193 protein-coding genes, 6 tRNA genes and 2 pseudogenes (1 of these 201 cut by a window edge) are annotated in these 205,805 nt (G+C 61.9%); 27 read left to right on the top strand and 174 right to left on the bottom strand.

Annotated elements, in window-relative coordinates:
- The 35 genes and pseudogenes from ABEA23_RS10855 to ABEA23_RS10690 form a co-directional block, all read right to left on the bottom strand.
- Window positions 1-4,304: pseudogene (locus ABEA23_RS10855) on the bottom strand (hypothetical protein); the annotation flags it as partial.
- 82 nt (window positions 4,305-4,386) lie between these two features.
- On the bottom strand, window positions 4,387-4,818 hold the full coding sequence (locus ABEA23_RS10850; RefSeq protein ID WP_345478027.1) for a hypothetical protein: 432 nt from the start codon (window positions 4,816-4,818) through the stop codon (window positions 4,387-4,389).
- Window positions 4,818-5,597, bottom strand: coding sequence for a hypothetical protein (locus tag ABEA23_RS10845; RefSeq protein ID WP_345478026.1), 780 nt, complete (start codon window positions 5,595-5,597; stop codon window positions 4,818-4,820). Before ABEA23_RS10845 ends, ABEA23_RS10850 begins: the two co-directional genes overlap by 1 nt.
- A gap of 3 nt (window positions 5,598-5,600) precedes the next feature.
- Complete coding sequence (locus ABEA23_RS10840) at window positions 5,601-7,394, bottom strand: RCC1 domain-containing protein (RefSeq protein ID WP_345478025.1); 1,794 nt, start codon at window positions 7,392-7,394, stop codon at window positions 5,601-5,603.
- Complete coding sequence (locus ABEA23_RS10835; RefSeq protein ID WP_345478024.1) at window positions 7,391-8,278, bottom strand: hypothetical protein; 888 nt, start codon at window positions 8,276-8,278, stop codon at window positions 7,391-7,393. The genes ABEA23_RS10840 and ABEA23_RS10835 overlap by 4 nt, the downstream gene beginning before the upstream one ends.
- A gap of 116 nt (window positions 8,279-8,394) precedes the next feature.
- A complete protein-coding gene (locus ABEA23_RS10830) occupies window positions 8,395-9,000 on the bottom strand; it encodes a type II secretion system protein (RefSeq protein WP_345478023.1) in 606 nt (201 codons plus the stop codon).
- A gap of 59 nt (window positions 9,001-9,059) precedes the next feature.
- Complete coding sequence (locus ABEA23_RS10825; protein ID WP_345478022.1) at window positions 9,060-9,674, bottom strand: A24 family peptidase; 615 nt, start codon at window positions 9,672-9,674, stop codon at window positions 9,060-9,062.
- A complete protein-coding gene (locus ABEA23_RS10820) occupies window positions 9,658-10,299 on the bottom strand; it encodes a hypothetical protein (protein ID WP_345478021.1) in 642 nt (213 codons plus the stop codon). The genes ABEA23_RS10825 and ABEA23_RS10820 overlap by 17 nt, the downstream gene beginning before the upstream one ends.
- 32 nt (window positions 10,300-10,331) lie before the next feature.
- Window positions 10,332-10,520: a hypothetical protein gene (locus tag ABEA23_RS10815; protein ID WP_345478020.1), complete on the bottom strand. Its 189-nt coding sequence runs from the start codon at window positions 10,518-10,520 to the stop codon at window positions 10,332-10,334.
- A complete protein-coding gene (locus ABEA23_RS10810; RefSeq protein ID WP_345478019.1) occupies window positions 10,520-11,671 on the bottom strand; it encodes a type II secretion system F family protein in 1,152 nt (383 codons plus the stop codon). The genes ABEA23_RS10815 and ABEA23_RS10810 overlap by 1 nt, the downstream gene beginning before the upstream one ends.
- Window positions 11,668-12,885: a type IV pilus twitching motility protein PilT gene (locus ABEA23_RS10805; RefSeq protein ID WP_345478018.1), complete on the bottom strand. Its 1,218-nt coding sequence runs from the start codon at window positions 12,883-12,885 to the stop codon at window positions 11,668-11,670. Before ABEA23_RS10805 ends, ABEA23_RS10810 begins: the two co-directional genes overlap by 4 nt.
- On the bottom strand, window positions 12,882-13,406 hold the full coding sequence (locus ABEA23_RS10800; protein ID WP_345478017.1) for a hypothetical protein: 525 nt from the start codon (window positions 13,404-13,406) through the stop codon (window positions 12,882-12,884). The genes ABEA23_RS10805 and ABEA23_RS10800 overlap by 4 nt, the downstream gene beginning before the upstream one ends.
- A complete protein-coding gene (locus tag ABEA23_RS10795) occupies window positions 13,403-14,650 on the bottom strand; it encodes a GspE/PulE family protein (protein ID WP_345478016.1) in 1,248 nt (415 codons plus the stop codon). Before ABEA23_RS10795 ends, ABEA23_RS10800 begins: the two co-directional genes overlap by 4 nt.
- 73 nt (window positions 14,651-14,723) lie before the next feature.
- Entirely contained in the window at window positions 14,724-15,947 is a 1,224-nt protein-coding gene (locus ABEA23_RS10790; protein WP_345478015.1) for a hypothetical protein, read from the bottom strand.
- Complete coding sequence (locus tag ABEA23_RS10785; protein ID WP_345478014.1) at window positions 15,944-21,172, bottom strand: hypothetical protein; 5,229 nt, start codon at window positions 21,170-21,172, stop codon at window positions 15,944-15,946. The genes ABEA23_RS10790 and ABEA23_RS10785 overlap by 4 nt, the downstream gene beginning before the upstream one ends.
- A gap of 142 nt (window positions 21,173-21,314) precedes the next feature.
- The gene (locus ABEA23_RS10780) at window positions 21,315-25,214 is read right to left on the bottom strand and encodes a DNA polymerase III subunit alpha (protein WP_345478013.1); all 3,900 of its coding nucleotides are present in this window, start codon (window positions 25,212-25,214) and stop codon (window positions 21,315-21,317) included.
- 5 nt (window positions 25,215-25,219) lie between these two features.
- Entirely contained in the window at window positions 25,220-25,588 is a 369-nt protein-coding gene (locus tag ABEA23_RS14275; protein WP_425577212.1) for a WhiB family transcriptional regulator, read from the bottom strand.
- Window positions 25,589-25,736: 148 nt separating this feature from the next.
- Window positions 25,737-26,060, bottom strand: coding sequence for a hypothetical protein (locus ABEA23_RS10775; RefSeq protein WP_345478012.1), 324 nt, complete (start codon window positions 26,058-26,060; stop codon window positions 25,737-25,739).
- Window positions 26,060-27,907, bottom strand: a complete 1,848-nt coding sequence (locus ABEA23_RS10770; protein ID WP_345478011.1) for a hypothetical protein — start codon at window positions 27,905-27,907, stop codon at window positions 26,060-26,062. Before ABEA23_RS10770 ends, ABEA23_RS10775 begins: the two co-directional genes overlap by 1 nt.
- Window positions 27,908-27,941: 34 nt before the next feature.
- Window positions 27,942-28,754: a hypothetical protein gene (locus tag ABEA23_RS10765; protein WP_345478010.1), complete on the bottom strand. Its 813-nt coding sequence runs from the start codon at window positions 28,752-28,754 to the stop codon at window positions 27,942-27,944.
- Window positions 28,747-29,394, bottom strand: coding sequence for a S26 family signal peptidase (locus ABEA23_RS10760; protein ID WP_345478009.1), 648 nt, complete (start codon window positions 29,392-29,394; stop codon window positions 28,747-28,749). Before ABEA23_RS10760 ends, ABEA23_RS10765 begins: the two co-directional genes overlap by 8 nt.
- A gap of 200 nt (window positions 29,395-29,594) precedes the next feature.
- Window positions 29,595-30,218, bottom strand: coding sequence for a hypothetical protein (locus tag ABEA23_RS10755; RefSeq protein ID WP_345478008.1), 624 nt, complete (start codon window positions 30,216-30,218; stop codon window positions 29,595-29,597).
- A 150-nt stretch (window positions 30,219-30,368) separates the two neighbouring features.
- Window positions 30,369-31,007, bottom strand: a complete 639-nt coding sequence (locus ABEA23_RS10750; RefSeq protein ID WP_345478007.1) for a hypothetical protein — start codon at window positions 31,005-31,007, stop codon at window positions 30,369-30,371.
- Window positions 31,008-31,100: 93 nt separating this feature from the next.
- Window positions 31,101-32,078 carry a hypothetical protein gene (locus tag ABEA23_RS10745; protein WP_345478006.1) on the bottom strand — a complete coding sequence of 326 codons (978 nt, stop codon included), beginning with the start codon at window positions 32,076-32,078 and terminating at the stop codon, window positions 31,101-31,103.
- 32 nt (window positions 32,079-32,110) lie between these two features.
- Window positions 32,111-33,373 carry a hypothetical protein gene (locus tag ABEA23_RS10740; RefSeq protein ID WP_345478005.1) on the bottom strand — a complete coding sequence of 421 codons (1,263 nt, stop codon included), beginning with the start codon at window positions 33,371-33,373 and terminating at the stop codon, window positions 32,111-32,113.
- A 45-nt stretch (window positions 33,374-33,418) separates the two neighbouring features.
- Complete coding sequence (locus ABEA23_RS10735; protein ID WP_345478004.1) at window positions 33,419-34,843, bottom strand: hypothetical protein; 1,425 nt, start codon at window positions 34,841-34,843, stop codon at window positions 33,419-33,421.
- A gap of 20 nt (window positions 34,844-34,863) precedes the next feature.
- On the bottom strand, window positions 34,864-35,193 hold the full coding sequence (locus ABEA23_RS10730) for a hypothetical protein (RefSeq protein ID WP_345478003.1): 330 nt from the start codon (window positions 35,191-35,193) through the stop codon (window positions 34,864-34,866).
- Window positions 35,194-35,198: 5 nt separating this feature from the next.
- Window positions 35,199-36,800 carry a hypothetical protein gene (locus ABEA23_RS10725; RefSeq protein WP_345478002.1) on the bottom strand — a complete coding sequence of 534 codons (1,602 nt, stop codon included), beginning with the start codon at window positions 36,798-36,800 and terminating at the stop codon, window positions 35,199-35,201.
- 20 nt (window positions 36,801-36,820) lie between these two features.
- Window positions 36,821-37,552, bottom strand: a complete 732-nt coding sequence (locus ABEA23_RS10720) for a class F sortase (RefSeq protein WP_345478001.1) — start codon at window positions 37,550-37,552, stop codon at window positions 36,821-36,823.
- A gap of 21 nt (window positions 37,553-37,573) precedes the next feature.
- Complete coding sequence (locus ABEA23_RS10715) at window positions 37,574-37,990, bottom strand: hypothetical protein (protein WP_345477999.1); 417 nt, start codon at window positions 37,988-37,990, stop codon at window positions 37,574-37,576.
- Between the two features lie 85 nt (window positions 37,991-38,075).
- On the bottom strand, window positions 38,076-40,346 hold the full coding sequence (locus ABEA23_RS10710) for an ATP-dependent DNA helicase (RefSeq protein ID WP_345477998.1): 2,271 nt from the start codon (window positions 40,344-40,346) through the stop codon (window positions 38,076-38,078).
- The gene (locus tag ABEA23_RS10705; protein WP_345477997.1) at window positions 40,343-40,753 is read right to left on the bottom strand and encodes a hypothetical protein; all 411 of its coding nucleotides are present in this window, start codon (window positions 40,751-40,753) and stop codon (window positions 40,343-40,345) included. The genes ABEA23_RS10710 and ABEA23_RS10705 overlap by 4 nt, the downstream gene beginning before the upstream one ends.
- A gap of 68 nt (window positions 40,754-40,821) precedes the next feature.
- Window positions 40,822-41,883 carry a nucleotidyl transferase AbiEii/AbiGii toxin family protein gene (locus ABEA23_RS10700; RefSeq protein ID WP_345477996.1) on the bottom strand — a complete coding sequence of 354 codons (1,062 nt, stop codon included), beginning with the start codon at window positions 41,881-41,883 and terminating at the stop codon, window positions 40,822-40,824.
- Window positions 41,870-42,508, bottom strand: a complete 639-nt coding sequence (locus tag ABEA23_RS10695) for a type IV toxin-antitoxin system AbiEi family antitoxin domain-containing protein (protein WP_345477995.1) — start codon at window positions 42,506-42,508, stop codon at window positions 41,870-41,872. The genes ABEA23_RS10700 and ABEA23_RS10695 overlap by 14 nt, the downstream gene beginning before the upstream one ends.
- A gap of 111 nt (window positions 42,509-42,619) precedes the next feature.
- Entirely contained in the window at window positions 42,620-44,419 is a 1,800-nt protein-coding gene (locus ABEA23_RS10690) for a hypothetical protein (RefSeq protein ID WP_345477994.1), read from the bottom strand.
- Between the two features lie 96 nt (window positions 44,420-44,515).
- On the opposite strand from ABEA23_RS10690, the gene ABEA23_RS10685 reads away from it, so the two are divergent.
- Window positions 44,516-44,770 carry a hypothetical protein gene (locus ABEA23_RS10685; RefSeq protein ID WP_345477993.1) on the top strand — a complete coding sequence of 85 codons (255 nt, stop codon included), beginning with the start codon at window positions 44,516-44,518 and terminating at the stop codon, window positions 44,768-44,770.
- A 101-nt stretch (window positions 44,771-44,871) separates the two neighbouring features.
- Here ABEA23_RS10685 and ABEA23_RS10680 read toward each other — a convergent pair whose 3' ends face one another.
- From ABEA23_RS10680 to ABEA23_RS10630, 11 genes are all read right to left on the bottom strand, one after another.
- Window positions 44,872-46,578 carry an SNF2-related protein gene (locus ABEA23_RS10680; protein WP_345477992.1) on the bottom strand — a complete coding sequence of 569 codons (1,707 nt, stop codon included), beginning with the start codon at window positions 46,576-46,578 and terminating at the stop codon, window positions 44,872-44,874.
- 264 nt (window positions 46,579-46,842) lie between these two features.
- Window positions 46,843-47,688, bottom strand: coding sequence for a TIGR-Tas system RNA-guided endonuclease (tas, locus tag ABEA23_RS10675; protein WP_345477991.1), 846 nt, complete (start codon window positions 47,686-47,688; stop codon window positions 46,843-46,845).
- A gap of 202 nt (window positions 47,689-47,890) precedes the next feature.
- A complete protein-coding gene (locus ABEA23_RS10670) occupies window positions 47,891-48,397 on the bottom strand; it encodes a hypothetical protein (RefSeq protein WP_345477990.1) in 507 nt (168 codons plus the stop codon).
- A gap of 56 nt (window positions 48,398-48,453) precedes the next feature.
- On the bottom strand, window positions 48,454-48,972 hold the full coding sequence (locus ABEA23_RS10665) for a hypothetical protein (protein ID WP_345477989.1): 519 nt from the start codon (window positions 48,970-48,972) through the stop codon (window positions 48,454-48,456).
- Window positions 48,973-48,975: 3 nt separating this feature from the next.
- Complete coding sequence (locus ABEA23_RS10660) at window positions 48,976-49,311, bottom strand: hypothetical protein (RefSeq protein WP_345477988.1); 336 nt, start codon at window positions 49,309-49,311, stop codon at window positions 48,976-48,978.
- 59 nt (window positions 49,312-49,370) lie between these two features.
- Window positions 49,371-49,931: a hypothetical protein gene (locus ABEA23_RS10655; protein ID WP_345477987.1), complete on the bottom strand. Its 561-nt coding sequence runs from the start codon at window positions 49,929-49,931 to the stop codon at window positions 49,371-49,373.
- A 12-nt stretch (window positions 49,932-49,943) separates the two neighbouring features.
- Window positions 49,944-50,384, bottom strand: coding sequence for a hypothetical protein (locus ABEA23_RS10650; protein ID WP_345477985.1), 441 nt, complete (start codon window positions 50,382-50,384; stop codon window positions 49,944-49,946).
- Between the two features lie 83 nt (window positions 50,385-50,467).
- A complete protein-coding gene (locus ABEA23_RS10645; protein ID WP_345477984.1) occupies window positions 50,468-50,668 on the bottom strand; it encodes a hypothetical protein in 201 nt (66 codons plus the stop codon).
- Window positions 50,669-50,811: 143 nt separating this feature from the next.
- Window positions 50,812-51,261 (bottom strand): hypothetical protein, encoded by a 450-nt coding sequence (locus tag ABEA23_RS10640; RefSeq protein WP_345477983.1) that lies wholly within the window; start codon window positions 51,259-51,261, stop codon window positions 50,812-50,814.
- A 41-nt stretch (window positions 51,262-51,302) separates the two neighbouring features.
- Window positions 51,303-52,208, bottom strand: coding sequence for a hypothetical protein (locus ABEA23_RS10635; RefSeq protein WP_345477982.1), 906 nt, complete (start codon window positions 52,206-52,208; stop codon window positions 51,303-51,305).
- A 64-nt stretch (window positions 52,209-52,272) separates the two neighbouring features.
- A complete protein-coding gene (locus ABEA23_RS10630; protein ID WP_345477981.1) occupies window positions 52,273-53,487 on the bottom strand; it encodes a hypothetical protein in 1,215 nt (404 codons plus the stop codon).
- Between the two features lie 65 nt (window positions 53,488-53,552).
- Between ABEA23_RS10630 and ABEA23_RS10625 the strand changes: the two genes are divergently transcribed.
- Window positions 53,553-53,744, top strand: coding sequence for a helix-turn-helix domain-containing protein (locus ABEA23_RS10625; RefSeq protein ID WP_345477980.1), 192 nt, complete (start codon window positions 53,553-53,555; stop codon window positions 53,742-53,744).
- A 6-nt stretch (window positions 53,745-53,750) separates the two neighbouring features.
- Window positions 53,751-54,200, top strand: coding sequence for a hypothetical protein (locus tag ABEA23_RS10620; RefSeq protein ID WP_345477979.1), 450 nt, complete (start codon window positions 53,751-53,753; stop codon window positions 54,198-54,200).
- Window positions 54,201-54,291: 91 nt separating this feature from the next.
- Here ABEA23_RS10620 and ABEA23_RS10615 read toward each other — a convergent pair whose 3' ends face one another.
- The 16 genes and pseudogenes from ABEA23_RS10615 to orn all read right to left on the bottom strand — a co-directional run bounded on the left by ABEA23_RS10615 (window position 54,292) and on the right by orn (window position 64,448).
- Entirely contained in the window at window positions 54,292-55,635 is a 1,344-nt protein-coding gene (locus ABEA23_RS10615) for a leucine-rich repeat domain-containing protein (protein ID WP_345477978.1), read from the bottom strand.
- Between the two features lie 136 nt (window positions 55,636-55,771).
- On the bottom strand, window positions 55,772-56,131 hold the full coding sequence (locus ABEA23_RS10610) for a hypothetical protein (protein ID WP_345477977.1): 360 nt from the start codon (window positions 56,129-56,131) through the stop codon (window positions 55,772-55,774).
- 62 nt (window positions 56,132-56,193) lie between these two features.
- On the bottom strand, window positions 56,194-56,364 hold the full coding sequence (locus ABEA23_RS10605) for a hypothetical protein (protein WP_345477976.1): 171 nt from the start codon (window positions 56,362-56,364) through the stop codon (window positions 56,194-56,196).
- The gene (locus tag ABEA23_RS10600) at window positions 56,361-56,849 is read right to left on the bottom strand and encodes a DUF2493 domain-containing protein (protein WP_345477975.1); all 489 of its coding nucleotides are present in this window, start codon (window positions 56,847-56,849) and stop codon (window positions 56,361-56,363) included. The genes ABEA23_RS10605 and ABEA23_RS10600 overlap by 4 nt, the downstream gene beginning before the upstream one ends.
- 197 nt (window positions 56,850-57,046) lie before the next feature.
- Window positions 57,047-57,391 carry a hypothetical protein gene (locus ABEA23_RS10595; protein ID WP_345477974.1) on the bottom strand — a complete coding sequence of 115 codons (345 nt, stop codon included), beginning with the start codon at window positions 57,389-57,391 and terminating at the stop codon, window positions 57,047-57,049.
- 213 nt (window positions 57,392-57,604) lie between these two features.
- Window positions 57,605-57,928: a hypothetical protein gene (locus ABEA23_RS10590; RefSeq protein ID WP_345477973.1), complete on the bottom strand. Its 324-nt coding sequence runs from the start codon at window positions 57,926-57,928 to the stop codon at window positions 57,605-57,607.
- 140 nt (window positions 57,929-58,068) lie between these two features.
- Window positions 58,069-58,359 (bottom strand): hypothetical protein, encoded by a 291-nt coding sequence (locus ABEA23_RS10585; protein WP_345477972.1) that lies wholly within the window; start codon window positions 58,357-58,359, stop codon window positions 58,069-58,071.
- A gap of 367 nt (window positions 58,360-58,726) precedes the next feature.
- Window positions 58,727-58,969, bottom strand: a complete 243-nt coding sequence (locus ABEA23_RS10580) for a hypothetical protein (RefSeq protein WP_345477971.1) — start codon at window positions 58,967-58,969, stop codon at window positions 58,727-58,729.
- Window positions 58,970-58,987: 18 nt separating this feature from the next.
- A pseudogene (locus tag ABEA23_RS14270) lies at window positions 58,988-59,143 on the bottom strand (zinc finger domain-containing protein); the annotation flags it as partial.
- Between the two features lie 35 nt (window positions 59,144-59,178).
- Window positions 59,179-59,826, bottom strand: coding sequence for a TraX family protein (locus ABEA23_RS10575; RefSeq protein ID WP_345477970.1), 648 nt, complete (start codon window positions 59,824-59,826; stop codon window positions 59,179-59,181).
- On the bottom strand, window positions 59,826-60,218 hold the full coding sequence (locus tag ABEA23_RS10570) for a hypothetical protein (RefSeq protein WP_345477969.1): 393 nt from the start codon (window positions 60,216-60,218) through the stop codon (window positions 59,826-59,828). The genes ABEA23_RS10575 and ABEA23_RS10570 overlap by 1 nt, the downstream gene beginning before the upstream one ends.
- The gene (locus ABEA23_RS10565) at window positions 60,218-60,553 is read right to left on the bottom strand and encodes a hypothetical protein (protein ID WP_345477968.1); all 336 of its coding nucleotides are present in this window, start codon (window positions 60,551-60,553) and stop codon (window positions 60,218-60,220) included. Before ABEA23_RS10565 ends, ABEA23_RS10570 begins: the two co-directional genes overlap by 1 nt.
- 48 nt (window positions 60,554-60,601) lie before the next feature.
- Window positions 60,602-62,794 carry an RNA ligase gene (locus tag ABEA23_RS10560; protein WP_345477967.1) on the bottom strand — a complete coding sequence of 731 codons (2,193 nt, stop codon included), beginning with the start codon at window positions 62,792-62,794 and terminating at the stop codon, window positions 60,602-60,604.
- Between the two features lie 63 nt (window positions 62,795-62,857).
- On the bottom strand, window positions 62,858-63,415 hold the full coding sequence (locus ABEA23_RS10555) for a hypothetical protein (protein WP_345477966.1): 558 nt from the start codon (window positions 63,413-63,415) through the stop codon (window positions 62,858-62,860).
- Window positions 63,416-63,423: 8 nt separating this feature from the next.
- Entirely contained in the window at window positions 63,424-63,738 is a 315-nt protein-coding gene (locus ABEA23_RS10550) for a hypothetical protein (RefSeq protein WP_345477965.1), read from the bottom strand.
- 38 nt (window positions 63,739-63,776) lie between these two features.
- Window positions 63,777-64,448 (bottom strand): oligoribonuclease, encoded by a 672-nt coding sequence (gene orn / locus ABEA23_RS10545; RefSeq protein ID WP_345477964.1) that lies wholly within the window; start codon window positions 64,446-64,448, stop codon window positions 63,777-63,779.
- Window positions 64,449-64,586: 138 nt separating this feature from the next.
- On the opposite strand from orn, the gene ABEA23_RS10540 reads away from it, so the two are divergent.
- The 3 genes from ABEA23_RS10540 to ABEA23_RS10530 are packed head-to-tail and all read left to right on the top strand — an operon-like array spanning window position 64,587 to window position 67,169.
- Window positions 64,587-65,426 carry a metal-dependent hydrolase gene (locus tag ABEA23_RS10540; protein WP_345477963.1) on the top strand — a complete coding sequence of 280 codons (840 nt, stop codon included), beginning with the start codon at window positions 64,587-64,589 and terminating at the stop codon, window positions 65,424-65,426.
- 55 nt (window positions 65,427-65,481) lie between these two features.
- Window positions 65,482-65,832 (top strand): WhiB family transcriptional regulator, encoded by a 351-nt coding sequence (locus tag ABEA23_RS10535; protein ID WP_345477962.1) that lies wholly within the window; start codon window positions 65,482-65,484, stop codon window positions 65,830-65,832.
- Between the two features lie 23 nt (window positions 65,833-65,855).
- Complete coding sequence (locus ABEA23_RS10530) at window positions 65,856-67,169, top strand: site-specific DNA-methyltransferase (RefSeq protein WP_345477961.1); 1,314 nt, start codon at window positions 65,856-65,858, stop codon at window positions 67,167-67,169.
- Here the strand turns inward: ABEA23_RS10530 and ABEA23_RS10525 are convergent.
- The 6 genes from ABEA23_RS10525 to ABEA23_RS10505 form a co-directional block, all read right to left on the bottom strand.
- Window positions 67,163-67,531, bottom strand: a complete 369-nt coding sequence (locus ABEA23_RS10525; RefSeq protein WP_345477960.1) for a hypothetical protein — start codon at window positions 67,529-67,531, stop codon at window positions 67,163-67,165. The genes ABEA23_RS10530 and ABEA23_RS10525 overlap by 7 nt on opposite strands.
- A 4-nt stretch (window positions 67,532-67,535) precedes the next feature.
- The gene (locus ABEA23_RS10520) at window positions 67,536-69,194 is read right to left on the bottom strand and encodes a hypothetical protein (RefSeq protein WP_345477959.1); all 1,659 of its coding nucleotides are present in this window, start codon (window positions 69,192-69,194) and stop codon (window positions 67,536-67,538) included.
- 21 nt (window positions 69,195-69,215) lie between these two features.
- The gene (locus tag ABEA23_RS14265) at window positions 69,216-70,538 is read right to left on the bottom strand and encodes an RCC1 domain-containing protein (RefSeq protein ID WP_425577168.1); all 1,323 of its coding nucleotides are present in this window, start codon (window positions 70,536-70,538) and stop codon (window positions 69,216-69,218) included.
- Between the two features lie 26 nt (window positions 70,539-70,564).
- Window positions 70,565-70,981, bottom strand: coding sequence for a hypothetical protein (locus ABEA23_RS10515; RefSeq protein ID WP_345477958.1), 417 nt, complete (start codon window positions 70,979-70,981; stop codon window positions 70,565-70,567).
- A gap of 35 nt (window positions 70,982-71,016) precedes the next feature.
- Entirely contained in the window at window positions 71,017-71,925 is a 909-nt protein-coding gene (locus ABEA23_RS10510; RefSeq protein ID WP_345477957.1) for a hypothetical protein, read from the bottom strand.
- 75 nt (window positions 71,926-72,000) lie between these two features.
- Window positions 72,001-73,305 (bottom strand): tyrosine-type recombinase/integrase, encoded by a 1,305-nt coding sequence (locus ABEA23_RS10505; protein WP_345477956.1) that lies wholly within the window; start codon window positions 73,303-73,305, stop codon window positions 72,001-72,003.
- A 523-nt stretch (window positions 73,306-73,828) separates the two neighbouring features.
- On the opposite strand from ABEA23_RS10505, the gene ABEA23_RS10500 reads away from it, so the two are divergent.
- The 3 genes from ABEA23_RS10500 (at window position 73,829) to ABEA23_RS10490 (ending at window position 76,340) form a co-directional block, all read left to right on the top strand.
- A complete protein-coding gene (locus ABEA23_RS10500; protein ID WP_345477955.1) occupies window positions 73,829-74,368 on the top strand; it encodes a hypothetical protein in 540 nt (179 codons plus the stop codon).
- A gap of 304 nt (window positions 74,369-74,672) precedes the next feature.
- The gene (locus ABEA23_RS10495; protein ID WP_345477954.1) at window positions 74,673-75,572 is read left to right on the top strand and encodes a tyrosine-type recombinase/integrase; all 900 of its coding nucleotides are present in this window, start codon (window positions 74,673-74,675) and stop codon (window positions 75,570-75,572) included.
- 42 nt (window positions 75,573-75,614) lie between these two features.
- On the top strand, window positions 75,615-76,340 hold the full coding sequence (locus ABEA23_RS10490) for a hypothetical protein (protein ID WP_345477953.1): 726 nt from the start codon (window positions 75,615-75,617) through the stop codon (window positions 76,338-76,340).
- Between the two features lie 79 nt (window positions 76,341-76,419).
- Here ABEA23_RS10490 and ABEA23_RS10485 read toward each other — a convergent pair whose 3' ends face one another.
- The 43 genes from ABEA23_RS10485 to ABEA23_RS10280 form a co-directional block, all read right to left on the bottom strand.
- A complete protein-coding gene (locus tag ABEA23_RS10485) occupies window positions 76,420-76,623 on the bottom strand; it encodes a hypothetical protein (protein WP_345477952.1) in 204 nt (67 codons plus the stop codon).
- 86 nt (window positions 76,624-76,709) lie between these two features.
- Window positions 76,710-76,931: a phage holin gene (locus ABEA23_RS10480; RefSeq protein ID WP_345477950.1), complete on the bottom strand. Its 222-nt coding sequence runs from the start codon at window positions 76,929-76,931 to the stop codon at window positions 76,710-76,712.
- A gap of 3 nt (window positions 76,932-76,934) precedes the next feature.
- Complete coding sequence (locus ABEA23_RS10475) at window positions 76,935-77,960, bottom strand: hypothetical protein (RefSeq protein WP_345477949.1); 1,026 nt, start codon at window positions 77,958-77,960, stop codon at window positions 76,935-76,937.
- Window positions 77,960-78,112 carry a hypothetical protein gene (locus ABEA23_RS10470; protein WP_345477948.1) on the bottom strand — a complete coding sequence of 51 codons (153 nt, stop codon included), beginning with the start codon at window positions 78,110-78,112 and terminating at the stop codon, window positions 77,960-77,962. Before ABEA23_RS10470 ends, ABEA23_RS10475 begins: the two co-directional genes overlap by 1 nt.
- Window positions 78,113-78,262: 150 nt before the next feature.
- Complete coding sequence (locus ABEA23_RS10465; protein ID WP_345477947.1) at window positions 78,263-78,529, bottom strand: hypothetical protein; 267 nt, start codon at window positions 78,527-78,529, stop codon at window positions 78,263-78,265.
- 12 nt (window positions 78,530-78,541) lie between these two features.
- Window positions 78,542-79,015 (bottom strand): hypothetical protein, encoded by a 474-nt coding sequence (locus tag ABEA23_RS10460; protein ID WP_345477945.1) that lies wholly within the window; start codon window positions 79,013-79,015, stop codon window positions 78,542-78,544.
- Window positions 79,012-79,440 (bottom strand): hypothetical protein, encoded by a 429-nt coding sequence (locus tag ABEA23_RS10455; protein ID WP_345477944.1) that lies wholly within the window; start codon window positions 79,438-79,440, stop codon window positions 79,012-79,014. The genes ABEA23_RS10460 and ABEA23_RS10455 overlap by 4 nt, the downstream gene beginning before the upstream one ends.
- Window positions 79,441-79,449: 9 nt before the next feature.
- On the bottom strand, window positions 79,450-79,848 hold the full coding sequence (locus ABEA23_RS10450) for a hypothetical protein (RefSeq protein WP_345477943.1): 399 nt from the start codon (window positions 79,846-79,848) through the stop codon (window positions 79,450-79,452).
- Window positions 79,845-80,375, bottom strand: coding sequence for a hypothetical protein (locus ABEA23_RS10445; RefSeq protein WP_345477942.1), 531 nt, complete (start codon window positions 80,373-80,375; stop codon window positions 79,845-79,847). The genes ABEA23_RS10450 and ABEA23_RS10445 overlap by 4 nt, the downstream gene beginning before the upstream one ends.
- A gap of 9 nt (window positions 80,376-80,384) precedes the next feature.
- Window positions 80,385-81,185 carry a hypothetical protein gene (locus ABEA23_RS10440; RefSeq protein WP_345477941.1) on the bottom strand — a complete coding sequence of 267 codons (801 nt, stop codon included), beginning with the start codon at window positions 81,183-81,185 and terminating at the stop codon, window positions 80,385-80,387.
- A gap of 2 nt (window positions 81,186-81,187) precedes the next feature.
- Window positions 81,188-81,655: a hypothetical protein gene (locus ABEA23_RS10435; protein ID WP_345477940.1), complete on the bottom strand. Its 468-nt coding sequence runs from the start codon at window positions 81,653-81,655 to the stop codon at window positions 81,188-81,190.
- Complete coding sequence (locus ABEA23_RS10430) at window positions 81,652-84,660, bottom strand: hypothetical protein (RefSeq protein WP_345477939.1); 3,009 nt, start codon at window positions 84,658-84,660, stop codon at window positions 81,652-81,654. The genes ABEA23_RS10435 and ABEA23_RS10430 overlap by 4 nt, the downstream gene beginning before the upstream one ends.
- 11 nt (window positions 84,661-84,671) lie before the next feature.
- A complete protein-coding gene (locus ABEA23_RS10425) occupies window positions 84,672-85,826 on the bottom strand; it encodes a hypothetical protein (RefSeq protein WP_345477938.1) in 1,155 nt (384 codons plus the stop codon).
- Window positions 85,826-86,836: a hypothetical protein gene (locus tag ABEA23_RS10420; protein WP_345477937.1), complete on the bottom strand. Its 1,011-nt coding sequence runs from the start codon at window positions 86,834-86,836 to the stop codon at window positions 85,826-85,828. The genes ABEA23_RS10425 and ABEA23_RS10420 overlap by 1 nt, the downstream gene beginning before the upstream one ends.
- Window positions 86,837-86,854: 18 nt before the next feature.
- A complete protein-coding gene (locus ABEA23_RS10415) occupies window positions 86,855-87,748 on the bottom strand; it encodes a phage tail family protein (RefSeq protein WP_345477936.1) in 894 nt (297 codons plus the stop codon).
- Window positions 87,745-91,398 carry a peptidoglycan DD-metalloendopeptidase family protein gene (locus tag ABEA23_RS10410; RefSeq protein WP_345477935.1) on the bottom strand — a complete coding sequence of 1,218 codons (3,654 nt, stop codon included), beginning with the start codon at window positions 91,396-91,398 and terminating at the stop codon, window positions 87,745-87,747. The genes ABEA23_RS10415 and ABEA23_RS10410 overlap by 4 nt, the downstream gene beginning before the upstream one ends.
- 54 nt (window positions 91,399-91,452) lie before the next feature.
- Window positions 91,453-91,878 carry a hypothetical protein gene (locus ABEA23_RS10405; RefSeq protein ID WP_345477933.1) on the bottom strand — a complete coding sequence of 142 codons (426 nt, stop codon included), beginning with the start codon at window positions 91,876-91,878 and terminating at the stop codon, window positions 91,453-91,455.
- A gap of 68 nt (window positions 91,879-91,946) precedes the next feature.
- The gene (locus ABEA23_RS10400; RefSeq protein ID WP_345477932.1) at window positions 91,947-92,567 is read right to left on the bottom strand and encodes a hypothetical protein; all 621 of its coding nucleotides are present in this window, start codon (window positions 92,565-92,567) and stop codon (window positions 91,947-91,949) included.
- Between the two features lie 47 nt (window positions 92,568-92,614).
- A complete protein-coding gene (locus tag ABEA23_RS10395) occupies window positions 92,615-92,887 on the bottom strand; it encodes a hypothetical protein (RefSeq protein WP_345477931.1) in 273 nt (90 codons plus the stop codon).
- Between the two features lie 113 nt (window positions 92,888-93,000).
- Complete coding sequence (locus tag ABEA23_RS10390) at window positions 93,001-93,723, bottom strand: hypothetical protein (protein ID WP_345477930.1); 723 nt, start codon at window positions 93,721-93,723, stop codon at window positions 93,001-93,003.
- A gap of 61 nt (window positions 93,724-93,784) precedes the next feature.
- Entirely contained in the window at window positions 93,785-94,195 is a 411-nt protein-coding gene (locus tag ABEA23_RS10385; protein ID WP_345477929.1) for a hypothetical protein, read from the bottom strand.
- A 7-nt stretch (window positions 94,196-94,202) separates the two neighbouring features.
- On the bottom strand, window positions 94,203-94,478 hold the full coding sequence (locus tag ABEA23_RS10380; RefSeq protein ID WP_345477928.1) for a hypothetical protein: 276 nt from the start codon (window positions 94,476-94,478) through the stop codon (window positions 94,203-94,205).
- A gap of 3 nt (window positions 94,479-94,481) precedes the next feature.
- Window positions 94,482-94,829 (bottom strand): hypothetical protein, encoded by a 348-nt coding sequence (locus ABEA23_RS10375; protein ID WP_345477927.1) that lies wholly within the window; start codon window positions 94,827-94,829, stop codon window positions 94,482-94,484.
- Entirely contained in the window at window positions 94,829-95,311 is a 483-nt protein-coding gene (locus tag ABEA23_RS10370) for a hypothetical protein (protein WP_345477926.1), read from the bottom strand. The genes ABEA23_RS10375 and ABEA23_RS10370 overlap by 1 nt, the downstream gene beginning before the upstream one ends.
- 29 nt (window positions 95,312-95,340) lie before the next feature.
- On the bottom strand, window positions 95,341-95,694 hold the full coding sequence (locus ABEA23_RS10365) for a hypothetical protein (protein ID WP_345477925.1): 354 nt from the start codon (window positions 95,692-95,694) through the stop codon (window positions 95,341-95,343).
- Window positions 95,695-95,776: 82 nt separating this feature from the next.
- Window positions 95,777-96,709, bottom strand: coding sequence for a phage major capsid family protein (locus tag ABEA23_RS10360; RefSeq protein ID WP_345477924.1), 933 nt, complete (start codon window positions 96,707-96,709; stop codon window positions 95,777-95,779).
- A gap of 40 nt (window positions 96,710-96,749) precedes the next feature.
- A complete protein-coding gene (locus ABEA23_RS10355; protein WP_345477923.1) occupies window positions 96,750-97,292 on the bottom strand; it encodes a hypothetical protein in 543 nt (180 codons plus the stop codon).
- A 64-nt stretch (window positions 97,293-97,356) separates the two neighbouring features.
- Window positions 97,357-98,334, bottom strand: a complete 978-nt coding sequence (locus ABEA23_RS10350; RefSeq protein ID WP_345477922.1) for a VG15 protein — start codon at window positions 98,332-98,334, stop codon at window positions 97,357-97,359.
- A complete protein-coding gene (locus ABEA23_RS10345; protein ID WP_345477921.1) occupies window positions 98,300-99,793 on the bottom strand; it encodes a phage portal protein in 1,494 nt (497 codons plus the stop codon). The genes ABEA23_RS10350 and ABEA23_RS10345 overlap by 35 nt, the downstream gene beginning before the upstream one ends.
- The gene (locus ABEA23_RS10340; protein WP_345477920.1) at window positions 99,783-101,306 is read right to left on the bottom strand and encodes a terminase large subunit domain-containing protein; all 1,524 of its coding nucleotides are present in this window, start codon (window positions 101,304-101,306) and stop codon (window positions 99,783-99,785) included. Before ABEA23_RS10340 ends, ABEA23_RS10345 begins: the two co-directional genes overlap by 11 nt.
- Complete coding sequence (locus tag ABEA23_RS10335) at window positions 101,269-101,730, bottom strand: hypothetical protein (protein ID WP_345477918.1); 462 nt, start codon at window positions 101,728-101,730, stop codon at window positions 101,269-101,271. Before ABEA23_RS10335 ends, ABEA23_RS10340 begins: the two co-directional genes overlap by 38 nt.
- 146 nt (window positions 101,731-101,876) lie before the next feature.
- Entirely contained in the window at window positions 101,877-102,170 is a 294-nt protein-coding gene (locus ABEA23_RS14260) for an HNH endonuclease (protein WP_425577211.1), read from the bottom strand.
- 87 nt (window positions 102,171-102,257) lie between these two features.
- Window positions 102,258-102,998, bottom strand: coding sequence for a hypothetical protein (locus ABEA23_RS10330; RefSeq protein ID WP_345477917.1), 741 nt, complete (start codon window positions 102,996-102,998; stop codon window positions 102,258-102,260).
- Window positions 102,999-103,017: 19 nt separating this feature from the next.
- A complete protein-coding gene (locus ABEA23_RS10325; protein WP_345477916.1) occupies window positions 103,018-104,211 on the bottom strand; it encodes an HNH endonuclease in 1,194 nt (397 codons plus the stop codon).
- 82 nt (window positions 104,212-104,293) lie between these two features.
- The gene (locus ABEA23_RS10320; RefSeq protein ID WP_345477915.1) at window positions 104,294-104,518 is read right to left on the bottom strand and encodes a DNA translocase FtsK; all 225 of its coding nucleotides are present in this window, start codon (window positions 104,516-104,518) and stop codon (window positions 104,294-104,296) included.
- The gene (locus ABEA23_RS10315; RefSeq protein ID WP_345477914.1) at window positions 104,511-104,918 is read right to left on the bottom strand and encodes a hypothetical protein; all 408 of its coding nucleotides are present in this window, start codon (window positions 104,916-104,918) and stop codon (window positions 104,511-104,513) included. Before ABEA23_RS10315 ends, ABEA23_RS10320 begins: the two co-directional genes overlap by 8 nt.
- Entirely contained in the window at window positions 104,915-105,229 is a 315-nt protein-coding gene (locus tag ABEA23_RS10310; protein ID WP_345477913.1) for a hypothetical protein, read from the bottom strand. Before ABEA23_RS10310 ends, ABEA23_RS10315 begins: the two co-directional genes overlap by 4 nt.
- Window positions 105,226-106,098, bottom strand: a complete 873-nt coding sequence (locus ABEA23_RS10305) for a hypothetical protein (RefSeq protein WP_345477912.1) — start codon at window positions 106,096-106,098, stop codon at window positions 105,226-105,228. Before ABEA23_RS10305 ends, ABEA23_RS10310 begins: the two co-directional genes overlap by 4 nt.
- Window positions 106,095-106,757, bottom strand: a complete 663-nt coding sequence (locus tag ABEA23_RS10300) for a hypothetical protein (RefSeq protein ID WP_345477911.1) — start codon at window positions 106,755-106,757, stop codon at window positions 106,095-106,097. The genes ABEA23_RS10305 and ABEA23_RS10300 overlap by 4 nt, the downstream gene beginning before the upstream one ends.
- Window positions 106,757-108,148 (bottom strand): ParB/RepB/Spo0J family partition protein, encoded by a 1,392-nt coding sequence (locus tag ABEA23_RS10295; protein WP_345477910.1) that lies wholly within the window; start codon window positions 108,146-108,148, stop codon window positions 106,757-106,759. Before ABEA23_RS10295 ends, ABEA23_RS10300 begins: the two co-directional genes overlap by 1 nt.
- Before the next feature lie 954 nt (window positions 108,149-109,102).
- A complete protein-coding gene (locus ABEA23_RS10290) occupies window positions 109,103-109,300 on the bottom strand; it encodes a hypothetical protein (protein WP_345477909.1) in 198 nt (65 codons plus the stop codon).
- On the bottom strand, window positions 109,300-109,551 hold the full coding sequence (locus tag ABEA23_RS10285; RefSeq protein ID WP_345477908.1) for a hypothetical protein: 252 nt from the start codon (window positions 109,549-109,551) through the stop codon (window positions 109,300-109,302). The genes ABEA23_RS10290 and ABEA23_RS10285 overlap by 1 nt, the downstream gene beginning before the upstream one ends.
- Window positions 109,548-109,955, bottom strand: coding sequence for a hypothetical protein (locus ABEA23_RS10280; RefSeq protein ID WP_345477907.1), 408 nt, complete (start codon window positions 109,953-109,955; stop codon window positions 109,548-109,550). The genes ABEA23_RS10285 and ABEA23_RS10280 overlap by 4 nt, the downstream gene beginning before the upstream one ends.
- Window positions 109,956-110,298: 343 nt before the next feature.
- Here ABEA23_RS10280 and ABEA23_RS10275 point away from each other — a divergent pair, with 343 nt between their 5' ends.
- Window positions 110,299-110,970, top strand: coding sequence for a hypothetical protein (locus ABEA23_RS10275; RefSeq protein ID WP_345477906.1), 672 nt, complete (start codon window positions 110,299-110,301; stop codon window positions 110,968-110,970).
- 140 nt (window positions 110,971-111,110) lie between these two features.
- Here ABEA23_RS10275 and ABEA23_RS10270 read toward each other — a convergent pair whose 3' ends face one another.
- Window positions 111,111-111,383: a MerR family transcriptional regulator gene (locus ABEA23_RS10270; protein ID WP_345477905.1), complete on the bottom strand. Its 273-nt coding sequence runs from the start codon at window positions 111,381-111,383 to the stop codon at window positions 111,111-111,113.
- Between the two features lie 30 nt (window positions 111,384-111,413).
- On the opposite strand from ABEA23_RS10270, the gene ABEA23_RS14255 reads away from it, so the two are divergent.
- Window positions 111,414-111,881, top strand: coding sequence for a helix-turn-helix transcriptional regulator (locus ABEA23_RS14255; RefSeq protein WP_425577209.1), 468 nt, complete (start codon window positions 111,414-111,416; stop codon window positions 111,879-111,881).
- Here the strand turns inward: ABEA23_RS14255 and ABEA23_RS10265 are convergent.
- Window positions 111,843-111,915, bottom strand: a tRNA-Lys gene (locus ABEA23_RS10265). The two genes, ABEA23_RS14255 and ABEA23_RS10265, sit on opposite strands and share 39 nt — an antisense overlap.
- A 121-nt stretch (window positions 111,916-112,036) precedes the next feature.
- Window positions 112,037-112,651 carry a hypothetical protein gene (locus tag ABEA23_RS10260; RefSeq protein ID WP_345477904.1) on the bottom strand — a complete coding sequence of 205 codons (615 nt, stop codon included), beginning with the start codon at window positions 112,649-112,651 and terminating at the stop codon, window positions 112,037-112,039.
- A 123-nt stretch (window positions 112,652-112,774) separates the two neighbouring features.
- Between ABEA23_RS10260 and bcp the strand changes: the two genes are divergently transcribed.
- The 5 genes from bcp to ABEA23_RS10235 all read left to right on the top strand — a co-directional run bounded on the left by bcp (window position 112,775) and on the right by ABEA23_RS10235 (window position 117,457).
- Window positions 112,775-113,242 (top strand): thioredoxin-dependent thiol peroxidase, encoded by a 468-nt coding sequence (bcp, locus tag ABEA23_RS10255; protein ID WP_345477903.1) that lies wholly within the window; start codon window positions 112,775-112,777, stop codon window positions 113,240-113,242.
- A gap of 19 nt (window positions 113,243-113,261) precedes the next feature.
- Window positions 113,262-113,342: transfer RNA gene (locus tag ABEA23_RS10250), tRNA-Leu, on the top strand.
- A gap of 53 nt (window positions 113,343-113,395) precedes the next feature.
- Window positions 113,396-115,045, top strand: a complete 1,650-nt coding sequence (locus ABEA23_RS10245; RefSeq protein WP_345477902.1) for an ABC transporter substrate-binding protein — start codon at window positions 113,396-113,398, stop codon at window positions 115,043-115,045.
- Between the two features lie 133 nt (window positions 115,046-115,178).
- Window positions 115,179-116,675 carry a malate:quinone oxidoreductase gene (locus ABEA23_RS10240; RefSeq protein ID WP_345477901.1) on the top strand — a complete coding sequence of 499 codons (1,497 nt, stop codon included), beginning with the start codon at window positions 115,179-115,181 and terminating at the stop codon, window positions 116,673-116,675.
- The gene (locus tag ABEA23_RS10235) at window positions 116,675-117,457 is read left to right on the top strand and encodes an alpha/beta fold hydrolase (RefSeq protein ID WP_345477900.1); all 783 of its coding nucleotides are present in this window, start codon (window positions 116,675-116,677) and stop codon (window positions 117,455-117,457) included. The genes ABEA23_RS10240 and ABEA23_RS10235 overlap by 1 nt, the downstream gene beginning before the upstream one ends.
- Window positions 117,458-117,507: 50 nt before the next feature.
- Here ABEA23_RS10235 and ABEA23_RS10230 read toward each other — a convergent pair whose 3' ends face one another.
- The 3 genes from ABEA23_RS10230 to ABEA23_RS10220 are packed head-to-tail and all read right to left on the bottom strand — an operon-like array spanning window position 117,508 to window position 123,154.
- A complete protein-coding gene (locus tag ABEA23_RS10230) occupies window positions 117,508-118,818 on the bottom strand; it encodes a hypothetical protein (protein ID WP_345477899.1) in 1,311 nt (436 codons plus the stop codon).
- The gene (locus ABEA23_RS10225) at window positions 118,815-121,940 is read right to left on the bottom strand and encodes an AAA family ATPase (RefSeq protein WP_345477898.1); all 3,126 of its coding nucleotides are present in this window, start codon (window positions 121,938-121,940) and stop codon (window positions 118,815-118,817) included. The genes ABEA23_RS10230 and ABEA23_RS10225 overlap by 4 nt, the downstream gene beginning before the upstream one ends.
- On the bottom strand, window positions 121,937-123,154 hold the full coding sequence (locus ABEA23_RS10220; protein ID WP_345477897.1) for an exonuclease SbcCD subunit D: 1,218 nt from the start codon (window positions 123,152-123,154) through the stop codon (window positions 121,937-121,939). The genes ABEA23_RS10225 and ABEA23_RS10220 overlap by 4 nt, the downstream gene beginning before the upstream one ends.
- 129 nt (window positions 123,155-123,283) lie before the next feature.
- Here ABEA23_RS10220 and ABEA23_RS10215 point away from each other — a divergent pair, with 129 nt between their 5' ends.
- Window positions 123,284-124,042: an ADP-ribosylglycohydrolase family protein gene (locus ABEA23_RS10215; RefSeq protein WP_345477896.1), complete on the top strand. Its 759-nt coding sequence runs from the start codon at window positions 123,284-123,286 to the stop codon at window positions 124,040-124,042.
- Here ABEA23_RS10215 and ABEA23_RS10210 read toward each other — a convergent pair.
- The 7 genes from ABEA23_RS10210 to clpS are packed head-to-tail and all read right to left on the bottom strand — an operon-like array spanning window position 124,026 to window position 129,274.
- Window positions 124,026-125,135 (bottom strand): exonuclease domain-containing protein, encoded by a 1,110-nt coding sequence (locus ABEA23_RS10210; RefSeq protein WP_345477895.1) that lies wholly within the window; start codon window positions 125,133-125,135, stop codon window positions 124,026-124,028. The genes ABEA23_RS10215 and ABEA23_RS10210 overlap by 17 nt on opposite strands.
- On the bottom strand, window positions 125,132-125,764 hold the full coding sequence (gene rdgB, locus ABEA23_RS10205) for an RdgB/HAM1 family non-canonical purine NTP pyrophosphatase (RefSeq protein ID WP_345477894.1): 633 nt from the start codon (window positions 125,762-125,764) through the stop codon (window positions 125,132-125,134). Before rdgB ends, ABEA23_RS10210 begins: the two co-directional genes overlap by 4 nt.
- Complete coding sequence (rph, locus tag ABEA23_RS10200; protein WP_345477893.1) at window positions 125,761-126,501, bottom strand: ribonuclease PH; 741 nt, start codon at window positions 126,499-126,501, stop codon at window positions 125,761-125,763. Before rph ends, rdgB begins: the two co-directional genes overlap by 4 nt.
- Window positions 126,502-126,554: 53 nt before the next feature.
- Window positions 126,555-127,340, bottom strand: coding sequence for an MBL fold metallo-hydrolase (locus ABEA23_RS10195; RefSeq protein WP_044492880.1), 786 nt, complete (start codon window positions 127,338-127,340; stop codon window positions 126,555-126,557).
- A complete protein-coding gene (murI, locus tag ABEA23_RS10190) occupies window positions 127,337-128,266 on the bottom strand; it encodes a glutamate racemase (protein WP_345477892.1) in 930 nt (309 codons plus the stop codon). The genes ABEA23_RS10195 and murI overlap by 4 nt, the downstream gene beginning before the upstream one ends.
- The gene (locus ABEA23_RS10185; protein WP_345477891.1) at window positions 128,263-128,961 is read right to left on the bottom strand and encodes a DUF2017 family protein; all 699 of its coding nucleotides are present in this window, start codon (window positions 128,959-128,961) and stop codon (window positions 128,263-128,265) included. Before ABEA23_RS10185 ends, murI begins: the two co-directional genes overlap by 4 nt.
- 4 nt (window positions 128,962-128,965) lie before the next feature.
- Window positions 128,966-129,274 (bottom strand): ATP-dependent Clp protease adapter ClpS, encoded by a 309-nt coding sequence (gene clpS / locus ABEA23_RS10180; protein ID WP_044492885.1) that lies wholly within the window; start codon window positions 129,272-129,274, stop codon window positions 128,966-128,968.
- A 269-nt stretch (window positions 129,275-129,543) separates the two neighbouring features.
- Here clpS and ABEA23_RS10175 point away from each other — a divergent pair, with 269 nt between their 5' ends.
- Both ABEA23_RS10175 and ABEA23_RS10170 read left to right on the top strand, forming a co-directional pair.
- Window positions 129,544-130,803 carry a nicotinate phosphoribosyltransferase gene (locus ABEA23_RS10175; RefSeq protein WP_425577208.1) on the top strand — a complete coding sequence of 420 codons (1,260 nt, stop codon included), beginning with the start codon at window positions 129,544-129,546 and terminating at the stop codon, window positions 130,801-130,803.
- 25 nt (window positions 130,804-130,828) lie between these two features.
- Window positions 130,829-131,473, top strand: coding sequence for a nicotinamidase (locus ABEA23_RS10170; protein ID WP_345477889.1), 645 nt, complete (start codon window positions 130,829-130,831; stop codon window positions 131,471-131,473).
- 127 nt (window positions 131,474-131,600) lie between these two features.
- Here the strand turns inward: ABEA23_RS10170 and ABEA23_RS10165 are convergent, their stop codons facing one another.
- From ABEA23_RS10165 to leuC, 9 genes are all read right to left on the bottom strand, one after another.
- Window positions 131,601-132,524, bottom strand: coding sequence for a hypothetical protein (locus ABEA23_RS10165; RefSeq protein ID WP_345477888.1), 924 nt, complete (start codon window positions 132,522-132,524; stop codon window positions 131,601-131,603).
- Between the two features lie 347 nt (window positions 132,525-132,871).
- The gene (locus ABEA23_RS10160) at window positions 132,872-134,668 is read right to left on the bottom strand and encodes a DEAD/DEAH box helicase (protein ID WP_425577164.1); all 1,797 of its coding nucleotides are present in this window, start codon (window positions 134,666-134,668) and stop codon (window positions 132,872-132,874) included.
- A 3-nt stretch (window positions 134,669-134,671) separates the two neighbouring features.
- The gene (locus tag ABEA23_RS10155) at window positions 134,672-135,016 is read right to left on the bottom strand and encodes a DUF3039 domain-containing protein (RefSeq protein WP_345477887.1); all 345 of its coding nucleotides are present in this window, start codon (window positions 135,014-135,016) and stop codon (window positions 134,672-134,674) included.
- Between the two features lie 10 nt (window positions 135,017-135,026).
- Window positions 135,027-136,193, bottom strand: a complete 1,167-nt coding sequence (locus ABEA23_RS10150; RefSeq protein ID WP_345477886.1) for a D-alanine--D-alanine ligase family protein — start codon at window positions 136,191-136,193, stop codon at window positions 135,027-135,029.
- Window positions 136,194-136,198: 5 nt separating this feature from the next.
- A complete protein-coding gene (locus tag ABEA23_RS10145; RefSeq protein WP_345477885.1) occupies window positions 136,199-137,272 on the bottom strand; it encodes an NAD(P)H-dependent glycerol-3-phosphate dehydrogenase in 1,074 nt (357 codons plus the stop codon).
- On the bottom strand, window positions 137,269-138,063 hold the full coding sequence (locus ABEA23_RS10140) for a lysophospholipid acyltransferase family protein (protein ID WP_345477884.1): 795 nt from the start codon (window positions 138,061-138,063) through the stop codon (window positions 137,269-137,271). Before ABEA23_RS10140 ends, ABEA23_RS10145 begins: the two co-directional genes overlap by 4 nt.
- A 38-nt stretch (window positions 138,064-138,101) precedes the next feature.
- The gene (murA, locus tag ABEA23_RS10135) at window positions 138,102-139,424 is read right to left on the bottom strand and encodes a UDP-N-acetylglucosamine 1-carboxyvinyltransferase (protein ID WP_345477883.1); all 1,323 of its coding nucleotides are present in this window, start codon (window positions 139,422-139,424) and stop codon (window positions 138,102-138,104) included.
- A 148-nt stretch (window positions 139,425-139,572) separates the two neighbouring features.
- Window positions 139,573-140,172: a 3-isopropylmalate dehydratase small subunit gene (gene leuD, locus ABEA23_RS10130; protein WP_260073318.1), complete on the bottom strand. Its 600-nt coding sequence runs from the start codon at window positions 140,170-140,172 to the stop codon at window positions 139,573-139,575.
- A 46-nt stretch (window positions 140,173-140,218) separates the two neighbouring features.
- On the bottom strand, window positions 140,219-141,688 hold the full coding sequence (gene leuC, locus ABEA23_RS10125; protein WP_345477882.1) for a 3-isopropylmalate dehydratase large subunit: 1,470 nt from the start codon (window positions 141,686-141,688) through the stop codon (window positions 140,219-140,221).
- 97 nt (window positions 141,689-141,785) lie between these two features.
- On the opposite strand from leuC, the gene ABEA23_RS10120 reads away from it, so the two are divergent.
- Both ABEA23_RS10120 and ABEA23_RS10115 read left to right on the top strand, forming a co-directional pair.
- Window positions 141,786-142,610: an IclR family transcriptional regulator gene (locus tag ABEA23_RS10120; RefSeq protein WP_081652469.1), complete on the top strand. Its 825-nt coding sequence runs from the start codon at window positions 141,786-141,788 to the stop codon at window positions 142,608-142,610.
- A 96-nt stretch (window positions 142,611-142,706) separates the two neighbouring features.
- On the top strand, window positions 142,707-144,047 hold the full coding sequence (locus tag ABEA23_RS10115) for a UDP-glucose dehydrogenase family protein (protein WP_345477881.1): 1,341 nt from the start codon (window positions 142,707-142,709) through the stop codon (window positions 144,045-144,047).
- A 31-nt stretch (window positions 144,048-144,078) separates the two neighbouring features.
- Here ABEA23_RS10115 and thiL read toward each other — a convergent pair whose 3' ends face one another.
- The 6 genes from thiL to ABEA23_RS10090 form a co-directional block, all read right to left on the bottom strand.
- Entirely contained in the window at window positions 144,079-145,212 is a 1,134-nt protein-coding gene (thiL, locus tag ABEA23_RS10110; RefSeq protein ID WP_345477880.1) for a thiamine-phosphate kinase, read from the bottom strand.
- 31 nt (window positions 145,213-145,243) lie between these two features.
- Window positions 145,244-147,871, bottom strand: coding sequence for a helix-turn-helix transcriptional regulator (locus tag ABEA23_RS10105; RefSeq protein ID WP_345477879.1), 2,628 nt, complete (start codon window positions 147,869-147,871; stop codon window positions 145,244-145,246).
- Window positions 147,868-150,306 carry a helix-turn-helix transcriptional regulator gene (locus ABEA23_RS10100; protein ID WP_345477878.1) on the bottom strand — a complete coding sequence of 813 codons (2,439 nt, stop codon included), beginning with the start codon at window positions 150,304-150,306 and terminating at the stop codon, window positions 147,868-147,870. Before ABEA23_RS10100 ends, ABEA23_RS10105 begins: the two co-directional genes overlap by 4 nt.
- A gap of 180 nt (window positions 150,307-150,486) precedes the next feature.
- Window positions 150,487-150,798, bottom strand: coding sequence for a MazG nucleotide pyrophosphohydrolase domain-containing protein (locus tag ABEA23_RS10095; protein ID WP_345477877.1), 312 nt, complete (start codon window positions 150,796-150,798; stop codon window positions 150,487-150,489).
- 331 nt (window positions 150,799-151,129) lie between these two features.
- The gene (locus tag ABEA23_RS14250; protein ID WP_425577207.1) at window positions 151,130-151,375 is read right to left on the bottom strand and encodes an alpha/beta fold hydrolase; all 246 of its coding nucleotides are present in this window, start codon (window positions 151,373-151,375) and stop codon (window positions 151,130-151,132) included.
- 138 nt (window positions 151,376-151,513) lie between these two features.
- Window positions 151,514-151,879: a nuclear transport factor 2 family protein gene (locus ABEA23_RS10090; RefSeq protein WP_345477876.1), complete on the bottom strand. Its 366-nt coding sequence runs from the start codon at window positions 151,877-151,879 to the stop codon at window positions 151,514-151,516.
- A gap of 1,096 nt (window positions 151,880-152,975) precedes the next feature.
- Here ABEA23_RS10090 and ABEA23_RS10085 point away from each other — a divergent pair.
- Window positions 152,976-153,620: a hypothetical protein gene (locus ABEA23_RS10085; RefSeq protein WP_345477875.1), complete on the top strand. Its 645-nt coding sequence runs from the start codon at window positions 152,976-152,978 to the stop codon at window positions 153,618-153,620.
- Window positions 153,621-153,748: 128 nt separating this feature from the next.
- Here the strand turns inward: ABEA23_RS10085 and ABEA23_RS10080 are convergent, their stop codons facing one another.
- Together ABEA23_RS10080 and ABEA23_RS10075 are read right to left on the bottom strand one after the other, a co-directional pair.
- The gene (locus ABEA23_RS10080; RefSeq protein ID WP_345477874.1) at window positions 153,749-154,375 is read right to left on the bottom strand and encodes a hypothetical protein; all 627 of its coding nucleotides are present in this window, start codon (window positions 154,373-154,375) and stop codon (window positions 153,749-153,751) included.
- Between the two features lie 311 nt (window positions 154,376-154,686).
- A complete protein-coding gene (locus ABEA23_RS10075; protein ID WP_345477873.1) occupies window positions 154,687-155,058 on the bottom strand; it encodes a hypothetical protein in 372 nt (123 codons plus the stop codon).
- A gap of 776 nt (window positions 155,059-155,834) precedes the next feature.
- Here ABEA23_RS10075 and ABEA23_RS10070 point away from each other — a divergent pair.
- Window positions 155,835-156,770 carry a hypothetical protein gene (locus ABEA23_RS10070; protein WP_345477872.1) on the top strand — a complete coding sequence of 312 codons (936 nt, stop codon included), beginning with the start codon at window positions 155,835-155,837 and terminating at the stop codon, window positions 156,768-156,770.
- A gap of 576 nt (window positions 156,771-157,346) precedes the next feature.
- On the opposite strand, the gene ABEA23_RS10065 is transcribed toward ABEA23_RS10070, so the two are convergent.
- Entirely contained in the window at window positions 157,347-158,003 is a 657-nt protein-coding gene (locus ABEA23_RS10065; RefSeq protein ID WP_345477871.1) for a hypothetical protein, read from the bottom strand.
- A 172-nt stretch (window positions 158,004-158,175) separates the two neighbouring features.
- On the opposite strand from ABEA23_RS10065, the gene ABEA23_RS10060 reads away from it, so the two are divergent.
- The gene (locus ABEA23_RS10060; protein ID WP_345477870.1) at window positions 158,176-159,150 is read left to right on the top strand and encodes a redoxin family protein; all 975 of its coding nucleotides are present in this window, start codon (window positions 158,176-158,178) and stop codon (window positions 159,148-159,150) included.
- A 440-nt stretch (window positions 159,151-159,590) separates the two neighbouring features.
- Here the strand turns inward: ABEA23_RS10060 and ABEA23_RS10055 are convergent.
- The 13 genes from ABEA23_RS10055 to ilvD form a co-directional block, all read right to left on the bottom strand.
- Window positions 159,591-159,663 (bottom strand) — tRNA-Glu (locus ABEA23_RS10055).
- Between the two features lie 38 nt (window positions 159,664-159,701).
- A tRNA-Glu gene (locus tag ABEA23_RS10050) sits at window positions 159,702-159,777 on the bottom strand.
- Between the two features lie 30 nt (window positions 159,778-159,807).
- Window positions 159,808-159,879, bottom strand: a tRNA-Gln gene (locus ABEA23_RS10045).
- 144 nt (window positions 159,880-160,023) lie between these two features.
- Complete coding sequence (gltX, locus tag ABEA23_RS10040) at window positions 160,024-161,559, bottom strand: glutamate--tRNA ligase (RefSeq protein WP_345477869.1); 1,536 nt, start codon at window positions 161,557-161,559, stop codon at window positions 160,024-160,026.
- Window positions 161,560-161,632: 73 nt separating this feature from the next.
- Complete coding sequence (locus ABEA23_RS10035) at window positions 161,633-162,406, bottom strand: fumarylacetoacetate hydrolase family protein (protein ID WP_345477868.1); 774 nt, start codon at window positions 162,404-162,406, stop codon at window positions 161,633-161,635.
- Between the two features lie 83 nt (window positions 162,407-162,489).
- On the bottom strand, window positions 162,490-163,563 hold the full coding sequence (locus ABEA23_RS10030; protein WP_345477867.1) for a branched-chain amino acid aminotransferase: 1,074 nt from the start codon (window positions 163,561-163,563) through the stop codon (window positions 162,490-162,492).
- Window positions 163,564-163,649: 86 nt separating this feature from the next.
- Window positions 163,650-164,759 carry a 3-isopropylmalate dehydrogenase gene (locus ABEA23_RS10025; RefSeq protein WP_345477866.1) on the bottom strand — a complete coding sequence of 370 codons (1,110 nt, stop codon included), beginning with the start codon at window positions 164,757-164,759 and terminating at the stop codon, window positions 163,650-163,652.
- Window positions 164,760-164,915: 156 nt separating this feature from the next.
- The gene (gene metG, locus ABEA23_RS10020; protein ID WP_345477865.1) at window positions 164,916-166,526 is read right to left on the bottom strand and encodes a methionine--tRNA ligase; all 1,611 of its coding nucleotides are present in this window, start codon (window positions 166,524-166,526) and stop codon (window positions 164,916-164,918) included.
- Between the two features lie 27 nt (window positions 166,527-166,553).
- Window positions 166,554-168,146 (bottom strand): phosphoglycerate dehydrogenase, encoded by a 1,593-nt coding sequence (gene serA, locus ABEA23_RS10015; RefSeq protein ID WP_345477864.1) that lies wholly within the window; start codon window positions 168,144-168,146, stop codon window positions 166,554-166,556.
- Window positions 168,147-168,404: 258 nt separating this feature from the next.
- The gene (gene ilvC / locus ABEA23_RS10010; RefSeq protein ID WP_345477863.1) at window positions 168,405-169,430 is read right to left on the bottom strand and encodes a ketol-acid reductoisomerase; all 1,026 of its coding nucleotides are present in this window, start codon (window positions 169,428-169,430) and stop codon (window positions 168,405-168,407) included.
- 61 nt (window positions 169,431-169,491) lie between these two features.
- The gene (gene ilvN, locus ABEA23_RS10005; protein WP_345477862.1) at window positions 169,492-170,061 is read right to left on the bottom strand and encodes an acetolactate synthase small subunit; all 570 of its coding nucleotides are present in this window, start codon (window positions 170,059-170,061) and stop codon (window positions 169,492-169,494) included.
- A gap of 4 nt (window positions 170,062-170,065) precedes the next feature.
- Window positions 170,066-171,952: an acetolactate synthase large subunit gene (locus ABEA23_RS10000; protein WP_345477861.1), complete on the bottom strand. Its 1,887-nt coding sequence runs from the start codon at window positions 171,950-171,952 to the stop codon at window positions 170,066-170,068.
- 322 nt (window positions 171,953-172,274) lie between these two features.
- Window positions 172,275-174,062: a dihydroxy-acid dehydratase gene (ilvD, locus tag ABEA23_RS09995; RefSeq protein WP_345477860.1), complete on the bottom strand. Its 1,788-nt coding sequence runs from the start codon at window positions 174,060-174,062 to the stop codon at window positions 172,275-172,277.
- Between the two features lie 165 nt (window positions 174,063-174,227).
- Here ilvD and ABEA23_RS09990 point away from each other — a divergent pair, with 165 nt between their 5' ends.
- From ABEA23_RS09990 to ABEA23_RS09980, 3 genes are all read left to right on the top strand, one after another.
- The gene (locus ABEA23_RS09990; protein ID WP_345477859.1) at window positions 174,228-174,740 is read left to right on the top strand and encodes a DUF2243 domain-containing protein; all 513 of its coding nucleotides are present in this window, start codon (window positions 174,228-174,230) and stop codon (window positions 174,738-174,740) included.
- The gene (locus tag ABEA23_RS09985; RefSeq protein WP_345477858.1) at window positions 174,740-175,642 is read left to right on the top strand and encodes a cytochrome c oxidase assembly protein; all 903 of its coding nucleotides are present in this window, start codon (window positions 174,740-174,742) and stop codon (window positions 175,640-175,642) included. The genes ABEA23_RS09990 and ABEA23_RS09985 overlap by 1 nt, the downstream gene beginning before the upstream one ends.
- A 394-nt stretch (window positions 175,643-176,036) precedes the next feature.
- The gene (locus ABEA23_RS09980) at window positions 176,037-179,975 is read left to right on the top strand and encodes a S8 family peptidase (RefSeq protein WP_345477857.1); all 3,939 of its coding nucleotides are present in this window, start codon (window positions 176,037-176,039) and stop codon (window positions 179,973-179,975) included.
- A 99-nt stretch (window positions 179,976-180,074) separates the two neighbouring features.
- On the opposite strand, the gene ABEA23_RS09975 is transcribed toward ABEA23_RS09980, so the two are convergent.
- From ABEA23_RS09975 to hisF, 19 genes are all read right to left on the bottom strand, one after another.
- Window positions 180,075-183,818, bottom strand: coding sequence for an endo-1,4-beta-xylanase (locus ABEA23_RS09975; protein ID WP_345477856.1), 3,744 nt, complete (start codon window positions 183,816-183,818; stop codon window positions 180,075-180,077).
- Between the two features lie 208 nt (window positions 183,819-184,026).
- Entirely contained in the window at window positions 184,027-184,638 is a 612-nt protein-coding gene (locus ABEA23_RS09970) for an ANTAR domain-containing response regulator (RefSeq protein ID WP_345477855.1), read from the bottom strand.
- 113 nt (window positions 184,639-184,751) lie between these two features.
- The gene (locus ABEA23_RS09965) at window positions 184,752-186,974 is read right to left on the bottom strand and encodes a DEAD/DEAH box helicase (protein WP_345477854.1); all 2,223 of its coding nucleotides are present in this window, start codon (window positions 186,972-186,974) and stop codon (window positions 184,752-184,754) included.
- Between the two features lie 92 nt (window positions 186,975-187,066).
- A complete protein-coding gene (locus tag ABEA23_RS09960) occupies window positions 187,067-188,782 on the bottom strand; it encodes a cation:proton antiporter (RefSeq protein WP_345477853.1) in 1,716 nt (571 codons plus the stop codon).
- Between the two features lie 32 nt (window positions 188,783-188,814).
- Window positions 188,815-188,895, bottom strand: a tRNA-Leu gene (locus tag ABEA23_RS09955).
- 92 nt (window positions 188,896-188,987) lie between these two features.
- Window positions 188,988-190,535: a pyruvate kinase gene (gene pyk, locus ABEA23_RS09950; protein WP_345477852.1), complete on the bottom strand. Its 1,548-nt coding sequence runs from the start codon at window positions 190,533-190,535 to the stop codon at window positions 188,988-188,990.
- Between the two features lie 206 nt (window positions 190,536-190,741).
- Complete coding sequence (locus ABEA23_RS09945; RefSeq protein WP_345477851.1) at window positions 190,742-192,208, bottom strand: glutamate synthase subunit beta; 1,467 nt, start codon at window positions 192,206-192,208, stop codon at window positions 190,742-190,744.
- Complete coding sequence (gltB, locus tag ABEA23_RS09940) at window positions 192,201-196,802, bottom strand: glutamate synthase large subunit (protein ID WP_345477850.1); 4,602 nt, start codon at window positions 196,800-196,802, stop codon at window positions 192,201-192,203. The genes ABEA23_RS09945 and gltB overlap by 8 nt, the downstream gene beginning before the upstream one ends.
- A gap of 233 nt (window positions 196,803-197,035) precedes the next feature.
- Window positions 197,036-198,049: a prolipoprotein diacylglyceryl transferase gene (gene lgt, locus ABEA23_RS09935; RefSeq protein ID WP_345477849.1), complete on the bottom strand. Its 1,014-nt coding sequence runs from the start codon at window positions 198,047-198,049 to the stop codon at window positions 197,036-197,038.
- Between the two features lie 32 nt (window positions 198,050-198,081).
- Window positions 198,082-198,858 (bottom strand): tryptophan synthase subunit alpha, encoded by a 777-nt coding sequence (trpA, locus tag ABEA23_RS09930; RefSeq protein WP_345477848.1) that lies wholly within the window; start codon window positions 198,856-198,858, stop codon window positions 198,082-198,084.
- A gap of 47 nt (window positions 198,859-198,905) precedes the next feature.
- Window positions 198,906-200,201: a tryptophan synthase subunit beta gene (gene trpB, locus ABEA23_RS09925; RefSeq protein ID WP_345477847.1), complete on the bottom strand. Its 1,296-nt coding sequence runs from the start codon at window positions 200,199-200,201 to the stop codon at window positions 198,906-198,908.
- Between the two features lie 53 nt (window positions 200,202-200,254).
- Entirely contained in the window at window positions 200,255-201,070 is an 816-nt protein-coding gene (gene trpC, locus ABEA23_RS09920) for an indole-3-glycerol phosphate synthase TrpC (protein ID WP_345477846.1), read from the bottom strand.
- Window positions 201,071-201,084: 14 nt separating this feature from the next.
- Window positions 201,085-201,462 (bottom strand): HGxxPAAW family protein, encoded by a 378-nt coding sequence (locus ABEA23_RS09915; protein WP_345477845.1) that lies wholly within the window; start codon window positions 201,460-201,462, stop codon window positions 201,085-201,087.
- A gap of 65 nt (window positions 201,463-201,527) precedes the next feature.
- The gene (locus tag ABEA23_RS09910; protein ID WP_345477844.1) at window positions 201,528-202,535 is read right to left on the bottom strand and encodes a ketopantoate reductase family protein; all 1,008 of its coding nucleotides are present in this window, start codon (window positions 202,533-202,535) and stop codon (window positions 201,528-201,530) included.
- Window positions 202,532-203,107 carry a Trp biosynthesis-associated membrane protein gene (locus tag ABEA23_RS09905; RefSeq protein WP_345477843.1) on the bottom strand — a complete coding sequence of 192 codons (576 nt, stop codon included), beginning with the start codon at window positions 203,105-203,107 and terminating at the stop codon, window positions 202,532-202,534. Before ABEA23_RS09905 ends, ABEA23_RS09910 begins: the two co-directional genes overlap by 4 nt.
- A complete protein-coding gene (locus ABEA23_RS09900) occupies window positions 203,107-203,607 on the bottom strand; it encodes a Trp biosynthesis-associated membrane protein (protein WP_345477842.1) in 501 nt (166 codons plus the stop codon). Before ABEA23_RS09900 ends, ABEA23_RS09905 begins: the two co-directional genes overlap by 1 nt.
- A complete protein-coding gene (trpE, locus tag ABEA23_RS09895) occupies window positions 203,607-205,322 on the bottom strand; it encodes an anthranilate synthase component I (RefSeq protein ID WP_345478668.1) in 1,716 nt (571 codons plus the stop codon). Before trpE ends, ABEA23_RS09900 begins: the two co-directional genes overlap by 1 nt.
- Window positions 205,322-205,696: a phosphoribosyl-AMP cyclohydrolase gene (gene hisI, locus ABEA23_RS09890; protein ID WP_345477841.1), complete on the bottom strand. Its 375-nt coding sequence runs from the start codon at window positions 205,694-205,696 to the stop codon at window positions 205,322-205,324. The genes trpE and hisI overlap by 1 nt, the downstream gene beginning before the upstream one ends.
- A gap of 29 nt (window positions 205,697-205,725) precedes the next feature.
- Window positions 205,726-205,805, bottom strand: partial view of an imidazole glycerol phosphate synthase subunit HisF gene (hisF, locus tag ABEA23_RS09885; protein ID WP_345477840.1) — the final stretch only. Its footprint extends 685 nt past the window's final position; 80 of the gene's 765 nt are visible here — the last part of the coding sequence; the start codon falls outside the window, past its right edge; it ends in the stop codon at window positions 205,726-205,728.

The following is a 205,805-nucleotide window of genomic DNA, read 5'->3' as shown; positions in this document are numbered from 1 at the left end:
GCGTCGTTTCCTCGCGGACCTTCTGTAGGTCCAGGCGTAGCCGCTGCACCGCCACCGGTGGGTGCCGAAGGAGCGGGACCGCTAGTAGGAGCACCGCCGTCGCCAGCTTCACCCTCTGGCTTATCGTTGTCTCCGTCCTGCGGTTCATCGCCGCTGGTGGTCCCAAGGGATGACTCCCGGGGGCCTTCCTGGGCGGACGGAGTGTGTCCCCTATCGGTCGTCGTCTCGCTGCTGACTGTGCGGTCTCCTTCGGAGCTTCCCGTCGGCACATCGGGGCTGTCGCCGCTCGGTGCCACATCTGGTCCGCGGCTGGACGCCTCAGCGCTACCAGTGGTGCCATTCTGCGGAGATCCGCCATTGTCCGTGCCCTTGGACGCGGCTTCTTGACTGTCAGCCGATGCCGATGAGGGATCCAAGGAATCGGATGGCACGAGAGAGACTGGAGCGCCTGAGGTGCGTCGGCTGCGGGCAAGCCGTGCGGCTGATGAGCTGGTGGCGGAGGCGACGACGGGGTTTCGGCGCAGCTTCCAGGCCGCATAACCGCCTGCTGCAGCGAGACCAGCGACACCGGCAGCTGGCGCAAGTGCGGACACACCGCCTGCGATGACCGTGCCGATTGCGGCATGCTTGCCGAAGCGTCCGAACCCGACTGCAGCAGTGCCGAGACCTCGCAATCCGGTTGCCTGCGAGTTTCCTCCACCAGCCTTGAACGCGCGGTAGGTCCCGCCAGGTAGCTTCAGTGCCTGCTTGCCACCAGCCTTGAACGCCTTAACTCCTGCCATGGGCAGAGCCTTGGCTGAGTTCAGTGTGTTCAAGGCCAGGAGGTTGGCAGAGTCGGAGGCCTTGTTCGCTGTCGAGACCAGGCGCCGGCGTGCCAGGCGTGCGGCATAGCGAGCCCGTCGCCGAGCACCGCCATCCTGGGATGGTACAGCGCCCTTGGACCATGACTGCTTCACGCGATCATCCAGGCCATCCAGCGTGTTGTTGATACGGTCCTTGTCCTTTAGCGTCCCGAGGGCAGCACCAGCACCTGCGAGTGGTAGCTTGGACGGCGCGTTGTTGGTAGGTGCCTGATTGGCGGGCTTCTCAGTAGACGAAGACTGGGTAGCCGCGGTCTCCCTGCCGAGCTGTTCAGAGCTTGTATCACCTATTGCGGACTTCTCGCGCTGAGAATCCGGGGACTGCTCACCGGAGCCCACCGGGGTCTCAGATCCGTCGGCGCCCTCACCCAGGAGCGTCTCAGTCTTCGGTGCCGAGGCATTTGCTGTGCCGTCAGCAGGAAGGTCAGGGATCATGACGGGGCGAGTGCCCGTGTGTTGAGTGGAGCGCCCCGCCGATGCTTCCGTACTGCCAGTGGGCACCAGCTTTTCGCCGTCGGCGACCTGGTCCTTCTGTGCAGCCTCGGTGGTGCCATCTGTCGGAGCTGCATCATGGCCGGAGGCACCGTCTGTTTCAGCACCTTTAGCCTCGGTGCTGTCCCCGGAGTCGCCTGATGCATCAGCGCCTGAGAGCCGGTCTCGCTGCGAGTCAGAAGCGGCAGAGTCAGCGGGAGCAGTGCTGTGGCCATCATCCGCCCCGCCTTCACCGGTACCAGCTCCCCTACCCTGGCCAGCCATGGCATCACGGAGAGCACTGTCGTTACCAGTACCACCACCATGACTCTGGCTAGCAGAGCCTCCCATGTTCCCAAGTCCGCTACTGATGCGCTTGAGAGTGTTGCCACCCATGAAGGACTGGTCATTAGCGGCACCACCGAGAGCACCGCCCATGGAGGACACGGAGTTCCCAGCCATCTTCTCTCCCCAGGCCTTGGCACCGTTGAGGGTGAAGGGCGAGGGGACTTTGGCGAACTTGAATGCGACGTGAAGGCCGATCATGGTGAGCAGCGGTGTCACGCCAGACCAGAAGATATAGAACACGGTTCCGGGTCCGGCGTATCCCACTCCGTCCATGAGGCCGTTGAGCATCATGGAGACTACGGCCACCACGGTGACGATGACCTGAATGAAGATCGAGAGCAGGATCACTCCGACGATCATTTTCAGTACACGTGCTAGTCCGCTGAAGTTCTGTCCCGGTGCTAGTGCCACGCATGCTGCGAGGAAGAGGCCGATCGCCAGTAGAGTCATAAACAGGCGGGCCATAATCAGCACCAGGGCTAGGAACCCGAAGGACAGGAAAGCAATGAGGGAGGATCCCAGAAGAGTAAACGATGCCGCCATCGGCACTGAGTTCTGGTATCCGGCCATTGTCATAAGTGTGTTGGTCGCGTGCGGGCTGAACCCGAGGTTCCGGATGTTCTCTCGTGACTGCGGCATCTGGAATGCGACCGGTGCTACGGAGCTGCCGAACCACATCGCGCAGTCCTCTGGTCGCACGTTCAGCATCGACGTTGCCCACTGGTCATCACCGGCAGTCAGCTCGCTGATCGTCTCAGCCGCGGTGTCGGTGACGTAGGCTCCGACGTTGCTTGCCGTCTGCACGCCCACAGCTACGTTCAAAGCCATGCGAGTCCCCAAGGGCAGTGATGTGCGCCCGGAGCTTGGGTCAGCCGTGTCTTGATCGACCCCCAGGAGAGTCTTATCCCTCACGCCGGTTTCCAAATAAACCTGGTTCAGAATTTCCTCATCACTGTGGCCAGCGTCGCGCATCACCACAGCCATCCGCTGTGCAATCTGGTTGTTCGACCGTCTAAAAGCGGAAGGTAACTTCCATCCACTGGCTTTTGTCAGCGATTGACGTCCATTAGTCGCCTTGGTTGCGCCCCTGCCGTCAGCGAACTGCTCCTCCGGGCGGCACATTGACCAGGCGAGCATGGACCGGTGGCGTTGTGTGTCACTTTGAGGGTTGATTGCCGCAGAGCTTTCCGCCCAGGCCACGCGGCGCGAAATGCTATCACCTAAGTCGCCGTACAGTTCTGCTGCTGGGCTTGCCTTGGCTTCTAGCAGATTGTAGGACTCTGAGGTCAGAGTGTTGCCGCTATACGTTGGCTCGATGAACTCAACGCTGTTGCTGCGTGCGCCCTGCACCAGGTTCCACGGCATGCCCTGCGGATTGCTCCGCCACGTGTTGTTGTGGGCCAGAGCACGAGCCAGGTTGTTTGAGCGAGACGGTGATCCAGGAGCATAGTTCTCCGAAAGCCCCTTCACTCCCTTGTCTGAACCCATGTAGGACGGCGCATCGGAACCCCACTCCAGTACATGACAGCCTGCCCAGTAGTGCGGTGAGTGATTCCAAACCCTGTGGTTTCGATCAGTGACCAGGGTGGCACCTCGCCCAATATTGCCGTCAGCATCCGCTCTCACGTTGGGCCATACATCGCCGAACTGTCCGTATGTCCAAGCCATATAGGCGGTGTTCATCCAGATCTCGTTGAGGGACTTGGACACCGTGGCGCCGAGAGGGATTCCTCCAGTGGAGGTGTTGTTGAGTGCCCGGTCATAGTCCCCGATGGCGCGTGCCACCACGTGGGGGCACCATGTGGAACCGTTGGGCTCCACATGGGAGAAGGAACCGGTTCCTGCACTGGCGCGCGAGAGCGCTTCAGCTGGGGCGTTGGCGATCATCGTAATGGTGGTGTTCATCTTGGCGATGAGCCAGCCCGGGGATCCGGCGCCAGGGCGGTATTCTCCGCCGCTGGTGGTGGAGCGGGTAGCGCCCAGGATCATGATGAGAATAAACCCGACGACAGCGCCCTTGCCCAGGAGCTGCCCCCAGGGTCGAGCGGAGCCTTTGCGGGCCTGGAATGCAATGAAGACGATAGTGATGGTGATCAGCAGGGTAGGCACGTAGGCGGTATCAAAGAACAGCGCCTTGCCGAGAGTTCCAATCAGCTGGTCGATGCTGGCACCCATGCTCGACATGGCGCAGAACTGAGTGGCGAAGGTCATTAGGCCGTGGGTGGCCGTCCACAGGCCCCCGGACCAGCCGAAGATTGTGCCGATGACGTTCTCTCGACTCACCTGGTCGATATGGAAGCCCAGGACACCGTCGACAGTGTTGGTATGGAATGTCCCTAGAGCACCGGACCAGCGCTCAATGGGGAGGTTTTTCACATTGTCTGAGTTAGCTGCCCCACTGTTGAGAATGTTGCCGCAGGCATCGCGCTTCACCTTCCCCGAGTCGTTCCAGGGGTTGTTGATGGTTCCTACGGCGTAGATGTCCGGTGCGTTGGTCGTAGGGGCGGCTTGTGCCAGGGGCGCAGTTCCGAGCAGAACACTCGTGGCGAAAATGAGGGCCGCCAGTAGGCGCGCGAAAGTGCTTCGTCGGTCCGCTTTTTCAGGGGTGGTGGTGCTCTGAAGCAACGGGAAACCTCGTCCTCTGGTGCAGGCCTGTCGGCGCGGGCTTAGTCAACCGAGACATCCCATGTGCATGTGCGACCTGAGCTTAGGTTTCGCCTCCATAGACACGTTCTGCCCGGTCGATAATCGAACGTCGAAAGGCTGCGGCGATATCCTCTCGTTCCTGGGCGGTCACCGCTGGTCGGGACGAGTCTGCTTCGCTTGCCTCGATCAGTAAGGCTGCGATTTGTGCGGCTTGTGCGCGGCAGTACAGCTTCGCGAGCTTGAACCCTATTGCTTTCCGAGATCCGGGCAGTGAGACGGACAGAAGGGCTGCGGCGTTGGCGATACGCGTGGCGTGCTCACGGCGGAAGTTATGTACGAGGGAGAGTGATTCTCCTGGTAAGTCTCGCATGACCCCTGCGGCTTTGAGGGTCACACGTCGGCGCGCAGAAGCCTCGATCTGATCGCACAGCCATTGAATCTCGTCGAGCCTCCGCTGGGGGAAGAGCTGACTGTGCTCAGCGACGATGGTCATTAGTCACCCACCGTGACGTCGAGGTTATCGACAAAGACTGTGCGGTATCCCTCGCGCGGGTCTTCCAGCGGCTTGCGCTCTAGGTTCTGAGCAGTACCCAGGACAGTAAGCTCGCGCGCCCGGTCAGTGGTACTAGCAATGTGGGTGTCCAACTGCACACCGGCGATCTGCGAGGAGGCCGCCAGCGCGCGATCCTGCATGGTTGCCGGCGACTGACGGTCCTCAGGTAAGCCCTCAGGGGTGTGGTGCTCGCTGAGTGGCACCCCGTAGCCGTTGTAGTAAGTAAACTGTGCGCTGCCCGTGTCGTTGATCATGACCTCGGTGGATTCTGTCACCAGCGTGCCAGCGCAGATGGAGGCACCAGTTTCACTGCCGGCAGTGATGGGATTGCCCTCCCTTTCAGGCGCGAACTCATAGGTTTCATACACAGCTGCAGTGCGAACCAACTGGCGCCTGTCGTCCTCGGCGCTAATCTGCCACGTTACTTCTCGACATTGATCATCACCCCAACCAGGCTGGATGATCCGTACACCGTGGGGGCTTGCTGTGCTGTGCGGGATATTGCCGGCCCACGCGATGTCTGAGCGCAGAGTGGTGTCTGTTCGAGTGATCTGATCAGCCAGAGCGGTGGTCATCGTGATGGAGCGTTGGAAGGCGAAGATCATGGTGACTGCGACTACCAGAGTGGTGATCACCATGACGGCGGCGACAGCACCGAAGAGGTTCTGGACCACATAGTTGCCGCTCTCGTCGCGGCGCAGACGCTGCAGGGAGTGCATCTGTTACCTGATCTCCTTGGTCTTCTCGTACCCGGTGAAGGACGGAGTGTCGTAGCTTCTGCTGGCGACTGGTTCAGGTGCCAGAGTGAAGGTTCCTGCTGGCGAAGATGAGCCGAGCTCACCAAGCTCACCGCGGCCCCAGCAGAAGGTGTAGGCGTATTGGTCGATCGCGCACGCGAAGGTCTCCCCTATGGTGACGTGGGCGTAACGCCCGATCTGCACTGGGGTCCGCGCTAGCTTGGGACTATTGGTGCTGGTCCTAGTGTGGAAGTCCGAACCCCAGCACTTGAGGTCCTCTCCGACCAGAAAGCAGAAGGCTTCCCCGGCCCCTGTAGCCGCAGTGAGTGTTCCGGGGCCGGTGAGACTGATGGGGCGAGGTGAATGTCGGTGGGTCTGAGATCCGTCGCCGAGTTGACCCTCGGTGGCTCTACCTAGGGTGTGCACTCGGTTCCCTGAAAGAAATGCCGCAGCTGAGGCGGTAGAAACCACCTGGGTCACCGAGGAAGCAACACGATTCGGGGTGAAGACCATGTTCTCGTAGGTTCCTGACCCTGAGGCGATGGGCGCTCCAGCTTGCCCGTAACGATTGTCTCCCCAGGCGTAGAGATTGTTGTTGGTGTCTGTCGCGTAGGCCGTGGACGCGTAGATCTCAGTGTCAGTGTTGGCCAGTTCAAGATCGCTCCAGACACCGCCGTCGGGGTGGTTGACCCGGACTGGGCGAGGATAGCCGGTGCCATCGGCGAGCTGGCCAGCAGGGGTGATGACGGCAGAAGATGCACTCGTAGTGACTGCTGCTGGTGCTGCCTGGACTCGCGGGGGCGTTCGGCCAGCGGCTCCAAGCCCAGAAAGCGTCCAGGCGTAGACCTGGCCTGCGGTGGTGCGGGCCAGGATCGTCTGGGAGTCACCGACCACCTGAGCGACCCGTTGGGCATTCAGTGGCGCGAACCAGCTCCAAGACTCGCCTGTGGTGGCACCGGCGTTCTCCCCGGCGCAGCGCAGGATCGAGGCGGCATCGATAAAGCACAGGGTGTTCGATGTGATGACTACTGCGTCTTCGGCCTGAATTGAGGCTACCCTGTGGCCGGCATCGACCCGCACAGGGGCGGGGTGGGTGTTATGTCCAGAAGGAGTGAATCCGGATTGCGCCATCTGGTTCCACCGGTTCTCACCGAAACACCAGAGTCCACGGTTCTCCGCAACGGCACAGGAGAGCCCGGAAGTGGGCACGATAACGTCGGTAAAGGAGACGGGGGCGCCGTCCTCCAGGACTTCCACTGCAGTGGGTTCGAAACGGTCCTGGTAGTCACCTACGCCCAGCTGCCCACGGTCGTTCTGTCCCCATGCATAGAGGGTTCCGTCCTCCAGCCCGATGGTGTGGTTCGGGCCAGAGGCGATCTTGATGAAACGGTGGTAGGTCGTGGACCCGCGGTCAACCCAGAGCGGCTCCCCTGCGGGATCAAACCCCGCCCAGTGGGTCGCGTTGCGCTGTGCGTAGTGATGTGTCTGGCTGACCTCGTTTTCGTCCCAGGCGTAGGTCATAGCCCCGGAGCGCACTAGGCCTTCGGAGAGCGACGGGGACTCATCGTCGTCGGCGACTAGCTGTGCTCGGGTGATCAGCGCTTCATGGGCCACCAGTGAGTGGCTGGTGGCGGCCTGGGATGCCGAGTAGCGAGCGCCGGCACTAGCTATGAGCTGTGATGATGCGCTCGTGGTCACCAGTGCGGCGATCATGACGAAAACGACCGCTGCGAGGACAGTGGAGCCGCGCTCATCGGCGCGTAGAGATCTCTTTTTCACGGCGATGCTCCCTCGTAGGCGACCACGTCAGTGAACCGAGCGTTGGGGCAGGCTGCGGCTGGGGTCATGGACAGCTGGATTCGTGCCGACCCCTGGTATGCAGACCCCCCGGTACTGCGTAGTGTGAGGCTTCCGTAGGCGTAGTTGTTGCCACTGGTTTCGATAGTGGCAACAGGTTCCGCCGATTGCTGTGGCTGCCCCACTGCGTGCGCTGCGAACACGGTGCCCTCACATGCCCCAGTCACTTCGGCGATCCACTGAATAGTGGAGGTGCCGCCGGGGGTGTCAATCATGGCGTCTCGATCGCTTACCGTCGTCGGGATCTCGCGAACAGCAAAGCCGCCGTTGTCGGAGATCACCGGCAGGGATTCCACGAGGCATCCATCGTCAAGGTTGGTCGGCTCACAGGTCTGGTCCCGGTCCCGGTCTGGATAGGCCGCGTTAATCCAGGCGACTTCGACTCCCGGTGTGTCCACAGTGGGCACTGCGGGGATGTCCTGGTCGGGTTCTGCGCCGGTCATTCCGCGCAGGATCCTCTCGTCTGCTGGCTGGTCGTCGCGCCATGTGGGGATGGGGGTGTCTTCTCCCAGAGCCGCGGCATGGACGGCGTTGCGCACCTCAGCTTGCCGTTCGGATGTCTCCAGCAGCGTGACTGCGCTCTGATTGAGGGAGGAGATGATTCCAGCTACCGCAAGCAACCCCGTGGTGACGACCACAGTTCCCATCAGAGAGTCGACCATGAGGTCTCCGCGCTCCCCCAACCGGTAGCTGCCGCCCAGAGCTTGTCGATGCTGCCTGCGTCCCAGGATGAGAGCGATCACGATGACGGCGACCATTGCCACAGCGACGATGGCGCTGATGCTCATGACGGTTGCTGTGTTCACATGTCCTCCTCTCCTGGTCCTGGTATGGCCTGCACCGGCCTGCAGTGATGATTGCTAGGTGCCCTGCCACGAAGCGTCATCAAGCAGACCGGCGCAGGAGTCTTTGATCAGCTGGTTTACGGGTTATGGGATGCCGTATTCCAGGTGATGTCGTCACCGCCACCACCGCAGCGGCGCCCGGATTCAACTTCCAGGTCGTCCACCGGAGTGGTCTCGGTGTTGGTTGCCGAGTAGACCTTGCCCGTGGCGGACATTACGCACACGATGAAGGAGCTTGAGGGGCCGTTGCCGCTGGTGCCGATCTGAATGCGGTCCTCCCCTGAGGGCATCGCGTATCCGTCACGAATCCTCGCGTCCACGGGTCCGGAGTTGATGTCCGCGGCTAGGTAGCCGCCCTCTCCATGTCCCATGTCGCGCTGGAGCTGCTCGATGCTGCCGGCGTAGCGCTGAGCACGGTCGAATCCTTCGCGGGCGTAGTACATCTCCTGAGCGGTCACGATGGCCCCAGCATCAGCCTTAGCTGCCTGGTCCTGCGTGAAGGAGGGAAGCCAGGACACGGAGGCCCAGACGATTCCTGCAGCGATGCCCAGAATCAGCACACCGATCAGGATGGAAGCAAGGTCGATGGCACCGCGTTCATCACGGGCCAGTTCGCGAACGCTGACACGTTCGCCTCTGAGTCGGCGTTGAAACAGTCTCTGCGCACTGCGGATAGTCTTCACCAGGGGGTCCTTTCAGCAAAAAGCTCTGACGCTCCTTAGACCCATGTGCATGAGGTTCCCTAGATTGCAGATGCTGCGAGAAAGCTCTCTGTTGCTAGTACCGCTGGAATGAGGGCGACAGCCATCGGAGGACCGAACGGAATGGCGATCATTCCGCGCTGACCTCGGGTGACTCGCAAAACGGAGACGAAGGCGAGACTGGCGATGAAGCTCAGGCAAATCCAGATCAGCGCGCAAAGAGGATGGCAAGTGGCGAGCAGGGCTGCGATGGAGGGGATGAGTTTTAGGTCGCCTCCGCCGACCATGGAGCCGGAGACGGTTCTGATGGTCAGCATGAGCGCGAAGCATCCTGCTGCTGTGGCGAGGGCTGTGAGAATGACGCGCCCATCCATAGTGAACGCGCTGGCGAGCACCCATACTGTGGCGGCAATGCCAACGGCGATGTTGTGCCGGTTTCGAATGAGTCCGGTGTGCGCATCGAGTACGGCGAGTCCGCCTAGAGCCAGAGCGGCTAAGGCCACCGCAGTTTGCTGCATGACGTGCAGGGGCTCATCTAAGAGGGACATGCTGAGAATCCACAGCACAGCCAGGGCGCTCGCTCCCAGCAGCGCCTGCAGGTGCACACTGCTGATGGCGGGCAGGGCAGGGGGTAGCTGATCAGTCCTCTTCGTCATCGCTGTCCTCCGGAGCGAGGAAGTTGCTGGATTGGTTGAGCTCGTCAATGAGTGGACTGAACTGTGTGCCGATCGCGATCATTTCGTCTGCATCCAGTAGCCATTGACCTTCGGGGGTGTAGATCCAGTGCAGAACAGCCTCGTTATCACGCAGACCCTGTTCTGTGATCGCTCGGTACTCCATCGGGCTGATCCCGCTATACGCATCAGGATGAATCACTAGGGCTACCTGTGCGGTGTCCCCTTCGATATTGACGTGATCTGGAGGGACGATGATGTTCTCTGGCTGCAGACTTATGGCCTGCAGTGATGTCACTCCCAGCCCCGTGAGCACTGTGTCAGTGTCAGTGTCCTGAGGCATGCTCATGTACTGCAGGAACGGGCCGTACATCTTCTCGAAGGCCTCGTCGTCGGCGATATCGTGAGTGTCAACCGACCCCAGTGCCTGATAGAACCATTGGGCTTTCGCGGCGAGATGCTGTTCGTCGCGTGGTTCAGCGTCGGATGAGGGAAACTCCTCATGTGCATCAAATGTCGTCTCAGGACCTTCGGGGATCTCCAGGGCTGGGCCAAAACAGCCTGTGAGGGCAAAGGCGGCCACGATCAGGGGATACGCGCGCTTCATGGTCGCTATTGCGGCCGCATCAGGAAGTTTCCCTAGTTCCCCAGCAGTTTTCGGTGTTCGTTCTCCAGGTGCTCCTTGTCATCCTTCTCCTGGATCCGACCAAGTTCTGCCAGTGCGAGAACCATCGCCAGGCCCGCTAAGGCAGCGGCAAGCCACGGTGCATCGGCCCACAGCAGGATCCCAGCGGTGGGAAACAGGACTTCCACCAGTTTGGGGCGCATTAGAAGCCGTTCAGGTGCTGCAGCTGGGGAAGGACCATGTATGTCGGAGCCAGGATGGCAAGCACGAGAATGCCGGCACCCAGATAGACAGTCAGGTTGATGACCGGATCAATGGTGCGAGAAAAGACCTCAAGCTGGGCTTTAGCCTCAGCCTCATGCAGAGGTGCCAGTTCTCGCAGCATTTCCACCAGCTCGGGCGTGGAGGGTGAGGCTGCGAATAGATGTCCACTGGCCTCGGGCAGGACTCGTGTTTCCTTGGGGAAGTCGTTGAGCTTCTTCGCGTCAGTAAGCATGCGTTCCGCGTGGAGCTGAGCGTCCCGAGCCAATGCCCGAGAACCAGACCCTTGACCCGCTAGCGACAGCGCTTCAGGTTCCCTAATGCCGGACTTCAGGTTGGTGGAAAGGAGCCAGAAGGCGCGGCCTGTCACGGAGTTGCGCAGGATCGGCCCGATAGCCGGGGTTTTCATGACTAAGCGGTCGACTGCGGTAGTGAATTTGCGGGAGCGACGACCGATGGTAATCCAGAAGAGACCCAGGAGAATGAAGGCGACGATCGCAGCTCCACTGACCCAGGTGGCGATGTCTGCAGCAAGCAGCAGATAGTTCACTGTTGCAGGCACTTCAACATTCATGTCCCGGTAGATGCTCAGGGTTCCAGGGACGACGTACCTGGCCGCGACGAATAGGACGACAAGACAAAGGGCCACCATGAAGCCAGGCTGAATGAGCTGAGTGAGCAGCCTCTTCTTCACCGATTCGGAGTTCTCGACTACTCGTGCAGCCTCGGCAATGTTCTCCACGAGGGTCTGTGGCGTAGTGGAGGCACCGATCAGTTGTGCGGCCTGACGTGGAATCAGGTCAATGTCGGTCAGCGCCTTTTTGAGTCCAACACCGCCGGTCTGCATGTCTTGAGCGCCATAGAGCATCTCACGCCCGATTTCGTAGCGTCGGAACTGCTCGCCCACGAGGCGGAGAGACTCTGCTTCTCGTGCACCAACCTTCAGATTCATGGCCAGGGTCCGAAGCGCTGAGGCAATGGTCTGGGGTCGAGATTTCCGGCCCTTGTAGAGCACAAACTTGGGCCTGGTGCTCTTCGGCTCAGACGCAGTGGGGACTGCGTGAAGTGGCGTGTAGTCCGTGGGAGTGCTCATCTGCGACCCCATCCTCTCTTCCGTTCCTCCGTTGCCTGCCTCTGGGAGAGGATGGGCTGCAGAAGGTTCTTCATCCCGTCGATGTCTTTGCAGTGCTTCATGGCTTCCTCAGGACTGATCCGCCCGTTCATCACCAGCTTGTAGAGGTCGTCCTCAAGGGTCCATCCGACGACTTCATTGGAGTCGATCTGCTGGCGGATCATACGTGCGTCACTGGCACTGTCGAGGACCGCTTTTACCCGGTCGTTTGATATGAGGACCTCGCGCACCGGGGTGAGCCTGTTACTGCGGTCCTTGATGAGTTTCTGGACCACCACTCCCAGCAGCGAGTCAGCTAGTCGCGAGCGGATCTGGGACTGTTCGTCTGCCGGGTGCTGGCCAACGAAGCGCTGAATGGCCTCAGTGACGCTGCCGGCATGTGCCGTGGTGAACACTAGATGCCCAGTGGTTGCCGCTTCCAGTGCAGCCTTGGCAGTCGCCGGATTTAGCAGCTCACCGATGAGGATCACGTTGGGCTTAGATCTCAGCGCATCCTCGACTGCAGTAGGGAAATCCCGAGCATGTACACCGATTTCTCGCTGAGTGAAGGCAGTGTGGCCCTCCTCGAAGTGTACGAACTCAATAGGGTCTTCGATGCAGTAGATGTGCTGGTCGGTGGTTCGGTTGATCAGGTCGATCAGTGAAGCGATAAGGGTCGTTTTGCCCGATCCTGTAGGACCCTCCACTAGGACCAAGCCGGAGGAGTAGCCTGCGAGACTGCGGATTTCCTCGGGGACCTCCATTCGATCCACATCGGGAATCTCGCTGGGGATCAGGCGCAGTGTGCAGCTGAGACCGGAGATTCCGTAGCGGAAGGTACCGCGCACGCGCCAGTTGCCGTTGGAGATCGCTACAGAAGCATGGCCCTTGTCTCTAGTAGTGGAGTCCCGTCCCCGGCTGCCATAGGCCAGCCATTCCCTGATCTCGGCCTGACTGAAGATATGGAACTCGTCACTGTTGACCGCCATTTTCAGTCCCGTGGGGAAAAGGCGGCGCACCGGCTTTTTAGGATGCACGTGCACATCGGAAACACCCTGCTCGCCTAGCTCATCAATGAAGCGGAAGAGTCGACGGATTGCCGGTGTGAGGGACTGGTGATCAATAGTCTCAGCGTCGAGTAGATCAATTGGCTGATCACCCTGGTTGAGTGCGTCGAAGTCGATGTAGTCAGTCACAGGGTCTCCCGTGCGCGGTTGCGGTTGAAGGCCCGGATACGGCTGCGCAGGCTGGCTCCGGGGCTGACTGGTGGGGATAGGAATGACGGCACCTCAGGGAGGCCGGCTTCGAGTTCTTGTGGGTCTGCGAGCATGTCGCACTCGTTCATGCCGCTATGTAGTCGTGCGGCCCAGAGTTGGGGGTCCGTGTCGCGGATGCGGGTAATGGCGCGGTCACAGGGTGCCCCGTAGTCCTCGTCACATGGCGAGTTCACCCAGAAGAGGTGTGTATTGATTCCTTGGCGGACCAGTTGGCGAGTCCGCATGGGTATACAGTCGATGATCTGCGGCCACATCACTGCTGCGACCACGACATCCATGCCGGCGAGGGCCTTCTTCTCTGCAGCAGATACCAACGCCTCTGCTCCCTGGTGTGAACTGGTGAGATCCAGGAGGGTCCTGCTGGGGTTGAACGTCAGTGCTTCGCGGTATTGGTCCCGTTTCTGCCCATCGTGGCCAGAGATGATAATCAGATGGTTCACGATCCCTCCAAGTCAGGGAGTCCGACCGTGACCGGCGGGCGTTCCTCGGTAGGGTGCCCGTTGAGCTCAGGGACGTTCTTTGTCGATACCGCCGTAGACATAGGGTTTGGGGAGAGGACGCCGTCACCGAGAACCCGGTGAATCTCATCAATGTCGGTCACGCCGGCGGCGATGAGCTCAGTCGCGTTGTCTTCAAACCGGGAAGAGGCATTCATGGAAAAAATGAGTTCCCGCAGCTCGCCCAGCGGCATCCCATTCATGATGGCCTGTACCACTTTGTCGTTGACCAGCAGGCACTCGTTGATAGGAACTCGCCCGCGGTATTTGTCCAGGGGATCGACGCCATCCCAGTCTGGGTTGAGTCTGCCGACCAGTCGCTGTGAAATGACACCACATACCGAGTCCAGTACGGAGAGCGGAGTGTCCTCAGCAAGCTCAATGAGTCGCATCAGTGCTGTGACGTTGTCATTGGCGTGAATGGTGGTCAGGACTTGGCGACCGGCCTTCGACTGGCGAACGCCAGCCTTGGCGGTTTCGTTGTCGCGGATCTCCCCGAGAAAGAGGGTGTCGTAGTCGGCGCGTACTAATGCGGGCAGTAGTTCGTGAAAGTCGGCGTGCTCTTTTTGAACTTCCAACTGGACGACGCCAGGAAGCTCACGTTCGACGGGATCCTCAATGGTCCAGATTGCCCGGGTACCGTCGGCGAGTTCGGAGAGTAGTCCGTGACACAGGGAGGACTTACCGCTGCCCATGGGGCCGGCCACCATGATCATCTTGTTGGATCGGGCCGCCATCTGCTGGATGCGTCGCAGGTTCTCGTCGCTGACCCCTTGCTCGGCGACGGGGCGGATTGCACTGGTGCCAGGCAGACGCATGTTGATGGCTTCCAGACCGGAGCTGGTTCGGAAGGACGTCACTCGGGCCTTGGAGGGCTTGCCGTCCACCATGACCTTGTCGTAGGTGGCTTCTTCAGGCCTGAAGGAGCCGCTTGACGCCAAGCCAGCATGGTTCTTGAAGTGGACGATGATGTTGGAGACGATAGGGCCAAGCACTCTGTGCAGAGGCCTCATCCTGCCGTCCACACGGACCTCTACGTCCAAGTGCTCCTCATCGTCACGCCTGTGTGTCGTGAGCAGCATGTCGGAAGCGCCCATTTCCATGGCACGACTAATGACGTACTCCACAAACCGGAGATCGGTGTTCGTGACAAGGTAGTCATCTGGAAGATGTGCGGTTTGCGACACGGAACAGGGCTCCTCGGGTGGGACATGCAGGGGCGTTACGTTTCCGTAACCCATGTGCATGAACAGCCGCGGCTTAGTTTGTCCGGATCCTCAGGTTGTCCAGCTGCGCTGTGCGAGATGCCGTCGTGCCGGAACCAATGAGGGTGACCTGAGCGAACTCCGCGTTCTCAGGGGCGCGCAGTACCTGAGTGTCGGGGGTTTTGTAGGAATGCCAGTGGGACAGTTCGACGGTGTTCTCCCCCGGTAGTGCGTGACGAGGAAGTACCTCTACAGCTGCGACGCTGATGGGTTCCCCGTGAGAGTCCATCCAGCTGACCTCATAGCGAATGGCAGCGGCGAGCCTCCCATCAAAGGTCATCTCGATCTGCGAAGTGGACGTCACCGCGAACTTCGTCGTCCTGGCCGCCTGGCCGTGGCGCAGGTGCAGAGCTCCTGTTGAGGGGTTAGGCGACGGGTCAGAGTCTGCGGATGTGGGGGGTGCGATGACGGCGGCGTCACTGTCGGTGACAAACTCCCCCAGTGCGCTAAGTCGGCCCAGCTGCATAAGGTGCCCCGCACCGGATTCAAAGCTGTTGCGGTAGACCTCGGTCAGATCAAAGGTCACAGTGTGCACCGAGGGCAACGAGTCCAGCCCACCGGCTCCAGCCAAGGCAGTGACTCGCAGGGTGACTGACTCTCCAGGTGCTGTGGGGAACGAGGTGGTGGTGTCAGTGGTCGTAATAGAGTCCCACCCGTCCTCAATTCGTCGTTCCACCTGATAGCGAACTGCGCCAGGCACGGGGGTCCAGCTGACGGAGTACAGGGCGGATTGGCCCACTCGTACCGGCGCACTGAACCCGGCGGGCCGGTCCAGGCGCTGCTGATGGCTGACAAACAGATCAGGGCGGCCAACAGTGTCCAGCATTGAACTCACCTGTGAGGGCGTGGCGCAGCTCAGCACAGTGTCCTCAGTTAGCTGCCGCGGCGTTGGGTCTGAGGACTCAGCGTAGAAGACCCGCCCGGTAGCTGAAGCAGAGACGGCGCTCCAGCAGTCGGCAGTATCGTTGGTTACTACGTCGACATCTCCGCCGGAAACACCAAGAGTCTGGTAATCCCGGTAGCTCTGTCCAGAGCTTGCGAGGTCGCTCTGCGCAGAGGCCACTGGCCTCAGCCGGGCCTGTGCAGCATCGTCTTGCTGAGCAGGAATGATGCTAGTGCTGAGGCCGATGGCTGAGGCAGCTACTATCCCAGCGATCAGGGTGCCCATCAGCACGGAGAGAAGGTCAACTGCGCCACGTTCGTCCCTGTGGAGTTTCACGGTGTGGTCTCCATTCTCCGCCGGGCAGCTCCGCCCAGGAGCGCAAGGCTCCCTGCACCGATGCTCAGTGCTAGAAGCACCCCGAAGATGGTCCACACCCACCACGAGCCTGAGCGCACAGCCTCTAGTGGTGCGGATGCCTGGGGTCCGGCGTGACCGGCAGCGATGATCAGCGGCTCCCCGTAGACCTGGGTTTCAGCGACCGCGATGTTGGAGACCGCTCTCTCGCCGGAAAAGTCCCGTGCGGTCACGCGGGCCTCGTTTCGGATGACACCGCCGTTGGTCGCCGGATTGCCGGCGGTAAATGAGGAGTGCTTGACATCCACAGAGATTCTGTCGCCTGGGTTCAGTGGCTGCTCGGAGGGCAGACTGAACCGTGGAGTTACTCCGTATGCGGATTCCATGGCCGGGTCCTGCAGCTGGACCTGGTGGTAGGTCTCATCGGAGTTGTTGGTCAGCGTGAAGCGCCAGTGGAACTTCTCCCCGCGAGCCAGATGATCCCTGCCTGATTCGGGTATCAGCTCTTTGATGAGATCCAGCCCGTGGCCGCCAGGGGCCACCACAGTCGTGGATGCGCGGAGTCGAGAATCAGCTCCAAAACGGTCGCTGCTCAGGGGCAGGCTAACCTCGGCTTCAGCCTGATTCACGAACTTCCCACCCGTGAACTCCGTAATGGGTCCACGGGTTTGAACAGTGACCTTCTCGCCGGGGAGAAGTTTGCCGTTGAAGTCAGACTCGTACACCGGGTCCACCAGGGCATCTACAACACTGGGTTCATCCCCGTGAGCACCGGAGACAGTGATGTTTCCGTCATTGATGATGGTGTAGGTGAAGATCGCATCCTCACCGTCCTCCAGGATGCCGTTGCCTGAGGCGTCCTCAGCGAATGCTGTCAGTTGTGCCTTGGGTGCGCGCCGGAAGGGTACGTCTCGGGACCAGTTGGTGGGAGTTTTTAGTTCCTGGTGCAGGCTGAGGGTTCCGGAGGTGAACACTGGTGCGCCGCTGGAGTTCAGCCGTGTTGGTGCCAATGCTTGCGTGCTGACCTCCAGTACCGCCTGATTCAGGTCAACTTCTTCCTGCGGCATCTGCGGGACGAGGTCTCGTGCGTCGATGGTGACGCGTTCGCCAGGCATCAGAGTTTGTGCCCCGAATGTCTGCTCGCGGTCGCCCTGTGTACCGGCGAAGGTCACTTCCGTGGCCCGAGAAGGCAGTCTCAAGGGCACGTTCCCGTTATTGGTCAGGGTGACATGGGAGGTGAGGGACTCGGCGGGGCCGAACCGCCCATCGACACGCTCCACCATCACTGGGTCGTCAGCGGCTGTCGGCTGTCCTCGGTGCCAGATCAGAGTATTCTCGTCGTTCTCCAACCAGGAACCTGAGTCGGTGAAGTCGATCTTGGCGTCCAGTGCCGGTACGCCGACGGTGCCCTCCCACATCGGATGGGTCAGCTGGGAGTCGGCAGCGCCTCCAGCCCAGGCGGCGGTAGCACTCACATTGTTGCGTAAGTCGGCGTTAGCCCGGGCGTTGGCGTTGACCTTCCAGGTGGCGTTGATGGTGAAGCTGCGCCCCGTGTTGAGGTTCCCGCTCCAGGTGTACCCCTTGGCTGTCTTGCGGACGCTACCTGTGCTGGGTGTGCTGACGTCGATGAGTTCAGCCGGCCCGTCGAGCAGATCGGTGATGTTTACATCGCTCAGGTTGAATGCGGAGGTGTTGCGAATGGTGATCCGCTGGGGGTAGGTCATCTCGCGATACCCGTAGTGATGGGGAACGACTGTGGAGCGCTCCACCTGTACCTGGGCATGCCCGACAAGGCCAGCACCGATACTGGTGCGATGGCGGCCATCTCTGCCCAGCGCCGGAATGCTGACGCGGTGACTAGTAACCTGATTTTCGAAGTCGGCCTTCCCCTGGCGAGAGGTGTATCCGAAGACAGAGTCTCCTCCGCGCAGGGTGAATCCGTCGAACACTCCGAGTCCGTTGTGAGCACGGCTTGTGAGCCATTCGACATCCGGCTCTACGTTGTATGTGCCCGCGGGCAGGTTCTGGATGGTCCACTTGCCCTGCGCGTTGGTGACAGCTCGCGGGACATGGATGCTCTCGGAGATGTCCAGGCCAGAGGCTGTTGTCCCGGTAATGCGCACTGGCGCATTGCGCACAGCGGGCTTTTTGCCGCGAGTGCCGTCGTGATTGTCACGGGTGCCGTCGATCCAGATTTCGCCCGCAGCCGAGCCTGAGCTGACCTCCATGGGCTGGGGGCTGCTACGCCCGGTGAAGCTGGTCACGGTTTCGTTCTGGACAACTAGGTCCACGTTGTAGATCAGATGCGGAGTGATCTGGTCACCGTCAGTGGTGGCGATCACCCCCATGGGGATTCTGACTTCTCGTGTTTGGCCAGGGGAGATCGTGCGGGTGAGCCGTATCGCTTGTACTCGGCTGGGGTCGTTTGGAACTGAGGTATACCGGGCGGATGAGAGCTGCGCCAGGGTGGAGTTCCGGTTGAATGCCTGAGTGGTCGCCTCTACAGTCCAGCCGGCGGCATTGAGGTTGCCCAGCATGACATTGGCGTCGCGGTGGCTGAGGACATTAGAGGTCATTCCAGCACGCGGGATGAGCACATAGGCGGTGATTGCAGCCGAGTGGAATGCTGTCTCGTTGCCGAAGGTCATTGTCCAGTGGTTAGTCTGGGCGGGACTACGGAACGGGTGCACTTCAGCCGTCTCGTTAGCGGCTCGTAGCGTGGCGATCATAGGCGTAGAGCTGTCGATGCGCATTGTGGTGCTGGCGTTGTTGTTTCGCCGCGACCCTTCTTTGGGCATACGTGAGCTGGTTTCGATGGTGCCTATGGTGGAGGCCTCGCGCGGAGTGGTGAGCATACGCAGCACAATCTCGTCCACAGCAGTGGGGTCGGCCAGGCGGTAGACCACGAAATTCCGTCCTACCTGGTGTGGCTGAGGACCAGCGGTGGTGTCGTGGTAGAGCATGGTCTCGCGGTCGAACTCCACCCGGACCTCCATCGGCCCTCGACTACTGGGTGAGTGCGGCTTGACCGTTACTTCGCCAAGAGCGCCACCGGCCACGGCGGCCTGGGACTCAACTTCGACCATGGACAGCGGGTCCACGATCGTCAGCTTCTCCGCAACGTGAGATCGGGGCTCCCGGGTGATTGTGGCAGTTCTGCGATACTCCGGGGAGCGAAAGAACTGGGCCAGGTTAGCTTCGCTGAGAGAATCGAATGCCTGCGTGTTGAAGTTCAGCGAGGCCTGTGAGGTCCAGACCCATGCCTGTCCCCGGTATCTGTCATTGGTAGGGGTCAGTGGAATCTGTGTGATCAAATCCCACCGTGTGGGCTGATCGGCGGCGATCATGAAACGGATCTGCTTCACCCCGGTGTAGATGCCCTCTCGCGCTTTCGCCGGATCGTTGTTGAACGAGGAGTGATTGGGGTTGCTGCGCCAGTTTCCTGAATCACAGGTGAGATCGTCTCCGGCTGCGGGTTTCGTATTGGAGTACTGGACTTCGAATCGTAAGTCACTGAAATCGAGATCACGCTGGGCACCAGAGATGTAGACCGGTCCAGTTGCGGGGTGGCGGCGGTTCTGGAGGGCCGACCCGCTTCCCGGGTGGTACTTCGTCTTAGGGTCGACAAGTGACAAGTGGTCTTCCCAGCTGACGCACTGGAACTGAGCCACCGCACCACCAACAGGCGCGGTCAAACGGTTGCCTGCCGCCCACATGGCGGTAGCCCCGGGCATGAGCTGGCCTTCACCGTCACCGAACTTGCTGGATCCGGGAAGACCCTCCCACCAGCTATTAAACCCAGGGCTAAAGATGGGGCCAGGTGTGTTCAGTGGGGAGGCCTTCCATGGCGAGGTGATGGCCTGGCGGACCTCCACATAGCCGTCGTCGCGTCCGAGTCCCGTTTCAGACCACTTTGGTGCCGAGCGCCATGGGCGGTTGGTCTCGTGTACTCCGACAGCACGCAGGGTCGGCTGGGATACCGTCACTGGGAGACGGTTCGCCCGGGGGCTAAAGGGGATCAGATCAGCTAGTGCTTGGCCAGGTACGAAGACTTCGATGTTGCGCGACCAGAGCATTTCGTAGTCCGGTCCATCGTAGTCAGGATCCTTGTGAGGAAGCAGTCCGTTGCTGCCGAAGCCGGTGCGCGTCGGAACGGTCCATGCAGACGTCTCAATGTTGGTGCCATCCAACACGATCTTCTGCGTCCGCGGATCCGCAGTGAACGTCAGGTCAGCGGAGTTTCCGAGGAACGCTTCATCAGGATTTCCGCTGCTCGTGTTGAGCGTGTGGTTGGAGATCGGTCGAGTGTTGCTGAGGAACAAGTGAGGCATGTAGTAGGTGTAGGCATCACCGTGACTGCGCTGGCGATCGACCCAGGGCTTAGTGCGGGTGACACCCGGGAAGTAGACCTCATCGGGCTTCCAGTCGAAGCTGATCTCAGAGCGTGACCAATCCAGGGGCTGATTACCGTACTGGCTCGGAGTAGTGAGAATAAAGGGGTCGGTGAGTCGCCAGTACCGGACCATCTCAGTTTCCGGATGAGGGTGCCGGTTCTCTGTCCCTTCGAGGGCCGGCCACGCGGTGCGATAGTTGACCCCTGGCCAGCTGTGGCCCTCATGCAGCTCGGAGTGCGGACCAAGGGCGATACGCGCCTGAGAGAAGACCGCAGGGAGACGGGTGTAGCTGGTGCTGGCCACAGGGACCTCATCAGCAATGGTCTGTGCTTGGACAGTGAACCGGTGCCCGGGAGGCAGCTCGGGACGCACTTTGGCGTCAATCCAGACCGAAGCGTTGGTGTATCCGGCACCGGTGCTGCCAAGGTCGCATACGAGTACCTGTTCGCGCAGACTTTCCCACGAGGTGGCGGTGATTGGGGTGTTCCGGGAGGGCTGATCACCACGGTTGTTCAGTGAGGAATCGGGGCCACAGTGCGCGGGAATGTCCTGGACTTGCAGGCCCTTGGGGATCTTGAATTCCACTGCGGAGGACGAGGATGCCCGGTCGATCTGAGCGCTGGCGATGAGCCGCACGGTTGAGTTAGTCAACAGCCGGTTGGCTTCGCGTGCCTCAGGTGTGCGGAGTTCGTGGCTGAGGGAGATCGAGCCGGTGTTGGCGTGTGCTGGCTGCGCAGAGTTGAAGGGCACGCCTGTAAGCACGCTTGTCACCACAATGGCTACAGCAGCTGCTGTGGCGAGCGTGCGGCGCATGATTCGGGACTTTACTGGGCGAGCAGTCACTATGAGCTCCTAGGACGACGCGGACGCCTCCGGTACGACTGTTGGATATCTGCTTCAGTGCTCCCCATGTGCATCTGACCGAGTTTGTTCGCATCGGTCCTGGTGAGACCGGTTAGCTCTGCTGTATGGCAGCGCCCAGTGCGGACATCTGCTGCTCTATCGGTAGCTGGGGGTTGTAGCCCACAACTGCGATTCGTTCCTCTTGGAGGATCACCGTCTTGCCGTTGAGGTGGATTGCCGCCTTGTGCACTTCTCTCGGTGCCCCCTGCATGGCAATGATGTTTGGCCGACGGGGGTCCAGTCGTTCGGGGATTTGGTTGGCCGACACGATGGCTAGGGTCCAACCATGAGTCGCTTCATCAGCGACAGGCGGCTCAGGCTTCTTGCGTGCTTTCGGCGCAGTTGGGGCCTTGGCGACGTCCTGCGTCGGCGCGGGTGCAGAGGAAGGCTCCTCTCTAGAAACATCTGTGTCGAGGACTTCAAAGAGTCCTGCTGGAGAGGGCTCGTCGCTGACCAGGGTGGGGTCAGGGATGAGCCAAATCTCGGAGACCTGACCTTCACGGGTGATCCGGGGCTCCGCATCCTCGTCGTCGCCATCAGGCTCATCGACAATGGTCTTGACCGTACCTGAGACCACGGCCAATTCGCCCGAGCGCAGTTCGCGCCCGTAGCGGCTGACCATCCTTTGGTAGGTATCAGCCCACAGGACCAGTCTCATGCTTTCGGAGTCTTCAATGGCACCAAAACCCATTCGCCCCACGCGGGTGGAGCGAGAGCTGAGCTCAGTGATGATACCCACGTGGCACATCCTGTAGGCGTCTGGGGCCAGGTCGCCGAGCCTGTAGACCTCTCCCCCGACGATGTCATCCATGTCGTAGTAATCATCATCGGTCAGCACGTTCAGGGTTGGTTCGCCCACGATCGTGCCCAGAACTTGGCGCTGGCGAGCGTCCAACTCGACCTGTCCGAACTCTTCCTCCATTGGCGGGATGTGACCGGCAGCCTTGACTGCTTCGACGGTTTTCAGCAGGCCTCGGCGACTACCGAAGCTGTCACACGCGCCGGAGTCGATGAGAGCGCGAAGTGCAGTGACGTTGAGTCCTTCGACCCGCTGCGCAAGGGCTGCGAGACTCTGAAACGAACCACCGCGTTTTCGCTCGGCAACGATGGATTCTGCTGCTGCTCCTACGTTCTTGATCTGGGCGAGACCCAGGCGGACGGTTCCGTCCTCAGCGGTGGTTCCGGCATCGGAGAGGTTGATGTCAGGCGCAGAGACGACTATGCCTTCGGCCCGGAGGTCCGCGAGCATCCTCAGACGCTTGTCTTCCTTGTTGGTGGTCGCAATCATTGCCGCGGCGTACTCCACTGGGTAGTTCGCCTTCAAGTAGGCGGTCCAGTAGGCAAGCATCGCGTAGGCGATGGAGTGCGACTTGTTGAAGGAGTACTCTGCGGAGCCTTTGATGAACTCCCAGACATTATTGGTGGTGCTCTCTGAGAATGCTGGCGAGACGACAGCGCCAGTTTCGTCGGTGATCTCCTGGGGTGCACCCTGCTTCCACCACTCGTAGCACTTGTCCATCAGCTCTTGCTTCTTCTTGCCGATGGCCTTACGCAGTGTGGAACGCTGAACGTCGTCGAATCCGGCAATCACTTGGCCCAGACGCATAGCCTGTTCCTGGTAGACCACGTTCTGGTAAGTCTCGCCGAGTACTTGCTCCAGCGCTGCGATCTCGTCAGAATCACGAGTCAGGCGGTCGTAGCTCTCAGGGGTCCGCCCGTGTTTCTTGCTGGCGTAGTCTTTCGGCATACCTGCGCTGATGGGGCCGGGCCGGTAGAGCGCTACAGCGGCGGAGAGGTCGTTGAGCTGATCCGGCGCGATATCGCGGATCACTTCAGTCATACCCTCGGAGTCAGCCTGGAAGACCCCCTGGGTACGCCCCTCCTGCAGAAGCTTGTAAGCAGCCTGAACCTCAGGAAGGTCAGCGTCGGCGTCCGGGTGTGGGATGTCGTAGACGGACCGGGGTGCCGTCTCAATCTCGGCAAGGTACTCGAATGTTTTGTCGATGTAATCCAGGTTCTGCAGGCCCAGGAAGTCCATCTTCAAGAGGCCGAAGCTCTCGGTGTTCTCACCATCCCAGGTAAGAACCCAGGGGTCCTCGGGTCCAGCATTCTTGAGCGGACGCATAGGCACCATGTCCATTAGCGACTCATCCGAGATAACGAAGCCGCAGGCATGGACTGACTCGGAAGTGGATACGTCCTGGAAGCTCCAGGCCAGGTCCACCAAATGCTCACCTAGGAGGCGACCCTCGTACTCGGGATGATCAGCCTCAGGGGAGGCATCGACGGCTTCCCAAAACTCTTTCTTCGCGGGAGTGTCAGTGATTCGCTCATCAATGGTGCCCAAATCTGAGGGCAGGAGGGACTTGGCAGCGTTGATTTCGACAATGCCCGCCAGCTTGTTTCCCAGCTCAAAGACCGCCCGACGCTTAGCAGAGGCCGCTGCCGCCTCAGACTTGGTCATGCCTTTGGGTTCGTATGGCTGAAGCGTGCGAGCGGCACCCTTCAGTGCCCCCTTGGTCTTGATCTTGCCAAAGGTTCCGATCTGGGCGACGTTGGCAGCCCCGTAGACCCTCTGGCAGTAGCGATGGATACGCCAGCGGTCTCGCTGCGGGAAGTCGGAGTCGATATCGGGCAGACCCACACGTCCACGTTCCAGGAATCGCTCGAAGAGCAACCCGTAGTCCAGGGGTTCGACATCGGTGATGTAGAGGCAGTAGGCCGTCACCGCGCCGGCGGCGGACCCGCGACCGGGACCGGTCGTGATGCCCTCCTCGCGGCAGAACCGCATGATGTCGGCGTAGATGAGGAAGTAATCGGCGTAGCCCATCTCAGTGATGACGTCGTACTCGTGCTCAATGCGCTCGACTAGCTCTTCATCGTCCTCCCAGTCCTCTCCGTAGCGGTCGGCTGCACCAGCGACGATGAGATCCCAGAAGTGCTCTTCGGAGGTGACGCCATCAGGCAGAAGAGGAAACTTCGGTAGGCGCACTTGTGGCTCTGGCACAGTGTCCTCAGCAACGCTGTCAGCAATGAGCTGAGTGTTCTCCACAGCTTCCTGCCACCAGTCGTCCTCGCGGACGGCTCGCATTTCAGCTTCAGATTTGTAGTGGTAACCATGACCGTTGAAGACGAACCGTTGGGAAGCGGGAGTGTTCAGGTTGGACTTGGTGCCATCAGCCAGGAACGCCTCGTGTGCGTGGCATTCATCCTCGTGGAGGTAGTGGGAGTCGTTGGTCGCCACTACCGGGAGATCGAACTCATCAGCGATGTCCAGCAGCTCGTCGAGCACGAAGAGTTCCGATTCGATGCCGTGGTCCATGACCTCCACGTACACGTTCTCAGTTCCGACCGCGTCGATGAGTGTCTCCACGGTTCTGCGTGCTTCATCCCGCAACCCGTCAGCTTTACGCCCCTGGGGGTCATCGCAGAATTGGATCTGAGCCAGTGGGGTGCAGATGGGAGAGGCAAGGCACCCGGTGAGGACAGTCAGCCCCTCCCCCAGTTCTTTGAGCAGCTCGAAGTCGATAGCCGGGTGCTTGCCGATCTTGGTCTTCTGAGACTCATTGTGCAGGCGTATGAGGTTGTGCCAGCCGGTGCGGTTTCTGGCGAGGATGGTCAGGTGGTAGTAGGACTTCTTCTTGGTACGCCGGTCCCCGGCATCTTCGACCTTGTCATCACCATCGCCCATGCCGTCATCAGCGAAGACGGTCATAGTCTGGGGATCGTGTCGCGAGCCGATGGCCACGTACGCCTCGATGCCCGGGATGGGCTTGATGCCCTTGCTCTTGCATTCAGTGCTGAAAGCCCACAGACCGGCAAGTGAACCATGGTCGGTAATAGCCGCGGCCTTGAACCCGTGCTCAGCTGCAAGCCCGACGGTCTCTTTTAGGCGTGCAAGTCCATCTAGGAGGGAGTGCTCGGTGTGGACGTGCAGGGGGACATACGACATGGTCTCTACTGCGGCCGCACTGAGCGCCGGTATCGTGCCAGGTCTTTGCGCTCCTGAGGACGCAGACCTCCGAACACGCCATTGCGGTCACTGTCTGAGGTCTCCACTTCCAGAGCGAAGTCCAAGCACTGCTTCTTGACCGGACAGGTGCTACAGATTTTCAGTGCAGCATCATACGTCTCAGGATTGTTGATATTACGAGAGGGAAAGAACAGCTCCAGGGGTGCATCCAAGCAGGCTGCTCGATATCGCCACGGGCTTTCCCGGTCGGCGGTGTCAGGGACAGGCTCTGGTGCGCTCTCACTGTCTGTTAAGCGCCAGATCCCCTGGGAGTCCTGGACCAGTCGCTTCTCGGGTGTGGCCGGTGCGTGCATGGTGGACATTGCGGCCGCATCAAATCAGGGCGACGTCGGGCTCTGGGCCTTAAGTCAGCGATATGCGCTCCGCAGAGGAGGACATTCAATGTCCTAGTCATCGAATTGCTCCAGCAGATCCATGGCGGCCCGCTCCTGCGCGCTGAGCTCACCCCGGGCTTACCGCGAAGTCAGCATCAGACATTTCCAGGGTCAGTTCCCCGCAGGAGGTGGGCATTGACGGCCCTTGCACCATGATGGTGGAAGCTGGGTCCCATGCGTGCAGGGCGGCAGCAACACCTTCTGGAGAGAGACCAGCAGCATAATGTTCTCCACTGACTGGGATGATGCTGCCGTTGATGATGGCCGCGTACGCCGCACGAACAATGTCCTTGTCTCCTAGTAGCCTCTGCCCATCACACCAAGCGGCACGCCCGTCGAAGGTGTTGACTCGGATGCCGTTGAGTGAGGTGGCCGCGGTAATACTGACCATCAGAGTCCTCCTGGTCCGGTTCGTCCCACTGTGGCCAGCGTGCCCAGCACGAAGGCGCGATACTCTTCATCTGCGCGGTGCCGGCCTACTCCGACAAGCCCGCCGTATCCGCCCCCGTAGAGCGCTTCCATGCCGCAACTCATAAGTTCGAAGGCCTGGTTGTCTACGCGTTTTACCGAGTAGTCCTTGCCCATGTATGCGGAAGGGAATCCTCCGTCACGGTAGTACTCGCCCTGCAAGCCTGGAATCCGGGACAGTTCGTGGTCCTCGGTTCTGCGCTGATAGAACGCTCTTTCAGCCTGGGAGAGTCCGGGGACCGAGTACTCCATGCGGTGAGTGAGCTCATGGGCCGCACTGCGCAGTGTGGGCGCGACTCCGGGCAGCCCATCCTCCGCAGTGACTGCGATCTCTGGGGCAATGTGAATCTCTTCACGAGACATACGGTGCTCCTTGCGGCGCCACCCCGGATCTGCCTCACCAGTAGGATCAGTCCACCATTCCCACCCAGTACCGCGTGGACGTTCGTCGTGGTTGCGGTAACTGTAGTCACGTTCGTAGGACACCTCCACGTACGCCGGGCGCACTCGCCTGCCCAGTGATGCAACCTCAGAATTATGCTCGTCGATCTGAGTGGAGTTCAGTTCCGGCCAGTCCTCGACAGTGATGGGCGTATCTGGAAGTGGACGATATTCCACATAGGGACTCGTGGAGCGTCCGGATTTCGGGTCGTATAGCGTGCGAGTGATATCCCCTTGGATGAGTGTTGACAGTGGACGCTTCTTCTTCACCTCGTGACGCTTCAGGTCGTTGTAGTGAACCCGCTTCTTGGGCCAGAACTTGGCAACGGGCGCACTGTTGCGGAAGGTGTTCATGGTCCCTATGGTGGTCACGCGCTGTTGGCTCGTTCCGATCCGCTCGTTGGAGGCTTTCACCCAGTCGGCGGGGAAGATCTGAGCTGCATCCTGGAGGGCCGCGACGGCTTTCGGTTGGGATCGCTCATGGAAGGTGAGGTCTCCCCCGGTTTCGCGTACTTCGGCTACGGCTTCTCGATACCCTGCCGCCAGTTTCGCCAGGTCCTCGCGGGATTCATCGTCCACCCCAGCCTGGATGAGGTTCACGTGGCGTTGAGCCTTACGGTTCTGGTACCGCTCCACTTCCTGACTGACATACTCAACTGCCGCCAGAGAAGGTGGTGTACCAAGCTCATCCAATAAAGCCCCGGTGTCCTTCAGTAGCGCGATGGACTTCGAATCCCCGTTCTCGGCCTGGAACTCGATTGCCATGAGCTTGTGGGCGTACTCCCACTCCCCGTTCTCGCGACTGAGTTGGTGAAGTCTCACGTTCCCTCCGCACTCTTCGCGGGATTTCACCAGTTGGTCGGCCTGATCCGCGGCAGCCTGAGCCTGACGAAGTCGTTCCGCATGACGCTGCCGGGCCTGCTCTGAGGTCATGCCGGCTAGTTCCTCGGCTCGTGCTGCGACTCGCTCCCCTACGGCGACAATTGCCCGATCCTCACCTCCGAATTTATCGATGATCCGCTGCTTAGCCGCATAGAGTTCTTCGTGCTCCCCCTGCTGGTACCGACGATGCTGCCAGCTCAGGGCAGCGTTGATGTCGACGGCGACGGAATCAACGAAGGAATGGTACTCGGCTGCTGAGTGGTTAATGGAGGTCTCTGGCGTGCTTAGAGTCATATCCTCGGTGATCCCCCACAAGTCGGGGGTCTCCGAGATTCCCGGGTCCAGACTGATGACGGATTCACCGGCGGTGGTGGATGCGCTTTTTGCTTGTGAGGCACCGCGAATCTTGTGCTGGTTGGTGCCGCGTCCGCCGCCAGTTTTACTCATGGTGTTACCTGTGGCCGGGGCTGGTTGAATAGTCCTAGGTGGCACGCGTTCGCTTTGCGCGCCGGGCGCGTGAGACTGCGGCGACACCTAAGAGGATCAGAATCAGCGCGAGGCCGGCCAGCACAAGGGTCGTGGCACCGGTGGGCGGAATATTGTCCGTAGGCGCGGCGACTGGGGAGTTGTCGCCCTCAGGTGTGGTTCCTGGGCCTGATGGGCTCGCCGAGCGGGCGTCTGCCGAACCTGATGGGGCGTGAACTGTGCCGCTGGATCGGGGTGTTGGTGCCGGTGCATCCTCCGGCGAGGCCGGTTGGCTCGGTGGGACGACCGCTATCGCATCTCCAGTGCCCTCGATGTGGACTGTGGCACGAGTGGTCTGCCCCTGATGAGCATCCGCGCCTGGGGTCACCCAGAGTCGCAGGGTGTGTGGTCCACTTGTCGGGTCAAAACTCAAGTGCGTGTTTTGCTGATGCTGAACATGGCTAGCTACGGGGACATAGACACCATCGGAGCACGATGAAACTGCTGTCTTTTCGGCATCCTGGATCCTCGCCGGAGAGGCATTGGGCGCAGCGGGGAAGTCGCCCGGGCATAGAGCCATGGCGATATCCAATGGTTTGTCACCGTCGAACTCAACGCCCAGGTCCACCCGGCCCACCACGCCGAAGGTCTCCACGGATATATCCCATTCCGCTGTCATGGAGGGGTTGAGGTTGCTGAACAGCTCTGGCGAGGTGGTCGAGACGACACGAACATTGTCATTCTCAATGACCTCTGTGCTAAGCGGCGTCTGCGCGCTAGGTGCCGCCAGGAGCGGAATGATCAGCAGGGCGGCAAAGATGTTACGCACGTGCATCCTCCGTGGCGGGGTTCACTTGTTCTGGCGGCTTGCGCTCAGAGCCCTCCGTTCGCGGCCAGAATGCCCAGGCCACCAGGAGAGACGCGACGATCGCGATAAGCATGAGAACGCGAGGGTTGGACAGCTGTGCTACGAAGGGAGCGATCCCAGGAATGTGAGCCATCGTTGCCTGGGCGGTGCTCACGACGTAAGGGCGAGAGTCCGGCGAGTCATTGGCATCACCTTGCATCTCGACAACTGCGACATGCCCGGCCTTCACGTCCTCGACAGTCAGCTCACGTTCAACATCAGCTCTACTGTCAGTGCCGGTAGTGCCAAAAGTGAGCTTATGCTGCCAGTCTCGTTCACCATCGGTGGTCCAGTATGTGTGACCCTGATGGAGAAGATCGCGTACTGTCTCGGGATCGTTGACCGCTATGACGCGGTGAGTCACCGGCATGTTCATGTCGGGGGTCTGGACAGTGAGGACATCACCGACGTTGATTTGTTCGGCATCCACCTCAGTGGTGATCGTCATTGAGCCAGCAGGAATGCTGGGCTCCATTGAGCCGGTGCGGAAGAGGATCAGAGAGATGCCCATGCTGTGAGCCAGAATCGCCATCACCACTGAGGTGGCTCCAAGGAAAGCCATCGACCACAGCAGCGTGTGAACCAAGATTTGGGCGATTCGTCTGAGCGTCTTCAATGTCTCTCCGGTGCGTTGGTTCATTTTAGGGGTGGAGCGCCCCGGGCGGACACGGTGTCCGTCGGTGAGGGAGCCTCGGCCCGGGGATTATGGCGGTTGGCCGGGGCGCTCCAGGGCTATTGCGGCCGCACTGCGACCGGCTGCGCCTAGTCGGTGGCGATCTGCTGAGTCGCCTCGAAGGTCCAGGTGGCTTCGGCGTCCAGTCCCTGCGGGGCCGGTACGGCAACTCCGTTGACCTCAACCTCGTGCAGCTTCTTCACCTGCAGGGTGAACTCCCGGACCTCATCAACATCGAGGTTCTCGAAGTCATTGAAGGTGATTGGGCCGTCCTCGGAAAGATCGGAGTCCAGTACGATGTCACCCTCTTCGGCGAGGACGGTGTAGGAGTAGTAGGAGAGGTCGCCCTCACCCTCAGTGTCCAGGTTGATGCGAATAGCGGAGTCATGGGTGGTTTCCTCCGAGAGAGCCAGAGCGAAGTCCACGGTGCGAACATCGCCAGGTGCCCAGGTCACTGCGTCGGTATGCAGGGAAGACATGGACAGCTCTGCACGCGAGCTATTGTCGCTGCGCCAGTTCCATTCACCGTCTGGTGACTGTGTGGTGGCGATCTGCAGGTCGAAGGCACCACCAGAAAACTCAGCACCTACGGACTCGGAGTCCTGCCAAAATGCCAGGGTGAGCAGTGAGCCAATACCGAGTGCTGAGGCCAGGCCGATTACGGCAGCCTTCTTCTTCCGGGAGGTGCTCTTCGTCGATGCGGTTGTGGTCAAAGCTAAACCTTTCACGGGGTGCCTGTGTGAGCTGGCACGGCGGATTGAACGGACGTTCTGGGTCCGTTGCCTTCTCCCATGTGCACGAGCAGACGAAAGAACCCCCGCACTCGAAGATGCAGGGGTTCTTTGCTCTAATGCGGGCTGTGATTAGGCCGCGCGGCGGGTGGGCCGGGAGCGAGTCGGGCGGGACGTGCTGGACCCGGATCGGCTGGATGTGGAGCGGGAGGTGGTGCTGCGTCCTGCCGAGCGAGTGCCCGAGCGGCTACCGGCACGGCGAGGTCGTGCAGCCTCCTCGTCTTCCTGCTCATCATCGTTGTCCTGCTCGTCCTGGTCCTCGAACTTCTCGTCCTCATCACGACCACGACGACGCTTAGGACGCTTGGATCCGCCACTGGAACCCTCAGAGAGGACTCCGAAGCGGGTGGAGAGTCCGAGTTCGGCTGCCCGGAGAGCGGGGATCTGCTTCTCCAGCTCCTCATCGTTATTGGTGATGATCACCTGGTCCCGGGTGCCCACAGTCACTGCAGCAATGACAGTGGGGTTCTTCCCGTGCTGGTCACGGTAGGCCTCGCAGTCGGCTGCGAAGTTCTCGATACCAGCACGGCGGTCGGCGGTAACTTCAAAGTACTCAGTTTTCACAGTCTCCCAGTCACCGTCGTCATTGCGACGACGAATATCGTGAGCGACGGTGAAAACACCGAAGACGTCATCTTTGCCCTCATTGAAGAGGCGAACTGCGGGCTGGTCTTTCTTGGCGGCAATGTTGCCGGTGATGACAGTAGTCATATCAGTTCCTTTTCTCATATCTGAGTGTTGTCACCATCGGATGGTCCGTTGGTGCGAGCGTTTGCTCACTCCTCATTGCGGCCGCACCAACGATCAGCCTGTATTCACCGGCACCGATATGGACGCTGCGGAGCGCAGCTGCAGCCATCTGACCTCGTCACTTCGCGGCTCCGGGGCATCCGCCCCACCAGCGCGGCGCTCGGTGAGCAGGGTGTCGCTGAGCTCACGGGCAGCGTTGAGGTCGATGAACTTCGAGTCTGCCTCGCCTTCGATCCCCGATGGTTGGCACAGGACGTGCTCAGGGAGGCGGTCCACGCCCGCCTCGGGGATGCTGACCGTGTCAGCCCACATATCCGAAACCTCATTGTCAATGTGCTTGCCGTCGCGGTTGTAGAACGCAGCAACTTTCCCTTTCTCGGTGGAGACCTCCGCGACGACGGCGTTAATGGGGGCTTCGTGTCCGATCCTGGCTGCCACATGGGCGTTGTGATGCCTGGCCGTGGACGCAACGAACCGCTTTTCGTCTTCGTCCGTGAGCTTCTGGTACTGCTGATTGGCCGCGGAGATGTCTCCCAGGTGGCGCACCAGGTCTTGGGCGCACAGTGCCTCTTCGGAGTAGTGCCACCGACCTTTCTCCGCACTGTCATCGTCCAGTCTGCGGCGCTGCGCCGGTTGGAGAGTCAGCCTCGGGTTGTCCGTGGTGCGATGCTTAGCGATCGCGGACTCCAGCGCATCGCGTTCATGGAACTGATTCCGGATGTCGTAGCGTATGCCGAGATCCGTATGCTTGGTCTCGTAGAGTTCGTCAGTGAAGCCCTCGATATTGACTGTCTGCGGGTCCACACCCAGACGGTCCTTGAGGAAGTACTCCACGTCCTCATGAAGATACTCACCGGTCGATTCCGGAGGCAGCATCGCTGTGCTCCTGGAATGCCCGCAGAGCGGCTTGAAGTCCTCGGAAACCCCCAGTGAGACCTGAGACTCGCCAGTGGTGCCGGTGGTCTTCTTCGCCTGGGAGGTGCCTTTGATCTTGTGCTGGTTGGTGCCGCGTCCGCCGCCTGTTTTGCTCATGGTGGTGACTGTGGCCGGGGCTCAACGATGAGCTAGGACGCTTCCTCTGCGATGGAGTCCATCGCGTCGTACGCGTCGTCGATGTCCTCGTACCAGACGGAGTCGCCGCCGACTTTTTGGCCGTTGCGCTCCTCGTGGACATAGAAGCCATCGTCGTCCGCCTCGACGCTCACGGTGACCCGCTCGCCAGTTTCGCTGTCGGTGACGCTGCGGGATTCGACAATCTCCTCGGAGCGGAACGGGCGATGGGTGGCGCGCCTCTGCAGGCTGCGGGTCTCTGCGCTGCGTGCCGGAGGAACCTCCGCACCGAAGTCGCGACGCTCCTTCATGAGCCTGTCGCTGAGGTCACGGGCGGCGTTGAGGTTGATGAAACGGGCATTCTCTGACTTGGCGCCGCCGGGTAGCTCGGGTGTGCAGGTGACATCCTTTGGGAAGTGGTCGATGCCCGCGTTGGGGACAGCGAATGTCCCGATGGTCTTGCGGTCGGGGGTGTGCTCGATCGTGTTGCCGTCGCGGTCGTAGTAGGCGCTGATCTTCCTGCTGTCGGCATCAATCTCCACGATGGTGGCATTGGGTGGAGCGTCGAAGGCGATGCTGGCGGCAATATGGCCGTTGTGTTCGTTCGCCATCTCGCGAACGTTGGAGTGCTCGCGCTCGGGAACGCTCGCCCATTCCTGCTCAGCCTCGGCGGCGTTTCCAAGATAGCCGCCGACCTCGTACCAGAGTGCCTCCTCCTGCTCATCGTGCCAGGAGTTCCGCAGGGCAGAGTCGGAGGCGAGATGCTCGCGTTCGGAGTCGCTCAGTGCCGGTGCTGTGGGGGTCGTGATCTCGTGGGCCAGGGTGCCGGCCTTTTCTGCAGGGGTGCCTTTGTGCTTGGGGTGGTAGCGCCAGGCCAGCACTGCCATATCGACAGCGTCCTCCAGGCTGACATCGTCGCGCAGCTGCTCTTCATGGAAGGGGCGGCTTCCCAGGTCGCCGTCCTCCCAGCCCTTGTCGTGCTGCCAGATCTCTACCCGGTCCTTGTGGACGTCCACAGTCACTGGGTAGTGGCCGTCGTACTCACCGATGCCGATGTAGTCGGTCTCCGGGGTACTGTGCACGCCGTCGCGTCTGACCGGCACGTCTCCGAAGCGCTCAGCGAGCGCACCAGCGACCCTTTCGGCGCTGATGCTGTCCTTAGCAGGGGCGGACAGGCTAATACTGGACTCCCCCGATGTGCCAGTGGCCTTCTTCGCCTGAGAGGTGCCTTTGATCTTGTGCTGATTGGTGCCGCGTCCGCCGCCTGTTTTGCTCATAGTGGTGACTGTGGCCGGGGACCACGTCAGCCACGGACTAAGCGATCAGCCGCGTCCACTTTCAGTCGCGTATCCAGAGCGTTCATGGATACTGGCGTACAGCGCCGCCTGGCGGGCGTAGGCCTGTTGAAGGTTTCCGGGCTGGCTAGAGTCTTGTCCTGTGCTTCCCTGCTTCTGATTTGCTGCGACGACGCTCCAGAACGTCTCGGGGTCTTCAGCGACGGCGAAGCTGCCGGACTCATCCCGGGTGATGATCCTCTCCGCGATGGCATCCAGGTCGTGGTTGTCAGCCTCGTCGCCGAGAACTTCGAGGATCTCCCGCTGGACGGCGTCGGCGTGCGTGTCGTATCGACGCTGTGAGGTCTCTGCTGTCGTTTCGCCGAAGCCGTAGTCGTCTGCCCCACCGTTGAAGTTCTTGGACCATGGAGAGGTTGCTGCGTCGTCCTCTACTCGCTGGATGTCGCGCCAGTCGGCACCGATAATCGGGGTGAACTCCGCGGCGGGTTGGGCGTTAATGCGTCGCCCGTCCTGGGAGAGTGTGTTCGCTTTAGCGATTGTGGTGAAGGTGCTCTTGTCATCTGGGTATCCACTGGCACCAATGAAGGCGAGGTTGCCTGAGTCCAGCAGGCGGTTGGATTGGTCGCGGGCCTGCTCGATCGCGTGGGCGCGATCTTCGACCTCATCCGGGGAGGCGAACTCGTAGCTGCCGGACTGCAAGGTCTCATCGTCGCGCCACACTCGGTAGTAGGCGGTGCCGTGGTAGCCGGTGGCCTCTGATCCGGTCACCGCATGATGGACCTCGACCTGGGCAGGCAGGCCCTCGCCGGTGTAGTAGTGCTGCTTGGCGGAGTAGATGGCTGCTGCGTCGGTGTCGCCGCTGATCAGTTCTTCCGGAACGACCTCTGAGAGCGGAGTGTTGCGCTTGAAGTCCCGCCCGATGCCGCCGACAACGGGGCCTTCGGCACGTGCGAAGTCGTCAATGGCGAAGTCCCCCATCGGGGCCTCGGCATCAGACTCGGATGCCTCAAGTGCAGAGTTAGCCACTTGCTGGGTGATCTTCTCTTTAATGAACCGCTCTGCCGCTTGCTGGCCGGCCAGGTCCATATCGTCGTGGGGCGAGACCTCGCCATACTCGTAGTAGCCGACATCCTGGGATCGTACGGTTACTGTGCCGGTGGCGCCAGCGGTAACCTCAAACCTCGGAATGTTCGCATCCTCGCGTTCGATGATGTAGGTCTCTGCTTGAGTGTCCGGATCGTCCACATAGGGATCAGCGTCAGGTCGAGAGATCCAGTCTGAGCCTAGGGAGTCTGCAATCTCCTGGGCGATGTCGTGAGTAGAGATGGGCGCCGGGCCGCTGCCCACTAGCTCCACAGTGGATTCACCCGCTGTGCCGGTAGTCTTCTTCGCCTGGGAGGTGCCCTTGATCTTGTGCTGGTTGGTGCCGCGTCCGCCGCCTGTTTTGCTCATGGTGGTGACTGTGGCCGGGGTTAAGTTCCAGAGTGGGTCGCCACGTCTGGACAGGTGCCGCCGGTCTGTTGTCGTCGCCGGCGGTTGGCATTGTCCTTGACCTGGATGGAAAGCTCGACAAATTCGCCACCGATGTTCTTCTGGGTGTCGTCGTCTCCGATTATTGAGAGGATCTTCGCCATTGCGGCGGCGCGACGAAGCGTGTCGTCACCATCCTTCTGAGGCCCTTCGGGTTCAGGGGCGCTCAACTCCACACTGGACTCTCCCATGGTGCTGCTCGCCCTCTTCGTCTGAGATGTGCCTTTGATGCGGTGCTGGTTGGTGCCGCGCCCGCCGCCGGTCTTGCTCATATGACTTACTCTATGTCGCCGATGGCGGGGATGGCGCAGCGCTCCCATCGTTGACGCGCGGCGGAGTACTCCTTCCAGTTCTCGCCGGCGTTAATACCGAGATCAGCCTTAGCGAGGTTCTCCTCATGCTGAGCGCGCTGGGCAGGGGTGAGCGCGTCCTCTACCACTCCACAGAGCCGGTGCCTGCCGGACTTGCCTGACTCTGAGGCCTTGAAGATGTTCTCCGATGCATCGGGGAAGATGGATTCCTCTGAGCTGGGGTGTGCGAAGTCGGCACTCCATTCTTCCCGCGCCCGGCGGTTGTAGTTCCTGGCGGCGGTGCGGCCCTGGTTGGCGAAGTCAGGGTCTCCGCGGTACTCCGCGCCCACTGGAGCGTTCTCCAGGGCACGTTCGACACTGGCAGCCTCAGCCACCTTGTACTGTGGAGTGCCCTTGATCTTCTGAATCTGCTCAGAGGTGAGCTTCTTGCTCCAGCCCTCCAGTGTGGGGCTGAGGACCGGACCAGAGTTCACGGCGTTGGTCACGTCGTTGGAGTGGGCGCGCCAATGGTCGAAGACCGGGCCTTCGTGGCCGGTGTCGCCAGCCTCGCGGATCATGCCGTAGTCGCCTGTGGCTTTCATGCAGGAGACAGCGTGCTGGGTCGCCATGGATCGAATAGTGCGCTGCGCATGGTACGGGTCCGCAATCTCGACAGCGTCTTGCCGGATCGCCGCTGCCGACATTGAGGCTGACTTCGCCAGGTTCTCATGGACTTTCTTCGGGCCGCGCCTGCGTCGATCATCGAAACTCTGCTGGTGCTTCGTGAGGTCCATGTGGCGGTACCCGGGGGCAGGCTCACGTTTAGCCGGGCTTAGCAGCGGCCCGGTGTTGGGGGTGGACTCGGCAACACGCACTTGAACGTCTCCGCGCCTCATTTCGGCACCGGTGACCCGAGAGTACTCGCCAGTCTCAGAGGTGACCGAGATGTAGATGTCCTCACTGGTTCCTTCTGATGTGGCGACCATACGCGTGCCGCGCATCTCCACGTGCCCCGTCATGGTGCTGCCGTCTGCGCGAGTGACGGTCACCCGATCACCGCTGTTCGGCCATTCGCCGCTCAGTTCGCCGCTGAAGGCTCCATCGGTGGCCCGCTCTTCGGCTTCGAGCATGGCCCGACCCTTGAAGTAGTGGGTTTCGCCTGTCTCTTCGTCGTAGATGCTCTCGATGTGACCTGTGGAGGCCATCTCGCCGATGTAGTTGAGAATGTCGGCACCGCCCAAATTCTCAGTATCCATGCCGATGTTGCGGGCGGTCTCCATCAGCACTTCTCCGCCGATACCGTCGTCTGCGCCGAGATAGGCCTTCTGGAAGTCGTCGATGTCCCTGTCTAGCGCCGGACCCGCGAGGGTCTCATCACCCTTGCCGTATTCCTTGCGCCATGCCTCATAGGCCTCCGATTCCTCCGTGCTGAGTCGGCCCAGGGGTCCAAACGCATCGGGGTGGTCGTAAGGAAGAGGTCCGCCGAGCTCCACCGTGGACTCGCCTGGGGTGCCGGTGGTTTTCTTCGCCTGGGAGGTGCCTTTGATCCTGTGCTGGTTGGTGCCGCGTCCGCCGCCTGTTTTGGTCATGGTGGTGACTGTGGCCGGGGTTAGGGTGCTGGGACTGCGGTGGCGATGAGGTTGTCCTCGTAGCGCCAGGGTCCGTCGGTGTCGGTGGCGGCTCCGGCGCATGTCATCAGGTGCAGGACGTGGTCTCCAGCGTGGTCGAAGAGTTCTGGGGGCAGCTGGGTCTGTTCGTGCACGGAGAGTTCGGTGACGATGTAGTGGTGCTCTTGTTCCTGGTGGAGCACAATGATGGTCTCCCCCGGGGTGAGTCGGTGGATGGGCCAGAAAGGTCCTTGTCCGCCGTCTGCGGTATCGACGTGGGCTGCGATGAGGGCAGCGCCGCGTTCCGCTCCTGGTTGAGCCTGGTCTTCGTAGAGGCCAGCGTCGTGTTCGGGGATTTGCAAGTGGCCTCCTGTGGCCCCGATGGTCTGGAGCGGGATGGTGTGGCCTGAGATGATCACAGCGTCGCCGCTGATTTGTGGTGCCGGGGGTGCCGGTGATGGTTCGGGGTTGGGGACACTGAATGTCTCCGTCGGCAGGGGAGCTGACCGGGAGGTAATAGTCTCGCTGGGCTGCGGTGGCGGTGCTTGCCCCGGGAGGGACTTGGCAATGAAGATGCCGCTGGCTACCAGGGCGATGATGCTGGCAATAGCAGCCAGCACAGCTAGGACCGCGGTGCGCGGTAAGACCCCGGTGTGGGTCTCACCGGCTCTAATCGCGGCCAGGCGCTGCTGGGTGCTGTCTGGGTTGCTTGGGTCTTGGCTGTCTTCATCCACACCGGAGGATCCCATGTGCGTCTAGAGATCGGTGCTATATCGCTCGCGTAGCTGCTGGATTTTCTCCAGAGGTTCGATGTGCATGAACTCGCACAGCGAATCGAAGACCCCGACCCATGCCAGGGACAGCTCAGCTGGAGTGCCGTTTAGCGGTGCCGAGGGGCTTTGCAGGGCTTTCTCCAGATATCGCCAGTAGTCCCTCTGATAGGGCCGCTCTTGGGCGAATAGACTCAGGGCGACTCGGGCCAGCTTCGCTTTCTCGGCGCAGGTGCTGAACTCCTGAAGCATGGACACTGCGATCTGCGCTCCGCCAGCCGATAAGGCTCTCTGTCCGTGAACACGCTCCATGTCGAGCACGGCTTCCGGGTTGTTCGCGAGTGCATGGCGGGCATAAGTGAGGAACTTCGCCATGGTGAGGTCCGGTGCTTCCTGGGTCATGCAGTGTCCGCCTTGTGAGTTCCAGTGTGTTGGCCTTGGTGGGGTTCTGGGATGCCAGCAGAGAGGTTTGATCTCTGGATCCGGGTCAGGCATCCCCCCGCTCCTTAATCCAGTCCACGGCAGCGTCGAGGTTGGTGATCCGGGTTCCGTACTCTTTCAACGGCTTGTTGTAGATCGTTCGGGTGAGCGTGCCGTATGCCATGGGGCTGCGCGGATTCAGCCGCGGGTCCAGCACTGCCACCAGGCCGGAGTCGTTGATGGACCGGATGAGGCGCCCCACTGTCTGCTCGATGAGTACTGCGGCATCGGCAGCGTAGATCTTCGCGTCCGCAGAGAACTTGTTTTCTCCACGGTCGATGAGCATCTGCACACGGGCCTTATCCACCGGGTTCAGCGGGGATCGCGGCGGGCGGTCCAGGATCACCAGCGTGTTGGTCTCTCCTGGGGCATCCACCCCGGTCATCAGGGACTTGGTGCCCACGATGATGGAGGACGTGTCGGCCTTCCACGCGTCCACAGCGGCCGCACGGCCCTTGGGGTCCCACTGGGTGTGCACAGTCTGAGCGATCCGTTCGTCCAGGCGCAGTGCTTCGGCGTAGCGCTGGGCATTACCGGTGGTGGCAGCGATGACCATGGCCGATCCCTGGTTGGCTTCCACGAGGGTGAGAATCTGTTCGATGGCCCATTCCACGTGCAGCTTGGTGTCCAGTTTCAGCTTCCCGTAGCGCTCCACCCCGATCCTCTGCAGTTCGTGTTTGGGTGGCTGTGGAACGTAGACGGCACTTCTCTCGTAGGCGGGAGTCAGTGGGGAGGGAACTTCACGGATTGGCGGTCGAAGGCCTGCCTCGCGCGGGTATTCCGGGCTGAGGGTCGCGGAGACTGCGACGACGCTCAGGGGCTCGCGGGGGTCATCCTCGTCATCAAGGTTGTCCAGCATGTCCATGATTTCGTCGCGACTTTCCGGGTCGGCGTCCTCCAGTTCGGAAGCCAGGGAGACCTTGGTGCTGCCTTCCCCGGCACGAGTCCACAGGTTGAACCTCAGTTTGCCGGAGACATCCACGGGGGAAGCGGCCACAGTGGGTGCCCGCTGTGTCTCACCGTCGACCTCCACGATCTTCCATGCTGCCCACCGGGCTACTCCAGGGGCTTCGAAGGCGATGGTGGCAATGTCGTCGCTGAGGGATTCCAGGCGTTCCAGGAGTCGGCGAGCCTCCTCGGTGGCGGCCTTGTTCTCACTGATGCGGGTGCGCACGGACTTCAGTGCATCGTTGATCGCCAGCAGGTGGTCGAGCTCCTGGAAGTCTGGATGCTCATCGATGCGCAGCTCTTCACTGTCGCCAACCTTGTTCTCTCGCAGCCACTCCCCCACGTCGGTGAAGGCGAACTGCGCGGCCTTGATCAGCTGCTCGACGGATGTGCGGGTGTAGGGCGCTACATCGGCGCAACGGTCAGCCAGGCGGCGGATGCGATCGAAGGTCAGGCTGGCCGAGCCACGGTCGCGTACCAGCGACGGCAGAGAGTGGGCTTCGTCAATGATGATGTGGTGGAACTCGCCCAGGTTCATATTGTCGATCACGACGGGGATGCCACGGCCGGCCTGGATGGCGAGCATGTGATGGTTGGTGATGACGATGCTGGCTTCTGCGCACTCTTCGCGAGCTTTCAACGGCGAGCACATGCTGAACAGGGGGCATTTTTCACCGGCACAGTTGCTGGAAGTTGTGGAGACCAGTTCCCACTCGTTGCCAGGGAGTTCTACAGGGCACTCGTCGGCATCGGGGGTGCCGGTTGCAGTGAGCGCCCAATGGAACAGGGCCGCCAACGTGCCTCGTGTGGACTGGACGCTTCGCACTGTTGCGGGGCTGAAATCTAGTGCGGAGATGTTCGCGAGCTGGTCGATGACCTTCTGCAGGGACTCCTCGGTGTTCAACAGGATCCGAGCGGACTCCAGGGTTGTGCGAGCGCAGACGTAGTTGGAGAAGCCTTTAAGCACGGCGGTTTTGACGTCTTTGCCATGTAGTTCTTTGGTCGCTGCAGCGACGGCGGGAGAATCTTTGAGCAGTAGCTGACGCTGTAGAGCGAGACCCTCGGTGGAGACGACGGTACGTTCGCCTGCCACCGCGGCGCGCTCGAATGCCGGGGTGAGATAGGCCAAGCCCTTGCCGGACCCAGTTGGAGCTTTACCAACGAGCTGGCCGTTGGACTCCAGTGCGAGGGAGATCCACAGACTGAGCTTGCCTTGGGCTTCACGTGGGGCGTTGGCGGCTCCATTGGTGGCATGCCAGACAGCACGCCCCAGGAGGGATACTCCACGGTCCAGGTCCGGCTCGTGGCTCTCGACAGGCTGAGCACTCATGCGGCGACCTCCACAGCCCATTCGTGGGCCAGCTTCATCCAGTGCTGAAGCACCCGACCTACTGCTTCATCGTCGTGTGCTGCTGTGCGCACCAGGTCATGCTGGCGGAGACTGTCGATCATTTCGGAGTCGACCTTTAGAGCTTGAGAGTCACTCGGGACTGCTTCAAGGGGCGTGAAGAATGCCCACGCCTGGTCTTGAAAGAAGTGAGTGGTGACCGCCAGGAATCGCCAGGTGACCGGAGTCGGGCAGGCGAGAATCAGCCGAGGAAGATGATTCAGACCAGCCGTGACCAGGCCCAGGTCGGCGGCGCGATCACCGATGCGCAACAACGCCAGTGTGGCGTGACTCTCAGGTGGATGGTCTGGCGCTAAGGCGATCAGTCGTGGGCGCAGTGCGGTCTTCATAAGACCTACTGCGGCCGCACCACGCACACCACGCACACCGGGCGAAGCGGCCTGAGGCGCTCAGATCGCTACTCTTCTCGGACCGGTGGCTCCAGGCTAATAGATGACTCACCATGGGCACGGGAGGCGAACTGACCAGGGTTCTTGGCACCTGGTCCCTTGCGCGGTTGAGGGCCGCGTGGCCCTACTGGACCGCTTCTTCTGCCAGCCTTTGGATTGCTATCAGCATCCCAGCCGTTGTTGGGGATCCACGTGCTCGGATTCGGGTGGGGTTCCAGGGCTGGATCGATGAGCCTACGGACGAACGCCTCTGCTTCTTGCAGGTCCTCCAACCCATGACACGCGGGGGTTCGTTTCGCCAGCTTACGATAAGGGGCTGCCCACTGCCGGGGCACCTCTAGTGATTTGATTGGCGGCATTCTGCGCAGCAGCCTCTCTACCTCAATAGCACGCTGAAGCTCCTGCAGATCTAGTGACTGAGTCTTAGCGATGACGACCAGGTCCACGAGGTCTTTCGCGCGTGAGCTTCTCTTGCCTTCCCCGTATTCCTGCATCGTGGCGCACACCTTGTCTGCCACTTGATCAGAGAGCGGAAACAGCCGGTACTGAGCAGCAGGAATCTCACGTGCAGTGGCAAGTCGGTGAGATGGTTCGACCATCTCGGGTGCTCCGATGGGAGGATGCTCCACGGCAAGGTCCACCGGAATCTTGTCTATCTGTCGGCCAGTGTGAATGTCCTGCATCTCAAACATGAGTCGACGCGCTCGGGTTTGTGGCTGGTTCTCGCCCTGAGACATGTCCTTTGAAGACAGCAGCCTCATCCGCACGTGGTCACCGAGATCGCTCTCTACTAGCCTGCGCAGTTCTGTCTCAGCGTCGTCCAGGTCGCTACCAGTGCTGATAAGGTCCAGGTCCTTTGTGGAACGGGCATCGGCCACACGGGCCAGCATGGATGAGCCGCCTTTCAGCATCCATGACTCGTCTCCATCGGTGAAAACCCTGGCGAGTAGACGGTCGAAGTGAGCCATCTTGAGGAGCCGATTAACGTCCTCGCCTGTCTGGCTCGCCCGTGCTCTGGCGACCTCTTTCATAGCGGCCTGAGTGGCCTTCCAGCTCTTATACTCGCTCATGAGTCCTCATCAGATGTGCCGCGAAAGTCCAGCCGTCCTGCGGGGTGAATCCGTAACGTCGGGCCAGGGGCTCAAGGAGGCTAGCGAGCCTTTCGGACTGCAGGGGCGCACCCTTTGAACGGAATCGCTCCACTACACCTTCTACGAGGGAGAGGTCTGTTGAGATATCCAGCAGATCAGTGATGCATCGTTCCGGAGTCAGGGTGGCGATTGAGTCGACGAAGGTGACATCTGCGCTGTCTAGAACTCGGGTGCGCAGCCGGATGTTCTCGCGCCTGGTGAGTCGCCGCCTAGGCACTAGGAGATCTATCTCATCTAGGTAGAAGTCACCGACATCATGAAGGTTGGCAGCGGCTTCTCCTCCCACCACCGCAGCGGGAACATCACCAGCTCCTCCCTTCCAGCCGCCGACGGCCATCCAGGCAGTGAGGACTTCCTCGTGAGGATGATGCGGTGCTCCAATAAGCCTGTAGACACCGTGGTCGAGACGCTCCAGGGCACCAGAGGTCGCCATGCGAGCCAGATGCTTCCGCTTGACTCCGACTTCCTCGGCTTGATCGGTTGTAAAAACACCCCACCGATCCTCTGCCAGCTCGCCCAGCTTGACCACTGTCTCATCCCTCATGTCAACGATTGTACCCCATAAGTGGGACAAATGTTGATATCTGGCACTGCGAGGGTCGGCTCGCCGTCTTCTCTATGAGCAGAGATTGCGAACTCCGGTCCCATACTCGCCCTAGAGTGCCTCCTTCGGCGGTGAGGATGCCAGTGCGTAGTCATCCTGGGGTGCTGCCGGGTTGAGTCGACTGAAATCGATGGCAGCAGCCTTGGCTGAGACCATTTGGACGACGCGGCCTGGCACTTTGAAATCGTTGACGATCTGCTGGTCGGTGTAGCCGATGGCGCGCAACCCGACCACTGCACCGCCGAGTGCGTTGCCAGCCTTGGTTGCCTCGTGGACATTGCCAGCCTCACGAGCCTGCTCGTAGGTTGCCACCAGCTCAATGGCTCGCTGGGGATCCTGAGCAACGTCGCCGGCGGCGCGGACGGCTCCAGCAACGGGGGCCGGGAGGTCTTCGCTGCCGCCAGTGTTGAAGATGGTATGGACCGCCTGAGCTGCTTTGAACTCAGCAGCCTGTGCCGCTGCCACCGTGCGTACACCAGCCCGTCGCTGGGCTTCACCAGCGATGAGTTCGCTCGGCAAATGTGCGGTGCCGGGCTCCTTCAGGATCTCGGGCAGCGTCGTCGTCGTCGGGACGTGCATGTGCGTGCGGGAGAGCGCGTTCAGTGCAGGCAGGTTGCTGCGGTCGTCGAGTCCCTGCTCCACCACCTGCTTGCTGAAGCTCTCTTGCAAGACCTGCAGGGCTCCGATGCCGGCGGCGTATTCTGCGCTCTGCGGCGAGTAGCCCCAGTTTGCAGCTGTCAGCTCATTGCTGGTGCCCATGTCCGTAGCCCAGGACTTACTAAACGCTTCGACTCGCTCCTTCTTAGTCCGGGGCTTCAGCGGTGCCGGAGTTGCCGGGGTGGAACCTGCGGGTTCGCGGACCCACTGGTTGTGGCCGAAGCCGTCGTTGCCTCCTGAGGTGAAGCCCGCGGCTTCAAGGTCCTCGGGTGCGAACTCCTGTGCAGAGCTCTCCCCGGTGGTGGTGATCAGGCTGTAGTCGTACTTGTCGGCTTCGGTAGCCAGCTGCGCGAGCGCGCCTGCCTGATCGCCGTAGTCATCGTTGGGGTGAATCTCATAGCCATTCCCGCGCACAGACTTGATGTCCAGGTCCACGTCGTGCAGCTGCTTTGCGGCCTTGCGCATGACTTCACCAGCTGCTGCGTCCCCTCCGAAGTCGCCCCCGGCCCCAGGGACATCTCCACGTCCGTAGCCCGGGCCAGCATTGGACCGCGGCACCGAGTCCACCTTGGTGCGGTAGTTGGTCACAGTGGCGGCCTGGACTGAGGGCTGGCCGTACAGCTGTGCCAGGCGCGCGTTGACGACTGCGTCTCCTTCGTGGGCGATCACCAGCCGTCCGTCGCTGGTGATGCGTGCGTTCTCCTCTTCCGCGTCGAGGAGGTCAGCTGCCACCTCGTTGGGGTCCACATCCTCGGGTAGGGAGTATGTGTGGACCTGGCCGGGGCCGTAGCCTTTGCGGACTTCCAGGATCTCTGACTGGTTGAACCGTGAGTTCAGTTCAATCATCATGGCGCGCACGCGCTGGGGCTGACCGGTGACTGAGAGCGCAGAGGCTGGTGCTGCGGAGACATCGCCTGAACCGTCGTCAGCGATATCGACCGCCCGCTGGTGGTCGTTGATGGTGATGCCGTACTTCGCGGCGGTGCGCTTGAGGGTTTTCTGGAAGTCTTCGTACTCCAGGGAGTCGTAGAAGGCATCGTTGAGGGAGGTTTGTCCGTAGCCTCGGGCACTGCCTGCGAACGGTGTTGCGCCCAGGGCGATGGTGGATTCACCAGCTTCGTACTCGGCGTATTTGCCCAGTCGATCACGGTGTTCCTGCCGAACCTGCATGCGTGGAGTCCATGTGCGCGTCATAGTGGTGACTGTGGCCGGGAGCTCATGCCGGTAGTGCGGCCGCAGTAGGATTCGCATACCTTATGCGCAGATGACCCCTACCTGAGGAGCGCGCCTATGGCGTTGACCGACGAGCAGATTATCGCCAGTGCGCGCGAGCGCAATCCTGAGCTGGCTGAGGCCAGCTATGTCAAGGACGGCACGTGGTTCAAGCCAAATCACAAGCCGTGGCCGAACCAGGAGCGGGCTAAAGATTCGGAAGTCCGCCGCCGGGTGGACCTGATGGTCTTTGGTCGGTTCGCCGGCGACCCCGTGACCCCGGAGACGAAAGAGTCCTGGGACACCACCACGGAGATCACCGTCCGGCACTGACGAACACACAAGAATGCGGCCCTCAGAGCAATCCGGGGGCCGCATTCTTGTGTCGCCTCCACCTCAGGAACCAGCTCCCTCAGGCGGTGGGAACTCGATGGTTACTGTTTGGCGACAGTCTGAGCGAGCTTACGTAGCTGGTTGGGAGTGGTTCCGGTTTCTGTCCCGGCGTCGGCTGCTTCGGGGCCATTGACGAGCAGTTCGGATTCGATGCGTTTCACATCGAGTGCGTCCATCATGATGGGGTCCGCGCCGTAGTCGCTGACGCAGAAGTAGCCGGTGACCGGCGAGGTCTGACCCGGGCGGTGCAGGCGTCCCAGGAGCTGTTTGTGGACTCCTGGGGACCAGTCGAGTTCGCCGAAGAGTGCGACGTTGCATACACCTTGCAAACCGTCCAGACCTGCACCCGAGCGCAGGGAGAGCATGAGGACTCGTGAGTCACCTTCGACGAACTGCTGGAACGATCGGTGCTTGGCCGCGGTGCTCTCGGTGCCGGTGTAGAGCACTGGGTGGTACTCAGCCAGTGCTTCCTGCCAGATTCGCCACACCTCGCGATGCCATCCTGCGAGGATGATCTTCTCCTCGGATTCCAGGATGAGGCGTGCGACGGCGGCGACTCCTGGGGCCTTTGCTACTCCGGTGGCGTGACGCATCTTCCAGTCGAAGTCCCCGCTTGCCCTCCATCTCTCCTGATGGCTGACGTTATCGCTGAGGATCAGCTCCGCGATTTTGGCGACGTCGGAGGTTTCCAGGAGTTCCTGCCAGCGCTGGTCATCGACATCTACCGGGTATTCCTGGACGCTCAGTGGTGGCATCTGGATGCCGACCTCTTCACGGGTGCGGCGTAGGAACACGCCTTGGTCGGTCATCCATCGCCTGAACGCCGCAGGGTCTGTGATTCTGGTCTTGCGGTCCATTCCGTGCGGGTTGCTGCACCACTCGCGGCTGAACTCGGTCCTGTCGCCGACCACCCCGGGGTTGAGGACGCTGAGGATGGAGTACATTTCACCGCCGAAGTTATATACCGGAGTCGCCGAGAGGCCAATAACTCTGCGTGCATGGTGGGCGACCTGGGTGGCGGCGTGGTGCTTCTGGGAGTTGTCCCGGCGTAGCTCTTGCACCTCGTCGAAGACCACGGAGCTCACTTTGCCGGCCAGGTGATCGGCCCATCCGGCCAGTTTGGCGTAGTTCATGACGATCAGGTCGGGTTCTACCCCGTCGACGGAGAGGTCGTAGGGCTTGGATTTGGTGGCCTCCACCCCGGTGAGATCGGGGAAGGTCTTCTTCAGTTCGCCCAGCCACTGCTTCTGCAGGCCGTTGAGGACGACGGCGAGCATGGGCCGGTTCTGCGGATCCGAGAGCGGTAGAAGCCCCTGCATCGATTTTCCGAGCCCCAGCTCATCGGCCAGCAGGAGGGAGCCAGTGGCTTCGACCATATCGTGGGCGATCTTCTGGTAGGCCCGGGGTTCACGTGCTGGCTTCATGGGAAGCTCGGCGTGGGCGGCTTTCCCGGCGAGGATTTGGGTGACCTGCTCCCCTGTTTCCCGGTGCGCCTGCGCCCCGTGCCGCAGATAGCTGAGGTCTTCGGCGCTAATGATCATGGGCCAGCGGTCGATCACCCATTCCAGGTCTCGGCAGACCTCCTCAGAGTCCTTAATTGTGATGCTGCCGATGTGTGAGGCTTGAACGCGGGGAAAGATGCGTTTGAGCCTCATCATCACGTCTGGCTGAGCCTCGATGGTCCAATAGTTGATCCTCTTGGCGGGATCCAGGTGGTGGGTAATGGAACCGAAGGTCTTGACAGTCATGGGGTGTACTGCGGCCGCGTGGATGAGCCGCCCGAGCGCGTGATCAATGGGGGTTAGCCAGGTAATGGCTCGGGCGGCTGAATGGTCCCCCGAGGTGAACGCGCAGTTTGTGCCGTGTGCCGTGTGGTCTCGGGGAGGTATGGAGCCAACCGGAGCGACTGTGCCGTGGGTGCTGCCTCTACTATGGCTCCGGTCGGCGGCTGAGGTCCCCGGGGGCGGTATGAGCATGAGCGTTGGCCGGCCTTATGGCCCCGGGGAAGATTGTTACGCGCTCTGGTGGAGGCGGCGGGATTCTCGCCAGAGTCCTTTGAGCAGCTCTTTGCCCATGATGCGCAGCGCATCAGCGTGGCGGTGGCCGTCGGACCAGGGGCTGCCGGGCTGGGCGGGCTTGCCGGAGGGGCCGCAGCGCACGCATTCGGCCTGGTGCACTCGGCCTTCGGTGGCGGCTTTACGGCGGTCATAGACCTCACGCCAGGGACCACCGGCCTTGAGGATGGAGTTGGCGATCAGCCAGACTCGCTTCTTCGCGTCGTCGTTCCAGTTGGCCTGCACACCCTTCTTCCGTCGTGCTGCGACGTTGTACTGGTCAGTGGCGGGCAGCGTATGGAGTCCGCAGTAAGCCCACAGCTGGGATACCGTGCGGGGATGGCCGGTTGCGGAGTTGATGTAGGGGTCGCCGATCACCCCGAGCAGGCGTGCAGCTTGTTTCTCCCCCACGCCCTTCTGGGCTTTCACCCAGGGTCCGAGAGGGTGTTTACGCATGAGCTTCTGCAGGTGGAGGGTGGCCTGGTGCTCCATGGCCTTGATCTGGTCCACGATGGCGCCGGCGGCGGCCACGTTCGGGTCCCGGTCATCCAGACCGAAGCCCCACTCCTGGCCGCTCTCTGAAGTCCCGGACTGTGTCAGGGAGCGATATCGGTTCTCTTGGGCGATGCGCAGTCGCTCCAGGTCGTCCAGGGTGATGGACGCCAGAGTGAGGAGGGGGTCCAGCAGGGGCGCGTCTGAACCATGGGTGTTCGATAAGCCTGTGGCATCCCTGCTGGAGGTCTGATATGGGGAAACTTCCGTGTCTTCCGGATAAGTAGCGGGTTCTGCGACGACGGCAGTCATGGGGTCCTCCTAGTGCTGGTAAAGGCCCCTCCCGCGGGGCGAGCAGTGGGTACGGCTTCTGGTTTGGCGGGAGGGGCGTGTTCTGAACCGACCGGGCGTCAACTCTCTGGGCGTCGGCCGTTTATTGGCCCGGTCGGCGGCTTGGGTCCCCGGGGCGGTGAGTATTTGGGTGCCGATCAAAGCCTGGCCCCGGGGAAGATTGTTAGGCGGCTTTCGCCTGCTCTGCGGTGTCGAGCTCTTTGGCGAGGGTGACACCGGCGGCGACCATGCGCTCATGCAGGTCTTTGAACTCTGCAGCCTTGGCGAGGTTCGCGTCGGCCTTCGCCTGACGCTGGGCGATGAGGTCCAGCACGTCGTCCCGGGTGCAGTCTCCGAGCATCTTCCAAGTGCCCTGGGCGTGGACCCGCTGGGCGAAATAGCTGAGGTGATTGGAGCGGATGCTGGCCACCCTGGAGGACTTCGCCGGGGTGCGTCGCGTAGCTGCTGGGCTGGTGGCGTGAAGTTCTTCTCGGTGAGCAGTGCTGGTGCGCATGTTCAGCTGACCGATAGCATTCTTGGCCACTCCACGCAGCAGCGAGGCGTAGACCGCTCTGATCTGGTGCTTCGGGGTGCGGCTGAGCACTTCCGCGGCGATCTTGTCAGGGTCGGTGATGTCGGTGTCTGCGATGATCTGCTTGGCTGCTGCTAGGGGGTCGAAGAGGCTGGACATGCGGTGCTCCTGGGGTCCGGTGATCGGTGATGGTGCACATTGCGGCCGCAACACGATCAGCGCACCGCCCTCAGTGCTTCCAGGGCCTCGGCATCAAGCAGGTGGGCGCACTCGTGGTGTTCCAGCCATGAGCGAATGGAGTCCACCAGCGGCAGGAGCAGCACCTGAACCCAGCTGCCGTTGAGAGGTTCGTGCTTACCACCAACCTTCTCGAAGAAGTAGTCAGCCTGCCCAGAGACCAGCCCGCAACCGAAGGTCTCAGCGTTGTAGTCGGAGGCTTGCCAGTTCTGAGTGAAGAGTGCGGTGCCTGCATGAAAATCGCCGCTGTGCTGGGCAAGCGAGCCCTCGTAGAGCGTGGATTGAAACTCCCACTGCACACAGAGGTAACGGAGGCCCTTGTCGGCGCTGAGGTAAGGGACACGGATCATCACCCGGTCGTGCTTCCACGGACGCACGATGATCTGACTATCGATGACCTGTGTGGGGATCCTCAAGACCTCGTTTAGGCCGGTGGCCAGCAGTTCCCGCAGGTTCCCGATGGTCTCCGGGCGATGGTCGGATAGTCGCATGGCCATGACTCAGCCCTGCTCTCGACTGTTGTCGTAGTCGAACTCAGCGAAGTCGTCTTGGGGCGCCGTCGACACCCACCGTCCGCTGGTGGGCTTGCCCTCGCGAAGTCGCTGGCCTCGGGCGCGAAGCCAGTCAGGGTCAATGCCTGCTGGGGTCTCGTGGTCTGCGCGCTCCTGGTAATCATCTGCGGCGGACTCAAGAGCGTCCGCCCTCAGGTCGGCGAGGAAGCGGTCGAACCGCTCGGCGTACTCATCAAACGCTGCTCCCGTGCCATTGGTGTATTCATCTCGGAAGTGTTCGATCTCGCTGAGGAGCTTGATGTTGGTGCTCTTGGCCTGGGCCATGAGAGTTCCTTTCGCAGTTGCTGGATCTTGTCTCAGCTCTCACTGCGGCCGCTACGTGATCAGGTGCGGAGCTGCCCGAGCATGGCTGACTCCAGATGGGATTCAAGTAGTCGCACGTACTGCGCTTCCGGAAGTTTGGCGTTGGCCTTAATGGTCAGCACATCAGCCGGGCTCAGGTGGGGATTGAATCGTCCGGTCCTCACCAGTTCATCAAGGTTGTGGGCCAGGCGTAGAGCGTGGCGTCGCAGCTTGATGGGGTCTACACGCTTCGCCGCGGCACCAGTACGCCCACCATTGCCCAGGCCGAAATTCAAGATGGTGCGGCGGTAGGTGGCCCGAGCCTTGCCGACCCCAGGTCGGATTCCGCGAAGGAAGGGTGCCCAAGCTGAGTCAACGTCGGCCACCGGTGAGAAGAGCGCCTCCAATGCCTGCGGCACCCCAGATTCCACGGCTTCCTGGAATCGACTGAGGTGAATGAGGACAACGTCTTCCTCGCGGTTCGCCTGTCGGGCAAAGCACTTGTCGCCTCCTATGACGACCTCATAGAGGTCGTAGTCGGAGCGCTCGTGCGCCAGGCCATAGAGGTGGCTTGCGTGGACGGTGCGGAGGATCGATTCCATCAGCTTCAAGCCTCAGAACAGTACGAGGACGGCGCTGCTTGCTGATCCGTCCCATTCCACAGTGAGCCCCTGGTCGGTCAGGGCCTTCACTGCGGCTCTGGCTAGATCTTCGGAGCCCGCTCCGCCTGGAGTAAGGAAGTACACGAAAAGCTCTTCTGCGGGAGTGGGGCGCCCGGCCAGTCTCAGTGTCAGGTCACAGTTGCATGCTGCGGCTGAGACGCAGTAGTCGCAGTCCTCCTCCACCCAAGTGTCTTCGTGGGGTTCCCCGTTGATGAAGAGGAAGTGCGTGACCTGGCCAGCGTAGGTCCAAACGATCCTCTCGCCTTTCATGCCTGCGGTGGCGCAGGATCGGCAGCATTCTTCGACATTAAAGTTCACGGTCACGCCCTGGGTGCGCAGCGCGTTGAAGGCCGCGTTCAGGCGATCCTCTGTCGTCGGCGCCGTGGTACTCATGTGGCTTCCCTCTTTAGCGGCCATGGCAAGCTCGTCCTTTCTGCAGCGTGGTGCTCAGTGCTCACTGCGGACGCTGGGCTTCGTCAGTGGCTCTTCTGTTCAGGCGTGGGAGTCCACATGTCGCGCGCTATGCCTACCAGGTAGGCCAGTCCAGTGAGGATGAGCAGTGCTCCAAATAGCGGGCCAGGGCCTCCGAGCAGGAACGACACCGCTCCGGCACCCATGAGCACGAGTCCGGTGAGGGCGGTGACTATCGCCACGACGCGGTCAATGACAAGGTCCATACCCCTCACCTCTCTGTGGTGCTCATTGTTCACTGCGGATGCACTCTAATGCAGGCTGTCGTGGTCGCCAGTTGCCGCGGATGTGGCACCAGTTCCCGTTGTTGGAGAGTGGTCACCATGATTGTGCGTCGGGATGTACGCGCTTAGCTGCGCTCCTCCCACCGGATGCTGGTCAGGATGCCCTTCGCAACGTCCCCGTAGTTCCCGGCGGACAGATCAGGGGCCATCCCTTTCAGATTGGCACACACCTGATCGATAGCGTCTGCAGTGCTCATGGAGAGCCGGTAGCCCTGGTTATGCCAGTCTGGGTCGGCGGGGTTGTAGGTGTAGTAAGTGGTCCCGTCGCGGCGGATGCGGGTGGACTCATGGTCCACTGCGCGGCTGATCCAGGAGCCGACTCGGATTCTCCGCTTGCGCACGGGTCGATCTTCGTCCTGGTCCTGCAGGCGGTATCCGCTGAGCAGCGCTGGTGGTTCAGCGCTGTAGTCCACCAGCCAGCCGGTCTCGTTGGCGAGCGCGGCGAGGTTCTCGTGGGTCACCTGGACGAACTCAACCGTCTCCGTGCGCTCGTACTTCTGAAATTTGACGGCCATGGTGGTTCCTCTCGCAGTGAGCGTTGATGGTGTCTCAGCGCTCACTGCGGCCGCGTGGTGCTGCTGTGCTTGGTGCTCGCGATGAGGGTGCTGTCGAACCGTTCCGGGTGTCGCATCGCCGCCGACTCCGATGCCCTTCGGTGCCACTTCGATATTCGGAGGAATGTCTCGTTGAAGTAGTTCCCGCTGTCTGGATGGATGCCCTGCGTGCTGATGCCAGGGTCCACGCGGTGGTCCAGGAGCCACTGTTGGAGGGCGCTCTCCCAGACCAGGAAGTCCAACTCAGCTTTCAGGTAACCGTCACTGCGTGAGGAATCCATCTCCATGGTGATCTGCGCTGCACGATGCTCATCACGAACGAGGAGCCACCGGTGCGGGGCGATCTCCTGAGCTGTTAGCCCCACTTCGGCATGAAGGGCATCAATCATGCTTCGCAGGCGGGACAGTGCTTTCGCAGAGATTTGCTGTGGCGTACCAGTGGCTGTGCTGGTGCCGTTGCTCGTTATCGCAGTCTTCTCGGCTGAGTGAAGGCGTTGAGCGAGTGTTGATGACACTTCGACGCTGCCGGACTCGTTCAGGTCCTTGAAAAGCGCTTCCCGGTCCTGCTCGCGGGTGGCCCGACGTCCGGCTTCCTCCGCCCAGGCAGACTTCACCTCTGCAGTGACGCGCTTTATCAGCCACCCCATGGCCGCATCGCGGTCGTCGAAGTGCATCATTGTCGGATGTGAGTGCATCAGCGCTTCATCGTTGAGGTTGACCATCGCCAGGAAGCGGCCCAGCTCTGGGTGTCCGCCGAACTCTCTCCCCTGCCGACTGTCGGTGAGCCAGATGTCGCCGACGATTTTCTCGTGTGCTATCCAGATCACACCGAGGCCAGTGGGTCCGATGGCTGTAACACGGAAGGCCTTCTCTGACTTCGGGGGCTTATTGAACCTGGGGATACGCATGGAGCAAGTCCTCTCGCAGTGAGCGTTGACGGTGTCTCAGCGCTCACTGCGGCCGCGTGGTGGACTATGCCGCTTGCTCTAGCCCGGGCAGCGGGATGTTCTCGGCGGTGGGCCTGGACCAGGATCCGCTTCCGCTGGCTGAGCGGTAGAGCCACTCCGCGGCCTCTGCGTTGGTCTCGAAGTCGGGAGCGTCGTCAGCAGAATCTCGTAGTTCGCTGTCCGGGTGAATTGCCCAGTGGTAATCCCCATGGTCGTACTCGTATCGGTAGATGGAGCCGATTCTGCCGCGCTTGGGATCGTGAACGTCCTGGACCAGCGCGGTGTTCTCCTCTGCCGCGGCGGAGCTGTAGTTGGGGTTTGCGCCGTAGTGCCGTGGCCCCAGGTCGAAGGGCGATTCGCGGCCCTTGTCGTCTGTGAGGGGCCGTGTGCCGGTCCAGTCATCCTCGCCGTCGATGCGCAGGCGGTACCGGGCACCTGGGCTGACCCCGCCGGCGTCGGTGACGACCTGCGGGATGTCGAAGGTAACTCGCCCGTCCGGGTCTTTGGTGATGGTGGTGAGTTCGCTACTGAGGGGGATGGTGTAGGTGCCGCCGTCCTGGTCTGCTACTTCGATCTCGTTGTCCCACACATTGGAGATTGTTCCGTAGCTCTCCATTGGGACCGGGGTGTCACTGTCCTGGTTCTGGAAGCGGTCGAACTCCACGAAGTAGCCGACCTTGCCGAATTGGCGCATCGCATCGACGGCGGTGATTTCCTGCCCAGTGGCAGGCTCCCGAGGTTCCCACCGGTTGTAGTAGCGCTCGTTCCCCTGGTGGTAGACGAGGAATCCTGAGTTGCGCCCTACTGTGAGCACGCGCTCAACGTCGATCTTGTCGATGTCCACCTGCTCGTTGTCCGCAGTGAAGACTCCGGCCTCCAGGCGCTCATCGTTGAGTGCATCGGCAATCTCCTGGGCGCTGACACCTTCGTCGCTCAGTGCTCTGTGCGCCCTGCCTAACACCTCCGTAATGAACACCATCGTTGGACGCGGCTGGCTCCACGGCAACACCCCATTGCTGTCGCAGTAGATCTTCACATCCTCCCGGGTCTGTACATCAAAACCGGTATCCACCACAGCGGAGAGCTGCCGTGGAGCCCCGTCAAGGCCCCAGAGATTCACCGGCGGTTCAGCATCCAGCACAACAGCAGACTCCCCTGCCGTACTGCCGCCCCTCTTCGCCTGCGAGGTTCCCTTGATTTTGTGCTGGTTGGTGCCGCGCCCGCCGCCAGTTTTGCTCATGCTGGTGACTGTGGCCGGGGTTCCCCTCTCCGAATCGGAGAGTCTCTTCTGTTTAGACTCGTCTCATGCGCAAGTTCTTCACTCTTCCTGAGGTCGCTGAGCAGCTGAACATCTCCATGTCCCAAATGAGGGCGCTCATCAAAAGCGGCGACATCGAGGGCATCCAGATCGGCGGACGTGGACAGTGGCGGGTCGAGGAGGCCAAGCTCGATGAGTACATCAAGCGGATGTATGACCAGCAGAAGCGCGAGGGCTAAACCGTCATGGCACTGACCCCAACCTGGGAGAGCACAGACCTGCCCATCCTGGAAGCCGCGATCATCCTCTTGGAATCAGGGCGGCCCGGGATGCCCATCCAGCTCGATGAGTTGCTACCCGCCGTGGAGTTCGATGAGGACATCGTGGCACGTTCTCTCCAGAAGCTCAGTCATGAGCACCTGGAGATCCAGCGAATCGACTATAGCGCCGGCACCAGCGGTTTCATCATCCGCGGCGTCACTCCCAAGGGACTTCGCGCAGCAGGTGTCTGGCCCAGTGAGAACGCCGCAGCCGGTGCCTTCTTGAAAGCACTGGATGAGCAGATTGAGGAAGCCCCCGAAGGGTCCTCCAAACACAACGCCTTGAAGACTATTCGTGACTCTGCCGGTCGCATCACCGAGGGCACACTCACTGCTCTCTTCTCAGCTGCGGTGAAGGCCGGTACCGGACTCTGAGCACACAGCGAAGGCCCCACTGCTTCAGCCTGCAATCGGCTGAGAACAGCAGGGCCTTCGTTCCGCTTGCGGTGACCTTAGGACTTCGCCCCTATTCGCGTCGAATCTCGATCTCAGCACCTGCGGGGAAGGTCGCCTGGTAATCGTCTTCCACATACTGTGTGTGTGCGGAAATCAACACGTGCCCCAGGGGATTCTCTGCGAACGCTCTGCCTCCAATCTCAACGACTGAGCTGGGGATCACGACTGAGGTGAGGTTGTTCTCGATGAAGGCCTGCATCCCAACGCTGGTCACACCCTCGGGGATTGTCACACTCGTGAGCTGATTCCTACCGAAGGCCCCCATGCCAATGCTGGTCACGTTCTCAGGGATCGTGACTGAGGTGAGGTCGTTGCCGATGAAGGCCTGTATGCCAATGCTGGTCACCGAGTCAGGGATATTCAGGTTGGTGAGCTTGTTGTTGCTGAAGGCCTGTCCCTCAATGCTGGTCACGCTCTCAGGGATCACCACACTCGTGAGGTTGTTCCTCATGAAGGCGGCATACCCTACCTCTGTCATACCTTCAGGGAGCGTCACACTGGTGAGCTTGTTGTTGCTGAAGGCCTGCATCCCCATGCGGGTCACGCTCTCAGGGATCACTACTGAGGTGAGGTCATTGCCGTTGAAAGCCATCATCTCAATGCTGGTCACCGAGTCAGGGATCGTCAGGCTGGTGAGTTGTTTGTTCGAGAATGCCGACATTCCTACACCAGTGACAGCTACACCATCAATCTCGGCGGGGATCACCACATCCTTCGGCCCCTCATCGCTGTATCCGGTGATCATGCCGTTAAAGGGGTTGAGCGTAAAATACCGCGCATCAGTGGGGACAGGAGCTTCACCTGGAACTTGCTGCTGGGCGTTGAAGGTCCACACTGACTCCAGTGAAGCGTCCTGGCTGATCGCTGCGGTTGCGGAGGCGGTGAAGGTGAACTCCACCACATCACCGGGCTCGATCTCAAGTAGCGCCTCCGGTGTCCCCCAGTTCTCCGGGTCCAGGGTCAGATCGTCATTGGAGAACTCCCAGGTGAAGCTATCGTCGAATCCCTCACCGACTTCGCGTGTCTGAGCTACCAGGGCCGGAACCTCGGTCCTTTCGCTAAGGCGCAAGCTCACTGGAGCCGAGTGGGTGTCCCCTGGTCCCCACAGGATCTCGTCGAAAACCGTGTCCAGTCCGAGCCCTACGGCGTTGCTAGTGGAGCCTTTCACCCAGGTGTCACCACCGTCGACGCTGATCTCCAGCCCGAAGGTGCCGCCTTCGAAAGTGTTCCCGATTGCTTGGGTGTCCTGCCAGTAAGCCAGGCTCAGTATCGAGCCCAGCCCCAGAGCTGCGGTAACACCAATGACAGCTGCTTTCTTACGCCGCGAGTCTTTGACGGGGTGATTCTCAGTCAACGATCTGCCTTTCATACCGGCACGGTCGTGCCTGAGGGTCAGAGGTAAGGTTCCGGCTCTTACTCCCATGTGCAGATGAATCGTAAGTTTGTGCAGGCCCGCTGGACCGGCGCCCCTGAGAGTGCTGCTGGGGGCGCTACTGGTGTCGGTTCGGTGCTTCACCATGGATGATCGCCAGGCGCACTCTGAGTTCGGCCTCGGTTGCTCGTTCTCTTTGCTCTGGGGACATCTGGATGCTCCCGCGGCGCGCCCTGACCATGGCGAGATAGCCTTCGGGGGTGGTGCCTGCAGTCCACTGTTTGTAAGCGTCGTCGAGGCCGAATCCGTCGAGGGAGAGCATTCCGTCCAGGCGGTGCGGCAGGCCATCACTGCCGGTGTCGGAGGAGAATCCTGACTCGTTCAGGAGCTGGCTGGTGCGATCGGCCCAGATGAGCCATACGCGCTCGTCGTCGCCGACGTGAGTCTCGTGCTTCCAGGCGGTGAGGTGGTCCGACATGAGCGTGGCCTTTCGTGAGTGCGAATGTCTCAGCTCCCACTGCGGCCGCGCGTTTCCGGCGCTTAGGCGCTGTACTCCTCCACGGCCCGGTCCCGGTTCTGACGCAGCGTGCCTGAGATCTGCTTAGCGACCTTCTTCGTCTTGCTGTCCGTGCAGCGCCAGCACCCGCAAAGATTGATCTTCTCCGGGCGGCGCTGGTGTCCACCTCGCTGGTCCCGGTCGTCGCGGCTCACGGTTTCAGCTCCAGGGTGATGAGTGCGCGATCCTCCCGTGACACATCTGGGAACCAGTCCCAGTAGAGCTTCTGGGCGGAGTTTCCGAGGGCCTCCATGGCAGAGTCGGCGATGACAAAGGTGACGATGCCCTGCTGCTGCGCCCTGTTGGCACAGTGGTACGTCCCGCGGCTCGTGGTTGCCTTCGCCCCGAAGTCGCCCACAGGGAAGGCGAGGCAGACGTCTGCACCAGGCTTGATCATGGCGCAGTTGCGAATGAGACCGGCCTGCTTGCCGTGGGTGTCCCAGTCGGCAGGGTGAACCTCTTCGATCAGCGCTGAATAGTCCTGGGCGATGCGACCAGCGATGCGGTCTGCGCCCCGGGCTCCCCCGTGGACGATGGTGGCTTCTTCTGTTTCCAGGAGGTCCAGGATTGTGGCGATAGCCTGCTCCATCAGGAGACGGTCATTGAACTCTCTGCTGCCGGTGATCAGGATCCGTGTCATGAGTAGCTGTCGCCTTCTGGGTAGTGCTGGGGACAGTAGGTTTCGGTGGCTCCGGGACGGGCTGCCCACCCTTCGTCGTTGGTGACTTCCCCGTAGTCAGCCTTCCCTCCGCCGGGGATTGGTTCATGAACGATGATGGCTGTGCATCCCGTCTTGTGGTCGCACTGAGCGACCCAACGTTGAACGAGCGGCACTGGTCATGCCTCATCCGTCACGTCTGAGCCTGTATCCGTGCTCGTACCGTTGTTCTTGGCTAAGGGTTCGTCCCAGCAGTCGAAGCCGTCCTCTTCCAGTTCGGCATGGATTTCAGCGAACGCTGCGGTGAAGCTCTCGATGTCATCGCCATCAAATTCGGACACCATGTTCTCCTGGTAGAGGCAGATGCTGTCCTCGCTCACGTCGCCCCACACTGCGGCTCCCGTATCGGTCTTCACAATGAAGTTCATGTCCTGGCCCGGGTCGTGGCGTACTGAGAATCCAGCCTTCTGCAGTGCCTCCACTGTGGCGTTGCTTTCCTCCGGGGCGAGTTCTACGGTGCGCATTTGGGGTTCTCCATCTCGTTGAAGGGCTCTTCTGCGTGTCACTGCGGCCGCACTGATCAGTCCACACCACAGTGGCGCGTGCCGCCATCGCACTGGTCATGCTGCCGTGCCTCCTTTAGGAACCCCAGGGTCTGGAGGATGAACGCTGATGAGTCGCAGAACTCCTCAGCGTTCTGGGGTGATTGGTCTAGCCGACGAGCTAGCCCCCGGGGCCTAATCCCAGTCGGACCAGCCGTGGTCGGGGCCTATCACTTGGAGTGTCGCGGTGTAGGCGATCTCCCCTGGTGGTGCGAAGCGGTTGACTTCGGTGAACGACAGCCGAGCCTCATGGGTGTTGCCGAACTCGTCTGTTGCGGCCACCGGCGTGTCACCTTGTGTGGGAGTGATGACGAACCGTTGGTCGTGTGCCGCTGGACTGAGGCTGGCGAGGTTGTAGTGCGTGAGCAGATCTCGGTAAGCCTGGTCTCGGTCGAGCCGGTTGTCCCCCAGAAGATAAGAACCACTGGCCACCAGCGCGAGAGCTGAGGTGAGGAACATGAGAGTGGCTACTCCTCTGAGCGGTGGGTCAAAGCAGAGCAAGCTAATAATGACAGCTGCTGCCGGAAGGAGTACTAGAGCACCGAACACGACAATGAGGGTCGGGTCTATCTGGGATGCGACGTGAACATTGACCATGCTCAGCTCAATCCGCCCTGGAGCAGGTGTTTGCGCACAGGCACCCCCAGGATCTCGTTGGGGACTCCGTAGAGCAGTCGCCGCATGGAGCAGGCCAGTATCAACTCAGTGATTTGCTGGCTCTCCGCATAGCGCCCCAGCTGCCTGATCACATCAGCGCGGCTGCCTTTGATCTTGACCTCAATACCTACGGTGCCGATGAGGAAGTCGATGCGGTCCCGCCGGGAAAGGCGGTACTCCCTGGTGTGATCGATGCCAGCGGAGGTCAGTGCCTCGCTGATGGTTGACTGCACGTGGCTTTCTGAGAGTCCCGCGATTCGGTGTGCGCTCAGGGCTGTCAGGATCTGGTCAGTACTGGCCGGCCTAGGCAGTGCGTCAGACTCTGAATTGGCATGACCGCTCACCAGTTGAACCGCCTCGCGTTCTGAGACTTGCGTTGCTTTCGCGGGGGACGTCGATGAGACTGATAATCTCCGAGGTTCTCTCCCTTGTGCATGCTTGTCAGATGCCAACCAGAGCATTCAGTGCAGTAATAACTGCGCACCGGCTTGCGGTGAGGTGATACGTCTCGGTCGTAGATCTCCTCGATTCGGCGCTCCGCCAGGTGTTGCTCCTTGAACCGGGCTTTTCCCGTGGGGCAGCTCATCTTTGCGTGACGCATTACACGCCTCCCCAGAGTGGACCTTTGACGGTCCGGTGGTCGAGGTCGCTGAGGTGCTCAAGATAGTCGATGAAGACAACCTGGGAGTGATAGAGGTTCCGTGACAGATCGGCTTCCCCGTTGAGCCGGGCGAGCACCGTGATCTTCTCATTGTCCAGCCAGTAGGGCTTGGCCACCACCAGTTCCCCGGGTGTGAACTCCTCGTCGTGGAGTACCTCATAGACGGCGCGTCCACTGCGCATTAGGGACCCCACTGCGTCCCATCGGACACGGTGGGCAGAGACTTCCCTGCCACTTGGAGTCACGCAGCGCTCCCGCCGTGAAGCTCTACACCAGGGACACTTCACCGACAGGATGATGGGGACTCGGCGGTCCTCATGGCGTGGGAACAGCGGGGTGTCGAGTACTCGCGTCATAGGAACTACTGCGGCCGCATCAAGAGCCACCGGCATCAGTCAGCGGCAGGAGCACGGCCAGGTGCAGCGGGTAGACCCAGTAGAAGGTGCTTTGGCAGTGTCAGGCTCCCGGTGTGCCTGGCCAACAGTAGGACCAACGGCAAAGCAAGGGCTGCGAAGTACTGCGTCGGCGCGAAGAGCAGGACGGTGCTGAGGCAGGTGAGCAGGCAGGCGGCTGCGCACAGCAGCAGCGGGCGGCGGTAGAGCCAGTAGATGATCATGATGAGCAGGAGTCCGTATGCGCCGTATTCCACGGCAAAGCTGCCGAGGAAGGCCACCGGTATGACTACCAGCGGCACCACCCCGGGGCGACCCAGCGCGCTGAGCGCACAAAGGCCCAGGGCCAGGGTGAACAGGATGTTCAGTTGGTGTCCGTACTCGAAAAGAAGGTAGTAGGGCACCTGGGCGAAGACTGCGAAAACCAGGAGCCTCACCAGATACCGGCGGCGAGATGAGGTGTGCTGAAATCCGGTCACCAACAGATAGGCAAAGGCCGGGAACGCGAAGCGTCCCACGATGCGCAGTGCATCGATGTCGTAGACGAACCCGACGTGATCCAGAATCATCGTGATCACCGCGGTGAGTTTTAGCAGCATCATGGGTTGGCTGCGCCGCTGACCCAGAACCACGTCGAGGGGCTTCATCAGCGGACCCAGCGATCCTTAGGCACTGCGTTGAGGATCTGGTGCGCCTCATCAGGGTCAGCAGTCTTCAGTGCGGCACCGTAAAGCTTGTCGAACTCGTATTCCACCTCTGACCACGGGCGCACGGGCTGATCCGGATCGGGGAAGACCACCAACGGCACCATGAAGCGTCCTAGTTCGAGTCGATCGATGCCGGGGACGACGACCATGTAGTGGCGAGGAATGTTGGCGGCGCGAGCTATCTGCCTGACCCGTGGGCTACTTCCGCCCCAGGAGAAGATGTCCAGGCGGGTGACCGCTCCGTTGTCCCGGGCCATGCCGATGAAACCATTCCGGTGATCTGGGTGGAAGCCGTACCTGGCTCCCAGTGCTCGTGCGCGTTTCTCTGACATCAGTGTTCCTCCGTCGTTTCGGGGTCTTCAGCGCGCCAGATCAAGATGAGGGGTGTCTCGCGGAGGATGTCCGCGTTCTGCGCGTATCCTTCATGGTCGGTTGACACCCAGCGGTCACGACTCCACTTCTTGAACACCTCCTCGTTACCGGCGATCACTACAGATTTCTCAGGCAGCTCATCGAGTTCCTGGGAGGTATGAATTACTCGCTCTCGCTCGGCGTATCGGCAGCCTTGGAGGAAGGCGTGACGCGTGTGAGCCTCCACCCCGCTCAGCAGGACTGTCGTCTCATCGTCCGGCCAGCGCTCATGGGCCACTTCAGCATTGGTCTGCATGGAACTCCTTCTTGATCTCGTTGGCCGTAATCCTGAGTCGCTGACTGCCTAGAGGTCCGCGTCCTCGACAATGTCGGGGATACGAAGAGCCATCTGCCCCGAGGGGGTCTTCTCCAGGTAGTCAGGAAGGTCATCCCAGACGCCGGATTCGCGTAAGACCGACTCTTCTGCGGTGAACCGGCTGCCTAGGGTCTCGCCTGTGCCGGTGGCTACGCGCAACAGTGCAGAGCGCATTGACTTGATTCGGAGGTAATGCTGGGACTTCACTTTGGTCCAGCGCCCGGCAGCGTCGGTGAATACCGCTCCCTCATCTTTAGACTCCATGAAGTGGTCCAACCAGAACGCCAGCTCATCGCGATTCTCTGCCCTCTGCGCTAGTGACTGCGCACCCCAGCCGACGATCCCTTCAATGGCGTGCAAGGCTTCGGCATTAGCCAGCCGGAACTGCAGGTCGTTGACAATGGCATCCAGGAAGTGAACGCCTTCGGACTCCGCCACGATGTGCGGATCGTTGTTAAGCACAACTTCGAAAGTCAGCGAGACATTGAGCTGGGTGAGCAGTCGCGCCAGATCCTGGCGGAGGTGGGGTTCATAGAACCATTCGAAGGCCTTCTGCCCTGCCTTGGCGTAGGGGGTGGGTCCTCCCTTGGTGTAATAGACCAGCTTCCCGTCGACGGCTGCGACGATCATAAGGAAGCCGTTGACCTTCGACTTCACCAGGACCGGATATTCGAACTCCTCCAAGACCTGCTCACGAGTGAAGCCATTGCGTTCACCAAGGTTGAAGAACTTCTCATATCCGCGCGCCACGACCTTGTCCCCGCGCATGAACAGGCCTCGGGCCGACGTGGAGAGCTTGTCCCAGCGGCCACGCCGGAAAGCATCGCGAGTGAAGTTGTAGGCGGTGATTCCGTTGCCCAGATCTTTGGCGTGAATGTCAGGGTGGGCCGCCAACTCTTCGGAGAGGTTTCGAGCCTTAGGCTCTTCTGCCCGATGTTCGTCTGCACGCTCGGTGTAGCGACGGACAGTGATGTTCCCAGTGCGGTCGATGACTGCCAAGGCCAGGTGACCGCCCTCTTCCACTCCCTGCTCCAGGTTGTAGATTCCGGGAACCGTATCCTCGGGTAGCCGCTCATCATCGAATCCACCGTTTCGGTGCCCGTGCAGCTGCGTCACTTCGCTGTCGTCTCCAGCCAGAAACTCTCCCACGTGCTCGTAGGTGCTGCGCTTGCGGTAGGTTCGTCCACGATCAGAGATGCCATGGATGAAGAAGTGGTCGGGCATCAAATGCAGGTCCCGTGCGCCCTCAACCGTGCGGCGGTCTACTCCACCGTGGCAGGCGAAGAAGCGTTTCCCCGCGAAACGGAATCGCAGGAAGGGCCGCGTGCTGTTCAGCAGTTCCAAGATGTCACTGTCACTGAAGCCTTTGGCGTGGATGTCCTCTCGGGACTTCAAAGTGTCCTTGGAGAAGGTGGCGTCTTGGAGAATGGCACAACGCATATTCGTCTCATGGTTCCCCTCAATGAAGAAGACTGCGTCGCCATAGTGGCCGAGCTCCTGACGAACATGCTGAAACACTCGTGCCGCGTCAGGACCTCGATCAAAGAGGTCTCCTAGGAAGACCCACGCGATGGGTCCGCCGTCACTCAGTTCCCGCTCTGTGGCCTGTTTCAGTGCGTCGGCGCAGGAGTGGATGTCTCCAATGACGACGACGCGGTTGAATCCGTTGAGGTCTACCCACTCAGTGCGAGCAACGATCTCCGCGTGGAGCTGATCTCTGCTGATCTCACGGACATCTGGGTGAAGGTTCCTCTCCCTTCCCACCGCTGCGAAGTCCAGCAAGAGGGCTTCCTCTATGCGTTTGTTCCCCCGGGTGCGGTTTCTGCGCAGAAGCTCTTCGTCAGTGATGTCGCCTTGAACATCAACGAGAAGCACCTCGTACTGGTACTTCTCGGCAAGCCGCACCCAGTCCGCTTGGTCCTTCACGCGCAGGTTCATGTTGTCGACGACCACGCTCATGCCAAGAGCCATGCGCTCCTCAGCGGCTCCCAACGCGGCCTGGACGGATTTCTTCTGAGCCCCAGTGGAGAGCACCAGGGAGGTGTCACCGTCGAGTGTCGGGATCGCAGGTGCGTGGAGTTCACGAAAACTATCGAATGAGACCACTAACGGCTGATAGTCCTTGACCAGGGTGGTCTTTCCGCAGCCCTGCGCGCCGCGCAGGAGGATGAGCTTACGCATTGTCCGGCCTTTCAAGTCTCTGGTTCCTGACCGGCGACAGGCCGAGTCGTGGGGTGTTGCTGGTTACTGCGGCCGCGTGGAGTTTCGGTACTCGGCTAGAGATTCCAGCCAGACTTCGGCAGTCATGCACAGCACCGGTTGGGATGAACCCTGGGCGAGCAGCCCGGCACGGTTGATGCGCGGATAGGGGCGATAACCCTTCGGGCCGGTGTCGTCGGTTATCCAGGCCACGAGGTCGCTGATTCGGGCGAAAGTCGCCTTCGGCTCCACTGTTGGTGCCGGAACCGCGTCAGGGGGTGTGGTGAAGATCCACTGGACGCTGCCCTCCCGTGCTCTAGGGACAGGCACCATGCCCACTCCTAGAGGCTTGTTGGCGTAGGAAGCCTGAGTTTGAGAGGTGTAGGCCGATTCCCGCACCGCGGCTCCCAGATTGGCGTAGGCCTTCACCTGCACAGCGACATCCGTATAGAGGTGCAGGTCGCCGCCGTCGTCCTTCCGTCCTGCCCCCAGTAAGCGTCCGGGCGTGGCCACATCGATGAGTTCAGCCCCTGGTTGGGCTTGAAGGAACCGGATGGCTTTCCACTCGAAGCGGTCGCCTTTGGCTTTCTGCCGGTTGGGCATGGTGCTCCTTAATACTGGCGGGCCGCAGCGATCCAGGCGGCCACGTGGAGTCGAATCCATGTGGCCAGGCTGCTGGCACTGCCGTCGAAATCAATGCGATAGGTGTCGGTCTTTTGGCCTTCGTTGGCAGTGACGAGCACGTCGTCTCCCCTGTAGTCGACGCTGAACGTCAGCGTGGTGCTGATGCCGTTGCCGACTACACCCTGAGGCAGGGTGAAAGACACTGTGTCGTCCTCGATCTCGGGGGTCGAGTCGAAGATTCCGTAGCCGTCGAGGAAGGTCCGGGTGAACCGGATGATGTCGGAGATTGCGGCGCGCTCCATGACAGGAGCCTGGGTGACGGAGCCTGGACGCATCGGTGTCACAGCACCTCCAGGAACTGCTCTCGCAGGGCCGCGGCGCGACCGATAGAGGCCATTACGTCGTCGACGGCCCGGTGTGTGGAGGATGCTGAGCTGGCTGCGGTGTTCACCGGGGGCAGGTTCAAGCGCGCGGTGAACTCGTTGACAGCTGAGATGTCGTAGGTGCGGTGTGAGCAGAGCTTGCGCGAGTCGGGGAAGTTCTCAGTCAGCACGCGCAGGTCAAATGAACCCACGGAGGACCCTGCTACCACGGCTCCCTTGTACTCGTAGGTCGTCTCAGGGGCCTGATCCTTCGGTGGAAAGTATGCGCTGATGAGTTCTGCCAGGGCAGCGTCGGCTTCCTCCAGGGTTCGCTGGGAGGTGGCGACCTCATCCAGCAGACCGTTGGCGGTGTGCATCTTACGCACGTAGGAGTTCAGGGACTCCAGGACGTGCGGCTCCGCGCCCAGCACCATGCTCAGCGGCTCACTAATGATGTTCAGGTCTTTATCCGTGACTACTGCTGCTACTTCCAGCAGGTGCACCTGATCACCGAAGTCGTAAAGCCCGGTGGTCTCGAAGTCGAGCCAGAGCAGGCGGCGGAAGGGATCGTCGTGGTCTGTTCGGGGCTGGTACTGCAGCATCTGCGCTGCATAGTCCTCGATGGCATGAGTGGGGTTGCTGTGGTTCATGAGGCTTACTGCGGCCGCAATACAGCCCATGGATTATTTGCAGCTGCTCATCCTCTTAGCCCTGGTCCTGTTACCGGCGGCTGACCAGTTCCGGCACAACTACAAGCTGATGCGGGAGCTGGAGGGTGAGCAGCGATGATGGGGGCTCACCATGCGGCCTCCGGAGCCGCCGCGTGGGTTGTCATTGCATCCGACTATGAGATCCCCACCGGGGAGCTGGGCAATGCCTACTCCTGGATGCCCGAGGCGCTGCCGATCGGCTTGGGGCTGATAGATGCTGGCCACACGGGTGTCCTCGTGGGTGCCATTGTCTGCGCCGGCGGGGCGATGCTTGCCGATGCGGATCATCACAACGCCTCCATTGCCCACTCCCTGCCGCCGGTCTCGCGGTGGATCTGCAACGGTATTGGGACCATATCCGGGGGGCACCGAAACGGTACGCACTCGATTCTTGGTGTCGCCGTCTTTGCTCTGATCGCGTGGGCGCTCTCACTGCTGGTCTTCGACATCAACGGAGTCTCTCTGCATGTGGGGGCCGGTGTTTTCTCCATCCTGCTGGCGTCCTTCGCCATCAAGGTGCTGAAGTTCTTACCGGCTTCGGCCCGCCGCTCGCACTGGGCCGTTGCCGTGCCCATAGGGGCCATGGTTACCCTCCTGGCCCCGGATCAGAACGCTTGGTTCCTCTGGGCCGTCGCTATCGGGGTGACCATTCACATCCTCGGCGACATGCTCACCACCGGCGGGGTCAACTGGCTCTGGCCCCTGACCATCAAGCCTCCGGCTTCGGTGCAAAAGACTCCAGTGCTGAACCGAATGTGGATGCGCAATGGTCGGCAGGCGCTGCCGATTCTTGGGAACACCGGTTCTGTCGCCGAGTGGGCGCTCTCCATCCCCATTTCCATCATCGCCGTGGTCGGCATGTGCCTGGCTATCACCGGGGCTGCCAGCGAGGGCTGGGCCATGCTTCTAGCCGCTTAGCCCTTACCGGCCACAGTCATCATCACCACACACCACCGTCGCAAGGACCATACCGTTGACTATCACCGTAGTTTCGCCCGAACAGTTTGAACGCCAGAGGCTCCAGCATTTTATGGATGAAATCGTCGGCCAGGACGACCCTAAAGAGCCTTGGTGGACTCTGGCACTTTGCTCACAGACCGACCCAGAGCTGTTCTTCCCTGATCGCGGAGAGACCGCGAGATCGGCGATCCGGGTCTGCGCCTCGTGCCCGGTTCAAAGGGAATGCCTCGTGAAGGCGATGGCGGAGGAGGCCGAACGCACCGGTGAGCGCCGGTTCGGCATACGTGGCGGTATTCCGCCCCGAACGCGTGAAGCAATCGCCGCTGGTTCCCTCAGCATCGACGATGCGCTGGCTGGTGCGTAACGCGCCCGGCCACAGGCATGAGTATGACCACACTTCAGGACACACCAGTACTCGCAGTCGGCACCCGGGGCGCCAGCGGAACCCACACAGCTCTCAAGGGCGATAATCTCGCACACCTCCAGCAGCTCATAGAGCAGGGGCAGCGATACGACTTCGTGCTACTGGATCCGCCGTATAACACTGGCACCAATCGCTCCACCTACCTCAATGTCTTCGATGGTGAGCAGTGGGCCACCGATTTCGGACGCCGTGTAGAAGCCTCCTGGGCGTTAATGGGTGACGATGCGGTCATGCTGGTCACCATTGACGAACGTTCGCTTCACCCGACGCTGAAGGTCTTGGAAACGCACCTGCCGCCACATCATCAGCAGATTGTCACCGTCCGTCACTCTCCAGCCGGCCAGGCGCAGCGTGGGTTCCGGCGCACCTGTGAGTACCTGATATTCGTTCACAAGGGTGCCATGGCACCGAAGCCCCGAACGCTGGGACCATGGTGGAACATCATTAAGGAGGGTTCGCGCTCATCTGCGGGCAAGATCCGATGGAACTCGCTGCTGAAAACAGGACAGAATCACACTCCGGCCTCATCCCCTGGTTGCTTCTACGCTCTTCGCACTGATGGTGCGGGGCGGATCGTGGCGGTGGGAGATGCCGAGGACTGGCAGAACCTCAGCGATGATTCCACGCTCATCTACCCGGTCCGCACCGATGGGAGCCTGGGGCGATGGAGGGTCGGCGTTGAGCGGGCACGATATCTCCATTCACGGGGGCTTCTACGTCTGGGGCGCAGCGGTACTGTGAGCTACGCATGCTCCGGTTTAGTGGACCTCATTGACCGTGGCGATGTGAAGATTGTCAGCTATGACGACAAAGGCGCAGCAGTGCTGGCTGATCAGCGGAACCTGGATGAGCTCACCGCGCTGCCGGGAACGCTCTGGGATGCGAAGTCTCACAGCTATTCCACATACGGCTCCTGGCTGCTGAAAAAGATGGTGCCTGGGCTGAGCTTCTCTCATCCGAAGAGCCTCTACGCCATGGAGGATGCGCTGGCGTTCTATCTGGCTGATCTTCCCCAGGCGAGGATCCTTGATGTCTACGCTGGCTCCGGCACTCTGGCGCACGCCGCTATGCTTCTCAATGCCTCAGATCAGGGGTCGCGGTCCACAACCAGCATCACGCTCGACGATGGCAGCTTCGATGTCCTCACAGCGCGCCTGACGGCAGCGTTGACAGGCACAGATCGCCTGGGTCAAGCCGTCGAGGGGGCTTACATGTACCCGGATCGCGGGCTCATCTCTTCTGGCCTCGTGGGCACGCTTCAACTAGAGCCTCAGTAGTCAGACTTAGGCTGCCGGCGCATGGGGCCATCGCCTGAGCTGGTGTTGCGGAATCCGTACCCGTGGTACCAAGCCCGCAACACCAGCTCAGGCGTTCCAAAGCAGCTATCGGGCTGAAGCTCTAGGACCCACGAGCGCCTGTCTGCAGTCTGGCAGAGCAGTGGCATCGCCGCAGAACCCGCGCCTTGCCGACGCATCTCTGCCGGGACGCTGATGCTCTCTAGTACGACAAGAGTCTGATTCCCCTGCCGGTACTCCCGGAGTTTCATCTCGGCATTGGTGCGCTGTGCGATGGCTTTCTCCAGCTCACAGACCACGGTCCGGGCTTTGATGTCTCGCACGCGCCGTGGTCCAGCTCTCAACGAGCTAGTCCTTAGTGCTGAAGGTCTTGTCGAAGAATGCGAACAGCTTGGCTTTCAGCTCGGGGTTGCCGGTGTAGGGGGCGTAGTCGTTGTTGCTGAATTTCGAGGGGTTCACTAGCCGGTTGTTGATGCCGAGCTTCTCTACTGCATACACTTCGAATCCACGCGCCAGCTGCTCTGTGGGGGTGTCGTAGTAGGCACGTTTCTTCGGGTCGGGCTCTCTCAGTGCGTGGCTGTACTCCTGGCTGATGTCGGCGAAATCTGCCGAGAGGCTTGCGTTGCCCTTGGCGACCAAGTCGTAGTAGTGCCCCATCTCGTGGATGTAGGCCTCGGAGGTGCGCACATCGACGGCGACCGTGTTGTGGGACGCTGAGAAGAGTCCGTTGGCACGGTGTTTGCCGAGCTTGCGGATCCGCAGATCGGGTCGCCGATCGGCAGGGATTGGTGGCATCTTCTCCGCAATCTCTTCGATGGCCGCTTCGAAGTCTGCGTACTCTTCAGGGTCCACGTCGTTGTCGATCTCCACTTTGGCGAACAATCCGCCGTTGGCGGCAGCGAGGCTGGTCTCGGCCATCATCTGCTGGTGGGCCTTGTCCGGGTGCTTCTTGTCGTCGAATACGCCAGCGATCTTGCCGGACTGCTCCCGAAGGTGCTTGCGCTGGGCGATGAAATTGCGGCCCTGCAGCTGGGCGTCCTGCAGGTCGGTGAGAGTCGCGATGCTGGCGAGCTGGGCAGCGTTGAAGCTCTCGTGGTTGAGTTCGTGGCGCTTGGCATAGACCTCGTTCACGATGGTTCCAGCCGACTGGAGGTCATCGATGCGCTGCTGGTAAGCATCGTGGCTGTAGCCCCCCGGATAGTCATCGGGGTAATCCCCCGTGCCGAAGTGGTAATGCGGGTGCATAGCAGTGCGCCCCAGCGGATTGTTCCCGCTGAGGCTGGCGATGCGTGAGGCACCGACGAGACTGCGTACGTCCACCTGGGTGACCTGCTGGTGTTTGCCGATGGGGTCGCGCCCGCCAGGGAGAGTGAATGTCTTCATTCCGGCGGTGGAGTGGTCTGAGACCATCAGCCACCGCTCCTCGCGGTAACCGTTCTCAGTGGTGTTCTCCAGCTTCGCCAGCCAGCCGCGGGTGGCGTTTGCGCCAGTGAAGCGCAGCAGCTTCGCGTCCTTCACTGGGTGAACCTCAGTGACGTGGTCCAGCTCGTGGATGAGTTCTTCGACCTTCTCCGCGCTGATGCGATTGTCCTCCGGTGTGCTCACGTTGTGGCACAGTCGGCCAGTCAGTGAGCGGTGGTCGAAGTAGTGGCCCTTCCGGGGGTTCTGCCGAATTATCTCGGCCAGCTCCGCCGGTGTCTTGCCGCCCAAGAACTTGCCGGCCAGGTCAGCGTTGTAGAAACGGTTCGGTACCCCCGTGAAGGTGGCTTCGAAGGCTTCCTCCTGGGCCTGGAAGTCTCTGATGAAGCTGTACCGCACCTGCTCCTCTGGCTCCGGTGCCGGTGCTTCAGTGGGTGCGGTCTCTAAGCCCCAGAGATCTGTGATGTCATCTTCCAGCGTGGCCAACGCGACGTTGGACTCCCCTACCGTGGAAGCCCCAGACGTGACGCGAGAGGTCCCCCGGATCTTGTGCTGGTTCGTTCCAATGCCGCCACCTGTTTTGCTCATGGTGGTGACTGTGGCCGGGGATCAAGGGGTCAAGACTGCGACTGGCCGGGGCTGATTGGTTGTGCGTCCGTTGCCGAGCTTGCCAGACCCGCCGGCGCCCCAGCAGTATGCCTGGCCCTCAGCAACACCACAGGTGTGTTCAAAAACCGCAGAGACTGAAGTAACCGTCTTGCCCGCCAGTACGCCGCTGGTGTCGACAGCGACCGGAACAGTCGAATTACCTGTGCCGCCATTTCCAAGCCGACCCGCATCACCCTGACCCCAGCAGTAAGCCTGGCCACCAGCAACAGCACAGGTATGGTGGCCGCCTGCAGAGACTGAAGCGACCGTCTTGTTCGCCAGTACGCCGCTGGTGTCGACAGCGACCGGAACGGTCGAATCACGAGTGTCGCCATTTCCAAGCCGACCTCTACCTCCAAAACCCCAGCAGTAAGCCTGGCCGCCAGCAACAGCACAGGCATGGCTACTGCCTGCAGAGACTGAGGTGACCGTCTTGCCCGCCAGTACGCCGCTGGTGTCGACAGCGACTGGGACGCGCTGGCTCATTGTACTTCCGTTGCCGAGCTGACCGGCGGTTCCATATCCCCAGCAGTAGGGCTGGCCGTCAGCCAGGGCACAAGTATAGGTACCCCCACCAGCGATCGAAGTAACGGTCTTTCCAGCAAGGGCGCCGCTGGCGTCCACTGCAACTGGGGCAGTCTGATTCGTTCCACTCCCATCGCCGAGCTGACCGTTGGTCCCGGAGCCCCAGCAGTAGGCCTGGCCGTCAGCAATCGCACAGGTATGACTACCGCCCGCAGCGATCGAAGTAACGGTCTTTCCAGCAAGGGCGCCGCTGAAATCCACAGCAACTGGAACAGTCTGATTCGTTCTACTCCCATCGCCGAGCTGACCGCGAATCCCGTCACCCCAGCAGTAAACTTGACCGTCTGCTAGAGCGCAGGTATGCCTACCGCCGGCAGCTATCGAAGTAACAGTCCTGCCGGCCAGGGGGCCGTGGGTGTCGACAGGGACCGGAACGGTCTGATCGGTGGTGCTACCGTTACCCAGCGCACCAAAGTACCCATACCCCCAGCAGTAGACCTGAACGTCCGCGATAGCACACGTGTGGCTGTCGCCCGTGGAGACCTGTTCCCAGGCGAAGACGTCCTCCCATGTTGTAAAGGAGGCGCTAGCCTGGGCTTGTTCGTTCCATGTGGCTTGTGTGGGTGTGCTGCTGGTGCCGATGACTGTGATGGCGGCGAGTACAGCGAGGAAGCGTCTGAGGGGCTGCCGCCGTACTCGGCGGTCAACGGTTGTCGCTGCGGTGGTGGGGTTCTGGTGTGGCACACGGATCGTTCCCATGTGCATGCAAGTTCGCCGGCAGCGGGTTAATGCTCGTGATCGTGTCCGTGACCAGCGTGCTCCATGAGGTGCGAAATGGCGGCAGAGTCGTGGACGATGAGCGTGTCAGGGTCAATGATCCAGCGGTTTTCGTGGTGCAACTGGTGTGTGCCGAGTTCGTGGCCGTCGTCATCTAACAGAAGGACTTCGGCATAGCTGCCGCTGTCGTCGATGAGTTCAACATCAAACTCCACTCCAGATGCTTCAATGACTTCACCCAGCCTGGCTGAAGCGGCGAGGAGCGCTTCGACCTGTTCGTCGTCGAGGTTCTCTGTGTCTACGAGGTCCAAGATTGGCTCATAGTCATCGCGTATTTGTGCCCAGGACTCGCCCCGCTCGTGCCCGAGCTGGCTATAGAAGCTGGCCACGGCCTGTTCGGGGGTGCTGTTACTGCAGCTAGTCATCATCGCTCCCAATATGAGTAGGTGCCCAATGCGTTTCACTGATCTTCGCCATCGGTGGTGGCTTCCTCGCGTGCATCAAGCTCAGCTTCACGCTGGTCCAGCTCTGTGGCGCGCTCTTCTAGCTGAGCCTGCTTCGTCTCAGACTCGGCAGCGAGCCGTGCCACCTCCTCTTCGGCGGTGGAGACCTCCTGGACCCGCTGGTCGATTTCTTCTGAGAGCCTGTCGAGTTCCTGCTCCCGCTCATCGAGACTCTCAGAGAAGGTGTCGAGTTCCTGTGCTCTTTCGGCGAGGACTTCGACTTCCTTCTCCAGCTCAGTACGAACCTGCTCCTCATCAACATCTGGAATGTGCTCAGAGCGTTCCTGCACTACCGATTCTTCCGGCGCTTCATTGTCATCCGGACTCAGCTGGGATACGCCGAGGCTCAGCCCCACAGCTACGGCGATTGCTGCGCCAGTGAAGATCCCGATAGCAGTGAACACGATGGGTCGGGAGCGTTTTGTCGGGATCTCTGAGATCTGAGGCTGAAGCTGCGGCACCCCATAGAACGCCCTTGCTGTGAAGGGCTTCAGTAGAGCCAGTTCTTCGCCGATGAGCATGGGAGGTAACTTCTGCTGGCTGCGATCCCGCAGGATATGAATCGCATTTTCGAGGCCGCTGTGCTGGGTCTGAGTGAGTCCGGTGATACTGCCGGACGGTTTCTGTCCGATGAAAATGGCCGGTCCCGCAATAGCCTGCCCTGTGTTTCCCGATGCCCAGAGGATGGCGCTGGCATAGGCATTGGGTTCGCTCTGATCAGCTGAGTTCACGATATAGCCGGTGGTCCCCAGTGGATATCGCTGTGGGGTCCCGCCGACAATCTGAGAGAGACTGTCGAGGCTACTGCCTTCTTCCAGATGGAGGGTGTTCAGGGTCCCGTTGGGGTGCAGGATTGCGGTGAGCATGGTGTCCTTCTCTAGCGGGTCAAACTGCTACCGGCCTACTGCGGCCGCACCATGCTCACCGCCTCTGCGTGCTCATCAGTCGAGGAAGACTGGTGCCCTGACTTCGTTGGAGCTACCCGTTTGCAGAGTGAGAGTACTGGCTGAGAGTTTCTCGATGAGTTCGGCGTGGTCGATAATGGCCCCGTCGATAGCGACGTAGTGCTTGCGAGTGACCTTGTCATCGAGATGTCCCAGCTGCTTGGCGGCAGCTTTGAGGTCCAGGTGGCGCTCCAGGTGGGTGGCCACAGTCTTGCGCAGAGTATGCGGCTTGGCGCGGGTGCGGATGTCTTCGGGGACTTCGGCGTACCTCATGGCGCTGCGCAGGGCACGGCGGACGTTTTCGGGTCGCACGATGGGTTCAGCGGCTGCGGCTTTTCCTGTGCGCGGTTTCCCTGCCTGGAACACCAGGCCTGTGCCGTCGCCTTCTGTGAGCACGCGGCGCAGGACCTCCACGCCGAATGCGGGTAGGGCGATGGCCCGAGTGTCTTCGGTTTTGGTGGGGCCGATCCACAGCCAGCCGTCGGGGTTCTCTTTGACCGAGCGGTGGATGTATATCCATGGCCGCCACTGTGTGGGGTCGGCTCCTGCCGGTGGGTTCAGGTGGACGTCTTTGTAGTCCAGGGCGAGGATCTCGGAGATGCGGCAGCCGGTGGCCAGCATGAGTTCGAAGATGTTGGCCACTCGGTTGGATTTCGGTCCGGGCCTAGCGCCCTTGGGGTCAGACCATGCGGCGATGGCTTCGCGCAGGATGGTCAGCTCGTGCATCTCCAGGATCACGACATCGCGCTTGGGGGTCTGGATGGGTTCGAGGTCGCGTGTGGGGTTGCCTCGTGCCAGTCCTTCACCGATCCCCCACTTCCAGGAGGAGATCAGGACGGTCATGGCGCGCTTGGCGCGTGTGTAGCCTGTGCCATCAGCATCCACCAGGTCATCCAGGAGTGAGTTGAGCATGCCGGTGGTGATTTCTGAGAGCCTGAGTTCCCCGGCCCGGGGGATGATGTCGTTGTGGATGGCGGCCCGGTATTTGTAGCGGGTGTTCTCCGAGAGTTGTTTCTTGTGGGGGCGGGGCTTGTCCTCGTGGTCGATCCAGCCCAGCAGGAGTTCTTCCAGGGTGACTCCGTCGGAGGCCCCACGGTGTCCCAGGGCTTTGGACTTCTCCTCCCACTTCTCCTTCAGGCGCGCGCGAGCATCGCCCTTGGTCTTGCCAACGGCGGTGAGGGGTTTCACTTTGCCGTCGAGGTCGCGGAAGAGGACTCGAACGCGGAAGCTGCCGTTGGACAGCTTGTATGGCTTCTGGATGTCCCCGCACTCGCCGATCCGGAGTTTAAGTGTGTTTGCCATAGTGCTCACTGCGGCCGTGCCGTCGCCCTTACGAAATAACTGTCCAGCTGGTTGGTTTCGTAGGGCGATCGGGGATCAGTGTCAGCAGAACACTCACGAAAGTGTCATTAAAGTGTCACAGCGGGTGAAAGTCCGTCTTTGACTGAGAAACTTCCGCGTGATTCCGGGGCTAAATCGGTGCATTTCGGGATTTGAACCTGCGGCCTCCCGCTCCCAAAGCGGGCGCTCTACCAAGCTGAGCTATGTCCCGATGCTGGCCGCTTCGATCCCCAGGATTCCCATGACTCCGCGCAGCTCCGCGGTTTCACCGGGCATCCGAGGGCAATCTCCGTGCCTGGACCGCACTAGCCTATAGGCTCACGCGATTTCGCGCCATTTCAGAGAGCCTCGGGAGGCGCGATGGTCCCCGGAACCACGACTTAACGACAAGCGGTACATGGAATCAACGCGAGGCCTGGTCTCCAGTTGCCTACTCCATTAGTCTCAGGACATTAGTATCCAGCCGCGCAGGAAGCCCCGGACCATGAAGACTACATATCTCCGAGTGACGGTGCTCTTAGGCGGCGCTGGCTGCGTGCTGCTCTCCGCCTTCTTGGACTACCAGCTTGATATAGGCACCTTCGGCGTTGCCACACTCTCTTTCTTCCCGCTCCTGATGGGCGCCCTGTGGTACCTCGCGGGATCCGCGAACCAGGCCAGCCCCTACGGCTGGGCAGCAGGACTAAGCACAATCGCCGCCCTGGTCCTGCCGATATCGCTCTCTACCGGCCCAGCGCTGGGCGTTCTTGCAGGCACTGCCGCCCTCGCTATTCGCGGACGGGATCCGATCTACTTCGCGGCCTTTGCTGCCACCCTGGTGGCAAGTCTGGTCGCGGGATCACCCGCGTTTTTCCTCCTGGGGCTCCCCATCCACTACGCCCAGGCCGCTCCCCCAGCGCAAATGGTGTATCCGGGCCTGGCTGCGGTGTTCGTCTTGCTTGCTGTCATTGCGCTCGCCCAACGAAGTAGTGCAGTACCTGAGCCGAAACCCATCAGCAGGGACTACCAACAGTCCCCGGTATAGATCGTATCGCCGCTTACCGCAGGAAGCAGCGAGAGAGAATTTCCTTCTGGGACGGCGAAAGCCGCCGGTCAGCTGACCAGCGGCTTTCGCTCTGAGAAGCTCAGGCACAGTGGGCCCCCCGGGACTCGAACCCGGAACCTGCAGATTCAGGGTCTAAGGTGGTTGCTCTGCGGCCTATGTTCAATGAGGAACGCAAGGCAGCATGAGCAAGTTTAGTCAGCGGATTCCCAGGAAAGATTCAGGTTCAGGTAAAAGTTCAAACGTTGTTATCCCGCTTCGCCAGCGCGTGGCATCTATTGCTGGCATGGACAACTCAGGAAAGCCGAAACCGATACCGCTCATGTGGCAGCCGGACTATGACGCCTGGCAGTCCTGGCTCATCGCCGCTGGCAAGTCACGGGGCACCGTAAAAATGCGGGGTAACCAGCTTGCCCGTCTGGCTCGTGGGTTCGTAGACCGAAACCCCTGGTCTCTGACGCTGGATGAGCTTACACAGTGGATCGCAGAGCAAGGATGGGCCGCTGATACTCTCCGCGGCCACCGCGCCGCCTTCCGGAGCTTCTACAGCTGGGGCATGGCCACCGGTCGCACCCAGCTTAATCCCACCGAAGGACTGCCTTCAGCAAGGGCTCCCCGGCCCATCCCGAGACCGGCGCCCGAGGACGTCACGGAACAGGCAATCGCTGAGGCCGATGAGCGCGGCCGAGCCATGATCATCGCGGGCCGGTACGGCGGGTTGCGTTCCTGTGAGATCGCCCGGATCCACATCAACGACTTCGTTGAGGATCTCGACGGCTGGAGCCTGGTAGCTCACGGCAAGGGCAACAAAGAGCGCATGGTGCCACTAGACGATGACATTGCCGAGATGCTGATTCGTCGGTGCCGCGAGAATGGTGGCTGGTGCTTCCCTGGCCGGGTCGAGGGCCACCTCTCCCCCGCTTACGTTTCCAAGCTTCTCAGCCGCGCTCTCGGCCCGGATTGGACAGGCCACACCCTCAGGCACCGGTATGGCAGCGCAGCCTACGCTGGCACCCGAGACATTCGAGCCGTCCAAGAACTCCTAGGCCATGCCAGCCCGAGCACCACGCAGATCTACACCGCAGTCCCCTCCGGAGCGCTTCGCAAAGCCGCGAAAGCCGCCCGTCTCGCCCGTCACAATTCATCACCCTTCCCCCACCACCAGAACCTGGCAGCAGCCGCCTAGATAGGCTGAGGATCACTCACGCACCTGAGAGAGGGAAACAGCATGAAACACGCACCCATCGTCGTCCTGGCCACATCAGCGCTGCTGCTGGCCACCGCCTGCGGAGACGAAGCCCCCGAGCCCGAGCCCGCAGCTGCAGCGCCCGAGCAGGCCGAGAGCACCGAGCCCACCGACATCCAGACTGAGGATGCCGAAGAGGATCCGGCAGAGACTGAGGGCGATGACGACCTCTACCCAGGTATGAATGTGGATCTCCCGGCGATTGGTACCCACCAGGTCGGCGATACTTTCGAGTTCCTGAGTACTGACGGCTTCGAGAGCATGCAGGTCACTTGGGACGCTATCGAGTGGCTAGAGACCGATGAGGGTGACGATGTCGCCCTCCTGGTGCTCTCCGCTGATAACACTGCCGGCAGCGGCACAGTTGAGTTCTCCTACCCCACACGTGATGGTGGCGGATTCCACTACATCTCCGACTCCGGCGAGATCACGGACAACTATGAGAACGACATGCCTCATTCCACAACCTTCGACGGTGAAGTAGGGCTGTTCGGTCGCGGTGATGGTGTTCTTCCCGGCACCCAGGAGAGCGGCAAGGTCATCTGGTTTAAGACCGATGGACTCTCGGGGCGGATCGCTTACCTTAACGATGCTGGTCGATTCATGAACGTTCTCGAACTGCCGGCAGAGTCCGTTAATTCTGATCACGAGACGATTCAGACTATCCACGAACGGGCGGCCCTGTTCGACGGCAGCTATATCCGGTAACCCTGACCAAAGCACAAAAAAAGAGCCCCCTCACTCCCCGAGCCCGAAGGCCGGAGAGTGAGGGGGCTTCTTTGACTGGTTATGGCTCCGGTGTGGGCGGATCTTCTTTGAGGTTGAAGAGCGCTAGCGTCGGGGGCACCAGCACCGCGAGTGCGGCGAGGATCAGTCCGATCTCTACGACGACGCTCTCCGTGGCCTCCCGGACACGTTGCACGCTGCCCGGCGCGGTGATGGTCCAAGGTGGGGCGCTTTTGTTTGAGCGGTGGTTGACTGCACCGCGCAAGGTAGCTGATTCTCGGGGTTCATCATGCCTACTCGGCCGGAATTCCGGGCGAGTAGGTCACCGCGCAATGCTTAACCGATGTTTGACTACATGCCCTGCTCGTAGCCCTGCGGCTTGAGCTTGTCATCGGGGGTGTTGGGTGCGGCCAGCCCAGCGGCACCGAAGCCAAGCACCGCGGCGGCGAAATTCAGCCACACCTGCACCTGGTCCTCAGCGATGACACCAGCGATCACCAGTAGCGGGATGACGGCGACCACCACGCCGTAGATGTATTTACGGGTCTTCGGGTCAGCGATGATGTGATTCATGACTTAGTCCTCCTGGGTTTCAGGTTCGGGCTCCACTTCGGCCACAGTGATCTGCAGGCGCTTGGCGATGTCCTCGGCGGTCTCCACGCTGATCTGCTCGGGGACGGCCTTCACCGCGGCGAGGATCCGGCCCTGACCGCCCAGCACCTCATCGAGTGTTTCCGCGAGGGCGTCCACCTTCGCGTCTACCTTGTTGACGCCAGCAAGAGACTGGTGGGCGCGCAGGTGCGCGTAGGTCAGCACTGTTCCGGTACTGATGGTGTCGCCGGAGACCAGTGACCGGACCCCGAAGGTCCAGACCCGGGAACCCAGAGCCTTGACCCGCTCAGCGGCGAGATCCGCGGCGCGGTGAGCGTGAGTGAGGATGTCACCGGCCGGAACTTTGTTGCCGGAGACAAGGGACGTGAGACGTTCGGACCAGGACATGATCTTCTCCTTGATGGTGGTGGATGCGGTGGTGGTGCCGTTTTCGTAGGCGATGAACCGTGCCCTGAACTGCTCCCAGGGGAAGACGTTGCGGAGGCCGGTGGGATCTGTGCGGTCAGACTGCAGGGCACCGTGGTAGACGAACCCGTGGGCGCCGGCCCGGGCCTGGGCTGCGGTCAGCAGCACCGCCGGCACTGGCCCGAGGCCTTGGGAGACGCACCATCGCGAGTACAGGTGCGCCATGTAGGCCAACCCGTCGATCAGGTTGTCTCGCCAGACCTTGCTGATGCGGTCCCATTCGTCGCTGCGGCAGTTTGCGACCAGGCCGGCGGCGAAGGGGTTGATCGCCGGGGCGTGCCAGGTGTACCAAGACCAGGGGGCGTACTGGTTCCGGTTGCCGTGTGCGTCGCTTCCGCCGTGGTAGGAACCGTGGTCGATGCGGCCATTGATGAAGAGCCACAGGGCCAGCAGCAGATGCCCGGCGGGGAACTCCGAGGTGTGGAGCCCTACCTGTGGGATCTTGGGTCGTGCTGCTGCATAACGGTTTGCAGGGAGGGCTTGGGCGGTGGCCTTGTTTCCGCCGTTAGTGCCGATGAAGCTCATCAGTGCCCCGCATTCGGGTTCTCGGCCGCGATGCGCTGCATCTCTGCGACCTGAGCCTCTACCTGGGCCCGTTCCTCAGCGCTCAGACCTTCCAGTGCCACATCGTGCGGCTCCTGGTAGGGCTCAACGGTTTCGTGCCAGTGCTCAGCCATTGGTCACTTCCTCTCCATAAGCGCGGATTTCGCGCTGCAGCTGGTCGATTCCCAGCCAGCGGCGCAGTAGACGACGGATCATGTGGGCCTCCTGTGGGCATGAAAAGAGCCCCCGACATATGTCAGAGGCTCCTGCTCAGCGTGGACTATTCAGTTGTTGTCGCTCTGATGAAGTACCCCGTAACTGGGCATCTCCTTGAATGCTGCGCCGTGCTTGATATGGCACCAGGTCTGGTGCTCCAGCAGCGCCTTATGAAGCTGATCGGCTCGGCGTCGGTGCGAGTCGCGCTGCTTCCAGGCGTTGTCCTCATCTCGGTGCTTGCCAGTGATCCAGTCCCATAGCGCTTTCGCTAACCCGGTGACCACGCCGGCGCTGATGAGTGCCACCACAATAGGGACCCAGACTGTCTCGCCCATTCGGGCACCCCCTCAGGTGTTGTCGGCGTGCAGATCACTGGCTACGGGGACGCCTCTACCGGCTATCACTTCCTCACCCGAGGCGATAGGCCGCTTGTAGACATGGATCAGCCGAAGCGCCAGCGGCCCTAGCAGCGCCCCAATCGTGCCCGCCTGCGGCAGCCGGTTCCCCGGTCCCCCAAAGTGCAGCAGGTGAATAACGACGACGTACATCGCAATTCCGGCGATGATCGCCTTCACTGTCCAACGCTCGACGCGGTTCTGGCCCACAAGAGCAACCGGGATCCCGAGCCCGGCGCCGAGGACCACCATGCCGCCGATGATGTACATGCTGAGTGTGCCGGCCATGCCTTCGAGGGATGAGGGTGGGTTGATCAGTCCGGGCACCCATCCGTAGAGCAGCCAGGCGTATGTGGCGAGGGTGGCGATGGTAACTATTTTGGGGTGGGCGATGCGTCCCCAGACCCAGAGGATGGGCTTTTTCACGGGGTGGCTCCTTCCGGTATGCGGTGGATGACCAGGTTCCGGATGATCAGGTGACCGGTCAGCAACTCTGGCCGGATTGCTGGCTGAATGCTGGTTACCGGTGCGCCGTACTGGGCTGTTTCGGGTACTCGAATCGCGCAGGACATCACGCCGTCGCGGGATTGGTCCGTGATCTCAACCGGTTCAGATGCTCCGCCCCAGCGGGGCCACCCTGTGCCGCCACGGATCCCGTTGATTGACCAGAAAGCGACGGCGTAGCGATCACTTGGCCCTGCGGGTTCGGCTTTGACTCCGACGATGTCTGCAACCCAGGCCCAGAGTTCACCGGGCACTGGTTCTATGACGTGCCCGAACCAGGTTGTGTTGTCTATCCCGTTACCGGTGACCGGCAAGATGAAGTTCTGAGCCCTGATTTGCTCTGCCACAGCGTCTCCTTAGCTGATTCGGTAGCTGACTAGGTTGCGGATGAAGACCGCACCTGAGGCGACGCGGTTGCGGAAGGTGGGCTGGATTGTCTCTACAGCCTGCCCGTTGTGCTGAGCTGGCACGGTAATGAGGGCCGCAACAGTGTGCTCACCGGTGCCGGCAGGGATCAGCTGAGTGTTCTGATACTGATTAACCGCGGCCAGCTCCCCGACGCCGTTGATCGTCCAGTAAGCGCGCATGCCCGCCGAGACCTCAGAGACGAAATCCATGGCGAAGCATTCCGCGATCCATATCCACCGCTCACCGGCAGCAACTCTCACGGGATGACCAATGAACGTGTACAGCGGAGACTCAGCGGTAACCGGAAGGATGATGTTCTGCGCCCGCACTGTCTCGTAGGCGCTCATGAGTCCTCCAGGGGTGTGCCGATCTCGGTGACCCCGATGCCAAACTGGCCCGAGGCTGGGAGTTCCGCCCCGACAATCGCCAGCTGCACCTGAATCCGATGCCCAGCAGGAATGTCGTAGTCCCGACGCAGCGGGAAGTGCCAGGTAATCCCGGGGGCGAGGTTCTGATTCATGGTGCTGAGGCCGTGCGCCGAACCGTCCGGAGCAATAGCCCTGATCCGCACCCAGAAGCGATCCACGTTCTGGACCTCACGGGCAGCGATGAACCCCAGAAGACGCACCCGCGTTGTGGCCGGGGTAGTGACCAGAGTGGAGACCTGAGAGTTGAATACGGCAGCGCCTCCCGAGATCAGCTCCTGCAGTAAACCCAGGTTGATCCACGAAACCCGAGCGCCGCCAGGCAGCAGCTCCCGGGTGAAAAGACCCTCAATACCGCGATTACCTACCTGCTGTGCGGTCCACGTGCCAGTGAGGCCACCGTCTGCAGGCACATCGTTTAGGTACTGATCGGGGATGATCTCAAGCATTGCGCGCTCCTATCGGGGGATGATGACGCCGTCGAGGCTGATTGGGGCGTTGCCCCAAGCGAAGTTGGCCGAGTTACGGGAGATCCCCGAAGGATAGGAAGCACCGCCCAGGGAAACGATGCCGTTGGAGTGGACTGACATGGTCACGCCCATGAGATCAGCTCCGTTGATGACGGTGACTGTCTTGTACCGGCTCACACCTTGTGGCCTTGGCATCCCTTCAGGCAGGTTCCCCAAGTGTGCTGGGCCTCCCAGGACGATGCCCTGGAATCGGTACTCACCCAGCACGTAGCGGACCTGGACCGGTGCGACCTGTTCCCAATCGGCCCGAAGATCCGCCAGCGGCTGCCATTCCGCCATGGGGTCACTGTCTCCGTAGAGGATGTCCTCAACGGTCCACAGTGCCTGTTCATTGCGGTGAGCCTGCTGCTCAACCTCGAATAGCCCGGTCTCGACGGGGCCGAGGCGATCACCAACACTGACAAGCCCGGTCTCTATGTCCTCGATCCGCCGACCGAGGGTGAACCCGCCCTGCTGGGCATCGACCAGGCTCATACGTTCCAGGCTGTCCAGATCGTAGATGCCAGACTCCGGCACCCTGACAGCGAACACCTCACTGGCCCGACTAGCCCCAGGAGGCAGCACCGTCACCTGGTAGAAACCAGGCCCGGGCAAGTACTCAAGATCGACTTCGCCAGGCACATCGGTGGCGTCCGCCATGAGCGAGGGAGAGACCCCCGAAAGCCTCGGGGTGAAATACACCCGGTGACCTTCGGGGGCCGTCTCGCTGGTGACCCGGATTACCGTCACGATTAGGCCTCCCCGTCATCGTCTGCCGGCGGCTCCGGCTCACCCTCGTCAGCGTCGTCGGCCTCGGCTTCGACCGGATCCTCAGGATCATCCACCGGGCCGACGATCGCCTCACCGGCCTCATCGTCCTCAGTCCGGTCGAATGAGTCATCACCTTCCACGTGAGAGTCATAGGGACCCCACTGTGGAGATTCCTCAGACGGCTCATCAGATGCCCCGGTGACCACTGCCAGCCACTTCTGACCGGCATGAGTGACTACCCAGCCCAGCGGATAAGCACACGCGGCACTGACCGGCCTCACCCAAGGCGCATGGTGCTCCACTCCGACTTCGACCAGCCGACGACGCAGCGCACGATTCAGGGACTCCTGAGCACGCCGTTCCGCCTGGGCTCGCCGCTCTTCGTCCTGCAGCTGCTGAAGCAGCTCCATTCGCTCTGCAGCGGAGAGCTCCGCGAGATTCACCGTCATGCCTGTTCCTCCCATCGAAGCGTGACCTCCATCTGAGCGCCATAGGCATAAGCACCGATACCACCAGAGCCGTCCCCGAGCCCGAATCCGCGGATTGCGGGGCTGGTGCCTCGCATCCAGTCGAGTTGTTGGGCTGAGAGGTTGTAGACGGCCCAGCCGCCTCGGTTGCCGTGTGCGGTGCCGAGGGTGTTGAGGGTGGGCCGGTTGGTGGGTGTGGTGGCGACGTTGTGGCGCATGAATCGGGCGATTGCGCCTGATCCGTTGTAGGTGTGTGACCAGCGGATTTTGACGCTGCCGCTGATCATTCTGGCGTTGGCCGGCACACCCCAGTGGTTCCCGAAGAATGCCGCGCTGCGGACATATCCGAAGGAGCTGCTGGGGATCTGGCCTTGGAACATGTTTCGTGACACCGGTAGGGACGTTGATGCTCCGCTGGATCCGAGGATCCTGCCGTCTGCTGCCCAGTTCCGGAAGTTCCCTGGCGTGTATGTGCGCTGCCGGGGTACCCATGTGGGCGGCGCCGGGGCCGGGGTGGTGCCGCCAGATGTGGAGACGGTTCCGGAGCCGGTGAAGTCCACGCCCAGTGCGGAGTTATCGACTGCTGGCCCGAGGTCAGTGACGATCATTTCCAGGTGTCGTCCGCCCAGGGGCCCGAGGATGGTGAACCCGTTTGTGGACGTGAGATGAACGTCTAGAGTCCAGTTCTCTTCGGATGCCTGGGTGTTGGCGTACCAGATCATCGGCCCGAGCATGGCGCGCCCGTCTGAACCCGGTGTGGCATGGGTTGAGATGTGGGCTACGACGTCGTCCAGGCTGGAGAGGTCGCCTCCGGATGAGATCAGCGGGGCACCGCCAGGTGCGCCGGTTGATCGGTTACCTACGGTGATGAATCCGCGGACTTCATTGCCGAGGGTGTCTAGCCAGATCGGGGGCACTTCGACACGGACAAACCGCCGGCGGGGTATGTTCTCTACCCTTAGCCGTAGGGGTGTCATTCGTCGGTGGGTTGCCCTGTAGTTGGCGACGTCGCGGGCACCGTAGGCAGCGATCCCGCGGCCGAGTCCATCCAGGATGCCGGCAGGTTGGAATCGTGCTGCAGGGTGCTCGTAATCCAGGAGGTCACCGACCAGGCGCTCACCGGCTACCAGGATGTCGTTGTCGGTCTCCAGGGTGCGGGCGGAGACGTGCTGAGCATCTGCGGCGAATCCGGTTTCGCCTTGCTCATCGACCATCGTCAGCCGGTCGCCTTCAGCGCCGGTGCCCAGGCTGGTTGTAGCTGCCCAGTCACCGTCGCCGACGTCGCGCTCCAGCCTGAACCCCTCGGGGGCCAGGACGAACCGCCGGTCACGCTCCTGGTGAGTCATGTGCAGCTCACCGGCGAAGAGCGACCGGTCCCCACCGGCACGGAACGTCGGTGTGCCGGATCGGTCGTTGGCTGCGAAGTTACCGTCACTGCCGTCTGCCCGGGCAGCTGCACCGCCACGGGTCTCCCAGTCGGGAGAGGACCGCCACAGCGGACCCTCCAGGACTCCACCACGGATGATGAAGCCCACGATCTCGTTGGAGGCGAGGTTATCGACTTCTAGCTTGATGCCCTGGGCCACCTCGAAGATCAATGAGTCGGTGATGTGTTCACCGGTCAGCGACCTCGCGGCGATCAGGGTTCCGTCGATGTAGGCCTCTTCAGCCTCCAAGATCGCAGTGCGCACCAGCTGCGACCAGACCTCCGTAGAGATATTGGTCTCGGTGATGAGCCGATTAATCACACCGGCCGGAGCCTGCACCAGCTTCCGGATGATGAGATCCTCAGTCACCAGCTCAGCGATCTCAGCGACCTCTGCGAAGAGCCGCTCAGCGCGGAGATCATCAATGACCGCCTGGCCGATCTCCGCACGGGGCAGGATCGACAAGCTCAGCTCAATCTGATCCCAGGCACCGTCGCGGAATTCCCACCAGCCGATGAGCTTCCGCTCTCGGGTCATATTGTCGTACTGGCGCCAGAATGTGCCATCCTCGGCGGTACCCGTGGGCGGGGTGGTGGAGCGGATCGCCTGCCCCATGTTGTTAAGACGATCCGCGATGCTCACCGCGTACTGGTACGCATCACCGGCAGCCTTATGGGCCTCAGCAGCGGCACGGCGGGCAGCCTCAATCTCTTCCTCAGTGGCGTCCTGCCGGGATGAGACCTCGTCATATTTCGACTGAGCATCATGAGCAGACCGCACCGCATCATCAGACACAGCGCGGGCCTCCACGGCCTGAGCCGCTGCTTCATCCGCCAGGAACTGCGCCGTCGCCGACCATGCCTCCTGAGCAGCCAGAGCGCCCCGCTGCTCATCCATCAGCCGGTCATAAGTCCCAGTCCGCTCATCGAACCGTTCCTGGAACTCTCTGCGCTCTTCCCGAGCCCCTTCTAGCTCTTCGCGGATCGCCTCAGTATCCACCGGCGGCACAATCCGCGCCGAGGATGTTGCGGAGAACTCTCCGCGGGTCTTGCGGTCTGCTCCTACCATCTGGAACTTCGCAAACCACGTCCCGGCCTTGGGGCAGATCACGGTGGTAGATCCGCCCTCGCGGTCACGGATCGAGGATGCCACGTGATAGGCCGCTGCCGGGGGCTCTTCGCCGTCCTCAGAGAACGCTATGAGCACGTCAGTACGCCCATGAACCTCCGGCACGTACCCGGTGACTACGGCGCCGTCCCAGGTGACCTCCATCGCGCCCAGTTCCAGCACCGTCAAGACCGGGGCCGTCGGAGTGGGCTGAGGGGGTGAGACCGTCACCCGGTGGCCGAAGGACCCATCAGGCATCCGCCCCAGGCGGGCGGCCTCCTTGCCCTTCTCCATGATCGGCAGGTAGCCGTCATCGATGGAGGCATGGGCCAGCCTCGGAGCAGCTGCAAGATCCTTTACCCGATCGGTGAGCTCACGAACCTGCTCCATCAGCAGCTGCGTGTCCGGGTCGATCCGTCGTGGCGGGGCCTGGCGGCTGGGTGTCCGAGACAATGGGAAGCCTCCTAATTGTCAGCGTTGGCCGGTACAAGGCTGAGAGTCATCGTCTGCGACCTCAACTGGTGCTGCAGCGCCTGAATTCGCGCTGCTTGCACATGCGTTTCCCCGTCCAGCTGGGGTGTCTTGATCCAAATCACGTCCCCGATGTCAAAGCTCCCGAAGGGCGCTCCGAAGCTGTCGGAGACGGTGACGGTGTCGTAGAAGCGTTCAGAGCGGGAAAGCCCGAGCAGCGCCTTCGCCCGCGCTATGCACGCTTCATTCGATGCCAGCCCCTGCTCTTCCACCACCAGGACCGCCCGTGCTCTGTCGTGCCCTGGCCGATGGGCCTCGCCGCGACGTCGGCGGCTGCCCTCTCCGCTCCCCCACACAATGACGTGGCTGTAATAGTCCCGAACCTCATCATCATCCTCTTGTGGAAGGTGCACGTTCAGGCCAACCTCAAAGTGCAAGTGTCGCAATTCGCGGCGCTGAAACCCGGGATAGGCCCGCTCTAGCCTGAACGCCGGTGCCCCGCTGGGCTGATCCACATCGAGCAGGGTTACCACTCGATGTTCGAAGGGTGCCCGATCAGCTAGCTCGTCAATACTGCGGCCGAGATCGTGCTCGGCCCAAGGGCGAAGCCGCCAGGGGCCGGCAGAGAACTCGACGTCGTTACCGTCAGCATCAGTGAAGCTGACGTCACGTTCTTCTTCACCCACAGTGACAGGAGACGCTGCTTTCTGGATCTCTATCGGCGGGACATCAGAGAAGCTCGTCAAGTGCTCCCAGATGTCCGCGTGGATCTTCATCGGGTCTTCCTCGACGTAATCCACCGGTTCGCCCATCCAGGGGGTCTTGTAAGGCTCCCCCTCCCGGCCCTCGGCCAGGATCTGCAGCGTGTCCTGCTCGACGTAATCCCGGGGATCCGAGACAACGACGTAAGACCGCACGTTCTGCTGGTCATCAACGCTCACCAGCAATGTTCCGTGCTGCCGAATCAGCGGCACCGTACGCCACTCCCAGGCCCGACCGAAGGTGATCTCGTCATGGGCTGTGGCCTCATCTAGCGACGCTTCCAGGTACGGCACGCCGTTGACTTGCCGCTCAACGCTCACATCCCGCAGCGGCACATCCGTGTGCAGAAGATGCAGATCCGGCCAGGTATAGGCGATGAACCTCATCAGCTAGCTTTCTCTTGGAATGTCACCTGTCCCTGCAGCCAGTACTGCCAGAGTTCCTGAGGGCGGGCACCGACTCGCAGAGTATCCGTGCCGCTGGTGCGCCGGATCTCCACCGCCAAAAGGGCAGACCGCCCAGCAAGTGCCCGGATATCCAGCCGAGCAATCAGCGGGATCTCGAATCGATTCCAGTCGGAGTCCTGCCGGAAAATGTTGTCCTGCCCGACCACGCGCTGACCGCCAGCGATCAGTACCGCCCGGGCACGGCCTCCCACATGATCGGTGGCACCAGCGATGCCGCCAGTCTGCTTCAGCTGCACCACGGCCTCAGTCGCCCACGGCGGAATGGTCATCTGCGGAGTGCGGGTGAACTCTGTCCATGAGGTGGTCGACGGTGGGACGGTGATGAACTGCGCATTACCGGAGGGATTCACTTCATGCAGCACCGGCTCCGTGACCGTCTTGGAGGTCGCAAGCTGCCGGATATCGTGAATCATCGACTGATCGATGGTCCCAGTACTCGCGGGGATCCGGATCTGCGCCAATGGGATGAATGGACGATGCAGATCAGCGAAATGCTCCGGTAGCGTCGCGGCGTTGCCAGCGTTTTCCACCACGTGGAGCCGCCAGAACCGGTGTGTGGAATAGTCCACCGAATCGGCGTTGCCCTCAAACTCCGGATCAATAATCACGATCCCGACGACGTCAGTCCGACCACCGACCGAGGAAGTAGGCCGAATGGTCACCGACTCAGTCTGATACAGCGTCTTGCTGTAACTCTGACCCGGCGCGTTGGTGTACCCGAGCCCGGGGCCGGCTGTGGCGGCGGTGACGAATGTGCCCGGGAGTACCTGGACTTGTTCGCTGGGTGTGGGGGTGGGCCGTACACGGAGACTGGTAGGCCCGATAATGCCTGTGGCTCCCCCGGATGACACGTAGACCTGTTCACGGGCTAGACGGGCATCGTGAGGAACCTCCCCGTTGACTGCCCAGACGACACGATCATTTGCCATGGTGTTGCTCCCTCATGATTAGGCAGAGGCGTAGGCGTCACGCCAGCGGATGATTGCGTGTGCGGTGCCGGTGACGTCCTCAGCGGAGAAGAAAAGTGTTTCGGTGCCCGGGTGCAGCTCGATCTGCCCGAGTGCTGAACGGAGATCCAACACGGAGCGAGGTCGACCGAAGTTGTCCGTGACGGTTCTGGACAGTGGATCGATGGTGATTACCTCATCAGCGGCAAGCTCCACATCAGGATCTAGGCCCATGTGCCAGCCGGCGTTTCCGTTGATCTGGAATCGTCGGCCTGGTCCGTGGAACTCGATGATTGGCGGTGTGGGTTCGCTGCCGCTGACTGTGATCACCGTGGACGCCGGTTCTGGTGGGCCTGGTGAACTCACAGGGAATGTGAGTGGGAACGTCCATCCGGTGCCGGAAGCTGCTGCTGTCGCCCGGATGGTCGCCTGCTGTTCACCAGCTTCCCCGCCGGCGAAGAATCGGGGTTCAAGCTGCTCGAACTCCAGATTGACAGTGCCGACGCCTTGCCGCATCAGGTGATCAAAGATGTAGGAGTCGTTACTCCGCGGCCGCCCGTAGATCCGGAACCATTCACCGTCCATGTCCAGCGGCGAGTACTCCAGCGGCACCAGCAGCCCTGGGGTGAGTCGGCGTTTCCGGTCGCGCCAGGCCGCGAGGAACTCTGAGAGTACTTCGCGGGCCTGGCGCATTGTCCGCTGATTGCTGGAGATGGTGAAGGCCGCGATAGTTCCCCTGAGGTAATCCCTGCCGGGGGTGACACCATCGCGGCCTTCTTGCTGCTGATCAGCTGTCACGTACTCGGTTGATCCGAAGTCCATGTCGCTGATCACCACGTCACCGTGGCGGCGCTCAGTGGAGCCGATTTCTAGTCCTTCGAATCGGACTCTCATCTGACCCCCTGCAGCTTCCGGCGGTTGTGTTTGCGGAACTCACTACGCATCCGCTGAGCGTTGCGGTGAGCGTCCTTGGATTCGATCGCGTACTGGTTCACGGTCAGGTGGTCACCTCGACCAGGACCGCCGCTCAACACTGCGTCTCGCACAGCGTTGAACTGGGCCTGGTTGAATATGTACTCGGTCCCGCCAGTCCAGTTATCAACGATGTTGCGGCCAGGAGGCAGCAGCCCGCCGTTATCCCGGAACAGGTGGTTGACGTTGACCGGGTTATAGAACCCTGGCCGGTGCTGCTCAAAGTGCAAGTGCGACGCGAAGCGTCCGCCCGTTGCACCGACGGCGCCGATCGCCTGCCCGCCTGTGACTTCCTGGCCGGCCTTCACGCCGATCCGAGACAGGTGAGCGTAGGCAGAATCGAAGCCACCATGATTCAGCACGATCAGGTTTCCGAGATTGCCCGGACCCCAACCTGTCCGCTTGACCACGCCATCCCACGCTGCCCGAACCGTCGCGCCCTGCGGCGCTCCGATGTCGATACCAGCGTGGAAGTTCGAGAAGCCACCTGGAATGTTCCGAGGTCCGAACCGTGACGTCACCGGCCCTGCAGCAGGCCGGTTGAAGCCGCCTGGGTTCGCCGCAAATCGCCCGTCATAGACGCCCTCAGCGGCAGCGTCATCGTCCTGGCCACGGATCCAGTCAAGAACCTTCTCCACGCCGTAGTCGATGAACCCGGATCCAAGCTGACCCATCATGCCGAACTGGGAGACGAAGCCAGAGACCTTGTCCAGGATCGGTTTGAACAGGGTTTCCGCGCCGTCAGCGAGTTTGCCGCGGCTCCACTCCACGACGGCACCCGCCGGGGTGTTCTCCAACAGCCAGTTAGCGCCCCGTCGGAGCCAGCCACCGCCGATTGGTGCATCAGTGGGGGCTAGGGTGCCGGCATGTACCGCCTTTTCGATGGGGGTTTCTCCCATACCCAAGGCAGAGCGGGTTTCCGCTGCGGTGTAGACGCGCCCGGGCCGGTCGAAGTTCACCAGCTCTGGACCCTCTTCACCGACCAGTGCCCAGCCGCCACCGTGGTAGCCGCCCTTTGCGAAAGCCGGGATATCAATCGTCGGGATCTCGCCCATGCGAGCATCAGATCCAACGGCCTTGGCTACGCTGTCGAAGGCTGCCTTAATGCCGTTGTTCCACACGGTGTTGATGACCCAGTTGATCGGTGTGGCGAATCCGGCCTTGAGCGTTTCCCAGGCAGATTTGATCAGGTCAATCCCGTTCTCGATCCGGCTGACCAGCTGCTCACGAACGAAGTCCCCCACCGCTTCGAAGATCGGTCGAAGAGTGTTCTTCCACGTCCGGTCGAGCCAGCCTGTCATGTTCTCCCAGGCTTCGCCTATGCGATCGAAAGCCGGGCGGATCCAGTCACTCCAGACCATCATGACCAGGTCACCCAAGGCCACGAACAACGGCTGCAGAACCCGGGACCACACATCGGAGATCCAGCGACCCATGCTCTGGAATCGCTGCCAAATCCGTTCGAAGTACGGGCGGGCCACGTTCTCCCAGAGCCAACGGACTATGGCACCAAGGAGATCGATCGTCGGCTTGAGTACTCCGTTCCAGATCCGCGCTATTGCGGAGCCCATATCGCGGAATGCCTGACCTATCCGGGCGAACGCTGGACGGGCTACGTTCTCCCAGAGCCAGCGGAAGATATCGCCGATCAGCTGGATCGTCGGCTGCAGGAACCCTGTCCAGACAGCGCTGATCACGGAACCGATGAACCGGAAAGCTGCGGTGATGAATCCAGCCACCGGCTCGATGACGGTCTCATATAGCCACTTGAAGATCGCGGCGAAGGCGTTGATCACCGGGCGGATTACGTTCTCGTAGGCCCACGTGGCCGCTGCGGTTATGGCGTTCCAGGTCGCGGCGAAGATCGGGACCACAGTGTTCTGGAACCAATCAACGACGCCGGAAACGACGGACTTGATGCCATTCCAGACGGTCTCCCAGATCTTCTGCCCGGTCTCAGTCTGCGTGAAGAACCATGCCAGCGCTCCCACCAGCAGCGTGACTGCAGTGATGATCGCGCCGATCGGGTTAGCCCTCATAGCAGCGTTGAGGCCACGCTGAGCACCCGTGGCGACAGTGGTCGCGGTGGTCTTGCGCTGCAGGGCCGTTGTCTGCGCCGTCGTCGTCGCGGTCGTCGTGCTCTGAGCAGCTGCTAGGCGGGCCTCCATGCGGACTGCGGTCAAGCGGGCCACGTTCGAGGCGAGCATCAGCGGAGCCATAGCGACCTGAGCCGCCTGCAACCGGGTAGTAGCTGCGGTCAGCCCCATACTGGCGACCTTCCACGCGGCGAATCCCGTAAGCAGCACCGGGATCAGCGGCAGCACCAGGTGCATGTTGTCGCCGATCCAGCCGATGACGTTAGCCAGCACGCTCAGACCGCTAGAGATCAATCCGGGAAGCACGCTCCCGAGCCCGGTGAGGATGCCGCCGAGGGATTCGAAGATTCCGCCGGCGTTGTCGGCGGTGTCCCCTGCGGATCCTGCGGCTAGTGAGAAGCGTTCGAAGAATCCTGCTATGCCGGTGCGTTCGACGTCGTCTGCTGTGTTCTTCCAGCCTTCTCGGAATTGGTTGATCCAGTTCACGGTGGCGTCGAACACTCGACGGGCTGTGGAGCCGAGGCGCTCTAGGAATCCGACGAAGCCGGAGCTTTCGGCCTCCTGGCTTGAGTTGTTCCAGGCTCCGGCGAGTGCTTGGAGTCCGGTGACCATGCCCTCAGAGATGGAGGTGACTGCGGGGGCGGCGACCTCGGTGAGGTTGTCGATCCATTCAGTCAGGCCGCCGAATACGTGGCGAGCCAGCGGGTAAACGCCGGTGAGCAGCTGAGCGCCGAAGCGGGAGAGGGCTGCCATCATGTTTGCGAATGCACCGGTGGTGGTGTCGCCAGCGCTGAGGGCTGCTCCGCCGAGTCCGTTTTCCATGGCCGAGCGGAAGGTCTCGAAGTTGATCTCGCCAGCGGAGGCAAGCTCGTAGGTCTTTTCGACGCTGGTTCCCAGCTCATCGGCGAGCATCTGGATCACGGGGATGCCCTGGCCGTGCAGCTGGGCGATCACGTCGCCCTGAATCTTGTTGGATGAGGCGACTTTGTTGAAGATCGCGCCCATTTCGTCCATGCCGACGCCGGCGATGGTGGCTGCGTCGGCGGTTAGCCTGAGTACCTCCTCGAGGTCTTTGCCTGGCTTGATGCCGGCAGCAACTGTGGAGGCGGCCACGGTGGCTGCCTCGTCCAGGCCGAAGGCGGTCCCTCGCACTGAGTCGAGGGCGTTGCTCATGATCGAGTCCACGGACTGTGCCGAGTGACCGAGTCCTCGTAGCTTGGCCTCGGCGTTCTCGATAGCGGAGAGTCGCTGCCAGCCCCGCACGAGGGCCGTGGTGAGAATTCCGGCGGTGGCAGTTCCGACTGCCAGTGCGCCGTACTTCAGTCCGGTACCGATACCGGACATGAGACGACGGCCTAGGCCTGGACCCTGTTTCTCGAAGTTCTGGCCTACACCGGCGACCTCTCTGCCCACTTCGCGCTGGAATCCCGGGAACGTTGGACGAACCGGAACCTCTGCAGCACCGACGACGGCCATTTGCTCACCTCCGGTGCGGGTATGAAGTTGGTAGGAGATCGCCGGCTGGGCCGGTTATTCGTCGTCGGGGTCGAACCCGAATACTTCTGCTGGATTGAAGCCAGTCGCTTCGAGGATCGGAGAGACGCTCTCGACGTCGCGCTCCCAGGTCTTCTCATCCAGCAGCGTTTCTGCCTTTAGTCGCTGGTGCGGGACCGGCTTAGCTCCTATGGCAGATCTGACCGTGTTGATGAGAGATGAGAGCAGCTGCTTGACGTCCTCAAGCTGCATGGCATTCCGGTCATACTCACGGACAGCGATGACGTTCTGCGGTTGCGGTCCCTCTTCTGCTTCCCGTTTCTCTATTGAGTCGAGAATTAGCTCCGCTTCCTCTTCGTCATTGAGGCGTGCCTCCCAGGTGCGCGAAGAATTCGGCAGCTGCTCGATTAGCTCCAGTAGGGCTTTCCAGCGCCGGTTCTTCCACCAGAGCCCGAGATCCACGCCGAAGAAGTGGAGCAGATCGGCGCGGATCTCGGGCCGGAACTTTTCGATCAGTTCCCGGAGGCGCTCTATTCCCCCAGTGATCCCCTGGTGGCCTGGTAGTGAGCGATTGCTTCATCACAGAGCGCGGCGAGCTGGCGAGCGTTAAGGTTCAGCGACTGCAGCGCGTCCCAGCTCTTATCGCCGATCCACTTCTGCAGAATCAGCTCCGGGTCGGTGCGGTTCATGTGCAGCACCTGATAGAACTCGCGCATCTCTTCGACCGTGCCGGAAGCGAAGTCAGGGAACACGACTCGCTTGCTGTTCTTCAGCACGAACGTGAACGGTGCGGGGTCTTTGCACTCAGCGTCGAGGTCGCTGGCCTTCACATGCCGGCGGGCGCGCTTCTCACCATTGGTGTAGGTATGCGCCATTTCGAACAGAGCGCTGATCTTGCGAGCGTTAAGATTCGCAGACTTCAGCTTGGCGAATTCCTCTGCCGGCAGCCACTTTTCCAGCGCGTCCAGAGGATCAATCGCGGTCTGGATCTTGTGCTCCATAGCGCGGGCTTCGGCAACAGAGCCAGCGTTGAAGTCAGGGAACGTGATCGTCCCCTTCCTGCCTCCCAGGGTGAACTGGAACGGCTGGAACTCCTGGGTCTTTGCCAGGAACTCGGCTTCTGTCAGATGTGCCTTCGGTGAATCGGTCATAGTGTCTGGGGCCTTTCGTGGGTCAGAGCCGGTGGGTGGCTAAGGGGTTACTTCTTGTCGGGTTTGGCACCCCGAGCCCGTGTGGGCGTCGGTGTCGGGGCAGGGATGGGAGTTGGCGTCTTAGCGTCTGCAGGTGGCTGTGCAGCCTCCTGGCCGGGGGTCTCCGCGACGTCTTTGGGGGTGGCAGCTGTGGCCAGGGTGGTGACTTTGGTATAGCCGCTTGCGAGCAGCTCCACCTGTGTAGCCGGGTGGCTGGTCTCGATGACCCGGGTCTTGGGTTTCCCGTCCGGGCCTTTGGTGGTCTTGGAGAATTTCGGCATGATTTCCTCTCGGTGAGGCGCGTGGAACTGAGGGTGGAGAGAGATGGAGGATCGCCGGCGTCGTCCCACGCGCCCAGACACACCGACGCCGGCGATCCCGTCATAAGGGGCGGTCAGCTTTCGCTGCCGCCGTCACCGGTTCCCGAGTCGGGGGCGGGGGCCGGGGTTTCGGGGTTCCAGCCCAGGACATCGGTGTACTTGCCGATTGCGGAACCGCCGAGGTAGTTACGGACTGGAGAGCCGATCGCCGGGTCGCTGTCCACGGAGAGAGTGATCGCCTGCGCGGTGGCGTCGGCGTGGTTCCAGGTGATGGACTGGGCAGTTTCCAGCTCAACGGAGCCGTATCCGCGTCCCATGAGCCAGTTCTCGGTGATCCGTCCGTCTTCGCCGATGATGATCATCCGGTACTTCTCGAAGAGCGGCAGATCCGGCTCATCCCAGACAATCTCGCCGTTCTCCTTGGGCCGGATGCCCGAGTAGTCAGCTCCGTCCACTAGCTCGTGGATATGGCGCTTGCCGTGCTCCAGCAGAGTCGTGGTGATGTTCCGGGCCACGTTCTCGACGTCCCGACGGACCGGATCGCCATAGCCGAGAGCATCAGTCTGCGACTTCTCGATATCGCGTCCGAACTCGTAACCGTCGCGATTGACCAGCCCGAAGGCTAGCCAGCCAAGTTCGGCAAGGTTGATCAGTCGGTGGTCCTCGGTGGTGATCTGTTCGGGCAGTTCGACGTCGTCAACGCGGCCGAGGAATGCCACTGATCGGCGGATCTTGCGAACCAGGTCGCGGTTGTCAGAGCGCTGGCGCAGCTCAGTAAGGGTTGTGGCTGGTGACATGATTTTGCCCCTCCTATGGGCTTGAAATTGGGTGTTCTCCAGAGATCCCCGGTGGTGGGGCTTATATCGGGCGCACGGTGAGCCAGAACCGGAGGTCGAAGCGCCTCACGTGCTCTGACGGGTGTGGAGTGAAGGCAGGGCCGGAACGGTGCTCTGCGGTGTCGATCAGCGCTGAGGGGGTCTCCCAGCCCTCAGCGAGGCAGACCAGGGAGTTGATCGATTCAGCGACTTCCTTCGCCACCTGCCGGTCGTCGGCGTAGATCTCCAAGAGGAACTTGTCGACGCGGTCATAGTCGCCAATGGCCGAGTCGTCCAGGTTGACGACAACCAGAACCTCAGCGAAACCAGGTTCAGGCTCGTTCGGCAGAGTGGGGGGCTTCTCTTCAACCAGCTTGATCTTCTCGCCGGCGTGCTCTGTGCCGTCGAGGTATTCGAAGAGGGCTTCTACTGTGTCGGGCCATACAAGGGGCATGGGTTTCCTATCTGCCTCGGAGTCTGCGTGTGACTTCGACCAGCACCCGGTCCCGCTCAGCGGTCCATGATTTGCCGGTCTGCTGGATGACGGCACCGCGCCGGCTCTCGTTCTTCCAGCCAGCGGTGACCATGCGTGGCGACGCCTGGTAGTTGCCGTCCGGATCGAGCTGATTGGCTATTGCGGCCCCCTGGCGAGCTACTGACTCGCAGACGGCACCTAGCCGGGGATCCTTCGCGATCTCTGCCAGCCCTCGGCGGTCTGGTCGGTAACCTTTGAACACGGCTCAGCGCCCCTCTCCGGTGCGTCCACGGGTCAACGGCACCTGGAGGCCGCGGGGCCACTCCTGAGGCTTCCCGTCTACGTGCCACCAGCCCTGCAGCCGTCCCTCAGGGATAAGCAGCCGGTCAGTCTGGCCAATCACCACTCCTTTAGGGAGGTATCCCCACTCGATCAGCGCGGAAGCGCGGTCATGGGACGGTCCCGAGCCCGTTCGGGGTTCGGTGGTGTCTCGGTCCCATGGCAGGATCCGGGGAAGAGTAATTGGTGGTTTGTTGTCTCGGCGTCGGCCTCGTTCGTCTAGTCCGCCTTGGTGCAGTTCCGCGGCGACGTACTTCGGTTTTCGCCGCTGCATCAGACGGGCCACCCTTCGGGGGTTACGACGATGCCGTGGGCGTTGCGATGGAGCCGGGATTGTCCGGCGATGTGTGAGCCCAGCCCCAGATCTACGGTTTTCATCCTTGATCCTGATGCGGGCGGGCTGAGAAGCCGCTTATGGTCCCGCGTGAGGATCATCTTGCCGGGGCTGTCACCTGCGATGGTGCGCTGCTGGCTCCATGGTCCTTCGACGTCCTGAATGGAGCGGAGGCCTAGAGGGTTCGTGAATGATTCCTGGACCAGGTCGGCGACGACGTCGGCGATGAGCGCCTGCAGGTCGGGTTCGACCTTGTCGCCGGTGTGGTCGGTGGCTTTGAGGCGAGCAGCCATGGTGGTGAACTCGCGGCGGATTGCCCGCTCTGCCTGACCGATCTTGGTTGTCAGCTTTTCGCTGTCCGGCTGATCTTCTGCCGTCCAGCGGTCCAACACGTCCTGGTCAGTCGTCCAGTTCTGGGCCATGGCTGCTCACCTCCTAAGGTGGTCGCCTCTTACTTGGCGCGGCTTCGGGTGTTGCGCTTGGGGGCCGGTTTCTCAGCCTTGGTCTCAGATTCCGCCTCGGCGGTCTGGGTGTCCTGTTCGGCCTCAGCATCGGCGGCAGCGTCTGCGGAGTCCTCAGACTCCTTCAGGGTGTCGTCGTCGCTCTTCTGGGCCTCATCGGCGATGTCTGCGGTGGTCTCGGAGTCTTCCTGCTGCGCTTCTGCCGCAGCGGTCTCCGTCGGTTCAGGCTCAGCCGGCGCGGTAGCTGCGACTTTGAGCTTGTACCCCTGGCTGGTCAGCACAGGCACGCGATCCTCGGGGACTTTCACGGTGACGCCGGTCGGGGTGGTAAGCAGCGGGCTCATATCCCGGTTTCCTTTCCAGTGGTGCGGCAGAGCCCGCCGGCGGGGATTGCTCCTAGCCGGCGGGCTCTGTGCGAGGTGGGATTCACTCAGTTGTGTCGGGTGCCTCGGCGCCGGTCTCGATCGCTGCGAACGCCTTGTTGACGTCCAGCACTCGCCAGCCGAAGAGGATCTCTGACATGAAGGCCACGTAGTTCCGGGCCTGGAGGTCGCCGTTGCCGGTGGGATCGCCGTACTCGATCTTCTTCATCGAGATAGTGGCGGTTTTGCCCCAGCGAACGGCATCCCAGCGACCGACGACGCCGCGAATACCGGAGTCCTCAGAGTCGTCGTAGGTGCGACCGGAGACACTGTCGCCGACGGCGGAGCGGAGACCGTTGACCAGGCCGGCGTTGGTGGCCCCGATGTTGAGATTCGGGTACAGCTCAGCGCCGGTCTGCGGGTTCTCGGCCTCGACCATGCGAGCAATCATCGCGGGATCGAGGGCTACCCCGTTCGGGACCAGGGAGTGGGAAGCCACCAGCGCCGATGCGGCGTTGATGTCCTTCTTCACGCGGTTCACGTCCTCGGAGAGCACCACGCGCTGAGTGGTGTCCGCGATGCAGTTCGCATCCTGGGAGATCTGCTCTCCGGTCAGTGCGTCCCGGTTGTGCAGGATCGCCAGGTCAATCTGGGTCGCCAGTGCAGAGCCGAAGCTCTCCTGGATGATCCGCAGCGTCTCAACCGGGTTGGCGAGGGTGGTCTCCAGCGAGACTTCCGTCAGCACGACCGCCTTGCCGCGGAAGAGCGTCTCAGACCCAAACCGCAGGTCAGAGGACCGCTTGCGCTGACCCTCACCGATCATGGAGGCACGAGGCTTCTCTTCGATGGTGGGGATGATGTTGTCGCCGATGATCACCGGCTCCTGGGTGGTCAGGGAGGGCACCACGGAGTTTTCGCGGGCGATATCCCAGATCTTGTTGGACATCTTCTTGGGCAGCAGGTTGTGCTGCGCAAAGTGCTGAGTATCCAGAGGCATTGTGGCCTACTTTCTCCGCGCTGAGCGCGGTCAGAATGGACTAAGCGAAGCCGAGTGCCTTGAGGGCTTCCTCGGCCTCAGAATCAAGGGGCTGATCAGATCCCGAGCCCGCTTCCGGCACGAGGGGGCCGGTGGGCTGCTTGCTGCTGCCGATGAATGCGATCAGGGCGTCTGCCTGCTCTTCCATCTCTTCGCGGGTCTCTCCCTGAAGAAGATGAGCCGGCACGCCCTTTTCTTCGGCAACGTCGCTGCGGAGCTGGGCGGCGTCGTCGGTCTTCTGTTTCTCGGCTTTGAGCTCGTTGAGCTCCTTTTCCAGCTGCTGGTTCCGCTGGTAGTTTTCCTTGGCCCGCTTTTCGTGCTTGCGTGCCTCGGCCTTCCAGTCAGGTTCTTTGCTGGTGCCCTCAGAGTTCTCTTCCTTGCCGGCCTGCTCTCCGTCAGGCTTTGCAGCCTCTTTAGCGGAGGGGGTCTCGGTCTTGGGAGTCTCTGCGGGCTGGGCGGGCGTCTCCGGGGCGGCGGGGGGCTGTGCAGCCTCCTGGCCGGCGGTCTCGGCGACTTCCTTGGGGGTGGGGGTCTGATCGGACATTGGGCTATCTCCTGTGCAGGTGAGTGGGGTGGGTCTCCCGTGCGGGAGGAAACTTGGGGGCCGGCTATTTGCGGCCCGTCTGGTAGCGCATCCACTGGAGGATCTGGGATGCCTGATTACCGTCGAGGCGTTCGCCGGTTTCGCGGTCTCGCCAGAAGTAGTGACGGCGAAGGCTGCCGTCCTCGGCTTTGACCTGGGTGTAATCGAGCACTTTTCTCTCGCTGAGAGCGCGGCGAGCTTCCAAGTACTCTTCGAGGTAGCCTTCAGCGTCACGCTCCAGGCCCACGGCGGTGCTGCGCCATACGGGCACCTCACGGCATCGGCAGTAGTCGTGATAGAGCTGGCCGATCTGCTGGGTGCCTCGTGGTCTGACTCCGCCGGGCCGACGTCCTGGGGCTCCAGGCCGAGCAGCTTCCAAGGGAACTCCGCGACCGATGACGGTGCGTTGCCCATCGGGTACGCCGAAGGCTGCCGAGCGAGAGGCGAGCATTGCGCAGAATGCACAGCAGCCGGGTCTTGGCAGGCGCTGTGTACCGATCGGGCCGTCAATGATGTCGTCTACGGCGTTGTCGATCATGGTCTGCCGCTGCTGGTCCAGCAGTATCCGGATTAGTCCGCCGGCGAGGTTGGTCCACATTTGCTGGCGATCACTCGTAGGAGTGAACAGGGCACCTACAGACCAGCGGACCAGCGATTCAGTCCGGGATGGTGGCGGAGGCGGTGCCAGCAAAGCGCGGTGCCGCGACCGGATACCGGCTGCGCTACGCAGATCCTGGTATTCGATCGCGGCCACGTCGCTGATCTGAGGCCCGAAAGCTCTGACCGTTTCGGGTACCGCAAGAAGCAGCTCATCCCGGATCCTCTCGGCCGATGAGTCCTCCACTGAATGCCAGGCGGTAGATACGGATCCCAGTGCCAGCGTCAGCAGATCATCTACCGCGTCGTCGTACTGGCGGAAGTCCCTAGCAGTGAAGATCTGATTGACCTGATCCTCAATCGAGGGGACATCAGTCGATGGGAAGTCCAGCAGTATCTGCGCCACGTCTCTCCATCACCTCTCCGACATCGGTCCCTCGAGTAGTGGACTCCGCAGCACTTCGCAGACCTCCCTGCAACATCGATGTCACCCGCGTCCGCCGACGATCATCCTGGATCTGCCTGATCGTTGGAGCGTCATAGCCCAGCTCCTGGAGGGTGACCTCGGAATCTGCCGGCAGAATGCCCTCCTGGACCTGCTTGACCACTGAATCGGTGGCCATGGCCCGAGTCGGGCGGCTGGGATCCTGAAAGCGTGACCGCAGACGCATTAGCTCCCGTGATGGTTCGCTGAGCCGGTCCCGAATCATGACGGTGTTGATCGCCACTTGCTCCAGGGCCCATCCGATCGCGGTGTGAGCGCGTTCGGCATCCTCGTCCAGCGGCATGTATGCGGTGTGCATCGCCCGATCGCTTGCTGGGTTGTCATGGAACACGCCAAGCACGCCAGTGGGGATGTTCGCCTCTCCCGCCATTTCAGCGGCCAGCTCCCGCATGTGCTCAATGTGCGGGGTTTGATTCGAGGCGTTGAACTGACCGACTTTGGGAGTCCGTGCGTCCGGGTCATCCGGGTCACGCTCCATGGCCAGAATTCGCCCAATTAGAGCCGCCCAACCGGGAACACCGTCATCCAGGGTGCCCGGATCCAGATCCAGCATGTACCGCTGCGGGGCAGAGAAGAACTCGGCTGTGATTTCCGAGCGGAGAGCCGTCCTCACTGCCCGGTCCGTGATGCCCATGATTGGCCGGTTGATCTTTGATCGACCGAAGGGGCGGTCTAGGGATGGCCTGTAGGGCAGCATGGCTGCCGGTAGCCGGTTCAGGCTGTGCGGTCGCCTGCGTCCGTACCAGATGCCTCCGCGTCGAGCGAAGCCATAGACGGCCTCACGTGTGTACATCAGGGCCGTATCCGCTTCACCGTTCTCATCCACTGTGAGCACGTCCAAAGCGTCTTTGATCCCTCGGCGGCGAGCATCCCAGGTACCGGTGGAGTGCAGCGCGGAACGTGCGGTGATGACAACTTCGGGATCCCCGGTGCCTGCAATCCCTTGAGTGGTGAAGAGCCAGGAGTTGGAATGCGTCAGCATGCCGACGACGGCCATGGATACCAGCATTTCGAACTGGTTCTCTCGCAGAACGTCGTCCAGTTCGAAGGGGTTACTACCTTGCTCCGGCGCGACGAATCCTTGGAACCGGATTCGGCGCTCGAGCATGTCAACGGCTTTGGCCGGCCACCCAACGGCTGTCTGGAATCGCTGCAGGTGCGGAGGGACCGCGATGCCGAGATGCTGAATCGTGGCCTTTGAGTCGTAGTAACGCCCTCGTAGAAGGTTCCGTGGGGCCTTCGCCTGCAGCTGCTTGGCGAGTTTGAAGAATCGACTGGAGATGTCCTGATCGACACCGCGAACGATGCCCAGCTCACTAGTGATGGATGGAGCCTGGAGCGGCGCAATTTCAGTGCCCAATTGCCAGCCTCCTAGGTTTCTTCTTCACACCGCCAATGCCCTCTTCCCGGGCTTGACGGTTTCGCTTGTATTCGAGGCCGCGGACGGCCAGCGTGACGGCCACCAAGGGCGCGATGTTCTCCAGTGGGTTCTTTCGGTTCCAACGGAACAGGGTGTCTCCGAAGAACCTCATGGTGGCGATCTTGACCGCGTCCAGCAGCACTTCCTGCTCTACTCGGGTCACCAGTCGCCGGGCTTTGTAGTCATCCAGGAACTGGCCGCAAGCTTGCACATACTGCTTCATGGAGATCTCCGTGACGCGGATGCCAGCACGCTTGAACTCCGGCGCCAGCGCAGCGGCACCATCTCCGGCGTTAATGATGATCCTGACGGGGTTCAGATTGGCCTTGAGCTGCTTAAGAGCATCGGTCACCCAGTCAGTTCCCACGTTGTGGTCGACAACTTCAATGAGGATCCGCCCATCCGGGCACAGAGCGGCAGCGGAGATCACTGCGTAGTCACGGCTGGGCGTCACGTCTACCGCCAGGGCAACGACGTCGGACATCTCAGCGTTGGGATCATGGAGAGACTTGAAGTGCGCCAGGCTAAGAGCTGCAGCCTTCGCCGCCACAGGCCGAATACCTAGGTACTCGCGCCGATAAGCCTCTTCGCCCTTCTCTGGGTCGCCGAGGAAGCCCCGAAGCTCATCATCAAGAAACTCCAGCGAGATCCGGACACCAAGAGACGGGTTGGCCAAGCGACGCGCCTCTAGGTCTGCAGAATCCATCTCGTGATGGGCGCTCCACTCCATCCACAGCAACTTCGGCTCGTGCTCGTGCTGATAGACGGTGTGCTCTCTCGGCTCCTGCTGCGGATCATCAATGATCCGACCCCGCATGCCGTTGAGCACGTCGGAATCTGGCATGCCGGCAGAGGACGCGAACCACAGCTGCGGCTGGCCCGTGATGGATCGTGCAGCCATGGTGGGACGCATAGCGGCCAGCTGCTCCGACTTCAGCGCGTATGCCTCATCGAAGATGATCAGATCGCCGGAGAAGCCGCGTGCTGAGCCGCCTGAGCGTGCGAGGAACTTGACTTCTGATCCGTCTTTGAGCTTGATTCCTCGACCGTTGTTGCCCTGCTTGATGCCATTGGGGGCGATCAGCCGCATGAGTCGCGGGTTGCTGGAGATGAGGCCCACCAGGCGGTTGAAGATCTCGACGGCGGTCTTGAACTCGTGCGCTGAGTAGACAATCGTCTTTTCAGCCTTGTTGAAGAACAGCCCCCAAATGATGCGAGCCTCAATGATCGCGCTCTTGCCGTTCTGACGGGCTACCTCAAGCCCAACCTCATAAGCACTCCACTGGCCGTCTGAGCGGCGCTGAGTGGCGAGCTGGAGAGCGTACTCCTGCCACTCGTCCAGAAGGAGACCGCAGAGCTGAGCAGCGACTGCTACTTCATTCGCGTGATTCTTGATCCCTGGTGCTGGACGGTGCTCAATTCGTGGCCGTTGACACCCCTTCACCGTGTTCACGCGCCTCACGCTCCTGCAGCATCTGCTCAAACTCGCTAGCTAGGTCGCCCTCCCCCTCGGCGTTCTGCTTTGTGAGCTCGTTCAGGACGGTTCGCAGCTCTCGGGCGATTGACGCGACCTCACGGGGCATTGCGTAGCGCATTGCCGATTTCAGGGTGGCGTAGATCCAGAGCCGTTCTTTTCGGTCGTCCAGATCTTCGACGTCGTCGGGGCTGACATCATCGCCGAAGAGGTCCGGGCGGATCTGTGCCATGGCCTCATCGGAGAAGTGCAGCCGTGGTGCCTTGGGTGGCTTCTTCTTATCGAGGCGTGCTTTGCGAGCTTCTGCCGCTGCACGCTTGCAGTCATCACACGCCGATTCTTTGGCTCGAAGATGACGCCGGTAGGCAGCTTCAGTGCCGCATGGGGAAAGCTCTCGGCTCATCGTCACCACCTCGGAATATGGCCTATGCCGGCAGGGGAAAAATCTGGTCCGCTGTCAGATAGCGGAACAATTCGTTCTCCGGGGAGAAAAATGTGACTATGCCGGGAAAGTCACAGGCGGGAGGGGGGAGGGGTATACCCCCACCCCTACCTGTGGCCGTACCAATCGACCGACGTCGGGACCGGCTTCACAGTCGGCACCGTGCCGCGACCGACGCCGCGACGTGAGTTGCATGACCGGTGCGCCGGTCGAAGCTCACCAGTCATCGATCCGCCGAGCGCGATCGGGTCAATGTGATCAGCCGTGAAGCTCATTGGATGCTTCCACGGAAGGTCGAAGTCGATCGACTGACCACAAAGCCAACACGGAAGGTTCTGGCGTCGAGCGACGCTCTTGAGCTGGTCACGCTTAGCGATGTATGAGCGGTCATTCCGGGCCACAGTCACAGCTCCCAGTGGATACAGAAAAGCCACCTGCTGGCCGCTGAAAGAGTTTCAGGGCAGCAAGTGGCCTCAACGTGAGTAATGCTATCCCACGCGCTGCGTGTACGTCACTCCCGCCGGAGGAGTCTGCGTGTCGTACCTGGCGGCCTGAGCAGCTGCCGCGGCTTCCATCACTGGTGGCAGCCATGCGTGCTTGGCCCGGTTCTCCCATGCAAGGTAGATATCCAGGGGGTGATATAGCACTCTCTTGGGCCCACCGGTGGTGGTGGGCTCCAGAATACGGGCGGGTATGAGTCTCCCCCGCTGCCGCCAGTTGTAGATCTGCCGAAGCTTTACTGGCACACCCTGCTCTTCAAACCATTCGCAGGCCTCGTGGGCTGTCATCACCGGCAGCATGTTCATCCGCATCTGCAGATACCCTTCGCCAGGGTGGCTGCTGCCGTCGTCATCGTCTCCGTAGACCATTCGCTCGGCAGCGCTGATGGTCGCATGAAGCGTAGCTATCTTCCGGGCGGCCTCAGGATCATGGGGCAACCATTGTGGTGGTTCGTCGTTGAACTCGTCCCGGCGCTTCCGAAGATCGTCAGCCAGATCCAAAGCGCCGATATGCACCGGCTCCTGTCGTGGATTTGATTTGGTCTTGACCGCTGACCTCAGTCGAGCCGGAGCCCGCTGCCCACGGCTGATCATCACTACCGCGGGCAAAAGCTCACCCGGGATCCGGCGCAGCGACTTGATTACGCCGTCCACGCAACGGGTGCAGACCCGGACACCAACCGGCGTCGTCATAGTGCAATCCGGGGCCACGCACTGCCACAGTTCCATTCTCATCCGAGTCTGCCTCTCACCAATCGCTGTTCTTGCAGGTCCGGCACGGCATTTCGAGTCCGTGCTCATCGCAGGTGGTTTCATCTACGGTCGAGGGCCGGCCATGGTGGTTATGCCACGGTGAGCCGTACTGCCCGAAGCCCTTCATCTCTGGAGCCTCACCAGCTCTCCCCCGCTGCATCGGTTCATGGTCTTGTCCCTGGAATCGCTGTGATTCAGGGTTTGTGCCAGCACGTCTTTTCCGACGTCGGCGGCGCTTACCCGTGGAGGAATTGTTAGGGGTATCAGCGGTGCGGCTGCCCTGCTGTGCCCCGCCTGGCCCTGCCAGACCCAACCCCTCCCTGCCAGACCCTGCCTGCCCGCGTGCGGGCCCGGAGATAGCTCGATCTGTTGATATCTGATCTGATATCTGGCTGATATCGGATTTGATCTGGCCATGATCGGCCCGCGTCGGGGAGACTGCCTGAGCTGGCCGGGGTGCCGCGGGCTCAACGACAGCATGCGGAGTCAACGCAGAAGGAGTCGTGCGCCCACCGTTGGGTGAGTTCGATTCAACTTCCACGGACCCACGCGCATGCGCCGGAGCCTCACGCAGCGTCAACCCAGCCTGCTCAGGTGTGCGCCTGCCCTTGTGCCGGTTGCACTCGTGGCACGAAATCACGATGTTCGTAGCACCATTTGCCAGGCCAGGGTCCACGTGATCCAGCTCAGGCTTCTTAGCTCCTTTGCGGTCAGCACGTTTCACCCGGTCACCGCAATACCGGCAATTAGCTTCCTTGCCCCGCCCATCAATCGAATCCCGAGCCCAGACCGCCGCGATGATTCGTGGGTCTTTGAGTTCCTTTTTCTTGGCTCGATCCAGGCGGAGTTCTTCTGCTGGGTCGTAGCCGAATTGGAACCATTGGTGGAAGACGTAGGATCCGGGCGGGGGCTGTGGGCAGTCGGTGCAGTCGTGTCCTGGTGCGTGCCAGAAGGCGACCTCTACGAGTTTGCCGGCTAAGAGATCGACTGCTTGTTTGTTGAGCAGGATCCTCATTAGCTGGGTCTCGGAGATCAAGCCGTCTGTGCCGGCTGCCTGGATGGTACTGCCTGACACGGTCCACAGTCCCAGGGCTGCTACTCCCGAGATGTCGCCGGAAATGGCGCTCTCCAAGAGTCGCTGGGCTTTCTGGTTGATGTGGAGCTGGTCATCGACTTGGAAGAAGGGCAAGGGTTGCGCCTACTTTCTGTGAGTCTCGGGCAGAGGTGGGGGCTGTGGGGTGGTGCTCTCTCCCAGCACGGGATTTTGAGTCTCATCCGGTGGTGTCCTCCGCTATGACATCGCGGGCTTTCCACGGTTCACGGGGTCCGACGCTGCCCTCCGCCTCTAGGCGGTCAAGCAGGCGGTGGGCTTCAGGGAAGCTGACGTTGAGGCGGCGAACGATCAGCCCCACGGACGCTGACCGTGTTGATGTGACTAGATCTCTGGCTTTCTGGAATAGGACTTCCTCCGCCACTTCTGCGCCGGGGTCAGTCACTGGCTGTGTCCTTCTTGTAGCCGGTGAGCTGGTCGATTCGTTCGCTGAGGTGCAGCCAGCGTTTCCGTTTGGCCTCATCCGTGAACCCGAACTGTTCATTGATCACGGCGTTGTCGTTCACGACGATGTCTTGGTCGAGGGCGCTTCGTGCCTTCAGCAGAGCTTGAAGCTCTGCTGCGTCCGTCTGTCTCTTCACGATCTCGTCTGTCGCTGAGATCGACTGGATGATTCCTTGGGCTACGACGTCGAAGGGAACGTCGAAAGCTCTGATCGACTGATCCACTAATGTCACTGCTACACCGGCGCCGTCCGGTTTGATCTCCTGGATCCGGTCAAGGGTGAGGATGCCGCGGTCGTTCTCACCTTCGAAGATCACGATTCTCGTTAGGTTCCCGGTCATGCTGCTACCTTCGCGTTCACGTTGTTGGGGTGGTTGGCTGCCTGTTCGTGCCAGGCCTCGAAGTGCTCCATGGTCCGGAGTCGGGTGAGGCTGGAACGGGCTCGTTCTGGGATGTCGCCAGCTACGGAGACGCTGGCCTGGAGATAGACGGTGTCTCCGGGGATGAGCCGGTAATCGACGGTCTGAGGGGCGAAGCTCAGGCCGAGCCGCTGCAGCTGCTCCAGCAGCTCTGGGACCGCCTCAGAGCGCAGCTCTTCGAGAGTCATTGCCTCATTGAGGACCGGCCAGCGCATGACATAGGTACCTTTCATTCGCTGGCCTCTGCTGCAGGCTGGAGGTACTCCAGCGCGTTAGTGACGCGGGTCGCGGCTTCGTTGATGTCACCGAGGACTGACCGGTAGCGGCCAACGAGGGCGTTACGGACCTGTGTTGCGTCCATGGTGCCCTGCACCAGGGGCGCAAGCGCCCTGAGAGCTTCCGGGGTCGCGACCTTGTCTCCGTGGGGACTCCAGCGGCCCTGCCGGTCGTTGGGTATGACGTCATCGACGCCTAGGGCTTCGCAGATCTCGCGCAGTAGCGTGGTCTTGCGGCCCAGCTCGTCCCGGGTGCGGGTTAGCTCGAAGTTGTTGTCCTGGTACGACAGCGCCCGTTCCACGCGCTCATCGATGGTGCTCTGGGCTTCCTGTTCGGCCTCCGACGCGGCTTGACTGATGGCGTCGGCACGCAGGGTGTCCTGGCGGGCCATGATCGAGCGCACCACGTCCCAGGAGGGCTGCCGATCGGTGTGCCTGGCGGGTTTCTGCAAGATCTGCATGCGGGTTTTGGAGCGCCCTGGCACCATGTGGCCCCAGCCAGCGGGTAGTTCACCGTCTTGGACGATGTCTGGTGCGGTGACTAGCCACCATTCGTGGCACTGATCAGCCCAGGCGTCGGCTTTGTCGCGGTGCTCCAGTTCTTTGAGCCAGTCAGCGCGGGATGCCTTGACTTCGTGGCCGACCAGGATGCGGCCGCTGCTGCTGGTGAAGCCGACATAGATTGCGTCACACCTGTTTGAGCTTCCCCAGTTGCCGTTCATCCCGACCTCGGGCAGGAAGATCCCGCCCGGAAGCGGTGCACCGGGTTTGATGTAGTGACGCTTGAGCCGCGCCATGAGATCCTGGGTCACTGCTTTGTCACTCATCGGTCCCCCTGATTCGATCTCAGCTGCAGGGTCTTCCGGTCGGCAGCGCGAGTGATTCGCTGCATGACGCGGACCAGCGCGGCACGGAGGCCTCGGCGGGGCTTATACGGCTTGACCCGGGTCAGCATGTCCAGCTCTGCAGGACTCCAGGTGCCCGACGCGACCACGTTGGTCAGGGCGTGGATCATGCGGGTGTCATGGCCGACAACTAACCTGAGCTGGTTCCACGCGGATTCCACTTCGATAGCCCGGTTAAGCGTCTGAACGAAAAGGGGCAGCTGATGGGACAGCGCCTCGATCGCCTGTTTTGCAAGGTCCGTATCTCCCTCACCGACAGCGGGTTCTGCTGCTGGCGCTGGGGCTGGCTCATAGGTCTCTTCGAAGATCCCCGGCTTGCAGGGGTAAAACTCGCCCTGCACACCGCGGATAATGTAGTCGCCGGGCTTGGCTTCCATATCGCCCTCTAGGGTTCGGATGAACAGGTATGTGCCGGAGTCGTCCGAGTGAAGATAGAAGCCACTCTCGTGCAGGCCGGGCGTGTTCTCCTCGATCCAGGTCAGACCGTGGGACTCCATCCACTTGGCGATTTCAAGGAATCCGTCTACTTGCATGGCTTCGATGACGACGGGCTTCTTGCGGTACTTAGCGGGCTGGCTCATCAGTTGACCTCAATCTTTCGGCGGGGATCTTTGGCGATTTCTTCGGGGTTCCGGTCCTGCCAGCGCTGAATGGCTGCCTTCTCGACGTCGGTGAGCTGATACCCGAACCAGCGGGTCAGCCGCTCAATCCACTCGCCTTTGGTGTGCCAGTCCCAGGTGCTCATGTCGTACCCATCGACGCGGCGCATCTTCTTATCGGCTGCCACGTAGTACTGAGCCAGCGCACGCATGCGGGCGATCTGCCGCCAGGTGAACACTCCGGAGCGGAGACGGTTCCGCACCTTTTCGAACCATTCGGTGCGCTGAGGCCAGGTGGCGTCGTTGACTTTCTCCGTGGGGAAGCTGATGCCGGTGATCTCTCCGAGAAGGTGCTCGTCCATGCGGGAGATGTCGCTCCAGAGCAGGTCCACCAGCATTTCGAAATCTGCCTCTTGGGTAGCTCCCCGCGGGTTCTGCACGGCTTCCACCAGGAAGTGCCGGCGGGTGGCATAGGCGAGGGCCAACCCCTCGTTGAGCTCACGGACCTGCTTCTTGTCGGCTTTCTCTTCCTCGGTGAGCCCAGTGGCGGGCTTGGTGAGCGGCTTCCACCATTCGATCTCCAGAGAATCGCCCATGTGCGTCACTCGGAAGTGATGACCGGCCTCAATGTGCTGGACGGTGCCCAGCCACTCGGTAACCTGCTCATATTTGCCCGAGTAGGAAGCGTCATTGGGTGCCTGTGTGCCGCCCAGCTCCTGCAGCGCCTCAACCTCGGCCTGCTGCTCGACGTGCTGCCGAGAATGTGCGATCACGCGGGTGACGTCGCGCTCCCACGGCCTGGCAGCAATCGCTTTGGTGGCTTCTTCGTACACATCGTGCTCGCCGGCTTCTTCGAGCTTCTGCAGCTCTAGCGCCTGCTCTAGGTCTAGCTGACCAGTGCCATAAGCCCGAGACAGGTGATCATCTGCGGCCGCGAGCTTGGCCTTCGCGACGACGTGAGACTTCGGCTGCTTGAACTTCTTGCCGATCGTGGATTCATTCATCCCGAGATCCAGCATCAGCTGCATGCCCCGGGCCTCTTCCAGCCTGTGCAACGGGCGGTGATTACGGCCCGTGGTCATCATTGCCTCGATGTCCTCACGGGCGCCGCGCTTCGGCGGGTCCATGATGATAGCCGGCAGGGTCTCCTTCCCTGCGAGGATGGAGGCCAGACGACGACGGTGACCGTCTCGGATGATGTACTCCCCCGGCTTCTCCGGGTGTGGGTAGATCAGCGCCGGATTCACTACGCCAAGGGTGCTGATCTCATCAGCAAGACGCTGGGTAGCTGGGTCATCCTCAGTGATCTCATCGCGGATATTGATCGGGTTTGGGTGGATCCGGTCGAGCGGGATCTCCTGGATTTCTGCCATGCGGCTTATCTCCTAAGGTCTATTGCGCTGCCCGGGCGCGGGCGGCGTCGAAATCTCTCTTGTGGTGCTGGCACTCATAGCCGGTCTGGCAGCCGCTGGCGTCCTCACAGCAGCTCTGCCGGCACCTGGTGTCGGTGATGTCTAGCAAGTCGTTCACGGGCCTCCTGGCGGCTCATATGGGCGGCACACCAGCAAGTCGTCAGGCCTGTGCGGTTTCGCTCCGCAGCAGCGGGTCACTTTCCCGGCTCTGACGGCAGCAAGTGCTTCCAGGTGAGCTAGGTAGTGGTGAAGCTGACAGAAGACCATTCGCACCGTCTGGCACGGTCCGGCAGGACCGTCAACAGTCCAGTGCGAGACCAAGGTGATGCTGTCCGGCTGGCGATCACAGACGGCGCACTGCGTGGGCAACTCTGGAAAGGCAACCGGCAAGCTCTCCAGCGTGTCTGGGATCTGGACCTCAGCCACTGGTCTCACCTACTGGCGCCCTGCTATCCACGTCGCTAAGTCGGTCACCCGGGGAGATTGGCGCGAATCCGCCAGACCATAGCCGAGCGATTCGGCGGGCTTGCTCGAAGGTGTATGCATCCCGAGTGACCTGGGTGATTCCCGATTTACTGATGGAGACTCGCCAGTACTTCGGCTTTCGCCCTCGGACGCCTGCACCGAAGCACTCTCCCAATGCCTCGAACCCGGCGAGCTTGTAGACGCGGACTCGATAGGGATTACCTGGTATATACACCCGCTGCTCGGCCCCCGCTCCCTGAGCCATTTCCGGGCCTCCGGTTCGCTCCGGCACCACTGGATCTCCAGCTGATCGTCGGGATACCTCTGGTAGAGGGCGGCATGTGTCAGCTCCAGAATCGAGAGCCGGATCTGCAGCATCCCGTACGGGTCCACGAACTGAAATGTTCTCCTGGCGGTCTTTCTTGCTGACATACCGGACCTTCCCCCGGGTCATGCGGGAACCTCCTGAGAGAGCACGTCACGCAGCATCAGCAGCACTGCAGCGACGAGCGATGCCATGGCAAGCAAGGTCAGTCCGTTGACCAGGCCAGCCACTAGATGCACCCAGACGGTGGTGATGACCACCGTCGGAATGTGCAGGATGACCAGACGACGATGGCGAGCCGTGGCGGGATCCGGGCGGTGCATCAGACGCCCTTCCTCTCAGCGCGCTCAGCGACCGCGGCCGCAACCTTCTTTGCGCTCACTGGGCCTTCGTGATGGACGGTGACCGCCTGCTGTGGCCCCTCTTTGACGCTGGTGATTTCGAGGCGGCTCAGCTTTGTACCGGCTTCAGTGAGCAGCCCACCGACCTCCAGAAGCACCAGTGCGGCTACACCGTTGACTGCACGCTTCTTAGCGTCCTTGGCTAGCTGTTTCTTGAATTCCTGCCAGTTCACAGTGACACCGCCCTCAACGGCGTGATCTTCGCCATTTCGCAGTTCTCCAGGTAGAGCAGCCGCGTCATCCGCTTCAGCACGTGCAGGCGGCGGCGCTCCTGGATGATGGTGATCTGCTCGTACCCGTCGAGCGACTCGGGTGCCTTATTGACCAGATCGGCATCGTCCGCACACGGGGCACAAGCCAGGACCATTCCCAGCTCTGGGCGCTCCCCTGCAGGGCGCCCCGGCAGGAGATTGACCAAGCGTGGATCCGGGCGCCCATCGGCGTGCCCTGTGTGCAGCTGGGCGCTGCAGATCCGGCAGTGGTTCCCGTCTCGCTCCTGGACGATCTCAGCGATACTTATACGCTTCGGTTTGGGGAAGTCTGCCGGCAGAATCTGGTCCTCTACGCGGTAAGCCATTGGTGCTCCTGGGCAGTCGGTGCCGGGACCGGCGACGGCTGTTAGTATCGGCATATCGGTTTATTCCTCTCTGGGGGATATCGCCCGTCAGCTGTTCCCGCAGCTGGCGGGCATTTTTTGTATCAGCGATGGATCTGACGTGCCGCGATCACGGCGAGAGCCGCAGCGCTTACAGCGAAGGCAGCGGTGTTAATGAACGCCAACTTCTCCCTGGGTGAGAGAGCGTCGGGATCATCTGAGATTCGAAAGAATGGCATCTGTTCTCCTGTTGCGGGCTGGCGGGGTAATCCCCCTCGATAGGCTCGGAAGCGCCAACAACACCACCTGCCGAGGGGGAAGACTTATGGAAACTGTCGAGCTGCCGGAGATAGTTATCCGCGATGTGGTCTTGGACGGGGCCACCATCGAAACGACCGCTAGCTTCTGGGCTGGACTTCTGCCGCTCGGAGCAGCTGTGCTTGGCTCGCTCATCACGTATTGGGGACAGAAGGAGCTTCAGAAGAAAGCCGAGAAGAAAGCAGAAGAACGTTCTCGCAACGAAGCACTCGGTGCCGCTGTAAACGACGTGATGTCGGTGCTTGCCCCTGGCGATTCGCCAATCCCCGAAGATCTTGATCTGAGAACCAGTTGCCCCCGTGACGTCGAGCACTGGGATAGCACCAAGTTCAAAGTGGCTACCAGCAGGATGCTTCCGCTGCTGAATCGCAGAGACGATTTTCGCCAGGTCGTTGCTGAGATCGACCGCGCCCTCTCCGGGCACCTGTTCCCAGACAACATCGACCCCAAAGAGGCCCCGAGTCTGATCACCAGGCCAGAGGAATACTTCCAAATGAGGTTGGCGGAGCATCGGAGCTTGCGAGCCATGCTGATGGGAGAGTTCAACGTACTGGCACATCACCCGGACGAGCACGAGCCCATCCATCGGATGGAGGACGCGATTGCTGTTGCCAGGGCGTGGGTTACAGGCATCGCTCCTGCGTACGGTCAATTCCCGAAGGATCCCCGTACCGGCTAATCGCGGCTTGCTAGCCATATAAAGAGTGCCGCCAAGAGAGCCACCACGATAAAGAACAGCACCCCCAGGCCGATTTCGGCTACGGCGGGATCGATAACTATTTCCATGGGTTTTTCTGCCCTTCGCATATTCATGTGCGGTCACGCCAGTGCCTCCGCTGGCTTCGATCCCGAGCCCGTTGGTGCCGGCCGCTCGACTGGCGCTGGCTGGTTGATTGGTGCGTTGAGGATCTTTGCTTCTCGGCGGCGCTGGAAAGCCTTTAAATCCGTCAGGGCGACGCTGTAATGGGTTCGACCGTCGCCCTGGATGGTTTCGGCTTCGAGGTCGCCGCGTTTGATGGCCCGGAGCACGCTCTGTCGGGCCATTCCCAGCAGTTCCGCTGCACGCCCTGTGCTGACTCGTTCGGTTTCCATGGCGACTACTTTGCACCCTATGGAACATAAATGCAACATGGGGAACTTTTGCGCGTGTCACATGCTTCGGTGAAACATTCTGGACTTATGCACCTCATGACACGTAGGGTGTCGTTTGAACAGTTGATGTACGTGCAGGCGCGAAAGGGTCACCTGCACATATCACGCGAGGAGAGACCGATGACGGTTCAGCCGATGGAGTTCCGAATCCCTCAGTGGGAGATGAAGGACCGACTACGCAAGGCCCGGGAAGATGCGGGCTATGAGATTGGCGAGCTAGCTGATGCTCTGGGTGCAACCCGTCATACGATCAGCCGCGCAGAGAAGGGCCTGACTACTCCCCGCCGATCATTGCTGATCGCCTGGGCCTGGCAGACTCGCGTTCCCGTAGAGTGGCTAGAAACAGGAAAAGCCCCGTCGCATGATGACGACGGGGCTCCTGTGAGAAGCTCAGGCCAGTGGGCCCCCCGGGACTCGAACCCGGAACCTGCAGATTAAGAGTCTGATGCTCTGCCAGTTGAGCTAGAGGCCCTCGAACGGGCCCTGAAGCTTCTCGGCTTGTCCCCCCGATCTCTCGGGGCAACGACATAAAAGCCTATCAGCACTTTTATGCGATGCCAACTCCGAGCGTCGTGACACTCATCTCACTGCTTTCACGCCGCGGAGTGAGTACGCTCCACGGCGTCCATGAAGTGGTCCAGGAAACTGTAGAAGTCCTCAACATCAAGCTCCTGGTGCAGCGGCACCTCGTGAAGCTGAGGCAAGCTCACTGTCTCCTGGACATCAAGGATCAGCCGGCGCCCGGTGGACAGTGCGATCTCCACAGTTGAACCTTCAGTGGCCATACCTGCCAGGTTCGTCAGGTTCACTAGAACCGGTGCCGTCGAGGCAATCGTCGGCTCCGCAGGGAATGCGCCGCCGGAGCCGCCGCCGTCGTACTCTTCAGCCCCATCGCCCGCTGACGCCCTGTCCTGTTTCAGGGCATGAACTCGGTGCACCGCATCAGCCAAGCTGATCGGGCACAGCACCATCTCCACCGGTTCGCGGCGGTAGCCCACCAGAAGATTACGGCTGCGCACCATGTTCTCCTGCACGGATTCGCCGGCCTCCGGCCGCACAACCGCTGCCGGCTCATCCCTGTCCCCCAGCAGATTCCGGGCGTAGAGAAGGTTGTAGGAACCGAAGTTCATCACCGAGGCGTCGAAGGCCGCGCGCAGGGCCGCCACCAGTTGCTCCTCTTCCGCGCTGCGCTCGGTGTGAATAACCATGGCGTCAGTCTACGGAGCACATCTGACACAGACCCTGGAGACGACACGCGAAAATCCCGGATCTCAACACAACGTTTACATTTGAAGGCGGCAATCGAACTGAACACTGACACTGGAGGCTTAATGAACGCGCGCCTGAATCCCGGAGACACTGCACCTGACTTCACACTGACCACAGCATCAGGAGAATCACTCTCCTTGAGCTCACTGCGCGGGAAGAAAGTCATCATCTACTTCTACCCCAAGGCCTCCACCCCCGGCTGCACCACTCAGGCCTGCGATTTCCGGGATTCACTCGCCTCGCTCCAGGGTGCGGGATACCAGGTGCTGGGAGTCTCCCCCGACCCAGTTGCCGCTCTGGAGAATTTCACCTCCAACGAAGAACTCACGTTCCCGCTGCTCTCCGACGAAGACCACTCGGTGGCCGAGGCCTACGGCGCATGGGGCGAGAAGAAGAACTACGGCCGCGTCTTCGAGGGCCTCATTCGCTCCACTGTGGTCATCGACGAGAACGGCGTCGTAGAACTGGCGCAGTACAACGTAAAAGCCACCGGGCACGTGGCGCGTCTACGCAAAAGCCTGGGCCTCTAGTAAGCTTGCGGGGACTCAAGCGCGAGTGGCGGAATTGGTAGACGCGCTGGATTTAGGTTCCAGTGTCTTTGACGTGGGGGTTCAAGTCCCCCCTCGCGCACCCGCTGCATCATTTTCTCCTCATCGCAGGACACATGTGAAGGTGGCACCACTATGCCCGACCAGCTCGACAGACGGCGCTTCCTCGGCGCCTCTGCCCTGACCGGAGTCTCAGCGGCTCTATTGGGAGCTGGCACCTCAGGTAACGAGTCAGAAGAACAGTCCACCGGCGATGGTGAGGATCAGTCTGCTGAGTCTGCCACCCGGGTGATCATCGGTGGGGTGTCGCTGCCGGCATCCCTGGACCCGGGCCTGGCGGTGGACACTGAGACTGAACGCATCTGCCGGCAAATTTTCGAGACTCTGGTGGGCGTTGACCCGGATACTGGCGCAGCTTCACCCCTGCTGGCCGAGGAATGGGAGATCAGCGACGACGAGCTGACCTATACCTTTCAGCTGCGCGAAGGGGTGACATTCCACGACGGCAGCACCCTGACGGCTGAAACCGTGGTCGCTAATTTCCGCCGCTGGGGCCAGTTGGACTACCTCTATGGATTCGGCAATATCAGCCGCACTACCGCGTTGGCCTTCCCCACGGTCTTCGGCGGCTATATGGATCAGGACGGCTGCGTCTTGGAGTCTGTGGAAGCTGAGGATGAGCGCACGGTGGTGCTCACGCTCAGTGAACCTATGGTTTTTCTGCTCCAGGCACTAACCCTGCCGGCCTTTGGTATTGCCGCGTCCGCAGCACTTTCTGACTCTGACCCGGGCCGGCTGACCCGTACCCCCATTGGTACCGGTGCCTATCAGCTGGTCTCCCAGGAGGGAGGCGAGACAAGACTGCAGATCTTTGCGGACTACTGGAATGACGCCACCGGTGCCGAGGAGGTGGTGGTGCGGGCCCTGCCGAAGTCCTTTGACCGGCTCCGTGAGCTCCAGCGGGGACGGCTTGATGTCTATGACTGCATCACCGCGGATAACTTGCGTTCGCTAGTGCAAGCAGGTCGGCTGATTCTGCAGCGAGATCCTTTCTCGGTTCTCTACCTGGGCTTCAACTTAGGCCACCCAGTGATGAGCGATCCCGATATCCGCCAAGCTGCCGCCCATGCCGTGAACCGGACACCGCTGGTACAGAACCTCTTCCTAGAAGGCTCCCGGCCCGCGTTCCAATTCACTCCCCCGGCTCTCGGTGTCCATTCCGACTCCGCAGACCGTCATGGTTTCGACCGCGCACAGGCCCGTGAGCTTCTTGCCGAGTCCGGGTACGACGGCGAACCGCTTGTTTTCTACTACCCGATGGCCACCACCCGCAGCTATCTTCCCCGCCCAGAAGCCGTCTTCGCCGCATTGGCCGCCGACTTGACCTCCGTGGGGTTCGTCATCAAGCCCAAACCTGTGGTGTGGGACGAAGGTTACGTAGATCAGCTGCTGGCCGATGATGACCGGGCAATGCACTTACTGGGCCGCAATGGCGGGTTCCGTTCACCGCACAGCTTCTTCGGACCGCTGTTCGGCCAGAGCGGACGCGAGTTTAACTACGACACCGAAGAGGTCCGTGAGCTGTTGGATCAGGCACGGGCCGAGCCCGACGACGACCAGCGCGCCGATATCTACCGCGAAGTCGCGGACCTAGTGGCCGAGGATCTCCCGGCGCTGCCGCTGGCTTATCCGATCTCCGCGCTGGCACTGGGCAACCGAGTCGCTGACTATCCGATGTCCCCGGTGCTTAATGAGCGGTTCACCGATATAGTCCTGGCGCCCTGAGCCTTGCGACGGCCTGCCCCACATGACTGTCCACGGCATAGTGACGCCGCTGACAGAATTTCGTGGGCCGTTCGCCCCGCGGGTAAAGTCATGAGCGAATTCATCTCCCCTTCGAAGGTACAAGGAGTCTCCTGTGACCGAGTCATCGTCGACTAGTCCAGCGCAGCGTTTCGATGTCATTCTCATTGGCGGCGGCATTATGTCCACTACCCTGGGTGCCCTACTGAAGGAGCTGCAGCCCGAGTGGGAGATCGCGCTCTTTGAGAAGCTGGACCAGGCCGGCCAGGAGTCCTCGGACCCCTGGAACAACGCCGGCACCGGCCACACTGCCTACTGCGAACTGAACTACACCCCCCGCGGCTCCGACGGTGCGGTCTCCACCGCCAAGGCCGTGGGAATCGCGGAGCAGTTCCATGTCTCACGTCAGCTGTGGTCCCACTGGGTCAACAACGGGACCCTGGGCTCCCCGCGGACCTTTATCAACGCGCTGCCTCATATCGGTTTCGTCTGGGGCGAGAAGAACTCCCAGTATCTGCGGGACCGCTACGAGGCGATGAAGGCCCAGCCGCTGTTCAGCCATATCCAGCACAGCGAAGACCACGACGAGATCGGGTCTTGGGCTCCCCTGCTGACCGAAGGGCGTGACCCCCAGCAGCAGGTGGCGGCGTCGAAATTCGACGACGGCACGGACGTGGACTTCGGCTCATTGTCCCGCCAGCTCTCCAGCCACCTGGATGCCTCCGGTGTGGAACTCCGCTATGGCCACGAGGTCACTGGCCTGAGCCGCGACACAGACGGCCGCTGGCAGGTCAAGGTCAAGGACCGCTCCGCCGGCCGCAAATTCTCCGCAAGCGCCCGCTTCGTCTTTGTCGGAGCAGGCGGTGGCGCTCTTGGCCTGCTGCAAGCTGCCGGCATCGATGAGATCAAGGGCTTCGGCGGCTTCCCGGTCTCCGGCCAGTTCCTGCGGGTCACTGATTCAGCAGTCGCTGAGAAGCACCACGCCAAGGTGTACGGTTTGGCCTCGGTAGGTGCTCCGCCGATGTCTGTGCCGCACCTGGACACCCGCTTCGTCGAAGGCCGCCGGTCCCTGATGTTCGGCCCCTATGCCGGGTTCTCCACCAACTTCCTGAAGTCGGGCTCTTTCCTGGACCTGCCATTGTCAGTGCGGCCCCACAATCTTCTGCCGATGATGCAGGTGGGCAAGGACAACACTGATCTGGTCACTTACCTGGTCAAGGAAGTCCTGAAGTCCAGCAAGAAGAAGGTCGAAGAGCTTCACCGGTTCTACCCGGAAGCCGACGGCGACCAGTGGGAGCTCATCACCGCCGGCCAGCGTGTCCAGGTGATGAAGAAGAATGAAGACGGCAAGGGTGTCCTGCAGTTCGGCACTGAGCTGGTGGCCGCCGGTGACGGCTCCATCGCCGGCCTGCTGGGCGCATCCCCCGGAGCGTCCACCGCTCCGAGCATTATGCTGCGGCTGCTGGAACGTTGCTTCCCAGCCCAGGTTGAGGGCTGGAAGACCAAGCTGGAAGAGATGGTGCCTTCCTATGGTCGACTGCTCACCGATGAGCCGCAGCTGCTGAGCGAGATCGCTGCGTCCACCAATAAGACTCTGCAGCTCGACGCCTAATGAACGCCCTTCGGTATCCCGCGCCGGAGTCCTTGCGGACCCGGCGCGGGCTCACCGTTCACCGCTGGAAACACTCCAGCCCCACTGCATCCCCGGTGCTGCTGATCCACGGCTTTGCTTCCAATGCCCTGTTTAACTGGGTCAAGACTGGATGGCTGGACCCCTTGTCCGCCCTGAACCGGGACCTGATCTGTGTTGACCTCCCCGGGCACGGGGCGTCTCGGGAGGTGAATCCCGCTGGGTTACGGATGGCTCATCTGATCGAGGACCTCCACGAGTTGGTGGGCGCATTGGGCACACCGGTGGCCGCCCACGGTTATTCCCTGGGTTCACGCATTGCCTGGCAGTTTGCTTACGATCACCCCGACGACGTGGAATCTCTCGTCATGGGTGGTTCCCCGGTCTCCGACGAGGTCTATCAAGTGCACCCTGAGCAGGCTCGCCGCTGGGCGGCCGGCGGGCCTGAACCTGAGGATGAAGCGACCCGCAAGTTCATCACTGTGGCCGCGGCCCTGCCGGATCAGCATCTGCAGCACGTCGTGGAGCTACGTCTGAGCCTCGCCCACGATGTCTATGCCCCTTCGGCTACAGTCCCCCAGGTACCCACTTTGGTAGTGGCTGGCGATAGGGACACTATCGCTGAAGGAGCCGACGCCCTGGCTGACCTGGTGGCAAGCTACGGCAATTGGTCAGACTTTGTCTCCCTGCCTGGACGCAATCACGTCAATGCGTTGACCGCGCGTACCTACAAGGACGCCGTCGCCGCGTTCCTTACCCGGTGACCGTCCTACGGGCGGTCATGCTGCCCTAGGCTAGTGCCGAAGTGGCCCTGCTAGTGCCGAAGTCTGACCTGGACCGCTACCGCAGTTGCCCCGAGAACAACTAGCGCCGCTCCCCAATCGCGCCCCCATTCATGTGAGACGACCCCGGCCACGGTGAGTCCGATCAACAGCCCGATCAGCAGCGCAAAACCCAGGACGGTCAGGGTCCTCGCTGTCGCCTGAGACCGAGTACGGAGGGCTTCCCCGTAGAGCTGAGCCAGTCCCTCGCTCTGCCACCAACCCAGCACCGCAGCGATGAAAGTCGTCAAGCCCATCCCCCACCCTGGCGAGGGCAGGAATACCGCCGCGAGCAACAGCACTACACCCGCACTGACCAGCACAGTTCCCAGCAGGCGTCGACGACGCTGCAGCGGAAGCCGACTGCGTCTGCGCAGCCGCAACCAGACGACGGCGGCCAACGTCGCCCCGGCCAAAGGCAGCCCGAAGAGTGCAGGGCGGCCCAGTGCCAGCCCTGCATCCAGGGCAGTTATCCAGAGACCTCCGAGAATCAGCCCAAAGCACAGCATGACCGGTGCGTATAGGCGGTAGAGTCCGTGCCGGCTATCGCCAGAAGTCCCGCCGGTGGGTCCAGCGTCAGACACCGTTGAACGACGGTCCGTCCAGGTCTGCAGAGCTTCGGCTTGGGCGGTCTCCGCACCGGGAACCGGCGCTGGGACGCGGAGTCGGGCGGCCTCAGTGGATCGTGTGGGAGCCAGGCTCAGGGCCAGAATGGGCAGGACGACTGCGGTGAGCACTGCCGAGGTGATCAGCGCAGCTGAAGGACCCGCTCCGAAACCATGAAGGCTGATGACCACAGCGGCACTGAGAAGCGCCACCTCGTCCGCTTGGGCCTCGGCCATAGCGACTTGTGCGGGGCCTGTCTCGGTATGTGTCCCAGGTACCTTCGAATCCTCACTGATTCCATGCTGTCCTGAGGCCGCAGGTTGGCGCAGAAAGACGGCGGCCGCCGGAGTTGTGAGGCCAGCAAGTAGAGCGAAGCCCACCATGGTCCAATACGTCACTACCGCGGAACTGCCCAGCTGCTGACTCAAGAAATGCTCAGCCGCGCTGACCAGCAGAACCAGAAGCAGCACATGCAGGACAGCCCCGCCGAGCAGGACATTGCGGCTTCCTGCTCGGTCTGCCGCCAGTTGGGCTGCAGAGGGGGCCAGCGCTGTTCCCACCAACGCGGCCGCCACTGCGGTAGCGATGGTGAAACCAGAGCCGGTGGGGGCAAGGGCCACTGCAAGTGCCAGTGGCAGCAGCAACGCCGGCACGCGCGAGGTGATGCGCAGAATTGAGGTCCCCGTGCTGTGGATCATCCGGGCAGCTTCACTTTCAGGGTGGAGCCGTTGCGGTTCTTAGTGACCTGCAGCTGAGCCGGAATCTGCCGGTGCATCTCGGTGACGTGACTGACAACTCCAACCCGTCGTCCCTCCCCCTGCAGGCGGTGCAGAGCCGTCATCACCGATTCCAGGGTTTCCTCGTCCAAAGAGCCGAAGCCTTCGTCGATAAAGAGGCTTTCCATGCCGATCCCACCGGATTCAGCCTGCACTACTTCGGCAAGCCCCAGAGCCATAGACAGCGACGCCATAAAGGTCTCACCCCCGGAAAGCGACGAGGTGGGACGTTGTTCATCGGAGTGCTCGTCATGGACTTTAAGGTCCAGCCCCTGCTGGCCGCGGCCGCGTTTATCGTCGTCATGGAGCAGCTGATATCGGCCCTCGGACATGGCATCCAGATGCCGCGAGGCGGCTTCAGCGACTCGCTCGAGCCGTGCGGCCAGAACGAAGGTAGTCAGCGTCATACGCATCGGGTTATCCGGTCCGGCACCGTTGATAGTAGCTGCCAGCTCGGCGCGGCGCAGCTGTTCTGCGGCCACTGCCTGACGTTCCTGCAGAGCATCCTCCAGCGATCCAATACAACCCTGGACTGCATCGGCGCGGGCTTCGAAGCTCAGCAGATCCTCCCGGTAGGACTCCCAGATCGACTGTCTGCGCCGGCTGAGCTCTTCAGCTGCCTCACTTTCTTCGGCCGAGGGCGGCGTGTGGCCGCTCTCGTGCTTGCGGCGGCCTTCGGCAATATCCGGAAAGTCCTGCTGGGCAGCCAACCGCTGGCCGGTGGCTTCGTAGTCCTGCACAGCAGCAGTCATGTGCTGGAGTTCTTCGGGCTCCAGCAGTGCAGCCTGTACATCGGCGACGGTGTGAAAAACAGACTCGTGCAGCTGTCCCTGGGCTGCTTCTTCGGCATTATCTCGCTGATCAGCCGCAGAGTCGCGGTGCTGAATGCTGGTCCGGGCCGTCTCTGCCATTTTCTGCAGCTCACTCAGGAACTCCAGCCTCGCATGCACACTAGTGTGCTCTCCGCGCAGGGCCTCGAGTGTCTCCGCCAGGGTCTGCAGTTCAGCGCTGAGCTGCTTCTGCTCGGCAGCCGCAGTCTCGGCTTCGTGGTGCGCCTGGCCCACCTGCTGCTGAGTCTGCGCGAGCTTCTCCTGCAGCTGGACGATATCCTCCCGAAGCCTGTGCTGGGAACGACGGCGGGCACGCAGTGCCTCTACTGTCTGCTGGCATTGCCGGTGCTGGCGCTGCAGTTCTTCAAGACTGCTGGCAGCGCAGTCTCCGAGTCCCTCGGTGGTCTCCTTCAGCTGCTGCTGGGCTGCAGCAAGCTCTGTCTCACTACGGTGGACCTGTTGGCGGCTGTGTTCCAGGTCTTGCTGAGCGGATTCGACCTGATCGACACTGATAGCTTCGGATTCCGCCCGATACGGGTGCGGATGTTCGGTAGAGCCGCAGACTAAACACGGTTCGTCAGCGGAGAGCTTCTGGGCGAGCTGAGCGGCCATATTGGACAGGTACTGTGCGGAAATTCTGCGGTACGCATCCTCCATCAGCCCCACCCCCGCACGGTTATTCTCCGCGGTCTCTTCCAGCTGGGCCACGCGCTGTTGTTGGCTGTCGCGGCGGCGAGCAAGCTCCACACGATCAGCCGCCTGCTGGGTGTCCTGCGCCGCGTTCTCGAGCGCGGAGTCCAGTTCTTCCAGGTCCACGAGCTGAGAGTGTTTCTGCTCCAGATCACGGCCCAGCTCTTCGCTCTCGGCGAGCAGCTCCTGGGCGCGCTGCGCCGCAGCGGCGGCTCGCTGTTCAGCGTTGTGCCACTCGGCGCTGAGCACCCGATGCCGGTCCTCTAAGTCGGATGCGTCCTGCTGGGTCAAACGAGCGCGCAGGCTGATGATCTCCTGGTGCAGGTTCTCGATGGTTGAATCATCTGCATGACCTTCGGTGATGACCTGGCGGTGCGGAATATCCTGCTGGTCTTCTAATGCTGCCTGAAGATTCTCGGCCGCCTTCTGTGCATGGGCTGTGGCATCAGCTGCGCGCTGCCGGGCCTGGTCGGCCGCGGCAAACCACTGGTTCAGATGGCGGGCCGACTCATGGGCGGCGAGCTTGTCCCGTTGCTTCTGGATATCGGGGCGGTGCGTCTCATGTGCGGTCACCGCCTCCAGATGGGCGCGGTAGGCCTGCAGCTGGCGTTGAGTCTCTCGAATCGCGGCAGCTGCAGCTTCTGCTGCTTCGTACTCCTGCTTAGCCTGGTCTACAACAGCCTGAAGCGCGGCTCGGTGAGCAGCGGCTCTGGTGGTGACCAGTTCTGCCAGCTGCGCTTCCGCCACGGTCTCCAATCCCGCATCTGGGGGTTCGGTCTCGCCGTGCTCATCCTTGTCTGCCACCTGCAGTGCCGGCACGTTGAGTTCCGCGTCCTTGGTCCCGGTGGCCAACAGTGCCGCCGCATCCCGACGCAAACTAGAACCGAGCATGCTGATCCGGCCATCGATGTCTGCAAGCTGGGCTTCAGTCTCCCGGGAAAGCGCCCGAAGGTGCTCCTCCAGCGCTCGAAAACGATCAGTGTCGAAGAGCTTTTCCAGCAGCGCCTGCTTCTCTCTGCTGCTGGCATGCAGGAACTGAGCGAATGCCCCCTGCGGAAGCAGGATCACCTTGGTGAACTGCGCCATGTCCAGACCGATGATCCGGCGGATCTCATCACTGGCAGCCTGAATTCCGGAGGTCACTGGACGGAACTGCTCGCCGTCGTGCACCTGAAGCATCACCGTCTGATTGATCTGTCGCCACTGCGAAGCGTCACGGACCTGCGGGCGCAGGTACTGCGGGGTGCGGCGGATCCGGTAGCGCTGCTCTCCCCGACTAAACACCAACGTGACAAAGGGCTCCCGGGAAGCGGGGGCATGGTGGGACTTCAGCAGGTTCTTATCCCGCTCTCCCGGCACATCCCCGTAGAGCGCGAAGGTGATGGCATCTAGGACCGAGGTCTTGCCCGAACCTGTCCGGCCTTGCAGCAGGAATAAACCGTCCTGGCCCAGGGCGTCAAAGTCAACGGTTTCTTCTCCCGGGAAAGGCCCGAAGGCGCAAAGTGTCAGCTCATGCAGCTTCACCTGGCACGCACCTCCTGAAACGCCTGCGAAATCAGTTCCACCTCGTCGGTATCTGCACGCCGGTCTCGGACGTGCTCCAGGAAGGCGGCCACGGTGTCGACGTCGTTGCTGGCCGACTCCACTTTGTGCGAATAGGTGCTCGAGGACCTCACCCGCCCGGCGCCCTCGTAGCTGAAAACCGCCAGATACGGATATGCCTCCTTGATGCGCTGATGAGCGCGTTCGGGGCGCTGCGGATCAGTGAGCCTGACCTGCACATAGGCATCAGCCCATTGCGTGAGAGTCTCATCGGCTAGCACTTCGGCGATATCTCCACGCAGCTTCTTCACCGGTCGCCCAATCCGCCAATCCAGTGCCGTGGCGCTTATCCCCTCGTCGGTACTGGTATCCAGAAGCCAGGCGCCTTTGGCCTGCTCGGATTCGGAGAAGGAATAAGTCAGCGGTGAACCGCTGTAGCGGACACTGGCGTTGAGTTGCTGGCGGCCGTGCAGATGGCCCAGCGCGACGGCGTCGAAGCCGTCAAAAGTCTCCAGCGGGACAACTGAGAGCCCGCCGATGCTGTCTTCGTGGTGCTCCGGGGACTCCCCTGCTGGCGCGTCTACGCCGATATTGCGCTCAGAGTCCGAGGCCGTTCCCTTAGCAGCGAAGAGGTGCGTCATCAGGATGACCCGGGCGCCGTCGTCGCCGCGTTGGTTGAGGTCCTCCCGGATCCTACCGATTACCGCTTCCATCACCGCCGTGTGGTTGGCCCGGGCGCAGCCCAGCTGCGCGGCATAGAGCTGCGGCTCCAGATACGGCACACCATAGACCAGCACCGGTCCGGTCTCATCAGCCAGTTCAATGGGCCGCCACGCATCCTCCAGCGAACTGCGGATATGAACTCCGGAGGAGGCCATCAGGCCGCGGGCGAAGCCCAGCCGGGCGGCCGAGTCATGATTGCCCGAGGTGATGATGACTTTGGCCCCCAGGGCGACAAGTCGGGTGAGGCAGTCCTCCAGAGCCGTCACCGCCCATTCGGGAGGAAGTGCCCGATCATAGACATCCCCGGAGATCAGCACTACATCCACCTGCTGCTCCTGCACGGTCCGGCACACGGTGTCCAGCATCTCCTCCTGTTCAGCGCGCAGCGAGTAGCCGTGGAAGCCACGTCCCAGATGCCAGTCAGAAGTGTGCAGGAACCGCATATCCCCCACGTTATCGGCCAGCTCAGACATCGGCTCGCGCCACTCCGGGACACTAGCTAGCTTCGGGCCACTGTCAGGGGCTGAAGCGCTGCGCCGCACTGAAGCACTGTGCCGGTCTGAAGCACTGCCCCGCACTAAAGATCGGTACGCTTAGTCCCTGTGAATGACGCCCTCGTGATCTCCCGTCTCCGTCCGGTCCTGCTCGCTGGCCTGCCGCGCAGCTCCCCGGGGACTGCGGTTCCCATTCATGGTGAAACTCTGCACCAGCTGTGCCTGACCGAGGGGCTGCTGGAACTGCTGGACTTCACCCGGCATGGCAGCGCGGCAGATCCGTTGGCATGTATGTGGTTGGCCTCGCTGCGGTGGTACAAGCTGCTCCATGGCAGCTTCCCGTTGAATGCCCCGCAGCCCCCGCAGCAGCTAGTGGACCATGGTCTGACCGTGCTGAAGGGCGCCGGGGCGCTGCACATCCTGCCTGGTACCGCTGACGCGTCGCTGCGCGGATTGGCCTCCGGGGACATGGCCTACCCCAGTAGCCCTGCTCAGCCACAGGAAACAGCGGATGCGGTGCTGATCCGAATACTGCCCATTGGGCTGGTGCCCTATATTGAGGACCAGATGCGCCGCAGCTGGGCCGAACAAGCCGTCGCCCTGACCCACGGGCACCCAAATGTAGGGGAGACAGCACAGCAGCTCGTGACAGCCGTCCATCGTCTTGCGGCGGGAGAGCACTCCGACACCGCGGATCTGCTGGACCGGATGAGCTCCCCGACAGCCGAGATCATCGCGGCGCAGCTGAGCGCTGCAAAGACAGGTCAGCTGCCGGATCCGGAGGCTGACCTGCCGGTGTCAGACCTGCTGAGCGTGGTGGTGGAGGATCTGGCCGACCGCTGGGAGACCGTCACCGCGCCGCGCTGAGGGCCGCGGGCACCAGGTGCTGCGGCCATGCAGACCCCAGCGTCTGGCGGAAGTCAGCTTCGCTGAAGATCTGAATGTTCTGTCCTGCGGCCCTGCGGCGCAGCGCTTCGCGCGCTTTGCGCGCAGTCAGCGGCGGGGATGGTTCCGCCATCTCTAGGTCAGCATGTTCATAGCCGTCGCCGATCACCAACAGCGTGGTCCCCGCAGTCACCCGCGAGGACGTCAATGCCCCATGGTCGGCGGCCAGTTGCTTGGCATCCGGACGGGGAATCGCCAGATTGCCGGTAAAGACGATCTGCTGGCCGAACAGCGGGTGCTGGGCATCAGCATCTGCCCGCGGCAGCGGGTTCCGCCCTTCATCCTGCCAGCGCATCAGGTCCGGCAGGCTGCTGGGATCGATTCCGGGAACCCGGGAGTCGAAGAGATGCGCATAGGCGCGCACCTGGCGGGTCGCTCGCGATTCATAGCGGCGCTGGCCGGTCCAGGGTTCAAGTTCTTCGGCCTCGATCTGGCTGGAGCTGAAGAGTTCGTGGAGATCACTGATGCCGCGCCGTCGGGAAATATCAACGACGACGGCGGCTGCCGCCCGCGCATCCTCCAGCGCCCAGTGGTGGTGCTGCAGATCGAATCCAGCTTCTGCTGCAGCGTGCGGCAGTGCGTGCGAGGCCAGATTGTAGTTGGCCCGGGAGAGCCGCACCGAGCACAGGCAGCGCAGCCCCGGGGAGTCCATTCCGGATACTTCCAGGGCGGCTTCGAAGACTTCGATGTCGAAGCTGGCGTTGTGCGCCACCAGGGTGTCCTCGCCAATGAACTCCATCATCGCTGCGAAATGATCGGCGAATCGCCCGGCGCTGCGCGCCTGGGCTTCGGTGATTCCGTGGATGGACACGTTCCGAGGATCGAAACGGTCGAAACCCTCTGGCGGGCGCATTGTGGTGTAGAAGGAGTCCACTTCCTGACCGTTGCGAACCTTCACCAGGCCCACTGCACAGGGCGAGCCGCGGAAGCCGTTGGCGGTTTCAAAATCGACTGCGGTGAAGCTGGGACCCTGGTGAGCCTCAAGGTCCTGTGGGGTGCTGCCGGCCTGAGTCACGCGGCCAGCGCCTCCACAATATGAGGTACCAGCGCGGTGAAGGCTTTACCTCGGTGGGAGATGGCATTCTTCTCTGCCATGCTCAGCTGCGCGCAGGATCGGGTCTCTCCCACTGGCTGCAGTATGGAGTCGTAGCCGAAGCCACCCTCACCAGCTTCAGCAGTGAGCAGGGTGCCTTCCAAGCGTCCTTCCGCGGTGAACTCCTGACCATCCGGGGTGACCAGGGAGGCCACGCAGATGAACGCAGCCGAGCGGTGTTCCGGGCCGATATCGGCCAGCTGCTGCAACAGCAGCCGTCGGTTGTTCTCATCACTGGCCTGCTGCCCGGCCCAACGGGCCGAGAAGATCCCCGGAGCTCCGCCGAGAACCTCAACTGCCAGGCCGGAATCATCGGCTACCGCCGGCAGTCCGGTCTGTGCGGCGACGGCGCGGGCCTTCAGCAGGGAGTTCTCACGGAAGGTCACACCGGTCTCTGGGACATCAGAGCATCCTGCAGTGGCAGCATCAACAACTGCTGCCGCCGGGTCGAAGCCGCTGAGTCCCTGCAGCTGCGGCTGGGCTGCCAGCAGCGCGCGAAACTCCCGGACTTTGCCCTGATTATGAGTGGCCAGCACTATGCGGTGGTTCATGAGGAGAGCGCCCCGCGCTGAATCTGAGCCAGCTGGTCAGTGCCGGTCAGGGCAAGATCGAGCAGCTCATTGAGCTGATCGCGTGAGAAGGGGGTGCCCTCAGCGGTGCCCTGGACTTCCACGAAGTCGCCGGATCCGGTGACCACCACGTTCATATCAGTGCCGGCAGTGGAGTCCTCGGTATAGGGCAGGTCCAGTACTGCGGTGCCATCGGGCAGCACTCCCACGGAGACTGCCGCCACAGAGTCAGTCAGCACCTCAGCGCGCTTGGCGATATGGCGCTCACCGCGTGCCCATTCCACCGCGTCGGCCAGGGCCACGAAAGCACCGGTGATAGCGGCAGTACGTGTGCCGCCGTCGGCCTGAAGCACATCACAGTCCAGGGTGATCATGTTCTCCCCCAGGGCTTTCATATCCACCACGGCACGAAGTGAACGGCCGATCAGCCGGGAGATCTCGTGAGTGCGTCCACCGATTTTGCCCTTGACCGACTCCCGGGAATTGCGGGTATTGGTAGCGCGCGGGAGCATCGCGTACTCGGCGGTGACCCACCCGGTGCCCTGTCCGCGCATCCAGCGCGGCACATCGGATTCAAAGCTCGCGGTGCACAGCACACGGGTGTTGCCGAATTCGATCAGCGCGGAGCCCTCGGCATGCGAGGACCAGCCCCTGGTGATGGACACCTCTCGCAGCTGATCCACGGCACGGCCGTCGGCACGGATGTAGTTCTTGGACACAGATACTCCTTCGCACTTCGGACGGGTGTGATGGTCTATCCCCGGCCTAACCCTCAAATGTCGTACGTTACCCCTGAGACGGCCACTGCCAGGTCGCCGTCGTACTCCCGTGCCGCATAGGCCATCAGCACCTGATGGTCTGTCCAGACGGGGATATGGGTCAGCAGCAGCCGCTTGGCCCCTGCCTGTGTACCGGCGGCACCGGCACGTGAACCATTCAGATGCACCCCTTCGAGGTGATCATCGCGGCCATCTTCGAAAGCCGCCTCGCACAGAAACAAGTCGGAGTCCCTGGCCGCCTCCACCAGTCCCTCACAGGCGTCGGTATCCCCAGAGTAGGCCACCGTGGTGACACGCCCGTCGTCCTCGGTGCACTCCACGCGCAGCGCGTAGGGCTCGGCCACAGGATGGCGGACCGGAACCGGAGTGATCCGGAAGGGGCCGATCTCCACCGGCACCCGGGGCTGCCAGGTATTGAAGTGGAAGTCCGGGTGCATGCCCGGATCTGGATCCATGTCATAGGCTGCGGCTATACGCTCATCAGTTCCGCTGGGACCGTACACCGGAATCCGCTCCGCGGGCCAGCCGCCGGGCCGCCAGCGCACGGCCACATGCAGACCGCAGAGATCCATATAGTGATCCGGGTGCAGGTGGGACAGACAGACGGCGTCGAGAGTCTCCAAGGCGATGTGCTGCTGCAGGGCGCCGAGAGCGCCGCTGCCCAGATCCAGGATGATCCTCCAGGTACGACCCTGATACTCCGCCGTGAGCAGATAACACGACGCCGGAGACTGCGGTCCTGGGAAGGATCCGCTGCATCCGATGATCGTCAACCTCATAGATGATCCAGCCTTACGCTCTGCGCCGAGCCTCGGTTCGCTCCGGCAAGCATAGCGGGGGTGATGCGCTGGATCACACCAGTGGGGTAAGTCTCTGTCACATGGGCGACTTGCTGGACGCTGTCGACCTCGGGACCCAGGAAGCGCTGAGCCAGGCGCTGGAACTGCTTGGCGTCCCCGGTGGAGAGGAAGGTCCGGGTGGCAGCGGCCTGGAGGTCCTCGCCCGTGGTCTGCCGGAGCAGGTCCTCTCTGGTGAGCGCACGGTAGAGGTCTTTCGCGGTCTCCTCAGCGGAGGAGACCAAGGTGATGTCCTCCCCCATCACATAGGAGAGCACCCCGGTCAGCAGCGGATAGTGGGTGCAGCCCAGCACTAGGGTGTCCACTCCGGCGGCTTTCAACGGGGCCACGTACTCCTCTGCCGCAGACAGAAGCTGGGGACCGGAGGTGATGCCGCGCTCCACGAAATCTACAAACCGTGGGCAGGCCGCTGAGGAAATCTGCAGCTGAGGAGCTGCCGCGAAGGTGTCCTCATAGGCACGAGAACCGATGGTGGCCTGGGTGCCGATGACCCCGATCCGACCGTTGCGGGTGGCAGCCACTGCCCGGCGCACTGCCGGCTGAATCACCTCGACAACGGGAATCCCATAGCGCTGGGTATAGCGCTCCCGAGCATCGCGCAGCACTGCGGCGGAGGCGGAGTTGCAGGCGATGACCAGTGCTTTGACGCCGTTTTCCACCAGTTCGTCCATGATGCCCAGCGCGTGGGCACGAACCCGGGCGATGGGCAGCGGCCCATAAGGACCGTGTGCGGTGTCCCCGATATAGATGATGGATTCATCCGGCAGCTGGTCCAGGACGGCGCGGGCTACGGTGAGCCCACCGACGCCGGAGTCAAAGATCCCGATCGGTGCACTGACCTGCCTCACTCGGCACCTTCCTCAGCACTGCCGATCTCGTCACCGTCGTCGGGCAGCAGCTCAAGCATCGCCGAGAACAGTGTCTCCTGCAGCCAGGTGGTGAAGGCATATACCTCGGCCATGAACTGTTCGGTAGTTGCTGCCTGCGAAGAGCCGGCCATCTGGTGGATCTGTTCAGCGTCGGCCTCATCTTCGATACCTAAGCGTGTGGCCAGGGTCAGGCGGACATCGTTGAGGGCGCGGCCGAAGATCGGAGCCTGCTCTTCGGTCAGCGTGACGGGATCTGATTCCAGCAGCATGCGTGCAGTCCGCAGGCCAGCGAGCTTGGACTCCCTTAAAGACGCTTCGGTGAGCCTGCGCAGCTGCGCCGCTTCCTGGGGGTCTTCAGCGGCTTCGGGCAACAGCCGCGCCAGCACCGGATCCTCAGGCGCTGCCAGACCGGCAGGCTCAGCCTCCTGGGAGGCTGCCGAATCTTCGAGGCCGACCCCGAGCCCGGCAAGCTCTCGGCGAAAGTGGGCGAAGACGTCATCACCGGCAGCCGAGCCCTGGTCTGCTGCGCTTTCGGCCGCGCCGTCGGTAATCTGCTCGCCGCGGCGTTCCAGCAGGGAGATGACATCGGCGCAGAGCTGCGAGATCAGCCGCCGTTCATGGGTTTCGAGGTCTGCCTTATAGCCACGGGTGGTCGCCCGGAATGCACGTGCCACCGGGTCAGGCCTCTTCCAGGGTGGCCTGCAGCCCGTAGTTATGCATGGCGGTCACGTCACGTTCGGCTTTTTCCTTGGGGCCTGTGGCCACCACCGCACGGCCATCGTGATGGACTTCGAGCATGAGCTTATGGGCGCGTTCCTTGGAGTGGCCGAAGTAGCTGCGGAAGACCCAGGCCACGTAGGACATCAGGTTCACCGGGTCGTTCCAGACCACCACGTTGTAGGGACGCTGGGCAGCGAGCATGCCACGAAGCTGGGTGTCGAGGTCAGTATCCTCGCGAGTGAGCGTGGATCCATGGGCTGAACTCATAGCTGTCATTCTACGGCGGTGGAGGTCTCCAGCGCGCCGGCCTGTGTGCTGCGCTGGGCCGCCGCGCCCTGTGCCGCGCCCGCCAACAGCCCCCGAGCCCTGGTATTCGTGGTGAGCAGCCTGCTGCGGACCTAGGATGGGTGACGATGAACACCTCAGACCCTGCCCAGCGCTCTGCTAGTACCGTCCGGCACGTCCCTGATACTGCCAGCCACTCATCGGCCCCGCTGCTTTCCACCTCACTGCTGACCGATCAGTATGAACTGACTATGGTGCAGGCGGCCCTGCGCTCGGGTGCAGCGCACCGGCGGTGTGTCTTTGAGGTATTTACTCGGCGCCTTCCGGAGGGCCGGCGATACGGCGTGGTGGCTGGCACAGGGCGGGTGCTGGAGGGACTGGAGAAGTTCCGTTTCGGCGATGCCGAGCTGGGCTTCCTGAGTGAGCGCGGGGTCCTGGACGAGCCGACCCTGGAGTACCTGGCGGACTACCGCTTCTCCGGGACCGTGCATGGTTATCCCGAGGGCGAGGTTTATCTTCCGCACTCCCCCATCCTGCGTGTGGAGGCCAGTTTCGCGCAGGCCTGTGTCCTGGAGACTTTTGTGCTCTCAGTGCTCAATCATGATTCGGCCATTGCCTCTGCTGCCTCCCGCATGGTGATGGCCGCTGATGGCCGCCCGTGCGTGGAGATGGGATCACGCCGCACCAATGAAGGTTCCGCTGTTGCGGCGGCCAGGGCTGCGGCAGTTGCAGGCTTCAGCGCGACGTCAAACCTCGAGGCCGGCCGCCGTTTCGGTATCCCCACCCTCGGTACTGCTGCTCACGCCTTCACGCTGTTGCACGACTCCGAGGAAGAGGCCTTCGCTGCCCAGGTGGAGGCGTTCGGACCGGGGACCACTCTGCTGGTGGACACCTATGACGTGGAGACAGCGGTGCGTTCGGCGGTGAAGATTGCCGGGCCGAAGCTAGGAGCCGTGCGGCTGGATTCCGGCGATTTGGTCGAGCAGGCTCACAGTGTGCGTGCACTGTTGGATTCCCTGGGCAACCGGGAGACCCGGATCATCGTGTCCTCTGATCTGGATGAGCATGCCATCGCCCGGCTTGCTGCAGCCCCGGTGGACTCCTACGGGGTGGGGACCCGCCTAGTGACCGGCTCGGGTGCGCCCACCGCTTCGATGGTCTACAAGCTGGTGGAGCGCGACGACGACGCCGGCAACCCGGTAGCGGTGGCCAAGGCCAGCACCGGCAAGACCAGCCATGGGGGTGCGAAGCAGGTGCTGCGCAGCATTGATGACCATGGACGAGCTGAGGCTGAGGTCATTGCCTCGGTCGGTTCTCCCGAGGAGGCTGGCTATATGGGCCGAGCCCTGCAAGTGCCGCTGGTGATCGATGGGGTGGTTCAGCCGGGCTTCACCGGCGCTGAGGGTGTGCAGCGTGCCCAGCAGCGGCATCAAGAATCGGTGGCGGAACTGCCCGCCGATGCGCATCGGCTTTCCCCCGGCGAGCCGGTGATCCCCACTGTTTTCCTCTGAGTGCTTGAGTCCATAGACTGCTTCTATGGCTGAGGCGCTCATTATTGTTGATGTTCAGAACGATTTCTGCGAAGGCGGGACTCTGGCCGTCACCGGCGGGGCTCAGGTCGCGGCTGAGGTCAGCGAGTTTCTCGAGGAGAATCACGCCGAATACGACGCGATTGTGGCCACCCAGGACTGGCATATTGACCCGGGTAAGCACTTTGCAGAGTCCCCGGACTTCCAGACCAGCTGGCCGGTGCACTGTGTGGCTGGCACCCCCGGAGCTGAGCTGCACCCGGATCTGGATACCGACCACATCGAGGCGCGCTTCCTCAAGGGCCTCTACGACGACGGCTACTCAGGTTTCGAAGGACGCCTCGGGGAGCCCGAGCGGGTGGGCATCTTGGAGGGCGAGAAGGGCATCAGAGTGGAGCCGGGCGACGTCGTTTCCTCCACTGCGCCGGATCTTGACAGCTGGCTGCGTAGCCAGGACATTGACGCTGTCACCATTGTGGGAATCGCCACCGATCACTGCGTGCGCGCCACGGCACTTGATGCTGCGGAGAATGACTACCGGGTGCGGGTCATCACGGATCTGACGGCCGCTGTGGACAAAGACCAGCTGGAGGAGACATACGAGGAACTGCGCGAGGCTGGCGTGGAGCTGCTGATCCTCGAGGACCTGTAGCCCGCGTGTCTCCCACGCCCGGGGTTTGTTTCATAAGCAGGCCGTTTGGCGCCCAGGATGAAACAGAAGCCGTGCTTGAGGACAACCTGACCGCTGCCGCCCACTTTCTGTTCCACTCGGTCCAAGGTCACCTCGGGCGCTTTCGGGACACGCCTTCGCGGAGCAGCTTCACCTCCAGCCGGCGCGGGTCGGCCAGATCATCCCACCCCCAGCGCGCCACCCGACGTCCGGTATCGCGCGGCGCTTCTTCCCGCCGTACCTGGTTCCAGTAGACTTCGCCGACTCGTGCCCCGGATAGCCGAGCGGCTTCGGTGAACTTGATCCGACCATCGAACTCACCGACAACTCCATCCGCAGGCCACTCAAAGTCCAGCCGTGCGACGCTGCCATCTGCCAGTCTCACCACGTTCTGCAGTTCGGGGGTCGCGAAACCGAGTTCGTCAATGAGAACGCGCGACCGAGATTCCCCAGGTGACTCGCTCAGCGGATTCGCGAATTCCGCCGCCCATGTCCACGCACTGCGTGCCCGTTGGGACCACAGCCACTGCTGGGCGCTCATGAGTTCATCGGCAGTGACCTGACCAGCACTCACCCGCTCTACCGTCAGCCAGCCACGGGAATCAGCGCCAGTGGCGAACACTGCATCCAGGGCGACGACGGCTTCTTGCTTGCCCATCCGTGGAACCGTGTCGATGAGCGCCATGGCCAACGGTTCTACCTTGACCCGCGCTGGGGCCCCGTTGTCATAAGTGATTCCGGGAACCTCGACGGTGTGAGTGTTGCCTCGCACAGCTCGCCAGTAACTCTGCCGCACTTCCTCAGCGGCATCACCGCGGGGAACCGGCGGCGCGAGGGCGCGTAGCGGCATTCGGCGTTGAATGGCCTGAGTCTGCAGATTCCCGCACAGCGGCCGGGTACCCACCTCGGAGGTTCCCATAGCGCGGATATGCACTGCCCGCGGCACAGCGATGAGGGGAACCCCATAAAGGACTAATGCAGTCTCGCGGCAGAAAACGCGCTCCGGACGTTGGAGCCCGACGGCGGCCGTCATGGCCCGATGCTGTTTCCATACTGGCGCTTGTGTCCATTCATCACGGCGTATGAAGACTGAAGGACGTAACGCGAGTAGTTCACCGCGCCGGACAGCACGCATTGTCGTTGACCGGGAGTGACCGTCAATGCGCGGGTGGATGAGGCGAATCGTCACCTTTACAGCTTCCCGCGCTACGGACTGTTCAGCGAGCACGAATGGGAGACTGTGGAAAACGCACCGACGGGATCTGCACCTCGAGACCCAGGCAGGGCTCCCGCACCGGCTTCACGCCCTAGTTTTGTTTCACTTAGGCCCGGTTACAGCCGGGGGCTGAAACAAAACTAGGGGCGCGAGGGGACAACGCGTTATTTCATCCCAACAAACCACTGCTGCAGCTTCTTCAGCCGTGCCTCCAGCTGGGACTGGGTGGCTTGCCCCACCGCAGGTCCGCCGCAGGCATCCCGAAGCTTATTGTGAATGCTGCCCTGGTGCATGCCGGTCTTGGCCGAATAGGCGGAGACAGATTTATTGAGCTTATTGCGCAGCGATTTCAACTGCCTATGGTCCACCACGTTCTCAGCCTGCTGCTGCGCGTCTGCTGGCCGACGCTTAAGCTGCTCCGCCTGATGTTTACGCAGCAGGGTAGAGACCTGCTCCGGCTCCAGCAGACCCGGCAGACCCAGGAAGCCCAGCTCTTCCTCGGAACCGAGGTCCCCGCCGAGACCGAATTCATCGCCGTCGAAGAGCACCTTATCGAAGGCTGCGTTGGAGCCAATGGCCGCAAAGGAACCCTTCGTCAGCTCCTCGCTGGCACGCTCTTGCTTCTCTGCCGCGGCCAGCAGATCCTCCTCAGGTATCTCCCCCTCAGCAGGAGTTGACACCTGAAGAGCATGGTCGCGCTCGGCTTCCATCTCATTAGCCAGATCAGTCAGCACCGGCACCGAGGGCAGGAACACGCTGGCTACCTCGGCCTTCTTGCGCAGCCGCACAAAGCGGCCCACCGCCTGGGCGAAGAACAGGGCTGTTGAAGTCGATGTCGCGTACACCCCTACACACAGCCGCGGCACGTCCACGCCCTCGGAGACCATGCGCACTGCCACCATCCACAGCTTCGAGCCGTCCTGGCTGAAGTCTTCGATGCGCTGCGAGGCGTCCTTATCATCGGAGAGCACCACTGTGGTCATCTGGCCGGTAAGCCGCTCCAGCTGATCCGCATAAGCGCGGGCCGATTCGTGATCGGTGGCGATCACCAAGCCGCCGGCGTCATCGATTTTGTCCCGTACTTTCAGCAGCCGCTGGTGAGCGGCCTTGAGCACCGCAGGAATCCACTCGCCCTCAGGGTTGAGCGCGGTGCGCCAGGCATGGGCGACAATGTCCTTAGTGGCGGCCTCACCGAGGCGGGCCTCCATCTCCTCACCCGCTGCGGTGCGCCAGCGCATATTGCCCGAGTAGGCCATGAAGACCACCGGGCGGACCACACGGTCCTTCAGCGCCGGCCCGTAGCCATAGGAGTAGTCAGCCTTGGAGCGCAGGACACCGTCGGCGTCCTCGACATAGTCCACGAACGGGATCGGCGAGCTGTCCGAGCGGAAGGGCGTGCCGGTCAGCGCCAGGCGCCGCACCGCGGGCCCGAAGGCTTCGCGCACGCCGTCGCCCCAGCTCAGTGAGTCACCGGCATGGTGAATCTCATCGAAGATCACGAAGGTCCGTGCCGCCTCGGTCTTATTGCGGTGCAACGCAGGCTTATTGGCCACCTGCGCATAGGTCACCGCCACACCGATGAACTGCCGGCCGTGCCGGCCATCAGAGTTCTTGAAGTTCGGATCGATGCTCAGACCCACACGTGCAGCGGCGTCGGCCCACTGGCGCTTGAGATGCTCGGTGGGAGCCACCACGTAGATGCGGTTGATCTCCCCTGATTCCACCAGCATCTTCGCCACACGCAGCGCGAAGGTGGTTTTACCTGCGCCAGGTGTGGCCACCGTGAGGAAGTCCCGCGGGGACCGCTGGATGTAGAGGTCTAGGGCCTCCTGCTGCCACTGGCGCAGTGTGCCAGCAGTGCCGTGGGCGGCACGGTGCGGATAGGCAGGGGGCAGCTGGGAGCCAACGTCAGTACCGACGTCGAACAGGGTGGGGCCTGCCTCCGGGTGAGGGGTGTTCACGCCTCAGTTCTTGCCGAAGCCGAAGAAACCGCGGCCGCGTCCCTTACCTGAGGAGTCGTCGCCCCCGGAGGTGAATCCTTCGTAGATCTCCTTGCACTCGGGGCAGACCGGGAACTTCTTGGGGTCACGTGATGGCACCCAGACCTTGCCGCACAGGGCGACGACGGCGCCGCCCTCCAGTGCGGACTCCATGATCTTGTCCTTCTTCACGTAGTGCGAGAAGCGCTCGTGATCGCCGGGCTCAGAGAGCTGCTCCTGGTGCTGCCGCTCAATAGTGGCGGCTCCGCCTCCAGCAGGGGCAGCCGGGTCAGCAGTGTGCATGCGGAACAGATCGGCAGGGGACATCATGTACTCCAGTTTAGCGAAGCGCCGTCGGACGCTCCAGGGCGAGCGTAATCAGTTCGGTGATCAGATCCGGGAAGTCGATGCCGCTGGCCTTCCACACCTGCGGATACATGCTGATCGGAGTGAATCCGGGCATGGTGTTGACCTCATTGATGATGATCTGACCATCGGGGGTGTAGAAGAAATCCACCCGGGAAATGCCCTCGGCGTCGAGGGAATCGAAGGCCACCACAGCCTGCCGGCGGATCTCCGCGGTGGCTTCTTCGGGCAGCTCAGCGGGGCAGGAGAGATCAGCTGCGGTGTTATCGGTGTATTTTGCGTCGAAGTCATAAAAATCATGCGCAGCAGAGCCGTCATGGACTGCGATCTCCCCCAGCAGTGATGCCCTGGCCGGGGCGCCGGCGCGTCCGCCGAGCACGCCGCATTCGATCTCGCGGCCGATGATGCCTTCCTCCACCACGATCTTCGGATCGTGCTTCCGGGCTGCCTCCAGTGCCTCCTCCAGCTGCTCCCAGCGCTCCACCCGGGTGATGCCCATGGAGGAACCGGCACGAGCGGGTTTCACGAACACTGGAAGTTCCAGGGTCTTGACGCGCTCCAGGGCAGCCTGCGGGTCCTGGCTCCACTGCCGGGCGGTGATGGTCTCCCACCGGCCCACCTGCAACCCTGCAGCTTGGAAGGCGAGCTTCATGAAGTGCTTATCCATGCCCACCGCCGAGGTCAGCACACCGGCGCCCACATAGGGCAGCCCCACCAGCTCCAGCAGCCCCTGCAGGGTGCCGTCTTCGCCGAAGGGGCCGTGCAGCAGCGGAAGCACCACATCTACAGAGCCCAAGGAGGTGGTGGTTCCGTCCGGGTGAATCTCCAACAGCTGGGCGCCGCGGTCTGCGCTACCGCCTGCTCCGGCATGCAGCTGCACACTGGACTCGGTGGGCAGCACCCGCGGCAACTCCGGTCCGCTGAAGCTGTGGGTGCGCGGATCAATCGCCGGACGGGTCCACTGCCCAGCGGCGGTGATGCCGATCTCTACGACGTCGAAGCGTGCGGTATCGATGGCGCTGAGCACTCCCGCGGCCGTCACACAGCTCACCGCGTGTTCCGATGATTGACCTCCATAGAGCACCAGCACCCGTGGTTCGGTGCTGCTCTGGGGGTGTTCGGAGGTGGGAGTCTCTGCCATGGGGCTCACTTTCCTTCCGCCGCGTGCGCTGCAGCTGCGGCCGCATCTGTGGCGGCGGCTTTGGGGTGTTCAGCTTTCAGATCCCGTGCCAGCAGCAGGGAGGCGATGTTGTCCACGGAGAGTTTGCCCTCTAGCACGGCCACTACGGCCTCGCAGATAGGCATCTCCACCTCGTGGGTGCGGGCAAGTTCCAGCACGGCGGCACCGGATTTCATGCCTTCGGCAGTCTGAGTCAGCTGCTGGGTGACCTCATCTGCGCTGAGGCCTTCACCCAGCAGTCGCCCTGCGCTGCGGTTGCGGGACAGCGGCGAGGCGCAGGTGGCTACCAGGTCGCCGAGCCCGGCCAGTCCGGAGAAGGTCTCCAGGCGTCCGCCGAGCTTCAGCGCCAGCCGGGTAGTCTCGGCCAGGCCGCGGGTGATGACCGAGGCTTTGGAGTTATCCCCCAACTGTTGCCCGTCGCAGATCCCCACCGCCAGGGCGATCACGTTCTTCACGATGCCGGCGATCTCTACGCCGGTGACGTCGGTGTTGGTGTAGGGGCGGAAGTAGTGGTTATTGCAGGCGGTGGCGATCCGTTCAGCCACAGCCACATCCCGGCAGGCCACCACTGAGGCGGTGGGTTCCTCCCGGGCGATCTCCATGGCCAGATTCGGGCCGGAGACCACTGCGATCTGGTCATCGGGCAGGCCGAGTTCCTCAGCGATGACCTCGCTCATCCGCATATCGGTTCCGCGCTCGAGTCCTTTGATGAGGGACACGACGACGGCCTCCGGAGCCAGCGCACCTTTGACCTGATCGAGGTGACTGCGCAGGCTCTGGGCAGGCAATGCCAGCACCACGATCTCTGCCCCGTGGACAGCAGCGCTGAGATCGCTGGTGGCCGTGATGGTCTCAGGCAGCGCGATCTCGCCCAGGTAGGTGCTGTTGGTATGCCGGGAAGTAATCTCCTCAGCCACCTCAGCCCGGCGCGCCCAGAGTACGACCTCGGTGGCCTCAGTATTGGTCAGCGCGGCGTCGGCCAGCACTTTGGCGAAGGTGGTGCCCCAGGAGCCTGCGCCGAGTACAGCAATCCGGGTCATCCCTGCGACTCCTGCTGTGCTGCATCACCGGTGTCGCGGGCCTCGCGCTGCGCCTCACGTGCCCGCAGCTGGCCTCGCGGCACACGCTGGTTCAGGGCCCGGTCCCAGATCAGCTCCGGAGCAGGTTCCCCACGCAGCTGAGCAACTCCGGCAGTTAACGCCTCTTCGATCCGCTCAGTAGCAGTGGCCAGGATGGTCCTGGTCAACGGTTTCTCGCGCAGATCTTCCAGATCGATGGGGTCACCCACCTGCAGTACATAGCGTGTGCGGGGAAAGATCTTCGGCGCATTGGCGTACTGCGGGAAAAAGTCCTGTACGCCCCAGTGAGTGATGGGGATCAGCGGAGCTCCGGTGTTCAGGGCCAGACGCGCAGCCCCCGTTTTAGACCGCATGGGCCATAGCTCAGGATCTCTAGTCAGTGTGCCTTCAGGGTAGATCACAATGGCGCCGCCCTCGGAGAGCACCTGCTGTGCGGTCTCCAGGGAGCGTCGGGCCTCGCCGCGGTCTGCCCGTGCCACCGGAATCTGCTGCAGCCGGCGCAGTGCAGCACCTAAGACAGGCACGCGGAACAACGAGTCCTTAGCCATCATGTGCGGAGTGTTTCCGGCGGCGTAGATGGCGTGGGCCACCGCCACCGGGTCGACTTCGCTGATGTGGTTGGAGACGGCGATGTACCCGGTATCGGGCAGCTTCTCCAGGCCCCGCCAGTCCTTGCCGATCAGAGCGTTCATCGCGGGACGGACGACGGCGGCCGCCGCCCAGAAGGCTGGTGTGGTGCGTCGTCGTCTCATGGTGCCTAAGCTTACCGGCGTTGGTCTGCGGCGATAGCTCACTTCTCGGCGATAGAGATGTCTGCGCCGAGTGCTTCGATCTTTGAGATGAAGTGTTCGTAGCCGCGCGAGATGATCTCGATACCGGTCACAGTGGAGGTGCCCTGGGCCGCCAGAGCTGCGATGAGGTGGGAGAATCCGCCGCGCAGGTCTGGGATGTCGATATCGGTGCCCTTGAGCTCTGAGGGGCCTGAGATCACTGCTGAGTGCAGGAAGTTGCGCTGACCGAAACGGCAGGGGTTGGAGCCCAGGCATTCGCGGTGCAGTTGGATGGAGGCGCCCATGCGCTTGAGCGCCTCGGTGAAGCCGAATCGGTTCTCGTAGACGGTCTCATGGACGATCGATACACCGTGGGCCTGGGTCAGGGCCACCACCATGGGCTGCTGCCAATCGGTCATGAAGCCCGGGTGAACATCGGTTTCCAGCACCAGCGGCTGCAGTTGGCCGCCGCCATGCCAGAAGCGGATGCCTTCATCGTCCACCTCGAACTCACCGCCGATTTTGCGGTAGGTGTTCAGGAAGGCGGTCAGATCCCGCTGAGCTGCACCGTGGACGTAGATATCACCTTCGGTGACCAGCGCTGCGGAGGCCCAAGAGGCGGCCTCATTGCGGTCGGGAATCGCCCGGTGCTTGAAGCCTGAGAGCCGGGAGACGCCCTCGATGCGAATGGTGCGGTCGGTGTAGACCGTAATGATCGCGCCCATCTGCTGCAGGATGGCGATCAGGTCATGGATCTCTGGCTCCACTGCCGCGTTCTTCAGCTCGGTGATGCCCTCAGCCAGCACCGCGGTGAGCAGCACCTGTTCGGTGGCTCCCACCGAGGGGTAGGGCAGTTCGAGCTTGGCTCCGCGCAGGCCCTTGGGGGCGGAGATGTGGATCCCGGTGGCACTTTTATCAACGACCGCGCCGAAGTTGCGCAGCACCTCAAGGTGGTAGTTGATGGGCCGGTCACCAATACGGCAGCCGCCCAGGTCCGGGATGAATGCCTCCCCGTTCTTGTGCATCAGGGGGCCGCAGAAGAGGATCGGAATGCGCGAATCCCCGGCATAGGCATCGATCTTGGAGTGCTCCGCGGAGTAGGTCTCACGCGGGTCAAGAGTCATAGTGCCGGCCTCGGCGTCGCGGTCAACCTTGACGCCGTGGATGGTCAGCAGGTTGTGGACGATCTCGACGTCTTTGATCTCCGGCACGTTGCGGAGTTCCGAGGGCTCGCTGCCCAGCAGCGAAGCGACCATCGCTTTGGGGACCAGGTTCTTCGCCCCGCGGACCTTGACTGTGCCCTGCAGCGGTTTCCCGCCCTGGATTGTGAGCAGCTTGGCCATATTGTGTCGGTGATCCCTTCTGACGCCAAGTGGTGATTGTGGCCTTGCCACTGTACCCAACGTCCCGGGACTCCTCCCCCAGGTTCGGCCCAGGGAGGACAACGATTCGGTGACAGTTCAGCGGACACGCCGCAGCGCGAAGACCTGTTTAGACCTTAGCTGGCAGGGTGGTGGGCTTGAATCCCGGGCGAGTGTCCTCGAATGTCTGGATACTGTCCTCCTGGCGCAGAGTGAGAGAAATATCATCGAGTCCCTCCATGAGCCGCCAGCGGGTGTAGTTATCGATCTGGAAGACCGTCTCCACACTGCCGCAGCGCACTGTGCGGTGTTCTAAGTCCACGGTGATGTGCGTTCCGGGCTCCTTTTCGAGCTCTTTCCAGATGAGCTCGACGTCGGGCTGGGCCACTTTGGCGGCCAGCAGCCCCTGCTTTCCGGAGTTGCCGTAGAAGATGTCGGCGAACCGTGAGGAGATCACCACACGGAAGCCGAAGTCTTTCAGCGCCCAGACCGCGTGCTCGCGGGAGGAGCCGGTGCCGAAATCCGGGCCGGCCACCAGGACTGAGCCCTGGTTGTAGGGCTCCCGGTTGAGTACGAAGTCAGGGTCTTTGCGCCAGGCGGCGAAGAGAGCGTCGTCGAACCCGGTTTTAGTGATGCGCTTGAGGTAGACGGCGGGGATGATCTGGTCGGTGTCCACATTGGACTGCTTGAGCGGGACGCCGATTCCGGTGTGGGTGGTAATGGGTTCCATGGGGTAAGGGTCCTTAGGCAGAGGTCAACACGTGTGAAGGTCGCCCTCAGGCGGCCGAAAGGCGAGCGGAGTCTGCGCCCGCTGCTGGGACTGGATCGATATCCGCAGGGGCCGAAAGAGTCCCGCGGATAGCGGTGGCCGCAGCCACTACCGGTGAGACCAGATGCGTCCGGCCGCCTTTGCCCTGGCGTCCTTCAAAGTTGCGGTTGGAAGTGGAAGCGCAGCGCTCCCCCGGGGCCAGCTGGTCCGGGTTCATGCCCAAGCACATGGAGCAGCCGGCGAACCGCCACTCTGCGCCGAAGTCCTTGAAGATCTTGTCGATGCCCTCGGCCTCGGCCTGCAGACGGACCTTCTGCGAGCCCGGGACCACGATCATGCGCACATCGGGGTCCTTCTGCCGGCCCTCGATGATCTCTGCGGCGGCCCGCAGATCCTCCATCCGCGAGTTGGTGCATGAACCCAGGAAGACGGTGTCCACGCGGATATCTTTCATCGCAGTACCCGGGGCCAGGTCCATATACTTCAGCGCACGCTCGGCGGACTCGCGGTCCACTGGATCGTGGAAATCTGCCGGATTGGGCACAGAGTCATTGAGACTCACGCCCTGCCCGGGGTTGGTACCCCAAGTGACGAAGGGCTCGAGGGTATCGGCGTCGAGCACCACCTCGGCGTCGAACTGAGCACCTTCATCGGTGCGCAGGCTGCGCCAATACTCGACGGCTGCGTCCCAGTCCTCGCCCTCCGGCGCATGGGGACGGCCCTTGACGTAGTCGAAGGTGGTCTCATCAGGGGCGATCATTCCGGCCCGCGCTCCGGCCTCGATGGACATATTGCAGATAGTCATCCGAGCTTCCATGGAAAGTTGCTCGATGGCGCTGCCGCGGTACTCCAGCACATACCCTTGTCCACCGCCGGTGCCGATCTTGGCGATGACGGCCAGGATGATGTCCTTGGAACTGACTCCGGGCTTCAGAGTGCCGTTGACCGTGATGGCCATGGTCTTGAAGGGCTTCAGGGACAAGGTCTGGGTAGCCAGCACGTGTTCCACTTCAGAGGTGCCGATGCCCATGGCCAGGGATCCGAAGGCTCCGTGGGTGGAGGTATGCGAGTCCCCGCAGACAATAGTCATACCCGGCTGGGTCAGTCCCAGCTGCGGGCCGACCACGTGGACGATGCCCTGTTCGTCGTCGCCCAGGGAGTGCAGCCGAATGCCGAACTCTTTGGCGTTGGTCCGCAGGGTATCCACCTGTTTGCGGCTGATCGGGTCGGCGATCGGCTTGTTGATCTCCAGGGTGGGAGTGTTGTGATCCTCCGTGGCGATGGTGAGGTCTGGACGGCGCACCGGACGTCCGGCGAGACGGAGACCTTCGAAAGCCTGCGGGGAGGTCACCTCGTGCAGCAGGTGCAGGTCGATGTAGAGCAGATCCGGGGACCGCTCTCCGTCCTTATCCTCGCCGCGTACGACGACGTGGTCGCGCCATACTTTCTCCGCCAGTGTCAGTGCTGTCTCAGCCATGCTTCTAGAGAACCACCGAAGTGGGCAGTCCTCTAGACCTGAAATGTGAGGTCTCATTATTTGAGATACTTAGGTGGTTCAGGGCTAAACTCCTCCTATGCCACAACGCCCACCTGTCCCCCACTCTGCAGGAACCGCCCTTCCGCCGGATCCGCCACGCCCACTCCACTCCCCTTCCGGTATCGGTGTGGTGGATAAGTCCGTGATGATCATGGACGCGCTGGAAGCCGGGCCTGCCACGTTGGCGCAACTGGTAGAGGTCACGGGCTTGGCACGTCCTACGGTGCACCGGTTGGCCAGCGCCTTGGTCCACCACAGGTTCCTCACTCGGGATGTGCGCGGGCGCTATGTGATCGGCTCGCGACTGGCGGAGCTGGCTTCGGCTGCTGGTGATGACCGCCTGGTCTCTGCAGCTGGCCCGATCCTGCTGAAGCTGCGCGATGCCACCGGTGAATCCTCTCAGCTGTTCCGCCGCCAGGGCGAGGCCCGGGTGTGCGTGGCTTCGGCTGAGCGCCCCATCGGTCTGCGCGATTCCATCCCGGTGGGCACCCAGCTTTCGATGAAGGCAGGTTCTGCAGCCCAGGTCCTGCTGGCCTGGGAGGACCACGAACGTCTGGTGGACGGGTTGCAGGGCGCCCGCTTCACTCCCACAGTGCTGGCCGGAGTGCGACGCCGTGGATGGGGTGAGTCCCTGGGTGAGCGGGAGGCCGGTGTGGCTTCTGTCTCTGCTCCGGTGCGCGGACCCTCTGGACGGGTGATCGCCGCAGTTTCCATCTCTGGCCCCATCGAAAGGCTGACCCGACAGCCCGGGCGGAAGTTCGCCGGCGTCGTCGTGGCTGCCGCACACCAGCTGACCGAGCTGGTGCGGATGAGTCCCGACGGCGACCACGGCCTGAAAGACGAACCGCCAGCTAAAAGGTAGCCCGGTTCGTTCGCCACTTACAGCAGGTGTCAGGCCCAGCAGCCCTGAGATACACGAGACGAACCTGAAGAGTTCTGTCCGAACCGAAGAAGTATGATGAGGCGCGTGACTTTGAATATCAGTGTTATTGGTACCGGTTATCTGGGTGCGACCCATGCAGCATGTATGGCCGAGCTCGGCTTCGACGTCATCGGCGTTGATGTCGACCCGGAGAAAATCGATTCCCTATCCCGCGGTGAGCTGCCCTTCCACGAACCCGGTCTGCCGGAACTGATCCGCAAGCATGTCGATTCCGGGCGCCTGCGCTTCACCACCGATATGTCCGAGGTCGGCGCCTGGGGCGATGTGCACTTCATCGCCGTTGGCACCCCGCAGGTCAAGGGCGGCACCGGCGCTGATCTGACCTATGTGGATGCAGCCACCACCTCACTGGTGCGCTCGATCACCAAGTCCGGTGCCCTGATTGTGGGCAAGTCTACCGTCCCGGTGGGTACCGCGGCCCGACTCTATGACCTGGTCCAGCAGCAGAAGAACCCCGGTGTGGAGCTGTCCTTGGCGTGGAACCCGGAGTTCCTGCGCGAAGGCTTCGCCGTGGAGGACACCCTGCGTCCTGACCGCCTGGTAGTGGGCACCCGAACTGAGGCCGATGAGGCGAAGCTGCGTGAGGTCTATGCCGAGGCCCTAGGACGTGACACACCATGGGTGTCTACAGATTTTGAGACCGCTGAGCTGGTGAAGGTCGCGGCCAACGCGTTCTTGGCCACCAAGATCAGCTTCATCAATGCTTTCGCTGAGGTCACCGAGACTGTGGGCGGTGATATCAGCACCCTGGCTGATGCCATCGGTTTTGATGACCGTATTGGTCGTAAGTTCCTCAACGCCGGTGTGGGCTTCGGCGGCGGCTGCCTGCCTAAGGACATCCGTGCCCTGCAGACCCGGGTAGCGGAGCTGGGTCTGGATCACTCCATGAAGTTCTTGGATGAGATTGATCAGATCAACCTGCGCCGCCGGAAGAAAGCCGTGGCCCGGGCCTTTGAGCTGCTGGACCAGGATGTGGTGGGGAAGAAGATCGCGGTGCTGGGTATTACTTTTAAGCCGCTTTCTGATGATGTCCGTGATGCTCCTGGCCTGGATGTGGCTGCCCGGTTGTTCAACGCTGGTGCTGATGTCCAGGTCTATGACCCTGAGGGTAATAAGAACGCTGCTAAGCGTTACCCCCGCCTGGGGTATGTGGACTCACTCACCGAGGCCGTCAAGGACGCTGAACTGGTGGTCCTGACTACTGAGTGGAATGAGTTCAAGGCCCTGACCCCGGCAGATCTTCAGGATCTGGTGGCAGCGAAGCGGTTCGTGGATGCCCGCAATGTGCTCCCAGCAGCGGAGTGGGAAGCCGCAGGCTGGACCTTTGCTCAGCTGGGACGCAAGTTCAACGGCTGATCAGGTCGTTCCGGGACGGGCCCGGCATCAGTTAAGCCAGTGAGTCCCAGCCAATGCTCTCAACGGCGCTTCCGGTGATCACACCGGGGGCGCCGTTGGCGTCTGCGACAGTCCCTATCCGCCGGAACCCCTCTGGCAGTTCCACGACGGCGGGGAAGCTCGCCAGCAGTGCGTATTCCTCACCCCCGCTGAGCACCCAGGAAAGTGCCTGATCAGGGGTGCTGCCCACTGCGGTGGCGATGGGCTCCAGGGTCCGCGCTTCAGCCAGCAGGGCGTCGTCGTCGAGTTCGATGCGCACCTCTGAGGAACGTGCCAGGCGTCCGGCGTCACGCAGCAGGCCATCAGAGATATCCATTGCTGCGGTAGCACCGGCAGCGCGCGCCGCCGGCCCGGCAGTCAGCGGCGGGGTGGGGCGCTGCTGGGCAGTCAAGACCTGCGCCAGGAGGTCGGCGTGCTGGTCCAGGTGCTGCAGTTTCTCCGGATCCGTCAGCTCATCGCGGGGCATTTCTAGGAACGCCAGTCCGGCTGCGGCGCGTCCGAGGGGGCCGCAGATGGCCAGCACATCCCCCGCGGTTGCTCCGCTGCGGCGCAGGCCTCCGGCCGGTTGGCCTTCAGCCCCCCGCGGGAGCTCTCCCACTGCGGTGATGGTCACCGAGATCTGATCTCCGGTGCCAAGATCCCCGCCAGCGATCACGCAGCGTTGGGCCCCGGGCTGCTGGCATGCGCGGATCACACCGCGGTAGAAGTCCTTAACCCACTGCACCGGTAGGTCAGCAGGCAATGTCAGGCTCACCAGCAAGGCGGTGGGAACTGCGCCCATGGCATTGATATCGGAGAGATTCTGCGCGGCGGCCTTGGTGCCGACGTCCATGGCCCATTTCTCGGCCGATTCCCCGGCGGTCGCGCTGAGTTCCGCGGACCCGAGCCACCATTCACGGCGGAAGTCCTGGCCTTCGCTCATGGTGTCAGTAGTGAGCACAAGCTGAGCTCCAGCCGTGGCAGTGAGCAGGGCGGCGTCGTCACCTGGTCCGAGGTCCATGGAGGTGCCGGTCACGGCGCTGTTATGGGGATCGACGGCGGCCCGCAGGGTTTCCAGCACGACCTCTTCACCAACCCGCCCCACGGTCATCGGCGCCTCATCCCCGGTCAGCTCCGCGATATTCATCTGCTTAGCCTATCCGGGCAGCGCCAGCAGATTAGCCGCTATCGCTGGAAAGCAGGCCCAGGGAGACTAGTTCGACCCGGTTGTCACACGCGAATCTGTGCAGCAGTGTGGAAATGGTGGACTCAACAGTCCTGGGAGACAAATCCAGTGATCGGGCGATGGCACGGGTGGAGAGACCTTGTTGTAGGCCGCTGAGAACCGCGCATTCACGTTCATTCAACTGCAGGTCCGTGAAGGTAGACAGAAGCCAGGATGGCTCAACTGCGTGCTCTTTGGCTTCGAGGACCAGACGGATCGCCTGTGCCCTATGCCGTCGTGACATCCCGTACTTCTGCTCCCAGCACGCACTGATGATGGAAAGCCCGAAGAATGTAGCTTTGGCATCGATCAGCGCGGACGCAATATCGAGTGCCTCATGATCACTGTGACTGGCCATCGCAGCTGCCAGCATCACGATCATCGCTGTTCTACCGTGCCGTTGAGTCCATGGAGCAGCCAGCACGCAATTGACTGCCTGAGCCGAACGCCCCAGCAAGGCCAATAGCAGCAGTTGCTGCTCTTGAGCCCACTCCCCTTCGCCTCGTGCCTGCGATCCCAGCTGTATGAGCCGTGAGCAGACTTCGGCAGCAGGAAGGCCGCTGCCAATGAGAGCCAGACCTGTGGCGAACAGATCTACATGCGGCAGGCCGAGCTGGGGGCTGTCTACGGGATATCGAATGCGATGCTCCTGATGTGCTTCATCGGCGATGCGCGTGTCTACATATGAAGCAGTAGCCGCGATCAACGATGAAGCGCACCGAGCCAGGCCATAGGCGTCACCCAGCAGAAATGCTTCACGGGCAGCGGTGGCGTAGCGCAGGGCAGAACTCATTCTGTCTTCCTGCATGGCAACCAGGGCACTCACCAGGTCCGCAGTACCTTGCAAAGAGACACTTGGCGTCGGGCGGCTCGCCCAGGTGCGCAGTTCGACCCGCAGCGCATCTGTTCGCCAGTCATGAGCCATCGCGATCAGCAGCATGAGCGCGACGGCTGCATCCTCAATGTCTGGATGCTTACCTTCCCGAACCAGATCATCCCAAAGAGAGGCCAACACTAAGCGGCCCAGGGCCGGATGCTGGCGCAGGCCGAGCCAAGCACCTACCCAAAGTTGGGCTACGACAACTTCGTCCCAGTCCGCGTGCAGACGAATCTGTGCCAGTTCTCTGAGCCAGATATCCGAATCGTCGCACGAGGTCAGCTCCTGAATGCGCGAGAGAAATGGAGTGCTGTCTTGCTCGAGCGAATCTAGGTCCCTTAGCACCGAGCGACCAATTTCTGGCTGGAAAAGACACATCCGGTAAGCCAATAGGCGCGCTTGTCGGTAGGCCTCCGATGCATCGCCCCCCGGGCCTTCGTTTCGGCTGTGATCCGCAAACAAGCGGAGCTCCCTACTGGATTCTTCGGTCTGGCCTGTGGCCAGCAGCGCTCTGGCTCGCAGTACACGCAGCGCAGGAGTGACAGACTCCGCCGCGTCCACGATGTCCAAGGCAGGCTGGTACCAGCTTCGGGCGATGCAGAGTCGGCTGGCTCGTTCAGCCCGCTCGACCTCCCCACGGACACCGGCCCGGGCAGCCCACCATAAAAGTGCAGCCTCCGAAGCAGGTCCTCCCTCCTCTGGGGGGATGTATCGCCCTACGTCATACCAGAGTCGAATGAGTTCCCTTGGGCTGTAGGCGATCCTGACAGCCGTAACCAACGCCTCGGCCGTCACACGCAAGTCTAGAAACCCCTGGTGGGTGACACGATCAGGTGCAAGCAGCCCCTGTTGACGCAGGCTCAGCACCACTGTTTCTCCAGAATGTGTGCTGGCCCAGCTCTCGGGCAGTCTCCCGCTGATGGCCGCCAGAACGAGCAGTTCCTGTTCGGAGGGCCCCAAGCCCCCGAGAATTCCTCCAACGTCACGGCCGAGCAACTGCTGCAGCGGCTCCTCATCGAAGCTCCACGTCCACACGTTTCCGCTGCGCCTGAGCACTCCGGTCTGGACGGCGGCCTCCAGGACCCGCTTTGCGAGAAACGGATGACCGCCGCTGAGGGCACTGAGACGTTGCAGCGTGGGGGAACAGGCAGGTGCACCCAGATGTGTTTCAACTGCATGGGACAGAGCCGCGTTAGTCAAACTGGCAAATGAGAGCATGCCAAGGCGTCCGGCACGTCGAAGGGGCTGCACAAAAGAGGGGGTCTCTGCTTCAGTGCGCAGCAGGAGAACTAGCCGCACAGCATCGGCGAGTCCGGCCTCGACCAGCGTTTCTCCGGCTGCCGGATCCAGCAGCGTCGCGGATTCAATGACGACGACGGGACAGTCTCCCGTACGTTCAGACTCCTGCCGCGCCCATACCCGCAGCGCTTGGGCTGATGCCTGGGGCGTGCCATCATCCATCGCGATATCAGCATGCTTCAGCGCAACGGCTAATGGGCAGGATCCGGAGCCTTCTCCGATTGCTCCGTCCACGCGCAGCACAGGGACGCTGGCTGACAGTTCTTCGACGACGTCGTCGGCGCCCCAAAGACATGGCAGCAGTAAGACAATACTCTGCCGTTTGGGCAGCGAAAGCATTGCGTCAGCAATCCTTGCAGCGGCATCGAAGCTGTCAAGAACCAGGGTGCACGGAAAATCCTTCAAGACACGCTCCTTGAAGAGCCTAGTATCCTGGCGCGCAGCTGGGTTCGGGAAGCAACACCGAGCTTGCGATAGATGCTGCGCACATGTGTCTGAACGGTGCGCACCGAGATCTTCAGTTCGCGCGCGACATCGGCAGTTTGGGCACCTACCATCAGCTGCTGCGTGATTTCGCGTTCCCGGGAAGTAAGCAGCTCTTCAACTGCAGGGTGCAGCTTTGCGGCTCCGTGGTGTTCGGGGCGGGGCACCGCAGTACAGAACCGGAATCCCTGGGCTGTTGTCATGGTTGATGCGAGGATGCGACGGCGGCTCTCCCCGCCTAGCGCTAGCACCTGCGCAGGCTGAAGGACTTCGTCCTCAACATCTGCGCCCCTTGCTTTTTCGATGAGATCTTGCAAAACGTCAGGGGGTAGCGATGCCGCGCGCCGAAGCAACACTGTTCGCAGCACCAAACGTCTCATTCCCGGTACATCAGGGGCCACGTTGAAGGCGTCCTCAATCGATGTTGCAAGGGTGTCAGGCGGAGCCTGCAGCAGCCCGCTCAGCAGGACGAGAGTATCGGTGCACGCATCACGGAATGTTCGGGCGAGCACCGGCGGGACCAAGTCAGGAGGGCCAAGCAGCTCCACTGAGCGGGTGTTGTCCAACACCCTATCCAGGGCCTCCAAAAGGCGACGAGAGATACTTCCGACGGGGAGGCCGGTTTCAAACTGCGTCCATAGGTCTTCCATCTCGGGTCGAAGATCCGTCGTCTCCTTCCCGCATGCCACGCCGCGCACCACGCTCAAGGTTTGATCGGTGACCGCGTGGAGGAGCCGGCGCTCAGGAGATTCGTCCTTCGTCCAAGACTCTGGTAGCGGTGTATCGGTCGGGTTAATCAGAATGCGGGCAAGACCAACTCGTTCATAGATCCAACTCAGACCGAGGAGCGGCACTTGGGAGGCCGGCACGCTCGTCGTCTCTCTCAGCGAGGACAAAGCTCGCTCTGTGTCACCGGCGATTGCTGCGGCATAACCGTCCAACGCTGTTGACGCAACGCGCCCCAGCAGCTCAAGATCGAGTTTCCCTAACCCGCCGTGCCGTTCTGTGGAAATGTACGAATCAGATTTTTGGTGCGGAGGTGGTGGGAATGCGCGCAGATACTGAGTCGGCGCATAGTCATCAAAATGCGCCAAGCGGGAAGCGAAATCCGATACGTCAGTATCGGCAGGGCCGACGGCGCCCAAGAGGGCGCCACGGATGAATGCGGCGAGCGCATGGTCCTCGGACTGACCTGGCTGAGATCCCGGCTGAGTCTCTAGGACCTTCAGCGCGGACCGGGGTGCCCCGGATGCGGCGAGAATGTTCGCTTCGATGCATCCCGACTCAGCGCTGTCTGGGGCCAATCCACTTGCGAGGAACCTGGCTTGCTCCAGGAGGCCGCGTTCTAAGTGCTGGTACGCCGCAGCCACTGTTGTTTCATCATCGATGTGATTTCCTCGGGCCCTGCTGGCAAGCACCCAAGAAGCCGTCGTAGAGGGTTGCTGGAGGCGATAATCCCGAGCCGCCAAGACCAAGTGGTGACGGAAGCTCGCTCGTCCCAGACATACTTCAGGGCCTTCGCTGCGAAGTAGCCCCGCCTCGAGGAGCCAAAAGACCACGCTGCGGGTTGCTTCATCGTCGAGGAGTTCCCGCAGCGGAATACGCTCGCGCACCGCGACCAGATACAGAAGACCGACGGCAGCAGGACCTAGATCCGCTTCCAGGCTTCGGCAGAAGTCAGCAGCGGCGCTGCGGTCCATCCAGGCAGGACAACGCACAACCGCACTTCGACCGTCGCGCGGGACAATCCAGCCATCTGCACGGCCGGCGACGGCCAACCGCCGAACCTCGTGGGGAGTGGATCCAGCTGCCCGAAGCATGAATTCGGTCAGTGCAGCAGTCGGCGAGTGACCAAGTGCCTCTCGGAGGATCACCTCCGCCTCCTCGAAGCCGAGGGGTTCGATACGTATTTTGAGGCCGCGCCGCGATTGAAGCGCCCTGGCATAACCAAACCCCAGTTGGGACTCCGATGAACAGGTAAGAACCAACCCCACGCTTTGCTCGCGGACCAGCAGATCCACCACGCTGAATGATTCGTCATCCAACAGCTCCACTCTGGGAATGATCAGCATCCCAGGGCCCTTACTGCCCTCAGGGCTGGCTAAGCGACGCAGCTCGGCTGCGGCAGCACGCGGATCAGGCACTTTGCGCTCGTCCAGAACCTGAAGCCGGCGCTGCAGCGCGTGATCGGGAACGTTAGAAGAAGGACAAATCGCAAAAGTTGTACCCAGCTGAAATTCCATTTCGCCGATAAAGTCAGCGAATCCACAACCGTATTGTCCCACCAGCAGAAGTAGCGGAGCCTGAACGTTGACACAGTGCTCTACGGCGCGTCGAACAGACTCTATTCTGGCCATGTGGGCCTCCTAGGCACACGTCCACCGCATAATTAATCTGTGGCCACTGAGCGAACGGGCTTCAGCACAACGTCATTTATCAGGATAATACACGGAGTGTCAAGGTGACTTCATCGCCCTAAGAGAGGTTTCTGCCACCGGAATTCCCGACATAGGACATAGTGGTCGGGCGTTCTGCGTTCATCTGCTCTCGGCTCGGCTGAGCCATTTGTGCTCGACGGCGGCCTGAAGGTCTACGTGATGATTCTTCGCCAGCAGCAGCACATGGGCGAGAACATCGGCGCTTTCATTCTCCAGGGCTTGCTGTTTCTCGGGATCAGACAAACCACGTTCCCGGCCCATACCTGCCAGGTTCATATAGGCCTGAACCAGTTCACCGACTTCCTCCTGCAGTTTCAGGATGAACCAGTGATCAGTGCGTTCGATCCCGAACTTATCCGCGTAGCCCTGGGAGACCGACTCCACAGCCTCAGTCATCTCCGAAATGTCCACCTGGCAACCCTATCCCGAGAATCTCTTTGAGGACTTGGACCCACTCAGCACCGTCAGCGATTCCCACTCCTGCCATCTGGGATAGTGAACAGCCGCGATTGTGCTTTCCATAATGTCGGCGTCGAACCGCGGTTGGAGTCCCTCAGACGTCGCTTCAAGATCTGCCGTCCACGCCCGGCCTAGCGGAGAATTACCAAGTGTCTGCTTCGCCTCATCCGTACTGCCAAAGAACCTCGGCCAGGTCCGGAAATACTCCCCAATTGCCTGAGAATCTTCAGGTTCCTTTCCGCCCGCGACGTGGCCTTCCAGCATGATTAGCTGACTCACCAGATCAGGTCTGGCGTGGGCGGCCAGGAACGCCGTATGCGCACCCATGGACTTTCTCGCCTGGACAAAACTCTTGAAGGACATCAACCACATCCGCCACGAACGCTTCTCGTGAAAGATCCGCTGGCCGGCGGGTGCTGCGGCCCTGGCCTCGCTGATCCAGCAGCAGCACACGGTGGGTCCTTAGGAGGATCTTGCCGGTAGGTAGCAGTTCAAGGGATGACCCAGCGAGACCATGCAACAGGAGCACGGGTGAGCCGTGCCCGCCTAAATCCGTGACCGAGAGCCGGACTTTCTCACGTTCCACGCTAGCCAGCTTCCACACCCCCGACTGCAAGGATCATGTGCACGGACGTTGGTTCCCCAGTTCCGCAAATGAAGGCAGGACCTACTCAGGAATGGGAGTTTGCTGGTAGGACGCTAATCGCCATCCGTTCTGGCGTCGCACGTAAACAGAGGACATCAATGCCCGGAACCCAGGGGCTGCTTCATCGCGCCAAGCAGTGCCTTTGTAGACAAGGACTGCAGAGGACTCATCTAGTGAAACGAGCCGCTCTTCTGTGATCTCATACTTGCTCCAGGGTGGCGCCTCATTTAGCGACTCGATGACCTGTTCGCGAGTGAGGACAAAACCGTGGGAGAGAATCATGACCCCGTTTTCGGTCATGAGCTGTCCATAGAAGTCCGCACCTGAGCTGGAGCACAATGATTGCCATCCTTTGTGCTCTAACTCCAGCAGCTCATCGATGCTCATGGCTCCATACTAGCCAGGTAGGGAAGGCTCAAGGGTGCGAAGCAGACATTCGATGATTCAATTCAGATACGTGAAAACCCCAGGTCCGGTCTCGACCTGGGGTTTTCACGTCTTGTATTGATTTGTGACCCCAGCGGGGAGTCAGTTACCCCCTTCTGACAAGGGGTTTTGCAGTTCTGAGCGAGAAAACCAGCCAAAAAACCAGCCATTTTCAACCCCCAGATCACGCAGACCCCCATCACGGGAGACCGGCGATCTACTCGCTGGGAGGCGCTATATCGTTTTCAACTGGACTGTCTTGACCCGAACATGACGTCACCGTCAAATCCAGAAGCTCCTGTCCTCACCAGGTCGAATGGCTGGTTTCGCACCCAAGTCGACCAGGAACGGGAACCTCAAGAGCCCATGCGCTGAAAACCAGCCATTTCTGCATGAACACGAAGACTCGCTCATCCCTTGCTGCACCGTGTTCTCGGGAATCTTGAGAGAACCAGAGCGAATCTGGAGCTGCACGAAAACCAGCCATTGCACATGTGACCGCGACATTCGCCCCCCGGAGAACGCAACTGGCAGGCCAGCACTGCCCTGGTCCAGATCCACGCTCCCCAAAGCGGCTTGAAACTCAGCCACAGCAGGCTGCACCTCATCCTCAGTCGTAATGTTCGATCACCCACCTGTCTCCAGCGAGTTCCCGACCACGACAGGGCACGAAGTTCGTCACCGTTTGCATCACTTCTACTTGTCTGGTTGGGCTCATTCCGCACGACGAGCTGGTTGAACAGACCACACAGATGAGAGCTGGAACGCCACCGACGATCCTTCAGTCCAAGAGCACGAGAAGGAAGCAGTCGACAGAGGGCTAGCTGAGATCGAAGCCAATCCGGGCGGCGGAATGACTTTTGAAGAGCTCCAGGAGCGCATCCGGCGTGTTATCTCTGAGAAGTAAGTACAGGATCTCACTCGAGCGCGACCACTAGATGTACTTGTCTTCGCAGGCACCCAGTGACATTCGGGTCAGGAACACTCTCCTTCCCGGCGAGTGGAGTCAGATCAGGCTAACTTTTAGCTACAAGGTATCTCAACGGGAGAGAGAAACATGGAAAACTGGGAAGAGGCGACGTGGGCACTTGTTGCCGCCTCTGTGAGCGCAGTCGCCACAGTATTAACAGCGCTGGTTGCGATCTGGTCGCTTAGTGAAAGCCGGAAAGATAGCCGAGAGCGCACTCGTCCCATCGTGACCGCGTGGTTAACTCCTGGTCCTACCTTTGTGCATGGAGTCCTCTATCTCGTGATTGGCAACTATGGACAGACCGCTGCTCGAAATCTACGTGTGGAGTTCAACCCTGAGCTACCAGTGGAAGGCGCGAAAGCGGATGGAAGAGGAACGAAAGCAGCCACGTCAATCTCCACACGTTACAGCGAGCTCCTAGAGGTTCTCGCACCGAGACAACGACTGGTTAATCCTGTCAGACATTTTGTTGACGGCAAGAACACCTATGTTGACGCCTTCCCTGAAGTACTCGAAGTCAAACTTGCATACGCGGACGGAAGCCGGAGGCTCTCTTGGAAAATGTGGAGAGGTTTTCGTGAGGACAGAGTTTACGAAGACGTGTTCACACTTCGTCTAAATGCGCACGATTGGGAAACGCGCATTAACCCTGGCAACAGCATGAAGTGGGAGAAGCGCATGCCTGACGCCCTTGAGACTATTGGCTGGGAACTCTGGGAAAAGAGCTACTGAGAACTCTCCGCCGTTGCTAGAACAATAGGACGACAATATGCTCAGCCGTTGTCTTCTATGACCACAGGAGACTTCAATTGAACAAACGGGCTTCTTCTACTGGTACTAACTCTCAGTGACAACGTCAGTTACTCACATCGCTGAGGCTCCTCGCCCACCTTGCGGACCCATTTCTCCCCATCAATGGTGTAAATGATGCGTGCACTATAACTTTTCAGGGGCTTATCGCTCAGTTCTTCCTGAAGGATCGGGACCGCTGTCACTTTCGGTCGCAGCCTCACAGTGTCATTGGGTGGAAGGTGAACCGGCGTCTTAACCCGAGCGCTACTCTGAAGCGGCTCATCGAACTCCACTACCTCCACAGAGACAGCTCGATCAGTTGTGTTATGGAAGTAGAGGTTCAACGAAGTCATCTTCATGTTCTCCCTAGTGCCATGGCCTGCTCCGCCTCGGGCTTCGATCCAGACCCTGGATGCCTCATCGATCTTCTGCCGTTCAAGTTCTTGTGCGGATTTCAAAGACTCCTCGTGACGTCTCTGCCGTTCTATTTCCCGATGCGCCTGGTCTGTACGGAACACCCGCACTGCCCATAGGAGGGTGAGCACCGTGGCAACCCCGCCAACCCAGGTCCCCGTTGCCTGCACCCAATCAGGGTGGAGTTCCTTTACCCAAAGCAGGGCGGCAGTAGCGCCGAGGACAAGTCCAGCTATCAGCCACATCACGTGGACGAGCAAGTTCCAAGAGCTGCGCTTCATCTTCCCAAGCTATCGCTGACTTCGGACATACGTCTTCGAGGCGAGGACAGGTGGAAGCACCTCTTAAGCCTCCCCAAACGGCTGCAGGGCGAAAATGAAAAGCGAATGCTTGCTCACCATGCTCATACTGGAGACTGCGGATCCACCCCAACGAATCCCAGAACAGCTCAGGTTCCTTCTTTGCCATAGCGGTCAAGGTTCGATCAGAGAACTCCATCGAACCACGCAGCTCCGCACTTAGTGCACCCGAGGCTCAGCCCTCGCGTGACACTAGGCATACCGGTGGAACGCGGTTATTTAAATGCGCGAGGTCACTGAGCGCTGCCGCGCACAATGAAGCCCTCGATCAGCAACTGCTGGTGCGCGATTTCAGGAGAGAGGGTGCAATCGCCACTGGGGGAAACCTCCAGAGTGACGTTCATGCCAACGGTGTGCCCGCCGATCTTCTGCGTAGTGCTGGGGCAGACATCAGAAGGGAGTTGGAGAACAAGCGAGTCGAACTTTCCCTCTTCAAGTTCAATGTTGAGCTTGATGTACAGGAGATTCTTCTCCACCATGGCAACCCAGCAGTTCGAGGACGAGACGGGCACCCACGGAGACTTCAAAAGTCCCGTGACGTCCTTCGGAGGATTGATCGTGGGATACGGGATATCGGGGATGTCGGGCAAGCTCTGAAAACTCATCGTGGTCTCCTCCGCAGTATCGTAGATAGGGACATCACCGATGCTACTGCGGAGGTCAGGCACGACCACTCAACTTCGGAGCAGACATCCACGCCAACCACAGGCGATCCTGCCCCGAAAGCAGGCGCAGCCCTCATCGTCATGTCAGCAATGCTCGCCACCCAGGCCTTCGGTTGAACCCCTCACTCTTCAGGATCACTGTTTGTTGGAAATACTAGTGAACGATGTTTTTCTTCGATCCGTTCACTAGTCAGTCAGTTCAGGACATCACTCAAGGCAAAGCATTTGGATCACGGGCATCGATGCCCACGCCTAGGCATCCGGGAAAGAGACTCAACTGGTTCGGTAGGGAAGCACACTTCGATGTTAAAGGTCGGAAACCTTATCTCCGGTTCCCCCTCCAAAATAGGTGCGACACGCCGAGCTGAAAAACTTTTTCGCAGATTATGCGCCAACCCATAGCTAGGCAAGATCACGAACGTGTAACACTAAAACCCCCGAATGACAGGGAAGCAGCCACCTGCCCTCAGTCAACTTCTACAACATGTAGTAGAGATTTTGGTGCAAAACACAACATCTAGGGCTATATACCCCCCTCTTGCCTGAAGCTGCAAGGTACCATGGAACTAGCTGGACATAGCACTAAGCCCTCCACAGGCTTAGAGCGGAGGGCTTAGCTGACTTGGCCGTCGGCTTTCACTCTACCGTGTCTTGTGCACCCCATGGTGCATGGGACGCCGTGTTTCAGCTCCCACCAAGTATGAGGAGCCAAACCTTTGGTTACTAAACAGCAGCGCATCTCCGACGTGTTCGGATTGCACGGTGAACTCCCTTTCCTGAACGTCCCTGCCCATACGGATGGGCGAATGTTCGTAGACCCTGCAGCTATCCGCCTGCATCCCGACCCAGAGCCATTCAAAACTATTGCTTTGGCATGCATGGACACTTTCGTCGACCAAGTCACGAAGCATGTACTTCACCGCTCACGGAATTCCAAACAGGAGGGGCTTGATCTTCTCCGGCGTTTCACTGAACCTTCAGAAACTCACTTGGGAATGACCCGACGCGGGGTGAAAGGTCATGGTGGATCTGACGATGTGGCTCGCTGGATTTGGGATGCATTGACTCAAGATGGTGATGCGCTGGTCAGCTTCGCGATCTTCAAACAGATCGAAGACCTGCCGCTCTTTGTGGAAGGCATCGCCGAGGACATCACATCAGACATCACCACCCGCCTTATCTTCAGCGCCCTGGTTGATTTCACACACAAGATGACCCAGCAATACCACCAGATCCCAGCAAACGCTCCGCTCACTAAAGAGTCTAAAGTCCTCTGGGACCACGAAGCTGAGGCTTGGACCGAACGCACCATTGAGCTGCCCACCCTCGATGGACGCCAGCTTGTATTGGTCCCTACCCACTGGGCACGCCCCAATTTGCTAGTTAGCCGTGAGAGGTACTACCAGGTTGCCGTTCTTGACTTCATTCAGGAAACCACGGCAACCATCACCTTGGAGGGGCGGGTTCTCAAGACTTCGAAGAAATCCTTGAAGGAATCCGGCAACTACCCCCGTGACTGCGGGAACTTGGTCCGGATGACCGTAAAGGCTCTCCGTGAGGACATTGATCTCATGAGGCAGTTCAAGGACTTCGTGAAAGCAAAGTACGCACCCGTGGATCCGGATAGGATCGAGCAAAGGTTGGCAGCATAATCCCAGACTGGAAGAGAGGGAGCAGGTTTTGACCAACATCGAACCTGCTCCCTCTGATTTGCTCCAACCGGAGACCCTCCGCTCCCTTAGCTTTGAGTCATCCATAGCGAAACGATGTCGTCCTGGAGATCAGCCCAAATTCTCTCCAGATACAAACCACTGACGCAGAACTTCCTTGGTCTCAGGGGTCGCGTTCGCGGTATCCAGCTCGTCTAACGAGATCCATCTGCAGGCAGCGTGTTCATCCGACAGTCGCACGACTCGTCCTCACAAGGGAACAGAAACGGTGTACTGCCTTGTCTTCTTCCCTGACCGAAGTGCCTCACGGGTGAACGCAGCCTGCCTTCTGCAGACATGCTCACACGCAGCCTGAACACAAGGACTTCACCCGTTCAGCCTAGTCGCTGACGCTGATTCACCGGCTCGATGACTCCGAATGGCTGGTCCTGAACGCGGCGTTTATTGTCAGTAGAGTAGCGCCACGACAAGAGCAGCCCCTAAAGCAGCCATGAGGGGACTCATTGACACCTCGCAACCGAACTCCGTTCCTGAACGCTAGGGCTCTCTCCGACAAGCTCAGGTTGGATCGTTAGCGGAACCATCCGTGAGTTCGTAGCGGCGGCCTTGCAGAGGGAGCAACCTCTCACCGTCTGGGTCCGTGTGGAAAATCCCATAGGTCCCCGAAGAAAAGTGCATCAGGACTTTCGTCCGCTGGTGAAATGTATTTCCCATAGGAGACTTGAAGTAAACATCAACCTGGATGTGGCGTGCACTCTCTTCTGCGTTCATCGCCGGTCTCTCGTAAGCAATGTGCGCATTGAACAAGTCACGCAGCGTTACTTTCGCTGGGTTATCGCGAGTCAAGGGTTCAGCTAGACGTGTATGACCACGCCCATGCTCTGTGCGCACTACTACCGAGACATCGTGGGCAGCATCATCGGAGCTGTTCGTCAGCACGATTGAATGGTTCTTACTGACGTAGGCGTCCAGCAGAATCTGAGCATTTTCGGTAAGTCGTTCCTGTTCTCGCTCCTGCATGTCCCGGGTCTCGGCTTGCAGCTTCAATAGCTTCCCCTCCGCTTCATGGCGCGCTTTGTCTGCCTTCTGCGACGACCGCAAAGCCCACAGAGAGATCAATACCGCTATAGCAGGAATTGAGAGATCGATGATGTCGAGTATCGTCACACCGTCTTGCGTGTTGGCGTCCGAGGCGACGTTTCTGAGAAAGTGCATACCCAAAGTCTCTCGCACTAATCCGGCTCGGGGACCGGCCCAGAGGGATGTCCTGCGAGGTGCTGCCCTCTCCGCTTCGGTTAACATCCCAATATCCACGACACAGAAGACACAGCGGTAATCGCCGAGCGCATTGACCTGTCCCCTTGGGGGCAGGTTTACGCTCTCCAACATGGAGACAATGTTGCAGCAAGGCGAAGTAGTTGACCTCACCGGGACCAGTAGGAAGACTCTTCTGGGATACGAAGAGCTCGGCCTGGTGATTCCTGCCAGGGCTGAGAACGGGTACCGGCTCTACAACGAGCACCAGGTCTCTGTGATCCGGCAGATCAGACGGCTCAACGACATCGGAATCCCCCTGCGGGACATAAGCCCTTTCGTGGACTGCCTGAACACTGGGAGCCAGTACGCCGATTCCTGTCCCTCAACTCTTGGGGAGTATCGCCGCGCCATCGAGCGGATCGATAAGACCATCAGCACCCTGACCACACAACGGACTGCACTGGTGGAGAACCTCACTGTTGCCAGTCGCCGCATGCTGGAGGAGATGAGCACGGTTGATTCGCAGAACCCAAACCTGGCTCCTCTACCAGAAGATCTACCAGAACCAGAAGATGATGGGGCAACAGATCACCTTCCCGGTATGGCCCTGCCCGAGCTGAGGCTTCCATCCACAGACGGAGACGAGATCTCACTGAACGATCTAGGTCACGGACGCGTGATTATCTATGTCTTCCCGATGACTGGAGCCCCAGAACAAGACATGCCCGAAGGGTGGGACGCCATTCCTGGTGCCCGAGGCTGCAGTCCTCACAACTGCGATATGAGAAATCACTACGCCGAACTCGTCCAAGCCGGAATCAGCCGAGTCTTTGGACTATCCAGTCAGCCGCTGGAATACCAACGCTCACTCCTAGAGGCTCTCCGGTTGCCCCATCCCCTGCTCACCGACGAACGGATGCTACTCTCACAGGCTCTGGGACTGCCAACCTTCTCTGCTGGAAATATCACCGCTTACCGGCGACTCGCCCTCTTGATCCATCAAAACACAGTTGAACATGTCTTCTACCCGGTCTTTCCACCAGGAGAACATGCTCAAGTCGTTCTGAACTGGCTCCGCGAACACCCGACCCCACAGCAGAGTTAATACAAGGGGGCTATGAAGTTTCCCCTCCCGAAGTCTGGTTCATGAGACTACGCGAAGAGGCTCGACTCAATGACTCAGGATGGCTTCTCCTGAACGCGGCGTTTTTTGTCAGCAGAGTAGCCTCCCAGCGAAACCACCCAAATAACCAGCCACTTTTTGACGCCCGATCTTCGACTCGGTTGGCTGGTTGTCCCACGAAATCGAGGGTTTTCGGATTCGAACACCTCGGGCAGTTGACCTCGGTGAGGTCATCGAGGTCGCAGGATGCGAACGTTGCAGATTCGAACCCAATCACTGAAAGTTCCCATCAGACCGTAGATTTAGAGGATCGCCCAGAACCGCCAGATCCAAAACCAGCCAATCGACCGGAAACGAAAGCACCCCCGTCCCCTTACTTCCCCCTTGTTTTCGGGGATTCTGGGAGGACGAGGGTGCGGTTGTGACCCCAGCGGGATTCGAACCCGCGTTACCGCCGTGAGAGGGCGGCGTACTAGGCCGCTATACGATGGGGCCGTATTCATTTGTTCGCACTGCTTCACCAAGAAAAAACTTGGTGACCCCAGCGGGATTCGAACCCGCGTTACCGCCGTGAGAGGGCGGCGTACTAGGCCGCTATACGATGGGGCCCAGTGCGAAAGACTGGCCGAAGCCAATCCGCTGGGCTACTAGGACTCGAACCTAGAACGACGGTACCAGAAACCGCTGTGTTGCCAATTACACCATAGCCCACTGTTCAATTTTTACCGCGCTCAGCCGTTCCATTCGGTGGCCTCGCACGGGTATCTACTTTACACTGTGGCCGGGCCCTTGCGCAAAATCGGTAGGACCCGGCCCGTGTATGGGCTTGCTCACAGGAGCAGAACCCGCAAGAAATCAGCCCCGGGACTCGACCTCGGCGCGGAAGCGGGTCAGTCGGGCCAGTGACGAACTACGGCCCAGCAGCTCCATGGACTCAAACAGCGGCGGCGAGACCCGGCGGCCGGAAACAGCTGAGCGCACCGCACCGAAGGCCTTGCGCGGCTTCAGCTCAAGCCCTTCAATCAGCGCCTCACGCAGGGCTTCCTCAATGGCCTCGGTACTCCAGGAGTCCTTATCAATGGCCTCCAGGGCAGAGACTGAAGCATCGAGGGTCTCCAGCACCTGGTCCCCCAGGCCGCTGAAGGCTTTCTCCTCGATCTGAAGGTCCTCATCTGCCACGAAGAGGAACGCCATCATGTCCGCACCCTCATCCAGCAGCGCAATCCGCTCCTGAACCAAGGGAGCTGCGCCGTCGAGCAGGAACGCCTCGCGCTCGGTGAGCTCTGCGCCCACCAGGTCCCGGGCCTGCAGATACGGCACCATACGGTCGCGGAAATCCTCCCGCTCCAGGCGGCGGATATGCGTGCCGTTGATGGCTTCAGCCTTCTTAGTGTCAAAGCGGGCAGGGTTGCCCAGCACATCGGCGACGTCGAAATTCTCCACCAGTTGCTCCACGGTGAAGATGTCCTCATCAGCCGAGAGCGACCAGCCCAGCAGCGCCAGGTAGTTCAGCAGCCCCTCCCGGATGAACCCGCGGTCCCTGTGGTGGAAGAGGTTGGACTCCGGGTCGCGCTTGGAGAGCTTCTTATTCCCCTCCCCCATCACGTAAGGCAGATGCCCGAAGGCCGGCATGTACTTGGCCACACCGATGACGTAGAGCGCCCGGTATAGGGCAATCTGCCGCGGGGTGGAGGACAGTAGGTCCTCGCCGCGCAGCACATGAGTGATCTCCATGAGCGCGTCATCGACGGGGTTGACCAGCGTGTAGAGCGGCTGACCGTTAGCCCTGGCCACCACAAAATCGGGGGTGGAACCAGCGCCGAAGGTGATTTCACCACGCACCAGGTCGGTGAAGGTGATGTCCTCATCGGGCATCCGGAAACGCAGCACCGGCTCGCGGCCTTCGGCACGGAAGGCCTCGATCTGCTCAGCGCTGAGGTCGCGGTCATAACCGTCATAGCCGAGCTTGGGGTCACGGCCAGCGGCCCTGTGACGTGCCTCGATCTCTTCCGGAGTGGAGTAGGACTCGTAGATGAATCCGGCGTCCTTCAGCTTCGCCAGTACGTCCTGATAGATCTCACCGCGCTGGGACTGGCGGTAGGGCCCATGCGGACCGCCGGCCTCCACGCCCTCATCCCAGTCGATACCCAACCAGTTCAGGGCTTCCAGAAGCTGCTGATATGACTCTTCGCTGTCACGCTTGGCGTCAGTGTCCTCGATGCGGAAGATCAGCTTGCCACCGGTGTGCCGGGCATAAGCCCAGTTGAACAGTGCAGTGCGGATCAGTCCCACATGCGGGGTGCCTGTGGGTGAGGGGCAGAAACGCACACGGACTTCAGTCGCGGCGTCGACGGCGGGGATGTCCTTGGGGGGAGCAACGGGAGTGCTCATAGGGGGTTGTCTACTCCTGGTGGTGGATGGGGGTGGCTTCCGCATTCGCGCGGAAACGGATAACGACGACGCCTCAGCGCCTGAAGAAGTTGGTCAGAGTTCCGATGCCCTCAACCTCGGCTTCAAAACGGTCACCGTCGGAGAGCAGGCCTACGCCCGCCGGGGTGCCGGTGAGGATGACATCTCCCGGCAGCAGGGTAAAGGCCTGGGAGATATAGGAGACCAGTTCCCGCACACCGAAGACCATATCTGCGGTGGTGCCGTCCTGGACGGTCTCACCGTTGAGTCGGCCGGTGACGCGCAGGTCATCGGTATCCAGTTCAGTCTCGATCCAGGGCCCCAGCGGGGAAGAACCGTCGAAGCCCTTGGCGCGGGCCCACTGGTTATCGGTGCGCTGAGCGTCCCGTGCGGTGACGTCATTGCTGACGGTGTAGCCGAAGATCACCTCGTCCACGCGCTCAATCGGCACGTCTTTGCAGATGCGTCCAATGACTACGGCCAGCTCTGCCTCGTAGCTGACCTCTTCAGAGAAGGAAGGCAGCGTGACCGGCTCCTGGGGTCCCACCACAGCAGTGTTGGGGATGAGGAACAGCAGCGGGGAGGTGGGCAGCTCATTGCCCAGCTCCTTGGCGTGATCTGCGTAGTTTCGGCCCACGCCGACGATCTTGGAACGGGGAATGATCGGCGCCACCAGGCGCACGTCCTCGAGCTTATGGGTCTGTCCGGACTGCTGAATGCCCTGGTAGAAGGGGTCTCCGATGAGCTGGGTGAGGGTTTCCTCCCCCGGCTCTCCACTGAGGATTCCATAGGCGGGTTCGGCGTCGGTGACAAATCGTGCAATGCGCATGCCACCAGCCTAACTGAGCGCACTGGCCTCGTTGAGCGCACCAGCCTCACCGAGTACGCACCGGTGGAGCTTCTGTCCCAAAATCAGGCCAGCTTGTGCAGCCAGCCGTGCCGGTCCTCCACCTTGCCGGTCTGGATGCCCAACAGTTCCTCGCGCAGCGCCATAGTGGTGGAGAAATCGCCGGCCATGGTGATGGTCTGCTCGCCGTCCAGCAGCTCGCCGATGGGGGTGATCACCGCAGCGGTACCGCAAGCGAAAGCTTCGGTGATGGTGCCATCGGCTGCGCCCTTGGCCCATTCTTCAAGACCAATACGGCGCTCTTCCACGGTCAGTCCGCGATCCTTCGCCAGCTGAATGATGGAGGAGCGGGTCACGCCCTCCAGGATGGTGCCGGTCAGCTCGGGGGTGAGCAGGCGTCCGTCGTTGGTGACCAGGAAGACATTCATGCCGCCGAGCTCTTCAATGGCGTTCTCGTGCAGCGGGTCCAGGAACAGCACCTGCTGGCAGCCCTTCTCAGCGGCCTGGGCCTGCGCGGCAAGGGAGCCGGCGTAGTTGCCGCCGGTCTTCGCTGCGCCGGTGCCACCGGGTGCAGCGCGCACGTAGTCGCGCGAGACCCAGATCTTCACGGGCTTGAGCTCTCCGCCGAAGAAGTTACCGGCAGGCGAGGCAATCACCCGGTAGGTCACTGTCTGCGAGGGTCGCACACCCAAGAATGCCTCGGTGCCGAACATGAAGGGGCGCAGGTACAGGGCCTCGCCGTCGCCGGCGGGAACCCATGCTTTGTCTTTGGCCACCAGCACCTCGAGGGACTGCACGAACAGTTCTTCGTCGATCTCTGGCAGCGCCATCCGGCGTGCTGAGGCGTTCATTCGGGCCGCATTTGCAAAGGGGCGGAAGGTGTACACGCTGCCATCGGCGTGCAGGTAGGCCTTCATGCCTTCGAAGATCTCCGAGGCATAGTGCAGAACCGAAGCCGCGGGGTCCAGGGTGATGGGACCGTAGGGCTCAATGCGGGCATCCTGCCATCCGGCGTCGGCGCTCCAGTCCACCACAGTGGTGTGATCGGTGAAGTTCGTGCCGAATCCGGGGTTCTGCAGAATCTCTGCGATCCGCTCGCCGCTGGTGGGATTCGGGTGCTCGGTAACCTCGAACTTCATGGGTGCCTGCCTTTCAGCATGTGCCTGGTGTACCCGTGCTGGTACATAGGTCAAAGGGCTGTGATCAGCCCCCACTTTACCGCCGTCTAGGAGCCTGCGACGACGCGGCGCAGTTGCTGGACGTAGGCATCGCCACGCTGCGCGGTACTTAAGGATCCGCTGGCCTCGGCAGCCCACTGGCTGAGCTGGATGTGGACGGCCCGCTCGATCTGTTCTGCGGCGGTGCTCAGGCCCAGATGGTCAAGCATCAGCGCTGCGGAGAGGATTGCCGCCGTCGGATCAGCGATGCCCTGACCGGCAATATCCGGAGCGGATCCATGTACTGGTTCGAACATGGAGGGCGCATCGCCGGTGGCGTTGATGGAACCGGAGGCAGCCAGACCGATCCCTCCGGTGACCGCGCCGGCCAGGTCGGTGAGGATATCGCCGAAGAGGTTGTCGGTGACAATCACGTCAAAACGTCCGGGATGAGTCACCATATGGATGGTGGCGGCATCAACATGCATATAGTCCCAGGTCACATCCGGGTATGAGGGTGCTGCCTCTTCCACTGCACGGCGCCACAGGTCACCAGCGTGGACCAGCACATTGTGCTTATGCACCAGGGTCAGCTTCTTGGACCGGCCCTGAGCGCGCACAAAGGCGTCCTCCACTACACGCTGTACGCCGTAAGCGGTGTTCAGCGAGACTTCGGTGGCGATTTCCTGACTCGTTCCCTTGCGAATACTGCCGCCGTTTCCCACATAGGGACCCTCGGTGCCTTCGCGCACCACCACGAAGTCAATCGGAGCATCAGCGACCAGCGGGGTCTGCACTCCCGGGTAGGTGCGGGCCGGGCGCAGGTTGACGCAGTGGTCGAGGCTGAAGCGCAGTTTGAGCAGCAGTTCGCGCTCGATGAGACCGCTGGGCACCCGGGTGTCCTGCGGATCCGCACCGACGGCGCCGAAGAGGATCGCGTCATGCCCACGCAGCTGCTGCAGGGTTTCCTCAGACAGGGTCTCCCCGGTGGCAAGCCAGTGCTGCACTCCCAGGGGGTATTCGGTGTAGGCGACCGTGGCTCCTGAAGCCTCCGCAGCGACGTCCAGCACCTTCCTGGCCTCGGTGATCACCTCGGGACCGATACCGTCTCCCGGGATCACCGCGATCTCCAGATGCTGGGCTGCCTGCTCTGCCGCTGAAACGCTCTGCTCTGTCATGGAACTCACAGTAGTGAGCACTTCCCGGTACGACGACGGCGCCCCCGCAGTTCTCAGCATCTGGAACCTTCATGATGCTTCGAGAGCTGCGTGGGGCGCCGTCGTGATCGCCGTCAGAGGCTGCGCGCGCTAGCTGAGAGCTGGCACGCTGGCGGATCACACCGTCTCGGGCTCCTCATGCCGCGGGAAGATCGGCTGCGGCTTCTCCAACGGGCTTCCCGGCTCGATCGCCTGGTCGAAGGCCGAGAAGCTGCGCGGGCCCTCACCGGAGGCATTGGTCCGTCCGGCATCTCCGGAGGTTGGAACACCGAGGGCATCCAGCAGCTTGGTGGCAGAGGTGGGCATCACCGGCTGAATGAGCAGAGCCACCTTGCGGATGATCTCGGCAGTCACGTACAGCACGGTCCGCATGCGAGCCTCATCGGTCTTCTTCAGCTTCCAGGGCTCTTGTTCGGCGAAGTAGGCGTTGGTCTCTCCCAACACATGCCAGGTACGTTCCAGGGCGCGGTGGAAATCCTGGACCTCGTAGGCCTCCCGTGAGATTTCCAGCAGGGCCTCTGCCTGTTCCAGGATGGCACGGTCCTCAGCGGTGTACTCGCCAGGCTGCGGGATCGCGCCGTCGCAGTTCTTCACGATCATGGACAGGCTGCGCTGTGCCAGGTTCCCGAGGTTATTGGCCAAATCGGAGTTCTTCCGGCCCACTACGGCCTCATGCGTATAGGAGCCGTCCTGGCCGTAGGGGAACTCGCGCAGCATGAAGAAGCGCACCGCGTCGAGTCCGTAGGTGTCCACCCATGCGGCCGGCGCCACCACATTGCCCACCGACTTGGACATCTTCTCGCCGGCATTGTGCAGGAAGCCGTGGATGATGACGCGCTTGGGCAGCGGCAATCCGGCGCTCATCAGGAACGCCGGCCAGAAAATGCAGTGGAACCGGGAGATGTCCTTGCCGATGAGGTGCAGGTCCGCGGGCCAGAACTTCTGGAAAGACTCAGATTCCACCTGGGGGTAGCCCACGCCGGTCATATAGTTGGTCAGCGCGTCCACCCACACGTACATCACGTGCTTGAGGTCAGTCTCACCGGCAGTGAGATCCTCCGGCACCGGCACTCCCCAATCAAAAGTGGTGCGGGAGATGGAGAGGTCATTAAGACCGCCTTCGACGAAGCGGATCACTTCGTTGAAGCGACTGCGCGGGCCGGCAAAGTCGGGGTTCTGCTCGTAGAAGGCCAGCAGCTTGTCCTGGTAATTGGACAGCCGGAAGAAGTAGGACTCCTCCTCCACCCAGTGCACCGGCGTGCCGGTCTCAATGGAGTAGCGTTCCCCGTCCTCGCGAATCTCGGTCTCAGACTCGGTGTAGAAAGACTCATCGCGCACCGAGTACCAGCCGGAGTACTTATCCAGGTAGATGTCCCCGGCTTCCACCATGCGTCGCCACAGCGCCTTGGAGGCTTCGTAGTGATCGGTGTCGGTGGTGCGGATGAAGCGGTCGTAGGAGATGTCCAGGACCTCGTCGTCGACCCTTTTAAAGGCAGAGGCGTTGCGCGTGGCCAGCTCATAGGGAGTGATCCCCTGTGCCTCGGCGTTCTGCTGCATCTTCTGCCCGTGCTCATCGGTTCCGGTCAGGAAGAACGTCTCGTAGCCGTCGAGGCGCTTGAAGCGCGCCATGACGTCAGCTGAGATGTACTCATAGGCGTGACCGATATGCGGCTCTCCGTTGGGGTAGGAGATCGCGGTGGTGATGTAGTACGGGGTCTTGTCTGCCATAGCGGTGTCGTAAGTTCTCTCTTGTGGTCAGTCTTCGAGGTCGACTTCGGCGGCCAGTGTCGCCTGAACCTCGGCGCTGATTGCCTCCAGCACGCCGGCCGGCAGCGCTGAATCAATGGCCAGCACAGCCAGGGCGCGGCCTTCCTTGGTGTTCTGGGAGATCTGCATGCCCGCGATGTTCACACCCTGCTCCCCCAGGATGCGCCCGAGTGCGCCCACCACGCCAGGACGGTCGGCGTATTCGAAGACCACCAGGTGATCGGTCAGCGTGATCTCCAGGTCGTAGCCGTTGACGCCTACGATCTTCTCGATCTGCTTGGGTCCGGTCAACGTGCCGCGCACCGAGAGGTTGGTGCCCGTTGAGGTAGCACCGCGGACGGTGAGTGCATTGCGGTAGTCCTCCACCTCAGTCGTGGTGGTCAGTCGAGTGGAAATACCGCGCTGCTCTGCTAGTACCGGGGCGTTGACGTAGGAAACTGGCTCGTGCACCACATCAGTGAACAGGCCCTTCAGAGCTGCCAGCTGCAGGGCGGAGACATTGAGCTCAGCGATCTCACCGGCTGCTTCCGTCTCGATATCGGTGAAGGCCTCGGTGGAGAGGGCGTTGAGCACTCGGCCGAGCTTCTCGATCAGCGGAATGCCGGGGCGCACCAAAGGATCGATGGCGCCGCCGGCCACGTTCACGGCGTCGGGGACAAGTTCCCCGGCCAGAGCTAGGCGCACGGATTTAGCCACCGAGACGCCGGCCTTCTCCTGGGCTTCGTGGGTGGAGGCCCCGAGGTGCGGGGTCACCACCACATTTTCGCGGCTGAAGAAGGGCAGATCAGTGGAAGGCTCAGTGGAGAAGACGTCCACTGCGGCTCCGCCGATCTCTCCTGCCGCCAGGGCCTCTTCCAATGCTTCTTCATCGATCAGGCCACCGCGGGCGACGTTGACGACCACAGCGGTGTCCTTCATCTTGGCGAAGGCGTCCTTGCCCAGCATGCCGAGAGTCTCGGGGGTCTTGGGCATGTGGATGGTGATCACGTCAGCTTTTTCGTAGAGCTCGTCCAGGCTGACCAGCTGCGCACCGAGCTGATGTGCCCGGGCTGCGGTGACGTAGGGGTCGTAGGCCAGGATCTCCATATCGAAGGCTTTCATCCGCTCGGCCACCAGGCCGCCGATACGGCCCAGACCAATAACGCCGAGGACCTTGTCCTGAAGCTCCACACCGGTGTACTTTGAGCGCTTCCACTCCCCTGCCTTCAGCGCCTGATGCGCCGGGGAGATATTGCGAGCCAGGCCCAGGATATGGGCGCAGGTCAGTTCTGCGGCGGAGACAATATTCGACGTCGGGGCGTTGACCACCATGACGCCAGCGGCAGTGGCCGCAGGGATGTCCACATTGTCCAGCCCAACGCCGGCGCGAGCCACAACCTTCAACTTCTTGGCGTAGGAGAGGACTTCGGCGTCCACCTGGGTGGCGGAACGGACCATCAGGGCATCGGCCTCGGCGATGTCCGCGAAGAGCCGTGGGCGGTCGGTGCCGTCGGACTGACGAATCTCGAAGTCCGGCCCGAGGGCCTCGACGGTGGCAGGTGACAGTTCTTCGGCGAGGACAACAACGGGACGAATGCTCACAGGTTCCTTCTTCAGTATCGGGATGTACTGCTTAGACGGCTTGGGGCCGGCGCTTCGGCCGACCCCACCATCCTAGAGAATTTTTCGCGTTCTTCGAGCGGCTAGCGCCCGCTTCGGACGCGTATCTCGGTGCGCCACGGCACGGGAGTCACAAAAGACGGTATTTCAACGCCGAAAGTGGCATACATAACGCTATTTGTGACTCCCGTATGTGCAGCCGAGCCGTTGGGGCGGGGTCTCCCCGCCCGCGGGACTAGCTCACCGTGCCGCAGTGCCTTCGGTGTAGTCGTCATCCTGGGTGATCCAGGAGAACAGCTTGCGCAGCTCGCGCCCGGTGGACTCGATCGGGTGCTCTTCGTTCTTCTTGCGCAGCTCTGCGAACTCCTTGCCGCCGTTGCGCTGGTCGTCCATGAAGCGCTGGGCGAAGGCACCGGACTGGATATCGGCCAGTACTGCCTTCATGTTGTCCTTGACCTCTGGGGAGATCACCCGCGGACCAGAGACGTAGTCGCCGAACTCTGCGGTGTCAGAGATGGACCAGCGCTGCTTGGTCAGGCCGCCTTCGACCATCAGATCCACGATCAGCTTCAGCTCGTGGAGCACCTCGAAGTAGGCGATCTCCGGCTTGTAGCCGGCCTCAGTCAGGGTCTCGAAGCCGTACTGCACCAGCTGGGAGGCACCGCCGCAGAGCACAGCCTGCTCGCCGAAGAGATCGGTTTCGGTCTCCTCGGTGAAGGTGGTCTCGATGACGCCGGCGCGAGTACCGCCGATGCCCTTGGCGTAGGCCAGGGCCAAGTCCTTTGCTTTTCCGGTGGCATCCTGTTCGATGGCGATCAGCGCGGGCACACCGCGGCCTGCCTCGTATTCGCGGCGGACCACGTGGCCGGGGCCCTTCGGAGCCACCATGGCGACGTCGACGTCGGCGGGCGGCTGGATGTAGCCGAAGCGGATGTTGAAGCCGTGGGAGAAGAACAGCGCGTTGCCCGACTCCAGGTTCGGCGCGATCTCTTCGGCGTATACAGCAGCCTGGTGCTGATCCGGGACCAGGATCATCACCACATCTGCAGCCTTTGCCGCCTCGGCAACAGTGGCGACCTTCAGGCCCTGCTCCTCGGCCTTGGCGCGGGAGGAGGAGCCCTCCTTGAGGCCGACGACGACGTCCACACCGGAGTCGCGCAGCGACAGTGCGTGGGCGTGGCCCTGGGAGCCGTAGCCGATGACGGCTACGGTCTTGCCGGAGAGGACGGAGAGGTCGGCGTCGTCGTCGTAGTAGAGGTCAGTCATCGTTCGAGGTTCTCCTCATGGTGGTTGGGTTTTTGGTCAGTAGTCTTCAAGAGTGAGGGCGCTAGCGCAGCGCTTTGCCGGAGAGAGCTTTCTCCGTCATGGATTTGGAGCCGCGGGAGATCGCCAGGGTTCCCGAACGTACGATCTCACGGACCCCGAAGGGCTCCAGCACGCTGAGCAGGGCGTCGAGCTTATCGGCGGCACCGGTGGCTTCAACGGTCAGTGAGTCCACCGACACGTCGACGATCTTGGCCCGAAACAGCTCTACCGCCTGGGTGACCTGCAGCCGTGCTGCGGCATCGGCTCGGACCTTGATGAGCAGATGTTCGCGCTGCACCGAGTTGCCCGGCTCAAGCTCAATGATCTTGATGACGTTGATGAGCTTGTTCAGCTGTTTGGTGATCTGCTCAAGCAGCGTGGTGTCGGCATCGACCACTACGGTGATCCGGCTCAGGCCTTCGATTTCGGAGGGGCCCACGGCCAGCGAGTGGATGTTGAAGGCGCGGCGGGCGAAGAGCCCTGACACCTTGGAGAGCACGCCGGGGACGTCTTCCACCAGCACCGACAGTGTGCGGCGGGAGACGGCTTCATTAGTCGCCTGGGCTTTGACGTTGTTCTTCAGAGCGCTCATGGTCTCAGTCCTCCTCATCCCACTCGGGAGTCATATTGCGGGCCACCTGGATGGCGCTATTGGAGACGCCGGCGGGCACCATGGGCCAGACCATGGAGTCCCGGGAGACGACAAAATCGATGACCACGGGACGATCGTTGATCTCCATGGCTTCAGCGATCACCGCATCGATGTCCTCTTCGCGCTCGCAGCGCAGCCCCACACAGCCATATGCCTCGGCCAGTTTGACGAAGTCCGGGATGCGCACCACATCGTTACCGTCGGCGCTGACTGCCGTATTCAGGTGGGTGTTGGAGTAGCGGGACTCATAGAACAGGGTCTGCCACTGGCGGACCATGCCCAGGGATGAGTTGTTGATGACGGCGACTTTGATCGGAATGTTGTTGATGGCGCAGGTGGCCAGTTCCTGGTTGGTCATCTGGAAGCAGCCGTCGCCGTCAATGGCCCAGACCACTCGTTCCGGACTGCCCACGGCTGCGCCCATGGCTGCTGGCACCGAGTAGCCCATGGTGCCCAGGCCTCCGGAGTTCAGCCACTGGCGGGGCCGGTCGTAGGTGATGAACTGGGCGGCCCACATCTGATGCTGTCCCACGCCTGCGGCATAGATGGCTTCTGACCCGCCGGCCTCGCCGATCTTCTGGATGACTTTCTGTGGGGCGATCTTGCCGTCTTCAGGCTCAGTCCATCCCAGCGGGTAGGTCTCGCGCAGCCGGTCCAGCTGCTTCCACCATGCTGCGAGGTCTGGCTGGCCTTGTTGAGCGAAGACGTCCTCGACGGCGCTGCGCAGCTCAGGCACGATCTCCTTCAGCGACCCGACGATCGGCACATCTGCCAGCCGGTTCTTGGAGATCTCTGCAGGGTCGATATCGGCGTGGATGACCTTGGCACCCGGGGCGAAGGTCTCCAGCTGACCGGTGACCCGGTCGTCGAAGCGGGCGCCGAGGGTGATCAGCAGATCAGCCTGCTGCAGCGCGGCCACAGCGGAGACCGTCCCGTGCATCCCGGGCATACCCACGTTCTGTGGGTGGGAATCGGGGAAAGCCCCGCGTGCCATCAGCGTGTTGACCACCGGGGCACCCACAGTTTCGGCGAGGCTGATGAACTCCTCGGAGGCTTCGGCTTTAATCAGACCGCCACCGATGTAGAAGACCGGACGGGAGCTGGACTGGATGAGCTTCGCTGCCTCACGGACCTGTTTGGCATGCCCGCGGGTCACGGGCTTATAGCCGTTGAGCCCGATCTTCGGCGGCCAGGAGAAGGTGGTCTGCGCGGTCTGCGCGGATTTGGTGATGTCCACCAGCACCGGACCCGGGCGTCCCGAGGAGGCGATGTGGAAGGCCTCTGCCATGACCTGGGGAATCTGGTCGGCGTCGGTCACCAAGAAGGCGTGCTTAGTGATCGGTGTGGAGATCCCGACGATATCGGCTTCCTGGAATGCATCAGTTCCGATGACCTGGGCGTTGACCTGTCCGGTGATGGCGACCATGGGGACAGAGTCCATATGGGCATCAGCCAGCGGGGTCACCAGGTTAGTGGCTCCGGGGCCCGAGGTGGCGAAGCAGACGCCCACTTTTCCGGTGGCCATGGCGTATCCCTGGGCTGCATGTCCGCCGCCCTGTTCGTGCCGGACCAGGATGTGGTTGATCTGGGTGGAGTCCATCAGCGGATCGTAGGTGGGCAGGATGGCTCCGCCCGGAATGCCGAAGACATCGGTGACGCCGAGCTCCTCCAGGCTGCGAATGATGGCCTGGCTGCCGGTGACCTGCTCCGGGGCTATCTCGCGCCCGGGGCCGTAGAGGCGCTGGTCAGCGGTGGTAATACGGCCATGTCGATCCAGGCTGTTGCGCAGGCTGGCTGCAGGGTCAGCGTGTGCTGCTGGGGCAGTGCTCATCTCTTCTTCCCTCATCCATGTCATGGTGTCCTGCCTTAAAGTCATCGGGCCCCACACAGACGAAACCCCGGCTCCGAGGAGTCCCTGTGGACCCTTCTGCCGGGGTTGGACGGTGCTTAGCGTCGGCGCATGAGCAGCTCGTTCATACCCCGGCGGGGGTAATAACGAGTACTACTACTAGCTTCTGGCGCATATGACCATCGTTGCCCCGGGTGTGATGTGTGTCAATGCCGGGAATTTTTCGTCTCATATTCTGGACGACTCGATCTTCTGGGTCGCCCACATTTCGGATAGCACAGCCCTACAGGAGAGCCGAGTGGCGTCAGCCGCAGTACGCGCCCTCTGCCGCAGACCGTACGAGCTTGGCGTATTTGCCCAACACGCCGGTGGTGACAAACGGCGGCAGCGGCTTCCAGGCCGGATCGGCCCGGCGCTGAGCCAGCACGGACTCCTCAACCTCCAGCTCGATGCTGCGGGAAGCGATGTCCACGCGGATCGTGTCGCCGTCAGCGATATAGGCGATAGGCCCGCCGTCGACCGCTTCCGGCGCGATATGGCCGATGCACAGACCAGTGGTGCCCCCGGAGAAGCGCCCGTCGGTAATCAGCAGCACGTCCTTGCCCAGCCCAGCACCCTTGATCGCACCGGTGATGGCCAGCATTTCGCGCATACCAGGTCCGCCCTTGGGACCTTCGTAACGGATGACGACGACGTCGCCGGCCTGGATCCGGCCCTCTTCCAAGGCTTTCAACGCTGCCTGCTCGCGTTCGAACACCCGCGCAGTACCTTCGAAGACCTCGGCGTCGAAGCCCGCAGACTTCACCACAGCACCCTCAGGAGCAAGAGAGCCGCGCAGAACCGCAATGCCGCCGTTGTGGTGCATGGGGTTATCCAGGGTGCGGATGATCTTGCCGTCAATATCCGGTGGGTTGATGACCTCGAGGTTCTCGGCCACGGTCTTGCCGGTCACTGTCAGCACGTCGCCGTGGATGAGGCCGGCATCCAGCAGGGCGCGCATCACCACGGGCACGCCGCCGACCTTGTCCACATCTGCCATCACATGCTGGCCGAAGGGCTTCAGGTCTCCCAGGTGCGGGACGCGGTCGCCGATGCGGTTGAAGTCATCCAGCGTCAGGTCCACCTCGGCCTCACGGGCGATGGCCAGCAGATGGAGCACCGCGTTGGTGGAGCCACCGAATGCCATGGTCACTGTGATGGCGTTCTCGAAGGCCTTCTTGGTGAGGATGTCACGGGTGGTGATGCCCTTGCGCAGCAGCTCCACGACAGCCTCACCTGACTTGTGGGCGTAGTAGTCGCGGCGGCGGTCGGCCGAGGGTGGGGCGGCGGAGCCGGGCAGTGAGAGCCCCAGCGCCTCACCGATGCACGCCATGGTGTTAGCGGTGTACATACCGCCGCAGGCGCCTTCGCCGGGGCAGATGGCACGTTCGATCACATCGAGGTCCGCCTCACTGATGGTGCCGCGTGCGCAGGCGCCCACACCTTCGAAGGCATCGATGAGTGTGACTTCCTTCTCCGTACCATCGGAGAAGCGGGCGATGCCGGGCATGATGGAGCCGGCGTAAAGGAAGACCGAGCTGACATCGAGCCGAGCGGCAGCCATCAGCATGCCAGGCAGTGACTTGTCACAGCCGGCCAGCAGGACCGAACCGTCCAGTCGCTCAGCCTGCATCACGGTTTCCACCGAGTCGGCGATGACTTCGCGGGAGACCAGCGAGTAGTGCATGCCCTCGTGGCCCATGGAGATGCCATCGGAGACAGAGATAGTGCCGAACTCCAGGGGGTAGCCGCCTCCGGCGTGCACACCCTCCTTCGACGCCTTGGCCAACCGGTCCAGGGAAAGATTGCAGGGGGTGATCTCATTCCAGGAGCTGGCGATGCCGATCTGGGCCTTCTTGAAGTCGTCATCCCCCATGCCCACGGCACGCAGCATGCCGCGGGCAGGTGCCCGGGTGTACCCGTCAGTGACCTGCCAGCTGCGTGGCTTCTCTGGAATGGAGGGCCCGGTGACCGGTGTGGGCGGGGTGAAGCGAGGAGCTTCGGTCTGCTGCGGGTCCTGCTCAGCGGCAGGGTTCTGGGTGCTCTGCGACATGGTACTGATGGTACTCCGGCCCCGAGCCCATCTGCCTTCTGATGGCGACGTCGTCTCACCACGCGGAATTTCTTGTCTCACTTACCAGGTTCCTCACCCGTGCCGTACCGAGGCAGCCGGCAAGAACCTCTTGACCACTCTCTCCAGGCTGCCTAGTGTCAGAAGATGACCGGCGAAGACCCTGATCAGCCGCAGGCTCCCCACCACACTGGCGGCAGCAGAGGTAACGCTGCGATGGAGCCTGGTCGCTCCGTGCTGGCGGGGACGCTGATCGGCGTCGGGATGATGGCCGCTGTGGATGAGATCGTCTTCCACCAGCTGCTGGCATGGCATCACTTCTATGACCGTTCCACACCGGAGATCGGGTTGTTCTCAGACGGGCTGCTCCACGCCGCCCAACTGGTTTTCCTGGTGGCCGGCTTCTTCCTGCTGGCTGAACTGCGTCATCGTCAGCGCCTTGGAGCTCGACGGGCCTGGTCCGGATTCTTCCTGGGTGCCGGTGGTTTTCAGGTTTTTGATGGGGTGATCAACCACAAGGTGCTGCGGGTGCATCAGGTGAGGTACGACGTCGAGAATCTTCTCCCCTATGATCTGGCCTGGATCAGCGCCGGGGTCCTGCTGATCCTCCTGGGGGTCCTCCTGATGGCGAGATCGCCTTCCCGGCGCCGTCGACAATGATGCTCTCGGCGCACGGACACCACCCGCTGCACGCCACAGAAGCTGCGGCAACGGAGTGGCTGCTGCCAGCTGCCGCTTTTGCGGTACTGACCGGCGGTTACTTTGTCCTGCTGCTCCGCCGGAATCTGGTGCTGCAGCGTTCCTGGAGCCCCTGGCGTGGACTCAGCTGGCTGATGGGGGCACTGCTGATCGCGACGGCGCTCTCCCCCGCGGTTGAATCCGGACAGCCGATGGCCGGTCACCTCCAGCACAGCGCCGGGGCCCATATGCTTCAGCACCTGTTACTAGGCATGCTCGGACCACTGTTCCTGGTCTTGGCTGCGCCCATCACGGTTCTGCTGGGGGCCGCTGGCCCGCGGACCCGGCGGGTGTTGGGCCGGGCGCTGAGGTCTGCTGCAGTCCATGTCCTGGGGCATCCGGTCACGGCGGCGGTGCTGCATATCGCTCCGCTCTTCCTGCTGTATCTCACCCCGCTCTACCCGGCGGTGATGAGCAACCCGGCGCTGCATGCGCTGCTGAACCTGCATTTTCTGCTGGCGGGCTGCCTCTATACGTGGTCGCTGGCCGGTGCAGATCCAGCCCCGCGACGCCCCGGCATCATTGCTCGCGCCGGGGTCCTGATCCTCAGTGCCGGACTGCACGCCTGGCTGGCCACACTGATCTATGCCCGCGCGCACACTCTGCCTGCCGCCCAGTTGCACAGTCCGGAGGATCTCCAGGCGGCCGCCCAACTGATGTACTACGGCGGCGACGCCGTGGAGCTCGCGTTGGCAGTGGCGATGTTCGCCGGCTGGTACCGCCACCGGCAGCGGAGAGTCAGGCGAGCAGACCGCGTAAGACCGGTGTCGGTGTCAAAGAAGGAAAAGTTCGACGTATTTCCGAGCCAAGTTCATCTCCGCTAAACCTGCTGGTGGGGAACTGTCTGCAGTGAACTTGCCCGTAATTTCAACGACGAGCTTCCACAGGTTGGAATTATGTTCGCTATGTAAAGCGACAGTTTCACCTTCATGACAATTTGTTGCCTACTGCAAGCAATTTCCGCGTAGGGTGAAGTCCATCACATCTCATGCAGCAGTACTCGCACCGACATGTGATGAACCGTTTGTTTCCTCCCCTGAACAAGGAGAACCAGTGTCACAACACCCGCCCCAAAGGCGGCTGCCCTCATTGGGACAAGCTGCCCTCGTCGGAACACTGACCTTATCCCTGGCTGGACTCGGCATAGGCCCTGCTGCGGCAGAGAACCAACCGGTCCTTCCTAGCCCCGCCGAAGGAGGTGAGAATTCCGCTCCTGCCGTGGAGTCCCTGAATACTGCTGAAGGCCGGGTTGCTGCCTATATCGAGTTCGCAGACATCCAGCCGGCCGCTGAGCGTCTGCAGGAGCAATACGGCGAGGACTTCCATAAGACCGCTCCAGCACCTTCAAAGCGCTCCCGCCTCAGCGAGGCCGAGGATCTGGTGGCTAGCAAAGCGCAGGACATCCTCGAGGAGCTGCCTGAGGCCGAATGGATGTATGAGACCGGCGCCGCCCTCACCGGTGTGGCAGTGGTGGCCGAGGCCGCCGACCTCCGCCTTCTGCTGGAGCGTGAGGATATCGCCGCCATCCACCTCATCCCGGAGATGGAGGCACTGAGCCTGGCGCCCGAAACAGATACTGAAGGTGAAGCTGACGAAGAATCTGAACCGGCGGAAGACAATGCCGGCACGGAGGACTCCAACTCCCAGGACCCCGCAGCTGAAGGGTCCGACACCCAAGAACCCGGCTCTGAAGATTCCGCCACTGAAGAAGACCCCGCAGCCGCGGAGGAGGATGCCGCACCCGAGAACTCCTCGGACACTGCGGAGGAAACGGCCGAGGCAGAACCGGATGAGTCCGCTGCTGAAGATGAGACCGAGGCGGAGGAAGGTTCTGCTTACGACCCCGACCGGGTGGAACTCTCCGAGGGCGGCGAAGAGCCCGAGCTGGCCCTGGAGTATGAAGATGAGATCTCTTCGAACTCCGGCAACGTCATTCATACCGCCACCACTGAAGCGTGGTGGGAGACCGGAGTGCTCGGTGAAGGGGTGACCATCGCGGTCATCGACTCCGGTATCGATTACACCCATGCCACCTTTAACGATTCCGACGACGCCGGCACCGTAGAGGCTTACCAGGCCGCCCGGCACACCGGTGAAGTGGAATGGCCTCAGGGCAATGTCATCAACGGCTGGGACTTCGTCGGTGATGACTACACCGGCACCCCCGGCACCGCCCAGCCTGATCCAAACCCGATCGACACCGCCACCGGCAGTGCAAGTGGACACGGCACCCATGTGGCCGCCACCGCCGCTGGCCGTGGTGTTGATGCCGAAGGTCAGACCTTCACCGGCGACTACTCGGAGTTGGACAACCACGCTCTGCGTGCCTTCGATGTGGGCCCCGGTGCGGCACCCGAAGCACAGCTTGTGGCGCTGAAGGTCTTCGGTCGCGATGGCAGCACGCAGATGACTACCACTGCCCTGGACTGGGTCTACAGCCATAATCTCGACCCCACCGCCTTCGGAGGCGATGAGGATGACTTCATTGATGTGGTCAACCTCTCCCTGGGCGGGACCTTCCCCACTCCGGATATGCCTGAGGCCCGCTATGTGGAGCAGCTGGCTGAGATGGGGGTGACGGTGGTGTCCTCTGCCGGAAACTCCGGTGACCTTCCGGGTGTGAGCGGCTTCCCGGCTGCGGCCACTGACGCTATTGCTGTTGCCTCGTCGGTTTCCGGTCAGTTCTTCTACGACGGCGCGGAGTTCTACTTCGACGACGCCGAGGAACCCGAGGTCATCGCTGGCCAGGCTTCGGTGAACTTCTCCGGCCCCGGGATGGAGGAACCGGCCGAGCTGGTGGCCCTGGACCCGGAGAATTCTCTGGCCTACCTCTCCGGCTGTGAACCGCTGACCGCCGAGGACGCTGAGCTGGTGGCCGGCGAGGTGCTGATGTTGGCCTGGGATGATGACACCGCGCTGCCCTGCGGATCGACTCCGCGTTTTGAAGTGGCGGCAGCGGCAGGTGCTGCAGGCGTGGTGCTGACCTCCACGCTGAGCTCCTTCGGCACAGGTATCGGCGGCAATGCTGAGACCCCGGGTGTCCAGGTCCTGGCAGAGGACTTGGCTCGATTCGCAGAGTACGATCCCGCCACTGGCGCTATTGAGCTGACTCGCGAACTCCAGGTGCGCCTGGATCCTGCCCAGTACAACGGCAGCGTGCCGGTGAGCATCCCCGATGCCGCTGATACGGTCTCTTCCTTCACCTCCCGTGGAAACCCGGGCTCCTTCGGTCTGCTCAAACCTGATCTGGCAGCACCTGGCACGTCGGTGACATCGGCCCGCACCGGTACCGGCAACGGGTCCTCGACCAGTTCAGGCACCTCCATGGCTTCGCCGTTTGCTGCCGGTGTGGCGGCCCTGGCAGTCCAGGCCCACGGCTGGGACTCGGCAGGAGGCTGGCTGACGGCTCAGCGCCATAAGGCACTGCTGATGAACACCTCCTCGCATATGGTGAGCATTGAGGGCACTGAAGCCGGACCGCAGCGGATCGGCGCTGGCCGGATCGACGGCGGGGCGGCAGTGTCCAACCGCGTTATTGCCTACGATGCGCAGAACCCGGGCCTGGTCTCGATGGCCTTCGACCCGGTGGACGCCGCTGAAGAGCTCAGCGTCAGCCGTGACCTGGTCATTGAGAATCACCACGACGAAGATGTCACCCTCGAACTGGCCTACCAGGCTCAGCAGTCAATCCCCGGAGTCACCTTCCAGGTGCCAAGCTCAGCTGCTGTACCGGCTGGTGGCAGCACTGAGGTGACCGTGACGCTGAGCGTCTCTGATGTTGAGGCGCTGCGGAAGGTCATCGACCCCACTATGGATCTGGCTGACCCTGCCCTGCAGGGCATCTTCCCGGGGCTGGTACGCAACTTCCTGGCCAGCGAGCAGGGTTGGATTCAGCTGACCGGCGCCCCGGAGGCTGAGACGCTTCATGTTCCGGTCAACGCCAATGTCCGCCCGGCGTCGACCACCACGGGTGCGGATGTCGTTTTTGATGAGGGTTCGGCCGAGTCTGTGCTGAGCCTCACCGGCAGCGGGCTATCCCAGGGCGAGGGACATGAGCGGTACGAGTCCCTGACCGCACCATTCCAGCTGGGTGCCACCCGGGAGGCTACTGACCCAGAACAGCTGAGCACCCCCTCTGCTGCTGCGGTGGATCTGGCGGCTGTGGGTACGCAGTACTTCGAGGTCGGCGGCACGGAGATGATCGGCATCGGCATTGCTACCCATCATGACTGGGGACGTTTCGGCGCCTGGGACCACTTCATCATTGAGCGGGAGACAGAAGATACTGTCTTCCAGGCTTATGTGGGCCTGAGCAGCATCAATGATGTCACCGCCGATAGCACTATGGTCAGCGTGGATGCCTGCAGCTTGGGCACCGCCACCTGCAGTCTGCAGGGACGCACTCTGCCGTTCCTGCGCGGCGGACATGTGGACACCCGCCCCTATGACAGCAACGTCATGCAGGTAGCCTTCCCGTTGGCGTGGTTCGGAGCCACCGCTGAGGAGCTCGAGGCCGGCGAAGCCGCCTTCGAATTCTCTGTCTACGGCAATAACCGTTCAGGACAGGTCTCCGCCCTGGAGGGCGTGACCTTCTCCCAACAGCAGCATCTGCTGTTCGGTGATGCCGATGACGGAATCTTCTCCACCGCTGCGGGTCAGACCGATATCCCGATCACCCGTCCTGAGGCGCTGATCGGCGTGGGTGGCGACGAGGAGACCGAGGGCGAGCACGCCCAGGTCGCTCAGCTGCTTCTGCTGCACCCGCATAACGCAGGCACAGAGAACCGCTGGGAGATCGTCGATGCGCTGGAGCCTCGTGATCAAGAGGAAGAAGAGGACGACGACGCCGCGGCTGAGTGGTCATCATCTACGGCGTACGACGAAGGTGACCAGGTCCGCTATGACGGTCGGGTCTTCGAAGCGCTCTGGTACTCACAGAACCAGGTGCCGGGCGAGTCTGCCTACAGCGCGTGGTCTGAGATCGGTGCCGAAACCCAGTGCGGTGGCGAGACTGTCAACGCCTGGGCGGCCAGCACGCGTTTCCTCGGTGGCGAGACCGTGACCCATGACGGTGAGCTCTACACCGCCAAGTGGTACAGCCGTAACCAGGAACCCGGTGACCCCTATGGTCCCTGGGATCCGGTTGGTTCCTGCTGATCCGCTGTCGTACATGAGAGAGCCCCGGGGCCGGCGCTGAATCTTCAGCCCGAACCCGGGGCTCTTTCGTCCCGGATGCCTTCGTCTCTTAGCCCGGGATTAGTGCCGCTGTCGGCGCCGGGAGCTGTGCAGCACCAGCGCCCCGAGCCCGAGCAGCGTCAGCGCGCCCAGCAGGATCGCACCGATCGTGGCACCCGTGGAGGCAAGCCCGGTGGAAGCCGAGCCGCTCGTAGTGGGCCCGGCACCAGGCCGCGCAGTATCCGCTTCGCTGACGGTGATCTCGGTCCAACCGATGATCTCGCCCTCGGGGGTGTAGACCGCGAAGCGGTGCTCGCCTGCCGAGTCCGCTGGCAGTGTCACCGTGATGACACCATCGGCATCGGCTGTGGCCGTGCCCAGATCAGCCGGTTCCGAGAACAGCCATACGCGGGTGTCCTCCCCGGCTGCGTCCTCTCCGATGAGGGCCTCAATATCCTGACCGGCCACGGCCGGATCGGTGAGGATCTCCACCTGACCACGAGTGGATTCGCTGAGCTCATCCGGGTTCGGAGGCCACAGGTCCCCGGTGTCGCCGCCAGGTCCGCTGGTGGGCGCCGGCGTTGCAGTTCCATCCGTGGGTGCAAGCGTCGGATCTGGCTTCCCGCTGGGCTCTTCGGAGGGGCCAGGTACCTCCGTCGGATCCCCCGTCGGGTCAGGAGATCCGCTGCCGCCGTCGTCGTCCTGTTCACCCAGCAGCCGGATGACGCCCCAGCGCTCGGTGTTCTGATATCCATTGCCGGTCGGATCAGCCCAACTGGTGACCAGCCTGGTGCCCTCGTGCGAGTCATTGACCTGCACATCGAAGCCGTGCAGAGAACCAACTTCGCCGTACTCGCGCAGATCGATCGCCGCCTGCACGATGTATCCCTCTTCCGTGGTCGCCGTGCTGGTCTCGATCTGCTCCAGCTGGAACTGCTCGTCGCCAGTGCCCACGGAGACCTGGTTCTCGGCGGAGATTCGGAACTGGAAATCGAACTGCTCGCTGAGCAGGTGATGTCCCTGCCGCGCAGCAGTGCGGTATGGGCCGTTTCGCTCATTGCCGATGTCCAAGAAGAACTCCACGGAGTCCTGCACCCAGGGATCCGAGGCTGAAACGTCGATATGAGGATCCGTGATCTCCGCCAGAACGTGCAGGATGCCGTCGTGGTGCAGCAGCCGCACGTCGGCCTGGGCGCCTTCTCTGCCGCCGGTCATGATCTCTGTCTCGGTGAGCAGTGAAGGGACGTCTTCCCATACTTCACTGAGCTCAGCGGTCAGTTCCGGGGCCTGCTCAGCTTCTGGAACCAGGTGGTATGAGAGCTCCTCGGCCAGCACAAGTGTGGCGTTACTCCAGGAGTCCTCACCTGCGCGAAGGTTCACCGCAATGCTGGATCCCGGTGACAGTCCGTCGATGCTGAGCTGAGTCACCGCCTGGGGAGTCAGCTCGTAGCTGGTGCCCTCGTGCTCCAAGGTCACCTCATCAGCTGATGAATCCACGTACACGCTGAGCCCCTCGGTGTTCCAGCGGAACTGAAACTCAGCCGTACCGGCTGCGGTGCTCAGCAGCGGTAAGCGATCCCAGTACCCGGGCTCATCGGCTGCGGCGGGGGCCTCGTCGTAGAAGACCACCGCACGGTTCTCCTGGGCCGGAAGCTCGGCATCGATGGCGCCGTAGTAGGCCGGCTTGGGGGTGAAGTTGTCATTGAACAGCAGCGGTGCCTGGGCAGCACGCCAGCTGCGCCCGTCGGTCAGTCCCCATATGGCTACCGAATCCAGGCTCTCCTCCCACTGGCGGAAGAGCCGGAAGGCATCCCGGTAGTGGTAGGCCTGATTGATGAGCGCACCTTCAGTGACCGAATCGCCTACGGTGATGTCCAGCTCGGTGACCAGCTGCGGCAGCCCCGGCAGCCTGTCATCGACCTGCTGGAAGGCCTGCTCCAGCGCGCTGATGGGCATGGAGAGGTTCAGGTGGAATTGATGAGCGAACCCGTCCACAGGCACCCCACGTTCCAGCAGTCGCTCCACCAGTGAGATCATGCGTTCCCGCTTACCCGAGAGCTCGGTGTTGTAGTCATTGATGTAGAGAGCCACCGGTCGGCTGTCATCAGCGGCATAGACATCGTTGAAGTACTTCTCGGCGTAGCGGAAGGCCGCATCCACGTAGCTTTCATCGCCGTAGATCTGGTACCAGTCTGAGCGACGCATTCCGTCTGCGAACTCACCGCCGTCGGCGATGACCTCATTGACCACGTCATAGGCCACTACGGGGTTTCCGGCGGATCCGAAGGGGCCGTAGCGTTCGGCGAGGGTGCGCGCCACGGCTTCGATGTGCTCCTCCATGCGGGCGTCCATCCTCTCCCGCGGAAGCAGCTGACCAGTTTCGTCGCGGAAGAACCAGTCCGGAGTCTGGGAGTGCCAGACCAGCACATGTCCGTAGACGCCGAGCTCGTTCTGCGCCGCGTAGTCCAGGATGGCCTCCGCCTGACTGTGCAGACGCAGCGTGTCTGTGCCGTCTCCGGAGAACCAGGCCTCGGGTTTCAGGTGGTTCTCCGGGGTGACGCGGTCAAAGTGATGGCCGACGACGCCGGCTGCGGTTCCGGAAGTTTCGCGCTCATCAATGGCCACGCCCAGGGGGAAGCTCACAGTGTCCTTCAACGCGGTCAAGCTGGAGTCGAAGTCGTCCTGGACTCGGGTGATCTTGATGTCGTCGATATAGAAGGTGGAGGTGTTTCCGGGGTTGTCGTTATCCCAGGTCGTCTCGAAGTAGAGGGACAGCTGGTCGGCCGTGGGGGCGGTGAACTGCTGGGTGATCACTGTCCAGCCGTCATTGTCGATGCCGCTGAGCTGACCCAGGGTGGAGTAGCTGGTAGAGCCATCTGTGGTGGCGGCTGCAGAGAACCAGACAGTATCTGGTTCCTCGCCTTCGGCGAAGCGCAGTGCAGCGCTGATCTCGTACTGGACGCCGCCGGCGAGGGCTTCGGTGGCGTCTGCGCCGATGCCCTGTCCTTGGTGGGTGCGCTCGGTGATCACTGCCGAGTAGTCGCCCTGATGAGCATCAGCGTCGGTGACCTCTACTCGGTGCTCACCGTTGGCGTAGCGGGGACCCCATGGGCCAAGGTCGGCGTCCTCAAAGTCATGGCTGAGCGTCTCAGGGCTGTCTGCCGGGGACTCTTCGCCGTTGCCGTCCTGGCCCTCGTCCTCGCCGGGGCCTTCTTGGTCAGGGCCCTCGCCGCTGCGGAGGACCACCGAGGCCGCACGGATGTAATACGGGTACGAATCTAGTCCGTCAACACTGGGGGTTCCCAGATAGGCCCGGAATGCGTCGAGATCGGTGGCGTCGTCGATCTGGAACTCGGAGGTGACCGTGGTCCACTCCCCCGGCGCGGCACTTGAAGCCGTACCCCACTGGTAATTGTGGGCGGCGCCGTCGTCGTGGGCTATCCAGCGGAGATCAAGCGGGGCCTGAAGGCTCTCGTCCAGCATGATCTCGGCACTGTAGACAACGACGTCGCCCGGTGCCGCACGGTGCTCAGCGAGCAGTCCTTGCGGCGACTGAATGCCGTGGAAGTCCTCTGCGCGGTTGACGCGCAAGACGGTGTCACCGTGGAATTCGGTGAACTCGAGCAGGTCTTCACCCCCGCTGTTCTGCCAGGGGCCGAGGTCGGCTGCATCGAAACTGTGGCTGATCAGCGGCGTGCCCTCAGCCGCGGGCTGTTCTGGCGGCGTTGACTGGGCCGCAGCGAGCGTGGGGACTACTACAGCAGCAGCGAGCAACGCGGCTGAAGCGGCGGTCAGTCGTGTAGTGAATGCGCGCAGGGGTCTCATAATGCTCCATCTGGACAGGTGCGAGTGACTGGTCAACTGCGGGTGCTCCGGGCTGAGGTGCCCGTGTGGAGACTCTAGCCACAGTGTGACCTAGTTCACAAGACCTTGTGTGCGATGGAACAACAAAAGTCTGTGCACCCTGGCGCCACCCAGAGCGCTGACGCCGCCAGAGCCGCCTGCAAGGCCGACCTGCGCGGTGCCCGAGAGGCTAACCCATCTGGTCGATGACGGTGTCTGCGACTTCGCGCATGGTCAGCCGACGATCCATCGAGGTCTTCTGGATCCAGCGGAAGGCCTCAGGTTCGGAGAGCCCCATCTTGGTAGTCAGCAGCGACTTCGCGCGGTCCACGAGTTTGCGGGTCTCGAACTTCTCCGCCAGCGAGGAGACTTCCTCCTCAAGGGCGCGGATCTCATCAAAACGTGCGGCTGCCACCTCGATGGCAGGGATGAGGTCGTTCTCGCTGAAGGGTTTGACCACATAGGCCATAGCTCCGGCTTCCCGCGCTGACTCCACAAGGTCGCGCTGGGAGAAAGCGGTGAGCATCACCACCGGTGCGATACGCTCCTCGGCAATGGTCTTGGCCGCGGTGATCCCATCCATCACCGGCATTTTCACGTCCATGACCACCAGATCCGGTTCGGTCTCACGGGCCAGCTCCACGGCCTTCTCGCCGTTGTCGGCCTCTCCGACAACCTCGTACCCGGCGCCGGTGAGGATTTCGACGATATCGAGTCGGATCAGCGTCTCGTCCTCTGCCACCAGCACCCGGCGTGGCTGGTGCTGGGCGGGGGCGACGCCGGCTTCAGTCTGCTCTGTCACGGGGCTCCTTCATGCTTAAGGGTCTATGGGCGGGGCCTGCCCCGCACCAGTTGCTCTGAAAATAAGGGTACCGCCCCGGACTTGGCGGGCAGCAGAGTACCGGCCAGTGTGCTCTACTGCAGCAGCTGTCGGATGTCGTCTGCGCTGAGCTGCACTGGAGCGGCGTCGTCGCTGTCCTCCAACACCCGGGAGAACAGCTCGTGCTTGGACTGCTGCAAGGCCATCACCTTGGACTCGATGGTATTTGCGGCGATGAGCCGGTAGACCATGACTGATCGGGTCTGCCCAATGCGATGGGCACGATCGATGGCCTGGGCCTCGGCTGCCGGGTTCCACCAAGGGTCCAGCAGGATCACGTAGTCGGCCTCCACCAGGTTCAGACCAAAACCACCGGCCTTCAGCGAGATGAAGAAGACCTCCCGCTCCCCTGCCCGGAAAGCATCGATCTGGTCCTGTCGCTTGGCGGTGGCCCCGTCCAGGTAGGCCGAGGCGATCCCGCGTTCATCTGCGGTGGCGCGAGCCTTCTTCAAGAACCTGGTGAACTGACTGAGCACCAGCACCCGGTGCCCTTCGGCGGTGACCTCTTCCAGCAGCTCACCCAGGGCCTCGAGTTTGACCGAAGGGGCAGTGCCCTCCCCGGCGAGTTCAGCGTCCAGGGCCAGCTGCCGCAGAGTAGTCAGGGACCGGAAGATCTCAAACCGGTTGGTGCTCACGTTCTCCACCAGCCCCAGGATTTTCGCCCGTTCGCGCTGGAGTCTGCGGTCGTAAAGCTCACGGTGGTCCGGATGGAGTTCGAGGCTCAAGACCTGCTCCTGCTTCGGAGGAAGCTCTGTGGCCACCGCTTCTTTGGTTCGCCGCAGCAGGAAAGGACGCAGTCGACGGCGCAGCGTGGCCAGCCGTCCGGCATCGCGCTCTTTCTCGATGGGGTTCTGATACGTCTGGATGAAACGCTGCCGCCTGCCCAGCAGTCCCGGACAGGTCAGTGCGGCCAGCGCCCAGAGCTCCATGAGGTTGTTCTCCAGCGGTGTGCCGGTGATGGCCAGCGTAAAAGGCGTGTTCAGACCCCGGGCAGCACGGTGACCGCGGGAGGCATGGTTCTTGATCATCTGCGCCTCGTCCAGGATCAGCCCCGCCCAGTCCAGCTCCCGGTAGCGTACCTCCTCCAGCCGGAACAGCGCGTAGCTGGTGATCACGATGTCCGCGCCCTGAACCTGCTGGGCCAGCGGCTCGCCACTCTTCTGCGCCGTCTCGGAGATGACAACTACCTCCAACGACGGCGTGAAGCGGTGTGCTTCGGCCTTCCAATTGCCCACCACGGAGGTGGGTGCCAGGATCAAGAACGGTGCAGTGTCCTTGGGTGCAGCGTCCTCCCGCACCGACTGGATCATCGCCAGCGTCTGCAGGGTCTTGCCCAGGCCCATTTCGTCAGCCAGGATGCCACCGAGCCGGTGTTCGTAGAGGAAGCGCAGCCAGGAATAGCCATACACTTGATAGTCCCGCAGCGTGGCGTGAAGGCCCGCAGGTGGCTTGCGCAGCTGAAGCGTGGCGTCGTCAGAGAGCTGACGCAGGCTCTCCCACCACTGGTGCTCCCGCTGTGCGACAACGCCGACATCGCCCAGCTGCTCCCATAGGTCCGACTGGTATCGGCTTAACCGCAGTCCGGAGCCGCTGGGCTGATCATTGAGCGAAGCGGCTTCCTCGATGATGCTGCGCAGCTGGTCCAGCTCAGGAGAATCCAGCGGGAAATAGGTGCCAGAGGGCAGCACGAAGATCGATTCGTTCCGGCTGAGGGCGGCGAACAGATCAGCAAAATTGATCTCTTCACCCTCGATGGTCACGGTGACCTTCAGGTCGAACCAATCACCAGTGGCGTTGGAGCTGTTCAGCTGCAGTTCCGGCCCGGTCTCGCCTGCGGCGCTTAAGTCGCCGTCGGTTTCTGCAGGGGTTCCGGGGGCCAGTTCAGTGGTCTCCGCTGCGCTGATTTCTACCACTGGCGTTTCTCGTGCTCGGCGGTAGCCGGGGAGGCCGGCAACTACTGCGTCCCCAGAGGCCAGGATAGTTGCAGCGGCGTGAACACAGCCCGGGGCGGCACCGCAGCTGCAGGTGATGTGCATCTGGCCGGTGCCGTCGTCGTCCAGCCAGGTCTCCACCACTGGGCGCTCGTACCATTTGCCGGTCTCCGCTGAGGCCACCACTGCCTCGATGCGCTGCAGCCCGTCCTGGGTCTCATCACTGACGATGAAGACGCTGTCAGATTCCACCATGGCGTGTGCGGCCTGGAGTGTGGCTTCATCAGTCAGGGTGAGCAGCGCCCGGGAAAGTACTGAATCAGACATTCCCGTCACATCACCGCATTCCGTCGCTTGTGGTCAACCCAGTCATCTTACCTATCTCTGTGGTGTTGCCTGAGTCCGTGAAGTACTGCGCTTCAGGGCCTGGTGGCGTGAGCGTCGATGAAGTGCTGGGCCTTCTCCAAGGTATGCGAACTGTAGGTGCCTGCGGCCCGCGCATCCAGGATCACTGCCTGTTCGACCTCCAGAAGCGCCGCTTGGAGTTCGCGCCGCTGAGCAGCAGGGCTGTGATCTTCGGGCAGCTCCAACAGCGCGGCGATCGAAGCGCTGTCCTGAGCGGCTCGGTGCCGAATATCCTCCAGGACTTCCGCGGAGAAAGGTGTGCCGTCTTCGCGCAGCAGTGTCTGGCTGTTCAGGAACACGTGCCGCGCCTGCGCGATCTCCTCTGCCAAACGCGACATTTCTTGCCGCATGCGCTGCTCATCAGTGCCGCGGATACCCAGCAAGCGGATCAGTGCAGGAAGCGTCCCACCTTGGAGGACAAGGGACAGCACCGCCACCGTGAAAGCGATGAGTACCAGCTCGGCACGGTGTGGCACATGATGCGGCAGTGATTGTGCCGCTGCCAGGGTGACCACCCCGCGCATTCCTGACCAGGCAAGAACTGCACCACCGCGCCAGCCGAGTCCTTCGCGGGCTAAAGCCAGCGCGTCTGAATGCAGCATTCGCAAACGTCTCTGCACTGACGCCTGCCGATTCCCGCGGCCTCGGTGATGTGCTGGGAGCTGCTCGCGGCCCGCATCCACTGCTTCGGGCACGCCCGTGATCCGCGCGGCGTATTCCAGGGCGCGGGCGCGTTTTCTTCGCAGTCCGGCGATCAGCGGCACCACAAAGGCAATCCGCACCACCACAAGCAGCCCGGTCACTGCCACCGCGATTCCAACTGGCGTCCAGATGTCGCGTCCGGAGGCCTGGACCTGCGCCACCACAGCAGTGATCTCATAGCCCATCAGAAGGAAAACACCGTTCTCCAGCAGCAGCTGAATGGTGCGCCAGTTGGTGCGTTCGGTGACCCGGTCGTGAGCGGTGAACTTCTTCGCGCTCTGGTGTCCGGTGATCAGCCCGGCAGCAACCACAGCAATCACGCCGGAGGCGCCGATATGTTCTGCCGGCATAAACGCAACAAAAGGCACCACCAGAGATATCGCGGTGGTCAGCACTGGCTGCTGAGTAATCCGCGAACGCACTCCCACGGAGACAACACCGACCAGTGCACCTATAGCGATACCCACCACCAGGGCGTAGGCGAAACTTCCGACCGCCTGCCACAGTGAGAAAGATCCCGCGACGGCGGCCACTGCGGTACGTAGTAAGACCAGAGCCGTAGCGTCATTGACCAGGCCTTCGCCTTCGAGGACAGTGACCAGTCGGGGCGGCAGGCCCAGACGTTTGCCGATGGAGACCGCCGCGACAGCGTCAGGAGGGCTGACCACTGCGCCTAAGGCGATGGCAGCAGCGAGTCCGATTTCTGGCATCAGCCACCACAACAGCATCCCGGTGGCAACCGCGGAGCCGATGACCAGGAAGACAGAGAGCACGGTGATGCTGCCCAGATTGCGACGGAAGTCGGTGATCGGCACGTTAACTGAGGCCGAATAAAGGATCGGTGGCAGCACCACCATGAGAATCCACTCCGGTTCCACCAGCACCTCAGGGGTGCCGGGGATGAAGCTGCATCCAATGCCGATGAGCACCAGTAGAACGGGGGCTGCGATGCCGTGCTTCTGCGCAAAGAGTGTGGCGGCCACAATAATCAGCACAGCCGCTACGGCCAGCAGGGTCAGTTCTTCCACGCGGCCTCCCGGCAGAAAATCCCTAAGAAATGTGCCCGAAGTGGGACTCGAACCCACACACCAGAGGTACCGCATTTTGAGTGCGGCGCGTCTACCAATTCCGCCATTCGGGCGCGGGCCGGGCGACCGGCCAGCCGCTACAGTCTACCCAAAACTGCAGGCTCGGCTGAACACGCTCGCCCGGACTACTTCTATATTGCCTTTGTTACAGCGCCGAGTGCGCTGAAAGCGCGCTGGCAGCACTGGCTGCGCTGCGCGAGGGCCACGGTCCCACCGGCTCCTTGGTGGGCAGCGCATCGGCGTCGCCGCGGCGCAATGCCTCAAGGTCAACTCCCCCATCTGGCAGGTCACCGATGCGGTGAACCTTGACCATATTGGTGGTGCCAGCCTGTCCTGGAGGGGAACCCGCGGCGATGACCACCAGGTCGCCCACATCGGCGATGCCTTCTTCAAGAAGCTGTCGCTCCACCTGGGCAGTCATCCGGTCGGTGTGGGAGGCGAACTCCACCCAGCGAGGCTGCACGCCCCAGCTCAGGCACAGAATGTTGTGAGTGTGCTCCACGTGGGTGAAGGCGAAGATCGGCTGCTTGGGGCGCAGCCGGGAAAGCCGCCGGGCAGAGTCGCCAGAGCGGGTGAATGTGGCCAGGTAGGGCACATCCAGCTGTTCTGCCATCTCCTTGGCGGCACGGGTGATGGCACCACCGCGAGTCTTCGGCCGGGTACCCAGCTCTGGGATGCGGGTCAGGCCCTTGGCTTCAGTGGTCTCGATGATCTTGGCCATAGTTTCCACGGTCTTCACCGGGTACTTACCCACGGAGGTCTCACCGGAGAGCATGACGGCGTCGGCGCCGTCGAGCACGGCGTTGGCGCAGTCTGAGGCCTCTGCACGGGTGGGACGAGGGTTGTCGATCATGGATTCCAGCACCTGGGTGGCCACGATGACGGGCTTGGCCCAGCGGCGGGCAAGTTCCACCGCGCGCTTCTGCACCACAGGAACTTCTTCCAGCGGAAGCTCGACACCGAGGTCTCCGCGGGCCACCATGATGGCGTCGAAGGCATCAATGACGTCCTGCAGCGCGTCAACTGCCTGCGGCTTCTCCAGCTTGGCGATCACCGGCACGTGGCGGCCTTCTTCGTCCATGATGCGATGGACTGCCTCGATGTCTGCGGCGTCGCGGACAAAGGACAGCGCGATCATGTCGAAGCCTGTGCGCAGCGCCCAGCGCAGGTCATCCTCGTCCTTCTCGCTGAGAGCGGGAACTGAGACGGCCACACCGGGCAGGTTGATGCCCTTGTTGTTGGAGACGTTTCCAGGCACGATCACTTCGGTGACCACGTCGGTGTCGGTGACCTCCAAGGCGCGCAGGGTGACTTTGCCGTCGTCGATCAGCAGACTGTCCCCCACTTCCACGTCCTGGGGCAGGGTCTTCAACGTGGTGGAGCAGCGCTCCTTGGTGCCCTGAATGTCCTCGGTGGTGATGGTGAACCGGTCACCGACTTCCAAGTAATGCGGCCCGTCAATGAATCGGCCCAAACGGATCTTGGGGCCCTGCAGGTCAGCGAAGATTGCCACCGCCTGGCGCATATCCTTGGCGACCTCGCGCACAGTGTTGTAGGTCTCTTCGTGCACGGTGTAGTCGCCGTGGCTCATATTGACGCGAACGACGTCGACCCCGGCCTCGATCAGCTCCCGGGTCTTCTCATAGCCGGCCGTTGCCGGGCCGAATGTTGCGACGATCTTGGCGTGTCTCATGCCTCACCTTTGTCGTTGTCGGATTAACTTCAAGCTTCTTCGTCAATCCTGGTACGACGCTGGACCAGTGACCATACGAGCCTATACCCAAATGGGTGACCCAGAACACCTGAGAGCCGCGGCCCCCGCCCGCGGGACTAACCCTTCAGGCGTGAAGCTCGGCGCTTGCCGAGCGAGAGCGTGGCGGGGTTCCCCCGCCCGCGGGACTAACCCTGCAGGCTGATGGCGCGGTCGCTGGGGCGAACCGGGGCGGGAAGCCGCGAAGAGCCCTCGAGGAACTCATCAACTTCCTTCGCCACTGCCCGGCCCTCGGCGATCGCCCAGACCACCAGGGAGGCTCCGCGTCCGGCGTCGCCGACGCTGAAGACCCCTTCAATATTGGTCTGGTAGTCCTCGGACCGTCCGATCACGCCGCGGTTGGTGAACTCGATGCCCAGCTGATTGGTCAGAGTCTGCGGCTCGGCACCGGTGAAGCCCAGCGCCAGCAGCACCAGGTCAGCTTCGATGTCCTGTTCGGTGCCGGGTTTGGGCGTACGCGTGCCATCGGGGTTGTATTCGGTCTCGGCCACCCGGAGGGCGCGGACATTGCCGTTCTCGTCACCGAGGAACTCCACGGTGGAGGCCAGCCAGCGGCGTTCCCCGCCCTCTTCGTCGGCGCTGGAAACTTCCAGGATCCGCGGGTCGATAGGCCACGGTTCTTGTTCGGTGCGTTCGCTGGGGAGTTCCTTACCGATCGCCAGGGTGGTCACCGAGACCGCCCCGTGTCGGTGGGCAGTGCCGATGCAGTCTGCACCGGTATCGCCGCCGCCGAGTACCACAACCTTCTTACCCTGGGCGTGGATCTGGTCCGGCACGTCATCACCGGCCACGGCCTTATTGGACTGCACCAGATAGTCCATGGCGAAGTGGATGCCGTTCAAGCCCCTGCCGGGAATGGGCAGATCACGCGGCACCATGGCACCGGTGGCTACGATGACGGCGTCGTAGGAGTCCCGCAGGGCATCCCATGTGATGTCAGTGCCGACCTCGGTGGAGGCGTAGAAGCGAGTGCCTTCTGCTTCCATCTGCTGGATGCGGAAGTCCACCAGCTGCTTCTCCATTTTGAAGTCCGGAATGCCGTAGCGCAGCAGACCGCCGAGGCGGTCATCGCGCTCGTAGACAGCCACCGTGTGACCTGCGCGGGTCAGCTGCTGGGCGGCAGCCAGGCCGGCTGGGCCGGAGCCGACCACTGCCACGGTCTTGCCGGTGAGCCGCTGCGGCGGGACTGGTTCCACATAGCCACGCTCAAGTGCCTCATCGGCAATCTCCACCTCGGACTGCTTGATGGTCACGGCAGGCTGATTGATCCCCAGCACACATGAGCTCTCACAAGGTGCCGGGCAGACCCGCCCGGTGAACTCGGGGAAGTTGTTCGTCATATGCAGCCGTCGGGAGGCTTCTTCCCACTGATCACGCCAGATCAGGTCGTTCCACTCCGGGATGAGGTTCCCCAGCGGACAGCCGGTGTGGCAGAAGGGAATGCCGCAGTCCATGCAGCGCGAGGCCTGGGCCTGGGTGGTGCCCTTCTGCTGGCGCTCATAGACCTCTTTGAAGTCCATCAGGCGCACCGGAACCGGCCGCGAGGGGCGGGGACGGCGGTGTGGGTGCTTCAGGAATCCGCGCGGATCAGCCACGGGTCACCTCCAGAATCTTCTGCCATGCGTCATCGCCATTGGGGTCCAGACCTTCGTCCAGGGCCTCGGCGCGGGCGCGCAGCACTGCGTCATAGTCTCGCGGCAGGATCTTGGTGATCCTGGCCATCGTCTCTTCCGGGTTGGCCAGCAGTCGCTGAGCAACCTCGGATCCGGTCTCCTCCACATGGCGGCGGAGCAGGTCCAGGATGATCTGCTGGTCTTCCTCATCCGGGGAGAGCAGCAGCAGGTCGCCACGGGCAGCCGCGTGGTCGTTGAGCTGGCGCTCGTCGAAGTCCAGCACAAAGGCAGTGCCGCCAGACATGCCTGCTCCGAAGTTCCGCCCGGTGGGGCCCAGGATCAGGGTCTGACCACCGGTCATGTACTCGCAGCCATGATCGCCGATTCCTTCGGCCACAGCAGTGGCGCCGGAGTTGCGCACCAGGAAACGCTCGCCGACCTGTCCGCGCAGGAACATCTCTCCTGCGGTGGCACCGTAGCCGATGACGTTACCGGCGATGACATTGTCCTCGGCCACCAGCGGCGCGCGGGTATGGGGGCGGATGATGATCCGGCCACCGGAGAGGCCCTTGCCCACATAGTCGTTGGCGTCGCCGTCGAGCCGGATGGTGATCCCGTGCGGGAGGAAAGCTCCCAGGGACTGCCCGGCGTGACCGTCGAGGTCCAGCTCGATGGTGTTGTTCTCCAGGGTCTTCAGGCCCAGAGCCTTGGTCACCTCATGGCCGAGCATGGTACCGACGGCGCGGTCAGTGTTGACCACGCTGGAGGAGATCCGCACATGCTGTCCCTCGCGGATGGCTGACTGCGACTGTTCAATGAGCGCGACGTCGAAGTGCTTCTCCAGCTCGTGGTCCTGCTCGGAGGTCCGCCGCAGCATAGCCGCGGTGGTTTCATCCAGCGGATCCCAGCCGGTCAGCACAGCATCCAGGCTTAAGCCTTCGGTCTTCCAGTGCCGTTTGGCATCGTCCATATTCAGGGCCTCGATATGGCCGATGGCTTCGTCCAGGCTGCGGAAGCCGAGTTCGGCGAGGTATTCCCGAACTTCCTGGGCGACGAACTCGAAGAAGTTCACCACATGCTCGGCCTTGCCGGTGAAGCGCTCGCGCAGCACCGGGTTCTGGGTGGCCACACCCACCGGGCAGGTGTCCAAGTGGCAGACCCGCATCATGATGCAGCCGGAGACCACCAGCGCGCTGGTGGCGAAGCCGTATTCCTCGGCCCCCAGCAGTGCCGCGATCACCACATCGCGTCCTGTCTTGAGCTGACCGTCCACCTGCACGGTGACGCGTTCACGCAGGCCGTTGAGCATCAGGGTCTGCTGCGCCTCGGCGAGTCCCAGTTCCCAAGGGGTGCCGGCGTGCTTGAGCGAGTTCAGCGGGGAGGCACCGGTACCACCGTCGTGTCCGGAGATGAGCACGACGTCGGCGCTGGCCTTGGCCACGCCTGCTGCCACAGTGCCCACACCGTGTAGGGACACCAGCTTCACATGCACCCGAGCGCCAGTATTGGCACGCTTGAGGTCATAGATCAGCTGCTTGAGGTCCTCGATGGAGTAGATGTCGTGGTGCGGCGGAGGAGATACCAACGACACACCAGGAGTCGAGTGCCGGGTCTCCGCCACCCAGGGGTAGACCTTCTTGCCCATGAGCTGGCCGCCCTCACCGGGCTTGGCCCCCTGCGCCATCTTGATCTGCAGGTCATCGGCGTGGGTGAGGTACTGGCTGGTGACGCCGAACCGGCCGGAAGCGATCTGCTTGATCGCGCTGCGCCGTTCAGGGTCCATCAGACGCTCAGGGTGCTCGCCGCCTTCACCGGTGTTGGAGCGGCCGCCGAGCTTATTCATGGCAATGGCCAGCGTCTCATGCGCTTCCTGGGAGATGGAGCCGTAGCTCATAGCTCCGGTGTTGAAGCGCTTGACGATGTCGCTGACCGGCTCCACTTCGCTAATGGGCACAGGCGGTCGGCTGCCTTTGAGCTTGAACAGCCCGCGCAGTGTCATCAGAGCCTTGGACTGGTCATCCACGGCCTTGGTGTACTGCTTGAAGATGTCGTACCGGCGAGTCCGCGACGCGTGCTGGAGTTTGAACACCGTCTCGGGGTTGAACAGATGCGGCGGGCCCTCACGGCGCCACTGGTATTCGCCACCGACCTCCAGCTCATCACCGCGGCCCAGATCATTGCCATCAGCAGGGTAGGCCTTGGCATGGCGGGCCAGGGCCTCCTCTTTGATGACGTTGATGCCGACCCCGCCCATCGGTGAGTGGGTGCCGGAGAAGTACTGGTCCACCACGTTCTGAGCCAGACCCACTGCTTCGAAGGTCTGCGCACCACAGTATGAGGTGACCGTGGAGATGCCCATCTTGGACATAATCTTCAACACGCCCTTGCCAAGAGCAGTGATGAGGTTGCCCACCGCCTGTTCCTCGGTGACATTGGTGATCTCACCTCGGCGGACCATGTCCTCGGCTGACTCCATGGCCAGGTAGGGGTTGACTGCGGCGGCACCGTAGCCGATCAGGCAGGCCACATGGTGGACTTCACGGACATCGCCGGCCTCCACGATCAGTGAGGCCTTGGTCCGGTTGGCGGACTTCAGCAGGTGGTGATGGATGGCCGAAAGCAGCAGCAGTGAGGGGATGGGTGCCCACTGCGCGTTGGAGTCGCGGTCGGAAATGATGATGTAGCCGACGCCGCGGTTCACCGCCGCTGAGACCTGCTCGCACAGAGTGCGGATGCGCTGGCGGAACTCTTCTTCGGTGGAACCCACCCGGAAGAGTCCCCGAATGCGCAGTGTGGCCTTCTGCCCGTCGTCGTTGCGGACATTGGCAATTTTGGCCAGCTGGTCATTGTTGAGCACAGGGAAGTCCAGGGCGATCTGCTGAGTCTTGACCTGGGAGGTGGCCAGCAGGTTGCCCTTGGGCCCAATATGCAGCCCCAGGGAGGTCACCAGTTCTTCGCGGATGGCATCCAGCGGCGGATTGGTGACCTGCGCGAAGGTCTGGACGAAGTAGTCGAAGAGCAGCCGTGGGCGCTCGGCAAGCACAGCAATGGGGGTATCGGTGCCCATAGCGCCAAGTGGTTCGGCGCCAGTGGCAGCCATGGGGCCCACCAGGGTTTTCAGTTCCTCATGGGTGTAGCCGAAGGTCTGCTGGCGCAGCCGGACAGAGCCGGAGGGGTGGCGTACATGCAGCCGCTCCGGGAGGTCCTCGAGGCGGACCAGATTGTCCTTGACCCAGTCCTGCCAGGGCTCCTTGGAGGCGAAGTCTGCCTTGATTTCATCGTCTTCGATGATGCGGCCCTCTGCGGTGTCGCACAGGAACATCATGCCGGGGGCCACTCGGCCCTTGCGAACCACCTTGGAGTGTTCCACCTCCACCACGCCGACTTCGGAGGAGAGGATGACCAGGCCATCGTCGGTGACCCAGTAGCGGGCCGGACGCAGCCCGTTGCGGTCCAGCACGGCACCCAGCTGCGTGCCGTCGGTGAAGGCCATAGCCGCCGGACCGTCCCAGGCCTCCATGAACATTGCGTGGTACTCGTAGAAGGCCCGCAGGTTCGGGTCCATCGTCTTATTGTTCTCCCAGGCTTCCGGGATCATCATGCGCATCGCCTGGGCCAGCGGACGGCCGGCGAGCATCAGCAGCTCTGCGGCCTCATCGAAGCTGGTGGAGTCGCTGGCGCCCGGGGTGCAGATGGGGAACAGGTACTCAGGGTCATCGCCGAGAACCTCCCCGGCCATCACGGCCTGCCGGGCACGCATCCAGTTGCGGTTGCCCTTGACGGTGTTGATCTCGCCGTTGTGGGCAATATGACGCAGCGGCTGAGCCAACGGCCAGGAGGGGAAAGTATTGGTGGAGAACCGCGAGTGCACGATCGCCAGTGTGGACTTATAGCGCTCATCGGCCAGATCCGGATAGAAGGGCTCCAACTGAGCGGTGGTCAGCATGCCCTTATAGGTGATGGTCCGGCTGGAGAGCGAGGGGAAATAGATGCCCAGCCGCACCTGAGCGCGCTTGCGCAGCCTCCAGGCACGCTGATCCAGATTCCCCGGTGCTGACTCCTGGAACTCCGCGGAATCCTGGTCCGCCATTGCGAGGAATACCTGCTTGAAGAAGGGCATCGCGTCACGGGCCAGGCTGCCGATCATGGAGGAATCCACCGGGACATCACGCCAGCCCAGCACCTGGAGCCCCTGATCCGCGGCCATCTCCTCGAAAGCGGCGACCATGTCAGCACGCTCGGTGTCTTCCTTCGGGAGGAAGGCGGTGCCGGCTGCGTACTGTCCCTTAGCGGGGAGCTCGAACTCGGTGACCGCACGGAAGAACTCATCCGGAATCTGAGTGAGGATACCTGCCCCATCACCGGTGCCGACATCTCCGCCGACGGCGCCGCGGTGCTCCACATTGCGCAGCGCTACGAGTGCGTGGTCAACAATGTCATGCCCTGGCTCACCGCGCAGTGTGGCCACTGCGGCCATGCCGCAGTTCTCGTGCTCATTGGCAGGATCGTAGAGGCCGGCCTTCTCAGGGAAAGCGGCGAAGCGCTGGTACGGGCTGATGACCTGATCAGCGGACATAGCGGTGTTCCTTCCTCCGCAGCGGGCATTGGAAAGGCCAGGGGTGCTCCCCTGCCTATGGGACGCCGCGCTGTGCTTCACACAGGCGGCATCACAGTGGCGCTTCGGGTGGGCGCTTCAAAGCGAGAGCCAGAATTTGGGTGCGATTCTGTGGGCACGCTTAGGTGGACACCCTTCATCGGGTGATCAGGTCTATCTTGCGCGCGAGCGTGACCTGAGGCAAATAGAACGGCTCAGGTCTCAGTGCGTGGACGTGTGGATTCCTCCGGAGTCTCCACCGCCTCGGCACTGTCAGCCTGGTCCGCTGCACTCTCCTCCGAAGCCTCCACCGCGACGTCGCCCGCGCCAGTACGCGCTTCAGAGTCAGGACGGTAGATTTCCAGCTCTTCTGCCAGGGCCTCCGGGGTGCGCGGGCGACGGGCCCACAGGTAGAGCAGCACTGCAATAGCCACCACGAAGATCACGAACATGATGATCTGGTTCAGTCGCCAGTCAAGACCCAGCAGCTCCCGCAGCGGGTACTGGGTGGATTTGGTGGGCTCATCAATGCGCAGCGACTCGATCCAGAACCGGCCCAGCGCGTAGTAGGCCACATAGGTCCAGGTCAGCAGTCCCTGCTTGAACTGGAAGCGTCGGAAGAGCCACAGCAGCGCCACAAAGCCCAGCAGGTTCCAGATGGATTCGTAGAGGAAGGTGGGGTGGAACAGCGTGCTTTCAGAGGTGTTTAGCGGTGCCTGGCTGGCCTGCTCCAGGTCGATCCGCAGACCCCAGGGGAGCTCAGTGGTGCGACCGAAGAGCTCCTGGTTGAACCAGTTGCCCCAGCGCCCTATCGCCTGAGCCAGAATCACACCGGGCACCACCGCATCAGCCAGTGCACCGAATTTCATGCCGTAGCGGCGGCAGGCGATCCAGATGCCCAAGGAACCAGCGGCCACTGCGCCGATAATGCTCAGGCCGCCCTCCCACACGCGCAGTGCCCGCAGCACATCTCCACCTTCGCCGAAGTAGGCATCCGGGGAGCTGATCACGTGGTAGATCCGCGCACCGATGATGCCCAGGATCACTGCCCAGGCGGTTGCGGAGAAGACGTCGTCGCCATTGCCCCCGCGGGACTTCCACAGGCGGGTGGCCACGACGACGGCGAGGATACCGCCGAGGATGATCACCAGGGTGTAGAAGTTCAGGAAGAACGGACCGGGCAGGTCGATGCCGCGTGCAGGCGGCGGCGGGAAGCCAGCAAGGATCATGAGGGCAACCTATCAGCTATCTGGTGTGTGGTTCAGGGCCGGCCGGAGAGCTCGGCGGCCAGTCGGCCCACGGCAGCCGCGCCGCCGTCGCGCAGTGCTGCCACCAACGCGGTTCCCACGATCACGCCATCAGCGTAGGCGCCGATTTCTTCGACGTGGGCGCGGGTGGAGACTCCGAGGCCGACACATACTCGTTCAGCTCCGGCGCCCTTGGCGGCTTTCACCACTGACTCGGCGACGTCGGAGACAGTGTCCCGGGTTCCGGTGACGCCCATCAGCGAGACCCCGTAGACGAAGCCGCGGGAAAGCTCGGCGATCCGGGCCACCCGCTGCGGGGTGGAGGTGGGGGCGGAGAGGAATACCCGGTCCAGACCGTACTTCTCGGTGGCGGCGATCCAGTCATCGGCCTCGTCTGGGATCAAGTCCGGAGTGATCGCGCCTGCACCACCGGCGGCTGCCAGGCGACGCGCGAACTCCTCGGCTCCCATGCGGTCGATGATGTTGTAGTAGGTCATCACCAGTACTGCGGCACCGGTGGCATCGGTGACGGCTTTGACGATGTCGAAAACCTCATCGATCCGGAAACCGCGCTGCAGTACCGCGGTGGTGGCCTGCTGGATCACCGGACCGTCCATCACCGGATCCGAGTACGGGATCCCGATCTCCAGGACGTCGGCTCCGTTCTCCACCAGGGCAATCGCGGCGGCGATGGAGGTGTCCTTATCCGGGTAGCCGGCGGGCAGGTAACCGATGAAGGCGGACCGACCCTGGGCTTTGGCGGCGTCGATGGCTGCTGCGGTCTTGCTCATGATGTGCTCATCTCCAGGCTGCGGCTGCGTCGGGGCTTCTTGCTCGCTCAACTCTGCACTCCCGTCTCGGGCGCCTGACCGGCGTTCTCGTCCTCATCCCCCGCCACGGTCCGGGCAGGGTCGTTCTCCTGCCCGGGCAGCAGCTTGAACCACTCAGCGGCGGTGGCCACATCTTTATCCCCACGCCCGGAGAGGCTGACGATGATAATGCGGTCCTCCCCTTCAGCGCCCCAGCTGCGCGCCAGCCGGGTGGCCCCGGCAAGTGCGTGGGCGGATTCGATGGCCGGAATGATGCCCTCAGTGCGGCAGAGCCGTTCAAAGGCGTTCATGCACTCGGCATCAGTCACCGGCTCATAGCTGACTCGCCCGGCGTCGGCCAGGTAGGCATGCTCCGGGCCAACGGAGGGGTAGTCCAGACCCGCGGAGATCGAGTGAGAGTCAACGGTCTGGCCGTCTTCGTCCTGCATCAGGTAGCTGCGGGCACCGTGTAGCACTCCGGAGCGTCCCAGGGTGATGGCCGAGGCATGGCGCCCGGACTCCAGACCCTCACCGCCTGCTTCAAAACCGTAGAGAGCAACATCTTCATCATCGAGGAAGGCATGGAATATACCCAGTGCGTTGGAGCCGCCACCTACGCAGGCAACGACGGCGTCGGGCAGTCGTCCTTCCTGCTGGAGGATCTGGGCGCGAGCCTCCTCACCGATGACCTGGTGGAACCAGCGCACCATTTCCGGGAAGGGATGCGGTCCGGCCACGGTGCCCAGGACATAGTGGGTGTTCTCCACGGTGGCCACCCAGTCACGCAGGGCCTCGTTGATCGCGTCCTTCAGTGTCTTAGCGCCGTGCTCCACCGGCACCACATCTGCACCGAGCAGCCGCATCCGGGCCACGTTGAGGGCCTGGCGGCGAGTGTCCTCAGCACCCATGTAGACCACGCACTCCATGCCCATCAGGGCCGCGGCGGTGGCGGTGGCTACACCGTGTTGGCCGGCTCCGGTTTCGGCGATCAGCCGGGTCTTGCCCAGACGCTTAGCAATCAGCGCCTGCCCGAGCACATTGTTGATCTTGTGCGATCCGGTGTGGTTGAGGTCTTCGCGCTTCAGGAAGATCCGTGCGTTGCCGGCCTCCGCGGCGAAGCGCGGGACCTCTGTGAGCAGGCTGGGCCGGCCAGTGTAATCCCGGCAGAGCCGCTGGAACTCGTCCACAAACTCCGGGTCAGCTTTGGCCTCACGAAAGACACGCTCGACCTCGTCGAGGGCGGCGACCAGGGATTCCGGCATCCAGCGCCCGCCGTAGTCACCGAAGTAGGGGCCCTCCGCTTCGCGGAACTGGTTCTGAGTCATCGCTCTCCTCATGAGGGTGGGTCACCAACGGCCGGCTGCGCGTCCGTTGAAATTTAGTCTGCGTCGGCAGCCAGTGAGGCTTGCCGGAAATCGCGCACGGCAGTGGTGGGATCGCCGTGTTTGACCAGGGCCTCCCCCACCAGCACCGCATCGGCACCTTGACGGGCGTAGTCCAGAACCACACCCGGGCCGTCCACACCGGATTCAGCAATTCTGATGACATCCTGTGGCAGGTGCCGCGCCATGGCCGAGTAGTGGGCGACGTCGACCTCCAGGGTCTTCAGGTTGCGCACGTTGACGCCCACGATTTTTGCACCGAGCGCCTTGGCGCGTTCGATCTCATCCTCAGTGTGGGCTTCAACCAGGGCATTCATGCCCAGATCGTGAGTCAGCTGCAAGAAACTCTTCAGTTGGACGTCATCCAAAGCCGCCACGATCAGCAGCACCAGGTCAGCACCGTAGGCACGCGCCTCGTAGAACTGGTACTCATCGACCATGAAATCCTTGCGAAGCACCGGAATATCTACAGCAGCCCGGACCGCGGCAAGGTCATCTAGGCTGCCGCGGAAGCGACGCTGCTCAGTGAGCACAGAAATGACGCTGGCGCCACCGGCCTGGTAGGCCGAAGCCAGGGCAGCGGGGTCCGGGATCTCTGCGAGCGCGCCTTTGGACGGTGAGGAGCGTTTGACCTCGGCGATAACGCGCACGCCCTGGGCGTCGTCTCGCCCTCCAGCAAGTGCGGCGTATGCATCAAGGGCCGGCGCTGCAGCCTGAGCCTGCTGAATCAGCTGATCCAGCGGCACCTGGGCCTGACGCTGAGCGAGATCTTCGCGGACCCCCTCAATGATGGAATCAAGGACTGTGGTCATCGAGGATTCGGCTTTTAGCTGCGACCCGACTCGGGGCGACGCTTGTCTGCGCCGCCTTCGGTGTGGTCAGGAATGGCCGGACCAGCGTGCTCGCGGGGGTCAGCGCCCTGGTTGAGCACCGATTTGGAGTCCATCTCCACGCCGTAGCCCATCTTCTTCAGGACCACGCCGAGGATGACGGCCACTGGGACCAGGCCCGCACCGATCCAGGCGAATAGCCAAATCTCGGTGACGAAGCCGATACCGGCAACGATGGCGGCCACGATGATGGTGAGGGAGAGTGCCCAGGCGGCAGGAGTGGAGCCGTGACCGATGTGGTCGTAGTGGATGAACTCGTCGCTGGCGCTGGGCTGCTGCTCGACGTCGCGCACCTTGGTCTGGCTGGTGGCCATCTGGGTTGTCCTCTCCTGAAAAAACTACGGGGGTGTTGCCTGGCTCCAATTGTGCCAGATTTCTACTACACGGCGTCGAAGTCAGTCTTCGGCAGCGCCGCCAGGACGGGGCCGGCATCGATCTGCCCTGGAGTCTGCCTCTGCAGCCACGCCACGCCCAGCACACGCTGCAGGGCGGCGTTGACCGGGGTGGGGACGGCATGCAGCCGACCCAGCTGGACGATCTCACCGTTGAGGTAGTCCACCTCAGGACTGGCGCCGCGGGCGTAGCTCTGCCACGTGGACTGTTGCCCCGGTTGATAGCCGGAGGACGAATCCACCTGGAACAGGGACATATCTTCGGTGCGCTCGGAGTTCTCTGCCACCGGGATAGCCGCCGCGGACAGTGTTTCCTTGGCTTCATGGACCAGGGCATGCCCCAACTGCTGAGAGTGCTCTTTGCTGAGATCCAGCAGTTCCAGGCCGTTCTTCACGCTGTGCAGCAGCTTCAGGGCCTTCCACCGGATGACGTTCTCATCCAACTGCACCAGCCAGTCGATCTCGCGCAGATGCTCGGCGATCTCTTGGGCTGTCTCATCCAGGCCCCGTGGTGCGCGGCCCATCACGAAGCTGGCGATCTTGGGCGCGGCGCCGGAGATGACCTCACCAGTAGTTGTGTAGCTGGCAGGAATCAGGATTGAGCCGCCATAGACGTGTGCAAAGTAGCGCAGCAGTATGGGCTCGCTTGCCATACCGTTCTGCAAGGTAAGGACGGGGAGCTCAGAGGCGGTGCTGCCGCCTTCCACCGGCTGCCAGGCCAACTGCTCAGCAACCTGCGCCACATGCTGGGTCTTAGTAGCGATGACCAGAACATCACCAGCACGCAGCTGCGCGTTCGCAATGCCATCGCAGGTGGAGAGCTGAACCTGACGAACGCCCTCGGGCCGGCGGTACTTCAGTCCATGCTCGGTCAGGTGACGGATCTGCTCACCGCGGCCGACCAGCAGGTGCGGTCGATCCCGAAGTGCTAACTCCGCTGCGGTGCCAGCACCGACCGCACCGGCACCAATAATCACGATTCGCCCAATATTCACTGCTGTCTCTCTTCCGTGGGGTCTTCTCCCTGGGAGAGCCCATCCCAGAGGTCAAATTCATCGGGTTCAGCGTCATCGACCGAAGCGGTGCGGCTGTACTTCTTGGAGCTGCGCTTATCAGTCCAGCGGTGGGAGAAGAGCAGAACAAGCAGAGCACCCAGCAGGACCAGCACCGCCCCTGCCACGCCCAACCAAGGACCGGCACCGAGTTCGTAGCTGCCTGCTGTCGTGGTGAGGCCAGTGGCCTCACCCACGGCCACCGCAGCGGCCGAAGCCGGATCAGCCACTGCATGGAGGGTGTCAAAAAGCGCCGCGGCCGCGGCGGCGCTGAGCAGCAGCGCAATAATCCAGCGGCCTGCCCGCCGGGCGATGGTCAGGGTCAGCGCACCGGCCAGGGCGACCAGCCCCATGGCGGTGACGATATCGGAGGCCTGAGAACCGGGGACCTCAATGCTCTGCACCGAGGCGGTCTCACCCAGCTGCTCGGCGGTCACCCACGTCATGGTCACCGAGATCAGCATGAGTGCGGCACCGGCCAGAGCCAGCAGCACGGCATTGCGACGGTTGCTCATCAGCGGGCACTCCCCCGCCGGTCTGCGGCGCGGCCAGGCTGGGCCTCATCATCCCAGCTCTGCGAGAACAGCAGCACAGCCAGTGAACCGACCAACAGCGCGAGGCTGCCGACAAGGCCGGCCCACAGCGCACCGCCGGTGCTATATTCCGCTTCCACCGCACCGTTGACAGCAGAGGCTGCCGACGCTGCGGCTACCGGATCCACCATCGCCAGGATCACTGCGATGCCAGCGATGATGCCGCCACCGAGCAGCACCGCGCCCAGGGCACCCCGGAACCAGCCGCGGAAGAGCGTGATCAGCACACCTGCCACCACCGCCAGCATCCCGATAGTACGCACGATAGGCGCCATGGCAGCACCGCTGAGCTCAACCGGCTGAACCCCCGGGGCGTCAACTGCGACCCAGGTCAGAGCGGTGGAGATCAGCAGCAGGATCGCACCGGCCTGAATGAGCAGAACCGTGTTGCGACGCTGGAAGAAGTACGCAAGATGTCCCATTAGGACTGAAACCTATCAGCGCTAGTCCCGGCGGCGGGGGAACCCCGCTCGCCTCTCGGCCGCCTATCGTCGGCCTTCACACCTGAAGCGCTAGTCCCGGCGGCGGGGAAACCCGTCTGGTCCGGAACATTCTGCAGCCGGGCTGCAGCCAGCACAGCGCGCAGCGGAGCAGCGGCCTTATTCACCGTCTCCTGGCGCTCGGCGTCGTCGTCAGAATCCGCTACGATTCCGCCTCCGGACTGGACATAGGCGCGCCCATCCTTCAACACAGCAGAACGGATGGCGATGGCCGCGTCCATTCGCCCGGACAGGTCAAAGTAGCCGACCACTCCCCCGTAGATGCCGCGACGGGTGGGCTCCCACTCATCAAGCAGCTGCAGCGCCCTTGGCTTGGGCGCCCCGGAGAGCGTGCCGGCTGGGAACGTCGCGGCCAGCACATCGTAGGCCGACGACGACGGCGCAACAGTTCCCTGGACATGGCTGGTCAGGTGCATCACGTGGCTGAAGTGCTCCACCGCCATGAAGCGGGTGACCTCCACCGAACCGGGCACGCATACCTTCGCCAGATCATTGCGCGCCAGGTCCACCAGCATGATGTGCTCCGCGCGTTCCTTCTCATCAGCCAGCAGGTCCTCGGCCAGCTCCCTATCCTCCGCCGGCGTGGCACCGCGGGGTCGGGTGCCGGCAATCGGATGCGATACGGCGACTCGCTCGCCGCCGGTGGTCTCCTCCACGGTGACGAGTGCTTCCGGAGAGGCACCGACCAACTGGTATGGCTCACCATCTGGGGTCTGGAAGTGCATCAGGTACATATACGGGCTGGGGTTGAGCAGCCGCAGCATCCGATACACCGCCAGGGCGTCCACATTGGTGGCCACCTCGAACCGGCGGGAGACGACGATCTGAAAGACCTCGCCGTCGATGATCGCTTGCTTAGCCTTGCCCAGAGTCGCAAGGTACTCGTCCTGATCCCAGGTGTGAATGACCTTCTCCTGGAGATCCTGCTCCACCTGCTCGCCCCAGGATTCCTGGGCGAGCGCGAGCCCGGGCTGGACCGGCGCCGCCAGCTGAGTGCGCATAGTCTCCAGACGGGCCACGGCGTCGGCATAGGCTTCAGCGGCCCCGGTCTCGCGGCCGTCGCGGTTGATGGCGTTAGCGATGAGGGTCACTGTGCCATCGCGGTTATCGTGGACGGCTAGGTCTGAGACCAGGTTCATGGCCATCTCGGGCAGGCCCAGGTCATCGGCAGGAGGGTTCGGCAGCTTCTCCCAGTGCCGCACCACATCCCAGCCGGCGTAGCCAACCAGGCCGGAGGACAGATGAGGCAGCTCCTCGGTGAAAGCGCGGCCTGTGGCCGAACCCTCCGTGAGGAAGTTCAAGGTCTCGCGCAGCACCTCAGCGGTGGTTCCTTCAGTGGGAGCCCCGGCTGGCGGCTGGCCGATCCAGTGCGCACGGCCGTCCTGTTCAGAAAGTGTGGCCAGGGAGTTCACCCCGATAAAACTGTGCCGGTCCCAGGCCGCACCGGGGGCCGCCGATTCCATCAGGAAGCTGCCCGGCCGCGCGGTTCCGTCAGCCTCAGTAGCCAGTGCCCGGTAGATGCTCAACGGGGTGTGACTATCGGCCAGCATTCGCATGGACACGGGAATGACCCGGTGGTCTTTGGCCAGACTCAAGAACTGGTCCTGGGCGGGGATGACGACGCCGAGCTGGTGCATCACAGGTTGTTTCCTTCCGCTGAGTTCTCCAGCATGATCTCGCGGTCGGTGAAGCAGCTTTCGGAACCGGTGTGGCAGGCTGGACCGCGCTGTTCCACCTGTAGGAGGACCGTGTCGCCGTCGCAGTCCAGGTGCACCGAGCGCACAGTCTGGGTGTGTCCGCTGGTTTCGCCTTTGACCCAGAGTTCCTGGCGCGAACGTGACCAGTAGGTGCCCCGCTGAGTGGCCAGTGTGGCAGCCAGCGCCTCGGCGTTCATCCACGCCATCATCAGCACCACACCGCTGGAAACATCCTGGGCGATAGCCGGAACAAGTCCGGCCTCGTTGAAGCTCACCTGCTGGGCGAGGTCCTGGGGAAGCTGATAGCTGCTCATGACTGCGGCACTTTCATCGGTTTCTGCACTCACCGCACGGGGTACCCTGCGGCGCGGATAGCGTCCTTGACCTGGGCGATCATGTCGTCTGGTCCAAAGTGGAACATCG

The organism is Nesterenkonia rhizosphaerae, assembly GCF_039544555.1.
GTDB classification, from domain to species: domain Bacteria; phylum Actinomycetota; class Actinomycetes; order Actinomycetales; family Micrococcaceae; genus Nesterenkonia; species Nesterenkonia rhizosphaerae.
The sequence above is the reverse complement of the archived record's forward strand: the minus strand, read 5'-3'. Positions and strand labels throughout refer to the sequence as shown.

Coding starts and splice junctions, on each gene's coding strand:
- ABEA23_RS10530 (WP_345477961.1), top strand. CDS start 65,856: ATGACCACACTTCAGGACACACCAGTACTCGCAGTCGGCACCCGGGGC.
- ABEA23_RS10115 (WP_345477881.1), top strand. CDS start 142,707: ATGAGGCGCGTGACTTTGAATATCAGTGTTATTGGTACCGGTTATCTG.
- bcp (WP_345477903.1), top strand. CDS start 112,775: ATGAACGCGCGCCTGAATCCCGGAGACACTGCACCTGACTTCACACTG.
- ABEA23_RS10300 (WP_345477911.1), bottom strand. CDS start 106,757: ATGAGCCAGCCCGCTAAGTACCGCAAGAAGCCCGTCGTCATCGAAGCC.
- leuC (WP_345477882.1), bottom strand. CDS start 141,688: ATGGCTGAGACAGCACTGACACTGGCGGAGAAAGTATGGCGCGACCAC.
- ABEA23_RS10120 (WP_081652469.1), top strand. CDS start 141,786: ATGCCACAACGCCCACCTGTCCCCCACTCTGCAGGAACCGCCCTTCCG.
- ABEA23_RS10560 (WP_345477967.1), bottom strand. CDS start 62,794: ATGCGTAAGCTCATCCTCCTGCGCGGCGCGCAGGGCTGCGGAAAGACC.
- ABEA23_RS10280 (WP_345477907.1), bottom strand. CDS start 109,955: ATGGCTTACCGCGTAGAGGACCAGATTCTGCCGGCAGACTTCCCCAAA.
- ABEA23_RS10370 (WP_345477926.1), bottom strand. CDS start 95,311: ATGGCCCAGAACTGGACGACTGACCAGGACGTGTTGGACCGCTGGACG.
- ABEA23_RS09990 (WP_345477859.1), top strand. CDS start 174,228: ATGACCGGCGAAGACCCTGATCAGCCGCAGGCTCCCCACCACACTGGC.
- ABEA23_RS10140 (WP_345477884.1), bottom strand. CDS start 138,063: ATGAGACGACGACGCACCACACCAGCCTTCTGGGCGGCGGCCGCCGTC.
- leuD (WP_260073318.1), bottom strand. CDS start 140,172: ATGGAACCCATTACCACCCACACCGGAATCGGCGTCCCGCTCAAGCAG.
- trpA (WP_345477848.1), bottom strand. CDS start 198,858: ATGAGCAAGACCGCAGCAGCCATCGACGCCGCCAAAGCCCAGGGTCGG.
- ABEA23_RS09965 (WP_345477854.1), bottom strand. CDS start 186,974: ATGTCTGATTCAGTACTTTCCCGGGCGCTGCTCACCCTGACTGATGAA.
- ABEA23_RS10735 (WP_345478004.1), bottom strand. CDS start 34,843: ATGAGCAAAACAGGCGGCGGACGCGGCACCAACCAGCACAAGATCAAG.
- gltB (WP_345477850.1), bottom strand. CDS start 196,802: ATGTCCGCTGATCAGGTCATCAGCCCGTACCAGCGCTTCGCCGCTTTC.
- ABEA23_RS10630 (WP_345477981.1), bottom strand. CDS start 53,487: ATGAGCAAAACTGGCGGCGGGCGCGGCACCAACCAGCACAAAATCAAG.
- ABEA23_RS09975 (WP_345477856.1), bottom strand. CDS start 183,818: ATGAGACCCCTGCGCGCATTCACTACACGACTGACCGCCGCTTCAGCC.
- ABEA23_RS10730 (WP_345478003.1), bottom strand. CDS start 35,193: ATGAGCAAGACCGGCGGCGGGCGCGGCACCAACCAGCACCGCATCAAA.
- ilvC (WP_345477863.1), bottom strand. CDS start 169,430: ATGACTGACCTCTACTACGACGACGACGCCGACCTCTCCGTCCTCTCC.
- ABEA23_RS10330 (WP_345477917.1), bottom strand. CDS start 102,998: ATGGAACTGTGGCAGTGCGTGGCCCCGGATTGCACTATGACGACGCCG.
- ABEA23_RS10670 (WP_345477990.1), bottom strand. CDS start 48,397: ATGTCCAGCCTCTTCGACCCCCTAGCAGCAGCCAAGCAGATCATCGCA.
- ABEA23_RS10610 (WP_345477977.1), bottom strand. CDS start 56,131: ATGTCGGACCACCTCACCGCCTGGAAGCACGAGACTCACGTCGGCGAC.
- ABEA23_RS10075 (WP_345477873.1), bottom strand. CDS start 155,058: ATGAGTTTTCAGAGCTTGCCCGACATCCCCGATATCCCGTATCCCACG.
- ABEA23_RS10425 (WP_345477938.1), bottom strand. CDS start 85,826: ATGAGGTTCATCGCCTATACCTGGCCGGATCTGCATCTTCTGCACACG.
- ABEA23_RS10815 (WP_345478020.1), bottom strand. CDS start 10,520: ATGCGCCCCAAACTGGTGGAAGTCCTGTTTCCCACCGCTGGGATCCTG.
- ABEA23_RS09915 (WP_345477845.1), bottom strand. CDS start 201,462: ATGGCCACCAGCCAGACCAAGGTGCGCGACGTCGAGCAGCAGCCCAGC.
- ABEA23_RS10850 (WP_345478027.1), bottom strand. CDS start 4,818: ATGACCATCGTCGCTGAGCACAGTCAGCTCTTCCCCCAGCGGAGGCTC.
- ABEA23_RS10505 (WP_345477956.1), bottom strand. CDS start 73,305: ATGGCAAACACACTTAAACTCCGGATCGGCGAGTGCGGGGACATCCAG.
- ABEA23_RS10695 (WP_345477995.1), bottom strand. CDS start 42,508: ATGAGGGATGAGACAGTGGTCAAGCTGGGCGAGCTGGCAGAGGATCGG.
- ABEA23_RS10550 (WP_345477965.1), bottom strand. CDS start 63,738: ATGGAGCGCGCCGCAATCTCCGACATCATCCGGTTCACCCGGACCTTC.
- ABEA23_RS10150 (WP_345477886.1), bottom strand. CDS start 136,193: ATGGCAGAGACTCCCACCTCCGAACACCCCCAGAGCAGCACCGAACCA.
- ABEA23_RS10520 (WP_345477959.1), bottom strand. CDS start 69,194: ATGAGCAAAACAGGTGGCGGCATTGGAACGAACCAGCACAAGATCCGG.
- pyk (WP_345477852.1), bottom strand. CDS start 190,535: ATGAGACACGCCAAGATCGTCGCAACATTCGGCCCGGCAACGGCCGGC.
- ABEA23_RS10555 (WP_345477966.1), bottom strand. CDS start 63,415: ATGCCCAACCGGCAGAAAGCCAAAGGCGACCGCTTCGAGTGGAAAGCC.
- ABEA23_RS10085 (WP_345477875.1), top strand. CDS start 152,976: ATGGAAAACTGGGAAGAGGCGACGTGGGCACTTGTTGCCGCCTCTGTG.
- ABEA23_RS10415 (WP_345477936.1), bottom strand. CDS start 87,748: ATGAGAGTCCGATTCGAAGGACTAGAAATCGGCTCCACTGAGCGCCGC.
- ABEA23_RS10360 (WP_345477924.1), bottom strand. CDS start 96,709: ATGCCTCTGGATACTCAGCACTTTGCGCAGCACAACCTGCTGCCCAAG.
- rdgB (WP_345477894.1), bottom strand. CDS start 125,764: ATGAACCACCGCATAGTGCTGGCCACTCATAATCAGGGCAAAGTCCGG.
- ABEA23_RS09905 (WP_345477843.1), bottom strand. CDS start 203,107: ATGAGCAACCGTCGCAATGCCGTGCTGCTGGCTCTGGCCGGTGCCGCA.
- ABEA23_RS10155 (WP_345477887.1), bottom strand. CDS start 135,016: ATGATGTCCCCTGCCGATCTGTTCCGCATGCACACTGCTGACCCGGCT.
- ABEA23_RS10295 (WP_345477910.1), bottom strand. CDS start 108,148: ATGGCAGAAATCCAGGAGATCCCGCTCGACCGGATCCACCCAAACCCG.
- ABEA23_RS10450 (WP_345477943.1), bottom strand. CDS start 79,848: ATGAGCGCCTACGAGACAGTGCGGGCGCAGAACATCATCCTTCCGGTT.
- ABEA23_RS10470 (WP_345477948.1), bottom strand. CDS start 78,112: ATGGCTGAGCACTGGCACGAAACCGTTGAGCCCTACCAGGAGCCGCAC.
- ABEA23_RS10625 (WP_345477980.1), top strand. CDS start 53,553: ATGCGCAAGTTCTTCACTCTTCCTGAGGTCGCTGAGCAGCTGAACATC.
- gltX (WP_345477869.1), bottom strand. CDS start 161,559: ATGAGCACTCCCGTTGCTCCCCCCAAGGACATCCCCGCCGTCGACGCC.
- ABEA23_RS14255 (WP_425577209.1), top strand. CDS start 111,414: ATGCAACATGGGGAACTTTTGCGCGTGTCACATGCTTCGGTGAAACAT.
- ABEA23_RS10645 (WP_345477984.1), bottom strand. CDS start 50,668: ATGGACCTTGTCATTGACCGCGTCGTGGCGATAGTCACCGCCCTCACC.
- ABEA23_RS10495 (WP_345477954.1), top strand. CDS start 74,673: ATGGACAACTCAGGAAAGCCGAAACCGATACCGCTCATGTGGCAGCCG.
- ABEA23_RS10540 (WP_345477963.1), top strand. CDS start 64,587: ATGGGGGCTCACCATGCGGCCTCCGGAGCCGCCGCGTGGGTTGTCATT.
- ABEA23_RS10315 (WP_345477914.1), bottom strand. CDS start 104,918: ATGACCGGGAACCTAACGAGAATCGTGATCTTCGAAGGTGAGAACGAC.
- ABEA23_RS10810 (WP_345478019.1), bottom strand. CDS start 11,671: ATGAGCACTCCCACGGACTACACGCCACTTCACGCAGTCCCCACTGCG.
- ABEA23_RS10195 (WP_044492880.1), bottom strand. CDS start 127,340: ATGAGGTTGACGATCATCGGATGCAGCGGATCCTTCCCAGGACCGCAG.
- ABEA23_RS10000 (WP_345477861.1), bottom strand. CDS start 171,952: ATGAGCACTGCCCCAGCAGCACACGCTGACCCTGCAGCCAGCCTGCGC.
- ABEA23_RS10335 (WP_345477918.1), bottom strand. CDS start 101,730: ATGAGCCGAGAGCTTTCCCCATGCGGCACTGAAGCTGCCTACCGGCGT.
- ABEA23_RS10725 (WP_345478002.1), bottom strand. CDS start 36,800: ATGACCAAAACAGGCGGCGGACGCGGCACCAACCAGCACAGGATCAAA.
- trpC (WP_345477846.1), bottom strand. CDS start 201,070: ATGACCACAGTCCTTGATTCCATCATTGAGGGGGTCCGCGAAGATCTC.
- ABEA23_RS10090 (WP_345477876.1), bottom strand. CDS start 151,879: ATGAGCATCGATGAGCTGCTGGAGTTAGAGCACAAAGGATGGCAATCA.
- thiL (WP_345477880.1), bottom strand. CDS start 145,212: ATGAATATCGCGGAGCTGACCGGGGATGAGGCGCCGATGACCGTGGGG.
- ABEA23_RS10410 (WP_345477935.1), bottom strand. CDS start 91,398: ATGGCCGTCGTCGGTGCTGCAGAGGTTCCGGTTCGTCCAACGTTCCCG.
- ABEA23_RS10620 (WP_345477979.1), top strand. CDS start 53,751: ATGGCACTGACCCCAACCTGGGAGAGCACAGACCTGCCCATCCTGGAA.
- ABEA23_RS10575 (WP_345477970.1), bottom strand. CDS start 59,826: ATGAAGCCCCTCGACGTGGTTCTGGGTCAGCGGCGCAGCCAACCCATG.
- ABEA23_RS10035 (WP_345477868.1), bottom strand. CDS start 162,406: ATGCGCATTGCACGATTTGTCACCGACGCCGAACCCGCCTATGGAATC.
- metG (WP_345477865.1), bottom strand. CDS start 166,526: ATGGCAGACAAGACCCCGTACTACATCACCACCGCGATCTCCTACCCC.
- ABEA23_RS10305 (WP_345477912.1), bottom strand. CDS start 106,098: ATGAGTGACAAAGCAGTGACCCAGGATCTCATGGCGCGGCTCAAGCGT.
- ABEA23_RS10275 (WP_345477906.1), top strand. CDS start 110,299: ATGGAAACTGTCGAGCTGCCGGAGATAGTTATCCGCGATGTGGTCTTG.
- trpE (WP_345478668.1), bottom strand. CDS start 205,322: ATGCACCAGCTCGGCGTCGTCATCCCCGCCCAGGACCAGTTCTTGAGT.
- ABEA23_RS10705 (WP_345477997.1), bottom strand. CDS start 40,753: ATGAAGACCGCACTGCGCCCACGACTGATCGCCTTAGCGCCAGACCAT.
- ABEA23_RS10665 (WP_345477989.1), bottom strand. CDS start 48,972: ATGGCCATGCGACTATCCGACCATCGCCCGGAGACCATCGGGAACCTG.
- ABEA23_RS10060 (WP_345477870.1), top strand. CDS start 158,176: ATGGAGACAATGTTGCAGCAAGGCGAAGTAGTTGACCTCACCGGGACC.
- ABEA23_RS10565 (WP_345477968.1), bottom strand. CDS start 60,553: ATGCAGACCAATGCTGAAGTGGCCCATGAGCGCTGGCCGGACGATGAG.
- ABEA23_RS10445 (WP_345477942.1), bottom strand. CDS start 80,375: ATGCTTGAGATCATCCCCGATCAGTACCTAAACGATGTGCCTGCAGAC.
- ABEA23_RS10775 (WP_345478012.1), bottom strand. CDS start 26,060: ATGGTCAGTATTACCGCGGCCACCTCACTCAACGGCATCCGAGTCAAC.
- ABEA23_RS10395 (WP_345477931.1), bottom strand. CDS start 92,887: ATGCCGAAATTCTCCAAGACCACCAAAGGCCCGGACGGGAAACCCAAG.
- ABEA23_RS10570 (WP_345477969.1), bottom strand. CDS start 60,218: ATGTCAGAGAAACGCGCACGAGCACTGGGAGCCAGGTACGGCTTCCAC.
- ABEA23_RS10580 (WP_345477971.1), bottom strand. CDS start 58,969: ATGCGCAGTGGACGCGCCGTCTATGAGGTACTCCACGACGAGGAGTTC.
- ABEA23_RS10700 (WP_345477996.1), bottom strand. CDS start 41,883: ATGAGCGAGTATAAGAGCTGGAAGGCCACTCAGGCCGCTATGAAAGAG.
- ABEA23_RS10590 (WP_345477973.1), bottom strand. CDS start 57,928: ATGTTCCTCACCTCAGCTCTCGCGCTGGTGGCCAGTGGTTCTTATCTT.
- ABEA23_RS10475 (WP_345477949.1), bottom strand. CDS start 77,960: ATGAGCTTCATCGGCACTAACGGCGGAAACAAGGCCACCGCCCAAGCC.
- ABEA23_RS10230 (WP_345477899.1), bottom strand. CDS start 118,818: ATGATCCACAGCACGGGGACCTCAATTCTGCGCATCACCTCGCGCGTG.
- ABEA23_RS10500 (WP_345477955.1), top strand. CDS start 73,829: ATGAAGACTACATATCTCCGAGTGACGGTGCTCTTAGGCGGCGCTGGC.
- ABEA23_RS10820 (WP_345478021.1), bottom strand. CDS start 10,299: ATGAAGCGCGCGTATCCCCTGATCGTGGCCGCCTTTGCCCTCACAGGC.
- ABEA23_RS10600 (WP_345477975.1), bottom strand. CDS start 56,849: ATGACACGGATCCTGATCACCGGCAGCAGAGAGTTCAATGACCGTCTC.
- ABEA23_RS10355 (WP_345477923.1), bottom strand. CDS start 97,292: ATGTCCGATCAGACCCCCACCCCCAAGGAAGTCGCCGAGACCGCCGGC.
- ABEA23_RS10145 (WP_345477885.1), bottom strand. CDS start 137,272: ATGACCCGGATTGCTGTACTCGGCGCAGGCTCCTGGGGCACCACCTTC.
- ABEA23_RS10715 (WP_345477999.1), bottom strand. CDS start 37,990: ATGACCCAGGAAGCACCGGACCTCACCATGGCGAAGTTCCTCACTTAT.
- ABEA23_RS10235 (WP_345477900.1), top strand. CDS start 116,675: ATGAACGCCCTTCGGTATCCCGCGCCGGAGTCCTTGCGGACCCGGCGC.
- ABEA23_RS10400 (WP_345477932.1), bottom strand. CDS start 92,567: ATGACCGATTCACCGAAGGCACATCTGACAGAAGCCGAGTTCCTGGCA.
- ABEA23_RS10710 (WP_345477998.1), bottom strand. CDS start 40,346: ATGAGTGCTCAGCCTGTCGAGAGCCACGAGCCGGACCTGGACCGTGGA.
- ABEA23_RS10760 (WP_345478009.1), bottom strand. CDS start 29,394: ATGGCTTTCCTTGGAGCCACCTCAGTGGTGATGGCGATTCTGGCTCAC.
- ABEA23_RS10635 (WP_345477982.1), bottom strand. CDS start 52,208: ATGCGTATCCCCAGGTTCAATAAGCCCCCGAAGTCAGAGAAGGCCTTC.
- ABEA23_RS10785 (WP_345478014.1), bottom strand. CDS start 21,172: ATGCGCCGCACGCTCGCCACAGCAGCTGCTGTAGCCATTGTGGTGACA.
- ABEA23_RS10175 (WP_425577208.1), top strand. CDS start 129,544: ATGGTGCAGGCGGCCCTGCGCTCGGGTGCAGCGCACCGGCGGTGTGTC.
- ABEA23_RS10685 (WP_345477993.1), top strand. CDS start 44,516: ATGGCGTTGACCGACGAGCAGATTATCGCCAGTGCGCGCGAGCGCAAT.
- ABEA23_RS10375 (WP_345477927.1), bottom strand. CDS start 94,829: ATGCAGCGGCGAAAACCGAAGTACGTCGCCGCGGAACTGCACCAAGGC.
- ABEA23_RS10065 (WP_345477871.1), bottom strand. CDS start 158,003: ATGCACTTTCTCAGAAACGTCGCCTCGGACGCCAACACGCAAGACGGT.
- ABEA23_RS10510 (WP_345477957.1), bottom strand. CDS start 71,925: ATGCTCACCGCAATCCTGCACCCCAACGGGACCCTGAACACCCTCCAT.
- ABEA23_RS10270 (WP_345477905.1), bottom strand. CDS start 111,383: ATGGAAACCGAACGAGTCAGCACAGGGCGTGCAGCGGAACTGCTGGGA.
- ABEA23_RS10640 (WP_345477983.1), bottom strand. CDS start 51,261: ATGGCCGTCAAATTTCAGAAGTACGAGCGCACGGAGACGGTTGAGTTC.
- ilvN (WP_345477862.1), bottom strand. CDS start 170,061: ATGAGCGCTCTGAAGAACAACGTCAAAGCCCAGGCGACTAATGAAGCC.
- ABEA23_RS10745 (WP_345478006.1), bottom strand. CDS start 32,078: ATGAGCAAAACAGGCGGCGGACGCGGCACCAACCAGCACAAGATCAAA.
- ABEA23_RS10385 (WP_345477929.1), bottom strand. CDS start 94,195: ATGCCCCTTGTATGGCCCGACACAGTAGAAGCCCTCTTCGAATACCTC.
- murA (WP_345477883.1), bottom strand. CDS start 139,424: ATGGCCAAGCTGCTCACAATCCAGGGCGGGAAACCGCTGCAGGGCACA.
- ABEA23_RS10220 (WP_345477897.1), bottom strand. CDS start 123,154: ATGTCTGAGCTGGCCGATAACGTGGGGGATATGCGGTTCCTGCACACT.
- ABEA23_RS10310 (WP_345477913.1), bottom strand. CDS start 105,229: ATGAAAGGTACCTATGTCATGCGCTGGCCGGTCCTCAATGAGGCAATG.
- ABEA23_RS10080 (WP_345477874.1), bottom strand. CDS start 154,375: ATGAAGCGCAGCTCTTGGAACTTGCTCGTCCACGTGATGTGGCTGATA.
- ABEA23_RS09985 (WP_345477858.1), top strand. CDS start 174,740: ATGCTCTCGGCGCACGGACACCACCCGCTGCACGCCACAGAAGCTGCG.
- ABEA23_RS10515 (WP_345477958.1), bottom strand. CDS start 70,981: ATGACTAGCTGCAGTAACAGCACCCCCGAACAGGCCGTGGCCAGCTTC.
- ilvD (WP_345477860.1), bottom strand. CDS start 174,062: ATGTCGCAGAGCACCCAGAACCCTGCCGCTGAGCAGGACCCGCAGCAG.
- ABEA23_RS10170 (WP_345477889.1), top strand. CDS start 130,829: ATGGCTGAGGCGCTCATTATTGTTGATGTTCAGAACGATTTCTGCGAA.
- ABEA23_RS10465 (WP_345477947.1), bottom strand. CDS start 78,529: ATGGGCGAGACAGTCTGGGTCCCTATTGTGGTGGCACTCATCAGCGCC.
- ABEA23_RS10390 (WP_345477930.1), bottom strand. CDS start 93,723: ATGTCACCAGCCACAACCCTTACTGAGCTGCGCCAGCGCTCTGACAAC.
- ABEA23_RS10845 (WP_345478026.1), bottom strand. CDS start 5,597: ATGCACTCCCTGCAGCGTCTGCGCCGCGACGAGAGCGGCAACTATGTG.
- ABEA23_RS10435 (WP_345477940.1), bottom strand. CDS start 81,655: ATGACGGTGAATCTCGCGGAGCTCTCCGCTGCAGAGCGAATGGAGCTG.
- ABEA23_RS10595 (WP_345477974.1), bottom strand. CDS start 57,391: ATGCGCACCGTAGAACTCGCCCCGGAGGAAAGCAACGCCACAGTGGAG.
- ABEA23_RS10030 (WP_345477867.1), bottom strand. CDS start 163,563: ATGAAGTTCGAGGTTACCGAGCACCCGAATCCCACCAGCGGCGAGCGG.
- ABEA23_RS10770 (WP_345478011.1), bottom strand. CDS start 27,907: ATGAGTAAAACTGGCGGCGGACGCGGCACCAACCAGCACAAGATTCGC.
- ABEA23_RS10365 (WP_345477925.1), bottom strand. CDS start 95,694: ATGAGCCCGCTGCTTACCACCCCGACCGGCGTCACCGTGAAAGTCCCC.
- ABEA23_RS14265 (WP_425577168.1), bottom strand. CDS start 70,538: ATGGGAACGATCCGTGTGCCACACCAGAACCCCACCACCGCAGCGACA.
- orn (WP_345477964.1), bottom strand. CDS start 64,448: ATGAACCACAGCAACCCCACTCATGCCATCGAGGACTATGCAGCGCAG.
- tas (WP_345477991.1), bottom strand. CDS start 47,688: ATGACTGCCGTCGTCGCAGAACCCGCTACTTATCCGGAAGACACGGAA.
- ABEA23_RS10420 (WP_345477937.1), bottom strand. CDS start 86,836: ATGGCAAATGATCGTGTCGTCTGGGCAGTCAACGGGGAGGTTCCTCAC.
- hisI (WP_345477841.1), bottom strand. CDS start 205,696: ATGAGCAGCTATCAGCTTCCCCAGGACCTCGCCCAGCAGGTGAGCTTC.
- clpS (WP_044492885.1), bottom strand. CDS start 129,274: ATGAGTTCAGCCCATGGATCCACGCTCACTCGCGAGGATACTGACCTC.
- ABEA23_RS10650 (WP_345477985.1), bottom strand. CDS start 50,384: ATGAGTACCACGGCGCCGACGACAGAGGATCGCCTGAACGCGGCCTTC.
- ABEA23_RS10690 (WP_345477994.1), bottom strand. CDS start 44,419: ATGACGCGCACATGGACTCCACGCATGCAGGTTCGGCAGGAACACCGT.
- ABEA23_RS10290 (WP_345477909.1), bottom strand. CDS start 109,300: ATGCACCGCCCGGATCCCGCCACGGCTCGCCATCGTCGTCTGGTCATC.
- lgt (WP_345477849.1), bottom strand. CDS start 198,049: ATGATCCTTGCTGGCTTCCCGCCGCCGCCTGCACGCGGCATCGACCTG.
- ABEA23_RS10780 (WP_345478013.1), bottom strand. CDS start 25,214: ATGTCGTATGTCCCCCTGCACGTCCACACCGAGCACTCCCTCCTAGAT.
- ABEA23_RS09900 (WP_345477842.1), bottom strand. CDS start 203,607: ATGGGACATCTTGCGTACTTCTTCCAGCGTCGCAACACGGTTCTGCTC.
- ABEA23_RS10165 (WP_345477888.1), bottom strand. CDS start 132,524: ATGACGGCCGCCGTCGGGCTCCAACGTCCGGAGCGCGTTTTCTGCCGC.
- ABEA23_RS10480 (WP_345477950.1), bottom strand. CDS start 76,931: ATGAATCACATCATCGCTGACCCGAAGACCCGTAAATACATCTACGGC.
- trpB (WP_345477847.1), bottom strand. CDS start 200,201: ATGACTCAGAACCAGTTCCGCGAAGCGGAGGGCCCCTACTTCGGTGAC.
- ABEA23_RS10680 (WP_345477992.1), bottom strand. CDS start 46,578: ATGACTGTCAAGACCTTCGGTTCCATTACCCACCACCTGGATCCCGCC.
- ABEA23_RS10100 (WP_345477878.1), bottom strand. CDS start 150,306: ATGGCCAGAATAGAGTCTGTTCGACGCGCCGTAGAGCACTGTGTCAAC.
- ABEA23_RS10245 (WP_345477902.1), top strand. CDS start 113,396: ATGCCCGACCAGCTCGACAGACGGCGCTTCCTCGGCGCCTCTGCCCTG.
- ABEA23_RS10655 (WP_345477987.1), bottom strand. CDS start 49,931: ATGGAATCGATCCTCCGCACCGTCCACGCAAGCCACCTCTATGGCCTG.
- ABEA23_RS10260 (WP_345477904.1), bottom strand. CDS start 112,651: ATGGTTATTCACACCGAGCGCAGCGCGGAAGAGGAGCAACTGGTGGCG.
- ABEA23_RS14275 (WP_425577212.1), bottom strand. CDS start 25,588: ATGCACGCACCGGCCACACCCGAGAAGCGACTGGTCCAGGACTCCCAG.
- ABEA23_RS10750 (WP_345478007.1), bottom strand. CDS start 31,007: ATGACTACTGTCATCACCGGCAACATTGCCGCCAAGAAAGACCAGCCC.
- ABEA23_RS10740 (WP_345478005.1), bottom strand. CDS start 33,373: ATGAGCAAAACAGGCGGCGGACGCGGCACCAATCAGCACAAGATCAAA.
- ABEA23_RS10490 (WP_345477953.1), top strand. CDS start 75,615: ATGAAACACGCACCCATCGTCGTCCTGGCCACATCAGCGCTGCTGCTG.
- ABEA23_RS10025 (WP_345477866.1), bottom strand. CDS start 164,759: ATGACAGAGCAGAGCGTTTCAGCGGCAGAGCAGGCAGCCCAGCATCTG.
- ABEA23_RS10660 (WP_345477988.1), bottom strand. CDS start 49,311: ATGGCCCAGGCCAAGAGCACCAACATCAAGCTCCTCAGCGAGATCGAA.
- ABEA23_RS10825 (WP_345478022.1), bottom strand. CDS start 9,674: ATGACGAAGAGGACTGATCAGCTACCCCCTGCCCTGCCCGCCATCAGC.